The following is a 230686-nucleotide window of genomic DNA, read 5'->3' as shown; positions in this document are numbered from 1 at the left end:
TTTTTCAGCAGTTGCGCTACAAGCTTCGGAAAAATAATTTTATTTTGACGGAGAAGCACCCGGATATTGTGATTTCAATTGGTGGCGATGGGATGTTGCTATCGGCCTTTCACAAGTATGAACACCAGTTGGATCGGGTGCGATTTGTTGGCGTCCATACCGGACACTTAGGATTCTATACAGATTACTTAGACAGTGAAATCGATAAGCTGGTTGAGAATTTAAAATATGATACAGGTGCCAAGGTTTCTTACCCCATTTTAAACGTCAAGATCACTTTCGACAATGGGGAAACCCGTACCATGAGAGCGTTGAACGAAGCAACGATTAAGAGAAGCGACCGGACCATGGTTGCCGATCTCACGATTAATGGAGTGGATTTTGAGCGCTTCAGAGGAGACGGGATTACCGTTTCGACTCCGACAGGAAGCACAGCTTACAACAAATCCTTGGGAGGAGCAGTCCTTCACCCAACTATTGAGGCGCTACAGATCGCTGAGATCGCCAGTCTCAACAACCGCGTTTATCGTACCTTGGGTTCTTCTGTCATTGTCCCTAAAAAGGATAAGATCGAGATTACACCGACGAGACCTGGCTTCCACATTATCTCTGTCGACAATTCAACCTATTCTTATCGCAATATTGCAAAGGTAGAATACCAGATTGACAACCATAAGATTAATTTTGTAGCAAGCTCCAGTCACACCAGCTTCTGGAATCGGGTCAAGGATGCCTTTATCGGAGATGATAGAGAATGAGATTTGAATTCATTGTCGATGAGCATGTCAAGGTCAAGACCTTCCTGAAAAAGCATGAGGTTTCTAAGGGGCTCTTAGCAAAGATTAAGTTTCGTGGTGGCCAGATCCTTGTCAATGGACGTCCGGAGAATGCAATTTATTTGTTGGATATTGGTGATCGCTTGGTCATTGATATTCCAGCAGAAGAAGGTTTCGAAACCCTAAAGCCCATGGATCGGCCTTTGGATATTTTGTTTGAAGATGATCATTTTTTGGTCTTAAACAAACCCTTTGGGATTGCTTCTATTCCAAGTGCGATTCATTCTAATACCTTAGCCAATTTTGTAAAAGGCTATTATGTGAAACAGGGCTACGAGAACCAGCAGGTTCATATTGTCACTCGCTTGGATAAGGATACGAGTGGCGTTATGCTCTTTGCCAAACACGGTTATGCCCATGCTCGCTTGGATAAGCAATTGCAGTCTAAAACGATTCAGAAACGCTATTATGCCTTGGTCAAGGGATCTGGGAAGCTTGATCCTGTCGGAGAGATTATTGCTCCGATTGCGCGTGATGAAGATTCAATTATCACCCGAAAGGTAGCTAAAGGTGGCAAGTATGCTCATACAAGCTACCAGGTTGTTCAATCTTTTGGTGATATTCACCTAGTGGATATTCAGTTACACACAGGTCGAACCCATCAGATCCGAGTTCATTTTTCCCATATTGGCTTTCCGCTTTTGGGAGATGATCTCTATGGCGGCAGTTTAGAAGACGGCATTGAGCGCCAAGCCCTTCATTGTCATCGTCTATCCTATTATCATCCATTTCTAGAGGAAGAATTGGTCATAGAAAGTCCACTGCCTCCAGATTTCCAAGCTGTATTAACACAGCTTCAAACAAGTTATTAATTATTAAAAGGAGTAAAACTCATGGAAGTTTTCGAAAATCTCAAAGCCAACCTCGTTGGTAAGAATGCACGTATTGTATTACCAGAAGGTGAAGAACCTCGTATCCTCCAAGCGACAAAACGCATTGTGAAGGAGACAGAAGTAACCCCTGTCTTGCTTGGTAATCCCGATAAAATTCGGATTTACCTTGAAATCGAAGGGGTTTTGGATGGATATGAAGTTATCGATCCTCATTCTTATCCAGGTTTTGAAGAAATGGTAGCTTCCTTAGTAGAACGTCGTAAGGGCAAAATGACAGAAGAAGAAGCGCGTCAAGTCTTGAAAGACGACGTTAACTATTTTGGTGTCATGTTGGTTCACATGGGAATTGTTGATGGGATGGTATCTGGTGCGATTCACTCAACAGCTGCCACTGTTCGTCCGGCTCTTCAAATTATCAAAACTCGTCCAAATGTAAAACGGACTTCAGGAGCTTTCCTTATGGTTCGTGGATCTGAACGTTACTTGTTCGGGGACTGTGCCATCAACATCAATCCAGATGCTGAAGGATTAGCCGAAATTGCCATCAACTCAGCTATCACAGCCAAGATGTTTGGTATTGATCCAAAAATTGCCATGTTGAGCTATTCAACAAAAGGATCTGGTTTTGGTGAAAGTGTTGATAAGGTTGTTGAAGCGACTAAGCTTGCCCATGAACTTCGTCCAGACCTTGAAATTGACGGGGAATTGCAATTTGACGCAGCCTTTGTCCCTGCAACTGCAGCCTTGAAGGCTCCAGGAAGCAAGGTAGCAGGTCAAGCCAATGTCTTTATCTTCCCTGGTATTGAAGCAGGTAATATTGGATACAAGATGGCAGAACGTCTTGGTGGCTTTGCAGCGGTAGGTCCTGTCTTGCAAGGGTTGAACAAACCAGTGAACGACCTCTCTCGTGGATGTAATTCAGATGACGTGTACAAATTGACCTTGATTACAGCGGCACAAGCAGTAGAACAGTAAGAATGATTGAAAGGCTCAGGATGATCTTGAGCCTTTTTCTTTATAAAATCAGAATTTCTAAACTCTAAGCCGTTCTATGGTATACTAGGAATATGTTAGATTTAAAAGATTACGGGATTATCATGTGGGAGGAGGAAAAAATTGCTTCCTTCCGAGAAAAGTTATTAGCCTGGTATGATGCCAATAAACGGGATCTCCCCTGGAGAAGGACCAACGATCCTTATAAAATTTGGATCTCAGAGATTATGCTCCAACAGACACGTGTCGATACGGTTATTCCCTATTATGAGAGCTTTCTTGACTGGTTTCCGACTATCGAGGATCTGGCCAATGCGCAAGAAGAAAAGCTCTTGAAAGCCTGGGAGGGATTGGGCTATTACTCACGGGTTCGTAACATGCAGAAAGCTGCCCAGCAGATGATGGAGAACCACAGAGGAGTGTTTCCATCAAGTTATGAGGAAATATCTAAACTGAAGGGGATTGGGCCTTATACTGCAGGGGCAATTGCTAGTATTGCTTTTGGCCTACCGGAGCCTGCTGTGGATGGTAATGTCATGAGAGTACTGGCTCGCTTGTTTGAGGTGGACTACGATATCGGAGTCCCGACCAATCGCAAGATTTTCCAAGCCATGATGGAGATCTTGATTGATCCAGATCGTCCTGGTGATTTCAATCAGGCTTTGATGGATTTGGGATCAGATATTGAATCCCCAGTCAACCCGCGGCCAGAAGAGAGTCCTGTCAAGGAGTTTAGTGCGGCCTACCAGCATGGGACCATGGATCGTTATCCCATCAAGGCTCCTAAGAAGAAACCAGTGCCAGTCTATCTAACAGCCTTTATTATAATGGATAACCAAGGACGTTACTTGCTGGAGAAAAATGAGCGAGAAGGACTATTGTCAGGCTTTTGGCATTTTCCTTTGATTGAAGTGGATAGCCTATCGGAGAACCTAGGGCAATTGTCTCTACTGGATGGGCAGGGGCAGGCAGTAGACAACCCAGAAATTCTTTCCTTTGAACAGGACTATGACTTGGCCATTGATTGGCAGGACCGATCTTATCCTATCGTCCAGCATGTCTTTTCACATCGCAAGTGGCATGTTCAACTTCGTTACGGTCTGGTAAAAGAAGGAGAGCAAGAATCAAGTGAATCGACTGTTTGGTTAAGACCTGAGGAATTTTCAGATTATCCTTTTGCCAAACCCCAGCAAAAGATCTGGGAAGCATTTAATAAATGAACGTTCATTTTAATTTAATATAGAGCATAAGTTTATGAAGATAGAATAGGATTATGTAAGTTATATGGATTATATACCAGATTATTCAGATAAAAATTTTATTGGATCTCGTAGTATATTTGCTAGTATTCTCTATTTTATATTAGCTTGTTTTAATTATATTATGGCTGGCGTATATTATTATATTATTTACAAATTATATTCTAATCATGTGAAAATCAGCTTTATCTTAATTTATTTATTTATTTTTTACAATTTATTTTGGTTAACACGTGAGTTAAATTTTAAAATACTTCACTGGCTTGGTTACCACGCCTCGCCAAAATATTATGGAAGTTTTAAATGCAGGTTTCCTTTATTCAATAAAATAACGAAAACATATAAAATGCATTACAGAAGAAGATCAAAGAAACACCAATTTCTATTCTTATGCAGTTATTTGCTTTATTTAAATTTTGTGCCTATATGTTTCTTTCTTTATTTTTATTTTATAAGGTACTATACAGTTATGAACTATACAACTGACTTTAAAAATGTAAATAAAATATATCTTACTATCTTCTTAATCTTGATATTTGCTACCATATTCATAAATGAATTACTATTTGAAAAGTACAGAAAATGGTTTACAAAACGCTTTAATCTTGATGATAGGCTAGAGGAGCATGAATTTCCAATATTTTTCTTAAAAGAAAAGAAGATTTATTAAAATAGTTCGATTAAAAGATTTTGACAATTTTTATTGAGAACGAAAAATAGCTAGAGAATCATCTCTAGCTATTTTTTCTTATAAATGAGCAAAGGCTTTGATTTCTTCTTCAGACATGGAAGAGTCGCAACGAACAGTGACTTCGCCGGATTCAACATGTAAAAATCCAGGGACAGTTGGAATACCGTAAGTTGAGCGGAAGGCTTGCAATGCGTCTAGCTGACTTGGTTCTTCACTATTAATAAAATAGATATGAGCTTTTGTTTCAGTTACGACGGTTGCTAACTTACTAGCAAACTTCCGGCAGTAAGGACAAGTCTTGCGTCCAATAAAGAAGGTTGCTGTTTCTTTTTTGTCAATCGCTTCTTGCGCACGCGCGGCAGTTGTGACTTCAAGATCTTTAATATCTTCTAAAAATTGTTCCATGAGATTACCTCGCTTTCTTCTAAATCTAGTATGCCATATTTTCTAAAAAATCGCTGGTATTTGCTACGAAAGAAAGAGAAAAGCTCCGATGAGGAGCTTTTCATGTTTTAGCTTACAAAAGCATTGATTTCTGCTTCGATATTAGCAATTTTTTCTTTAGCATCTGCTTCAGATTCACCAACTGTAGCAATGTAGAATTTGATTTTTGGTTCGGTACCTGAAGGACGAACAGCAAACCATGAATCGTCAGCCAAGATGTATTTCAATACGTTACTTGGAGGAGTTGTTAATTTTTCAACGCCGTCAGCAGTAGTAGCTGTTTGTTCCAAGAAGTCTTCTGTCTTAGCAATGTCTGTGTTATTGAATTGTTTAGGAGCATTGCCACGGAATTTATCCATGATTTTCTTGATTTCAGCAGCTCCATCCACACCTGAAAGGGTAACAGAGATAGTCTTTTCTGCGAAGTAACCGTATTGTTTGTAGATTTCTTCGATACCATCTGCCAAAGTCATACCACGTGAGCGGTAGTAAGCTGCGATTTCAGCAACGATAAGAACGGCTTGGATAGCGTCTTTGTCACGTACGAATGGTTTGATGAGGTAACCGAAGCTTTCTTCAAAACCAAGCATGTAAGTGTGGTTGTGTTGTGTTTCAAATTCATGAATTTTTTCACCGATAAATTTGAAACCAGTCAAGACGTTAAACATGGTTGCGCCGTAGCTTTCTGCAATCTTAGTCACCAACTCAGTGGATACAATTGATTTACAAAGAGCAGCATTTGCAGGAAGAGTACCAGCTGTTTTGTGAGCTTCAAGAATATATTTTGCAATGATCGCTCCGATTTGGTTACCAGAAAGGTTGAGGTAAGAACCATCTGGTTGGCGGATTTCAACACCAAGGCGGTCTGCATCTGGGTCAGTTGCAACCAATACATCAGCGTCTACTTTGCGGCCAAGTTCTTCAGCAAGAGCAAAAGCAGCTTGGTTTTCTGGGTTTGGAGATTTAACAGTTGAGAAGTCAGCATCTGGAACAGCTTGAGCTTCAACAACTTGAACTGCTTCAAATCCAGCTTGTGCAAGAGCACGACGAGCCAACATTTCACCTGTACCATGAAGTGGCGTGTAGACAATCTTCATGTCACGACCGTACTCATTGATCAAGTCTTGGTTGATGTTAACGCCTTTCACCTCTTTCAAGTATTCAGCATCGACGTTTTCACCGATAACTTCAATCAAGCCGTTAGCTTTGCTTTCTTCAAGGTCAGCCAATTGAACAGTAAATGGATTTTCGATCGCACGGATGTAATCTGTCAATGCATCCGCATCTGCAGGTGGCATTTGTCCACCGTCTTCACCGTATACCTTGTATCCATTAAATGGAGCAGGGTTGTGGCTAGCTGTTACCATGATCCCAGCAAATGTGTGGAGGTGACGAACAGCAAATGACAATTCAGGTGTTGGACGAAGGCTTTCAAATACATAAGATTTAATACCATGGGCAGCCAAAACTTGAGCAGATTCAAAAGCAAACTCAGGAGAGAAGTGGCGGCTGTCATAAGCAATGGCAACTCCACGTTTTTTAGCTTCTTCCCCTTTTGAGTCGATCAATTGGGCCAATCCTTCAGTAGCTTGGCGAACAACATAAATGTTAATACGGTTGGTACCAGCACCGATTAACCCACGCATACCAGCTGTACCGAATTCAAGATTGGTATAGAAGGCATCCTCTTTTGTTTTTTCATCCATTGCGACCAACTCATCACGAAGGTAAGCTGGTAATTCAGCAAAGTCGAGCCATTTTTGGTAGTTTTCTTGATAGGTCATGCAAGCGTCTCCTTTTTGCGTTATATTTAATCGCTTTCATTATAGCAGATTTTTTCAGAAAATTCTAGCTATAATTGTAAATCTTTTCAAAAATAATAAGCATTTAACCATTAAAAAAGCCAAGACGAATCTGTCTTGACTTGGAAGATTATTTTAATTTTTCAAGAGATGGAACAACTGCGCTGGTAATGAGGACTGTCGCAACGACTTCAATAAGAGAGTTAGTAGACACAATCAATCCAAGGAAATTTTGAATTCCCCCTTCAAAGCTGTTCCCAAAGAAGAAGTAAATCCCGCTTAAAACAAATACAGTATTGGTCATAGAACCGATCATCCCAGCTACCATAAGTCCTGTACGATTGTGGATCCAGCGATAGACAAAATAAGGTGTTACCCCGATGAGAATACGCGGTACTAAAGCGATGAGAAGGGAGTAGAGATTTCCGTGAGGGACAAAGGGACTAAAGAGATAGCTTGCTGGGGTTAAAACCAGTGTATTCATGGTGAGGCTAAAGAGTCCCATCAGCAGTCCTAGAATAGCACCTGTACGAGGTCCATAAATGATAGATGCGATCACGACAGGAATATGAACCAAGGTTGGTTGAATACCTGATGGAACAAATTGCAGAATGAAGGATGTCACAAAGTGAATAGTGATCATAACCGCAAAAAAGATGGCAATTCGTGAAATAGAAGATGATTTTCTCATAAACAATGCTCCTTAACAGTTTCTACAATAGTTTCTACAGACGCTAGAGCTCCAGACCCTTGATCGCCACAAGCGAGAGTAGCATGGCGAGGTTGAATAATCTGGTAACCATAGTCTTGTAAGAGTTTTAGATTTCGTTGGGTAGCTGGGTGTTCCAGCATTTTTGTATTCATAGAGGGGGCTAGTAATTTTTTTGTTCCTTGAGGCAAGGCTAGAGCTGTGCTTGTCACCATATTATCTGCTAACCCCATGGCAAGTTTAGCAATGGTATTGGCGCTGGCTGGTGCTAGAAGAAAGAGGTCTGTTTCTTTTCCAATGTCGATGTGCTCGATCCGCTGTGGATCGTCTTCGATCATTACATCAAGGCCTACTTGATTCTTTGAAAGAACTTGCAAGGTTAAAGGGGTGATAAATTTTTGGGCTGCAGGTGTCATGAGGACTTTCACTTCAAACCCCAATTTGGTTAATTGGTTGGTAATATCAGCCGCTTTATAGGCGGAAATACTACCGGTAACAGCTAAAGTAATTTGTGTCATATGTACCTTTTTATTGTAAATAATTTAGGATAGCTTCTGCGATTTCTGTTTTCGTGGAAGCTTCTAGGACGTGATTGTCTGTCACTAGATAGGCTTGATGCTGACCATCCTGAATCTTGGTCAGATCATTAGCAACGATTATGCTGGCATGATTTTTAACGAGGCTTTCACGCGCTACCTGGATCAACTCTTCAGAAGAAACGTCGACTAATAGTTTAAAGCCGATCAGTTGAATGGCAGGATTCCATTCTTTGACGAGGGAGATAATCTTCGGATTTTTCTTTAGAAAGAGTACTTGGTATTCTTCTCTCGAAGAGATTTTCGCTTCCTGATTTTCGCGATGTAGAAAGTTATGGAGGTCCTGAGCTTTCTCAACTTCCTCAAGGCCTGTCATGTAAACAGGTGTATAGTCTGAAACAGCCATAGCGTGAATCAAGGTCTGATGATGAAGGACTTCCTTCTGCATTTCTGTAAGTAGTTCCTCAACATTCTCGATCAATAGAAGTCGAAGGTGTGGATGAGGATCGGGTTTAAGCGCGGTAGGCGTTGTGATCAAGGTCACCTGATGTCCCTTTGCAAGAGCTGCTTCTGTAAGGATTTTCCCTAGGCTCCCAGTGGAATGGTTGGTGATTGAACGAACGCTATCAATGGCTTCACTCGTCCCGCCTGATGTAATTAAAATATGCATATGCTTATTTTACACAAAAAAGATACGTAAGTAAAGTTCTGAAGCTATTAGGATTAGCTATGTGTAGCCATAAAATTTAAATAAAAAACGAACGTTCGATTCAAAAGGTTGAAAAACCATGTTATTTTCGCGAATTTTAGGTATAATAGATCTATCAAATATAAAGGAGTCCCTTATGAAAACAGATATCGAAATTGCTCAAAGCATTGAACTCCAACCGATTGTGGACGTTGTGAAGAAGATTGGTTTGGTTGACGATGATCTTGAATTGTATGGAAAATACAAGGCAAAATTGAGCTTTGATAAGATTCGTGAAGTTGAGAAAAATCCAGTAGGAAAACTTATCTTAGTCACTGCGATCAACCCAACTCCAGCTGGAGAAGGGAAATCAACCATTACCATTGGTCTAGCAGATGCTTTGAATAAAATCGGTAAAAAAACCATGATTGCCATTCGCGAACCTTCTTTAGGTCCGGTTATGGGGATTAAAGGTGGTGCTGCTGGTGGTGGCTATGCCCAAGTTCTACCGATGGAAGACATCAACCTTCATTTCACAGGGGATATGCATGCGATCACAACGGCTAATAATGCCCTCTCAGCATTGATTGATAATCATTTGCACCAAGGAAATGAGCTAGGAATTGACCAACGTCGGATTATCTGGAAACGGGTAGTGGACTTGAATGACCGCGCTCTTCGTCATGTCTCTGTCGGTCTTGGCGGTTCTTTAAATGGGATTCCGCGTGAAGACGGATTTGATATTACCGTTGCTTCTGAGATTATGGCCATCCTTTGCTTGGCGACAGATATTGAAGATTTGAAACGCCGTTTGGCCAACATCGTGATTGGTTACCGTTATGATCGTAGTCCAGTTTATGTCCGTGATTTGGAAGTGGAAGGGGCTCTTGCCTTGATCCTTAAAGATGCGATTAAGCCAAACTTGGTTCAAACCATCCATGGAACTCCTGCCTTTGTTCACGGTGGTCCATTTGCCAATATTGCCCATGGATGTAACTCTGTATTAGCAACGACGACAGCTCTTCATTTAGCTGACTATACGATTACAGAAGCAGGATTTGGTGCTGACCTTGGTGCTGAAAAATTCCTCGATATTAAAACTCCAAACTTGCCTACTTCTCCAGATGCAGTAGTGCTCGTAGCGACACTTCGTGCTCTTAAGATGAATGGTGGAGTTACCAAGGATGCTCTAACTGAAGAAAATGTAGAGGCTGTTCGTGCTGGTTTTGCCAACTTGAAACGTCACGTTGAAAATATCCGTAAGTTTGGTATTCCAGCAGTAGTTGCCATCAATGAATTTATCACCGATACAGCAGCAGAAATTGCTGCTTTGAAAGAATTGTGTGCTGAAATTGAGGTACCAGTAGAGCTTGCAAGTGTATGGGCGAATGGTGCGGACGGTGGAGTTGACCTTGCTGAAACCTTGGTTCAAACCATCGAAACAAGTCCAGCTACCTACACACGCTTGTATGATAACAACCTTTCTGTAGAAGAAAAAATCGAAAAGATTGTTACAGAGATTTACCGCGGTACGAAGGTGAACTTTGAGAAGAAAGCCAAAACACAAATTGCCCAAATTGTGAAAAATGGTTGGGATAAGTTGCCAATCTGTATGGCCAAAACACAATATAGCTTCTCCGATAATCCAAACGCCTTGGGAGCTCCTGAAAACTTTGAAATTACTATTCGTGAAGTGGTTCCAAAATTGGGAGCAGGCTTTATTGTCGCTTTGACTGGGGATGTGATGACCATGCCTGGTCTACCAAAACGTCCAGCTGCTTTAAATATGGATGTGGCTGCTGATGGAACAGCGATCGGCTTGTTCTAATTAGACGCCTGATGACAAAAAATAACTTCTGTTCAAATGAGCAGAAGTTGTTTTATTATGTACTCGTCAAATGTTATGATGCAAGAAGCTGATGACTGGCTTTGTGGTAGGTAAACCAAAGTTGAAGGGTCATTGGAACCCAAATGAGAGGCTCGCAAAGAATGACTCCTATATAGCCTGTATAGGGAATAATCAGGAGAACAAAGAGAATTTTTCCTGTTAACTCTATAAAGCTAGAAATCAAAGGGGTCAATTTTCGGCCGATACCTTGGAGGGAATTCCCTAAAATCAAGAGGCATCCTAAAACTGGATAGAAGAAAGAGCTGATCTGCAGATAAAGACTGGCATTTGCGATCAAGTTAGGATCGCTAGATCCAGATATGAGGCTTGTAAAGAAGGGGCTTGTAAAGAAGAGGAAAACTGCAACAAAAATGGACCAAATAAGAGAGAGGAGACAAGCTTGTTTAACGCCTTTTTGAATGCGTCGGAATTGTTTAGCACCAAAGTTTTGCGAGGTAAAGGTCGTCATACTTGTAGAAATAGCGGCCATTGGCAGAAGGGCAAAGGACATGATCCGGCGGGCTGAGATTTGAGCACTAATGATGGTCATTCCAAGCTTGTTGATAGCTGATTGTAAGATGACGGTTCCAATAGAGACAATCGAAGACATGAGACCCATTGTCAGTCCTTGGCTAATCAAATCCTGATACAGCCTTTGATCCCAGACAAAATCTTTTCGACTTGGTAAAAGAAAAGGGACCTTTTTGCGGATATAAAAGAAACAAAGAAGTGCGGAGAAGCTTTGAGCAATAATAGTCGCAATTCCAGCAGATTGGACTCCGAGATGTAGTTGGGTAATAAAATATAGATCGAGAAGAATATTGAGAATGGCAGCGATAATCAGGAAGTAGAGTGCCGCTAAGCTATCGCCAACCGCTCTCAGAAGTCCGGCGCAAAGATTATAGGCAAAGGTCACTGCCACACCATTAACAATGGTGGAAATATATAGATAGGACTGAGCTACAATAGCTGATGGGGTCCCTAAAAACTGGAGCAGTGGATAAAGTCCGACAGCACCAATGAAGATCACGAGGAGACTGAGGATGCCACCAATAACAGTAGTTGCTGCAACTGATTTTCGTAATTGGTCTTCGTTTTTGGCTCCATAATTTCTCGCAATAATAATGCCCATTCCATTTCCAACACCGACAGCAAAACCAACGATCAAATCAAAAATAGCAGAGGTTGCTCCAACGGCAGCCAATGATTTTTGACCTAGAAAACGCCCCACAATCATAACATCCGAGGTATTGTAGAGTTGTTGAAATATATTGGACAAAAGAATAGGAAAGGCAAAACTTAAAAGAGCGGGTAAAATAGGACCATCTATGAGGTCCACACGTTGAATTCTTTTCATAGTGCCATTATACCAACTTCAGTAACCGGCGACAAGCATCGATGGTTGAATCCCCTTACATTTTTTGATATAATCGTGTCAGAAAAGGAGGCCTTATGAGCTTAACGAGCCAATTAATCACTGAAACGTTTCCAGATCTGGATAAGGTCGAAAGGCTGAATATCGAAGCATTTCCAGAAGAAGAGCGTGTTCCTTTGTCAGAATTTTTACGCTATACGGACAATGACGATGCCAATTTCTTTGCTTTTTATAACGAGGAAGAATTTGTCGGATTCGCTTTTTCAATCTATAATCAGAAAGCTTTTTATGTCAGTTTCTTTGCCATTATGCCACATTTAAGAAGCCACGGATATGGTCAAGAAATCATTGAAAAATTGGTGGAATTTTACCAAAGGACCATGATTCTTGAAGTGGAACGTTTAGATGAAGAATGCGACAATATAGAGCAACGTCAGTCTCGGATGGATTTCTATAAGCGAAATGGATTTAAAACTGCTAATGCTTTTTTAGAATACGATGATCTGAGTTTTGAGATTCTTTATCGAGGCGATCAATTTGATGAAGAGGCTTATCGGGACATCTTCCATAAACTGCAAGCAGAGAATTACTTTGATTTCCGTATTGAATACCGACGCTTCAGTGATCATTAGACATGATATAAAAAAGTTCTCAGCTAATTTGCAGAGAACTTTTTTGGTTAGTAAATAAAGAAATAGTTCACGATACTCATGATTTGTGAAAAGAACCAAGGCAGAAACAGAAAAGCTAAGAAAGCAGCATGCCATTTCCAATAGAGAGAAACTAGCCCAACCGTTTCTCGGATCCAAGCCGATGGGAGATAATAAAAAGCTGTTTTTGAACCGACACTGCGTCCAGGGATTTTTAATCGTCTCATAAAGACACCAGCCCGAAGAGTGTGAAAGGAATTGGTCACCACAAGGGCACTCTTTCTTAGTCCCTGATCTTCAAGAATAGCTTTGCTAAAGGTCAGATTCTCAAAAGTCGTTCGAGAACGATTCTCAATCAAAATGTCTTCCTGTGGTATACCCTGTTCTATCAGGTAGTTTGCCATAGCTTCCGCCTCTGAGGTTAACTCATCAGCACCTTGTCCACCAGAAACAATTAGTTTTGGTCGTCCCTCAAACTGCTCATAGATAGTCTTTGCTTTAGTTAGACGCTGGGCCAAAAGTGGTGGTACTTTATCCCCAATTAGACCGGAGCCAAGGACAATGATAGCATCCGGCTCTTTACGAACGGGGAAGTAATTGCAAAAAGTCCCATATAAAACATAAGAAAGATAAAGAAAAGTCGAGTAAAAGAGAGCAAAGTCTGTTGGATAAATCAAGAGATCTTTTCCTGGGAAATCAGGAAGAAAATGAAGCGCCAAGGTGCCGATAATAAAGATCCCATATAGGAGTGAGAGGAGGTTAGCCAACCTTTTACCTTCAAAAGACATCATTTGACGGCCGTTAAAAAGAAGAAAAACAGTTGAGAAAATAATGCTGAGTAAAACAAGGATAGCAAGTACTGAAAAGATAATGATGGCAACCTTTTGGTTAAACCAGAGCTCCGTACGAACAACTAGTAGAAGGGCAGAAATTAGGAGGAAAAGGCCGAAACTTATTGAAAAGAAGTAAGCATTGATCAGTCGTCTGCGGTCGTTCATAAAGAAAAATAAAAAAATAGTAGCTGGAACCAACCAGAATAGATAGAGAAACATGATGACTCCTAAATATAGTAGTAGTTCAATTGTAACACACTTGGCTAAAATGTGCTTATGAACTCCACAATCGTTCAATGTTGTTAAAAGCCTTAACTGCCAATTGAGAAAATCAGTAGATCCAGATAAAAAGAATTGCCGTGGTGGATAAAAGCTGTTATACTGGATAAGATTGAAAAATGTAAAGGAGAACACATGTTACGAAAAGGTTCCTTAACAGGTTTGCTGTTATTTGGTATTTTCTTCGGCGCAGGGAATTTGATCTTTCCACCTGCGCTAGGTGCCCAGTCGGGCAGCCATTTTTGGCCAGCTATTGCTGGATTTGTCTTATCAGGAGTAGGGATTGCGATTATCACCTTGATTATTGGGACACTCAATCCTAAAGGGTATATCCATGAGATTTCACGAAAAATTGCTCCTTGGTTTGCCATCGTTTATCTGGTAGCCTTGTATCTGTCTATTGGTCCCTTCTTTGCTATTCCAAGAACGGCTACTGTTTCATACGAAGTTGGGATTGCCCCCTTGTTAGGAAATGCCAATGGAGGACTTGGTCTCTTCATTTTTACCTTGATCTATTTCTGTTTGGCCTATTTGATTGCCTTGTATCCTTCTAAAATCCTAGATAGTATTGGTCGGATTTTAACACCTGTCTTTGCTATCTTGATCGTTGTACTCGTTGTCCTTGGTGCGCTCAAGTACAGCGGACACGCACCTCAAGTGGCAACAGAAGCCTACCAAGCATCTGCCTTTGGGCAAGGTTTCCTCGAAGGGTACAATACCTTGGATGCCCTTGCTTCAGTGGCTTTTAGTGTGATTGCGGTGACCACCCTCAATCAACTTGGTTTCACCAGCAAAAAAGAATACATTAAAACGATCTGGATCGTTGGGATCGTTGTAGCTATTGGCTTCAGTATTTTGTATATTGGATTGGGTTATCTTGGAAATCACTTCCCAATTCCAGCAAAAGTGATGGCATCTGATGCCAATAAAGGGGTCTATGTCCTCTCAGAAGCAACCAAGGCTATCTTTGGCCCAGTTGCTCAGATTTTCCTAGCAGGAATGGTAACGGTGACTTGCTTCACAACAACAGCCGGTTTGATCGTGTCAACTGGGGAATTCTTCCATAAAACCTTCCCTAAAATTTCTTACAAGGTCTATGCAACTCTCTTTACCTTGATTGGATTCTCCATTGCCAATCTTGGTTTGAGTGCCATTATTGCCTATTCATTGCCTGTTTTGATGATCCTCTATCCAATCACCATTACTATTGTGTTGATTGTCATTGTGAATAAATTTGTGGCCCTTTCAAAACCAGGGATGCAATTGACGATTTTTTTGGCCAGCTTGGTCTCTGTTGCCAGTGTTCTGGCAAGTACCTTTAAAATTTCTCTATTAGAAAAGGGAATTGCGTTACTGCCTTTTGCAGCTCAATCTCTTCCATGGTTGGTGCCAGTATTCATAGGGATTCTTTTATCGTTTGTATTACCCAATAAACAAACTGCAGAAGAATAAGTCACGATAGGAACTCTAAAGTTTTGTGCTTTAGAGTTTTTTTTTGAAACTAATATCCAATTCCAAATTATATTAAAAAAACGTAGCAGAAATTTTTATTTTAGGTCAGTCAATGCTATACTAAATGTAGCATATCAATATACGGAGTTGCCTATGAATCAAATATTTTTTTCACTGACAGTTTTTCTCGCGGGTATTCTGTCTTTCTTTTCTCCCTGTGTCTTTCCTTTGCTACCGGTATATATTGGGATCTTGCTAGGAAGTGATCAGGAAAAATCCGTTCATATTTTTGGGAAAAAGATACGCTGGCATGGCATCGTTAAGACCTTGTGTTTTATCGCAGGTATTTCTGTTATTTTCCTTATCATAGGTTTCGGAGCTGGCTTATTGGGGCAGGTTATGTATACCAACTGGTTCCGCTACGTGATGGGAGCGCTGATCATTATCCTTGGTCTTCATCAAATGGAAGTCTTTCATTTTCATTTCCTTGAAAAGCAAAAATCAGTAGATTTTGGAGCCAACAAACAGAAGAATGAATTGTTTTCAGCTTTTCTCCTTGGTCTTGGCTTTAGTTTTGGTTGGACGCCTTGTATCGGCCCTGTATTGGGATCAGTTCTTGCTCTAGCAGCATCAGATGGGCAAGATGCTCTTATGGGAGCTATTTATCTCCTTGTTTATACCCTGGGAATGGCTCTTCCGTTTTTACTGTTGGCCTTAGCATCTAGTCTGGTCCTACCTTACTTTAATCGTCTCAAACCCCATTTGTTGTTGCTGAAGAAAATCGGCGGAGCCATCATTATTCTGATGGGAATTCTCTTACTTTTGGGACAATTGAACAGTTTGTCATCTATCTTTTCATAAAATAATCCGGAGGTTTAACGCATGATGAAAGGTTTTAAATACGCTTGTTTCTCAGTACTTTCTCTAGCTTTGCTGTCAGCTTGTTCCATGGATCAATCCAGCGAGAGTAGTATGGGCAATCAGCCAACAATGAATACAACAACGACTAAGAATCCTTTGGTAGGAAAAGACGCTAGTGACTTTGAACTAAAGGATATGAAGGGGAATACGGTTAAACTTTCAGACTACAGAGGGAAGAAGGTATATTTGAAATTCTGGGCAACCTGGTGTGGCCCTTGCCGGCAAAGTATGCCTGAACTGAATAAACTGGTCGAAGAAAAGGATAGGGACTTTGAGATTCTCACTGTTATGGCACCAGGGATGCAAGGTGAAAAAACAGAAGAAGAGTTCGTCAAATGGTTTGCCCAACAAGACTATCAATCGGTTCCTGTTTTGTACAATCCAGATGGATCTGCTTTTATGAATTATCAAGTTCGTTCCATTCCTACGGAAGTCTTTATCGATAGCCAAGGTAAAATTGGCCATGTGCAGCTAGGGGCGATTTCAAACGAAGAAGCTAAGAAGATTATCAAGGAGTTAAAATAAAAAAATGAAGCGTAAAGCTTCATTTTTTTATTAGTTGCTTGCACCAGAAGTGGCATCAGCATCTCCGTGGCCTCCGTCACCATGTCCTCCAGCATCAGAAGCACCAGAAGTTGCATCTGCATCACCATGACCACCAGCAGGAGCAAATGGTCCGCTACCACCTACAAGGCGTTGACCTGTTGTTTGCAGGTACCAGTCTAACCATGGTTTGAAGTTGAAGACAATCTCATTGATACCAGCGTAAGAACCATCTTCATAATACATAGCTTGGTAGTTGTGGGTGTTGATCACACCTTCAGGAGATCCTGGAACAATGGTTCGAACATATTCTTGGTTTCCGTTGCGAAGAGTGCCGATTACCCATTCAACGTTTTTCATACGTGCTGGTGGAAGGGATCCATGAACGGTTGACATTCGGCTACCAGATTGAGGTGGCACGCGTTTAGCAAACATGGTATCTGGATCTTGATGAGCATTGTTGTAGTAGAGGAATTGGTTGTTATCATCGGCATATGTCAACTCAAATGGCATGGCCTTCAAGAACATATTAATTTGGTCAACGGTTAGGATACCATGGTCAAGTTTGACATACGTATCTCCAGAAACAGCACCTGTAAGTTCAGCTACTTTTTCAACCCAATCTGGATCATCCGGATCGACCTCAGTAACAGTTGTAGCAATTGGATGATTACAATCTAAATCTTCTGGTTCAATTGGTTTTGGTTTTTTCAATTTGGATACAACCTCAACGTATTTCATAAAATTATCCAAGCAGGTTTCGAGGAATTTGACGGTTCCTTCGTTGATGATATTGCCGTTTTCGTCAAAAGCTTCTTTTGCTTTTCCAAGAAGGAATTCATTACCTGGAAGAGTATAAGCATTGACACCTGGAGCATCAAGGATCTTGCGGAGGTGAACCTGAGCACGTGATGTCCCTTGATCATAGTAGGAAGCACCAACGATCATTACTGGTTTGTTTTCAAATGGATGCACCTCAAAAGATAGCCATTCAAGAACAGATTTAAGAGCAGCAGAGATCGTATGGTTGTGCTCTGGAGTGGCAATGATGACCCCATCTGCTCGAGTAATTTTATTGTACAAAAGACGTAATTGGAAACTTTCGTCCCATTTTTCATCTTGGTTAAACATTGGAACTTCATCGATTTCTAGAACTTCCAATTCAAATTTGAGTTTAAATTTGCGTTGAATGAATTCCAAGAGTTTACGGTTATAAGATTGATCATAGTTTGATCCTACAAGTCCAACAAATTTCATTCTTTTCAGTCTCCTATCTTACAAGTTTTCCCAGTTAAATTTTTCAGCAGATTTGCGAATTAACTCATGAGCATTACGTAATTTGTCTGTAATCTTGACAAAAATACGGAAGTCATCGAAGATGGCATCCAATTGTTGAATAACATCCAAATCTACCAAGTCTCCATCTTGATCAAATGCTTGCAAAGAATGTGAAAGTAAGAATTCGTCAGGAAGGACGTTTGCTTTAATTTCTGGAGCATTTAAGATTTGACGAAGTTGTAGTTGGGCGCGTGATGATCCTAAAGTACCATATGATGCACCAGTGATCATAACCGGTTTGTTTAACAATGGAAAGACTCCGTAAGAAAGCCATGCTAGAGCACTCATCAAGACTGCTGGAATAGAGTGGTCATATTCTGGAGTACCGATAATCACTCCATCAGACTCCTCGATTTTGGCAACAATTTCCAAAACAGCTTCAGGAACTTGTTTGTCAGCTGGTTTATTAAAGACAGGAATATCTTTGATTTCAACTAATTCAATCTCAGTTTTATCAGCAAAATGTTTTTGCATATATTGAAGTAGTTTACGGTTTGTAGAACGTTTTGAGTTTGTTCCAACGATCGCAATAAGTTTAGTCATGGAAGATCCTTTCTGATAGCGAAATTATAAATAAGTTTGAAGCCCATTAGTATAGGCAATCTTGCCTGATTGCGATACCAAAAGAGCATCGATACCAGGCAGTGAGTTAACAATGTCTAAAATGGAAGCTGATGCTTCCCCAAACAGCCGTGTGGTCCAGATTTCTCCGTCTACAGATCGATCGGAAATGATAGTGATACTGGCCAAATCTGTCTCGACTGGATAGCCTGTCTGACTATCAAAAATATGGTGAAATGACTGACCATCGACTTCTAAATGGCGCTCATAGATCCCTGAGGTAACCACAGACTTGTTTTCAATCGATAGAACCAGTAGATGCTGACCTCTCGATTCAACAGGGTTTTGAATACCAATCCGCCAAGGCTGTTTTTTAATAGGGTGTTGACCTAGTGTAAGGATATTGCCACCTAAATCAATCAAAGCATCACAGATACCTTTCTCTCTTAGAAAAGTAGCAATCAAATCAGCACTATAGCCTTTTGCTAAAGCACCTAAATCGATCTTCATTCCAGGACGCTTTAGAAAAACTGTTTGGCTTTCTTGGTCTAGTTGGATCTGTTCGGGATCAATTTTTAAGAGAGCTTGCTCGATTTCTTCTGATTCAGGCCGTCTGGCGTCAGAAAATCCTATCCGCCAGGTCTGTACAAGAGGACCGATCGCGATGTTCATATGGCTATCTTTCGCTTGGCTATGTATCGTTCCTAATGTAATCAGTTCAAAAAGTTCTGGATGGACCTGAACAGGTCTAATACCAGCCTGATGATTGACCACCATCAGTTCGGAACTAGTATCATTTGCACTAAAGCGATGTTCATAGGTACGGAGAAGTTCAAAGCATTGTGCCAAAATTTCATCCGCTTGCGGGCGAAAGATCGAAACGGTGATGGTGGTTCCCATCAGACGTTCGGATCGACTGCTTAGGTTCACTAAAAATCTATCCTTTCCAATTTTCACTTACTTACAGTATATCAGAAAGAGACCGTTTTCACAATCCTTTTCAAGCAAATTATTTGACATTTATTGAAGAATGTGAAAATTTAATTTCAAAAAAATGAAAAAAAATCACAAATACTGAGCAAATCCATTGTAAACGATACCAAGTTTATGATATACTCAAGGGGTAAATTAAATTAAAGGTAGGATTTATTCTATGAGTAAAATCGTTGTTGTAGGGGCAAACCATGCCGGAACAGCTTGTATCAACACAATGCTAGATAATTTTGGAAATGAAAACCAAATTGTAGTTTTTGACCAAAACTCAAACATTTCTTTCCTTGGATGTGGTATGGCACTTTGGATCGGTGAGCAAATCGATGGTCCTGAAGGTCTTTTCTACTCAGATAAAGAAAAATTGGAGGCAAAAGGTTCTCGTGTTCATATGAATTCACCTGTACTTTCGATTGATTATGATAAAAAAGTCGTAACAGCAGAAGTAGATGGTAAAGAACACAAAGAAACATATGATAAATTGATCTTTGCGACTGGTTCAACGCCAATCATTCCTCCAATTAAAGGTGTGGAACTTGTTCCAGGAAACCGTGAATTTAAAGCGACTCTTGAAAATCTACAATTCGTTAAATTGTATCAAAATGCTGAAGAAGTGATCGAAAAATTGAAAGACAACAGCAAACACTTGAACCGTATAGCCGTAGTTGGTGGTGGTTACATCGGTGTAGAACTTGCTGAAGCCTTCGAACGTCTTGGTAAAGACGTTGTCTTGGTGGATATCGTGGACACTGTCTTGAATGGTTACTACGACAAAGATTTCACAGACATCATGGCGAAAAACTTAGAAGACCACAACATCCGTTTGGCCCTTGGACAAACTGTTCAAGCAGTTGAAGGAGATGGTAAGGTAGAACGCCTTGTAACTGATAAAGAAACCTTCGATGTAGATATGGTTATCTTGGCTGTTGGTTTCCGTCCAAATACAGCTCTTGCTGATGGTAAGATCGAACTCTTCCGCAACGGTGCCTTCCTTGTTGACAAGAAACAAGAAACATCAATTCCAGGCGTATTTGCTGTTGGTGACTGTGCAACAATTTATGACAATGCCCGTGATGAAATGAGCTATATCGCTCTTGCATCCAATGCAGTTCGTTCTGGTATTGTAGGTGCCTACAATGCGACTGGTCATGAATTGGAAGGAATCGGTGTTCAGGGTTCTAACGGTATTTCGATTTACGGTCTTCACATGGTTTCAACTGGTTTGACACTTGAAAAAGCAAAAGCTGCTGGCTTCAATGCTGGAGAAACTGGTTTTAACGACCTTCAAAAACCTGAATTTATTAAACATGATAACCATGAAGTTGCTATTAAGATTGTCTATGATAAAGACACTCGTAAAATTCTTGGAGCTCAAATGGTATCACGTGATAGCGCCATCTCAATGGCTATCCACATGTTCTCACTTGCAATTCAAGAACATGTGACGATTGATAAGTTAGCCTTGACTGACTTGTTCTTCTTGCCACATTTCAACAAACCATATAACTACATCACAATGGCAGCTTTAACTGCTGAATAATGACTAAATGAAAAACAAAGCTAGCGGTGCTAGTTTTGTTTTTTTCTGTCTTTGAATGTATGCAGAGGCAGTGAAATAAGGTATAATGAATAGGATAAGAGTTTGAAGGAGTTAGGGAATGTCTGAAAAAGAAGAAGCCTTAAAAAATGAATTTAGTTTTGCCTCTAGTTCGATTGTGGCACATATTGTCAGAGGTGTTCTGGTTGGGATCGTTGTAGGCTGTATCGTCTCGAGTTTTCGTTTTTTAATCGAACATATTTTCCATTTTGTTCAAGGCGTCTACAAGGAGATGTCTGGTCAACCACTTTATTTGCTTGCGATGCTGTTGGGATATGGAGTGATCGTACTGATTGCTGGTCGTCTCATTCGCACCAATCGGGATATCAAGGGATCAGGAATTCCGCAAGTCGAAGCAGAGCTCAAGGGTCTTTTGGCAGTGAGCTGGTGGGATACCATATGGAAGAAGTATATTCTAGGTGTCTTAGCCATTGGAAGTGGCTTAATGCTTGGTCGTGAAGGTCCTAGTATTCAATTAGGGGCTATGTGTGGAAAAGGAGTGGCCCATCATTTGAAGGTCAGCCCAGTTGAGGAGCGGTCTTTGATTGCAAGTGGAGCTGCTGCAGGTCTTGCAGCAGCCTTTAATGCACCTATAGCAGGACTTTTATTTGTCGTGGAAGAAGTCTACCATCATTTTTCTCGATTCTTTTGGATTTCGACCTTGGCCGCTAGTCTGACTGCTAATTTTATTTCACTCAATGTCTTTGGTCAAACACCCGTACTTCATATGCCGCAAAATATACCGCCACTCCATTTGTCTCAGTACTGGATTTACCTTTTTCTTGGAGTCTTTTTGGGGGCAGCAGGTTATGTCTATGAAGTAGTGGTGCTGAATATCGGTCGATTGTATCGTTTACTTGAGAAGATTTTTCATGTTCCCTCTCATTACTCTTCCTTATTTGCCTTTGTCTTGATTATTCCAATCGGCTATTTCCTTCCACAAATTCTTGGTGGCGGGAACCAATTGGTTTTGGATTTAGCTCGAGTACCGTATCCAGTGCTGACCATCCTTCTCTATTTTACGATCCGTTTTATCTGGAGTATGTTGAGCTATGGTAGTGGTCTACCTGGTGGAATTTTCTTGCCCATTCTAGCTTTAGGATCTCTTTTAGGCGCGATCGTTGGAACTTTCCTCCAAAACATTGGCTTTATCTCTCAAAATCAATTACCTCTCTTCATTATTTTAGGAATGAGTGGGTATTTTGGGGCTATTTCGAAAGCTCCTTTAACAGCTATGATTTTAGTAACAGAGATGGTCGGTGATATTCGTAGTTTAATGCCACTAGGGATGGTCACCTTGGTAGCTTATATGATTATGGATCTCTTCCATGGTGCGCCAGTCTATGAAGCCATGCTGGAGCAACTCTTACCTGATAAGGCGCAAGAAGAAGGAGAGTTGACCTTGATTGAGATTCCCGTATCCGAAAAGATTGCAGGAAAACAAGTTCATGAACTCGAACTCCCCCAAGATATTTTGATTACTACGCAAATGAGAAGTGGTAAGAGCTATACGGTCAATGGTGCGACCCGCTTGAATCTAGGTGATAGCATCTTTGTGGTGGTGAAAGAATCTGAAATTGGACGAGTCAAGGATATTCTTTTGTAAAAGACAGTTTCTTAGAAAAGTCTTTCTATTATTAAATTTTCAGACAATTGTTGAAAAATGAGAAAACTTCTGGTAAAATAAGTCCAAGAACAGTAAAATAAGTCCAAGAACAAAAGAGGAGAAGTCTTTAATGAAAAAATATAGTCTACTCTTATTGAGTGTTGCTCTTTTAGCAGGGTGTGCAAATTCTACTAGCAAACAGTCGAGTCAAAAGACGCAAACCAGCTCAACGGTTCAGTTGTCAAAGGCTGACCAGAAGACCTTGGACAATGCGACAGCTGAATACAAAGACTTTGTTGAAATGCAAATCGACCAATTGCTCAAGGATACAGAAGGTTTCCGAGATACCCTAAAAGCTGGGAATTTGGAAGAAGCTAAAAAACAATATCCCTTGATCCGCATGGCCTATGAACGCTCAGAACCGATTGCTGAAACCTTTGGGGAGTCTGATGTGAAGATTGACTACCGTTTGGTGGACTATGTGGATGAAAATAAATCAGAAGAAGGCTGGTCTGGCTTCCACCGGATTGAGCGCATCCTTTGGGAAAAGAATACCACAGATGGCACAGACAAATATGCAGACCAACTGGTGAACGATATCAAGGAGTTGAAAGCTAAGATCGCAACCGTTGATGTGACTCCTGATGTGATGCTAACTGGGGCTGTTGATCTGCTAAATGAAGTGGCAACGCAAAAGATCACGGGTGAAGAAGAAGTCTTCTCTCATACAGATCTGTACGACTTCCGTGCCAATATTGAAGGAGCTGAAAAGATTTTCTCTCTCTTTAAACCTTTGATTGAGAAAAAAGATGCCAAGTTGGTTAAAACCTTGGAAGCAGAATTCAAAAATGTCAATGATTTATTGGACAAACACATGACTGATGAAACAAATTACAAGTCTTACACAGATTTGACCAAGGAAGATACCAAAGAATTGGCCGAAGCGGTGACCAAACTTGGTGAACCTTTGTCTCAAATGGGTGTGATTTTAGATGGGAAATAAGAAAAATGGCTGACGAAAAATTTTTAGATAAAAAAATGGACCGTCGTGAATTTCTTAAAAAAGCAGGTATTGGAGGGGCTGGTCTAGCACTGGGCCTCTCTGGTGCATCTGCTTTTTTCGCTAATCAAGACAGTTCTAGTAAAAAAGCTTATGATGGGGATGAAGACATCTCCTTTTATGGCAAGCATCAAGCCGGGATTACGACGGCCATGCAGAAGGCTTGCTACTTGGTGGTGCTGGATCTTCACACGACGGACAAAAAAGAAGTCATCCAGCTCTTTAAAGACTGGACCGATTACAGTAGTAAATTAGTCGAAGGGCAGTTGGTTAAAAAAGATGGCGCTAATGCCCTCTTGCCGCCAACAGATACAGGTGAAACAGTAGGACTGAACCCCTATCGCTTGAGTCTGACGTTTGGTATCTCTGCTAGCTTTCTCAAGAAATTAGGTTTGGAGTCCAAACGTCCAAAGCTCTTTCGTGATTTGCCTCCATTTCCAAAGGAGCAGTTGCAGGACAAATACACTGGTGGCGATATCGTCATTCAGGCCTGTGCCGACGATGAGCAAGTAGCCTTTCATGCGGTCCGAAATCTCATCCGCAAGGGTCGCAATACCATCACCATGAAGTGGAGCAAGTCCGGTTTTGCAGCGATTGGTGACCGAAAAGAAACGCCGCGTAACCTCTTTGGCTTTAAAGATGGAACAGCAAATGTCACGACGGAGAAGGACTTTGATAAGGTCGTCTGGACTGACAGTAAGGACTGGATGAAGGGTGGTTCCTATATGGCTCTTCGACTTGTCCAAATGCATTTGGAAACTTGGGACCGGACCAACTTGCAGGAGCAGGAAAACACCTTTGGTCGCTACAAGGAGTCAGGCGCTCCATTTGGGAAAACCAACGAATTTGATGAAGTAGATTTATCTAAACTACCAGTAGATTCACATGTCCGTTTGGCCAAAGAAGTGGATCGTCCGATTTTACGACGTTCCTATTCCTATTCGGATGGCATCAATGAACAGACTGGGCAATTTGATGCAGGCTTGATTTTTATCGCCTTTCAAAAAGATCCAAACAGTTTTGTTAAAATCCAAACCAATCTAGGTGCAGAGGATAAAATGAACGAGTACATCACCCATATTGGAAGTGGACTCTTTGCTTGCTTTGCAGGTGTAGAGAAAGGAGGCTACCTTGGTCAAGCACTCTTTGAATAAACTCTTGATCTTGTTAGGCCTTCTTGCCTTGTTCTGGACTTATCCAGTGGCTGCGGAATCTTATAGCGATCTCTTTATCAAGATCACAGATGCAACAACCGCTGTAGAAAATAAGAACCAGGATAAGGCCAAGGAATTGATCGCTGAGATTCAGGATAATTTTGAATCCAAAGATCACCATGATTCCAAGGCAGGAAAAAAAGTTAGCCAAGCTCTAGCTATAAAAGGGGAGGTAACCAAAGAGGATCTCACCAAGATCTCATTAGCCTTGCTAGCTTTTGAAAAAGAGCAAAATCCGGTCGATTTAGAGGCGGAAAAAGACAAACTCGTGAGTCGACTCGCTCCTTATTTTAAGAACTTACAAGATGCCATTACAGCTAAGGATCTGGATAAAACCCGTCAAACCTATGCAGATCTCAATAATACCTGGACACGAAACGAAGCAGTGGTAAGGGATCACAGCACAGCCTACTATGGCAAAATCGAGACGGCCATTTCGCTCTTACGTAGTAGCATTGAAACAGAGCCTACCGACTTCACCAGCATCCAGTCCTCCTATGATGACCTCAAAAATGGGATTGATGCCTTTGTAAAAGGAGAAGCGATTAGCAGTGCCAGTACGGATTTGACACTGAAAGATGGGATCAAGCTTTTGGAGAAGGCGCAAAGCCAATTCCAATCCGGCGACGATAAATCTGCTGCAGCAACTATGAAGCGGTTCATCACCATCTGGCCAACCATTGAGGGGGATGTCAGCACGACCAATCCAAGTCTCTACACGCGCGTAGAGAGTGAATCCCCGGTCATTATGGTTAAGGGGAAAGAAAAGACCTATCAAGAGAAATTACAAGCCTTGATCAGGGACCTGTCTGCGATTGATACGACAGCTTCTTACAACGCTTTTGATGCCATGTTGATTCTTCTACGTGAAGGAGTAGAAGCGCTTCTGATCGTCATGGCCCTTGTGATGACCCTTAAGGCTGCTAAGATGAGGAAAGGCCTCAAATGGGTCTATGGTGGAGCTCTTGCTGGTGTTCTTGCCAGTGCAGCGATCGCTCTTGTTCTGCAAGTAGCTTTTCCAGCCGTTACTTCGGGCTCTAACCGGGAAATCATTGAAGGTGGCGTTGGGATTTTCGCTGTGGTCATGATGATCCTCATTGGAATTTGGCTCCACAGCAAGTCCTCTGTCAAACAGTGGAATGCCTTTATGGACCGTCAGATGAAGACCGTGACGGCTACAGGAAGCTTTGTCTCGATGTTTGCCCTCAGTTTCTTAGCAGTCTTTCGTGAAGGGGCTGAGACTATTCTCTTCTATGTCGGGATCATTCCGCGGATTACAACCGCGAATTTCTTACTGGGAATAGGGTTTGCCATAGCCGTTCTCATCATCATTGCAGTGGCTATGACTAAGGCTAGTCAAGCTATCCAACCTCATCGAATCTTTTTCATTTTGACGTGGTTGATTTACGCCTTGGCCTTCAAGATGCTCGGTGTCAGCATTCACGCCCTGCAGTTGACCAATATCCTCCCTAGCCATTTGGTCAATGGACTTCCAACCATCGATTGGGCGGGCATCTATCCAAGCTGGGAAGTTCTTCTTCCTCAAGGAATCTTTGTGGCCTTGATCGCACTCGTTACGGTGAGACAACATGACAAAGAGTAGAGCAGATGAAATGACCATTGTTGAACATTTGGTCGAATTTCGAAAACGATTGTTCGCAGTGGTCTTATGTTATATTATCGTCTTTCTGGTGGCTTTTGTATTTGGTGGAGAACTCTACCAAGCCTTGACTGCTAGCTTCCATCAAAAACTGCTGGTACTGGGACCGAATGATATCCTCTGGATCTATGTAGCGCTCGCTAATCTCACGGCTTTTAGCCTGACCCTGCCCTTTATTGTCTACCAGGTTTGGCAATTTGTAAGGCCGGCTTTGAAGGAGAAAGAGGCGCGTGCAGTCTTTGCCTACATCCCAGCTAGCTTTATTTGCTTTGTACTGGGGCTTGCATTTGGTTATTTCTTTGTCAGTCCAGCTATTTTAGAGGTCCTGATGCGCTTGGGAGAAGGGCTGTTTGATACCCAATTGACGGCACAAAATTATTTAACCTTCTTATGGCACACCACCTTGCCTTTAGGGGTCTTGTTTGAGTTACCAGTTTTGGTCGCTTTTCTGACCTCGATTGGGATCTTGACACCACAGTTTTTAATAACCTACCGACGTTACGCTTACTTTGTTCTGCTGGTCTTAGCCGTCGTGCTAACCCCTGCAGACTTTATCAGTGACTTGGCCATGACACTCCCTTTGATCCTCTTATTTGAAGTCAGTGTCGCCATCAGTAAAGTCATCTATTCAAGAAAAAGGAGAAACTAATGGGAATTTTACGTGATATTGGAGCACCAGGTTTGATCATCATCATCCTGGGCGCCCTCTTGATTTTTGGACCAAAACGCCTGCCTGAGTTGGGCCAGTCCATCGGCAAAATGTTTGCTGAGTTTAAGACTGCTGTCAATAAAGGCAGTGAAGAAGCCGATCAAGACACCAAAGAAGCTAAAGAAGAAAAAGAATAATCAGACAATTTTCAAAATTCTATTGAGTTCGATTGCATAAAAAGGTATAATAAGACAAGTACTTGCAATCGACGAAGGAGGAAACCATGATTATTACGATTTTGTCACTCATTTTCTATTTCAGCTATATCGGATTCTTATGCTGGTTGGTCGTAAAAATTGTCGAAAAATTGTTCAATTTCTTGTTGAACCGTTAATAAAGAAACAATCCATTTCACCCTGAGTGAGTGGATTTTTTTGTGTATCTAATTTCCCTAGCTAGTGACTAACTTGAACTTCAAACTGTATTTCGGTATGATAGTAGGGAATAGAATTACAGTTCATTTGCGAGGATCTGACTGAGCAATATGCAAAGGCTGTAGATAAGAAGGAGAAGGTATGAAGAGTTTTAAAAAGATTGCAATATTGTCCACGATTTTTGTTGCAATTTTGGGATTTTTTGTCTGGAAATACTACCAAGATAAACAAGAAAAAGAACATTATTACAATAATGTTTACACTTATAGCGGTGACTTCGAAATTGGTGATTATGAATTTCTAGGAGATAAGGGCGTCGTAGCAAAGTGGGTTAGTAAAGATCCGGAAGAAGATAAACAAATTCGTAAGCACCTTAAGAACGATCCACAAAGTAAGGTTGAATATCATAACAATGATGTTATCATGGCAGGTAAACGTTTTATCATTAGAGAGAATTTTAAAACGTTGTCGCGCAAAAAAGGTGGAAGTACCTATCGTTTATTAATCTATGATACAAAAGATCAAACTTTAAAAAAGAAAGAGGTTGATGTATTAAAATGGCTTCGAGAAAAAGGTGAAGGCTGGGGATTAAGTACAGTTGGTCCATCTTTAAATACACTGCCTAGCGGAAAAGAAGTGTTATCGGTCAATATTCAAAAGACTATAGAAAAAAAGGTGAATGGCATTCCGGTCTCTAAGACAGAAATTAAACCATATTATTTAGATTTGGAAACGGGAAAATTCATTGACTATCAGAAGGACAGCAAAAAAATAGAAGGATTATATTATTCAATTAATGAAAATTATCAAGGTGATTCTTCACCAGGAGATAAATTGTTACATTATGGTCTTGATTTGAACTATAATACTGTAAACATCAAAAATGAATTATTTGACCAAAATAAAGATCTACCTATTCAGAAGGAATATCCAAAGGCTTACAAAATTTTAAAAGAAAAGGATAGTGCATATTATCCAACTTTTAATGGTGATAGAAGTCCAAAAGAAATTCTTGATCATTTATCCCCACTTTTACCAGAAGGTAACCCATAAGTTTAAAAACGTAGACTTAATCATTTAATATCTAGTTGAAGTAGATTTCAAAATAATGTATGTCATTTTCTTCGGTAATTTTAAAATTGGTAATTAGAGACCCTGTGGTCTCTTTTTGCTTATCCAATTTCCCTAGCTAGTGACTAACTTGAACTTCAAACTGTATTTCGGTATGATAGTAGGTAATAGATTTACGGTTTGTTTGTGAGGACCCGACTGAGTAATATACAAGGGGCTGCAGATAAGAAGGAGAAGGAATGAAGTATACCTATAAATCTCTGCTTAGTTTGGGAGATTATAAAGAAGATAAAGGTAGTTAATATGACAGTTTATGGAGGGTTAGTATGCGTAAAGAATTTCTCGTTTATCAAAACAAACTATACTCGAATTTTGTGAATTATATAAATGACTATATCCTTCTTTCAAAAGATCCAGCGATGTTGGAAGAAGGCTACGTTCCCTATAGTTTCTATGTAGATGATGCCGGAGAAGGCGTATACGGGAAGCTTGTGCCTTATAGTGAGGTTAGTCAGAGGTATTCGGTTTATGATCGTGTCCTATATAAAGGTCAGGAATTTGCAATTGCTGGTCACAAGCGTGGAGATGATGATTTTACGGCACCTGATTCTTATGTGCAAATATTGGTTTCTGATAAAGAATTTTTAAATGAAAACAATATAGCAGATGGTGCGTCATTGATGGATGATAAGTACGGTTTTATCACGTATGTATCAGGAAAAATCCCTGTCAGCGAAGTAACGATTCTACGTCGTAGAAAGGATTTGCCAGTAGACCGAAGGAGAAAAATATGAAATCAGTTAATTTTACAATAAAAAGCAAGCAATCACTAAGAATTGGTGAGGTGCTTCAAGCAGAACTCTTTGAATGTTACAGCGTTTCCGCTAAGGATGCAGGATTAAAGCCATCTGCAGACTCTCTTATTTCGGATTTCCATTCTGTTCAGTTTGGAGTCAAAGGGAAGTCTAGTTTACGTTTCCGTCTAGCTTTTTACGGTCAAGCCTATCAGGTATCTGTTCCAGATTTGGCGACAGCTTCTGACTGGACTGGGGCCTTGATGTTCTTGAAAACCTTGCTCCTTATCTTAGATGTAAGTGTGTGTGAACATGATGGCATGGAGTATGATAAAGATTCCATTCTTGATTTTCATTTCACGGATATTTTCTTATCAGCTCTTTCAGAATTGACTAAGGAAGTAAAAGATCATCCTATCGTGGAAATTATGGGAGTGAAACGTCCTATTTACATCAATGAACTCTATCTAGGGCAGATTATCCATGTACCGGATGATCAACTCTTAAATAGTTATGACCAGCGCTTGCGCTTCACCCAACAGTTGAATGCTTATTACTCTGAGCAGCAAGTTTTTAAAGTAGAGCAGGATGGTGAGGATATCATTATCCCTATCAATTATCTAAATGGTGAATCGCGGACAGTCCTACCAGCATACCCTGAGTTGGAACCTCAATATTTGCAACAGTATCGAGGAAGTAAGGTTGCAGTAGCACGATTATTCATTATGACAGCCGATGGTGAAAAACTAGCCGAGGTTCCTTATCGACAATTCTTAGAGTCGTTAACCGAGGGAATCTATATGTTGGATGCAAAATACGTTCTCGTAGACCCTATTTCACCTGAGATGTTGCAGAAGTTATCACAAAACTGACATTCTAAAAAACTAATTTGTCTGTTCATGTTTGAAAAGTTTACCATCTGATAGTTTTTTAGGTGGTTTTCTTTTTCCTTAAGTTCTCCATTTTATTTTTCTGTATTCATTTTATGCTATAATAAGACAATGTTTTAATACCAAGATTCAACAATAGACCGAGTAATACCTAGAATAGGTAGAATTAACCTATGGAGTAAATAAATGCAGACATATAAATTGAAAAATAAAGAAAACTATCAAAATTTTGTAAAAGACTATCGTGAAATAATGAAGGAAGGGAAAGAAGCAGAAGCATTTCTTGGAGAGGATATTAGGTATCGTTTTCAACAACGCAACTCAATGATAACAGAATACACTGATATTCAGGTGTTGATGGAATATTGTTTATTCCCTCTATATGTAGTAGGTGATAAAGATATAGAGAAAATGACATTTGAGATATTTAAAGAGTTCTCTTTAAGTATTGATGAAAAGAAAATATGGCAAGTTACATAATATTTATTGCTTCAAGATTTCATTCTGGCGGAATATGAGCCTCTTCCTTTTGAAATTGATACAAGAAAATTAGTTCCTCTTATACTTGATACAATAGAAAAACTTCCTAACGAGTTAAAAACTAGTGGATATTATGCTCGATTAATTGGAAATATTAAATCAATTCCTTCTTTCAAGTATTATGAGGTGGAAAAGGTAGAGAAGATTCTTAAGGAATTCAAGGAAAAATACTACAATCCACCTAAGGTAGTAGAACTATAGCAAACACCATATTGAATGTGAGAGTTGTGGAGAATTTTAAATGACAAAACAAGAATTAGTAAATTTCATTAATAAACAAAGGGATAAGATAGGGATATTTCATATTGCGCTTAATGAACGATTTGAAGGACAATTTACCTTGGGCTACTATTACGATGAGAAGTCTAAACAATATATGGTGTATGAGATTAATGAGCGCCAAGATATTTGGATTAGAGATAAATTTATAAATGAAAATGATGCAATAGAGCGACTTTTTCTTTTGATAAAATCAACATTTTGGATAAAATAACCTCATATATAGTTAGATGTTTCAGAAATAGAATGATTAGAAATGATAAAACAATGTAAAAGGTGTTGTATGACAATAGAAATTCAGCAATACAAAAATTGTACGATATTAAATAACAACAATGATTATCAGATCCTATGGAGTAGGGGGAAAGAAGTACTTAACTTTCCCATTAGCCAGGAATTAGCAGAATGTGTTTCAAAATCAGACAAAGAATCTTTAGAGGTAATGTTTTATTGTGAACATCACCGTTGGCCTAAGGCAGATGAGTTAGAAGATTATAATCAATCGGATACGATTGTACATAGAGGCAATGGATTTATTGTATATGAGACAGACGGATATTACGAAATTGGTTTCTTTAAAGAAAATGGAGGAGCCATGGGGCCAGAGGTTTTCTATCCTATTACAAAAGCATTGATGGATAAGGCATTTGAATCTTCTAGAGGAGCATATGAGGTCATGATTTATGCTGAAACAGGGCACTGGCCTATTTAAAATATTGATAAATAAAAAATTCAAAAACTTCATATAAAGTTTCATTAGTTAGCTTCTCTTTTTAGTTAATAGATGATTGTCAAATAATAAAGGTGTAGAATGGAAACTATTTATTTAAGTCAAAAAGACATGTTGGAAATTTGTCAAGATGGTGATAAGTATTTCTTGCGTTATCCAACTTTTAATATTACCATGCCAGAAGTAGTTCAAGAAATCCCCAAAGAAGTTGCAGATAGTTATATGTCTGGAGAACATACTGGTAAAGAGTTGATGAATTATGCAGATTATGGTTTTTGGAAATCTAAAAAGCAATATACACAAGATGAATCCGATAAGCTCTTCATCGAAGATCATCCTTCCTTTATTTTGAAAAATCCTGAAAATAGTCGTTGTCTTTTCACAGCAGAGGAATTTAGACAAATTGTCACCAAAGCCATTGTTTCAGAACTGGAACCTAGCGAACTTGATGCAATTGGTATAGTTGATAGTCATTTAGAGCTTCTTCTGGTGGATCCAGTTGGCTGGGAGAAAGAGATAGAAGCAGTCCATCTGGAAATTCTGCAAGAAAAAATTAATAATTACATTCACTTCCTCGAAAGTAAGCAGTATGTAGAACGATACGGTGATAAGTTTGACAAAAAAGTCATCCATATCACATTCCAGTATTCTCCATCTGATAACGGTTTGGCCTTTCTCGCAGCGGTTCAGAAAGTGTTACAACCGACGGATATGAGCTTGAAGGTAGAATTGCCAGAGTAAAAAGGGGAGCGGAAACGCTCTCTTGATGATTTTCTATCTGCGATTGAACGTCAAGGCTATTATGAAATCAAAAATCCACGTGTCTATAAGCCTGGCACTAATGAAATTGAGCAAGTTGAAGGAATTTTTAGAATTAACCAATGGAGTAATTAAATGAAAATATATGAATCACCAAAGCCTAAAGAATATGAATCTTTTATTAATTTTTATCGTAGTGTGATGGAAGAAGGAAAAGAGGAAGAAGCTTTTTTAGGCACAAATCCAAAATATCGTATATGGCAAAGGGATTCTTATGAACTTGACAGTACAGATATTGGAGTACTAATAGAATATTGCTTATATCCTTTGTATGCGGAAGGTGATAGGGATATAGCGAGCAGAATCTTTGATATCTTGAAAGATTTTAGCTTATCTAATGATTTAATGAAATTAAAGAAGGTCACTCAATATATTTCTAATCAAAAATGGTTTGTAACGAATTATTATAATGTTCCATTTGTTATTGAAACAGATGAGTTAGTAAGAAATATTATAGAAAGCACTTCCCACCTATCAGATGAGCAGAAACGTACGTATACCTATGAAGGTTTGTGTAATGTATTAGAACGTAATCCAGAATACAGGCAGTGTGATGAAGAAAAAGTAGAGAAGATCCTTAAGGAATTCAAGGAAAAATACTATAATCCACCAAAGGTAGTAAAAACCATTAAAACCGTTGAGAAAATTGTACTAGACGTTACAAGCATCGATGCGATGGGGGTCTCTGATGACCATCTAGAGTTGTTGTTGATTGATGAAAACAAATGGATTGAGTCATTAGAAGAGGAACATCTCTTGAAACTTCAAGAAAAACTCAACAACTACATCTACTTCCTCGAAAGCAAGCAGTATGTGGAGCGATATGGTGACAACTTTGATAAAAAAATCATCCATATTACTTTCCAATATTCCCCATCTGATAACGGTTTGGCCTTTCTCGCAGCTGTTCAGAAAGTATTGCAACCAACAGATATGTGTTTGAAGATAGAATTGCCGGAGTAATACCAACCCCTCGTTTAATCGAAACAGTTTGTGGATAAACTAGAGAATTGATTAATAACTAACAATAGATAGGAGAATGTTAATCGAATGAAATACCTAAAGGCCCTCAGCTTTCGAACTAAGGCGATTGTGAGTTTGATTTTGTTAGCTCTCTTTGCCTACTCTGCTTATTCCTATGTCTGGCCTAAATATGTTCAGTGGAAGGAAGACCATGAAGTACAGATTGTTAAAACAAAGGTAGAAAGAATCGAAACTTTTGGATCTCAGAATCGCTATGTTTATTATGAGACGAGTGGAGCTAATGGATCTTTTGTTTTATCCAATTATTATGTTGCAACTACAGATAAGTTTATTGGTAGCGGATCTAATCAACCGGTTGGATTATCATTTGATGTCTATGATCTTAATCATTTGAAGAATCCACCGAAAACGATTAACGTGGTCGAGCTTTTACAAACCTATGATCAGAGATACAAACTGGACTTTCAGGCAAGAGGAGGATATTCGGATAATGGTAGAGATTATATGGTTCTTTCTTTGGTAAATAAGGAGAACGATAAAGATAAAAAAGAAGTTGCTTTAGATTTAGAAAGTGAGAAGATCACACGGGCACTTCCTGAAGATAAGACAGAATATAAATGGCGCCCTTTTTCATTTTCTTATACCAATCTAGCTGATATAGCTAATGAGTACGGTTTTATAAGCTATTATGATTTATCTTACAGAAAGAATTTTAAAGTAAGAAAAGACGTTCAGCTAAATTTTATTAAAGAATATCCTGAATATTTTAAGAGGAATGGAGGATTAGCCTTTATTGTAGTTAGACAAGGAGACTACAATGATCCGGAAGCTATTTTCCAAGATATGCGCCATTGGTTTGCGCCAGTTGGTCAGGATAAATTAGATGTTATTGCAACAGATCCAAAGACAAATGAGCAAACTCCGATCAACACGTATAAAGAATACAGGGAGTGGTACGAAAAACATCGAGATCACTTATAGTTTTTAGAATTTTAACAGTTAGGACAAAACACATGCAGTATTATTTTATTGGTGGCCTCGGTAGCAATAGCTACCATCTGGCTCCACTTATTGATGAGCTAGGCTTTCCTGTGACCTTTCTAGATCCCTATAGGGAAATGATTCAGACAGAAAACGATCTTCGTGATTGGTTTCAAGGTCAGATTGGCCAGGCGGAAGAGATCTGTTTATTGGGGCATTCCTTGGGTGGAGATTTGGCTCGTTATCTGGCTGCCGAGTTTCCTCAGATTCGAGCTCTGATTCTCCTGGATGGGGGTTATCTGGATATGGAAAAGATCCTGCCTCTTGAAGAAGAACTAGAAGGAACGGCGTCTTTCATGAAGCAGCAAGTTTTTGCGACTTTAGAAGAAGCTGTGTTATCCGAACTTGGTGATGGAGCAGATCCTACTCCTATAGCGCGAAAAGCGGTAGAGGCTAGCTATCGCTGGAATCCAGCGAGTGAACAATATGAATTAAATCTGGATCTAGAAAAGGTCTTGGCCTTATTGCGTCTACGGCGTCAGATCAAAGCTAACCAGATTTCAGTTGCAGACAAGCCTGTCCTATTTATCGGGCCTCGATACCAAGAAGAGCCTGAATGGAGAAAAGAAGCTCTGAAGCAACTAGATCCCCAGATCGAGCAAGTCTTGCTAGATGGTTTGGGGCACGAACTGTATACAGAGGCACCAGAAATTGTAGCTAGAGAAATCAACAATTGGCTCCAAAATGTTCATAAATAAAACCTGTTTCTCTTTTTGAAACAGGTTTTATTTTGTAATTTCCGAACGTTGTTTCCTATAAAATCATTCCCGTTGCATTAAGTCCGTATCTTTGGTATAATCTATCAAGGAAACGTCAAGAGACGTAGCGATGCGCTTGCGCATAGGTAGGTCAGTTTTTAGAAAAGAGATTTTTCAATCTATGTTAAATGAATTTCCTATTTTTGACTATGAAGATATTCAGTTGATCCCCAACAAATGTATCATCAATAGTCGATCTGAAGCAGATACAACTGTTCAATTTGGAAAACATACCTTCAAACTACCAGTTGTTCCAGCTAATATGCAGACGATCTTGGATGAGAATGTAGCAGAGCAGTTGGCGCGTGGTGGATACTTCTACATCATGCACCGCTTTGATGAAGCGGGACGGATTCCTTTTGTCAAACGCATGCATGAGCAAGGTTTAATCGCTTCCATTTCGGTCGGTGTTAAGGAATACGAATACGACTTTGTGAGTCAATTAAAGGCAGATGCGCCTGAGTACATCACTATTGATATCGCACACGGTCATGCGGATAGTGTCATTCGGATGATCCAACACATCAAGAAAGAATTACCGGATACCTTTGTCATTGCTGGAAATGTTGGAACACCTGAAGCTGTTCGTGAATTGGAAAATGCGGGAGCTGATGCGACTAAGGTCGGAATCGGCCCTGGTAAGGTATGTATCACCAAAGTGAAGACTGGATTTGGTACAGGTGGTTGGCAATTGGCTGCTCTTCGCTGGTGCTCAAAAGCAGCGCGTAAGCCAATCATTGCGGACGGTGGTATTCGGACCCATGGTGATATTGCCAAATCGATTCGTTTCGGGGCATCTATGGTCATGATTGGTTCTCTCTTTGCAGGCCATATCGAAAGTCCTGGTAAAACAGTAGAGATTGATGGAGAGTCTTTCAAAGAATACTATGGATCTGCTTCCGAGTACCAAAAAGGCGCTTATAAGAACGTCGAAGGTAAGAAGATTTTATTGCCTGCCAAGGGTCATTTGCAAGATACCTTGACAGAAATGGAACAAGATTTGCAAAGTTCGATCTCTTATGCAGGAGGCCGAAAATTAGCAGATTTGAAACATGTTGACTATGTGATCGTTAAGAATTCTATCTGGAATGGCGATGCACACTAATTGAATTACTTATTTATTTCACGAATGGGCGTGATGTTTCTACAAGGTGCCGGAACACCTAACAATAAGTAAGTCGGGATTATTTCTCTTTCTAGAGAGATTTCAAGGCTTGCTTAGCAGGCCTTTTTGTGTTTTGTGAATGGGTAGAGGATTTTTTAAAAAAGTAGGAGGAAGTATGAAATTACTTGAAGAGCGCATCTTAAAAGATGGCAATGTTTTAGGTGAGAATATCCTCAAGGTGGACTCCTTTTTGACCCACCAAGTGGATTTTAAATTGATGAAAGAAATTGGTCAGACTTTTGCGGAACGGTTCAAAGATGCTGGCGTGACGAAAGTTGTGACCATTGAAGCATCTGGGATTGCACCAGCCCTTTATGTAGCTGAAGCCTTGGATGTTCCCATGATCTTTGCTAAGAAGGCGAAAAACATCACGATGAATGAGGGCATCTTGACGGCTGAGGTTTATTCCTTTACCAAGCAAGTGACCAGCACCGTTTCGATTGCAGGTAAATTTTTGGATCCATCAGATAAGGTTTTGATCATTGACGATTTCCTTGCAAATGGGCAAGCAGCCAAAGGATTGATTCAAATCATTGAACAAGCCGGGGCTCAAGTCGAAGCGATTGGGATCGTGATTGAAAAATCCTTCCAAGATGGACGGGGATTGTTAGAAGAGTTGGGATATCCAGTTGTATCCCTCGCACGTTTGGACCGTTTTGAAAATGGTCAGGTTGTATTTAAGGAGGCAGACATCTAATGCAAAAACAAGAAAGCCATTCACAGGCGGCTATTTTAGGCTTGCAACACCTTTTGGCCATGTATTCGGGATCTATTTTGGTGCCGATCATGATCGCAGGAGCTTTGGGCTATAATGCTCATCAACTAACCTATCTCATCTCTACAGATATCTTCATGTGTGGGGTCGCAACTTTCCTTCAAGTGCAGCTCAATAAATACTTTGGGATCGGTCTTCCGGTAGTCCTTGGGGTTGCCTTCCAGTCTGTGGCACCTCTCAGCATGATCGGGGCTAGCCATGGTAGTGGTGCCATGTTTGGTGCCTTGATTGTCTCAGGGATTTATGTCATCCTTGTCTCAGGTTTCTTCTCTAAGATTGCCAATCTCTTCCCATCAATTGTAACGGGATCGGTTATTACCACCATTGGTTTAACTTTGATTCCAGTAGCGATTGGAAATATGGGAAATAATGCGCCAAAACCAACCGTTCAAAGCTTGATCTTGGCTGTGGTGACCATTCTCATCATTTTAGTTGTTAATATCTATACGACTGGTTTTATTAAATCCATTTCAATTTTGATTGGTTTGATCGCAGGGACTGCCATTGCGGCTTCTATGGGCTTGGTGGATTTCACACCTGTATCGCAAGCACCAGTGATTCACGTTCCAACGCCATTCTTCTTTGGAGCTCCTAAGTTTGAAATCACCTCCATCTTAATGATGTGTATCATCGCAACAGTTTCTATGGTGGAATCAACAGGTGTCTATCTTGCTCTTTCTGATATTACCAAAGATCCAATTAATAGCACGCGCCTTCGCAATGGTTACCGTGCTGAAGGGTTGGCCGTTCTCCTCGGTGGTATCTTCAACACCTTCCCTTACACTGGATTCTCACAAAACGTTGGCTTGGTGAAATTGTCTGGTATCAAGACTCGCTTGCCAATCTACTATGCCGCTGGTTTCCTTGTTCTTCTTGGTCTCCTTCCTAAGTTTGGAGCTTTAGCACAAATCATCCCAAGCCCAGTCCTTGGTGGCGCTATGCTTGTTATGTTCGGTTTTGTATCGATTCAAGGGATGCAGATTCTTGCGCGTGTTGATTTTGAACACAATGAGCACAATTTCCTCATTGCAGCGGTATCGATTGCTGCAGGGGTTGGTTTGAACAACAGCACCCTTTTCAATGGCCTTCCAACAGGATTCCAAATGTTCTTTGCGAACGGAATTGTCGTTGCCAGTGTCTTGGCGATCGTTCTCAATGCTGTTTTAAACCGCAATAAACACTAATTACAGATGAACCGGAGGTCCTTGGATCTTCGGTTTTTTGACTTTTAAGGAAACATATAGTAGAGTGGAAGAGGAGAAAATCTTATTTGATGAGAAGAGAGTTAGAATCATGTATGTAACCTATCACTTTAAAGAGCGCTTGCGCTTGTTTTTGAGTCTATTTTTACCGATTTTAATCTACCAATTGGCCAATTATTCAGCCAGCTTTATCGATACAGCCATGACTGGTCAGTACCGGACCCTTGATTTGGCCGGTGTTTCTACAGCTACCAGTCTGTGGAATCCATTTTTTACTTTCCTGACCGGGATTGTCTCTGCGCTGACGCCGATTGTTGGGCATCATTTAGGCAAGGGAAATAAAGGACGGATTGCTGGCGACTTTTACCAATTCCTCTATATGTCATTTGGTATGGCCATTCTCTTAATAGGCTTTGTTTGGGGGATTGCGCCCATGATTCTCAAGCAGATCGGTTTAGAAAATGTTGTTGCCCAAATAGCCATTCACTATTTATATTTTCTTTCTCTGGGAATCTTACCTTTGTTGCTCTTTAGTATCGTGCGTACCTTCCTCGATACCTTGGGAATGACGCGTCTATCGATGTACTTGATGCTCTTGCTTTTGCCTCTCAATGCTTGTTTTAACTATATCCTGATCTATGGGGCATTTGGTTTTCCCGAGATGGGGGGAGCAGGAGCAGGTCTTGGAACCTCTCTGGCCTACTGGGTCTTGTTGGTTATTGCGGTTTTGATCTTGTGCAAACACCCTAAGGTAGCACCTTTCCAATTGTGGAAGCCCCAACCTTATGATTTTAAAGGGATGAAAGAAGTATTGCGACTTGGGCTTCCAATCGGTGGAATTGTTTTTGCAGAAGTCATTATCTTCTCGCTGGTTGGTTTGTTAATGGCAAAATTCCCATCACTGACCATTGCTAGCCACCAATCGGCTATGAATTTTTCGACCCTGATGTATGCTTTCCCTGTTAGTATCTCCAGTACCATGGCGATTATCGTATCTTACGAACTGGGAGCAGGAAGACCAGAAGTGGTCAAACAATATTGCCGTTTGGGACGACTGACAGCCTTTGGCTTTGCCATTGTCACCCTGGTCTTTCTCTATACATTCCGCTTCCAACTAGCAGGGCTATATGGCAAGGATCCAGTCTTTGTGCAACAAACAGCGATTTTTATGACCTATAGCCTCTTTTTCCAAGTAGCTGATACTTTTGCAGCACCCCTGCAAGGGATTTTGCGGGGTTATAAGGATACAACTGTTCCATTCTTATTAGGTGTCTTTAGTTATTGGTGTATCTCAATCCCGCTAGGGATTTTCCTTGATCATGTGACCAACTTGGGTCCCTATGCTTATTGGATAGGTCTTATTTCTAGCCTTGTCGTAAGTGGAATTTGTTACCAGCTTCGGCTCTGGCAAATCGAAAAAAAGCAAACAAACTAGAATGAAGTCTGGGAAACCAGGCTTTTTATGTACCGTGAATATTATAAATTTTCTGAAAGTTCTTGACAATCGATGTCAAAGTGGTAAGATTAGGAGGTAGAAATGAAGAACTAGAAGGAGAACAAGATGAGAAGTGATATGATCAAAATGGGGATCGACCGAGCACCAGCGCGTGGTCTCCTTTATGCAACAGGGCAAGTAAAATCAGCAAAGGATATGCAAAAGCCCTTTATTGCCATTTGTAACTCCTATATTGATATCGTTCCAGGACATGTTCACCTGCGTGAATTAGCAGATGTTGCCAAGGAAGCTATTCGCGAGGCTGGTGGGATTCCTTTTGAATTTAATACCATCGGTGTCGATGACGGAATCGCTATGGGGCATATCGGGATGCGTTATAGTTTGCCATCTCGTGAGTTGATCGCAGATGCTGCTGAAACAGTCATTAATGCCCACTGGTTTGATGGTGTTTTCTATATTCCCAACTGTGATAAGATTACACCAGGTATGATTTTGGCAGCCATGCGGACCAATGTGCCTGCCGTATTTTGTTCTGGTGGACCTATGAAGGGTGGCGTTGACATGACGGGGCATCAGGCGACTCTCTCAAGTTTGTTTGAAGCTGTAGGTACTTATCAAGCTGGTGATATGGGCATGGATGAGCTGGATTTCTTGGAAAAAAATGCCTGCCCAACTTGTGGCTCTTGCTCTGGTATGTTTACTGCCAATTCCATGAACTGTTTGATGGAAGTATTAGGTCTTGCTCTTCCTGGAAATGGTACCATCCTAGCTGTTTCAGATGAAAGGCGGGAATTGGTTCGCCAAGCGGCCAAACAATTGGTAGAGAATATTAAAAAGGATATCCGTCCACGGGATATTGTGACCAAAGAAGCCATCGACGATGCTTTTGCGCTCGATATGGCCATGGGTGGTTCTACCAATACTGTGCTTCATACACTGGCTATTGCGCGTGAGGCGGGGATTGACTATGATCTCAAAGATATCAACGAAATTGCCAAGAAGACACCTTATCTCTCTAAAATTGCACCTTCAAGTGTCTACACTATGCATGATGTGCATGAAGCTGGTGGTGTTCCAGCCATTATCAATCAGTTGATCAAAAAAGGTGCCATTAAGGGTGATCGTATTACGGTTACTGGTAAAACCTTGAAAGAAAACGTAGCTGGTGCTGAAATCAAAAATGAAGAAATTATCCATCCAATCGAACATCCTATTTCACCGGTAGGTGGTTTGTCGATCCTTTACGGAAATATTGCTCAGGATGGAGCTGTTATCAAGGTCGGTGGAGTCGATCCGTCTGTGACCACTTTCCGTGGTAAAGCTATTTGTTGCGACTCACAAGATCAAGCCCTTGAGTTGATTGACAATGGAACAGTCAAGAAGGGACATGTTGTTGTCATTCGTTACGAGGGTCCTCAAGGTGGACCTGGTATGCCAGAGATGCTAGCGCCAACCTCTAAGATTGTCGGACGCGGTCTTGGTAAGGATGTGGCACTGATTACGGATGGTCGTTTCTCAGGAGCTACTCGTGGGATTGCTATTGGTCACGTTTCTCCAGAAGCAGCAGAAGGTGGAAATATCGCCCTAATCGAAGATGGGGACGAAATCGTGATTGATCTTCCAAATCGTACCCTTGATCTACTTGTCGATGATGCAACTCTTGCAGAACGTCGCAAACACTTGAAACCTTTCAAATCAAAAATCTCCAGCGGTTGGTTGCGTCGCTATACAGCCTTTGCCAAATCAGCCAATGTCGGCGGAACCTTGATGAGTGACGAAGAATTCGAAGAACGGAAAGCAGAACGTCAAGTCCAAGAAAAATAAGAAAAAACCTTTCCTGCTATGTGATATCACAAGCAAGAAAGGCTTTTTTAGTGGAACCATTATTTGGTGCGCATTTCACCTTGAGGGAAGTAGGTTCCTTCAGGCATATCGTTAATGATGACGTGAACAGCTGACTGAGGAGCACCAGTATTGCGGACAACAGCTTCGGTTACTTCCTTGGCCAAGGCTTTCTTTTGTTCCAAGGTGCGTCCTTCAAATAGGTCAATTCGTACAAATGGCATATGGCCACCTCCTAAATTTTTTATAGGACTATTTTATCACATTTTGGGATACAAAGCTTAGCAAAATTATGGTAAAATGATAATGAAACACATTTTAGAGAGAACAAAAGGAAAATGGCACAATTATATTATAAATATGGGACCATGAACTCGGGGAAAACCATTGAGATCTTGAAGGTGGCCCATAATTATGAAGAGCAAGGCAAGAGCGTCGTCATCATGACCTCGGCAATCGATACACGAGATGGAGTAGGAGTGGTTTCTAGTCGAATCGGTATGAAACGCGAAGCCGTTGCGATTGAAGACGATACGGATATTTTTGGCTTTATTAAAAACCAAGTAATCAAACCTTACTGTGTCTTAATCGATGAAGCTCAGTTTTTGAAACGACACCATGTCTACGACTTGGCAAGAGTCGTGGATGAACTGGATGTGCCGGTCATGGCTTTTGGCCTCAAAAATGATTTCCGAAATGAACTCTTTGAAGGTTCCAAACACCTCCTCTTGTTAGCCGACAAGATCGAGGAGATCAAAACCATCTGCCAATACTGTTCCCGCAAGGCGACCATGGTCTTGCGTACCCAAGCGGGTAAACCTGTCTATGATGGAGAGCAGATCCAGATCGGTGGACACGAGACCTATATCTCCGTTTGCCGTAAGCATTATTTTAATCCAGACATACCAACTGAAAGCGTCTAGAACGTTTTAGAGAGGATAATAATGTCTATTTGTTTAAAAGAAATTACAATATCGAATTATTTTGACGTTTTAAATCTAGAAGTTCATCTAAACCAAAGGAATTTTATTGCATCCAATTCCATTAGCTTAGCTGAAGCCTATGTATATGATAAAAATGGTGATTTTATAGCTCCCTTAGCAGTTTATGATAAGGAAGTATTAGTTGGTTTTGTTATGATTGCCTATGATCAGAAAATTGGGATCAGCAAGGGGAACTACTTGTTATTTCGTTTTATGATCGATAAACGATTTCAAGGTTTAGGCTATTTTAAACCGACTATGGATGCAGTCATTGACTTTGTTCGAACAGAGCCAGCTGGAAAAGCAACAAGTCTTTGGTTATCTTATGAACCGGAAAATAATCAAGCGAGATCTTGCTATCTCCATTATGGATTTAAAGAAACTGGCGAAGCCATAGAAAACGAAATTGTAGCAATCTATGATCTAACAACCAAGAATTAAGGAGCAAACATGAATATCTATGATCAACTACAAGCTGTAGAAGACCGATACGAAGAGTTAGGAGAATTACTGAGTGACCCAGATGTGGTCTCTGATACCAAACGCTTTATGGAGCTTTCAAAAGAAGAAGCTTCCACGCGTGATACGGTGACAGCCTACCGTGAGTACAAGCAAGTCCTTCAAAACATTGTTGACGCTGAGGAAATGATTAAGGAAGCAGGCGGCGATGCGGACTTGGAAGAAATGGCCAAGCAAGAGCTAAAAGATGCTAAGGCTGAAAAAGAAGAGTACGAAGAAAAATTGAAGATCTTACTTCTTCCAAAAGATCCAAACGATGACAAGAACATTATCTTGGAAATCCGTGGAGCAGCAGGAGGAGACGAAGCCCAGTTATTTGCTGGTGACCTCTTGCAGATGTACCAAAAATACGCGGAAAGCCAAGGCTGGCGCTTTGAAGTCATGGAAGCTTCCTATAATGGCGTTGGCGGGATCAAAGAAGTCGTAGCCATGGTCTCTGGGCAATCAGTCTACTCGAAACTCAAGTATGAATCTGGAGCCCACCGGGTACAACGGGTTCCTGTGACAGAAAGCCAAGGTCGTGTCCATACTTCGACTGCTACAGTTCTAGTTATGCCAGAAATCGAAGAAGTCGAGTACGACATTGATCCAAAAGACCTACGGATTGATATCTACCACGCATCTGGTGCGGGTGGACAGAACGTCAACAAGGTCGCAACAGCCGTTCGTATCGTCCACTTGCCAACCAATATCAAGGTCGAGATGCAAGAAGAACGGACCCAACAGAAGAACCGCGAAAAAGCCATGAAGATCATCCGTGCGCGTGTGGCTGACCACTTTGCTCAGATTGCCCAAGACGAGCAAGACGCTGAGCGGAAGTCTACTATTGGGACTGGTGACCGTTCAGAGCGGATCCGGACTTACAACTTCCCTCAAAACCGTGTGACCGATCACCGGATTGGCTTGACCCTTCAAAAATTGGACACCATCTTATCTGGTAAATTAGATGAAGTGGTCGATGCTTTGGTCTTGTATGATCAAACTCAAAAATTAGAAGAGTTGAATAAATAATGTTGTTGGGACCATTATTAGCCCAGTATGAAGAAGAATTAATAGCCGTTGGAGAGGAAGCAGAAAGCCTCTCCTTCGCGTATCGAGCTTTAAAAAACTGGACCTTTACAGACTTTGTCCTGGCCTTGCAAAAAGAAGTGGAAGTAGAGGATCAGGCCTTGCTTGATTCCATTTTTGAACAGTTGAAACATCACGTCCCTGCCCAGTATATTATTGGTAGTGCAGAATTCTGTGGCCATGTTTTTACAGTGGATGAACGCGTGCTGATTCCACGACCTGAAACGGAAGAATTGGTCACTCTTATTCTTGAAGAAAACGATGAGAAAGCCTTACGAGTTCTGGATATTGGTACAGGAAGTGGTGCTATCGCTATTAGCTTAGCCCTTGCTAGACCTACCTGGCAGGTTCAAGCTAGCGATGTCTTAGAAGAGGCTTTAGCCCTGGCTCAAAAAAATGCCAAGCAGTTAGAAGCTTTCCTTGAATTTAAGTCGTCAGATGTTTTGGAGCAGCTAGCAGGTCCCTATGACCTGATTGTGTCCAACCCTCCCTATATCTCCCGGGATGATGTAGAAGAGGTTGGAGCCAATGTTTTAGCCTCTGAACCCCACTTAGCTCTCTTTGCAGACCATGATGGATATGCCATCTACGAAAAGATTGCCCAGCAAGCACCAAGTGTTTTAACACCAGATGGAAAGATTTACCTAGAAATTGGCTATAAGCAAGGAAGCAAGGTAAAAGAGCTTTTTCAAGAGGCATTTCCCAACAAACAAGTTCGAGTTTTGAAAGACCAATTTGGACAAGATAGAATGGTAGTAGTAGACAATGGATCACATTGAGAAAGAATTAGAAGCAGGCCGTGCGGTTATTCTGCCAACTGAAACAGTCTATGGTATTTTCGCTAAAGCTTTGGATCAAGAGGCAGTTGATTATATTTACGAATTAAAACGTAGGCCTAGAGAGAAAGCCCTGAACTTGAATGTAGCAGACGAAGAAGATATTCGAATTTATTCGAAAAACCAACCTAGCTATCTAACAAAACTGATTGATTCATTTTTACCCGGTCCTTTAACTATTATTCTTCAAGCAAATGAAAAGGTGCCTGACTGGATTCATTCTGGGATGGATACAGTTGGTTTTCGAATGCCAGCCCATCCAAATACTTTGGAATTAATTCGTAAATATGGTCCTTTAGTTGGTCCTTCTGCAAATCTATCTGGACATGCTAGCGGAACAAAGTATGAAGCTATTGTAAAAGAATTTGATCAGGTAATTCCTGGCTTTGAGGACGATGCTTTCCTTACTGGCCAAGATTCAACTATCCTAGATATCTCTGGGGCCAAAGCAAGGATTTTACGACAAGGTTCGATTACGAAAGCTGACTTGCTTGCACAAGTGCCCGAGCTTTCTTTTGAGGAAGATGACCTTCCTCTGTCATAATGTATATAAAAAATTATTTAATAAGGAGTAGACCTATGATTTTTGATAAAGAAGATTACAAAGCCTATGATGCAGACCTATGGAATGCGATCGCTAAAGAAGAGGAACGCCAACAAAACAATATCGAGTTGATTGCTTCTGAAAATGTCGTCTCTAAGGCGGTTATGGCAGCACAAGGGTCTATCCTGACCAATAAATACGCAGAAGGCTATCCGGGTCATCGTTACTATGGTGGGACTGATGTCGTAGATGTCGTCGAAAGCCTGGCCATCGAACGTGCTAAGGAAATTTTTGGGGCTAAGTTTTCCAATGTTCAACCCCACTCAGGTAGTCAGGCCAACTGTGCTGCCTATATGGCTTTGATTGAGCCTGGAGACACTGTTATGGGGATGGATCTGGCTGCCGGTGGGCATTTGACGCACGGAGCTTCTGTGAGTTTCTCTGGTCAAACTTATAACTTTGTGTCCTATAGTGTAGATCCGGAAACAGAACTCTTAGATTTTGACGCCATCTTAAAACAAGCCCAAGAAGTCAAACCAAAACTCATCGTTGCTGGTGCTTCAGCCTACTCTCACATTATTGATTTCTCAAAATTCCGTGAAATTGCAGATGCAGTAGGAGCCAAGCTCATGGTTGATATGGCCCATATTGCTGGTCTAGTTGCAGCAGGTCTTCACCCAAGTCCAGTGCCTTATGCCCATATCACGACAACAACCACTCACAAGACCCTTCGTGGTCCTCGTGGTGGCTTGATCTTGACTAATGACGAGGAGTTAGCTAAGAAAATTAACTCTGCCATCTTCCCTGGTATTCAAGGAGGACCACTAGAGCATGTCGTTGCAGCTAAAGCCGTTGCTTTTAAAGAAGCGCTTGATCCTGCCTTTAAAGAGTATGCCACTAACGTGATTAAGAACAGTCAGGCTATGGCTGATGTCTTCTTGCAAGATCCTGATTTCCGTGTTATTTCAGGCGGAACTGAGAACCACCTTTTCCTTGTCGATGTGACGAAAGTCGTTGAAAATGGGAAAGTGGCGCAAAATTTGTTAGATGAAGTCAACATTACTCTCAACAAGAACTCCATTCCTTACGAAACTTTATCACCATTCAAGACAAGTGGAATCCGGATTGGGGCAGCAGCCATCACCGCTCGTGGTTTTGGAGTAGAGGAAAGCCGTACAGTGGCTGAACTGATGATCAAAACCTTGAAAAACGCAGAGAACCCAGCTGTATTAGAAGAAGTGCGGAACCAAGTTAAAGCCTTGACAGATGCCTTCCCACTTTACAAGGACTAAACCATCTTATGGACATTTACGTAAAGAAAGCTATCATTCATCAATTCAGCCCAGATGATACCGATCTCTATCTGGCAGATAAATACCTCAATATCACTCCTAAAATTGAGGAATACTTGCGCAGAAAGATTGAGCGTGTCTATTCCGATGAGGCCAAGACCGGCATTTTTGAGGAAGACAATCCATTCCTTGAGATGATCACGGATGATTTCCTAGAAACTTCAGTAGCCGTAGCCAATCGCTGGAAAGAAGAATTTGTCGTCTCTGAGAATCAAAAGACCAACGATTTGGTGTTTATCCAATTCTCGAAAGAAGGGGTGGACCATTTTGCCTTTCTTCGAATCGCTTTACGAGAAACCTTGACCCATCTTGGCGGTGAAGTGGATAATCCGATTAAGTTGACGCAAAACAATCTACCTGGCTTTGGGACTGGTGCTGATGAGGCCTTGGTCATTAATCTTCAAAACCGCAAATACCATTTGATCGAAAAACGAATCAAGTACAATGGAGCGTTTTTGAACTATTTCTCTGAGAATCTTCTCCAGGAGCAACCTAAGATTTCACCTAAAAAATCGATCAAGGCACTAGAAAAAACAGCCCAGAAAATTGCGGAAAGCTTTAATACAGATGATTTTCAATTTCAATCAAAGGTTAAATCAGCTATTTTCAATCATATCGAGGAAGAAAATAAACTCTCTCCAGAGAAATTAGCAGATGATCTCTTCGATAACAATCTGACAGCCCGCCTCAGTTTTATTGACCAAGTCAAAGAAGCTGTACCTGAACCTGTCACTTTTGAAGAAATTGATGCATCTCGCCAGTTGAAGAAGTTTGAAAATCAGAAATTGTCATTGTCAAATGGAATTGAACTGATCGTTCCGAATAATGTCTATGAAGATGCAGAATCTGTTGAATTTATTCTAAACGAGAACGGGACCTATTCTATTCTGATCAAAAACATTGAGGATATACAGAGTAAATAATGATTAAACGCATAGTGAAGATCTTCTTATTCATCTTACTTATATTTGGAATCTACAAGGGGATCCAGATCCACCATGATGTCAAACAAGTCATGCAGTATCGCTCTCTGGTTAGAGAAGTCCTTGCTGAGGAGGATACCACAGCCAATGAAAACCTCATTCTGGCTATGATCTATACAGAGACCAAAGGTCGAGAGGACGATGTCATGCAGGCTAGTGAGAGTGCAAGTGGTGAGACCAATACCATTAGTGATAATAAGGCCAGTATTCGCCAAGGCATTCAGACCCTCTCCGACGAATTAAAAGAAGCTAAGAAAAAAGGGGTCGATAGCTGGACTGCGGTTCAAGCCTATAATTTCGGAAAAGACTACATTGATTATGTGGCTAAACACGGTGGGACAAATTCCCTAGAGTTGGCACGCGCTTATTCGCGAGATGTAGTAGCTCCGAGTCTTGGCAATGTAACCGGTGAGACTTATCTTTACCTCCACCCTATCTCTCTTTTAAATGGGATGGAACTCTACATTAATGGTGGCAATATTTATTATTCCCGTTTAGTAGAAACCAATATGACGATTATGAAGTTATTTTCATGGTTTTAATCAATCAATTCAGAGAGAGTAGGACAGAAATCGGTCATTCGTTAGAATTCGATTTCGTCGTCCCACCTCCGCACAGTTTAGTAGGGCTGTAACAGCTGATGAAATCAGCGTAGTAGAGCCCACTCAACCACTGCGTCTTGCTCGACAATCCAAAGACAATTGAGAGGCTAGGACTTTTATCCTAGCCTCTCTTATAATCTATAAATCTTTTTGTGTATTCTGACTTTTTAATCCTAGTATTTTGAAATCATTGAATAGCTATGATAAAATACTAGTTAGTTTTAAAATATCTTGAGGAGTTCCTATTGAATAGAAAATCATTCTACGGGCTGCTTTTGGGGTTGATTCTCCTATGTATCGCATTTTTTGGGAAGTATCAACAAAAAACGCAGCTGGACCACACGAATTACCTACAAAGTAGTCGTCCTACCTTATTTTTTCATGGTTATGGATCGAGTGCCAATGCAGAAAAACACATGACAGATGCAGCAAAAAAAGCAGGGGTGACACAAACCGTCATCACTGCAAACGTGTCTACCGATGGACAAGTAAAGCTGACAGGGAACATTCCCAAAGGTGCGGTCAATCCAATTATCAAAGTGGAATACCAAAACAATCGCACGCCCGATCCAAAAGTCATCAGCAATTATGCCTATCAGGTAGTTAAAAAACTTCAAGATACCTACCATTTTAAAGAGATGAACGTCGTCGCTCATTCTATGGGAAATATGTCCGTCTTATATTATCTTCTGGAACATGGAAGTGATGAGAATTTGCCAAAAATTGTCAAGCAGGTCTCTATTGCCAACCATGTCGCTGGACTCGAAGGGATGAATTTACCACAAGGTTTGGTTCTAGATACGCAAACTGGTAAACCCTCCGCAATGAATGAGCAGTACCAACAGCTTTTAGCTCTTCGGGAAGTCTATCCAGAAAATCAGATCGATGTACTGAATATCTATGGTGATATCGGTGGAGAGACGGATGGATCGGTTCTCAACGTTTCTTCGAAAGCCCTTCGCTACCTAGTAGTAGAGCGCGCAAAAAGCTACCGTGAAGAAAAGATTGATGGCAAAGGTGCCCAGCATAGCCAACTTCATGAAAATCCAATAGTAGATAAGCTGTTGATTCAGTTTCTTTGGGGAAAATAAAAATGTCATGCATTCTTAAAAAAACTGTAAGCTAGTTTTAAGAAAGAAACGATATAATAAACATTGAAGTGAATAACTCTTTTATTGGCTTCTTTTTTTCATCTCTAGTCAGGTGAAATAGTCGATAAAATCTACTCAGCGTGGATATGAGATAGAAAGAAGAGAAAAATGAAATTAAGAAAAATTGCTTTATTTGTAGCGTCGACAGTTGCCCTCTTTAGTGGAATTCCACATGTTTCTGCAGATACTAATGTCCAGAAAGTCATTGATGAAACTTATGTCAAACCAGACTATGTTTTGGGTTATTCTCTAGACCAAAGTCAAATTGAGCAAACCTTGAGTTTGCTGAACTACGATAGTTCAAAAGACAAAGAAGAGTGGAAGACCATGACACCAGAGGTTTACTCTTCGATTATGAACGTTGCGAACGATGATAGTCTAGAACTCTATTCCTCCGTTAAAATTCAAAAATTAGGTAAGAATAAGGCTCTAGAAGTGAATATCGTAACGCCTCAAAACATCACCAAGGTTACCGCAGATATGTATCGTAATGCAGCCGTTACACTTGGATTGGAGCATGCTCAAATTACAGTAGCATCTCCTGTCCAAGTAACAGGTGAAAGTGCCTTAGCTGGTATCTATTACTCGCTTGAGAAAAATGGCGCCAAAGTTTCTCAAGAAAGCAAAGATCTGGCTCAAGAAGAGTTAAAGACTCTATCCGGAATCAACGAAGAAAACGCTGGCAAGAAAAACTTCGATGCAGATAAGTTAAACGTCGCTTTGACCGACATTAAAACAGCAGTAGCCAATGCCAAACAGAACAATCAGGATTTGAGCAAGGATGATATTCGAAAGATTGTCGAAGAAACGCTCAAAAATTATAAGCTAGATACAACTGTGACAGGTAACCAGATCAATTTGATCGTGAATTTCGCAGTGAATCTCTCAAAGAGTAGTGTTATCAGTAGTAAAAACTTTACCAAAACATTGACGGATTTGAAAAATAGTATCGTAGACAAGGCAGGTGATACCTTTAACAATATCAATCTCAATTTTGATACAAATGCCATTTTAAAAGATAGTGGAAACTTCTTCACAAACGCATGGAATGCCATTGCCGGCTTCTTCGGAGCCATCTGGGATGCCATTGTCAAATTCTTTAGTGGTTTGGTTGGATAAACATAGCACAAACGCACTGCTGACAAGAAGTCAGAGTGCTTTTTTTGTGTTTAGTTGCTTGAAGTTTTTTTGAAAATAGTTGCTTCGTAGCAAAGAAGAGTTGCAAAGAATTTAAAAACATAGTATACTTTGAAAAACAAATTAAAGGAGGAGTTATGTTAAAAGCTTATAAAAAATTTTGGGAAGGCTATGCAGAGTTTACCGGTTACTCAACCGTATCAGAATACTGGTGGCCACACTTCATACATTTGCTTATTACAATGCCATTGTTTTACGCTTTAATTCAACTTCAAATCGATCCTAATGATGTGTCTGCTTATCAAATGATTTTTTCGTTACGCCCACTTTATTCTGTATTTGGACTTATAATTTTCCTACCTTCATTAACCCTTTCAGTTCGGCGCCTAAGAGATGCAGGATTGCACTGGTTATATCTTCTTGTAGGACTTATTCCATACGTAGGTTGGTTTTTCATGCTTCTTTTTATGATCCTACCAACAAATCGAGATAAGGAAGTAGAACCTGATTAAGTTAATAAAAGATCTTGAAATCATAATCATTTCAAGATCTTTTATATATATGTTATGGCTCTATTATTTTAAAGCTCCTGAATCAAGGTCCGCCGGACCTTTAACTCGCTCTATTATTTTAAAGCTCGTGAAGAAAAGGTCCCCCGGACCTTTTTTTTTATTCCCACTCTACAGTTGCAGGTGGTTTACTTGTGATATCATAGACGATACGGTTAACGTGGTAAACTTCGTTTACGATGCGCACAGAGATTTTTTGTAGGACTTCCCAAGGGATCTTAGCGAAGTCAGCTGTCATTCCATCGATAGAAGTGATAGCGCGGATAGCGATAGTGTAGTCGTAAGTACGACCGTCACCCATAACACCTACTGAACGAACGCCAGTGTTAACAGTGAAGTATTGCCAAATATCGCGGTCAAGACCAGCTTTAGCGATTTCTTCACGAAGGATAGCGTCTGATTCACGAACAGTTTCGAGTTTTTCTTCAGTGATTTCCCCCATAACACGGATGGCAAGACCTGGTCCTGGGAATGGCTGACGCCATACGATGTGGTCTGGCATACCAAGCTCGGTACCGAGGGCACGAACCTCATCCTTGTAAAGAGTGTTGAGTGGTTCGATCAATTCAAACTGCATATCTTCTGGAAGTCCACCCACGTTGTGATGAGACTTATTTTACAACAAACCCAGTTGAACTTGAAAAAGCTTTAGAAAAAAATTAAGATTGCACATGGGGGAGATTCTCCTGAAACAGCAACTCCTGCTCTCACAAAGATTGTTTCTACTTATGACTGGTCTAAGTCACCAAAAAATAAAAAGTTTGTGGTGTTGTTAACAGATGCTAGGATGAAAGAAGATCCGTCAATTCCATCTATCGCTGAGACATTAACAACTCTGAAAAAAGCTGGTATTGATAGAATCGTAGCGACAACCTTGTATAATCAACGAAACTATAAAGATTTTGTGTCTGAGAGACGTTTAATGGATATTGATCGTAACTTGGCTGACTCTTTAACTAAGGATGCAGCTTCATGGATTGTGGAAACAGTCAGTGAGGGACGTCAGTACAAGGTAACAAAAGACAGCTACCAATTCTACTTGGAACGTCGTACAACTGTGCCAGTTTTGGAGCAGAAAGAAACTCCTAAACCAGCACCTACTGCTTACAAACCAGAACCGGCTAAACTTCCTGAAACAGGAAGCAATGATTCTAGTAACCAAACTCTTTTGGGTCTAGGTATTATGCTCGCAGGTTTTGGATTGGCTACAAGCGCTAGAAAATCAAAAGAACAGTAAGATAAATTAATAAAAACAAAACACCTGAAGTAGAGCTATATTGGCTTTTATCAGGTGTTTTTTTCTTATAATATGAGAGCTGTTAGAATTAGACTAAAGTAGGTGTGGTTCAAATATTCTGATGGGATTTTTATGTTTCTTTACGATGATTTCCAGAAAAATTTTCTATAAATTTTAGCAATCGTTAAAACGATAACGTAAACGATACCCAAGATGGTTAAAACAAACTTTCCAGGACTCACTTCTGATCCGATAATAAAGATATGAAAGAGAGGAGCGAGGCCAATGCACACGTATATCAGATAAGTAACAAGGTTTAATTCACCAAATCCTGCAAAAAAATCTTTCATTTAAATTCTCCTACAATATACTTTTAATGTCAGTATACTATAAATAAAAGAAAAGAACAAAAGATAAATCAATAAAAATAAAAGACCTGAATTAGAGTTATATAGGCTTTTATCAGGTGTTTTTTGATTATGAGTTTTGGTACTAACATGAAAATAAAAACGCTGAAATCATTGATTTCAAGCGTTTTTTTGAATAACTTACTCTATTCCCACTCAACGGTTGCAGGTGGTTTACTTGTGATATCATAGACGATACGGTTAACGTGGTCAACTTCGTTTACGATACGGACTGAGATTTTTTGGAGAACTTCCCAAGGAATCTTAGCGAAGTCAGCTGTCATTCCATCGATCGAAGTGATAGCACGGATAGCGATGGTATAGTCGTAAGTACGACCATCCCCCATAACACCTACTGAACGAACGCCAGTGTTAACAGTGAAATATTGCCAGATATCGCGATCAAGACCTGCTTTAGCAATTTCTTCACGAAGGATAGCATCTGACTCACGAACAGTTTCAAGTTTCTCTTCAGTGATTTCACCCATGACACGGATCGCAAGACCTGGACCTGGGAATGGTTGGCGCCATACGATGTGGTCTGGCATACCAAGTTCAGTTCCAAGAGCACGAACTTCATCCTTGTAAAGAGTGTTGAGCGGCTCGATCAGTTCAAACTGCATATCTTCTGGAAGACCACCCACGTTGTGGTGAGACTTGATAGTTTGAGCAGTATCCGTACCTGACTCAATGACGTCTGTATAGAGTGTTCCTTGTGCAAGGAATTTCACGTCTGTCAGTTTGCTTGCTTCGTCATCAAAGACATAAACAAACTCGTTACCGATAATCTTCCGTTTTTGTTCAGGGTCAGATACACCTGCCAATTTATCCAAGAAGCGTTTAGCAGCGTCAGCTTTGACAATGTTCAACCCAAACTTACCACCAAGCATATCCATAACTTGATCAGCTTCCCCTTTACGGAGAAGACCATGGTCTACAAAGATACAGATCAATTGATCTCCGATAGCTTTTTGAAGGAGAACGCCAACAACAGAAGAGTCTACCCCACCTGAAAGTCCAAGAAGGACACGTTTGTCTCCAACTTTTTCGCGGATTTGTTTGATTTGCATCTCGATGAAGTTATCCATAGTCCAGTCACCTTTGGCACCACAGATATTCAAGGCAAAGTTACGCAAGATGTCATAACCGTGAACAGAGTGACGAACTTCAGGGTGGAATTGGATTCCGTAGATTTTTTTATCAGGATTTTCAATCGATGCAAATGGACAGTCAGCAGAAGTACCAGTGCGGATAAAGTCAGCCGGAATTTCTGTAACAGCATCTCCATGGCTCATCAAGACCAATTGTTTGTCTGGTGTGCCTGCGAAGAGAGCAGAAGACTCCGTCAAGCCAAGCTCAGATTGACCATACTCACGGTTACCAGCGTCCCCTGCGGGTACAACCTTTCCTCCAAGCTTGTGAGTCAATAGCTGCATTCCGTAACAGATTCCAAGGATTGGAATACCGAGTTCGAAAATTTCAGGATCGATATCAAAAGACCCTTCCTCGTATACTGAGTTTGGTCCGCCTGAAAGAACGATCCCAACTGGATTGATTTCACGAACTTCAGCTGCAGTAATTTTGTGGCTCTTCAATTCCGAAAAGACACCAATTTCACGAATTCGACGTGAAATAAGCTGATTGTACTGGCTACCGTAGTCAAGCACGATGATCTTTTCAACATCATGCAAATCAGTTGATAGGTTTGTCATCTTATCCCCTTCTTATAGAAATTTACTTTCCTCTATTCTAACACAAATGCCTTGTCTTTACCAATCTCTGATTGAAGAATTAGGAATTTTACGCTACAATAGAAGTAACACAGAGAAAGAGCAAGGTTATGATTCCAGCTTACATTCAAATTCATGATCAGATTAAATCTGAGATTGATCAAAAAATATGGAAAATTGGAGAGCGGCTTCCCAGTGAACGCGATCTAGCTGAAAAATTTCAGGTGAGTCGGATGACTCTTAGGCAGGCCATTACCCTTCTGGTCGAAGAAGGAGTACTTGAAAGACGGGTAGGAAGTGGTACCTTTATCACTAGCACGCGCGTCCAAGAAAAAATGCGCGGAACGACCAGTTTTACTGAGATTATGAAATCGCAAGGTAAGGAACCTTCTAGTCAAGTGATTTCTTACCGTAAAACCATTCCTAGTCTCCAAGAAGTGGATAAATTAGGTATCGATAAGACAGACACCATCATTCGGATGGAGCGGGTCCGATATGCGGATGGGATCCCTGTCGTTTATGAAGTGGCTTCCATTCCAGAGAAATTTATAAAAAATTTCAATCGCGAAGAGGTTACTAGCCATTTCTTCCAAACTTTGGAGCGTCATGGTTATAAGATTGGAAAGTCGCACCAGACCATCTATGCGCGATTGGCCAAAGATAAGATTGCGAACTACTTACAGATTTCAAAAGGGCAGGCTATTTTAGGTCTGACACAGGTTTCCTATTTTGAAGATGGGACGGCTTTTGAGTATGTAAAAAGTCAGTATGTCGGCGAACGGTTCGAATTTTATTTGGAAAACAACTAAACTCACAATTCACAGTAATAAAAAAACTCTTCAAATGTTTGAGAGACTCTCTCTTTGGCATTTGGGAGCTTTTTTAGGTTGAAGTCATTCTTTCTAAATAGTGATAGTATGGTCAAAAAAAGATTTGAAAAAAATTTTAAAAAATTTTTATTTTTTCTTCAATTTTTGATTTTTTTTACGAATTAATAGATAGAAGCTAGTTTTAGATCTAAAAAAGATATAAGGCAGGAAAAAAATGAAAAAAATTAAAATTGATGTGGTAGCTGTTCCCTTGAGTGGGCATCTGTACCCAACTTTAAATCTCGTCAAACCCTTATTGGATGATCCAACTATGGAAATCCGGGTTTTCACAGGACCTCAGAAAAAGGCCGTTGCAGAAAGTCTGGGCTTCACTGTCGTTCCGATTCTAGAGGACAAAGTAGAAGAATTTGAACGTGCGGCTAATAACGATAAAAAACACAATCTATTTTCAGCCTATCGGCAATTGTCCAAGAGTCTCGATTTGATTAATCATGTATCGGATCAATTGTTAGAGGAGTGGCGCGTCAATCGCCCAGATATTGTGATTGCTGATTTTATCACTCTATCAGCAGGCTTTGTGGCAGAACAGTTAGAAATTCCTTGGATTACCACCATGGCAACACAATTTGCAATCGAAACTCCTTATGGTCCACCTTGCTTCTTTGGAGGGATGGGAATTGCACGAACCAAGAAGGAAGAAAAGATCCAAGCGCTGTGTAGAAAACTCACGCGCATTGGAAAATACTGTGGGGCTTTCCTCTTACGCAAACGCTTAAAACGTTACAATTTTAAGTTGTACAATCAAAATGGAGTGGAGACTATTTACTCTCCTTATGCCATCTTTGGAATTGGTATGATGGAGCTGGAGTTGAAAACACATTTCCCTCATCAATATGCTTGGCTTGGCCCTTTGGGGACTTCTCTTGAAAAAGCAGAAGATTATCCTTTGGATCTAAGCTCTTATGAAGACAAAAAGAAGGTTCTCGTGACTTGTGGGACTCAGTTGCCGTGGGCAAAAGAAAATTTGCTCCATCAAACCAAGCAGTTAGCCAAAGAGCATCCAGAATGCCACTTTTTTGTCACACTAGGAGACGGGGCAAAAGAATTTTCTGAAGAAGAAGTAGCTTCAAATGTGACTCTCGTAACTTATCTCCCTTACAAAGAATACATACCGCAAATGGACTATGTCATTCACCATGGAGGGGCTGGAATCTTTTATCAGTGCATCGAATTTAAGAAACCAGCCTTAATCTTGCCGCATGATTATGACCAATTTGATTATGCCATTCGAGGAGTAGAAGCAGGGATTGCTTTTCAAGCTCATCGAAATCGCACTGAAGAAATTCAAGCAGGTTTTAAGGCCCTATTAGAAAAAGAATCTTGGGAAAAGTTAGCGAGACTAAACAAACTATCAAAAACCTACAAACCGTTGGATACCTTAGAGTTTGAAATTCAACGATTATTAAGACGTGGAACGGATGGAAAACTATGAAAATTCTTGTAACAGGCGCGACTGGCTTCCTTGGAAAATATGTGATTGAGGAGTTATTGGATCACGACTATTCCATTGTAGCCTTTGGCCGAAACGAAAAAGTTGGGAAGGCTCTGGAAAATGAGCGCGTCCAATTTGTTAAAGGAGATTTGAGCTCTATTGAGGAGCTAAGACAAGCTTTTCAGTCTGTTGATGCTGTTGTTCATGCAGGAGCCTTATCCACTGCTTGGGGCCCTTGGAAAGATTTCTATCAGACAAATGTCATCGGCACCCAAAATGTCCTTGACTTGAGTCGTGAATATGCAGTAAAACGCTTGGTTTATGTGTCTTCTCCCAGTATTTACGCAGCTGGAAAAGACCAATTGGATATTAAGGAAAGCGATGCTCCCAAAGAAAACCACCTCAACAATTACATCCGAAGTAAATTGGCGTCTGAACACCTTTTTTCTGACTATCCAGATGTGCCAAGTATGATCTTGCGTCCGAGAGGATTATTTGGTGTGGGAGATACCAGTATCTTGCCTCGGGTTTTACGCCTCAGTCGAAAAATTGGGATTCCGTTGATTCGAAGGGGAGAGCAGCTCATGGATATGACCTGTGTGGAAAATGTTGCCCTAGCCATTCGTTTGGCTTTGGAAGCAAAAGAAGCACACGGACAGGTTTATAATATTACAAATGGAGAACCAAAGACCTTTAAGTATTTGATTGAAACAACACTAAAAGGATTAGGAGTACCCATCCGCTATCGGAACATTCCAGCAGCTCTAGTAGCAGGTGTGGCGTACAGCCTTGAAGGGGTGTATCGATTGTTTCATATAAAAGCTGAACCCCCCTTGACTCGCTACACCTATTATCTCCTTCGCTATAGCCAAACCCTCGATGTTCAAAAGGCCCAAACCGAACTTGGCTACTATCCAAAAATGACCATTGAAGAAGGGATTGACAACTATGTCCAACATGATCGAGCACATTGATTATTTTCCAGCAGGTTTTTGTAGCAGTCATTCTGGACTCTTATTCAAAGGGATTCCGAATGAAAAAATGCAATTTCCAGCAGGTGTCTTTTTGATTCATCATTGTGAAAAAGGCTATATTTTGTACGATACTGGCTATCATTATGAGATCAAGAAAAAAGCACGGTATTTCTGGTACCGTCTAGCAACGCCTATGCAGATGAAAAAGGAAGACCAGATTGACTACTTATTGCAAGAACGTGGAATTGATCCAGCAGCCATTTCCTATGTGTTTCTTTCGCATTTGCACCCTGATCATCTCGGCGGAGCAGCACTTTTTCCAAATGCTCATTTCTTTGTAACTCAGGAAGTCTATGAAGTGTACCAGAATCCGAAATTCAAAGATCTGATTTTTAAAGAGTTTCTTCCAGCTGATTTCAAAGATCGTGTGACTTGTCTCAAAGCAGATCAAATGCATTCTGCTTTCCCTTACCGCCCGACTGCAGACCTATTTGGTGATGGGAGTATTCTTGTATCATCTATCGATGGGCATGCAAGAGGGCAGGGGTGTCTCTATATGGATGAGCTGAAACTCTATATAGGTGCAGATCTATGCTGGGGAGTGGATCTCTTGCCTTACACACGAAAAATGCGTCTCATTCCTTCCTTTGTACAGGACAATAAGAAGGCCTATCTCCAGGGGGCAGATTTGCTAGAGAAATTATTACAAGAAGGCATTCAAGTTGTGGTCAGCCACGACCCGCAAGAACGGATTGAAAGGATTTTAAATGAAAAAAACAGTCTTTCTGAAAACCTTTATTGAAACGAGATGGTGCCATCGATTCCGTTCAAAGGAAACCTTAGAAAAGTACCAAAAAAAGCAATTGGCTCGCTACCATGCTTTTATCACTTCTCACTCACCCTATTTTCAAAGCCATTCTCCTGAATCCTTTGGAACTATGGATAAGAATTTCATGATGACGCATTTCAATGAACTTAATACCCCGGGCGTGGATCGAGATCAGGCATTAGAGATGGCCATACGTGGAGAACAAACACGAGATTTTACCGAAATGAATGGAGAAGTAGCAGTAGGCTTGTCCTCTGGAACCTCCGGTCACCGAGGGGTCTTTGTCACCACAGAAAAAGAAAGAAGTATGTGGGCTGCAGCAATCTTAGCTAAGATGTTGCCAAAAGGAAACCTATTTGGTCATCGCATTGCTTTTTTCTTACGTGCTGATAACAAACTCTATCAAACCATTAATTCGTCCCTTATTCGATTAGAGTATTTTGATATTTTCAAGGATAGTAAGGAGCATTTAGAGCGTCTCAAAAACTATCAACCAACCATTGTAGTGGCACCAGCTTCCACCTTGATTGAGTTAGCTAACTATGTCATTAATCAGCAACTTGCTCTTCACCCTGTCAAGGTTGTCTCTGTCGCAGAGATCCTAGAGGATAGAGATGCTCAGACCATCGCCAAAGCCTTTCAACTAGAAAAGGTTGATCAGGTCTACCAAGCAACAGAAGGGTTTTTAGCTTGTACTTGTTCAGAAGGTAATCTTCACCTCAACGAAGATATTCTGTATGTCGAAAAAGAGTATCTGGATGATCGCCGCTTTTATCCGATGATTACTGATTTTAAACGAACGAGTCAACCCATCTATCGCTACCGACTCAATGATATTTTAGTAGAAGAAAAGTCTCCCTGTCCTTGTGGATCCGTTTTTACTCAAATCTCGAAAATCGAAGGACGATCGGACGATATCTTCTATTTCAAAAAAGTTGATGGAAACAGCCAAACCATCTATCCAGATTTTATTCGTCGGTGCATTTTATTCGTTGAAAATATTCAGGACTATCAAGTGACTCAGCTGGCGGATGGATCTATTACCATCGCCTTGAGTCATCGTTCCGACTTTATTGAGAAAGCGATCTTTACTCAATTTGAACTCTTGGCTCAACAAAAACAATTCATCCTCCCAAGTATTCAATTTATCGATTACCAATGGGACCCAACACGTAAATTAAAACGTGTTCAACGACTTCAATAAAAGGAGAATCCTATGACTACTGTAAAAAGACATCTGCAAATTAAAGGCTATGGAACAGCACTTCCAGCTCATACAGTGAGCTTCAAAGACCAGACTCGTTACCGGGTGAAAGAAGGAGAAGAAACACAGATTGATCTTGCATCGCGTGCGATTGAAGCTGCTTTAAAACATGCGGGACTTGAAATGACAGATATCGACTGCCTGGTTTCGGCTAGTGCGGTTGGCGTTCAGCCTATTCCTTGTACGGCTGCTTTGATCCATGAGCGCGTGGCCAAAGGACTGACAATTCCAGCCATGGATATCAATACCACCTGTACTAGTTTTGTATCAGCCTTAAGCACCATTTCCTATCTGATTGAAGGTGGTGAATACCAACGGGTTCTCATTGTATCCAGTGAAGTAGGAAGTCTTGGCCTTAATCCTAAACAAAAAGAGAGTTTTGAATTATTTAGCGATGGAGCAGCTGCCTTTATTTTTGAAGCAACAAGCCAAGACAAAGGAATCATTGCCAGTATGCAACGTACCTGGTCTGAGGGATCCCATGATACCGAAATTCGGGGTGGTTTGACAGCTTATCATCCGAAATTGTACTCTGAATCAACCAAGACTGATTTCATGTTTGACATGAAAGGGAAGAAAATTCTCTTACTTTCTGCTCGTGTTATTCCAGAAATGTTCCAAGAATTCCAAGAGAAATCAGGCATTTCTAAAGATACTGTAGACTATATTATTCCCCATCAAGCTAGCCGGGCCTTGCCACTCGTCATGGACAAATTGGGAGTTAGCAAAGATAAATATCTCAATATTGTCAGCGATTATGGCAATATGGTTTCGGTAGCCGTGCCTTTCGGTTTAGCCTATGCGCTTGATCATGGCTATGTGAAGGAGGGAGATACCATCTTCTTGATGGGAACTGCAGCAGGAATGACAGTCAATATGTTAGCACTAAAACTCTAATGATAGATCCTCTTATTTCAAGCTCAAAAAGCATCAAGTCCCGCTAGTCTTTAGCGGGCTTTTTTGATATAATGAAAGGTATGGAAATTGAGAAAACCAACCGAATGAATGCGCTCTTTGAGTTTTACGCAGCGCTCTTGACAGACAAGCAAATGAATTATATCGAGCTCTATTATGCAGATGACTACAGCTTGGCTGAGATTGCGGAAGAGTTCGGTGTCAGTCGTCAGGCTGTTTATGATAATATCAAGCGGACGGAGAAGATTCTAGAAGATTACGAGATGAAGTTGCACATGTACTCGGACTACATTGTACGCAACCAGATTTTTGATCAGATTTTAGAACGCTATCCGGAAGATACTTTTCTACAAGAGCAGGTTGAAATTTTATCAAGCATTGACAATCGGGAGTGATTATGAGCAGTCTCGTCATTTATCAAGGAATACCTTGCAAACTATTAGTCGCAGAGGAAGTATTTCCTGCTCGACTACAGATTATCTCGCCCAATGATATCTCTAAAGCTATGCAAATAGGTTTTAGCTGTTGGGGATATCCAAATGAAATCATGAAAGAAGTCACACCCGAAGAACTAGAATGTTTGCAACATTTCGGACGATTTCCACTGAATTGAAAAATTAGGAGAAAATAATGGCATTTGAAAGTTTAACCGAACGTTTACAGAACGTCTTTAAAAATCTTCGTAAGAAAGGGAAAATATCTGAAGCGGATGTCCAAGAGGCAACCAAAGAAATTCGTCTAGCCCTCTTAGAGGCCGACGTTGCCCTTCCTGTTGTAAAAGACTTTATCAAACGTGTCCGCGAACGGGCCGTAGGGCATGAAGTCATTGAAACCCTGAACCCTGCCCAACAAATCGTGAAGATTGTCGATGAAGAATTGACAGCGATTTTGGGTTCTGAGACAGCAGACATTATCAAGTCGCCTAAGATCCCAACCATTATCATGATGGTCGGTCTTCAAGGGGCTGGTAAAACAACCTTTGCTGGGAAATTGGCTAACAAATTAGTCAAGGAAGAAAATGCACGTCCTTTGATGATTGCGGCCGATATCTATCGTCCAGCTGCCATCGACCAGTTGAAGACTCTTGGTCAACAGATCAATGTCCCTGTCTTCTCACTCGGTACAGAAGTCCCTGCAGTTGAGATCGTACGTCAAGGTTTGGAGCAGGCAAGAGCTAACCACAATGACTATGTCTTGATCGATACGGCCGGTCGTCTGCAAATCGATGAAAAACTCATGGGTGAGTTGCGCGACGTCAAAGCCCTTGCTGAGCCAAATGAAATCCTCTTGGTCGTCGATGCTATGATCGGTCAAGAAGCGGCCAATGTGGCACGTGAGTTTAACGAACAACTCGAAGTGACTGGGGTCATCTTGACCAAGATTGATGGGGATACCCGTGGTGGTGCAGCCCTTTCAGTCCGCCAGATTACTGGGAAACCAATCAAATTCACTGGTACTGGTGAAAAAATCACTGATATCGAAACCTTCCACCCAGACCGCATGTCTGGTCGGATCCTCGGTATGGGGGATATGCTGACGCTGATCGAGAAGGCTTCTCAAGAATACGATGAGAAACGTTCGCTTGAACTCGCTGAGAAGATGCGGGAAAACACCTTTGACTTCAATGACTTTATTGATCAATTAGACCAAGTTCAAAATATGGGACCAATGGAAGACCTACTCAAGATGCTTCCAGGGATGGCCAACAATCCAGCCATGAAGAACCTTAAGGTCGATGAAAGAGAAATTGCTCGGAAACGCGCGATTGTGTCTTCTATGACCCCAGCTGAACGCGAAAATCCAGATTTGTTGAATCCTAGCCGTCGTCGTCGGATTGCTGCTGGATCAGGGAACACCTTTGTCGAAGTGAACAAATTCATCAAGGACTTTAACCAAGCCAAACAGATGATGCAAGGGGTCCTCTCTGGCGATATGAACAAGATGATGAAACAAATGGGGCTTAATCAAAATAATATGCCGAAGAATATGCCAGGTGGCATGCCTGATATGTCTGCCCTCGAAGGCATGATGGGACAAGGCGGGATGCCTGACTTGTCAGCTCTTGGCGGAGGCGCTGGGATGCCTGACATGAGCCAAATGTTCGGTGGTGGTCTCAAAGGAAAAGCCGGCGAATTCATGATGAAACGGGCGATGAACAAGATGGCCAAACAAATGCGCAAGAATAAGAAAAAACGGAAATAATTACTTCTAGCAAGGGCCTGGAACACACTGTTCTGGGTTCTTTTAGAAACTACTACTAGAGGAAACATGTTAAAAAAACTATTTCAACAACTCATTCGTTTCTTTGGAAGACTCTTTTCTTCGCACAGCAAGCCCTTTGAATTCCCAAAAGGGTCGAAGAAACCACCGATCAGACCGATCATCTTTGTACCTGGTAGTTCAGCCAGTATTCAGCGTTTCAATGGAACCATCCGCATGCTCCATCGCTATTCTAGAAAAAAGCAGAGTCTCTTAAAAATAAAAGTCAATAAAGATGAGTCTATAGAGATGGAGGGAAGACTGAATACAAAAGAGCCGAATCCGATGATTGTGATTGGCTTCGAGAACAATCGAGATGGTTACAGCAATATCAAGCAGCAAATCGAATCCCTTGAGATCGCTCTTACCTATCTTCTTGATCACTATCATTTTACAGAGCTTAAGGCAGTCGGGCATTCTAATGGTGGACTGGTTTTAACCGGTTTACTGGAAAGTGGCTTTTTAGAAAAGAAAAAGCTGACCGTAAGCAAGCTGGTTATTATTGGTAGTCCTTACCAATTCAACCAAGAGATGTATGATGATTTTCAAACATGGAAGCATCGCCTAGGAAAAGAAGTAGAGGTCCTTAACTTTGTTGGTAGCTTTGCTGGGAAATCAGACGGCATCGTCCCTCTTTCTAGTGCACAAGCAGCACAATCTATTTTTGATAACCAAACCTATACAGAAGTGAATTTAAACGGTCGTAAAGCTCATCATTCAGCCTTGCCCACTAATCCAGATCTAGTGAAGCAATTAAGTCTATTTTTGAATCTATAAGTAAATTACATAATTTCGGTTATGTAATTTTTATTTGTATCTTGCAATCCTTAAGTAAATATGGTACATTTTTGGTAGCGATTATATATACCTGAGGAGGATTTTATGAAAGATCCTAAATTACTAGAATTAATGAAAGATTACAGGGGACGGGATGAAGTGCCCGCAGACTTTGATACCTTTTGGAATCAAGCCCTAGCAAACATTGCTGAACTTCCTGAATACAAGCTCGAAGAGCAAAATTTCAGCATTCCAAATGTTGTTTGTTATGAATTAAGCTTTAAAGGGACACGAAATGGTCTTGTTTATGCGCGAGTTGTTTTCCCAAAAACAGATCAAAAGGTTCCAGTTATCTTCCATTTTCATGGCTATATGGGCCGTTGTTGGGATTGGACAGACATGCTGGCTTATACACTAGCTGGCTATGGAGTTGTGTCTATGGACGTAAGAGGTCAATCAGGCTATTCAACAGACGGAGATCGCTCACCACTTGGAAATACGGTTAAAGGACAGATTATCCGCGGAGCTGTGGAAGGTCCAGATGAGCTATTTTATAAGGATGTCTACTTAGATCTTTACCAGTTAATTGAAATTGTAGCTAGCTTTCCTCAAGTTGACAACAGCAAACTCGCTAGCTATGGAGCCTCTCAAGGCGGTGCCCTGGCCCTGGTAGCTGCTGGATTGAATCCAAGAATTCAACGAACGGTAGCCATTTATCCATTCTTATCGGATTTCAGACGTGTATTAGAGATTGGGAACACCAGCGAGGCCTATGACGAGCTTTTCCGTTATTTCAAATTCCATGATCCATTCCATGAAACGGAAGACCGAATCATGAAGACCTTAGCCTATATTGATGTGAAAAATTTTGCCCATCGCATTAAAGGACAGGTTCACATGATTACAGGATTAGATGATGATGTCTGTTATCCTGTGACACAGTTTGCCATTTATAATCGATTAGAAGGTCCTAAAGAGCATTTAATCATGCCAGAATATGCCCATGAAGCTATGAATGTCCAAGTCAATGATCGTGTATACAATTGGCTCTGTGGTAGCAAGATTTCCTTTCGATATGTAGAAAAATAAGATACAGAAGAAAAACAATCAGTAGATCCGTGAGATTTACTGATTTTATTGTGTTTAAAGGGGTCTAGTATGGAAAGGAAAACGAAACACTCCTATATAAACCCTATAACATCTTTCCGAAAAACTATAATTTTCTTGAAAAATATATCTGGCTATGCTATACTACTAGTATAGAAAGATTTGGAGAAAAACATGAAACGCGAGATCTTATTAGAACGGATTGATAAACTCAAACAAGTCATGCCCTGGTATGTATTGGAATATTATCAATCGAAACTGGCCGTTCCATACAGTTTTACAACTTTGTACGAATACTTAAAGGAATACGATCGATTTTTTACCTGGGTTTTGGAATCTGGTATATCGGATGCTGACACCATGGCTGAGATCCCTTTAGACGTTCTGGAGCACATGACCAAGAAAGACATGGAATCCTTTATTCTTTACTTACGTGAACGTCCTCTGCTCAATGCCAATACAACGAAAAACGGGGTTTCCCAAACAACGATTAACCGTACCCTTTCTGCACTGTCCAGTCTCTATAAGTATTTGACTGAGGAAGTTGAAAATGAGCAAGGGGAACCGTATTTCTACCGCAACGTCATGAAGAAGGTTGCTACCAAGAAAAAGAAAGAAACCCTGGCGGCCCGGGCTGAAAATATCAAACAAAAGCTCTTTTTAGGGGATGAAACAGAAGGTTTCCTTAACTATATCGACCAGGAGTATCCACAAACACTCTCAAATCGCGCTTTATCTTCCTTTAATAAGAATAAAGAGCGAGATTTAGCCATTATCGCACTCCTTCTTGCCTCTGGTGTCCGTCTCTCTGAAGCCGTTAACCTAGACCTTCGTGACCTCAATCTTAAGATGATGGTCATTGACGTCACTCGAAAAGGTGGAAAACGAGACTCAGTCAATGTTGCTGCCTTTGCTAAGCCTTATCTAGAACAATATCTCGCTATTCGAGACAAACGTTACAAGACAGAAAAAACTGATACTGCCCTCTTTCTGACCTTGTATCGAGGTGTTCCAAACCGGATTGATGCTTCTAGTGTTGAAAAGATGGTCGCCAAGTATTCAGAAGACTTCAAAGTCCGCGTGACACCCCATAAGCTTCGCCATACATTAGCAACTCGTCTCTATGATGCTACCAAATCACAGGTTTTGGTCAGCCACCAGCTAGGACATGCTAGCACCCAAGTTACAGACTTATATACGCATATCGTTAATGATGAGCAGAAAAATGCCTTGGATAGTTTATAAAATTACATAACGTAAATTATGTAATATATTAGTTTTAAAAAGAGCGATAGATTTTTTGAATGTCTACCGCTCTTTTATACTTTCTATAAAAATTCGATCCAATAATTACGGTGTGGCTCAATAATGACTGGTTTTCCCCAGAATGATTTTAGATAGGCCAAGTTTGCAGGGGTGACAGGTCTTTTTTCACCATTGAACTTCTCTGCACTCTCTTTCGTTAGAAAGCATTTAACAGCTTCATATGGTGTACCATCGCTCGCTATTCGATCAATTCCTAAATAAGCAATTTCATCACCGGCTTTTGGAAAATCTGTAAATAGTTTACCAATAAAATAAACCGTCTTATCTTTCATTAATTCATAAGCCTTACTATTTTCCAGTCTGTTATTCGCTGCAGCGTACATGATACAAAAACTGTCCACAATATCTTTCAAAGGCATTAATTCTTCTTTGCTGACTATAATTTCGTCGGGAGCAAGTCCGCCAAGGATTAAATTTTTATAATGAGGTTGCTGGATGATATTATCTAAAGCCATTCCTAATGGTAGTTGGACAGCTTGATAGCCTAATGGTTCGAGCTCTTGCTTTTTCTGGTCAAGGTGTCCTTGTGTAATACTGACATTCAAATCATAAGGACTGGAAGGTTGTTGCTTGCTAAAAAAAGCCACTACTATACGATCTAACTGTTCAAATAGACCAAGATTTTCAACTGGAATTTTCATCATTGAATATGATCCCCTTTTTTGTTCAGATTTCCTCTATATTCTACTCTCATTATTTTTGAATATCAAGAAAAGAGGCCGTGTCATGAACTAACTTTTGATGAAAAATCTTAAAAATTTTTGTTTGACATGTTTCTCTTCATCAGCCCATACCTCATCAATAGCTAGCTATAAAAGATAATATAGAAGATCCCACCATTCTTCAGTTACAGACTAGTTGAGTTTTACCACTTCATCAGCTTTTTCCCAAATCACTGGATTATGGGTTGCGATAATGATTATACGCTCTTGATTCTTTAACATTAAGAGTAAGTCCATCACCTCTTGTGAGGTTTCTGGATCCAGTGCTGCAGTTAGTTCATCTGCCAAAATTAAAGGTGGATCTTTTAAAATAACTTTAGCTAATGCGACACGTTGCGCCTCTCCCCCAGATAATTCATAAATCTTTTGATCCAAAGCAAGGTAAGCCAATCCTACTTTTTTGAGGACTTCTTCCTCTTGCTGCTTCTTCTCTTTTTTCGTTAATTTTTGCCCAATCAATCCCAAATCTAAATTTGTAGCGATAGTCTCGTTTTCAAGCAGGCCAAAGTTTTGAAAGAGATAACCTAATTCACGCTTAAAGAAGTGATGCTGTTTGATTTGTTTCAGTTCTTGCCCTTGATAGCTGATACTCCCTTTTTCATAAGGCTCTATCTTCGCCAAGATATTAAGCAAGGTTGTTTTACCACACCCACTATTTCCGATCAGAGCATAGACCTTACCTTCTGTAAATTGCAAGCTCAAATCTTGAAAGACCGTTCGTTGGCCAAATGATTTGGTTAAATGTTCTACGTTAATCATATTAGGCTCCTTTCAGTACAGTGGCTAACAAGTGGTCTTCTTTATGAGACCGGTACAGGAGAATGAACCAAGCATTAGTAAGAAATAGAAAGAGAGTGACAAGAGCAATCCACCATTCCGAAGTGAGAATGAATACCAAGAGGCTTCCTAATAGCAAGAGGCTACTTTCTGAGAGCAAAATCATTTGGTGAATGTTTACAAATCCCAGACCTGCAATCTTCTTCAAGAAGATTTGTTTTCTAAACTCTTCAAAATATAGGAAATTCATAGTGTTAAAAAGAAGAACAGAGGTTGCTATACCAAAGACTCCTCCTGCAATCGCCATGAGATTTTCTATTTGTATTTTTTGGGCCATTTGCTGGTAAACGTCCACTGCATAGTCATACTGACTAACACTTTTTTCAAGATTATACTCAGCGATTAGCTTCTTACTATTCTGAAGTCCATTAAAATAAAGGTAGGGATTTAGATCGGTGAAATATGGATTCACATAGCCTCCAAAACTTTCAGGTTGAATAACCACTAAAACAGGATCTGTAAAGAATTGTTTATAGCTGATTGGTGTGTTGTTGTAGATAAAGCGTTTTTGATGATTCGGAATATACGTTACCTTCGCCTTCATTGATAAAGTGATATTTCCTTGATCATCTCGAGGAGATAGATAATCTTCATATCGCTTGATCATCTCCTCTTCTCGACCTTTTAATTTTTCCGGAAGTAAGAGACCAAATTCTCCTGCTTGTAAGTGATTTAAGTGATCTTTTTCTTCAGGAGAAACTGGAACACCTTGGATTTCGAGGTAATTTGGAGTTACATAGAGAGTTCGTGCAAGAGGATCGTAATCTGTGATGGAAAACTCTTTACCTGTACTAGGATCCGTCATAACTCCTTTTGAACTAAAAGATACGAGATTATGATAAGCTAAAAGACCACCATTTTCAATACCAGACTCGATGAGCTTGGACCATTTTGCTCTGTTCTGAATTTGCGTCTCTTTGTTTGTTTTCTGTGAAAAATCCTCCCGACTTACACCAATTTGGACCCAATTCGACTGTTTTGACCAAGCCTCACTTCCCTCTTGGTAAGTTTGCCAGATTGATCCATAAATACTGATTCGATGAATCGCAAGGCCAATTAGTGCAACAGCGAGAAATTGACAAATAAAGAGGAAAACCAAAATGCGCTTTAATGGAACCTTTCCTTTTAAAAGGGTGACTAAATGAATCGTTTGAATACTATATGCAAAAATGAAGGATAAGATAGCAGATAAAATAAGTAACATCCCATTGTAAATGATACTACTTGAAATGATGACGGAATAAGTAAAAGGTGTTAATTGGAAAGAATAAATCAAAACCGCACCCATTATACTTGCGACAATACATCCAAAAAGCAACTCTATACTATCATCTTTTAGAGAATGTCCGAAAAGTTGCAGGCGTCTCATTCCTGAAATATATCGAATCCCAGCACTTCTCATTTCTTGTGTTTTTTGAATAATCGTAAAAGAGCTAAAACTAATGATAAAAATGACTAAGGCAAGTGATTGTGAACCTGAGCCAAAAAAGGCAATAAAGGTCAGCAGAAGATTCGGTTTCTCAATAAAAGTTTGTGAGAAACCAAGAGTATGAAGAGTTTGATCCAGCTTTTCAGTTTCCAATTCACCTGTTAATACATAATAATTCGTTAGCAGGCTTTCTTTGGCAGCCAGTTCTTTCTTCTCTCTTTTAATCCCAAGAGGAAGTTTTCCCTCTCCGTAGATTTCATAGGTGAAAACAACCTGCCCCTTAGAGTCTGTTCTTTGTATCTGACGGGCAATTATACTATGATTTTCCCTTGCCAAGCGGTCTAAACTGGAAGATAACTCTTCATATGTGACGCTCTTATCTTGTCTTACCACACCTACTACCGGAAGACTGCGGTGGATAAGCGTATTTGGAGAAATAAAGGCAATCCAAATCAAAAAGCTAGAGATGAAAAGGTTTGATAAAATAATAAAGACACGTTTCATATCATCACACTTTCTAAAGCAGAAAAGGAAAGTAATACCTAGCTAGTCAATAAATTTCGTTGTTTAGTGGTTACTGAGTATTAAAAAATCATATTTATATTTTTGTAAACGAATACACTTTTCCACCTTTACTATACTACAAAATCCTTCGTAAAACAATAATTTCTATGTGAAACTAGTTTCAAAAAAGAGATCCGCTACTGCGAATCTCTTTTGACTTTATTCCACCACTGCTTCAGCAATTTCCTCTGCAGTGATACCTGCAAAATAACGGCCTAGATTAATGGTTTGAAGGGCATTGAGGACGTCTTCACGTTCGTATTTAACGCCACGAAGAACATCTTCTACTGCTGCAACATCTTCGATACCAAAGAAGTCACCGTAAATCTTGATATCTTGAATTTTTGATTCAATGACATTTGCGAAGATTTCCACCTTACCGCTTGGGAATTTTGTGCCACGACGTACATTGTATTCAGGAGACTTTCCATAGTTCCAATCCCAGGTACCGAACTTGGTTTCCTTGATCCGGTTGATTTCAGCCAATTCTTCATCCGAGAAGACATATTCTGTCATCTCAGGGTATTCTTTCTTCATGTAGTCCAAAAGTAGGTCCCGGAACTCTTCAACCGTGATTTTTTCTGGCAACTCATCGATGATATTGGTCACACGTGCACGAACCGATTTAACCCCTTTAGACTCAAACTTGTCTTTAGAGACCTTGAGAGCATTAGCAAGGACAGACAAATCAACGTCAAAGAGAAGGCAACCATGGTGCATGATCCGACCATTGATATAAGCTTGGGCATTTCCACAGAATTTCTTGCCATCAATCTCTAAGTCGTTACGACCCGTGAATTCAGCCTTAACCCCAAGTTGAGCCAAGGTGTTGATTACAGGAGTAGAAAAACTCTTGAAGTCAAAGGCTTTGTTCTCATCTTCTTTTGAAATGATGGTGTAGTTGAGGTTGTTCAAATCATGGTAAACAGCCCCACCACCACTGATCCGGCGAACAACTTCAATCCCATGCTCTCGAACATAGTCACGGTTGATTTCTTCGATGGTATTTTGGTGACGACCAACGATAATCGAAGGTTTGTTAATCCAAAGAAGAAAGATTTGATCCTCATCTAACAGATGCTTAAAAGCATACTCTTCTAAAGCAATATTAAAAGCAGTATCATTTGAATAATTAATAATGTATTTCATAAGATTCCTTTATATACGATAGAGACTGGTCCAGCATTTGCTGTCCAGCCATTCTATCATTTCAAATATTATTTCTTCTTAGGTGAGTGAACTGCCAAGCCGAGTACATCCGCAAAGGCTTCGTACATCACTTCTGAGAAGGTTGGGTGACCATGTATGGTCTTGAGCATTTCTTCTACAGTGATTTCCATCTCAATAATAGTTGAAGCTTCGTTGATCAATTCAGCAGCAGCTGGACCAATGATATGAACTCCAAGAACTTCACCGTATTTCTTGTCTGCAATGACTTTAACAAAGCCTTGAGCAGCATCTGATGCAATGGCACGTCCGTTCGCCGCAAAGTTAAATTTACCGATTTGAACATCGTATTTTTCACGAGCTTGTTCTTCTGTCAAACCAACAGCGGCAACTTCTGGAAGTGTGTAGATAGCTGCAGGCGTCAAGTTCAATTTGGCAACAGCATGATTTCCCTTAAGGGCATTTTCAGCTGCCACTTCACCCATACGGAAGGCAGCGTGAGCCAACATCTTCGTACCATTGATATCACCTGGTGCATAGATACCTGGAACAGACGTTTCCATGTATTCATTAACCTTGATCCGTCCACGATCCAATTCAAACTCAACTTCACCGATTCCTTCAAGATCTGGAACACGGCCGATTGAAAGAAGGGCTTTGTTGGCGATGATATCATCTTTTCCTTCAACCTTGATACGGAGTTTGCCATCTTCTTCAATGATTTCTTGCAATTTCGTATCCGTCAAGATTGTCATACCCTTGCGTTCAAGGATCAAGCGAAGGTTCTTAGATACTTCTGCATCCATAGCTGGAACAATACGGTCCATCATTTCGATGACTGTTACTTTTGAACCAAAAGTCATGAAGGCTTGACCAAGTTCGATACCGACAACCCCACCACCGATGATGACAAGGCTTTCTGGAACTTCATTCATTTCAAGGATATCATCACTAGTCATCACAAGGGATGATTCCATTCCTGGAACGTTAATCTTGCTGACTTTTGAACCACCAGCAAGGATAATTTTCTTGGTTTCAAGCAATTCAGAACCATTGACCAAGACATTCTTATCTTTCGTAATGGTACCGATTCCTTTATGAACATCCACTCCGTAGCTACGAAGAAGCCCTGCAACACCACCGACGAGGGTATTTACGACCTTGTTCTTGGTTTCAAGAACCTTATCCATATCTACTGAGAAACTTGGATTTTCAATGATAATACCACGGTTTGCCGCATGACCAATATTTTCAATGATTTCAGCGTTGTGGAGGTAAGTCTTAGTTGGGATACATCCGCGGTTCAAGCACGTTCCACCAAGTTCAGATTTCTCAACAAGAGCAACCTTACCACCTAATTGAGCTGCTTTAATAGCAGATACGTAACCAGCAGGACCCCCACCGATCACTACGATATCATAAGCGTCATCGCTCTTATTGTCATCGTTTGAAGCACTTACTGCAGCTGGTGCTGGACTCGCTTCTGGTGCTGCTCCAGCTGTAGGGATGTTTTCCCCTTCTTCACCAAGGTAACCGATCACTTCTGTTACAGGAACAGTTTCGCCGTCCCCTTTCAAGATAGCAATCAAGTAACCGTCTTCTTCCGCTTCCAACTCCATGCTGACTTTGTCTGTCATGATTTCAAGGAGAACTTCTCCTTCTTTTACAAATTCGCCGACTTTTTTATTCCACTGAACGATTTGTCCTTCGATCATATCTACGCCGGCTTTTGGCATAATAACTTCTAAGGCCATTTTATTTCCCTCTTTTTCTTGTTTCTATTCTCTCTCGTTGATTAGACCAACATTGAAATCGGGTCTTCAATCAAGGCTTTCAAGTCTTTCATGAATTTGGCACCAGCCATCCCATCGACTACTCGGTGGTCAATGGTCAAGCCCAAGCTCATGATTGGACGAATAACAATTTCACCATTCACAACCACTGGTTTTTCAACCGTTGCACTAACGCCAAGGATGGCAGAGTTTGGTTGGTTGATGATTGGTCCAAATGATTGAACGCCAAACATTCCCAAGTTACTGATGGTAAAGGTTGAGTTTTGCAATTCACTTGGAGCAAGCTTACCATCCAAGGTACGTCCGATAACATCCTTGAAGGCTACGACCAACTCTGACAAAGTCATTTTTTCTGCATTATAGACAACCGGTGTCATCAGTCCATTGTCCATCCCAACTGCCATCGCTAAGTTGACATAGTTATGAGTAATGATGGTTTTGCCATCTTCTGTCAATGACGCATTGATGTATGGGTGTTTCATCAAGGTCTTAACCACTGCTAGAGAAAGCAAATCTGTTACAGTGACTTTCTTGCCAGTGGCTTCCATGATTGGATCCAATACCTTCTTACGAAGGGCCAACATTTGAGACATATCAACGTCATAGTTCAAAGTAAAGGTTGGTGCTGTCAAGTAAGATTCCACCATCCGTTGAGCGATCACCTTCCGCATTGGTGTCATCGGAATCCGCTCGATCTCACCATAAGGTGTCACATTATCTGGAGCTTCCTCCACCTTCTCGATTTGAGCCGGTGACTTAATGGTCTCATTCTCGATATTTTCAGGAAGGAAAGCAAGGACGTCCTTCTTCATGATCTTGCCACGATGACCAGTTCCTTGGATTTCTTGCCAAGCAATATTGTGTTCTAAAGCAATTCGTTTTGCAAGTGGTGAAATGCGAACCACATTTGTGTCTTTATAGGTTTCCACGTCTTCTTTGTGGACACGACCGTTTGCGCCTGAACCAGAAACATCATAGAGGTTGATCCCAAGATCATCCGCTAACTTTCTAGCCGCAGGAGTCGCTCTTAGCTTATCATCAGCCATGACCTCTCCTATTCTATTATAAGATATCAAGGACGTAGAGGAGAAAGAAAAAATAGGAGATTGACGCTGTGTTCGATGAACACAAGGAAATCTATCTTTTTTTCACAGTCCTCCGTCCGGATTCAGTTATAAGATACTAAGGGCGTTTAAAAGCGACCGAAAAATAGGAAATCGACGCAGACTTCGATGAAGTCAAGGAGATTTATCTTTTTTCCGAGCTTTTAGCCCGTGCTCTAATTTAAATGACATTACATAATTTATGTTATGTATTATTCTTTATTGTACGTTTTACGAATGGCTTCTTTGATGCTTTCAACTGTTGGAATCATTGCATTCTCAAGATTTTGTGCGTAAGGCATTGGCACATCTTCCCCCGCACAACGTCGGATTGGTGCATCCAAGTAATCAAATGCTTCTGATTCAGAAATGATAGCTGAAATTTCACCGATATAGCCACTTGTTTTGTGGGCATCATTGACAAGGACTACTTTTCCTGTCTTCTTGACAGAATTAATGATGATCTCTTTATCGAGTGGGACCAAAGTCCGTGGGTCTACTACTTCTACTGAGATACCTTCTTCTGCCAATTCTTCAGCGGCTTGCATCACGCGACGAAGCATTTTTCCGTAGGTTACGACAGTGACGTCAGTTCCTTCGCGTTTGATTTCTCCGACACCAAGAGGAATCGTGTAGTCTGGATCAACTGGCACTTCCCCTTTTTGGTTGAATTCTGATTTATATTCAAGAATGATAACTGGGTTGTTATCACGGATAGATGACTTGAGAAGTCCCTTCATATCCGCTGGAGTTCCAGGAGCAACAACTTTCAAACCAGGAATATGAGTAAACCAAGATTCCAAAGATTGGGAGTGTTGGGCTGCAGAACCAACTCCGTTACCAGCAGCACAGCGGATTGTCATTGGGACTTGACCTTTCCCACCAAACATGTAGCGAGTCTTAGCAGCTTGGTTAACGATAGCATCCATGGCAATCACTGAGAAATCCATGAAGGTCATATCAACGATTGGGCGAAGTCCGGTCATGGCTGCACCAGCTGCTGCTCCTGAAATCGCAGCCTCAGAAATCGGACAGTCACGAACACGTTCTGGACCGAATTCCTCCAGCATCCCTACAGAAGTACCGAAGTCTCCACCGAACACTCCGACATCTTCTCCCATCAACAATACATTTTCGTCGCGACGCATTTCCTCAGACATAGCAAGGATAATGGTATCGCGGAAAGACATTAATTTAGTTTCCATAATTCTCTACTCCCCCTTAGTCTGCGTAAATATCTTCGAAAGCTGATTCGAGTGGAGGGAATGGGCTTTCTTCCGCAAATTTTACCGAAGCTTCAACTGCTTCTTTTACTTCTTCTTGGATCTGATCCAATTCTTCTGCGCTCGCAATCTCATTTTCAAGGAGATACTTGCGAAGGTTTTCGATTGGATCTTTCTTCTTCCACTCTTCGACTTCTTCACGGGTCCGGTATTTACCAGGGTCTGAAGATGAGTGACCAAGCCAACGATAGGTGACACTCTCGATCAAGACAGGGCCTTTACCAGAGCGGACGTGATCGACTGCCTTCTTAAATCCTTCATAGACATCAATAACGTTGTTCCCATCAGGAATAAACATTCCAGGAATGCCGTAAGCAGCACTACGCTCGTAGATATGCTTGACATTGGTCATTTTCTTAATGTCAGCAGAGATTCCATAACCGTTATTGATACAGTAGAAAATAACTGGGAGGTTCCAGATGGAAGCCATATTGACCGCTTCGTGGAAGACACCTTCGTTGGTTGCGCCGTCCCCAAAGAAGCAGACAACAATCTTACCAGTCTTTTTCATTTGTTGAGTAAGAGCTGCACCTACTGCAATTCCCATACCACCACCAACGATCCCGTTGGCACCAAGGTTACCAGCATCCAGATCAGCGATATGCATGGAGCCGCCTTTCCCCTTACAAGTACCGGTATATTTCCCCAGGATTTCAGCCATCATACCGTTAAGGTCAATACCTTTAGCAATAGCTTGTCCGTGACCACGGTGATTTGAGGTGATGAGGTCATCTTCATTTAGAGCTAACATAGCCCCAACGTTTGCAGCTTCTTCCCCAACAGAAAAGTGCGTCATACCGGGCACTTTTCCTTTTTTTACTAACTGTGCAATTTTTAAGTCCATGCGACGGATTTCTTCCATTTTACGGAACATTTCCAATAAGAGAATTTTATCTAATGTTGCCATCATTTCGCCTTTCTTAGCATTTATTCATTCATTTTTATTCTAGCCAAATATGAAAGCACTGTCAAAAATAATGCTCATATGATTTCACAAACTTTATTCCTTGGAAGAAGGTTTTATAAGCTTTTTAAAATCCAAATACAATATTTCACAATCTTTTCTCTTCTTCCTTTGCTATACATATAAAAAAACCGATAGGATCCTATCCTACCGGTCGTTATCTTATGATTGGCGTTGGCCAAAGTCATGAATCATTTGTTCCAATTCTTCACGACTAGGTGTTGTAAGCATATAGAGGTAATCTCCCTGAAGTTCCGCAAAGGCTGCAGGCATGTCTTTCTTGACACGGAATTGATCATGGTATTTAGCCAAAACTTCTTCTTCTGACAGAACATAGGCTGCATTGGCACGGCGTGAAGTCGCCAAGCAATATAGGGGCTCAAATTCAGAAGCTGGGAAAGGTTCTCCAGCTACGATAGCAGCATAGCCACGGTACAAATCAATCGAGTGGGCATAGTTGTAGACGTCAATGGTAAAGCCACCTGCAGGGCGATTATTGTACTCGATCGCAATATAGTCATCCCCATCGCGGAAGAATTCGATGTGGAAGAAACGTTCTTTCATGCCAAAGGCTTTGACAATCGCTTCCCCGTATTGACGCAATTTTGGATCCATCTTTTTGAGAACATAATAAGAGTTGTCCATCTTGTAGAGCATCAAATCGAGTGGCGTATAAGCATAGTCAAATGTAGTGGAGAAGACAATGTTGCCATCACGATCAACCAGACCATCAAAGGTACAAATCTCACTAGAAGTGACAAATTTCTCAAAGAAGTACTCTGTATGGCCATCCCATTCTGCCTTGAAATGGTCCACATCTTCTGGCGTTTCGATCTTGAAGGTCGCTGCTGCTCCTACCCCATTGTCAGGCTTAGCAATCAAAGGCAACCCAATCTTCTTCACAGCTTTATCAATGTCTTTTTCTGTTTTAACCACAGCACCAGGTACGACTGGGACTCCAGCTTTCTTGAAGAGTTTCTTCATTTCGGATTTGAACTTGGTTTTCTTCAAATCTTTTGGCTTAGCCCCGAAGACATTGAATTGCTCCCGAAGCGCTGCATCCAATTCCAACCAGTATTCATTGTGGGATTCGATGCGATCGATTGGCCCGTGTTTGTAGAAAAGAAAGGCTACTGCTCGCTTCACTTCGTCTAGATTTTCCAAATTTTCAACTCGGAAATATTCTGTTAAGCTGTTGCGCAAAGGCTCATCTAACTGTTCATATGGCTCTTGACCAATTCCCAAAACAGTGATCCCTTTATTAGCCAATTCAATTGTAAATTGTTGGAAGTTTTGTGGGTAATATGGTGAAATAACGATATAATTCATTGAGGTCTCCTCCCTTTTTACTTATAGATGCATTTGGCCTAGGAAATAAGGCATTTGTTTGCGCCACCATTCCCAATCGTGGGCGACATCATGTCCCCATTCAGCGAACCATGCAGGAATATTTTTGTGATCAAAAGCTTCTTTCAGTTTGTAGAAAGATGGAAGTCCATCTTGTTCCCAAGCTCCTAAACCAGTACAAACAACGATTTCCGCCTGACGGTAACGATCGATAAACCAGCCATCATTTTGGTTCCAAATATAATCAGATGGCGAGTTTTGGTAAATGGCTTCATCGCCTCCAAAGTCACCAACAAAAAAACGAGCGTCATAGACACCACTCAAGGCAATCACTTTGTTAAAGACATCTGGATGTTGCAAGAAGAAATTGAGTGCGTGGTAGGCTCCCATAGAGCAACCAGTTGTCATCATCGGATCAAACCAGCCTGTTTTGTGTTTGATAAAAGGAATGGCTTCTTCAATCACATAGCGTTCATACGCTCGGTGCATTTCGGCACGATCGTGAGGATTCTTCCAGTTACAAAGCCAGCTATCACTATCAACACTAGAAAGGGTAAAGAATTGAACCCGTCCTTCTTCGATAAACTGAGCACAAGCATCAATCATACCAAAATCATAGTACTCGTTATGGCTTCCACCTGATGAAGCAAAGACCACAACAGGAATCCCTGCGTGTCCATAGCGGTTCAAATACATTTCACGGTTGAGTTGGCCACTCCAGTGGCTTAAATGTTCAATATTCATAAGTTTCCTCTTTCTCTCTATTGATTTGTTCTGAGTCCATTAATCCCAATTTTCTGCCAAAAAACGAAGGCATTCTGGTAAATGTTCAGCCCAAGCTTCTTCGTGGTGAATAGCTCCAGATTGAATCCGAATGGCAATATTTTCTAAAGCAACTCCTTGTTGGATAACGTCGTGATAATAACGAAGGGATGAATCAATGTAGGCTTGCTTGATATTTCCCGCCATCAGCGTTTTATCTGTATCATCCGCCTCTTCAGTACCTACATAGATGTATATCCGTTGATCTGCATATAATTTTTTGCGTTCGATATAATGATTGAAGGCATCTTGGTGTAGCCAGTTAGCAGATGAAAAGACACCTAAACAACCAATTTGATCTTGGTACTCTAAGCCCAAAAATTGGGTAATATTCCCACCCAAGGAAGATCCAATCATGGCCGTATGTTCTCTGTCAGCAAGAGTCCGGTATTCTTGGTCAATGAAAGGTTTGACCACTTCCATAACGAACTCTCCGTACTCAACGCCCTTGCCACCAAATTGCATTCCGGGAATATTGGACTCCTTGTACTTCCATGCAGAATATTCGTTCATACGTTGGAAACCGTCGTTATCAATCGCAACGACAATCATGCGGCTAATATCAGGATTCCGCTTAATGGCTGGAATCACCTTCCAGGAATGACCTGCAAAAGCTTCCTTGCTATAGAGAACATTCTGGCCATCATGAAAATAGACAACAGGATAGCGTCGATCGGTATCTGTTTCATAATTCTTAGGTAATAAGACCCGCACACGACGGAGTTTTCCGGTATAAGGCACTTTCAACTCGTGTGTCTTCATATCTAAATAAAAATAGGATTTGTTCATTGTCAGAAAACTCTCTATATTCTAAATTTTATTCATTATACCATTTTTAGAAGAAAAAGTCTGGATTTTCTCCAAACTTTTTCCTTTCTTGGGTTATTTTTCCATAAATTGGGCCAAATCTTCTAAAGAACGTTCGGCAATTTTCTCATAGCGCTCCTTTTTATCCCGAATGCGTGGGCCTTCTAGCTCCTTGATTATCCCGAAGTTGACATTCATCGGTTGGAAATGTTTGCTGTCGGCATGGGTGATATAGTGAGCCAGACTTCCGATAGCTGTTGTTTCAGGGAAGATGGCTGCTTCTTCTCCTTTGAAAAGGCGAGCTGCGTTGATTCCAGCAACTAAGCCAGAAGCTGCAGATTCAACATAGCCTTCTACCCCTGTCATTTGACCTGCAAAGAAGAGATTAGATTGTTTCTTTGAACGATAGGTTTGTTCAAGCAGGTTAGGAGAGTCCATGTAAGAATTGCGGTGCATGACGCCGTAACGAACGAACTCCGCATTTTCTAAACCAGGGATCATTTGGAAAACCCGCTTTTGCTCACCCCATTTTAGGTGAGTTTGGAAGCCAACGATATTGTAGAGACTAGCTGCTGCATTGTCTTGGCGTAACTGAACTACCGCGTAAGGTGTCTTAAACTCCCCATCACGTGGACCTTTGTAATCATCTGGATACTCAAGCCCAACTGGCTTCATAGGTCCATAGAGCATGGTTTTAATGCCTCGTTTAGCCATGACTTCAATTGGCATACAACCTTCGAAATACTTTTCTTTTTCAAAAGAGTTAAGTGGGGCTTCTTCCGCGTTAACCAAGGCCTCATGGAAATCCATAAACTCTTGTTTGGTCATTGGGCAGTTGAGATAGGCTGCCTCGCCTTTGTCATAGCGAGACTTGAGATAAACCTTGTTCATATCGACGGTATTGACATCGATGATCGGAGCTGCGGCATCATAGAAATAGAAACCGTCGCCACCATTGAGGGTATGGATCTTTTCTGCCAAGGCATCGCTAGTTAGAGGCCCCGTTGCGACCACTGTGATGGCATCTGTCGGCAATTCCGTAATTTCATCACGAATGACTTCAATAAGAGGGTGTTGGGACACCTTCTCCGTCACCCGGCTAGCAAAACCTTCTCGGTCCACAGCAAGTGCTCCACCGGCTGGTACACGAGTCGCTTCAGCTGCTTCAAGGATGACAGAACCCAGACGGCGCATTTCTTCTTTGAGGAGACCGACAGCATTGGTGAGAGAATCCCCACGAAGAGAGTTGGAACACACTAACTCAGCAAAGTTATCTGTTTTGTGTTGCGGAGTTGATTTGACCCCCCGCATTTCGTAAAGCTTGACCGGAATACCCTGTTGGGCAATCTGGAAAGCCGCTTCCGAGCCCGCAAGGCCCGCACCGATAACATTGATATAAGATTGAGACATGACACTAATACCTCTTTGGGTGAAAACTAAGGCCAAATTAAAACAAGCCACTGGACTGTTAGACACCCACAAATCTTTCTAAATTGATACTCGGTCTATTATACCAAAAAGGCAAGTAAAAAGACAGACAGGAGGATTCCTGAATGTCTTCGAAAATCATTGTTTCTTGAAGTTGAATGATCTATAAGCATTCAGCTGATTTTTGTCTTCGTAACTAATGCTAAAGCCCACTTCTGTATTCCTAGGTAGTTTATCAACTTGAAGTATTTGAGTAAGTAAGTATTGAAAATCAGAATCCGTCCAATTTTCAATATCTTCATTAGTTACTTGTAGGTTTTGTTTTCGTACCTCTTTTATATCAATGTCTATATCAATTCTAAAGGTCGAACGATTATCAGCAACTCTTTTTAAGAGTAGATCTCGATCGCGAACAAGCGTTTCTTCATCAAGATTGTTGACTCTACTTGGGTCTAGGTCCTCAATTAACGGAGTGAGTTCTTTGACATCTGTTTTTAAAATAGACTCTCTTTTTTCTTGCTCCTCAAGATAAGTTTCTGGATTTCCACTATATTCTTCTTTTGGTACCAAAGAATACCTCGAGTTAAAGAACTTCAATTCAATTGAGTTTTTAATATAAAGTTTCCTAATCGCATCATCGCTTAAAAATATTGAAATCAAGCTACCGCTCTGAAGTAGCTTATTGTATGCTTCGTCTAGCCTATCATAGTTGTCATCACCAGAAACATACTCCATTTCTAGGCGATAAACTTTTTTCTTCGAAAAACCTAGGAAAATTTTCTTCTCGACTTCTTTAAGTTTCGGATTATATCTGAGGACTGGAGTTTTCTCAACATAATCTTTTTCAAAATCTACATAGACATCAACAAATTTTTCAGTTCCTTCAATGTAAATTGGAGATCCCTGATAGCCGAACGTATCAGCTGTCGAGTATCCTTCCGCTTTTAGCCCTGCAGCTTCTACTACGGAACGAATATTTGATATAGCCGCATTCGCTAAATCATTATCTACTCCGTTGTTACATGATGACAATATTAATAATGTCAGCATAGGTAAGAGTACACTAATTACTTTCTTAATCGCTTTTCTTTTCATTTCTCCTCCTAGCATGCAATTTAACCAAAATCCTTATTTTCGTTACAGTTAGAATCTTAAAGGGATCAATTTCCAGTTGATTGGTGATCTTATAAAATTATCTATTTTTTTGACATAGCATCCTTCCAGATTCATAGACACAACCAGGCTGCTAGGAGGGCAGATAGGATGCTGAATAGGGAACCAATCAAATAATACTCCGCAAAGGCTGGATCCTCCGAAATTTTATTGTAGCGAGCGATGGACTTGGCTGTAAAGACTAGCCCGATCGAAGCAAATTGCCCATAGACGAGACAAGCGCCAATCACCAAACGTTCTAAAAAGCCAATCATGGAACCAGCCCCAGTGATCGTATCCATTTTCTTCTTGCTGGTTGGTTGATACTTAGCAAACATAATTTTAAAGGAAATATTGCTTGGTTTCCCAACTAGAAGAACATAAAAAATCAGATTTAAAGTGTCTATTGGCAGATAGGTCGTGCCATTCTTCGCTCCTAAAAGGACTAGACAGCTAATGATGGCGATATGCAAGACTTGATCCAATGCAAAAGTCCATGCTTTTGGTAATTTCAATTGCTTCTGCACGATCGGTTTTAAGAAATCTATTGTAGCATGGGTCAGTAAAATAACCAAGCAAATCCACCACAAATCTAGATGACAGAAGGAAACGACGATCAGAGGCAGAGCTACATATAAAATGTGAAGCCCTAGCACCTTCTTATCCTGATCCTTACGATCCGCCATGTTTTGGCTTTGAAAATAATAATCTGATAGTAAATGACAAATCAACAAGAGAATCAAGTATGGATTCACTACGATACTAGACAATCCGCTCATCTTCCTCTCCTTTCACTGTGCTTTGTATACTAGCCAGGGCAGCTGCTCGTCCCCGTAAATAAACGCGAATACTGCTACTCTTTAAGCGCTTGGACAAGGCACTTGGGTTAAGCCCTAGCGATTGAGCCAAATCCTGCTGGCTAAAGGTTTCACTATAGACAGATCTCTTTAGCAGATTGAGCAGGATCTCTTCCTGACTCTCTCTCCAGCCCGAACGTATGGCCTCTCCAGAAGCAATGAGGGCGTTTACAAAAAAGTCTTGGTTTTCCTTCCCGCTTGAAAAATAAATCTGTGTATTGCCATAGTCATTTTTCTGATGAACAAAATTGATGGCTGCGCGTGCATTCCAATAAGCTGGACCATCTGCTCCAACACTTTGCAAGGGATCAATAGCTGTTACAATCTCCCCGAAGCCAATTCCAAAACGAAGCTGTGTCGGGTTTAGTTCTGAACGCAAGGTATCGATGATTTGAAAAACTGGAGCATCCACTTTTAAAAGTGCCTGAAACTCATCCCCCAAGGTCAAAGTAAAACGGGATGCCAGGTAATCTCCAAATAATTCGTTCATCTTTTGAAGCGTTTTTTCTACCTGTTTTTGCAGGTCAAGACGTTCTTGTACCATTTTGGAATCAATGACATCTGCAATCAAAGCAAGATACATAAGCCCACCTCCTTATGTCTATTATAACGAAAAAAAACAAAAATGTCTATTATAACAGACATTTATAAAAATTGCCGTTATAATAGACATTAAATCATTTAAAAGCTTATTTCACTTTTTCTTCTTCATAGTCACCGTTGCTACAAACGACTTGTTTGCCACCGCCACGGACTTTCTTCTCAACTAAGTAATGACCACATTTTGGACAATCCCGGCCGATTGGCTTGTCCCAAGAAGTAAATTCACAGTCTGGGTAGCGATTACAGCCATAGAAGATACGGTTGCGCTTGGTTTTACGCTCGATGATTTGTCCCTGGTGACAGTTTGGACACTCCACCCCGATTTCTTTGACAATGGCTTGAGTATGACGACAATCTGGGAAATTACTACAAGCATAGAACTTACCAAAACGTCCTAATTTAATCACCATCGGGCTGCCACAGACTTCACAATCAAAACCAGCTGGTTCGTCTTTGATTTGGATTTTTTCCATCTCTTCTTCAGCCTTGGCGACTTCTTTAGAGAATGGTTTGTAGAAGGCATCAATGACTTTTTGCCACTCTTCTTTACCGAGTTCGACATCATCGAGTTTCCCTTCCATCTCCGCTGTGAAGGTCACATTAACGATATCTGGGAAAAATTCAACAATCAGTTTATTAACGATCTCCCCTAATTCCGTTGGTTCAAAGCGTTTAGCTACCAGCTTCACATAATAGCGTTTTTGAATAGTCTCAATCGTCGGAGCATAGGTTGAAGGGCGACCTACTCCATTTTCCTCCAACGTCTTAATCAAGGTCGCTTCAGAATAACGGGCCGGTGGTTGGGTAAAGTGTTGCTCAGGCTTGCTATTGACCTGCTTGACGATATCGCCTTCTACCATGTCCGGCAACATCTTGTTTTTGTCTGAATCATTATAAATCGCCAAATAACCGTCAAACTTTACCTGACTCCCATTCGCTGTATATTGAACCCCATTTTGACCTAAACGGACATTCATAGTATCAAAGACAGCTGCCGTCATCTGGCTAGCGACAAAACGGTTCCAAATCAGGGTGTAGAGTTTTAATTGGTCTTTGTCCAAGTATTTAGCAATGCTCTCAGGAGTATTGAAGACGCTAGACGGACGAATCGCTTCGTGGGCATCTTGGGCACCAGAAGCATTCTTCACACGGCTTCCATGCTTAGAATATTTCTCACCGAAGCGATCCACGATAAAGTTAGCTGCCTCATTTTGCGCAACCGGACTGATCCGAGTGGAGTCGGTACGCATATAGGTAATCAAACCTTGAACACCAGAGCCAATATTGATTCCTTCGTACAATTGCTGAGCGACCATCATGGTCTTGCGTGTACGGAAGTTGATCTTATTGGCTGCATCCATCTGCATAGAAGAGGTGGTGTAAGGAAGTGGTGCATTCCGACGACGTTCTTTCTTTTCAACTTTTTCAACGGTAAAATCTTTGCCATCTAAGCGTTCAAGAACTGCTTTCACCTCTTCATTGGTGTTGAGCTTCATCTTCTTGCCATCAATCCCATAGAAGCTAGCTTGGAATTGCTTAGTCCCTTTTTTAAAGACACCATCAATGGTCCAGTATTCTTCCGGCTTGAAATCATTTATCTCATTTTCACGATCAATGATTAATTTGAGGGCAACTGATTGCACGCGCCCTGCAGAAAGTCCTTTTTTAACCTTTTTCCAAAGAATAGGCGAAATGGAATACCCTACAATCCGGTCCAAGACACGACGGGCTTGTTGGGCATCGACCAAGTCCATATCGATTTGGCGCGGTTCTTTAAAGGCATTTTTGACTGCATCCTTGGTGATTTCGTTAAAGACCACGCGGTTCTTTTCCTTGGCATCCAAGTTCAAAATATGCGCTAAATGCCAAGAAATAGCTTCTCCTTCTCGGTCCGGGTCACTTGCGAGAAAGACTTGTTTGGCTTTTTTAGCTTCTTTTTTCAAATCATTGATCAAGGGACCTTTTCCGCGAATATTGATATACTCCGGTTCATAGTTATTGTCGAAGTCAATAGACATCGTAGATTTTTTCAGATCCCGAATATGGCCAACACTAGCCATGACTTTGTAGTTACGACCAAGGTATTTTTCGATTGTTTTCGCCTTAGCAGGAGACTCCACAATCACCAAATTTTTCTTGGTTGTGCTGCTTTTCTTTTTTGTTACCACGTTTTATCCCTCTGTATTGTATAAATCTCATTGAGTTTAATACATTTTAAGAAAGATGTCAACTAGGAACTTCTCCTATAGGAAAATCACAATTCGTATTTCAATTCATCAAGAATGTCCTGACCTGATGTGACAAGCTTTGCGCCTTCTTGAATCAAGTGATGGCAGCCTGCAGATTTACCATCTAAAATATTTCCTGGAATAGCAAAAACGTCTCGGCCTTCTTCCATAGCACGCTCACAAGTAATCAAACTACCTGAACGGAGTCGAGCCTCTGCCACAATCACAGCCTGACAGAGGCCTGCAATGATGCGATTTCTCTCAGGAAAATGAAACTTCAGTGGTGCCTGCCCTGGACCATACTCGCTCAAGATCAGATGGTGTTCTCCCATATGCGCTTGCAGCCTTTGATTGCTCTTTGGATAAAAGACATCTAGCCCTGTTCCAATCACTCCGATGGTCTTACCACCATTTCGTATACTGGCATAATGAGCTGTCGCATCAATTCCCTTAGCAAGTCCACTAACAATGACCAGTTCATTTCCAAGTTCCTTAATTATCTTCTCTACAGAACGAACCCCTTCTCGCGTGGTCTCTCGAGCTCCAACAACTGCAATCTTCGGTTTGCTTAACAGTTGCAAATCCCCTTGGTAAAAAAGGAGTACAGGAGGATTGTAGATCTGTAGCAATTCCTCAGGGTATTCAGGATCAAAAATGGATAGAGATGGGAACCGTTCAAACTCCTTGTGTAAATGGTCTTCATCCAGTTGCCGGTATTTGTCTACAAAATGAATAATACTGCGACAGCGAGCGATCCTTGCTATCTCTTCTAAGCTTGGTAAGACTTGCTCTTTCCTACAGTAGTCCAAGACTCTCAAGACTTGCTCATTTGATAAATCGGCTTCTTTTAATTTAAAGATTTCAAATTTCTCCATGGTCACCTTCTACTTCCTCTCACTTATTTATTCGAAAAAGAAAAGAAAAAAGCTCTATTTCTAGAACTTTTTTTGATATGTCGAAGAATAAAAGTAAGATGCGGCACCAATCAAGTTGCTTTCATTATGGAAGCGAGCCGCTTGGATGGGCAAGGCCTCAAATTGTTTATGCCCTTTTTGAGAGAGCAGGTCATGGTATTGTCGACTGATCTCATCGATCAGTAGTGGTTGACTACTAATGCCCCCTCCAATCGTCACCCTCTCAAGCAAGAGCAAAGATTGAAGATTAAAAATCAGAATAGCAATATCATGGCAATACTCCTGAAACAAGGATGTCAGCTCCTCATGGCCTCCTTGATCAAGAGCTTTGAAAACAGCTAGACCATCTGCCTTTTCTAAGTTCAAGATGTGACTAGCCTTCTCAACGAATTGAACAGCTGAACCGGTGTTTTCCAAAAGATTGGAAATGCCTTGCAAAAAGAGTTCGCGATGAAAGCGGCGATTTTCTGGTGTTCTTTCTGCCTTATCAATAGACCGAATGTATTCTGTCAGTTGCCAACCTTTCAATAGGTCACCGTTAGAAAGAAGAGCAAGGCCAACTCCTGTCCCTAACACCAAGGTCGCACCGCAAGGACAATCTTTTAGGTTACCAAGCCTTGCTTCCGCTAGACCAGCGGCTTCTCCATCATTGAGAACAGTGACTGGCACTTGAAATGTTTGTTGCAATCTACTAGCTAGAGGAATTCCGCGTAAATATGGGATGAGACCACCTCGAAAGACAAAGCCAAGGCTCTTTTGGATCTCACCTGGGCAAGAAATGGCGATCCCCTCGATTTCTTCCCGTACAGAAGCAACGATTTCTTCTAATCCTTGCCAAAACTCTTCAATCGTGGGTGGTGTTGGGATCTTGTCTGTATGAACCAATTGATAGTCCGCATCCATCAGACCATACTTTATAAAGGTTCCTCCGATATCGATGGTAAATAGCATAGCCTAATCCTCACACATTGATTTGATAGGTTCAAATGAACGCCGATGAATAGGTGTCACTCCCAGCTTGTCGAGGCCAGCCAGATGCTTAGCCGTCCCATAGCCAGCGTTCTGAGCAAAATCATAACCTGGATATTCTCGATCAAACTCTTCCATCATCTGATCCCGAGTAACCTTAGCTACGATGGATGCTGCAGCAATGGATAAGGAGTTGGCATCCCCTTTGATGATACTAGTTTGGGGAATCGGAAGATCTAACTTCATGGCATCAATCAAAAGATGCTGGGGTTGAGGCTCTAGCTGACCAATAGCTTCCATCATGGCTAGCTTCGTAGCTTCATAGATATTAACCTGATCAATCACTTGATTGTCCTTGACGCCGATTCCGATCGAAATGGCATTTTGGAGCACAGCCTCATAGATTTCCTTGTGTTTGGATTTTGGAATCTTTTTACTATCGTTGAGTCCTGGAATCTTACAAGCTTTCGGCAAGATCACGGCAGCTGCAACAACTGGACCCGCTAATGGGCCGCGTCCCACTTCATCCACACCTGCAATAAGATCAATCCCTTGAGCATAAAGTTCTTTCTCATAGGCTAGCATTTTTTCCAAACGCAAGTCTTCATCCACTTGTTTTTGGAGTTCGCGTTTTCGTTTGCTGATAGCCGCTTGAACGCCTGCTCGACCATCAAGAATCAACTCTTCAAATAAGGGATGATCTAGCTCGTCAATCATTGCTAAACGCTCTTTAACTTCTTTAATCGTTGGCATCTATTTCACCTACACGATCAAGGGTATACCGTCCCAATTTTCCATCGCGGACGTCTTTAACAAAGAGTTGGTAAAAACGGTCGTAATCTTCACGAAATCCTAATTTCTGGGTCATTTCCATAATGATTTCAGGAGCTTCTTGTTCCAGATCCATTTGTTTAAAACGCTCTTGCAAAACTGCTGGGTAGTGCTCTTTAAAATAGTTAAGGCCAAAGATGGTCACTTCATCCATTGGAAGCAACTGATCCTTTATCGCTCCTGTTAAGGCGAGCTTTAAAGCCACTTCTTTATCTTCAAACTTGGGCCAGAGAATCCCTGGAGTATCCAAGATTTCAAGGTCTTTATTGGTTTTCAACCATTGTTGCCCCTTGGTTACCCCTGGTTTATTTCCAACGACTGCAATCTTTTTCCCCGCCAAGCGGTTCATCAGAGTTGATTTCCCGGCATTAGGAATCCCGATGATCATGGTCCGAAGGGTTTCAATCTGAATCCCCCGTTCCTTTTGACGGGCAATTTTATCGGCCATCAAACTCTTAGCAGCATCTGTGACCTTCTTTACCGTAGATTGCTCTTTGGAGTTGATAGCCAAGGTTTTGATCCCTTGAGACTCAAAATAGTCCTGCCATTCTTTTGTTGCCACAGGATCTGCCAAGTCTACCTTGTTTAAAATCATTAATTTGGGCTTATAACCAACTATTTTTGTTAACATAGGATTTTGGCTTGATAGGGGCAAACGAGCATCTACCAAAACCGTCACAAAATCCACGAATTTTAAATTTTCTTGTACTTGTCTTCTAGCTTTGGACATGTGTCCAGGAAACCATTGAATAGTTGCCATGTTCTCCATTCCTTTCCAGTTCAATCTCTTCTATTATACCATGTTTTCTTGAATTCTCAGCCTTAAACGAGAATACAAAAAATGAAGCTACCTAGGTAACTTCATTTTTCTTCTATTCTGTCCAATTTATCAACGATTTCAATTGATCGTCCATTGTATAGGTATAGGTGTCGATATTTCTAGTAAAGTAGTTCTTCAAGTCATTTTCATCAGACATGCTTTGGAAATCGTACTTCTTAGCATTTTTCTCAAAGGTTTGAATGGTTTTTCCAGGTTTTTTATGAACGTTGGCTTTTCCATGGTTTTCGACCTGTTCAATAACCGCTATCTTGGAAATGACAAAATAACTTGTTTTTGATTTACCATAAGATGTATCGGTAATAGAGTATACATAGACCAATTGCGGGATTTTGGAATCAAATGTACCTCCCCAATCAACTCCATCTTTGATTGCCGCAAAAGCCATCCCTTCAAATTTTGGAAGGTCTTTATAATTACGGTCAGCTGCATAGGCCTTTGCTGCATCCTCTACATTCTTAGAGATGGCTTCTTGTGTATCCTCATCCACTTTTGACAAGGAAGTCACATAAGCCCCTTCCTCAAAATCAGCTAAAGTGACCTTGTATTTTTTGCTATCTTTTCCTTTCTCAACAGTTTTACCATCTGCTTTTAATGCATTTTTACCACTTTCATTGAGACGAATTTCGATTTCGTCACCAACTGCAATAGGATCATTACTTGATACTTCTTTACCGTTCAGATAATAATCAAATGGGAAGCCATAGTTAGCGGTTGCTTTTGCAACAATTTCTAGGTCTTTTCCTTCAAATTGAGACGGTTTTGATAAACTTCCATTTGGAGAAATGCCCTTGATCTTTGGATAAAAACCCTTAAAGGGGTCAAAACCTACAAGCGGGATAAGATCCGCCTCCTGAGTTACAGATGTCCCGGTAAAGTGAAGGCCAGGTATCATGTCTTCAAGATCGCTTTTATCGTAAAGTAATTTGACCGTAATTTTATCGTGATTGTTTAGGTTTTTCCGTTCTTTTACATCGATCAGTTCATCGCCTTTATAAACACTAAATTTTACTTTTGAAACTAGCTGATCGATATTGTAGTTTGAACTCTCGGTATTCAAGCCTTCTGCTTCTATCTTTTTCTTGATATCCCGATCTAAATTTTCCTTGTTCAAACTAGGCGACTTCTCGGCAAAATAGCCTTCACCATCAGTCCCTTCAATATCCAGCTTCACATAGTCCTCTAAATTAATGGTGTCACTGCTACTACGGTTTAATAAGAAATAACCTGCAACAGTAATGACAGCAAGAAGGACAAAAATCCCTGCTAAAATTCCTTTCATATTTCTTTTTGGTTTTTTAGGTGCTGGGGCTTGAGTTGGACTTGGACTTGGCCCTAATTGCACTGTCTTTGGTTGAAAAGCAACAGCTTTTGGTTCAGCTTGGGCAGCTACTTGAACTTTAGCTCCACATTTAGAACAAAAGGCATCACCAGCATTGATAGGTGCCTGGCAATTGGTACAGTTTTTCATAAATCATCTCCTTATTTTTATCGAGCGTCCTTACGGACAGAAGTCAATACGAGGGAAGTTGCGACTATAAATAGAACTGCAAAAGCAAGCAAGACTCCCCAATTTCCAAGAATCGCAAGTAGATCATAAGCATAGGTTCCTACCCCATCTTTTTGATAAACTTGCCAGTCAGTATGACCTTGGGAGGGGACCATATTGTTCATGTTTGCAATCCGAAAGAAGGCCGTCGTTCCCCATCTCGTAATGGTCGCGTGTGAGATCCACACTAAAAATGGAATTTTTTCATCCAAGGATTGGAGAAAATTTGAAAACAGCAATTGAACCATCAATACAAGTGGCATGGCTGTCATCGCTTGGGATGATTTTTTTACAAAAGCTGAAATCAATAAGGCCAACATATCTGAAGTAAAGATCACCAAAAACAAAGTGATCCCAAAAAGGAATATCTGGCTACTGTTTCCTTGGATACGCGGATAGCGCACAACAATGGTTCCAATCATTAAGATCGCTTCCGCGAAACAAAGCACCAACTCTGTTAGCACGCGCGCCGTCACATAAGAAGGCAAGGACAAGCCTTTAATTTGGTACTCAAACTTGATGACTTTACGCTCGTTACAAATACTGGTCACTGAATTAAAGAGACCAATCCAGAGTGCTGCAGAAATAAACATAATGGAAGAAGTTCTCGTAATATGGTATTTATCAAAAACTTCATTGGCATTAAAAGCGATCGAAATGATGAAAGGAAGAAGAATCGCTTCTAAGACAAAAAACAGAGATTTTTTGTTAAGAAGGAGTCGAAGGAATTTTCTAAAATAGATCGAGACTTGCTTCTTATCCAGCATGGCCACCTCTCCTTTCATTTTCAAACCATTGAACATATTGGTCAACAAGAGTTGCATTTTCAGCACCTGAAATTTTATGGACGATTTCTTCTAAACTCTGAGCAGCAAAAACTTTCAGGGCATTGTCTACGGAGCCAAAGTAACATAGTCTACCACAGCCTTCCGAACTCTTTCCGACCACCATGACCTTGTTAAAGAGATGACAAATACGATCAGGCGTATGCGTGATGACACATAAGATTTTTCCTTCATCTGTAATCTCTCTCAAAGTGGTCATGACCTCCATAACCATGCTTCCATCGACACCGGAATCCGGCTCATCCATAAAGAGGATTTCGGGGCGCGTGATGTATTCCATAGCTATCGTGAGTTTTTTCTTTTGTCCGCCAGATAGAGAAGAACACTTGGATCCTTTGACAGATTCCAAATCCAGCTTTTTCAGAACAGATAGCACTTCTTCTTTGCGAAGTTCAGAATTGTCTGCTAATTCGGATGGCCCGTAGAGCTTTGCTGCATCTTCGAGATTCTTATAGACCGTGTCTTCCATGCGGTAATGCTCATCAGGAGATTGAGGTGCCAGGGTGATGACCCCTTGTTTCTTCCCATCATTTAACAGATCTACGCCATTAAAATAAGCACTGGTATTTGAATGAACAAGTCCTGTCACTGCTTCCATAAAGGTTGATTTTCCAGCACCAGAACCACCCAGAATTAAGATCATTTCCTTGGGTTTAAATTCCACCTGAATATCCTTGAGGATGGTCTTACGATTTAAGAGATTTCCGACTGTTACATCTTGAATAGCAATCGTTAGTGATGAATGAGAAAAGTCCTGGCGCTCCCTCGGTGAAACAGATGGATCAGCAGTTGCTGCCTGAAGATCTTGGTAAATAATCTGTTCTCCCAGTTGGACAACCAACTGATTCGATAAGACTGCACAATCAATCCTAGCAAGCGAGGACAGATCCATCAGAAAAGCATCTTTTGTAATGGTCTTCCATTCTAGAGATTGCATTTCAACAATAATGAATTTTGAGCGAAAAACATGACCGTCGGCGTCACAAAGATGGATAATGGAACGGTGATTTAATAAAACTTGTTGATTTTTCGGATAGGTGACACCATCCACCTCGATCATTCCAGACAAACATTCCAGAAACCATTGACCGTTTAGAAAATGGAAAACAGCTTTAGAGGGGGACTGAAAATCATCAGCCAGATGCAAATCTGCCTGGCTTTCTTGAGAGATACCATCAACGCTCAATCCATCAAAAAGTGGAATAGCTGTAAAATCCTGATTGAGATAGGTATAGATGGTTGGGTTTTGCATACATGTAAACCTTTCGAAATAAACTAATTGGCTAGACAGTCAAAACCACCCTATAAGGGTGGTTCAAACACGATGGCTCTACCTAGCGAGCACTACTCTAGCTTAGCGAATTTGCTCAAAATGCAAATGCACAGCGATGTGGTCTCCATAGCCACTCCGTTCCAAATCACGTTGCAAGCGATAAGAAATATAGTGTTCAGCAATGGTAATATAACCAGCACCAAGTAAGCGGTGCTCAACCATTGACTGGATCATGCTGATCGTCGCACGTTCCACTTTAGCTTCTTCCAAATCCATGGCAACTTTCTTGGTCACTTGCGCCAAGTTTTGGCGAAGATCATCCGTCAAGACATAAACTGTTTGTGCTGCCTTCAAAACAGCTTGATAGATTTTATCTGGGTCAAATTCTACAACTTCACCACTACGTTTAATGACTTCCATCTTATTCTCCTTGATTATCAATATACTTCTATTATCTTAATAAATAGGGGATTTGTCAAGAATCTAAGACATTAATAATCCGGACGAAGAACTCCCGTAATGATCTCTTTGGTTGCATGATAATCCCCATCTACTACAACCTTGATGATCCGCTTCGCTTCTTCTGCAGGTGCTGGCACCAATGGCAAACGGGTTGGCCCTGCTTCAAAGCCCATATAGTTTAAGACGGCTTTGACAGGAGCTGGACTCGGATATGAGAAGAGAGCGTTGACTTTAGGGATAAATTGACGTTGGATAGCCGCAGCCTTTTTAATATCGTTGTGTTCAATGGCTTGAAACATCTCATGCATTTCATCTCCATTTGTATGAGAAGCTACTGAGATCACTCCATCAGCCCCAAGATTCATCGCATGGAAAGCATCTCCATCTTCCCCTGTATAGACGAGAAATTCTTCTGGCTTGTGTTCAATCAAATAGGCCATATTAGCAAGGGTTGTACACTCTTTTACCCCAATGATATTTGGGTGTTCCGCCAAACGAAGCATGGTTTCAGGCGTCATTTCCACAACCACGCGCCCAGGAATATTGTAGATAATAATCGGAAGATTAGATGCATCCGCAATCGCTTTAAAGTGTTGATACATGCCTTCTTGAGATGGTTTGTTGTAGTAAGGAACGATAGCCAATCCTGCCGCAAAGCCACCAAAAGCATCCACTTCTTTAACAAACTCAATCGAGTCGCGGGTTTCATTGGTTCCGACACCAGCGATCAAAGGCACTCGACCATTGACAATCTTTTGAACGGCCGCAAAGAGTTGCAATTCCTCATCGTGGGTCAGAGTTGGACTTTCTGCAGTCGTTCCAGCTAAGAGAATCCCGTCTGTATGATGTGCCAAAAGGTGCTCAATCAAGTCAGGAAGAGCGTCAAAATTAATGCTTCCATCTTCATGGAAGGGGGTGATAAATGCAGTAATGATTTTACAATCTTTTAAATCTTGATAAGACATAGAAAAACCTTTCTCTATATAAGAAAGAGGCTGGGGCTTGCTTGCCTTTGCCTCATGATCTGTTCATAAAACAAGTTGATTTGTTAGTTAGCTACGGAAGAAATCAAACTCTTCGAATTACTGATTTCTGTTTTTCTCCCTATTTCAACTCAAACTTCAATTCAGCTGTTGGACGTACGAGTCCACGTTCGTGAAGAGTTTCTGCGATTTGGACTGAGTTCCAAGCAGCTCCTTTAAGGAGGTTATCTGAAACCACCCACATGTGGATCCCTTTTTCAGCATCCAAGTCTTTACGAATCCGTCCAACGAAGGTATCGCGTGAACCGACCGCATTAACCGCTTGAGGGTAGACTTGATGAGCAACATCGTCTTCAAGGACTGCACCTGGGAATTCTGCAATAGCAGCTTTCACTTCGTCAATTGGTGCCACTTCTTTTGTTTCAATGTAGACTGACTCTGAGTGAGCTGACAAGACTGGAATCCGCACACAAGTTGCTGAAACGGCAATGCTATCATCTTCCATGATTTTCTTGGTTTCATTTGTCATCTTCATTTCTTCGTATGTATAGTCATTTTCTGTGAAGACGTCGATTTGTGGAAGAGCGTTAAAAGCAATTGGATAGTGTTTCTTATCTCCACCTGAAGGCAAGATTTCAGCTTTGACATCACGTGGATTAACGCCATCGTTTAAGACTTCCTTCAACTCACGTTGAGTTTCAAGAATAGCTCCCATACCAGCACCTGAAACAGCTTGGTAAGTAGACACGATAATACGTTCCAAGCCCCATTTTTGACGGACTGGCTCAAGAGCGACCATCATTTGGATCGTTGAACAGTTTGGACAAGAGATAATGCCGTTATGAGCATCAAGCGCATGTGCATTCACTTCAGGAACAACCAATGGGACATCCGGATTTTGACGGAAATAAGAAGTGTTATCCACCACTACTGCGCCTGCTTTCACAGCGTATGGTGCATATTTAGCAGATGTTGAACCGCCAGCCGAGAAAAGGGCAATATCAACGCCTTCGAAGGCATCTTCTGTCGTTTCTTCAATAGTCACATCTTGACCCTTGAATTGCAAGACCTTCCCTGCAGAACGTGCAGAGGCAAGGTAGCGAATTTTATCGATTGGAAGTGTTGATTCTTCCAACATTTTGATCATTTGAGCACCAACGGCACCTGTAGCACCGACAACAGCAACTGTGTATCCCATAGTAAATCCTCTTTCAAAATTTTCTAAAAATTGAGTATTTGTACTATTATACAATTTTTTGGCATAAATGAAAAGTACCAACAGTAGGAAAAAATCCTGATAACAAGACCAGGACTTTTGATGGTTATTAATCATAAATAGCTTTTTAGTTAAGATCATAGTTCAAATCACTTAAATCTTTCTTACCTTGTGTTTCTTCAGTAAGAAATGGAACTTGATGGATCCCCTTTACACCTGCTACGATAGACGCCGGAAATGAAACAATTTCTTGATTGATGTGGCTAATATTACTGTTGACAATTCGCTTCGCTGCAGCAAGATCTTCATTTTCATCAGCAATTTCCTTTTGCAAGGCCAAGAATTGGTTAGAAGACAAGAGCTCTGGATAGTTTTCACCCACTGCACGAATTTGTGCCAAGACATCGTTTTGATTGGTTATGACTTGGTTGGATTCTTGAATGCTCGCTCCTTGGCGTAAAGCAACTAAATCGGTAAAAAGGTCTTGTTCATGTTTTGCATAAGCTTTCGCTACTTTTAGCATTTCCGAAATGGTATCATAGCGTTTTACGAGGACGATATCGACCGTTCTCTTTGATTCTTCAATGGTCACAAGATAACGATTGAGACGATTTCCTACACTAATAAACCAAATAGCCAATAGGCCAACAAATATGATTAAGCCGATAATGAGATTCATGATGTTTCTCCTTCAAAAATTGCTGTTATTTCTTTAATTAAATCCAGTTCTTTGCATAATTTATGATATTCAGATACCAAGGATAGCTGATCAATATCTTCCGGTTTTTGGGGAGTCGGAAAGATATAGCGATCGGTATACAAAGAAATAAATAGTTTCTTATCTTTCAAAAATACACACATGGCATTTTGAGAAATTTGTCGATCAAACCATTCCAACATCTTAGGGGTGAGAAATTTACGGGCAGACAGTTCATCTGTACAGTAGATATTGTAATTCTCGTTATTGCGAATATCCTCGGTTTCAATCTGAACTTCATCTCCTCTAGCTCCAGGATAAACCCCATTCACCTCCCTCTTAAATAGAAAGGATTTCTTGGTTGGCACAACCCGAAGATGACCGGAGAAATTGATCGGTAGACATAAAGAGAACACTTGTCCAAGGAAATCTGTAACTTCCACATGTTCCGTCCTCGTATGTCCATTGGACGTCCGGTAACGAGTCTCCGTATGATGGGCATAGAGATTTGAAACCGTTAGCTCTTTGTCATCATGAAACGATAGTTCTTTGAAACATAGAAAATCAGTCGACCGAGGACATAAATGCGAGAGAGCTTCAGAAGGGATGGAACCGTCCTCTTTGATCGAAGCATTAGGAAAAACTTCCTTTAATACAGGCGACAGGATATCATCAAGATAGATCTCATCGTTCGATCGAATTCGATCCCCAAACAAGGCTTTTCGTTTTTTATATTGTGGCCAATAATACAAACCAGCAACTAAAAGGATGAACGGAACAGCTGCAAAGCGCAATAAGATGAGAGACAGTATGGCGCAAATAATACCAAAAGATCGCAAAACATTCCACTGAAGATTGTTCTTCATCTGTTCTCGGATCAATCCGATGGCATCCTGAAATTGTTTGGAGGTTTCAAGCTCTTCAATTTTATGCGAATAGTCTGTAGATGCTGGATCATTAGAATGATAGAAATCTCCCAATCAACTCAACTCCTTTCTGACATTAGGCACTTTACTATATTATAACACCAACGTAACTTTGTAGCAATTGTATTATAATAGTTTTCAATTCTTTGAAGAAACAAAAAAATCCTGATCCGAAGATCAGGATTCGAGGCACCTTTCAGTGAGAGCAGCCGGTTCACACAACTACTCAAGGTCCGCTCCTGCGTTACAATTGAATGTAGACCTCCTCAGCGCAAAAGGCTCCTAAGAGCCAATCGACTCATCGCATGAAACTAGTTTATCATGAACATCCACAAACTGTCAAGAAGGTAGGTACTTGCTTCCTTCCCGAATGCTTAAAGGTGACAATTGATCTCGATAGCGGTCGATAAAGGCCCCTACCCAATCCGGATTAACCTTGGAATAACTGCGTAAACTCCAGCCGATTGCCTTATTTATAAAGAATTCGCTTTGACCTAGATTATTGAGGATCACTTTTTCTAACAAATCCGTATCTGTTTTTTCTTTCCTCATAAGCTGGTGATCAATGGCAATCCGCCTCAACCAAAAGTCCTGATCCCTACTCCAATCCAGCATAACCTGTTTGGTTTCTGGATATGTGAAAGTAATCTCTCCGATGATGCGGTCCAACTGATCAATACTATCCCACCAGGACTTGGTTTGAGCCAATTCCTTTAGCTTTGGAAAATCTTCAGGTATAAGCTCCTTCTTCTTTTTATCCAGATAATCCATAGCAATATATTGGAACTCACGGTAGGGTTGCTGCCAACACTCTTCCACAAAAGCCCAATCAATTGGATCCTTTATGAAAAGCTTAAAAAAATCTCTTTCAATCTTTTTGAGAATTGGTTTTTGAACCCCAAGAAAGCTGAATTTATTTTTCATATAAGCTTCCATTGCTGGGACTTTCGCTGGATCAACTTGGTCTTCTAACAATTTCAAAAGAATTTTTGTATCCATATGATGCCTCCTTTTTTACATCAAAGGTCCAATCAAAGAAAAGAGATAGCCACCCAGACGATGAGTTATAGGCATTTTAGACAAGCTATCCAGAGTAACTTCCTCTGAGAGAGCCTGGGTTTTCTCAAAATCTTGTTCAATCTTAATCACTTCCAGATTTTTGTAGAGATAAACCCCATCTTCAAAATTTTGATAGAGACTTCGGTAGTCTGTATTAATGGTTCCTACCACCGCTTGTTGGCTATCAGAAACATAAACCTTAGCATGGACAAAGCCTGGGGTATAACGGAAAATACGGACGCCAGCATCCAAGAGGGCTTTAAAATAGGTCGTCGCAATATCAAAGGCATACTGTTTATCTGGAATCCCTGGCATAATGATACGAACATCCACACCTCGTCTGGCCGCAAATGTCATGGCTCGAACCAATTCGTCATCCAAGATCAAATAAGGGGTCATGATGTGAACATAATCGGTCGATGTATTCAGTAAATGAAGATAAACATCCTCAGCCACTTTGTGATAGGTCAATGGTGAATTGCCATAAGGGAGTACAAAGCCCTGACTCTTTCTTTGTTGAGGTTTTTCTTGTAGATAGCGCTCCATATCCGCTTTGTCTTCTATTCCGGTCACTGTCCACATGGTCAAAAAGAGAGCTTTTAGCGTTTGAACTGCTGAACCATCTAATCGAAGGGCCGTATCCTTCCAATGACCAAAGCGTTCTCGTTTATTGACATACTCATCAGCGATATTAACGCCACCAGTATAAGCAACTTGACCATCAATCACTGTAATCTTTCGATGGTCTCGGTAATTGTAATAGGTTGATAGAATAGGCTTGACTGGTGAGAAGGCCTGAGCATTAATCCCAACCTTGTGCAGTCGCTCGATATAATCATAGGACAAGGTAGTCATCTCATTCATCCCATCAAACATGACACGAACATCCAGACCTGCCTTGGCCTTCTCCTCCAAAATGGCTAAAATCTCGCCCCACATGATCCCTTCGTCAATGATGAAATATTCTATGAAGATATAACGCTCGGCCTTTTTCAAATCCTCCAACAAGGCTGGAAGCATGTCATCTCCAAGTGGAAAATAGGTAACCTCTGTGTTGCTGTAGATAGGAAACTGGGCTGAACTATGCTCCAAAAAATAAGCTAATTTCTGTAATTGGCGATCACTTTGGGATAAATAATCAGCAACTTCTGGATCGGTGCTTAGATAATCGGATGCCTGCACTGTAGCATCCTCAAGCCGCTTCTTCAAGCGTCTCACACCCAAATCAGCTAACGAAAAGTAAAGCAGAGCCGTCCCAAAAATTGGAAAGAGGGCAATGATAATCACCCAGGACAGTTTGGAACGAGAATCCATGGAACGATTGAGCAAGTAAAAGAAGGTAAAGACACTCAACAAGTGTTCCCATAAGATAATGGATGGGAAATGCTCTTGTAGACTGAGATATGAAAAGACAAGAAAGGCCAATTCCAGTAAGAAGAACAGAAGAATGGGAACCTTTCGGTTAAGTAGAATTTTGGCCCATCTGGAGGGCTTTTGAGGTAACAGCCTAGCACTTTGTTCTTCAGTCATAAAGGCTCCTTTCATGTAGGGGAGACCATCACAACTTTCCGGTCTCTTTCAGTAATTTTATTAGTATCATTTTAGCCTATGAAAAAGTCAGGGATAATTAACTATTGCGATTTACAAATGTCGTGATTTCTACTGTATTTTTCTCACCGGCCCTTCGATCGTCTTTTGCATCCAGACGATATCATGCCATTTGTTAAACTTATAGCCAATCTTTGGGAAATGAGCCACTTGGACATACCCTCGCTTTTCATGCATGGAAATGCTCGCTTCGTTCGGAACTGCGATACAAGCCAGAAAGCGTAAGTAGCCTCGTGCTTGCAACTCCTCTTCTAAGGCAGTATAAAGGGCCGATCCGATCCCTTGTCCACGCACTTCTTTTGCTACATAAATAGACAATTCAGTGGTCCAATCATAGGCAGCGCGTGCATAATAGGTCGAAGCATAGGCATACCCCACAACTTTCCCATCCACTTCTGCGACCAAATAAGGAAATTGGGTCAGCGTTTTTATGATGCGACTTTCAAATTCCTGGACAGTCGGCACATCAACCTCAAAAGTAATGGCTGTCTCTGTCACATAAGGTTGGTAAATCGCTCGGATAGCTGCTGCATCGCTGAGCTGAACGGGTCGAATCATTATGGTGGCCTCCTCATTAGATTATACCTAGTATACCGATATGCCTTCTCACTGTCAATGAAGGACTAGCAGCAAGCAAAAAATCCTGGAATTGTATCCAGGATTTCCATCCTTCTTAAACCGTTTGACGTAACCCCATCATCCGGTAAAGGAATAAAGCACTCGGAGCTTTCAAAAAGCTCTTTTGCTTGGAATTTGTTGCTTTTAAGACATAGTTAGGTTTGACTGTTTTAGTGACTGTCTTTGCTTGTTTAAGATTCAGACCGGTTTGTTTTTTAGACGGTTGAACTTTCGATGGTTGAAGGGAAGCTTTCACTGCGCTTACTTGAAGGGGTTTTTCTTTCACTTTCAAGGCTTGTCCAGCTGATTTTGAAGTAGAGGCAGATAATCCTGCTTGAGCTGGATGAGAGAGTTGACTCATGGTTTGATTGTTACTGACTTCGACATGGTTTAGGATACCTCCATTTGGATTGAGGTGATCAGTCACACCTGTATCAAATGGCGCTACAAATACATTGTCCTCAATGGTGACATTTTTAATATCTCCATAGCGCGTTTCAACATCAATCGATCCACGATGCTTGTTGTAGATATCGCTCTTCGTCCCTGTACGCTCCAAGAGATTGTGGTGAACCCGAATTCCTTCTTCATTCAGATCAAAGTTATGACCCTTAAAGACAGTCGTCAAGCGAATTCCGGCATCCCCGATATTGTCTTTAATCCGATTGTAGGCAATCTCATGGCCTTTTCCACCAAAGATCCCAACACCACCAGCACGCCAACCAAGTTCAATCGTATTGTGCAAGAATTTATTGTTTTCTGCTACTGCTGATTCTGTTCCATCCGCAATACTTGACCAGCTGGCTAGTCCGTCATCTCCATTTCCACGAATACTAGAATTGCGGACAATCGAATTCTTAGTCCCTTGGGCAAAGTTGACTCCGTCAGCCAGGTTGTTTCGCAAACGGACATTTTCTACTACTAGACCATCTGTGTACTTCATATCATTTTTGCTAGCATAATCGCCAATCCACATGCCGACTTCAAAATGTTCAGCCCAAATATCGTGAATATGAGAATTCTTCCCTGGCGTTCCAGAAATGGCCTTGTACTGAGCGTTTTCACCATAGCGTGAATGAAGGTTGGAGGACAGATAGACATCGCTAAATTCAACATGGTTGTCTTGGTGAAGGAAGTCAAATCCACCGCCACCAGCTTGGTCACTAGTAAAATGCAGTTGGGTATGCCAGATACCAGCCCCTGAAATCTTCATATCGGAAGCATCGATACCGACTTTTCGATTGAGATTAAATCGCCCAGCTGGGATATAGACATTCTTTCCGGTTTGTTTAGCTTCATAAATCGCATCATAGAGGGCCTGGCTGTCATCAGTATCGTCGTTTGGCGTAGCTCCTTTAGAAACAATATTGATAGCGTTATCCCCTTGAGCAATCAGGTCTGGAGCTTGCTCAAATTCCACAAAGTCAAGACCATAATGGACGTCGTCTGACCTGTTTTTCACCAGTGAAACCACATCTCCTTTTTGAAGCTGAAGTCCTGGAAGGAGGCTGTGTACTTCATCAAATTGGAACCGAGCGCGTGTATCCGCCTGAGCACTATCATAAACACCTTTGTCATTCAAATACTGCCAGTTAGACGTAGATGAAAGATCCAATTGTTGAACACTGTGACCATTCACCTGAACATCGAGTTGTCCACTGGCTCCATCTGGTACCGTGTAGCGTACGGTTAAAGCATTGGCTGGTTCATTTACCTTAAAGGAGACACCATCTCCTTTTTCTTTTAAAGCGACATAAGTCTGATCAGAAGCTTCAATAGCTGTTGAGTGACTGTCTTGAGACTGCTCTACCTCTGCCTTTCCAAGGAGGTTCCCTTTGTCTGCCTCATAACGGGTGTAAGGCATAGATGCTCCATATTGGCTGGTATCTACTTGAGAGCTTGCGGGATCAGAAGTTGTCGCTTCTTGCCCTTGTGTTTGGACTTGTGCCTGCTCTCCAACTTGATCAGCTGCCACAGATTGTCCAGTTAAAAAACAAGCCCCCATGATCGCAATCACGACAGAAAAGACTCCAAGCTTAGACTTACGAATGCCAAAAATGATATCTTTGTTTAAATGATTCATGACACATTTCTCCTTATATTTTTTACAACGATTCTATCCTAATAAAAATTATCATGACAAACAAGGTGAATTGTGTGAATATTCTGTATCAATTTGTTGCAGAAATGTTAACCTTTTTATGTAGTAATAAAAGTGAGTAAGAAAAAAGAGGCTGAGAATGCTTTCTCAAACCTCTTTTGATGACACGAGCTTATTCCGCTTTTTTATTTGAAAATTGGCTATTGTAGAGCTCATAGTAGAATCCTTTATCTGCTAACAAGGATTGGTGATTTCCTTGCTCGATGATTTGGCCATCTTTGAGGACAAGGATTTTATCTGCTTCTTGAATGGTAGACAGGCGGTGAGCAATGACAAAGCTAGTCCGCCCTTTCATCAAATTCTTCATGGCTTTTTGAATCAAGAGTTCTAAACGCGTATCGACAGAAGACGTCGCTTCATCCAAAATCAAGATTTTAGGATCCGCTAGGAGCGCACGCGCAATGGTTAGGAGCTGCTTTTGCCCTAGAGAAATATTGCTAGACTCCTGGTTCATTTCCATATTGTAACCACCAGGGAGTGTCCGGATAAAGTGATCGACATTGGCTGCCTTGGCAGCTTCCACAATTTCTTCATCCGTTGCCTCGAGATTACCAAAGCGAAGGTTTTCTTTGATGGTTCCTTCATATAACCAAGCATCCTGAAGCACCATTCCGAATTGTTTGCGGTAATCTTGGCGAGATAGATGACGAATATCATGACCATCCACCGTAATCGATCCTGCAGTCACATCGTAAAAGCGCATCAGCAGATTAATCAGGGTTGTTTTCCCAGCTCCAGTCGGTCCGACAATGGCCACCATTTCACCTGGTTTGACTTCTAGGTTGAAATCACGAATCAAGGGTTTGTCCGCTACATATTGGAAATCCACGTTTTTAAAGCTAACTTGACCTGTCAAATCTCCAGAGAGGGTTTCTGTCACATCTGACACTTCATCTGGCTCATCCATAACTTGGAAAATCCGGTCTAGAGACGACTTAGCACTTTGTAGCTGTCCTGCCAATTGGGTCAAGTTTTGAATCGGTTGGTTGATTTGCCAAACATATTGAACGAAGGCCTGCATGTTCCCGACAGTCAAACGACCTGCTAACACTTGTAAGCCACCAAACAAAGCGATAATGAGATAGGTCAAATCTGAAATCCCATTTAATATCGGCATCATTAAGCCAGAAATGAAATTAGCCTTGAATCCTACTTTTTGAAGATGATGGGTAATATCATGAAACTCTTCCTGAGAAGATTTTTCCCGGACGTAGAGCTTAAGGACATTAAAGCCTGTTAAATTTTCTTGCACAAAGCCGTTCATTGCCCCCAAAACATCTGCCTGCTCTTTAAAGTAAGGCTGCGATTTTTTCATGATAAATCGAGCACTGAAATAAGTGATCGGAATGGACAAAATGACCACTAGCCCCAGCTGCATGTTTAAGTACAAGACCATGCTGATGACAAAGAGCAAGGTAAAGATAGCATTAACGATTTGTAAGAAGGACTGTTGCAAGGCATTCGAGACAGTTTCGACATCGCTAGTAAAACGTCCGAGCAAATCTCCGAACTGATGCCGGTCAAAAAAAGAAACGGGAATGTGATTGATTTTATGGGACAAATCATTTCGCATGTCCTGAACGGTCTTTTGAACAGCATTAGTCATGAAATAGTTGGAATAATAAGATCCCAACTCATAGAGGACCCCACGGAATAGATAGAGCGTCATAATGATCGCGATATAGGAGGTGTTAAGACCAGCTCCCGCAAGGCCTTTTGCCATATCCATGAGATTTTTTGTCAACTCAGTAATCGCAAGCCCCAAAACAAAGGGTTCGACAACACTCATGACGACACTCAGGATTTTTAAGAAAATGGACAAGCAAACTTCCAAGCGATAGGCTCTCAAATAAGTCCATAGTCTACTAAAACTGTTTTGTTCTTGTTTCATCTGCTTCTCCTTTCTATTCTTCTGTTAATGATGGACTGTCGAGCTGGGAATTAGCGATCTCACGATAGATCTCATTGCTTTCCATCAATTCATCGTGGGTTCCTCGACCAACGATTTCCCCTTGGTCCAATACAATAATTTGATCCGCATCCATAATGGTTCCCACACGTTGCGCTACGATCAAGACGGTCGCATCTCCGGTAACTTCTTTAAGACGCTTCCGCAAAGTGGCATCCGTCTTGTAGTCTAGGGCAGAGAAGGAATCATCAAAAATAAAGACATCTGGATCTTTGACAACGGCACGAGCGATGGACAAGCGTTGTTTTTGACCACCCGAAAGGTTGCTACCACCTTCTGCCAAATGCGTATCAAAGCGTTCCTCACGACTGTCGATAAATTCCTTGGCTTGGGAAATTTCAGCCGCTTGCTCTAGCTCTTGTACAGAGGCATCTTCTTTCCCATAACGAAGGTTCTCAGCAATGGTTCCTGTAAAGAGCAAGGCTTTTTGCGGAATAAAACCAATCTTTTGGCGAAGGGCTTTCAGATTGTAGTCACGGACATCCACACCATCCACCAAAATCTTCCCAAGTGTTACATCATAGAAGCGAGGAATCAACTGCACAAGTGAAGATTTCCCAGAACCGGTCGAGCCGATAAAGGCAATGGTTTCGCCAGGTTTGGCCTGAAAGGAAATGTTGTGAAGAACTGGACTCTCTGTCTCACCTGGATAAGCAAAGGTGACATTGTCAAATTCCAAATAGCCACGAGATGCTGTTTCTGTTACACCATTCTCATTTGGATCGATCGAAATGGGCATGTCCATGATTTCCTTGAGCCGACGACTAGAAACCGCAGTCCGAGGATACATAGTAAAGAGATTGGCTAAAAAAAGGAAAGATAAGAGCGCGTGGAAGCTATACTCAATAAAGGCAACCAGATCCCCAATTTTCAAACTACCGTCATGAAGAGGATCCAAAGCAAACCAGACAATCGCCACAATCATAGCAATGATGATCTGCACAAATAGGGGTTCTGTCAAACCAGTTAGTTTGAACAATTTATTTGAGTTTTCCGCATAGACTTCATTTTCAGCCGCAAATTTCTCTTCCTGGAATTCTTCGCGGGCAAAGGCACGAATCACACGAAGCCCTGTCAAATTTTCACGCGCAAATTGATTAAGATGGTCGAGGGTCTTTTGTTGCTTCTCGGAAAGAGGACGTGTCTTAACTGCTACATACCAGACGACGACAGCAAGAAATGGTACAGAAACCGCTACAATCCACGCTAAAGAAGGACTGGTCGTCAGAATCAAGAGAACACTGGAAACCATCATCAAGGGAGTGATGACCCCCATCTTCAACATAGAATCCGCGAACTGCATCAAAACAAAGGCATCAGAAGTTAATCGAGTGACCAATGACGATACCCCGATTTGCTCATACTCGTGATGCGAGTACTCCTGTAACTTAGCATAGAGGTCATTGCGCATATCGCGAACCATGGTAGTCGTTAGCTGGCCAACCGCGTAAGACAAGATAATCCGTCCCACAATCCCAAGCAAAATAATCACAAACATGACCCAGCCCCAGAAATACAGCCGATCCACATCACGCGGGTTAATCCCCTCATCAATCATGCGAGCTAGAATCGTTGGCAAGCCCAAATTGACAATAACAAACAGGACCGCTGAAAATAGATTCAGAGCTAGCCACTTGGGATACCTTTTCAAGTAAGACCAAATATATAGCATAGATGATTCTCCTTTTCCATAAATAATAACCTTGATCACACAGAAAAGAGGGAGTGAGACGAAATCATTTTCAAAGAAAATCATTCCTGCCCCAGTCCCATCTGTAGTCTCATTCATTATACCAAACTAGTCATAAAAGTAAAGCAAAAGAGCAGGTTTCCCCGCTCTTCACTTGCATTATTTCGTGCGTTTGAGTTTAGCATTTTTAAGAATCATAAGATCCCCTTGGTTGCTATTACTTAACTTAGAAAGATCAAATGTCAAATAGTCACCATCGACCTTATATGTAATCTTTTCTCCTCTACCATCATTTGACGAGATTGTTTTCTCTTTTTGATTGATTTTAACATCATAAGATCGCTCATTCTTTTGACCAGCGACTTCACCCGCGATGCTGAGGGTTCCTTTAGAATCTTTGATCTTAATAGAAACTTCAAAATTAATAACGTCTCCAATAGACTCTAATTGACTACCTGATAAGCCCTGCTCTTCAAGAATCTTCTTGAGTTCAGTTTTTGTTGGTTTGTAGACATAAGTCCCGTTATCACTTTTGGCACCACATGCCACCAAGAGGACTGCTGCAAAAACTGTAACGAAAGCTAAAAGAATACGTTTAAATATTTTCATAATCAATCTCCTAATGTACTTTATAATCAGATTTTACCATTATTCTAATTCTGATTCAAGATATTATAAAGAAGAAAAAGAGCAGATAACCTCTGCCCTTCTCTTGTATTATTTTGTACGCTTGAATTTAGCGTTTTTAAACATTTCCAAAGCGGCTGCGTGATCAGAACTTTTCTCTCCAGATAAATCAAAAGTGAATACATCGCCAGAAACTTTGTATTTAACCTTTTCACCTTCACCTGTTTTTGATTGAAGAGTTTTCTTTTGTTGGTCAACTTTCATATCAAATGATTGGTCAGTCTTTTGTCCCATCATTTCACCTTTAATTTTAAGGCTACCTGTTTTATCTTTAATGGTCACTGAAACTTCCAATTTAACATTGTCGATCAATGCATCTACACTTGAACTTGGAGCACCTTGTTCTTCAAGAATTTCCTTCACTTCAGTTTTTGATGGTTTGTAGACATAAGTCCCGTTATCACTTTTGGCACCACATGCCACCAAGAGGACTGCTGCAAAAACAGCTACTACAGCCAAAAGAATACGTTTAAAGTTTTTCATAACTTCTCCTTTTTAGTTAGATTCACCCTATTATATCAACAATTCATAAACACGGCAATGAAAGTTTATAAATGTCATATTCTTGTAATATTTCTTGTATCAACAAAGAAATAGAATAAGGCGGAATTTAAATCCCGCCCTGATTGCTTATTTAACTTTTTTGAACTTAGCAATTTTCATGTAGTTATTAAACATGTCTGTGTCACCCATCAAAGAATTCTTCACATCCTTAATCGTTAACACATTTCCTGAAACTTGATAAGTAATTTCCGCTTTTCCATACTCATTTTCTGAGACAAGTGTTTTAGCTTTTTGGTCTACTTCCAACTCAATCACTTGATTAACATTTTGACCACCTGCATTCGTGTCTACTTTCATCTCACCTTTCTTATCATTGATTGTAATCGAAATAGTGAATGAGTAATTATCACCTATCAAAGATTGAAATTCACTTGGCATAATATCTTTGATTTCATCCTTAGTAGGCTCAAACACATATGTCCCATTATCGCTTTTAGCACCACAAGCTACCAAAAGGACGGCTGCAAAGACAGCTACAACAGCTAACAAAAGACGTTTAAAATTTTTCATCATCTTCTCCTTCATGATATGATTTATAGCCATTATAGCAACAAATCAGAAACATCTCAAGGGAATAAAGTAAATGTAAAATGATTGTAACATCATTAAAACTGCACTATTTAGTAGGGTTGAGAGAAAATAAAGAGAGCTACACATGTTAGCTTTATAAAAGCAATCTATTCACATTCTATCATCATTATTTTCAACGACAAAAAAACCGAGGCCTAAACCTCGGTTTTCATTTTGATTGGAAACTCGATTATTTAAGAGTAATTTGAGCGTGATACTCAAAAGACTAAGTGTAAAGCTTGTTTTTTATTACTTTATTTTTGTAGGGGTGTATATGGGGGTGTCGCTCCAACTCCTTCCTGTTTAAGAAGTTGAGTAATTTCATTTCCAAGAGTTGTATTGTTTGCGTTATAGTAATGACTATATGTATTTAATGTTGTAGCTTTATCAATTCTTCCAGAACGCTGAGATACTTCTAAAACATCCTTTTTCAGAACATTGATCATAAATGAATCATGTGAATGACGCAATCCTTTACCAGTTATTTCTGGAACTCCAGCCAACTTTGCATGACGCTTTAACATTCTTGTCAAAGTGCTTTTTACCATTGGTTCACCAAACTTGGATAAAATATAATCTTGATTAGAATTAGAAATCTGAATTGAGCGCCAACGTTCAAGCACTTTTATTGTTTCATCATCTAAGTCTATATATCTTATACCTGCTTCGGTTTTTGTCTGCTCTTTACGCTTATAGATACCACCTTTTAAAGCTTCTAAAGTTGAGTGAACAAAGATACGTTTATTCTCTTTATCAAAATCTGACCAAAGTAAAGCAAAACCTTCACTAACACGTACACCAGTCATATAGTATAACCAAGTTGTTGTAAAACGGTGAAGATCTTCATAATCAGTTAAATCAAAAGTTGAAATAACTTTCTTAAACTCTTCAAAAGTCCAGAATTTTGTATCTGGTCTTTTACCTTTTGGATTATCCAGACTCTTGCACGGGAATGTTTTGAGATATTCCATTCTTTCTGCATAACCTAGACATTGTTTAAATCGTATCCAAACACATTTTGCATAATTCGCAGAATACTTATTAATAAGTTCTAAACGAAACTTTTCACAATCACGAGGTTTAATGTCTCGTAATTTCATTTTTCCAAATCTCTCAATGAATGTATCAAATTGAGTGATTGCGGTTCTATATGTGCTATCCTGTACCGTTTGTTTGTAGTAAGGTAAAAAAACCTCCAACATATACCGTTCAAAATTTAGATTATAATCACTATAATCAAATTTGTCGTAAAATTCAACTCTTGCTCGACATAACTCATCATATGCCTCTTTTTCAGTCGAAAAAGATTTCCCCCATATATTTCGATATCTTTTAAATCTTTGACGTTTACCTGTAGCTGATGCTTTGAATTCTGTCTGACAGTAAATTCTTCCTTTACTATCTCTAAATACTCCTTTATATTTCTTTGACATTGCTTTCAATTCCTTTCGTTAAGTAAATTGAAAGCCGAGTAATTCTTCCACAATAAAACTAGGTGCAAGATCAAGTCTTTTGTTATCGAAAGGCGATTTACTTAATTTTACCATATTATTTGAAGAATTCAAAGATTCATCAAATTGATTTATAGCAATCTTTTTAGCTTGCTTAATTATTTCTTTTGAAGCTGTTTTAGAAAAACCAAGTTTCATAATATCTTTATGATTAACTGTCTTCATTCTTATCTCCTATATTGTAGAATTCTGTAATATAACTAATCTCATCTCCTGTGCTAATAATATGATTTGTTTTTTTTGAATAATTGGCATCTAAATCGATATCTAGTCCATTGATAGTCATTACTTCTCCTTTAGTAGCTGTTATTTCAATTGGTTTTTTTATTCCTCTAGAACACCTATAAATCCTGACACCTTTTGGATATAAATATAGTCGTGCACCCTTGACGTATTTTTTTGTATTCTGATTATCATCTATTTCCAAATTTGTTAAATATGCAACAACATAATTACCTACTTTATCACTATTTTTAAGCCTTTTAGTTTTAGTGAAACCTTTTTTCCAGCACTCTTCAATAATTTTATTTGGAATATAAAGAGAACTTCTTTTAGGTGCTTTTATAAGTAGATGACAATGCCAACTCCCACTAGCTTGTGGTTCAATCACATTGATATACTCTAAATCTGAATATTGTTTTCTTAAATCTCTTATAAATAATTTAAAGTCTCTATAAACAATTTCAATTTCATTAGTGTACTTAGCATAGGTCAACGTTATCCAAAGTTCATTTTTATCACCATTGAAGTTATGAGAAATAAGACGCCTTAACTTCCTCATTGTAATACGAGTTGACTTTATATTATCACTTCTTGTTTCTCCACTTGTATCCATATCAAATATTTCCCCAGTCTCCAAAACAACATATTTTTTATTCGGAAGTACTTTTATGGTCTGCTTATGTATTCCATTAGAAGTTGTTAATTCTAGGGTATTACCATATCTATAAGATTTTACGATAGCTCCTGCATGTACTTTTGAATTATTTACTTTCACTCCTAACTTTCCTTATTGTTCTATTGTTTGACGTTTATCAAGTTAAAAGCAATAGAAGCAAGCTTCTATTGCTAGGCACATTTCTCAAAGTAAAGAAAGAGGGACGCTCCACTTGCTCTAGCTCTCTGAGCTGAGCACCCCTATTCTTTACTTTCGAAAGTGCTCTAATAATATTTTTCCAATTCTTTTAAAAAGTCAAAATTTTTATCAAAAAATGGAGTTTCAAAATAAGTTGGTAAAGTCATTTTCCCATCAATCTGTACATGACCTCCTCCTTTTATTTCAATTGATTTATAGTCCTTAAACTTTGAACCAAAAACCATTCTGTATCCATCTTCTGATAGATTGCCAAGTGCAACACGACAACTTAATTGATCCCTAATAGCTCCATCAAGAATACTTGTATCTGGGCGTTGTAAAGATATCTCAGTTAATACACCAACCTGTCGCCCCATCATCACTATGTTATAAATGTAAGACATAGCTTCTTCAGCGATTTTTTTATCAGATACTTTTACAAAAGCTGTAACTTCATCAATAAAAACTACGATTGGTTTTAGCCCAAAATCCGAAAAATCTTTACCAAATGATTCTTGACTAGAAAAATATTTATCGTACCTACTCATCATTTTAGAATTTACCACTCTAAGTATTTTACAGATTTGATTAGAGCTAACAGCGACATTCTTTTCTGAAAAACCATTAACATATCTCAATAAACTTAAATCTGCATTTTTCGGATCACAGATATAAATATCAGCCCCCATCGATGCATATTGTAAAATTTTATAGTTCAAAAACATACTTTTTCCTGAACCTGTTGTACCAACTGTTAAACCATGCGGAGCTTTGCTGATATCGTATGATATTTTTTTTGTGAGTTGAATTACTTTTGAATTTCTACCTTTTTCTAAGTTTAAATCCGATACTTTTAATCGTTCATCTTTTATTAATTCAAAAATATAATCGGTGTATGTTAACTGCTTTTCATTAGATATCAATCTTCTCCCTAAGTATGCTTCCAACTTGCTTCCAAGATCATTAACTTTATGACTAAGTAGTCCACCTATATTGAATACACGAATGGTAAAAGTACTTGTGTCATTTTTATCATCAATCCATTCCATTTCCAAGCTTTCAATGTATTTTATTTCTTTAGTTTCAGTTATTTGTGTAATGTATAGTTGATTTAATTTAATAAATTTATATAACTTTTTCTGTTTTAAATACTTACTCCTATTAAATTGACCAAAAACAAATAAAGAAACTAGTAGTAATTCTAAAGAATATACAATCAAAAATTGATTTATACTCAATCTCAAATTGATCGATGGCAGTAAATATAAATCGATAAAAAGAACTACTACTATAAAGAATAAAAATATAATCCGACTTCCCCAAAACGGATATACCCAATTTATACTAACTCTTTTCATGTTGCTTATTTCCTTGTGAATCTAAAATTACATCTGCAGTAATTGACAATTGATTTTGATATTCGCCATAAACCGTGGCTTTACTAATATTTACAACCTTACATACTGTTTGTAATGGTTTAAAAGAAGAATAATCATCAATCCCTTTATTCAAAACAGTAATGACCACTTGTTCACCAAGGTTTTTTTGATCGTTTTGATAGTTTGTATTATCTTCAACAATAAGTAACGTTACTTTTAAACGTTTATCTTGTGTGAGTCTACAATTTAAATAAACCAACTCTTTTTTTTCGAAGAATGATTCATCGAATTTTATAAAACTTCTTAAATTTTTTAGTGTCATAATTATTTACCTCTTTATATTTTGAAATAAAGAATCAGCAACTTCTTTATTCATTTGAAAATAGATTTGCAACTCTATTATCAGATGCCATCAAATCATTGCTGTGATCTGATAAAATAATTATATAACTAGAAAATACATAGTTAGTATAAAATTTGGTATACTTTTAAATTAAGAATTTTAGACGAAATGTTAGACTATTAAAATTAATAATTAGTTATATAAGTTATTAAATTAGAACATAAAAAAAGAAATATATATAAAAATATATCTCTTTTTTAAGTATATAAAGTGTTATAAAAAATCTTCTAATTCCTGATACATGATTAGCTCTAAAAGATAATTCTGATAGTTAGTGAGTGTTTTAATTTCATTTAAAAATAGATCATTTAATTCCAATTGTACAAATTTTGATGCTTTACTATTTATTTTTAAAATTCCAGGTACTTTTCCACCGAATTTAATTGAATTATTTTTTACATGATCCAAAAACTCATTTCTATTTAAAATTTTATATACAGGAACTAATTCTTTCATACCTACTTTATTATCTTTATTATCTTTATTATCTTTATTAGGATGAATGCGTTTCAATATAGTTCTATATTTTTCATCTATTTTAAGCTTTACAGTAATTGGGGAAACATGTGTTTTTAATCTTAAATAATTGAATGGTATTGAATCATCATTTAATGTTGGTAAATCATACTCTATAAATTCTTTTGCTAAAGTATTAACCATATAACCAATTTTGAAAATAGTATCTTTTTTTAATAATTCAATAATCTCTGGAAAGAAAAAATTACCAAGTTCAAATTCAAGCCATCTATGAAATTGTCTATTTATTTCAACAAATTTAAATGATTGTCCTTCATCATTAAAGATAACTTCAATCACATAATGTTTAAAGGAACTTACTAATCTCCTTTTAATAGTAATCCAAGGTGTAAAAAATAATAAACTACATTTTTTATTAAAATTAAAGTTATACCATGTTGAAAATTCGGCAAAAATACATAAATAATCTATAAAAGATCTATTAAATTCACATAAGTTACCACTAACTTTCCTATTAAGTAAGATTTCTTGAAAGTAATTATAAAAAGTAGATTCAAGAAGATCGGCTATTTCATTGTCTGTCCCAAATATTAATCGATCTTTTTTTATTTTAAATATTCGGGAGTAGTCTTCCAATAAGCTATCTGGAATAAAATTTCCACTTTTTATATTCTTCCCTGATTCTATTCTTTTAATTGTAGATTTTTGTCCGTACGAAATTGTTTCTATTTGTCTTGATCCTCTTAACTCACGAAATCTTACTGAAACCTTTTTTATTAATTCATCTTCAAAAAAACTCATTTCAACTCCAATATTTATAAAGTAAATTCAGAAACAATTTTTTTCTCCTCTTCAGTTAAACCAAATAAATCCATGACTAGATTATCAATATCAAGATTAAGCTTTCTAACCAACTCAGAATCTGGTGTTTCTTTCTTCATTTCATCCATCAATTGCTCTACCAGTATCGCTGTTGAATCTTGTTGTTCTTTTGTCGAATTTGGTATTGGGAATTTCTTAATTTGAGTTAATCGCATTTGAGGGAAAGTATTTCTTTGCAAAAAATCAAATTTATTAATAGCATAGTAAGAAAGTACCTTAGAATTTAAAACTCCAATTAAAAATTTTGGGTTTACGGTAATTTCATTTATTACTTCAATACTTTGTTCATGTACAAAATTCTCTTCTACTAATGTAGCTCTGAAAATATAGTTTGATTTTACTGGAATTCTTGCAATTAATATCCTAACTCCTTCAAAAATAGCTGAATTTCTGGGCGCTGCTAAATGTTTTCCATATGATAAAAACTGCCCTGACCAGTTTATTTTATATCTTTGTAAATCAGAACCTGTTAAAAATTTTCTATAGCTATTATCAATTTTTATGTTTGAAAAGAAAGGTCTAGAATTTTTAAATATTTGAAACTCTTCTTTATTATCAGGTTGCTTCGGTGTTCCTTTTCCTCTCTCAAAAATCTTCAAACCATCTTTTATATGACCATAATTATCCTCAAGTACTTTAGAATTACTTTCAATTTTTAATAATATATTTGTTGAATATTTATCAATTGTTGATATAGTAATAACATCTTGCTTTAAAAGTAATTCTGATTCTGTTTCTGTTATAATATTTACTTCACCCTTTGTGATTTCTCCAAGCACTACTTTTTTTGGTCTTTTATTGAACATGTCAACAATACAAACATCAATAGCTGCTTCATCAAAAATTTTATCTTTAGAATTAATAAAAGTTATCTCATCAAACGTTTTTAAAATATGATGACGTAATGGTTTATATTGATTAATAGTTAAAAATGAGTTAGGAATAATATAAGATACACCACCACCATTTTTTATTAATGAAAAAGCAAGTTCTAAAAACAGTCCAAATGTATTTGCTTGGTAATTATTTAAAGGATAGGTTTTTAAATAGTATAGTTTCATTTCTTCAGTAAATGACTGATCACTAGCAAAAATATAGGGAGGGTTCCCAATAACTAAGTCGAATCCAATAAATTCACCATTTTCTCCCAAAATTTCAGGGAATTCCATTCTCCACTCCATGCCACCTGCATAAAGGGGGTTTTTCAAACGTTCATCAAATTCTTTTTTAGCTTTTTCAAGTTGCTTGCTTAATAACAAATATTCCTCATTATTATTCTCTTCTTCAAAAAGACTAATTGCACCTGCTTTATTTTTTTCAGAGATCAGTTTATGTAGTTTTTTTAATTCTGGACTTGAAGCTAAGTCATCAAAAGAATATTTTAGTCTTTCAATTTTATCCCAAATATTTGCCTTTGTTGCCTTATTATTTGTATCTTTATACTCACGAACTAAATCCAGATATTCTTTGAAATCGTTTCTACGTAAATCAAACTCATAATTAAAATCAAATTTATGAAGTAGACTATCCCCAACCTTAATATTAATATCAATATTTGGTAAAGTTGTTAAAACTAGTTGATTAGTCTCATCATCCTTATAGTAGTACGAAGATTTTAATAGTTCAATCCATAAACGCAAACGACAAATATTTACTGAGCTAGGGTTTATATCCACACCAAATAGAGTATTTTCTAAAATTTGTCTTTTTTGACTAAATAAAGATTTTTGAATTCTTTCTGATAAATCATTTCCTACCTGATACACAAAATTATTACCAGACATATCTTGAATAATTAACTCGTCATTAATAACATAACATTGAATTATATTACCGATATACTTTCCTTCATAATCAAAAAGAACATTTAAATCAGTTTTTAAAGCAATAATTTCATTTAAAACGGATACTAAAAAATGCCCTGAACCTACCGCAGGATCACATATTTTAATCTGGTCAATTATATCACTAACCTTTTTAGCGATTTCCATGGACCGAATTTGAAATTTCACATCCTCTATACTTATACAGTCCCATGACATAGCATCATTTATTTTATCAACAACTGCCATTCGAACAGCTTTTCGAGACATATACATAGTTATGTTACCTGGTGTATAGAAAGACCCTTCTCGATATCCATTAATTTTTTCAAAAATTAAACCAAGTACAGAAGCATTAATTAAATCATTTTTTGATTTTTCATGGTGAGAAATACTTGTTGAGAAATCGTAGGAATCTAAAAATTCAAATAGATATTGAATGAAATTAATCTTCCCATTTTTTCTTTTTTTGTTAGACCCTTTAAGCGATGTTTTTGAATAAATCTCAATATCACCTTCTGGCAAACGATCGATTCCTATTCCTTCACGGGAAACTTCTAATTCATTTTCTTCAAATAGTGATGAATTTAAATATGGTACATAGCCGAATTTTTTCTGAACTCGCTCATTTCTATCTGTCACTTTTTTAGCAAGAACAGCAAAGAACAATGTATAAATTTCTTCGAAACTCGGTAATTTATCATACGTTAAGAAACGATATGATTCATCTTTATTAAATAGAACTAACTGAGATTCTAAAAGTTTTAAAAATAGAATTCTATTCATCCAAATGACAGTCAGTTGAATAGCAATATCTTCTTGTCTATCTTTTGGTACATCTTTCACTTCTAGCTTCTCAATAATATTCTCAACGAAAGAATATTGTTGGCGTTTGGATGGTTTTAAACGAGAAATAATTTTTGAAGTCCCTACTTTAGATTCTTCAAGACCCATCAAGTATAAAAGTTCATCATAGAAATTCTTATTTAACTTATTTGAATCTGTAAATATCTCCTTATTTAAAAGATTTTCTGCAGTAAAGAAACGGTATAGTTGAGTCAAATTATTTTTCTTTATTTCAATTGACTTACTATTTTTTACAAGTGCATCTCGTAAATCAAAATGGGCTATTTCAATCCCTTTATCAATCGCTAAATCTATTGCTGGAGATATAACTTCATTATAAAGAAAATCAGTCGTATTGCTAGATAGTTGATTATTTTTGAATTTAGTTACAAGATCGACTAACTTCTTATTTTTTGTAAAATGTTTTTCGATTTCTTTTGCTTCAATTACAAACCATGATAGACCGTTTGTAACAATACATTTTTTTATCTCTAGATTATGTTCAAATAATCGCTCTCTTAAGTAATAAGCTACAATTTCCTGAAAAGCCTTAGAATTAATTTTATCCTTAGCCATCATCTCTGTTTTATTTGTTAAACTTTTGTGTTCAAAAATAACGCCTAAAGTAGAATTTGAATCTTTCCCGTTATAAATAGCTAAATCTATTCTATTTGATGTATTAATAAAATTATGTGGTAAAAGCTCTTCAAGAAAAGATTTTAATAAATTTTTTTGATATTCCTCGGATTCTCTTTGATTATCATATAGATGAGTAAGATAAGTAACTAACTTCTTCCCAAAGGTTTCCTTATCTCCATCTAATGGCATAATAGCCTGAACAGATCGGTTCATAGAACCTTTTAAACTTAACTCATTGATCGCCATAATAACTCCTATAAAAAACGATCTATCTAATAACAAAGGTATGATTAATTAAATAGATTAGATTAGAATACAATATAATTATACATCAAATTTAAGCAAAAAAAATACCCCCACAAAAATTATGGGAGAATTTTATGAGATGAGTTCAAATGAGAAGTCCATTATCAAGTTTTAACTATCAAATTATAAGATTAATCAACATTGAGATATAAATTAGAAGACGATTATTCCATCTCTTCCGAGAGAAATAGAAGGATCCTCTTGTAACTGATCATCATAAGGAGAATTTATTTCAGTCGATAACCTAAAAATATTATCGAATAAGCTAGTTTCATTATCTTTCTCTAGCTCACTGATATTTATAAAATTCTTTCCAGACTGATCAATATTATAGTAGTTCTTTAACCTATTAAAAATTAAAGTATTCAATCCAATATTATAACCTTCAAATTCAACAACAATATAATCATTATTATCATTTAAAGTTATAGTTCTAGCAGAATTAGAATTAAATAATAAAAGAAACATAATGTTTCTATAGTACATCAAAGTCTCTGAATCAGCATCAAATTCATAAATTATGCTACCAGTCTCATTCGGATCAATATCACAAAAGTTTAATTCTCTACCTTTAAAATAAGCCCCAATTACATGTCTTTCAAAGTGTGTAATTGGTTGAGAAGAACCTCTGAAATTTATAGAGCTAATGGCATTTACTTGATCTTTGGCTTTAGTTACGGTTACGGGATCTAACCTTGACTTAGAAGTACCTTTAGCTTCAATTAAAATGGGAGACCCTAAATTAAAATTCTTCAAACCAAAAAAATCAGGAGTTTTTCTATTGTAAGCATTATAACGATTTATATTATTAATAATTGGATCTTTTAAATGGTATAAATGAGAAACTCTATGAACTTTTTCGGCTAGTGCATAAGCTGACAAACTACCAATAAAATATGAAATTGCGGTTTTTATTGACGACTCTGCATTATAGTAATCATCTGAGATTTTTAAAATATTATTGTCTTCTACTATAGCCATTTTGACTAAGCTAAAATAGAATTTCCAACCATTAAAACTAAGACTTTTATTGGAATAAGACCCTAAATTTATAAGATATCTGATAAAGTCTTTATCTGTAAAACTAATGGGCTGATTTCTAATGGGGTTATCTGCTTTAAAATCATTAACAGTGTTATAAAAAAATACATTGACCATACTTTAATTCCCTTAATAGAAAATACAAACACCCCCACAATTTTTTGTGGGGGTGTTTGTGGGGAAGTTTCAAAAGAAACGACACCTAATATATCGCCTATACGAATAACGAAAGGCTTTTAAACTCGGCTTTCCCCCTTAAACAATCAATGAACGATTATTTAAGAGTAACTGAAGCTCCAGCTTCTTCCAATTTAGCTTTGATTTCTTCAGCTTCAGCTGTAGCAACACCTTCTTTGATAACGCCAGGTGCACCATCAACAAGTTCTTTAGCTTCTTTAAGACCAAGACCAGTGATTTCACGTACAACTTTGATAACGCCGACTTTCTTGTCGCCTGCAGATGTCAATTCGATATCGAATGAATCTTTAGCAGCACCAGCGTCAGCAGCACCAGCTGCAGCAACAGCTACAGGAGCAGCCGCAGTTACACCAAATTCTTCTTCGATAGCTTTTACAAGGTCGTTCAATTCAAGGATTGAAGCTTCTTTAATTTCAGCAATAATGTTTTCAATGTTCAATGCCATTGTTATTTCCTCCAAATAAGTTTTTATATTTTATGTTTTTGTTTTTTGTAGCTAGGCTACGCTGCGTAGCTTAAGATTAAGCTGCGTCTTCTTTGTTGTCTGCAACCGCTTTGACTGCAAGAGCAACGTTGCGCACTGGCGCTTGAAGTACAGAAAGGAGCATAGAAAGAAGTCCTTCGCGGTTTGGAAGAGTTGCAAGAGCAAGGATCTCTTCTTTAGATGCGACAGCGCCTTCGATTGCACCACCTTTGATTTCAAGTGCGTCAGCAGTTTTAGAAAAATCGTTCAAGATTTTCGCTGGTGCAATAACATCTTCGTTAGAAAATGCTACAGCAGATGGTCCAACAAACACAGATGCAAGATCTTCAAGTCCAGCTTTTTCAGCTGCACGACGCAAGATTGAGTTTTTAATAACTTTAAACTCAACTTCGCTTTCGCGAAGGTTGCGACGGAGAACTGTATCTTGCTCAACTGTCAAACCGCGAGAATCTACAACGACGATTGATGCAGCAGCTTTCATCTTTTCGGCTACTACGTCAACTAGTTCCGCTTTTTTAGCAATAATTGCTTCACTCATTAGTGTGTTCACCTCCGTAATTATTTTGCTTGGGGAATTTTTCCAAAAGAAAAACGCGCCCAAACCTAGACACGAAAGTACAATACGCTTCTTTTAATTGATACGTTTTGTCCTCGGTAGGATTTTTATGAGTCGAGCTCCCCTACTGTCTTAGGCAGTTTTTTCAAACCGTAAATTAGTTTATCACATATAAAAAAAGAATGCAAGTACTTTTGCAAACTTTTTTTATATTTTTTAGTCGTTGTAAAGACTCTTAATATTATTCAACCAAGCATAGGCTAGTCCCATTAGGACTCCTCCTCCTACCCAGTTGGCAAAGAAGGTAACACCATAGTGACGTAAAATATTTAAAAACTCAAAATGTGGCAATTGGCTAGATACTGAATTAAAGCTTAATAATGAGAAAGAAGCAAAATTAGCCGCCAAGTGTTCATTGGTCATAAAGACAAACATATAAATAGCAGATAGGGCTAAGAGCACCTTCGCTGTTTCATCTTTAAAATATAGATAAGAAAGAATAGCAATATTTACAAAAACATTGGCAATGACACCTTCAAAGAAGACCACTTGATTGCTCCGTTGGAGTTTATTTTCTGCAACAGTAGCTAGGAATCCTTTTGGATCGATATGAGCAAAGGCTGTGGTTTGATTGAACAGAAAAGCTACGATTAAAGCACCAATTAAATTAAAGAAGGTACAATAAAGAAGAATCTCCAAAGCTTTCTTCCAATGAATTTTCTTTAGATAGGTTCCTGCCGTCAAATACATCATATTTGAGGTGGTTAATTCCGCATTTAAGAATAAGAGGTAAACCAACCCCCAGGCAAAGATGAATGGAAATAGGAAACGACCCGTTCCAGGTACAAAGCTATTTAATAAGTCAGCAGCAACTGCTCCGACCGCCGTACTTAAAGTAAGAAATCCTCCAGCAAAAATAGAGCGAACTGCATAGCGAGTTTTAGATTTCTGATAAAGATCCTCTTTCTTATTACACGCCGCTCCAACTTTTTGAATAAAATTAGATTCAGACATACTATTCTCCTTATATAATGTTTGTGAATAAAATCATTATATCATAGACAAAATAGTTTGAAAAGGTTTTCAGGAAAAATTCTTAAATTCAAAATATATACGTTTTAAATCATATTCCAGGAAATAATAAAAAACAGGCATCTGCCTGTTTTAGTTTTAATAATTCAAACGGTTCGCCCAAGCGATATCCAAATTCAAGATTTCTTGTGAAGTGAACTGTTGACGATATGGATTGTATACCGAACCTGTAATACCACCTTGAACATTTGGTGAATCATATTGAGTCAAATTATAGGTTTCAATGATATGATTGAGCTTTGCGTAGTAGCTAGTATCTGTCGCATAAACCCCTGTCAACGCTGCTGTTGCATCTTGATAACTAGAGGTGTTGCTCTTCCAAGCACCTGCAAAATGTCCTTGTTTCAAAACAGCTACATAGTCTTGCAATGATTCATAGTAAGATGGGTAAGAACGAAAAGCGTCATTAATCGTATAGGCATTTCCAGCACCGTCATCTTCCCAAGTTTGCATCACTGCGGATTGACCAGCATAACTTCCTTTAATACCGAAAAGGTTGTAATGTGGATAAGAAGCCAAACCAGACTGTCCTGATCCACTTTCCAAGATCGCTTGTGCAATCATAACGGAAGCATAAAGATCATTCTCTTGACCAAGCTGACGAGCTGACTCACCAATTTGTGAGATGAAAGCTTCAGTTGGGTCTGAGTATGCTTGGTAAGTTCCATCATTAGCACCAACTGATGTTACGTGCTCGCTCATAGCAGCAGCAAATGTCCCCACTGCTAATACAGAAACGAACAAACCAAACAATTTCGTTTTATTCCGTATTTTCTTCTTCATAATACAATTTATCTCCAATTGTTTTTTTATCATCTTTTATCTTTATAGAGATTATACCATATAAATAGAAGAAAACAAAGCCACTTATATTACACTTCTATTACAATTGCGAGATAAATCCAAAACAAAAATGACATTTTCATGTCATTTCAATTTATTTCGTAAAACGCATTTTCCAAAATAGCATCCCATGACTTCTCTAGTCCTTCCTTGGTTACCGAAGAAAAGACAATAAAAGTATCTGCTGGATCAAAATCCAGTTTTTTCTTAATAATAGATTCATGTTTGTTCCATTTTCCACGTGGAATCTTATCTGCCTTGGTCGCTACTAAGATCACAGGGATCTCATAATATTTTAAGAATTCATACATCTGAACATCATCTGCAGAAGGTTCATGACGAAAATCGACTAGACTAACGACTGCTTTTAAGTTCTCACGACTGGTGAGGTATTCTTCAATCATCCGTCCCCACTTCTCGCGCTCTTTTTTAGAGACACGTGCATAGCCATAACCAGGTACGTCTACCAAACGGAGTTTATCATCTATATTGAAGAAATTTAGCAATTGGGTTTTTCCTGGTTTACCAGATGTTCTGGCTAGGTTCTTTCGATTTAAGAGAGTATTAATAAAAGAAGACTTGCCGACATTTGATCGACCGGCAAGTGCAACTTCTGGAATCTCATCTTGAGGATAATGACTCTTATTTGCAGCGCTTAAGAGGATATCCGCATTATGTGTGTTAATTTCCATATTTTATCTTTCTAGGCTGTTTCAAGAATTGGTTTTTCAGTTCCATCTACAGCTTCTTTTGTGATTCGAATAAGTTTGACATCTTCTTTACTTGGAATTTCAAACATGACATCCATCATGGTTTCTTCGATAATCGAGCGAAGTCCACGAGCTCCAGTTTTTCTTTCGATAGCTTTATTCGCAATCTCTTGAAGGGCTTCATCGTCAAATTCCAATTCAACATTGTCATAAGAGAGCAAGGTTTGGTATTGTTTTACCAAGGCATTGCGTGGCTCTTTTAGAATACGGACAAGGTCGTCAACTGTCAATTGCTCAAGAGCCGCAAAGACTGGAAGGCGTCCAATCAATTCTGGGATAATTCCAAATTTTTGAATATCTTCTGCAATGATTTCTTGCATGTAAGAGCTGGATTCATCGATGGCTTTATTGTTCTTACCGAAACCGATGACTTTTTCACCGAGACGTTGCTTAACAATTTCTTCGATTCCATCAAAGGCTCCTCCTACGATGAAGAGAATATTCTTGGTATCTACTTGGATCATCTCTTGTTGAGGGTGTTTGCGTCCCCCTTGTGGTGGTACACTAGCGACAGTTCCTTCGATAATCTTCAAGAGGGCTTGTTGCACCCCTTCACCAGAAACGTCACGCGTGATAGAGACATTTTCACTCTTCTTAGCGATCTTATCGATTTCATCGACGTAGATGATGCCTCGTTCTGCACGCTCGATGTTGAAATCAGCTGCTTGAAGAAGTTTCAAGAGAATATTTTCAACGTCTTCTCCCACATAACCGGCTTCTGTCAAGGCTGTTGCATCTGCAATGGCAAATGGGACATTCAGACTACGTGCTAAGGTTTGGGCCAAGAAAGTCTTACCTGAACCAGTAGGGCCAATCATGAGGATGTTTGATTTTTGCAATTCAACATCTGTCTCGTCTTCGCGCGTATCGTGGAAGTTGATGCGTTTGTAGTGGTTATATACCGCTACAGCAAGGGCACGTTTGGCACGATCTTGACCAATCACATAGTGGTTCAAGATATTGAGCAATTCGATTGGTTTTGGAACTTCGCTAAGGTCTGCAAGGACTTCTTCTGCTAGCTCCTCACGGATAATTTCTTGTGCTAACTCTACACATTCATTACAGATAAACGCATTGTTCCCTGCAATGATTTTTTGGACTTCATCTTGACTCTTTCCGCAAAATGAACAATAAACCATCATATCATTATTTTGATTCGTTGGCATGTATTTCCTCTTTCTGTCATTTTCTGTTTCTGTTTAGTTTAAAATAAGGTTATGTAAAAGGCGTGAATGGAATTCACAAGATTGGTAAAAGCATTTAGTAAGAATAAAATAGCGAGGCCAAACCGTTTTTTACGAAAGGTTTGTAAGGCGCAAATCAAACAGATGACACATAGGACAGCTGTAAAAAAACCAAAGACACTTCGCTCCATTAGTCTAAATCCTTTCTCTTATAATAGTTAACCGTAAAATCATATGGGTTCTTCTCATCTTTTGGATGATGGACTTGATGGACTCTTTCATAGTGGCTCTCTTCAAATTTTGGTGCCAATGTATCTCCATCAATCGTTGCATGAATCATGGTCTGGATTAACTCTTCCAACTGGTCAGCGAAGAGCCTTAAAATCTTACTGCCTCCAATAATGTAAAGATTCTTCTCTTGGTTCTGATACCACTCTAAGACTTCTTCTTTGCTGTGCATGACGAGTACAGCATCATTTTCAGGATCGTAGGCTTGATCTTGCGTTAAGATAATGCTAGTCCGACCTGGTAGAACCCGTTTTTTCATACCATCAAAGGTCACTCTTCCCATGAGAATCGCTTGCCCCATGGTTGTTTCTTTGAAATGCTGAAGCTCAGCTGGCAGATACCAAGGCATCACTTGGTCCTTTCCAATAATGCCATTTTCAGTTTGAGCCCAGATACCAATTATCTTTTTCATTCTCTCATCCTTTACACTGATACTTCTATTTTATCAAATTTTCTTATAAAAGACTGATTTCAACTATCTAGTTTAGAGGATATTTTTTCAAATACAAACAGAAAAAACCGCGAGATTTTCGCGGTTTTTCTTAGCCACAAGTTAGCTTAGTCTTCTTTTTTGCGTTTTGCAAATCCGAATAATGAGAGACCTGCTAAAGCGCTAAAGATTGCAAGACCAGCAGTAGAAGATTCTTTTGTTCCTGTGTTTGGAAGTTGTGCAGTAGGATTTTGTGGATCGATATACTTCACTTCTTCTTTCGTTTCTGGAACGACAGGAATCATTGGTTCTTCTGGTTTTGGTTGTGGAGTAGGCTGTGGCTGTGGCTCTGGTGTCGGAGTTGGATCCGGCATTGGAGTTGGTGTCACAGTCTTCTTGTAGATATGTTGAGTGTTTCCATCTTTATCTACAACAGTCTTCACGAAGTCATAACCTGGGATATCCTTCTTCGGTTGTTCCCCATCTTCTGTTGGGTTACCTGGGATTGGGTCCCCATTTTCGTCTACATATGAAGTCGTAACTTTTTCATAGACGTGTTCTGTATCACCATTAGGCAATTTCTTCGTTTCAACAAAGCGGTAACCTGGAATTTCAACTTTTGGTTCTTCTCCATCAACTGTAGGGTATCCTGGGATTTCCTTACCTTCTTTATCAACAAATTTAGTGATTGGAAGGACAGTCGGTGTGTAAGTTGCAGAAGCTTTTGTTCCATTCACATCTTCACGAACCACTGTCACTGCTGGTGCAGTTCCTGTAAATTCAGGTTCTGGTTTGAAGGTTACTGTTCCGTCTGGTGCTACTGTGTAAGTACCAACTCCTGGAATAGTCTTAGTTGTTGAACCATCGTCAAATGTAGCTGGAACATCATCATTCATTGGAACACGGCTATCGCCTTCCTTGAATGTTGGTTTACCAGATTGTTCTTTACCTTTTGGTCCAATAGTTGTAGCTGGTTCTGCTGTTGGTGTTACCGGAGTTACAGTTGGTGTGTACTTAGCTGTAACTGGTGTACCGTTCTTGTCAACACGTTTAACAGTCACGCCTGTTCCTGTTCCTGTGAATGATTTTTCTGGTACGAAGGTAACTGTTCCATCTGGAGCTACTGTGTATGTTCCTTCACCTGGAATAGTCTTAGTTGTTGAACCATCTTCAAAGGTTGCTGGCACATCATCATCCATCGGTACATCTGGGTTACCTGGTGTGAATGTTGGTTTGCCTGTTTGTGTCTTACCTTGGATGTCTGTAGATGTTGCTGGCTCAGCAGTTGGTGTTACTGGTGTTACAGTTGGTGTGTACTTAGCTGTAACTGGTGTACCGTTCTTATCAACACGTTTCACGGTTACGCCTGTACCTGTTCCTGTGAATGATTTTTCTGGTACAAAGGTTACGGTTCCGTCTGGAGCAACTGTGTAAGTTCCTTCACCTGGAATGGTCTTCGTAGTTGAACCATCTTCAAAGGTTGCTGGCACATCATCATCCATTGGGATTGCAGGGTTACCAGGAGTGAAGGTCGGTGTACCTGTTTGTGTTTTACCTTGAATATCTGTAGATGTTGCAGGTTCAGCAGTTGGCACGACTGGAGTAATCTTAGGTGTGTAGGTTGTTTCTACAGCTGTTCCGTTAGCATCTTTAGCTTGAACCTTAACTGGAACGACTTCACCTGAGTAAGATTTATCTGTTGGTGTGAAGGTTACAACACCTGTTTCTTTATCAACGGTGAAGGTACCGATCACATCACCTGCTGGTGATTTCGCATCTACTGATGCTGCTGGTTGACCATTTTCATCAAGAAGAGTAATGGTATCCTTGTCGATTGGTGCAACTGGGTCACCTTCAGTGAAGGTCACAGTTCCAGTTTGAACCACACCTTGAGGGGCTTCTGATTCAGCTGGAGTCGCTGTTGGAGTTACTGGTGTCACAGTTGGTGTGTACTTAGCTGTAACTGGAGTACCGTTCTTATCGACACGTTTCACCGTTACGCCTGTACCTTCTCCTGTGAATGATTTCTCAGGAACAAATGTTACAGTTCCGTCTGGAGCTACTGTGTAAGTTCCTTCACCAGGAACGGTCTTCGTAGTTGAGCCATCTTCAAATGTTGCAGGTGTATCATCATCCATTGGAACATTTGGATTACCTGGTGTGAAGGTTGGTGTACCTGTTTGAGTTTGACCTTGTTTGTCAGTAGATGTTGTATCTTCTGCAGTTGGTGTTACTGGTGTTACGGTTGGTGTATAAGTTGCAGAAGCTTTTGTTCCGTTCTTATCTTCACGAACCACTGTTACAGCTGGTGCAGTTCCGACGAATGATTTTTCTGGTACAAATGTAACAGTACCGTCTGCTGCTACTGTGTAAGTACCAACACCGTCTACAGTCTTAGTCGTTGAGCCATCGTCAAATGTTGCTGGAACATCATCGTTCATTGGCACACGGCTGTCGCCTTCAGTGAATTCAGGTTTACCAGTTTGAGTCGCACCTTGGATATCTGTTGATTCAGCTGGTGTTGCAGTTGGTGTTACTGGTGTCACAGTTGGTGTGTACTTCGCTGTGATTTCAGTACCGTTCTTATCCACGCGTTTTACTGTTACGCCTGAAGCAGTTCCTGTGAATGATTTTTCTGGTACGAAGGTTACAGTTCCATCTGGAGAAACTGTGTAAGTTCCTTCGCCATCTACTGTTTTAGTGGTTGAACCATCTTCGAAGGTAGCTGGAGTATCTTCATCAATTGGAACATTTGGATTACCTTCTGTGAAGGTTGGTTTACCAGATTGTGTTTGACCTTGGATATCTGTCGATGTAGCATCTTCAGAAGTTGGAACAACCGGAGTAATCTTCGGTGTATAAGTTGTTTCAACTGTAGTTCCATTTGTATCAGCTGCTTGAACCTTAACTGGGACAACATCACCTGAGTATGATTTATCCGTTGGTGTGAAGGTCACAACACCTGTGTCTTTATCAACTGTGAAAGTACCAATTTCTTTACCTTCTGGTGACTTAGCAACTACAGAAGCTGCTGGTTGACCATTTTCATCAAGAAGAGTAATCGAATCCTTGTTAATTGGAGCTACTTCATCACCTTCAGTAAAGGTTACAGTTCCAGTTTGAACCAAACCTTGAGGTCCAGTAGATTCAGCTGGTGTTGCTGTTGGAGTTACTGGAGTTACGGTTGGTGTGTAAGTTGCAGAAGCTTTGGTTCCGTTCTTATCTTCACGAACAACCGTTACGGCTGGTGCTTTACCTGTGAATGATTTCTCAGGAACAAAGGTTACAGTACCGTCTGCTGCTACTGTGTAAGTACCAACGCCATCAACTGTCTTAGTCGTTGAGCCATCATCGAAGGTTGCTGGAACGTCATCGTTCATTGGCACACGGCTGTTGCCTTCAGTAAATTCAGGCTTACCTGTTTGAGTTTGACCTTGCTTACCAGTTGTTTCAGCTGGTTGAGCTGTCGGTGTTACTGGAGTTACAGTTGGTGTGTAAGTCGCGGAAGCTTTTGTTCCGTTCATGTCTTCACGAACAACTGTTACCGCTGGAGCAGTTCCAGTAAATGATTTCTCAGGTACAAAGGTTACCGTTCCGTCTGCTGCTACTGTGTATGTACCAACTCCGTCAACTTTCTTAGTTGTTGAACCATCATCAAATGTTGCTGGAACATCATCGTTCATTGGCACACGGCTGTCGCCTTCAGTAAATACAGGCTTACCAGTTTGTGTAGCACCTTGGATATCAGTTGTTTCAGCTGGTGTCGCTGTCGGTGTGACAGGAGTTACAGTTGGTGTGTAGGTTGCAGAAGCTTTGGTTCCGTTCTTATCTTCACGAACAACGGTTACGGCTGGTGCTTTACCTGTGAATGATTTCTCAGGGACAAAGGTTACAGTTCCGTCTGCTGCTACTGTGTAAGTACCAACGCCGTCGACAGTCTTGGTAGTTGAGCCATCATCAAATGTTGCTGGAACATCTTCATTGATTTCTACTGTTTTCTCAACGCCATCAACCGTTACAGTTCCACCCTTGAATTCAGGCTTACCTTTTTGAGTAGCACCTTGGATATCTGTAGTTTCAGCTGGTGTTGCTTCAGGTGTTACTGGCAATACTGTTGGTGTGTAAGTTGCAGAAGCTTTGGTCCCGTTCTTATCTTCACGAACAACCGTCACTGCTGGAGCAGTTCCGACGAATGATTTTTCTGGTACAAATGTAACAGTACCGTCTGCTGCTACTGTGTAAGTACCAACGCCACCTACTGTCTTGGTAGTTGAACCATCGTCGAAAGTAGCTGGAACAGCTTCATTAATCGCTACTGTTTTCTCAACGCCATCAACCGTTACAGTTCCACCCTTGAATTCAGGTTTACCTGTTTGAGTAGCACCTTGGATATCTGTTGTTTCAGCTGGTGTTGCTGTTGGGGTTACTGGAACGATTTCTGGTGTGTAAGTTGTATCCACCTTGATTCCGTTTGAGCTTTCAGCTTGAACCTTGGCTGGTGTGACTGCACCAGTGTATGATTTATCAGTCGGTGTGAAAGTTACTTGACCAGTGGCTGAATCAATTGAGTAAGTACCAATTTCAGTTGTACCATCAGCGGCATAAGCTGGTGTCGATGAAACTTCGTTACCATCTTTATCTAGCAATGTGTAGCTATTGTCTTTAATGGTAATAGCTTTATCTTCACCATTTACTTGAACAGTTGTTCCTGCAAAGGTTGGTGTACCGGTTTGAGTTGCACCTTGGATATCTTTTGAAGTTGCAGGGTTTGCAGTTGGAACTGCTGGCACAACAGTTGGTGTATAGGTCGCATCTGAAGTAATGGTTGCAGTCTTACCATTAGCATTTGTAATAGTAGCAGTTGCCTGAACAGTTACTCCTTTTGCAGTACCAACAAAGTCTTTTTCTGGCGTAAATGTTACTGCTCCAGTTGTTGGGTCGATAGTATAGCTACCTTCACCTGCTACTGTCACTGTTGTTTCATCAGTTGGTTGACCAGTTGCTGGATCCACCAATTTCTTGCTTGTGATTTCAGCAGTCTTGTCGCTACTCAAATCAAAGGTTGGTGTTTGGGTTTGAGGAACGTTTTGAACATCCGTAGAAACTTTGTCTGTTGGAGTGATGGTAATTGGAGTTACAGTTGGAGTGTACTTAGCTGTAGCTGTCTTAATGTACTCCTCTTGAACCTTACCATTTTTATTGCGTCCAACTGGCGCTGACAATGTAACATCCACACCTTTGGCTGTACCAGTAAAGCTTGGTTCTGGAGTGAAGGTTACTTCACCTGTTGTAGGATTAATTGTGTATGTTCCTTCGCCTTCAACTGTTACAGATGACGCATCCGTAGTAAGACCTGTAGCTGGGTCTACCAACTTAGCAGGATATTCTGCGCTTGGAGTGATTGCAATCTTGTCCCCATTTGAGTTAGTCGCAGTTGTGTTAAAGGTCGGAGTTTCTTTTTGAGTTGCACCTTGAACATCAGTTGAAGTTTTGTCAACACCTTCGATTTCAATCGGAGTAACTGTTGGGATGTAAAGACCATCCATGGTATTCAACTGACCATCAATGTTTGGTTCTTGGTCTGGGAATTTGGTTGACCAACCAGTATCGTAACCGTTGTTATCTGAACGACGGATAGAAATACCATCAGCTGTTCCTAGGAAGTTATCTTCTGGGATAAACTCAACGTCTACATCTTTACCGTTGGCAGTAATCTTGTACTTCCCTTGACCTGGGACAACATAGTAACCATCTGCATCAAGAGTTGCGCGGTTGCCATCTTTGTCAACGATGTATGGTTCTACTGTCTCGTCGATAACTGCCTTAGAGTTAGGTTCATACTTGTGCTCTCCACGTGCTGTAAAGGTTACAGTTGCTGTTTGTTTAGTAGCTTGAGGACCAGAAGTTTCCTTGAATTCCCCTTTTGGTGGGTGGGTGATTTGAGTTTTGAAGTCTTCTACTTCCCCTGAGAAGGCCATACCAGTTGGGTTTTCAATCTCAGTAGCTTTCTTAGCAATCCGGACACGAGCACCTAGTTCATTAACGCTAGGGTCGACGTAAGTCTTGCTGTTTGCAAAGGTCAACTCAACAGTGCCATCTTGTGTGATTGTAGCGAGATTTGAGCGTTCATCCTCGTCGAATTTACCATTTTGGTTAAAGTCTACCCAACCATAGATATGTGCTTCTGAAGCTCCATCCAAATGGGCTTGAACTGACATTTTGTAGTTACCTGGGCGTGTACGATCCATCTTGATCATCTCATTGGTTGTCCCTTTGAGTTCATCCGGAAGCAATTGGTTAATTCCTTCATCGGCCGTAGTTGCCTTATCATCACCGAACCAGTCGAGAGTCGTATTCTCATCCATATCTGGGCTCACGTTACCAAGATACGGTTGATTTACTTTAGCTCCAGTAACACCGTCAACAGTTGCAATGGTATGGACTGCTTTACCATATGACTCAGGAGCATCCCCTTCATCAAGTGGGAAGAACCCTAGCATAGCAGACTGTTTACCACCCGAAGCGATGTAAAGTCCCACTTCAGAGGCACCACGCGTCATAACAAGGGGAACAGAGGAAACGCCTGCAGAAATATTTGGCCCAAAGACACCAGTCCCAAGACCACCAGTTACTTGGTCAGGGTTTCCAAAATACTTCCAAGCAACTGGTTTCTTATCTGGGCCAACTAAAGTAGACCCGCGAAGTTGGTTAAGGTTAATTCCGTAGAATGATTTACCATTAATAGTAGTAGTAGGGTTAGGGCCAAAAAGATTATCCGTATCTTGTATCATGTACGGTACACTATCTCTTTTATAATCTTTTTTCCATTCTCCAAGATGTTGCCAACCTTGTCCGTTGGTAGTGAACATAACAAATTCACCAGGGTTGGCAGACTCTCCATCAGCCATTACAATAGCCGGTTTAACAACTTTACCACGGAAGGTGGCAGAAATTTCAAATTGCACACCAATATTTCCACCATTTATCGCTGAAGCAATGGTTGTCTTCTTGGCTTTGGTATCAATTCCTTCATGTTTAACTTCGGTATAACCATTTTGAGGCTCTGCGGTAATCATGGCCTCATCACCGTTATTGAAATGTAACTTAGAAGTAGGTGAACTTGAATTATTGACAAAACCGTTTCGAGCATTTGGATCATAGGTTGCTTTTTCTGCGTCAGTAGCTCCTTGGCTTTCTAGTCGCTTCTTATAGATTTCAGTTGCTTGGAAGGGTTTCAAAGACTTAACTTTGATGGTCACCACATATCCAGGCATGATTTCCTTAGTATAGGTAGCTCCAACTTGAAGAGCCATTTTCTCTTGTAAGTTTTCAGTTGGTTTAGTTTCGGCGGCAGGTACTAATGTCGTAGTGGTTCCTGTCCAGTTGGCTACATCTCCAAAGTCCAACCATGTAATCTGGCTAGTCAAAGATTTTGCGTCAAGGTCTGTTGTATATCCTGGTTTTTCAACCTTTGGAGTTGAAGTTGCATCGACAACGTCATCCCCGATTAAGCTTGGATCATTGGCATCGCCGAGAGCACGACGAGTACGACGGCGAGAAGTGTTGGCTGTCTCTTCCGTTACGACTGTATTGTTTGCTGTTACACCTTGTCCAGCTGAAAGAGTTGGTGTTTCTTTTTTATCTGCACTTGTTGCAGCTGCTTCTACTGCCTTGTTTGCTGGTGTAGTTGCTTCTAATTTTGGTGTTGCAGCAGTTGATGTTTTCGGTGCAGTTGAGGCTGCAGACGCTGCTGTGCTTGTGCTACTTGCTTCACTAGTTGAAGCAGGTGCTGTTGATGTTGCTGCAGCAGTTGAAGTCTCTGGTGCAGTGATTGCTGCGTTTGCATCATAAGTCGATGTCGTTGCAGCTGTTGATGTTGCTGAAGTTGCTGTAGCTGTTGACGCTTCAGGCGCTTCTGACGCTGTTGCAACTGCTGCTACACTTTCACTTGTCGTATCTGTCTTTTCTTCTGCGGCTGCACTTGCAGCTGTCCCAACCATGACAAGTGTTCCTAAAAGTACTGAGCAAACACCCACATTCAGTTTACGAATTGAGAATCTGCTAATACGATCATTAAATAAGTCTTTCCCCATCTAATGGACCTCCATATTTATCTATAAATTAACATTCTTTTTAAAATTGTTTAGTTTTTACAAACCTTATCTATTTTAACAAAACCCGAACGATATTCAAAATATTTTGACTCAAAAATGAGTAAAAATTTTTAGCTGAAATTGTTTTAATTCTGAAAGGATTTCACCCATAGATCAGGGCATCAAAAAACCTTGATTTATCACTAAATCGCAAGATCAAACTTCAACTGTGGCTTCACTGGATCATAATCGACCAACTCAAAATCTTCTGGTTTGATGTCAAAGAAATTGGTTCCATCTGGTACATTCAAAACCAAGTGCGGCTGACAATCTGAAGGCTCCCGACGGAGTAACTCTTCAGCCTGTTCAAATTGATTATCATAAATATGAAGGTTATTAATGAAGTAAAAGAACTTTCCGACCTTCCAGCCAAAATGCTTGGCAATCATCATCTGAAGAGCAACATATTGCATGGCATTGATATGGTGGGCCACCAACATATCATTCGAACGCTGGGTCAGGGTCGCATCTAGATAGATTTCCCCATCCACGCGCCGCACGTCAAACATGGTTTGAAATGCACATGGCAAGAGTCCGTCGGTCTCCTCAAAGGCATCATAATCCCAAAGCGAGATAATGTTGCGGCGATTCCAAGGATTGGCTTCTAATTGTTTGAGGATTTTATTGGTAATGTCATGCTTTTTGACCACAGCACCATAGCGTTGACCAATAGTACGACTATCCCCTACTTCCCAGTCATTCCAGTAGTGGACATTGTACTTGTCTTCTAACAGGTCTAAGCTATTCGACTGATCCTGGTAGATCCAGAGCATCTCTTTGATGGCTGATTTAATCGCGATGGGACGAAGGGTCGTGATAGGAAACTCGCCTTTTGAGAGATCAAACTCCATAAAGGCTCCCGTGATGTACTTGGAGTTGGCCGTTCTACCATCCTTGTATTTAGGTCGGGCCTGTTCAGACCAAACACCTTCTTCCATGATTTTCCGAATATACTCTTTAAAAATGGTATCTGCTTTTGTCATATCTCCTCCTTTAATCTACTATTGCTTTCATTATATCACAGGATAAAGAAAAAAGGAGAGGCAAATCTCCTTTTAATCTTATTGTAATACTAGAGATGCGGCACCGATGACACCCGCATCATTTCCCAAAGTAGCAAGCGCCAATTGAGTAGATTCACGTACTTGTGGGAATGAGTTTTCTTCAAAGACCTTGCGCACACCATCCAAGAGGAAGTCTCCAGCAGCAGATACCCCACCACCGATAACGATCTTAGACGGGTTCAAGGTTGAACCAATATTGGCTGCAGCAAGTCCAAGGTAACGTGAGAAGTTCTTGTAGACGATCAAAGCAAGAGCATCGCCTTCTTTTGCCAGGTCAAAGACCGTTTTAGCCGTTACTTCTTCTCCGTTGTCGATCAAGACTTTCAATTGAGAGTCCCCTTCGTACTCATCGGCATAACGACGAGTCAAGTTGACGATACCAGTTGCTGAGGCAACCGTTTCAAGACAGCCTTTTTTACCACAGGTACATTGGATTGGATCATCAAAGTCAACCGTGATGTGACCAAGCTCACCAGCAGCTCCACGTACACCATGCAAGAGACGACCTTCAGCGACGATACCACCGCCGACACCTGTACCAAGTGTCATGAATACGACATCTGGTTGGTTTTCACCAGCCCCTTTCCAACGTTCACCCAAAGCAGCAACGTTGGCATCGTTATCAATGAAGAATGGAATATGAAGGGCACTTTCAATCTTTTCTTTAACTGGTTGAAGGGTCTTCCAGTTCAAGTTGTAGGCCCCGATAACTGTACCTTTTTCACGGTCAACAACACCAGGCGATCCCATTCCGATTCCTTGGAATTCAGAAGCATCAAGTTCAAGCATCTTCAAACGATGCGCGATTGATTCGATCATATCGTCGACGATATGGCTACCTTCATCCAAAATATTTGTTTTAATAGACCATTTTTCTTGAACTTCCCCATCTAAAGTGAGGATAGCAAACTTGATGGAAGTTCCTCCAAGGTCAATCCCAATAATTTTTTTAGACATCTATTACTCCTTTCAACCTGTAAACACTTACAGATCTATTATATCAGACTTTTTATCAAACGCAAAGGTTTGCACGTAATTTTTCTTAACTTTTTAACAAGAGACTGAAGGATTGAAGTCCTAGAAGCAGGAAAATCAAACCAATAATATTCAGGAGAATGACACTGATTGATAACGGACTGACAATTAAGAACAAGCCGATAAAGAGTTGCACCAAGGCAAAGAAAATATAGCGCTTGGAAAGCTCTTCAATCTTCTTGGAATAGAAGTTAGCTTTTCGGAAATTTAAAACGGAGCGATAAATCAGCCAAATCCCTAAGGTAACTGGGAAGACAATCGGTAAGGTCTTGTAGCCATATAGTAGCAAGTAAACCGCGAACACTAAGGCAACCATACTGTGAAAGAGCTGTTGCTGCTGAATGATACCAGCCTGGCGCAATCGGTAATAGCGTGAAAAACGCGAAAGGGAAATTAAAAAGAAGCCACAAGAAATCAACCAGCTAAATGAGCCGATGTGCTCAATCGGATTGATAAACAAGACGATACCGATAATGGTAAAAATAGTGGCTGAAATCCCAAGGGATATCCGGTTCAATTGATTCATAGGGCCTCCTTATTCATCTAAGTCGCTCAGGTATTCATAGCGATCGTACTTTTCAAGCAATCGCTCATTTTCCTGATCCAATTCCTTTTGAAGGGCTGACAATTTGCCAAAGTCAGAGCCGTTTTCATTCATCTCCACTTCAATCTCTGCGATCCGATTTTCAATGGCTTCGATATCTGCTTCAATACTCGCCCACTCTTGCTTTTCCATATAGCTCATGCGCTTCTTCTCTTCTTTTGGCTTGACAGGTTTCTCTTTTTCAACCTTGTGACTGGCCGTTACTTGAGCTGCTTCAAAAGCTTCTTCATCCAGGTAATCCGTATAATTGCCAAAGAACTCCCGAATGCCCCCGTTTTCAAAAGCCAGGATCTTACTTGCAACCTTGTCTAGGAAATAGCGGTCGTGGCTAACGGTAATAACGGGACCTCCAAAGTTTTGAAGGAAGTTTTCCAAAACTGTCAGGGTAGCGATATCCAAGTCATTGGTCGGCTCATCGAGGAGAAGCACATTTGGTTTTTCAATCAAGAGTTTTAAGAGAAAGAGCCGCTTCTTCTCACCACCGGAGAGTTTTTCGATCAAGGTTCCGTGCATGGAACGTGGGAAGAGAAATTGCTCCAAGAGATCTGCAATTGATGTCGTCCCAACGGTCGTCTTCACTTCCTCAGCAACTTCCTGGAGGAAATTAATCACGCGCTTGCTTTCATCCAACCCATCAATCTGTTGAGAGAAATAAGCCACCCGCACAGTTTCCCCAATAATCACTTGCCCTGACTGAGGCTGGAGTCGCTCGGCGATCAGATTGAGTAGGGTCGATTTACCGACACCATTATCCCCGACGATCCCGATGCGATCCTTATTTTGCACTAAGAGGTTAAAGTCTTGTAAAATCGGCTTATTTTCAAAAGCAAAACTCACATTCTTAAACTCGATAACTTTCTTTCCGATCCGGCTGGTTTCAAAGTTCATCTCTAGATCCGTCTGGTTGCTTTGACCAGACAAGTCTTGTTTAAGATCATGGAAACGATTGATCCGCGCCTGTTGCTTGGTCGCACGCGCCTGGGGTTGCCTCCGCATCCAGGTCAACTCCTGCTTATAGAGTTGCTGCTTCTTGTGAAGAAGGGCTGCATCACGCTCATCTTGCTCAGCCTTTAAGCAGACATAATCCTGGTAATTGCCTTGATACTCAATCAAACTACCTCGATCCAACTCAAAGATCCGTGTTGAAATATTATCTAAGAAATAACGATCGTGGGTAATGAAGAGCACGGTTTTCTTAGAGTTCTTCAAGAAATTGGTCAGCCATTCGATGGTATCAATATCTAGGTGGTTGGTCGGCTCATCTAACAAGAGCAGGTCGTGGTGAGACAGCAAAACTTGGGCCAGCTGTACCCGTCGACGCAAGCCTCCAGATAGATCCCCAACTTTTGCATTCAAGTCTTCAATCCCAAGTTTTGAAAGGACTGTCTTGACCTGACTTTCTATTTCCCAAGCATTGAGTGAATCCATCTCCGCCATCACCTTTTCAAGCCGTGCTTGGTTCTCTTCTCTGTAATCCGCCATCAAGAATTCATAATCACGAATCAGCTGCATTTCACGCAAATCACTGGACAATACTGTATCAAGAACTGTCTTATGATCATCAAAGTCTGGCTCCTGCGTCAAGTAACCAATCGTATAATCACTCTTGGCAGAAAAAGGACTCACATCTCCATCAAAGCCAGAGCGACCAGACAACACATCTAACAGCGTGGTTTTTCCAGTCCCATTGACCCCGATCAGTCCGATCCGATCCAAGTCATGAATGATAAAGGAAATCTCACGAAAGACGGTCTTATCTCCGACAGATTTGGTTAATTTATCGACAATAAAATCGCTCATTTTTCCTCCTTTTTTGCTTGCTGGATATAGGCAATGATGGCTTCTTTTTCATTGGCCAGCTCCCCATCGACAATGGCGTATTCGATCTTTGTCAAAATTTCTCCCAAGGCTGGACCAGGTTGAAAGCCGTATTCTTTGATCAGCATGCCACCATTGACCACCACTTCGTGCTTATCATGAATAGTCAAGCTATCATAGACACGCTCAATCGCTAGGTAATCGACGCTTAATTCAGAAGCCTCACGTAATTCTTCCGCTAGTAGCAACAAGCGCTTTTCATACTTGTAACATGTACGCTTGTCTAGACTTCCTTTTTCTCTAAGCTTAAGAATCTCCACGATCTGCTCCACCGTCTTGGCAAAGTCTCTTGAGGTCTTCCATTTTTTAAAGAATTTTGGAATGTCTTGAATGTCTAGTGCTAAAACCAGAGCAGCCCAAGCTTGCTCAGAAGTTGAAAAGGTAAATTCAAGCTCTATGTCGAACAAACGCTCAAGTGCTTCTTTGCGATCCTTCATTTCTGGTAGATAGTGAAAGGCTTCGCTTGCAAGCATGGCCTCCAAGCCTTGTCTCCAGTATGGAGAAAGTAAGAGCTTATCAAACTCGATGAAAGTGCGCTCAACAGAGATCTTCTCTAACAAAGGAGCACACTCCTTCATAGCATCAAAGGTTGCGTCTTCTAATTCAAAGCCAAGACTGGCTTGAAAACGAAAGCCTCGCATGATGCGGAGCGCATCTTCATGAAAGCGTTCATGAGGAAGCCCAACCGCCCGAAGAACCTTGTTTTCTAAATCTGCTAACCCCTGAAAGAGATCGACAATTTCTCCCTTTTCATTTAAGGCAAAGGCATTGACGGTGAAATCGCGGCGCTTCAGGTCTTCTTCTAGTGAGCGGACAAAAGACACGGAGCTTGGACGGCGATAATCGACATAGACATCCTCCGTCCGGAAGGTCGTAATTTCATATTCTTGGCCATTTTCAAGAACCAAGACGGTCCCGTGTTCGATACCGATATCTACTGTTCGATCAAAAATCGCCTTGGTTTCCTCTGGATAAGAGGAGGAAGCGATATCGACATCGTGAATCGGACGATCCAAGAGAGCATCTCGGACAGATCCTCCCACAAAATAGGCCTCAAACCCAGCTGCTTTAATCTTCTCTAATATTGGTAAAGCCTCCTGAAACTCAGAAGGCATCTTTTTTAATCTCATAGTAAGTGTTCCAAACCATAGACAAGCTCATGACGCTTGACAACTTCTTTAATCCCTAGATTTACTCCTGTCATGAAGGAAACACGATCATAGGAATCATGACGGAGAGTCAAGCCTTCACCTTGGCTACCAAAAATCACCTCTTGGTGAGCCACTAGGCCAGGCAATCGAACCGAATGGATGCGCATCCCTTCAAAATCTGCCCCTCTTGCTCCAGGCATCAACTCTTCTTCATCTGCTGCACCTTGCTGGATTTTCTCGCGCTTCTCAGAGATCAGCTCAGCTGTCTTAATCGCTGTTCCACTCGGTGCATCTTTCTTCTTATCATGGTGCAATTCGATGATTTCCACATTTGGGAAATACTTGGCAGCTTGCGCTGCAAATTGCATCAAGAGCACAGCTCCAATAGCAAAGTTCGGAGCAATCAAGCCACCTAAATCCTTTTCACGCGAAAGCTCTGTCAAATCCTGAATCTGCTCAGGCGTAAAGCCAGTTGTCCCTACAACAGGAGCAAAGCCATTTTCAATTGCAAAGCGAGTATTCTCGTAAGCAACCTTTGGCATGGTAAAGTCCACCCAAACATCTGCTTCAAGACCCACGACATCTTCTTTGCGGTTAAAGACAGGGACTCCTGCGACGTCAGTCTCATCTGTGAATGGATCGATCAAGCCAGCTAATTCTAGCTCAGGATCTTCAGAAACCATCTGGTAGGCTGCTTGTCCCATTCTTCCCTTGAAACCTGCGATAATGACTTTAATTGACATAGAATTCTCCTTAAACGATAGGGATATACCCAACTGCTAAGCTATGGTCACCTAAGTGCGTCCCAATCACGCCTCCAAAGGTGGCAAAAGGAATTTCTCCCTCTACCCCTTCAGCCACCAACATCTGACGAAGCGCTTCGGCTTTTTCAGGTACATTAGCATGGATGATAAAGACTTGGTAATGCCCTCCGGTGAGTCCTTCATCAACGATTTCCACCAAACGTTTTATGGCTTTCTTTTCCGTACGGACTTTTTCAAAAACTTCGATGACACCTTGGTCATTAAAGTGAAGGATCGGCTTGATACTCAAGAGATTGCCAATGATGGCAGCGCCATTTGACAGGCGTCCCCCCTTGACCAAGTGATTCAAATCATCGACCATAATATAGGCAGTGGTCCCATCAATCTGGTGTTGGACATTGGCCACAATCTCATCAAACAAACGACCTTCACCAGCCCATTTCAAGCAATCTTCTACCATCATTCCTAATGGAGCGCTAGTGATTTTTGAGTCAGGAAATTCGACGGTCAAGCCTTCAAATTCGTCCTTCAAATATTGGATATTTTGGTAGAATCCAGAGATGCCTGATGACAAGAAGAGACCAAGAGCATGCGTATAACCTTTAGCTGTCAAACCAGATAAGAGTTCTTCTAACGCTGCCACACTCGGTTGGCTAGTCTTTGGTAATTCCTTAGACGCAGCCATCTTTTGATAGAACTCGTCGTGTGTCAGATTCTTCCCTTCCACATAGGATTCTCCATCGATATAGATCGGAATGTCTAAAATAAATAAGTCGTCGTGATGGAGAAGGTGCTGCGGTAAATAGGCAGACGAATCCGTAATCACTGCTAATTTCATTGATTAAAACTCCAAATTAATACCCGGTAAATCAAGGGCAATTTCTGTAACTTCATAAGTCAAACGGTTGAGCATATCCAAGCAAGGACGAGCCAATTCTTCCACTTCATCTTTGCTGAATTCGCTTGGTTCATTGACATAACGACCAAACAAGTGGTTAATTTGAGTGATGGTTCCACTGATCACAAAGCCGTCAAATACAATCATGTAGCTCAAAATCACAATCAAAGAAGTCGTGTTTTGTTCTTGATCACGATTGATTAATTGAAAGTTTACATCTACTTTTGTTTCGGGAATGCCATTTTCTTTTTCCCACTCAAAATTACGAGCGTCATAGTGGTATTGGCTGACAAATTCTTTTTCACGTTGAATATCCATTTTTATTCTCCTAAAAATATGCGTTAGGCTTATTATATCATAATTCAGCTCAAGATACCAATGTAGAATGAGGTGAATTTTTCGCTAGTACAAGAAGAAAAGGCCGGGGAAGACCGACCATTCTTTAGACAGAGGATAACTAATTCTGTTCTACCAAAACCTTACGTTGCTTGGTTAGCTCATTGTCCTTTTCTACATTATAATAAGCTTCAAATTCTTCTTTGGTATTAACTTGATGAACCTGTTCATCTTTACTCAATTCTGACGGAATTGTAATTCCTTCATAAAGATTGGTATTAGCGGGAACGAAGAGTTGGTACAGCTCAATAAACTGTTGGACATTTCCGTAAACAGTATCATAGTCTAGTTTGGAATCAATCAGAATATAAAACTGAGAGTCCTTTTTACTTAATAATTGATAGGCTTTTGGATCTGTTGTCCTTAGTACACTATTCTTTAATGTATTCATTCTAAAAGATAGCATATTTTGATTTGTAATATCAACACCAGTAGTTGTACTAATATTATCCGTAGATTCTGAAATTCTATCTTTTAATTTACCTAAATCAACAAAAATATCTTGACGATTATTCCTTTGAACTTTTGTTTCTTCCCAATCAATTTTCATTGTCTCTAGATTTAGCCAAAGATATTTACTAATAGTTTTTTCTTCAGTAGTTAGATAAGATTTGATAGGTAGATAATTTTTCCCATCTTTTTCTACAATCGCTTCAATTTCTGCTGGCTTATAAGTCTTATTATATTTTTTTACAAAACGATAAAGGTCTAGATCTTCTTTTTTTAAGGTGTGATTTTGTATTTTATAGATTGAAAGTTTGAAATAACCTTCAGAATCATCTTTTGGAAAAGACATTGTTGGTATATTCTTTAATCTTTTTATATTCTGACGAATAATATAGTGTTCATTAGATGCCCCATGTACACCTAAACGATTCTCACTTACATCAGGATTGTACTTACTAAAAAGTTTATCTTCTTCAGGAGTCAGTGACTTCCAATGAACTGCAACACCCTCACCATCCTCCAAAAATTTATAAGAATCGATTTCCCATTTACCAGTGTAGTAATCGTAATTCTCATACTTCTCGCGTTCCTGTTTGGCTTTTTCTTGTTTCTGGTGGTATTGATAGGTAAAAAGTCCAAAAACAGCGACTGCAATTGCTAAAACTAACGAAGCAGCAATAATTATTTTCTTTTTCATTTATCTTTTTTCCATCTCTATTATAAATCTAATAAATTGCTAAAAATTTTTAGAAGGCTACTCGTCAAAAAGTTTTCCTTCTACACGAAGTGGACTACCGCTACCAATTCCTTCGATTAAATCTTTCTCGCCGTTTTTACCGTCCTTTAAATAGACCAAAACACTCCAACTTGAATTTTGGATATGATTAAATCCTCCATAGACCATAACAATTTCGCCACCTCCTTGTGGCGTACCATTTCCTATCTCATCCCATTTCGTTTCATCCCAAGCAATCTGGACAGATTCAACTTTAGGATTTAACGATTTTACAAAATCTTCGATTTCCTTCCTGTGCTTCTTTACATCTTCTAACTGTTGTTCCTTACGACTGAATTTCTTTGTTGTATGGCTATTAGTAGAAAATAAGTTTGGATATTGAGAACTGATGATTGCTAGTCCTGATATGGCAATTACTGTTATTCCCAAAATGAGAACTTTCTTCTTTTTTCTCATTATTCCTCCAAGAAAAATTGCTTTCTACTATCATATCGAAATCTATAGAGATAAGCAACTTCATCACTAGTTGGTGTTTTTGCGCAACAAAAAAGGGAGTGTGAAAGAACTCTGACGAATTAAAAGAGTTCGTATTCCCACCCCCGCACAGTTGATTAGGTCATCTTTGGAGCTTGTATAGTGAACAAAGATGCCAATCAACCACTGCGTCATATATTTATTTCTATCAGACTTCAAAGGCTGGACGATTTTTGCCCAGCCTCTTTTAGATAGAATTAGTTTTTAGGTTTGCGAAGTAATCCGAACAAGATACCACTTACGACTGCACCGATCAATACGAACACGATGTATAGAAGCGGATTTGATGTAAGGGCGATAACGAAGATTCCTCCGTGAGGAGCCATCAGTTTCAAGCCTGCAAGACCAACAAGGGCACCTGTCAAAGCAGAACCTGCGATGAAGCTTGGGATGGCACGAGCTGGGTCAGCTGCACCGAATGGAATGGCACCTTCTGTGATGAAGGAAAGACCCATGATAATGTTTGTCAAACCTGAGTTGCGTTCTTCTTCAGTAAATTTGTCTTTGAACAAGACAGTTGCTACAAAGACTGCCAATGGAGGAACCATACCAGCTGCCATAACGGCCGCCATAACGGTTGAACCACCACTAGTAAGTGCGGAAGCTGTTAACGTACTTGTACCGAATACATAAGCTGCTTTGTTGACTGGCCCACCCATATCGACAGCCATCATACCACCAACAAGAAGACCAAGAAGAACTGCCGAGCTACCTGACAAGCTAGTCAAGAAGTTGTTCAAAGAGGTATTGATCGCTGACATTGGGATGTTGATGAGGAACATCAAGAATCCTGTCAAACCAACACCAAGTAAAGGCAAGAGAAGGATCGAGCGGATACCGTCGAGTGAGCGTGGAAGGCCTGCAAGGGCTTTGCGAAGCACGAGAACGACTCCACCTGCAAGGAAACCACCTACCAAAGCTCCAAGGAAACCAGATGATACAGCTGCTGGTAATTCACCTTTAGCAGCACCAAAAGCGATGTTCCCAAATGCTGTACCTGAGCTAGCAATAGCTCCAGCAACGAAACCTGCTACAAAACCAGGTTTTTCAGCGATGGAGAATCCGATGTAACCTGCAAGTACTGGAAGCATGAAGCCAAAGGCTGCACCACCGATTGTTTTAAATTGAGCTGCTAATTCATGGTATGAACCAAGTTGAGACAATTGATCTTGAGGCACCCCAAGGATTTGGTCGATCAAGAAGGCAAGGGCGATCAAGATACCACCACCGATAACGAATGGAAGCATTTGAGAAACCCCACTCATCAGGTGTTTGTAGAAAGCTCCACCTAAGCTCAATTTTTCTTGGCTAGTGCTAGCTTGTGCAGCATTTTCAGCGTGGAAGACATCTGCTTTGCCGTCCAAGATGGTTTGGATCAATTCTTCTGTTTGACGGATACCGGCTGCGACTGGTTTAGAGATCAATTTTTTGCCATCGAAACGAGCGGTTTCAACTGCTTTATCTGCTGCAATGATGACCCCTTCAGCTTTGGCGATTTCTTCAGCTGTCAAGCGGTTGCCGACACCAGATGCCCCGTTGGTTTCAACGCGGACCGTAACGCCCATTTCTTCCCCTTTTTTGATGAGGGCTTCTTCTGCCATGTAAGTGTGGGCGATACCTGTTGTACATGCTGTAACGGCAACGATGAGAGGTTTGTCAGATGAAGTTGCTTCTTTGACTGCTTCTGCTTTTTTCGCTTCTTCAGCGGCAGCTTCTTGCTCTTCTGCATCAAAGGCTGCGATCACTTGATCAGGAGTGCTTGCTTGGCGAAGTTTGTCTGCAAAGCCTGGTTTCATCAAGTACTTAGACAATTCAGCAAGGGCTGCCAAGTGAGTATCGTTTGCTCCTTCTGGAGCAGCGATCATGAAGAACAAGTCAGTCGGTTGCCCATCAAGTGAGGCGTAGTCAACACCTTTGTTTGATTTTGCAAACAAGACCGTTGCTTCTTTGACAGCTTCATTTTTGCTGTGCGGCATAGCAATTCCGTCACCCAAACCAGTTGAAGTTTGTGCTTCACGGTTCATAATCCCAGCTTTGAAAGTTTCAAAATCTGTCACCACACCATTGTCAACGAGCGATTGGATCATCTCATTGATCACGCCTTCTTTATCTGTTGCTTGAAGATCAAACAACATCACGTTTTTATTTAAAACGTCTTGAATTTTCATAGTTTTTCTACCTCTACTTTTTCATAAGTTTCTTTAATATAGTCAGCTGTCGCCAAATCATCTGAGAAGGTGGTCGCTGTGCCACAAGCCACGCCCCATTTGAAGGCTTCGATAACATCTCCCGTCGTTGCGAGCTTCCCTGTGAAGCCTGCTACCATGGAATCCCCAGCCCCAACAGAATTCTTCACTTGCCCTTTGATTGGTTTTGCGAAGTAAGTACCGCTTGGACTGACAAGGAGAGCACCATCACCTGCCATGGAAATAATGACGTTTTGTGCACCTTTGGCCAAAATTTCTTTGGCATAGCGTTCGATTTCTGGCAATTCCGTCAAGGTCACGCCAAAAATATCTCCCAACTCATGGTTGTTTGGTTTAACCAATTGCGGATTAAACTCCAAGGAATCAATCAAAGTTTGCCCTTCAAAGTCGCAAACGACTTGTGCACCTGTCGCACGAGTTGCTGCGATCAATTGTTTGTAAACAGCATTTCCAAGTGAAGATGGGGCAGATCCTGCAAAGACTACCACATCATCTGCTGTTAAGCTTGATAGGATGCTGAGTAATTCTTGCAACTGCGCTTCTGTCACTTCTGGACCGTTCCCGTTGATCTCTGTTTCTTGATCAGCTTTGATCTTGACATTGATCCGGGTATCCTGATCCACTGTCACAAAGTTGGTGGAAATGTCTTCGCTGGTCAGTACGTCTTCAATGAAACGTCCGGTGAAACCACCGATAAATCCAGTCGCTGTGTTCTCGATATCGAGACGCTTCAAAACACGACTGACATTGATCCCTTTACCACCGGCGAATTTATCTTCCGAAGCCATCCGATTGACCGCTCCGGTCTCTACATGATCGAGACGGACAATGTAGTCAATGGCTGGATTCAGTGTTACTGTATAAATCAAACCTCTATAACCTCCGTTTTTTCTTTTAAAACCTTTAATCGTTGCGGTTCACATTGATTGGTGATAATCATGGCTCGCTTGATCGGAGCCACTTTGACAAAGGATGTCACTCCAATTTTTGAATCATCCGCTAGGATATAGGTTTTTTTTGCATTTTCGATAATCGCACGCTTGACAGATCCTTCTTCCAGGTCTGGAGTGCTGTAAAATTCATCATCGATTCCATTCATTCCAAGAAAGGCCTTGTCAAAATTCAACTGACCGATTTGATTGAGCGCGATCCCTCCGATACTAGCATCTGTAGAAGATTTTACCTTCCCACCGATGATGACCGTCGGAACATTTCGCTCGACCAACTTGGTCGCATGGTGAATCGAATTGGTCACCACAGTTACCGTTGGATTGACAATTTCTTGTACCAAGAGTTCATTGGTCGTCCCAGCATCGATAAAGATCACATCATGATCTTTGATCAACTCCGCTGCTTTTACCGCAATTTTTGACTTAACTTGAATGTTTTTGATAGATTTTTCTTTATTACTTTCTTCCTCTTGAAGAAAATGCAGGCTTTCCGCACCGCCGTGAACCCGGCGGAGTTTGCTTTCAGCTTCTAGCTCATCCAAGTCTCGACGAACGGTTGATTCAGACGTTCCCAGCTCTTGCACAAGGGTTTCTAAGGAAACAAACTTTTCCTTTAATACCTTTTCGAGGATAAATTGTTTTCGTTCAGACTTGAGCATTACTCCTCCTTTTGCAATCGATTACAAAAACCATTATACTCTTTCTTCAAAAAATGTCAACAATTTTTTATCATTTTCTGTCACTTTCTTTCAAAAATTTCAAAAGTGTATAAAAAAAGCAGGAAAGAACTCATTTTGTTAAAAGAGTTCTTGTCCCACCCTCATAAATTTCCTTTAAAGATTTTAAGCAATAAAGTGTCTAAGTATCCACTCTATTCTCAGTATGTCTTAATCATTATTTGAAGATTGTTTCTTTTTCTTGAAACCAAACAATCCGGCAAGTAGTCCAACGACTACACCTGTTGTTGCTGCTGCATATTTGGAAGAATCTGCACTTGCCACAGCTTGGCTGTTTTCTTTTTTGGGTTTGATTTCTTCTACTTTGGCTTCTTGTTTTGGAGCTGGAGTAGCTTTTGGTGCTTGCACTTGCGGACTATTGGTACCTGTTGGAAGAACTGTTGGTCTATCCGAAAAAGTGGTTGGATTGCTTGAGCGGATATCCATTGGCATATCTGCTGCTTCTAAAATAGCTGGATCCATTCGTGACGCTAGATCTTCATATTGAGAATTCAACAGTTCCACGACACTGTGATAAGATTGAAGAGTAGTGAATTCGGCTTCTAATTTTTCTTTTTTATTTTCTAAATTAGCCACCGCAGCTGATAAAACTGATTGGGCTTTGACCAATAATTCTGGAGCATTTTTAAAGTCAGAAAGACGTTTTTCAGCAGCAACCAAGCGTTCTTGCGCTGCCTTCAAGCCCTCATGCGCTTCTTGAACGACTTGGGCTTTTTCTGCTTCTTCTGCTTTTAAAAGATCTAATTTCTCACGCGCAGCTGCTAACAAATCTTTCGCTTTTTGAAGCGCTGCTTCTTTTGGTTGGATCGCTGCTTCAATCCGACCTCGAGATACATCAAGAGTCGCTTTTGCTTTTTCAACTGCATGATCCTTGCTGACAAGAAGAATTTTGTAGTTTTGGATGGTCTTTTGGACATTGGCCATCTCTACTTCTACATTTGAATTAGTATGGCGGGCATCTTCTAATTTGCCTTGCAAGATAATGATTTGGGACTCTTGATTGGCCTTGTCCAGCTTGAGGTTAGCGACTTCATCAGATTTTGCTTTGACATCTGATCTTGTCGTTGTAGCACCAGCTCCCTGACGCAATTGGTAAGCAAGTGCATTGGTTGACACTGCTGAGGTAACTGGACTGTGTAAGAAAGCCGCTTCTGACATGGCATTACTTGGGTCATAAGCCACTGATAAAGCCGTTGCTTTGTTGTCCACCATTTGGAGGTAATGACCAACCTTGGCAAAGGCCTCAGCCCCAATCTTCATATAGATGTCATTAGCATCGATTTGTGTTTCGTCTGTCGGTAGACCATATTGAGTTGCTACTTCTTGGTAAGCCGCTTTTTCATTGTACCAAAAGTCTACTGCACCAGCAGGTGAGAAACCATAAGCAATGTTTTCGTTTGGCAAATACTTAAACATATGCCAGTTAGCCTTTTTGAAGTATTCTAACTGAACTTGACTGGCAGGAAGGGAATAAGGATCCAGCTCCAATTCAGGCAAACCTGCATTGCGACGATAGCTATTAATGGCATCCGCAATTTCAAGAGCTCGAAGATTAGCTTGCAAGGATCCAGACTCTCCAACCGTCAAGCCGTCTTCTTCACGACCACGCTTGTAAAGGGCTAAAGCACTTGCTGCAGCTTCATTGCCATTGTCAGACAAGTGTTGCAAGTAGCCTTCGTAGGTTGCTTGGCTCAGTTGAACTGGGCTATTAGCCGCTGCTTGTTCCAAGGCTGCCAACTCCGCTTCTTTTGTCGCAATGACCGCCTTCAAGTCTGTGAGTCGCGTTTGGGCGAGTTGAATATCACTCTCAATTTGAGCGACTGTGTCAGACCCATTCTGCTGACTCGCTTGCAAGGTTGCCAGATAATTCTGAGATTCTCGAATACTTTGCTCGACTTGACTTTGCTCCACCAAGGCTTGGTTTAGCACATTCTCATCATTAGAAATCGGTGCTTTGGCTTGGTTCAATTCATTTTGTGCTACATCGACCAAAGATTCCTGAGCTGTAACCTGATTTTCCTGTTGACGAACAGCCTCTACAACTTGATCATGTGCAGCTTCCGCCTCTCGAACCTTATTTTCTTCGATGGTCACATAGGCTTGCGCCACCTTGACATCATTTTCTGCATTCTGAACTTGTGCATTTGAAGTCGTTGCGATGAGGTTTTCCGCCTCTGTCACTTCAGCTTTCTTTTCTTCCAACTCTTGACCAGCCGCCCTAACATCCGTCTGAGCATCGATCACTTTTTGCTCTTGGTAGTGGACATCTTTCACCACTTGCCCTTTTTGAGCTGTAATTTGCTTCAACTCATCGACTGTAATTGGTTTTTCGACTACTTCCGTACTGTTGGTTTCTGCATTTTCATTTTGCTTCACTTCTTCCGCACTAGCCTTATGATGAAACATTCCAGACAATACCGTTGTCGCCGCAACTCCTGTCGTAAAAACCGATTTTCCTAATTTCTTTCCCATTAAACTCACCCCCAAAACTGAATCATTTTCTTGAAGTTTCTCTACCCCTTAGCATACCACATTTTGTTACCAATAACTAGTAGGTTTAAAAAGTTTTTTTCATAAAATTTTGGGGCAAAAGAAAAACAGCTGACGCTGTTAGTCTTCTTGTTTAATTTGTTCTAACATCTTCACTTCTTCTGCTGTCAATTCGTAATTTTCTAGCAGGTCAGGGCGACGCTCAAAGGTCTTTTTCAGACTCTGATAAAGGCGCCACTGACGGATATTTTCATGGTGGCCACTCATGAGGACATCGGGAACTGTCATCCCTCTGTAGTCATAAGGCCGTGTGTATTGAGGATATTCTAGAAGTCCAGACGAGAAACTATCATCCTGGTGGCTGGACTCTTTGCCGATCACTTCTGGAATCAAGCGGACTGTCGCATCAATCATGGTCATAGCAGCTAGCTCACCACCGGTCAAGACATAATCGCCGAGAGAAATCTCATCTGTCACCAAGGTCTTGATCCGTTCGTCGTAGCCCTCATAGTGCCCGCATATAAAGATCAATTCATCTTCTTGAGCTAATTCTTCTGCGTAACTTTGATCAAAAGTCCGACCTGCTGGATCCAGTAAGATCACTCGCGGGTTCTTTTTCTCAATGGCATCAAAGGTATCGAAAATCGGCTGAGCGCGTAAGAGCATGCCCTGCCCGCCACCATAAGGTTCATCATCCACATGACGGGCTTTCTCTGCGTTTTCACGGAAATTATGGTAGTTGATCTCGAGAAGTCCCTTTTCACGCGCCTTTCCGACAATAGAGTGCTCCAAAGGCGAAAACATCTCTGGAAAGAGGGTTAAAATATCAATCTTCATCGTCTAACCCTTCTAAGATGTCTACATCCACCCGATTTCCTGGAATATCGATATTGAGCACCACTGGTGGGATATAAGGCAAAAGAAGGTCTCGTTTGCCTTTGCGTTTGACCACCCAGACATCATTGGCTCCTGGTTGCAGGATCTCCTTGATCTGACCGATCAGTTGGTCATTTTCGTATACATCAAGGCCGATGATCTCATGGTAATAAAACTCACCCTCGTCCAAATCCGTCAAGTCTTCTTCCGCAACCTTGAGGCTAAAGCCTTTGAATTTCTCGATGGCATTGATATGGTACATATCCTTAAACTTGATGATGTCGAAGTTCTTGTGCTTGCGGTGACTAGCAATGGTTACCGTTTGGACAAAACGATCCTTTTCATCAAAGAGAGCCAACTCTGCTCCTTTTTTAAAGCGCTCTTCCGCAAAGTCTGTCACAGACAAGACCCGCATCTCACCTTGTAAGCCTTGGGTATTGACAATTTTCCCAACGTTAAAGTAATTCATTTTATTCTTTACATTCCTCTTTTAGTTAATTTATTTCTACAGTTCTCTAATAAGAGCTGCAATTTTTTCCGATTCTGACCAGTGTAGATAGTGGTGGTTTCCACCTAGAATGAGTTTCGTATTTGAATTCCAATATTCTGAATTTCTGTACTCTTTTTCTCTGTACGCCTGACAAAATACGAAAACAGGAATATTATCTGCTAAGGACAAACTATCAAAATCTTCAGCGGTAATATTTACTGATATCTGAAACCCAGGAACTTGCTTTTCCAATTCTAAGCCCTTTTCTTCCATCAATTCCCAAATCAGTCTATCAGTTTCAGGTTCAAATGTTGCTTGAGTTAGTCCCTTAAAATAATTTTCCGGACCACATTCTTCAATCATCCTCATTTGCTCTTCCATTTCTGGATAAGGATTTTTTGAAAAATCAGCAAACATTATATTTTTTGTTGTTGGTTCAATTGCTATCAAAGCTTGACACTTAATTGGTTTACTCATTAACTTTAAAGCCAAAACACCACTTAAACTATGAACACAAAGTATATAATTGGAAATTTCCAATCCTTTCAGGATTTCGTATACCGCTTCAACAAGATTATCCAAATGAATTCCTGACTGACTATGAATCGGACTCCTACCTGTATTCGGAAAATCAATCGTTAAGTAACCTATTGAGGAAGGAAGTTTTTCAAGTATTGGTAGAAAATTTTCATAACTTGGTATCAAACCAGCACCATTTAAGCAAACTAGGACTTTATTTCTCTTTTTATAAGTAACAGAGAGACAACCAATCTTTGTAGTTACTTCAAATCGGTTCATACCAAAACACCCCTTTCTAAACAACAATTCACTTAACATTCTTAGGTTTTATTTTATCACGTTCAAGGGATTTTCTCAAATGCTCTTTTTTGCTAAAAAGCCTTCCAAATCTTGTTCATGCTGATACTTGATGGCTGCCTTCTTGTCTTTTTCAAAAATAGTCTTCGTTAGGTCAATATGGTTAATAGCTGCAATTGCCACTGTGTAGTGAATGACATCTGCCAACTCCTTTGCCAATTCCTCGTTTGAATCTTGGACACCCTCTTTTCTACCTGAACGTCCATTTAAAACCTCAGCGACTTCTCCAACTTCTTCCACTAGTTTGATAAAAAGTCCTTCTTCTGTTCTAGATTGTTGGTAATGATCAAGTAAGTATTCCTCTAGTTGTCTAATTGTTAAATCTCTCATTCCTTCTCCTTGCAAAAAAAGCGAGACCTTGTCCCGCTTTTCTTATTTTTCGTCAATAACGATTCTTACTTTTTTATCTTCAGTTGGGACAGAGTAGACAATCGTTCTTATCGCAGAAATGGTGCGACCTTTTCGACCGATTACACGACCAACATCGCTAGGATCAAGGTCAAGGTGGTACTCCAAGAACTCAGGAGTATCTTCGATCTTGATGGTTAAGGCATCCGGTTGTGAAATCAAGGGTTTCACAATTGCAATAATGAGATTTTCAATTGTATCCATACATCAACCTACTTAAAAAATTATTTTGAGAATTTAGAATCGTGGAATTTCTTCATCACACCAGCTTTTGAAAGGATGTTGCGAACTGTATCTGAAGGTTGAGCTCCGTCAGCCAACCATGCAAGAACGCGGTCTTCTTTCAAAGTTACTTGGTTTTCTTCAACAAGTGGATTGTAAGTTCCAACTGTTTCGATGAAACGTCCATCACGTGGTGAACGTGAATCTGCAACGTTGATACGGTAGTAAGGTTTTTTCTTAGAACCCATACGAGTCAAACGAATTTTAACTGCCATTTTTATAAGTCTCTTTTCTATATTTTAATTTTAGGTGAAATAGACAAGCTATTTAGCACATGATCTATTATAACACATTTCATCAACCTGTCAAGAAAAAAACTTGACACTATTAAAAATTTTTTAATTAAGCAGTAAATCGGCGATTTCTTGATAGGTGCTAACTTCATAAGTTGGCACTACTTGGCTGGTATTATCCTTGTGATCTGGATTATACCAGAGGGTATCGATCCTCGCAGCATGTCCTCCTGCGATATCCGCTGTCAAAGAATCACCGATCATGAGGGTCTCTTCCTTGCTAAACCCTGGAATCAGCTGGCCTACTTTGTCAAAAAATGCAGGTTCTGGTTTCTGAGTATGAAGCTGTTCAGAGATAAAGACCTCTTTAAAATAAGGTGCGATGGTAGAATGAGCTAAGCGTCCTTCTTGAATGGCAGTCACTCCGTTCGTTGCACCATAGAGCTGGTAACCTGCTTTGTCAAGTCGGGCCAGTAAGTCCTCCGCCCCTGGAAAAGATTGCCCTTGAAGACTGATGTAATCTTGGTAGCGAAGAGCCATCTCGGCCCCATCAACCGTTATCCCAAAGTGGGCAAACCCAATCGCAAACCGACTATCCACGAGTTCTTGTTTGGTGAGCTTCTTTTGTTCCAAATCCTTCCAGAGCCCTTGGTTCATAGGTTTGTAGTAATCTTTAAAAGCCTCTACATCTGGAAAATTCATGTCTTCTAGCATCTGCGTCAAGGCTGTTTCTTCAGCAGATTCAAAATCCAACAAGGTATGGTCCAAATCAAAAAGTAAAAATTTATATGCCATTACAAACGATCTTTCAATTTTTCTACAAATAAATAAGCAGCTGGGCAAGTGAGGGTATTCTTGATGGTCAGATGGTTGATCTGGTAGATCTTCTTGCGATCGGTATGAGGAAACTCTCGACAAGCTTTCGGACGAACATCATAAATCGAACAGAGGTTATCTCCACCTAAGAAAGGGCAAGGCATGGATTTAAAAACCTTGTCCCCATCCTCGTCAACTTGAAGAAACTCCGCCTCAAAAGCAGGAAGTTTCATCTTGAAATACTTGGCGATCCGCGTGATATCTGCTTCCTTAAAATCAGGCCCTAAGGTCTTACAGCAATTGGCACAAGCCGTACAATCGATTTCCTGGAACACTTCATCGTGGATTTCTTGCGCTATTTTATCTAGATTTTTAGGTGGTTTCTTCTTAAGATTCGCCAATACCTTGCGATGCTCCTTTTGCTTTTGGAGAGCTAACTGATGGTATTTTTCAATATCAATTTCCTGTGTCATCCTCTATTTCCTCTTCTAAACAATAGAAAGATTATACCACAAAGGATGTAAAAAAGGGAGTGGGACAGAACTCCGACTAATTAAGGAGAGTTCGTTTTCCCACCCCCGCACAGTTGATTAGGCTATCTTTGGAGCTTAAAAAGCGAACAAAGATACCAATCAACCACTGCGTCATACTGTTATTCTTATCAAACATCGAAGCCTCTGGATAGTTTAAGCCAAACTTCCTCTTTATCAATCCGTTACGGCACCTGTTCCATCCAGGCTCCAGGTATCTTCGATATACGGGATAAAGGTTTTCAGGGTTTCTGCATCTCCTTCAAATGAAATGGTATAAACTTTTTCACCCTTCTGGAAGATCCAAGTAATCAGGTATTGACCAGATTTCATGACAATTTGAAGTTGGTAGGCATCCAGACCTGCGACTTTAGTCCGCGCTCCCGTCATCTTGCCAACGTCCTGATTATCTTGCCACATAACGGCTAGTTTCTTGGCTAAAAATTCTGCATTAAATTCAATATCCGCAGGAACTTTTGCCTTTTCTTTGGTAAAGCTGTCCATGGTGACAATATTATAGCCACTCCCATCCGTATACTGGACTGCTTCTGTCACATCGATATCCGTGAATTTAATCCATTTACTTGGAATATCGATATATCCATAATCTGCATTTCCAATCCGCTTGGTTTCCTGACTGGAAGCACTTTTCTTTGTAGAAGAAGCATTCTTTGACGAAGAGCTGCTTGTTTTCTTTTCGACTTTGCTGCTACTTTCTTTTGTAGAAGAAGCTGCTGTTTCTTTTTTAGTGGTGTGACTACAGGCCATTAGTGTGCAGGCAGAAAAAATCGTAAGGGATGCGACTAGTAATTTGTGTTTCATGATCAACCTCCTTGAGAACGTTTTCTACTTCTAGTCTACCATGAATGAGGGTATTTTAAAATAGGAACAGTGTCACATCTGATCCAAGCCCACTAATCCCGTTCATTTCTTTTTAATATCAAACAGAAAACAAAAGTGCCCTCTAGGGGGCACTTTATTTCTTATTCTTCATCCATTGACAATACGGATAAGAAGGCTTCCTGTGGCACTTCTACCGAACCAATGGCTTTCATCCGTTTCTTACCGGCTTTTTGTTTTTCAAGAAGCTTGCGTTTCCGTGAGACGTCCCCACCATAACACTTAGCCAAGACGTTCTTCCGAAGGGCCTTGATATCTGTACGGGCCACGATCTTATGACCGATGGCTGCTTGGATGGGCACCTCAAACTGTTGACGAGGGATAATCTTCTTAAGCTTCTCAACGATCAACTTACCACGTTCATAGGCAAAGTCCTTGTGAACGATAAAGCTGAGAGCATCGACGGTATCGCCATTAAGAAGGATATCCATTTTAACCAATTTAGATGGACGGTATTCAGACAACTCATAGTCAAAGCTTGCATAGCCACGAGTAGAGGATTTCAATTTATCAAAGAAATCAAAGACAATTTCCGCCAGTGGGATTTGATAGATGACATTGACCCGATTTTCGTCGATGTAGTCCATGGTCACAAAATCCCCACGTTTGCGTTGGGCCAATTCCATGACAGCTCCGACAAACTCTTGTGGCACCATGATCTGCGCCTTTACATAAGGTTCTTCAATCGAAGCGATCTTGGTTGGATCTGGGAACTCAGATGGGTTAGACACATCTAGTGCTTCGCCATCTGTCAAATTAACCTTGTAGATAACAGACGGTGCTGTCATGATCAAGTCAATATTAAACTCACGCTCTAAGCGCTCTTGGATAACGTCCATATGAAGGAGTCCCAAGAAACCACAACGGAAACCAAAACCAAGGGCTTGAGAAGTTTCCGGTTCAAATTGAAGACTAGCGTCATTCAATTGCAATTTTTCCAAGGCTTCACGAAGATCATTATATTTATTGGATTCGATTGGGTAAAGACCAGCAAAGACCATTGGGTTCATCTGCTTGTACCCATGTAGTGGCTCACTTGCTGGATTGGTCGCTAAGGTCACAGTGTCCCCGACACGGGTATCTGCAACGGTCTTGATAGAGGCCGCAATATAACCAACATCTCCTGTAGCAAGGAAATCACGTCCAACTGCTTTAGGAGTAAAGATCCCAACCTCAGTCACATCAAAGGTTTTTCCATTACTCATGAGCTGGATCTTATCGCCTGGTTTGACCATTCCATTGACAACCCGTACCTGAAGGATCACCCCACGATAGGCGTCATAGACGGAATCAAAGATCAAGGCTTGAAGTGGCGCTTCAACATCACCTGTCGGAGCAGGAACTTTCTCAACGATCTGCTCCAAAATCTCTTCAATCCCAATACCAGCCTTGGCAGAAGCTAGCACTGCCTCGCTAGCATCCAAGCCAATCACATCTTCTACTTCTGTGCGCACACGTTCTGGATCTGCAGCTGGTAGGTCAATTTTGTTAATAACTGGCAGAATCTCCAAATCGTTGTCCAGAGCAAGGTAAACATTGGCTAGGGTCTGGGCTTCAATCCCTTGAGCGGCATCCACTACAAGAATTGCACCCTCACAGGCAGCCAGCGAACGCGAAACCTCATAAGTAAAGTCCACGTGCCCCGGTGTATCAATCAAGTGGAAGATATAGGTCTCCCCATCTTTAGCCGTGTAGTTCAACTCGATGGCATTGAGCTTAATGGTAATCCCACGTTCCCGTTCCAGGTCCATGCTATCTAGGAGTTGGGCTTGCATCTCCCGACTAGACACGGTTTCGGTTTTTTCTAAAATTCGATCGGCCAAGGTTGACTTTCCATGGTCAATATGGGCGATGATCGAGAAGTTCCGAATCTTCTCTTGTCGTTTTTTTAATTCTTCAAAATTTGGCATAATCATCTTCCTAGTAAATTTAATCGTACTCTTCATTATAACAAAAAAGATAGGCCTTTGCCTATCTTAATTCATTATTTTCAAAAATCGCTTCTGCGTTTTATTTCCCTCATAGCCTATTCGTTCGTAAAAGAGATGGGCTTCTTTTCGATGAGAGGCAGAATTTAAACGGATAAAAGCAGAATGCCTGCTTTTGGCAAGTTCTTCAACTCGCTCCATCAATCGGCGACCGATCCCACATCCTTGAGCAGAAGGGAAAACAGCAAGTCCCAAAACATTTAGACCAGCGTCACTATAGAGGCTTTCGTAAACTTCCGCTTCCACATAACCAAGAATATTTCCTGTTTGGTCCTCTTCATAAACAAAGCAAAAATGATCTGAATCTGGCGAATTAAATTTATCAATCTGAGCTGCCACTTTTTCAAGGGTCGAATCATACCCCAATACTTGGTGACATAAATCTCTAATTTGACCTGCATCTTTGACTTGAACAGTACGAATCATAGCTCCACCTCCATGAACTCTTTGCTCTTATCTTAGACCTTTTTCCTCAAAAAGTAAAGGAATAGCAGATAAAATTTATAAAGAAAATCCGATTTAGATCAAATTCATCTTTTTTCGCATTTCTCAGGGATTTCTATTTACTTTTTCGATTTAATTCATTATAATAGTAAGGGTAAATACAAGGAGGTGAGTACGTTGGCCAGAGGTCGTGGAAAAGCAAGCCCTCAAGACAAAGAGGCATTACGGATTATATCGGAAAAGATTAGAGAATTACTGAAAGAACAAGGAAAAAAACAGATCGAATTATCTCGTATTACTAGAATCCCTGCAAGTACCCTGACTGGATATGTAAAAGGAACTTCTCTTCCCGTTCCCGAAAATTTAGAGAAGATTGCTGCCTTTTTTCAGGTAGCAGTTGCTGAAATTGACCCTCGATTACGAAATGATTTTGTGGTCATTGATTCAGAGATTGAACGATTGTATAAACAGCTCGATGAGGGAAATCAAGAAAATCTTCTTTCTTATGGAAAAAGTCTCTTGACCCATCAGAAAGAAAAACAGAAGATTGAAAAGAAATACCACTCTTATTCTGTCTATGATTCTTTTGCATCTTATCAAAATCAGAAACAAGCTGATATCGTCTGGTTTGATCAAAAGATCCCTTACGATTTGGCTTTTTGGATTCATACGGATTCCCTAGAGCCCAAATATGAAAAGGGAGCCGTTGTGTTAATCAAGCAAACCTACTACGATCAGGCAGGGGCTATTTATGCCATTGATTTTGATGGGCAAACATTGATCAAACGTGTCTTTCGTGAGGCCAACGGGGTACGACTCGTTTCCCTCAATAAGAAATATAGTGATCAGATTATTCCACTAGATGAGGAACCTGGGGTGATTGGAAAAGTGATTGATGGCTTTGTTCCTCTTGATTTGGAGGAGATCAAATGATTCAATTAATCGCGATTGACTTGGACGGAACTCTCTTGCATGAAGATAAGTCGCTGTCTAAAGGCAATATCGAGGCTCTTCATAAGGCCCATGAAGCGGGCTATGATATTGTGATCTGTACGGGACGTCCCTTAGCGGGTGTCCGTCCCATCTTTGAAGAGATTGGCCTTCCTGATGGCAGCTACTATATGATTATCAATAACGGGTGTACAACTTTGTCTACTCAGAATTGGGAAATCATTGGTAAGGAAGAATTAAGCCTTGAGGATATGCACCAGTTGCAAGTATTGACGGAAGATACTGATATCCAGCTGACCTTATTTGACATGGATCACTACCTAGTGGTCGCACCTGAAGCCAGTGAACTGGTTACGATGGATGCGGGCATTGTTAATAGTAAACCGAAACCTGTCTCAGAAGAGGATCTTCCCAACCTTGTTCCTATTTTTCAAGCCATGTACGTAGGAGATCCTTCTGCTATTGATGCCTTCCAATCTCAGCACGAGGCTGCGTTAGAAACCGATTTTAACACTGTTCGTTCACAGGATATCCTATTTGAAATCCTTCCTAAAGGTGCGAGCAAGGCATCTGCTCTTCAAGCATTAAGCCAAACATTAGGCTACAGTCGAGACCAGGTTATGGCTCTTGGAGATGCCAATAATGACCTTGAAATGCTTCGTTTTGCTGGCTATAGCGTCGCTATGGGAAATGGCAATGCTGCTGTCAAGGAAATAGCTGACTTCATCACCTTGACCAATGATGAGGATGGCGTGGCCCATGCTATTCACAAATTAATTGAAACTGAAAAAGGAGAATAATCATGAAATACCAAAATCTGTTGGACCGTTTTATTACCTATGTAAAGGTCAACACACGTTCAGACGAAAACTCTACAACCACTCCAAGTACCCAATCACAAGTTGATTTTGCAACCAACGTCTTGATCCCTGAGATGAAACGTGTAGGTCTTGAAAATGTCTACTACCTACCAAATGGCTATGCCATTGGAACGCTTCCAGCTAATGATCCAAGCTTTACGCGCAAGATTGGATTTATCTCTCACATGGACACCGCTGACTTCAATGCAGAAAATGTCAATCCACAAATCGTTGAGAATTATGATGGAGGTGTCATTGCCCTTGGTGACTCAGGTTTTACACTCGATCCAGCTGATTTTGCTCATTTGAACAACTACAAGGGACAAACCTTGATCACGACGGACGGTACTACTCTTCTGGGAGCAGATGATAAGTCAGGTATCGCTGAAATTATGACGGCTATCGAATATCTGACAGCGCATCCTGAAATCAAACACGGAGAAATCCGTGTCGGCTTTGGTCCAGATGAAGAAATCGGTGTTGGTGCAGATCAATTTGATGCAGAAGATTTTGATGTAGACTTTGCCTATACGGTTGATGGCGGTCCTCTTGGGGAGCTTCAATACGAAACCTTCTCAGCAGCTGGAGCTGAAATCACCTTCAAAGGACGCAATGTCCACCCAGGTACAGCCAAAGGTCAAATGATCAATGCCCTTCAATTGGCCATTGATTTCCATAACAAACTCCCTGAAGGAGCACGTCCTGAATTAACCGAAGGCTATGAAGGCTTCTACCACTTGATGAACATTGAAGGAACTGTTGAGGAAGCAAGTGCCAGTTACATCATTCGGGACTTTGAAACTGAAAGCTTTGAGAAACGCAAAGACCTCATGACATCTATTGCGGATCAGATGAATGCGGAGCTCGGTAGCGAACGCGTTCTCCTCACCCTCAAAGATCAGTACTACAACATGAAGCAAGTGATTGAAAAAGATATGACGCCGATTACCCTTGCTAAGGAAGTCATGGAAGATCTTGGCATCACTCCAATCATTGAACCGATCCGCGGTGGTACAGATGGGTCTAAAATTTCCTTTATGGGAATTCCTACACCAAACATCTTTGCCGGTGGCGAAAATATGCACGGTCGCTTTGAATACGTTAGCCTCCAAACCATGGAACGCGCTGTTGATACCATTATCGGTATTGTGACCAAAAAATAAGTAACAAAAAGGATTCGGATAGATTGTCCGGATCCTTTATTGTATGTTAGAAAGCTTGACAATATCTTTTACCTGATCAATGGACTGAATTAGGTTAAGGCTTGTCTCATTGATAGGAAGATAATAGACTTTATCTGCCAAAGATTCTGTAAAAGGACGATTGGTGAGTATGATCACCTGTTGTCCTTTTTCTTTTAACTCTTGCTCCTTCTTTCGTACTTTTTGGTAAAAACTTGGGTCTCGAATTTCTAGATCATCCACCAAGATACACGCAGCATCCAACCCGAATGATTCATTGGTCCCATTTTGGGTCAGATAATAGGCCGCCCCTTCTTTGACCTCATATAAGCCAGCTGATGGCTCAACCGGAAGAAATGCTGGACTTGTTGCAACTTCTGCTGCTTTTTCCATCGCTACAAGGTTGGCAAGGACCTGCAAATAAATCGGTGCTAATTTACTTAAATCCAAGAGTTCCTCAAACTCAAAACCACGTTTCAGAGCCTCTAAGATATAGAAGAGCCGATGGGGCATATGACGAGCTATTTTTTGGATTAATTCATCATCGCTCATTTCTTCAGGAAAGACAGTCAGTAGTTTTTTATCTTTAATGGTTTCTAAGGCCTGTTGGTAAGCTTCATCGATCCTCTTTCCAAATCCATAAACTGCCCCATAAGAGTGAATTTGGGTATTGAGACGAGCATTCTGTGCAGCATCTGAAAAGATCGGAATCTTAAAGAAAATATAGTCTAGACTGGGTTCATAAACAGCCTTTAGATCCTGTAATAATGGATGAGGCAAATGCTCGAGCGAGCGCCCCAATTGCAGCTGCACGCCTTGCTCAAACAAGGAATAGCCCAAGCCCATAGAGGCCATCGAGATACTATCTGAAGCAAATGGATTAACCTCTAAGATATAAAAAGCATAGCTCGTCGGATCCAAGGCAAACTTAATGGAAATGGCTCCTGTCAGCTTCAGATAGCGACTAATCTGGATCGCTGCTTCACGAAGATTTTGAAACTCCCGATCAGTCAGAGTGACCGCTGGCATGAATTGGTAAGAGTCACTGGAGTGGATCCCAACAGGATCAATGCTTTCAATAGAGGCTGCCAGGTAGTGATTGTCTTCACGATCCCGCATGACTACAAAATCCAGTTCCTTAAAGCCATAGGTCGAAAACTCCAGCAAACACTGCTGACTTGGAGAAACCGAAAGTCCCATTTCTACAGCTTCGCACAAGTCATCCAGGTTATGAGCAATCTTTCGCCCTTGCCCTTGCTTACTCGCTACTGGCCAGATCATAATAGGAAATTGAATGCCTTCAGAAAACTCGATAGCTTCTCGAACTGAGCTCACCAGTGCTGAAGCAGGTACCTGATAGCCCAGCTCTTGAAAGAGACGTCGTTGATCTGCCTGCTGATAAAAGGTCCGGTAGCGTTGGAGGCTTGGTCCGACAATCATGATCGATGCATCTTTGAAAAATCCAGTTTCTTCCAAACGAAACAAGAGATTCAAAATCTGTTTGTCCGCAAAAGGTAGGAGCAAGCGAGATCCAGTATAAGAAAGAAGAGTCGTCCTAAGAGCATCCAGCTTGAGCTTACTAACTACAACTATATCTGCAGCTTCTTGGGTGATAGCATTTTCTTCGCCCAAGTAAAGGACAAGAGCATTCCCATCCTTGGCATTGAGTTTTTGTGCTTCATTTACCGCAGCCAAAAGGCTAATATCCTGATAAGAATCTCCACACAGGAGAAGCAATTTCTGGTTTTGTTTCATCATTCCTTCTCCCTTCTACTTTCGTGAATTTTGGCATCAATCAACTCTAAAAATTCATCGTAAAAATAGAGATTTTCTCTTGGACCTGGACTAGCATCTACTTGGAATTGAACCCCTAAAATCGGTTGGTAACGATGGCGAAAAGCTTCGATACTATGGTCATTGACGTTTTCATGCGTGACCAATAAATCATGGGGTAGGCTATCGCGTGCGATACTATACAAGTGATTTTGACTAGTCATCTCAATTTTTCCTGTCGCAATTTCACGAACAGGAATATTTAATCCGAAGTGTCCAACTTCCATGGGAGCTAGCTCCGCTCCATAAGCTTGAGCTAGTACCTGTGCTCCCAAGCCCATGCCCCAGATCGGAATTTGACCATTGATTTTTTGGATCAAGCGACAGAGTTTTTTTACCTGATGGGGATCGCCAGGCCCACTGGATAAAATAACGCCATCGGGCTGTTGTTCCATCAGTTCATCATAAGAGATGTCATAGGGATAGACCGTGACATTACAGTCCCTTTGACTCAGCTGGCGCAAGACAGAGTGTTTGACACCTAAATCAATCAAGGCAATACTCTTTCCAAAACCTGGTACAGCATAGGCCGTTTTTGTCGAGACTTGACGCACTTGGTCTTTGGGAAGGACTGTCGCTCGCAACTGATCCAGGATATGCTCGATCGAATCCCCCTTGTTAATGACAGTCGCCTTCATCCGTCCATACTTGAGGACAATTTTTGCCACCTGTCTCGTATCAATCCCTACAATACCAGGAATTTTTTTTCGCTTCAAGAATTCATCCAAAGTCATCTGCTGCCGCCAATTGCTCGGCATCTCCACCAGATGCTGAACGACTACTGCTAAACAAGTGGGCGTAATCGATTCAGAATCATCCCGATTGATCCCTGTTGCGCCAATAACTGGAAAGGTAAAGGAGAGGATCTGGCCACTAAAAGCCTGATCCGTGATCAATTCTTGATAGCCTGTCATGGCTGTCGTAAAGACCAATTCACCAGTCACATATAAGTCTGCACCAAAGGCTTCTCCTTCAAATACAGTCCCATCCTCTAGGACCAATAAACGTTTCATCGAACCCCTCCCTTCTTTTACACTAGTCCAATTTTATCATAGTTCCTCAAAAAAAAGAAAGTCAGATTCCATGTAGCTCTCTACTCTGTCCTCTTCCTTTCCTTTCAATGAATTGTCAGTTATCTTATTTTGCACCGCGACCTTTAAGGACGGCTTCAATGATGGCCATACGGACAAAGACACCGTTGGTCATTTGTTCTACGATGCGTGATTTAGGAGCTTCTACCAAGTGGTCCGCAATTTCAACGTCACGGTTGACTGGTGCTGGGTGCATCAAGATCGCTGTATCTTTCATACGGTCATAACGTTCTTGAGTCAAACCATGAAGACGGTGGTAGTTTTCTTTAGAGAAGAGTGATTCGTAATCATGACGTTCGTGTTGCACACGCAAGAACATCATCACATCCACATCTTCAATGACTTCATCGATAGTGACGAAGGTTCCATAGTCTTCAAATTCCGCACTTCTCCATTCGTCTGGACCTGCAAAGTAGAGGGTTGCTCCCAAACGTTTCAAGATTTGCATATTTGATTTTGCCACACGTGAGTGATCCAAGTCCCCAGCGATACAAACTTTCAAGCCATCAAAGTGACCGAATTCTTGGTAGATGGTCATCAAATCAAGCAAGCTTTGGCTTGGGTGTTGACCTGAACCGTCCCCACCGTTGACGATAGAGGCTGTGATCGTTGGGCTTTCAACCAATTCTTTGTAGTAGTCCACTTCAGGGTGACGGATGACGCAGACATCTACACCAAGAGCTGACATGGTCAAGATGGTATCGTAAAGTGTTTCCCCTTTGTTCACAGAGCTTGTCTTCACATCAAAGTCAAGGAGATCACATCCCAATTTCAACTCTGCCACTTCAAAGGCTTTGTGGGTACGAGTTGAAGGTTCAAAGAAAAGGTTTGAGATGATGTGTTGGTCTTCGTAGGTTGCTTTAGCTCCGTTTTTGAACTCAATCCCACGTTTGATCAATGCCATTACTTCTTCATTGGTAAGAGTTTCCATTGAGACAAGGTTTTTAAGAGCGATTTGATTTTCAGACATGTTGATTCTCCTTTTATAATGTGAATACAAAAAATTTACAATTTGTTTAAGCTTCTTTGATGAGGACGCGGTCTTGACCGTCTAGCTCCACCATCTCGACAATGATTTCCTCTGACTTACTTGTCGGGATATTTTTCCCAACAAAGTCCGGACGAATCGGCAACTCCCGATGCCCACGGTCGACTAGAACCGCCAGACTCACTCGAGCGGGACGACCGTGACTGACCAGATTGTCAATGGCAGCGCGTATCGTGCGACCTGTATAGAGGACATCATCGATCAAAATGACTTCTCTATGAGCGATATCAACTGGTAAGACCGTTGTATCTTCTGTCGCCTTCATGTCATCTCGGAAAGGCTTGGTATCTAGTTCTGCTACAGGGACATCGATTTGTTCCAGCTGAGAGAGGCGTTCTTGGATCCGGCGAGCGATGTAAACACCACGCGTCTTGATCCCAACCAGCACAATCTGGCTCAAATCTTTGTTTCGTTCAATGATTTCGTAGGTGATCCGGGTAATGGCCCGTTTCATCGTCAAATCATCAACGACTTCTTTGGTTTTCATTCAGTCCTCCTTAGTTGTAAAAGAAAAACCTCCTTTTTCAAGGAGGTTCAGCAAATGAATGGTCTAAGAGGATAGAGTCTCGCTCTATGGTCCTAGCCATTGTTTTTCACAGTCTCCTTGCCTGCCTCACGGGACAGGATTAAAGGATTTATTTAATTGAGATAACTATATCACAGTTTCAAACGACATGCAAGAAAAAACTCAACATTTTTCAAAAAAATTTAAAAACATGACTTTTCATCCGAATAATGTTCGGTTTTTACTAAGAAACAGCCGATTTTCGCTTGATATTTTTGATCCCATAGAGCACATAGCCAGCTAAGAGGTAAGCGATAAAGATGATCACCACCCATTTGCCCACAAAGGTCCAGCCGTATTTATTAACATTGATAAAGAAATAGGCAAAGGGACTATCTTTTGCACCTGGAATTGGCCACTTCAAGACCAATCCATTGAGAAGGGCAAAGAGCATGTAAGCCAGGGGAATCGATGTCCAAAGGAAGGGATCGAGCTTACGGTATTGCTTTGCTTTATCAACCACTAGGGTATCAAAGAAGAACATCAAAGGAACGATGTAATGACAAAGGAAGTTTTCCAAACGATAAAACTTCTCAGGTGTCGCAAGAGGCGCCAACATAAAGTGGTAGATGACAAAGGTAATCATAATAGCCATGGTCACTGCCCCCTTCATGCGAAGGTAGCCCTGGCTCTGGGTCGAACGATCACGAAGCATGCGCCAAACCATATCTCCCATGAAGAACATGACCAACATGTTAGACAAAATGGTGTAATAAAGCATCATACCAAAGCCACCATGCTTGGTCAGTTGCAGATAAACGCCGAGCACACTTAAGATAAACAATAGAAAACGATAGCTAAACAATAGTTTGAATTTCATAGTATTCTCCTGAAAGAAAAGGGGCTAGGCCCTTCTTCTTATCTTTAGATCTTCTTCACAAATTCTGATTTGAGTTTCATTGCGCCAAAACCATCAATCTTACAATCGATGTTATGATCGCCTTCTACGATACGGATGTTTTTCACGCGCGTTCCTTGTTTCAAATCTTTTGGTGCCCCCTTGACTTTTAAGTCTTTGATCAAGGTCACGGTATCGCCATCAGCCAATTTATTCCCATTTGCGTCGATGGCTACAACACCTTCTTCTTCCACGACTTCAGCTGGATTCCATTCATAAGCACACTCTGGGCAAACCAAGAGGGCTCCATCTTCATAGACATATTCAGAGTTACATTTTGGACAGTTTGGTAAGTTATTCATTTCTATCTCCTTATTCAAATTAACTTTCATAGTATACCATGAAAGCGAGCATTTGACAAATCCTGCTCGACTGCATAAAAAGGAGGCGACTTGGCCTTCTTACATAGATAATATCTTTCAATCTTCTTGCAATTCTTGAATGTCTTGAATCACGCGCACGCCTGCTTGATTCTTCTCGCGCAGTTCAGCATCAGAGTATGGGAAGGTATTGATCAAGATACTCTCCATGCCGATACTTTGGGCAACAGCAACATCTGTTGTAAAGTCATTGCCCACCATGACTGTTTTCTCAGGGTTCAACTGGTGTTCTTTGATGACTTCCAAGAGGAACTCTGGCTGAGGTTTGCGAATACCTGCATCTGATGACAAGTAAATGGCATGGAAAAGTTCTCTCAAGCCTACTAAATCAATCTCAGGATTGGTAAAATCTGCTTGGGCATTGGATAAGAGATAGATCCGGCAACCTGCAGCTTTCATATCCTCTAATACTTCTTTCGTGTGAGGATAAAGCTCCAATCTTTTGCGAGAAAGGACACGGAAAGTCCGTGAAATCAAACGTCCCCACTCTTTGAGGTGGGCAACACTGTTTCCGCTTGGATGACTTTCTAAATACAATTGCACAAAAATGACCGTCAGATCAATCTCAGGATAGGCAACTTGTTTTTCCTTGGCCAAGTCTTCTTCAGCTTGTTGCACCAACTCTCTATAACGCAGGTGCAGACCTTCTCCAGTGTAACTTGCCCCGTAGGATTGGTAAATCTGAGCCATGGTATCCCATAAAACTGGACTTGACTCATCGGTTTCGATGTCGACCAAGGTTCCATAAAAATCAAAAATATAATTTTTAAATGCGTACTTGTGCGGATTCATCTCTCACTCCCGTAACAAACATGGTAAAGGTTGCCTTGCAGACATTGGCACCGTCTTGATTTGTAATATCAACATCCACAACTCGAGTCGTCCGTCCACTGTGGACACATTCGCCATGGATCGTGAGGACATCCCCCAGACGCCCTGCTTTCAAGTAATTGATGGAGGATTGCAAGGTCACACCATCGACCCCCTGAGAAATCACGACCAAACCACTGATCTGGTCACACAAGGTAAAGAGATAGCCTCCATGCGCATTTCCATAATAATTGAGCGATGATTCAACGACCTTGGTTGACACCACTACATGGCCATCTCTCATCTTTTCAATTTCGTAATTTTCAAATGCAGCAATTGCATCAAAGTGAAAATCTTTCATATACTTGCCACCTTTTCTAGCATCTTTTCAACTTCTCTATCATACTACAATTAAGGTATAGATACAAGCGAAGGAGCAATTCCTTAGAAACAGAAAAGGAGACTCCAACTAAGTAAGAAGACGATACTAGGAACAATGTATTTTCGTGGGTGCTTCCAACATTCCCTCTTTAAATTCCATTTTCTTAAAGGAAAATAGATTTCAATAAGTAAGTGCAAAAAAGCTTCCATTACTGCTAGAATCATGACTCCTAGTAAAAATAGAATCCCCAAGTCAGGCATGACCACCATTTTTAATAATAGAGCAACAAATAGATTCACAGCTAAGAAATAAGTCAGCAATACACGGTAATACATCAAGTAAAAGAAGCGACTCTTAGGAAGTGACTTAACATGATCAATCAAATCTTTATCCGCAGAAATGAGGGTGGTTAATGGCGTATTGACAGAAGCCATCGTTAAAAGAATGATAATTTTTAAAGATGCATCATAATCCTGTATCAGAATGAGAAGGAGGAATATGAGAGTAAAGACAAAATTGATGGAAAAATAGCGCTCTTGAAACAAGGAAAGCCAAAAATAATTGCCACTTCTTCTCTTTGCGACGAGCAACTGGTCATTTTTTGAAATCGCGACCAGGTCCTCATTTTTAAAAATTAAGACAGCAAGGAGGGCTGACAGTAAGATCATATAGGAAACTTGTTGGCCCCATAAAGAAGAGACTGTAAGAACAGTAGTTACAAAAATGAGCACCCCTCCTAGAAAACTGGGCCTTGTATTGAACTGGATAAAGACATAAAACACACTCAATACCACCAGTAAAGATAGGAGGACAAGCTTAAAGGATTGTGGCAGGTCTAACTTGACTCCCAAAAAGAGGATCAATAACAGCACGCGCTCTAACAAATTGAGGAGAAAGGTTACCGTCAGAAAAGAACATTTGAAACGATTGAGAGACAAAGGAAGCTGGTAATAGGCCTGGACCCTGTCCATCGAAAAGTAGGAATACAACAATTGAAAGGTTGATAGAGCAGTGACAATAAACGTACTGATCAATAAGACTTGAAAGCTCGTAGAAAATTTGGCCCCAACAAGATGGTAATAAAGTGCAAGGGCTAAGGAAGTCAAGAACAAGAAGAGCCGATTTTTGGATACCAAATCTCTAAAAATTGCTAGTAGCATGCTCTACCCCCTCTGACGATTGACGTCATGAAACCAATCTTCTAAATTCGATTCGATCGCGTCTAGGTGACCATCTTCAATAGTATAAGCTGTATCACAGACTCGAACGATACTCTCTGCGATATGCGAACTCATCAGAATAGAGCCTTCTTCTTTATACTGCAATAGTAAACCATATAGAAATTCTGTCGCATCAAAATCTAGGCCATCAAATGGTTCGTCCAAAATAAGGAGGGGAGGTTTGAGATAGAAAGCTGTGATCAGGAAGACTTTCTTCTTATTTCCCGTTGACAAACTACCGATATCGGTGTTGAGAAATTCTTCAAAATGAAAACCTGAGATCAGGTCCTGCAATACATTTTCATCTCTCTTTCGATGATACAAACGACAGACAAAATTAAAATAGTGAACAAAATCCCAGTTTAAAAAACTATTGTTTTCAGTAAAAACTGTATAGGTACGGCTCTTATAGAAATTCGTATGAAAAGAGGTCGCCTTATCTTCTAAGGTAACAGTCTCAACTGCATACTGCCGATGATCAAAAACACTACTTAAAGCTTTTAGCAAGGTTGTCTTCCCAGCTCCATTTCGACCAATCAACCCTACTACAGAATGATTGGGTACAAGCAAATTCGTGTCTTTTATAATGGGCTTGTCTTTTTTATACCAAACATTTAGCCCCTTGATGTTTAAACACTCACTCTTCATCGACGCACTCCTTTATAAAGGTAAGAAGCCCCAACTAAAAGCAACAGCAAAGCGTATAACCATTCCTTTTGAAAGGCAAAGACTAAGGCACCGATCAAGAAGCAAATTCCTATAAGGATTCTAAATTGTAATTTCATATCTTGCCTTCTTTCTATTCACAGTATGAAAGATTACAATTGTATTTTATGCTTATACTATAGTACTTTTTTAAAGCAGATTCAAGCACTAATGGAACATTCTCAACGCTTTAAGCAACATTTTATCTTTGAAGAGAAAAAAGAACTAGATACCTCTAGCCCCTTTACTTAAAATCTTAATTTTTCCCAGTCGTCGTCTGTCCGTTTGCGATAATAGTACTCGGACAAATCCGGGTCTTCCATCACTTCCAGCAGAGGAAGCATGTCGTAGGACAAGTCCAACTTTTCTAATTGGTCCTTCTTAACCCAAGAAACTTCTCCTTCTTCAGATGATCTGAGCTGGCCTGTAAATTCTGTTGCTTTGTAGCAAAAGACAATATAGCGACCTCCCTCTTCTGGCTCCCAGTCTTTGACTGCGACGAGTTTTGGATCTGCAATTGTCAGTCCTGTCTCTTCGTAGACTTCACGAATGACGGATTCTACAAGGCTTTCTCCTTCTTCGATATGGCCACCTGGAAAAGCATAGCCAGCCCAGTGAGTCTTTTCAGGTGAGCGGTATTGGAGGACTACTTTCCCATTTTCAAGATCTTCGACCATGCAAAGATTGCACAGTATAGTAGGCGTTGTACGTGACATATATTTCCTTTCTATGATATTGACAATTAATCAATATAAACTTTTTTCTTTATCTCTTTTTTCATGACAAAGGGATTTACTAGCTCATGGTATTCATCGAAGGCATCTAAAAGGGAACCTCTTTGAAAGACAATTGACTTCTCTTTTAAATAATACTCCGAGTGAATCGTTACCAAACCATGACCATCAAAACTAAAGAAAAACACAATGAATAATACTAGGATCAGGCTAACAAAGAAACTAAACAGTAGCCCCACTACATTCTTCCAATTGACTGCGTGAGTTCGATAGAAGCGATACCAGATGTGACAAAAAATCGTCACTGCTCCTAGATACAACCAAGGGTTCCACAGGAGCGGAGTAAAGGCGTAACCATTGTAGCCTAATACAACGTTAGCAAAAACAAAAAGTAAAAGAATCAGATACAAGATTCGAAACAGGTTCCGATACTTTCTCATGTTGATCTCCCTTTCTTAGTAATTGGTTTAAACTGGATCTCCTAAAGTAACATCAACAGAATATGATAACCTAACCGGAGCCAATGTTCTATAAGGGGCGTATCCGGATCATTTTTTTTGCTGTCTAAGAATAGACTTAGCGATAATAAAAGTAAGCTAAGTGCTATAACTATTTTAAGAACCAATCTCATACCACCAAGAGCTAAAGAAACTATTGAACCAATTAGTGGTAAAGGGGAAAATATAAATGCCACTATGCCGAAATAGATCTTAATCAATGATAAAACCAATAAACCATAAACAACAATCTTCGTAAATAGAGAGACTCTTTTATCTTCTTTTTTCAGTTTTGAAATGAAATAGATGACATAGATCATATACATAAACAGCAACATATTTATTTCCCCTATTTCCCATGGATTTTAATTCTATTTTATCCAACATCCGTTAAGAATACAACCGCTTGCCTAGAAATGTCCAACAAAGACAAGGACAGGATCAGAGTTTCTTCACTTCTGCTGCTACCTTTTGGAGATGCTGTTCCCGCATGCTAGCGGTGTTCACATCCCGGCCGACTTCTCCCAAGATACAGACGCGCTTGGTTTTAATCCCACAGTGGTTCAAGACGGCATTCTTCAAAACAGAGATGCCATAACTATCTGGAATGTTGAGAGGACCTGAAAAGATCTTGTACCACCAAGTAGGCGCCATGGAGGTCGCATAAATACTGGCTGTTTTCCCTTTGAACAACTTCTTAAATTGCTTGCCTCTCAGGTAATTCCAGATAAAGCTTCCCTGGTCATTGGCCGAGTATGCAATCCCCGGTGTAAAGACCCGGTCGATCCAGCCCTTCATAAGGCTCGGCATACTACTCCACCAGATGGGATAAACAAAGATCAAGTGATCCGCCCACTGGATTAATTCTTGGGAACGAAGAATAAAAGGATCTTCCTCCATCCGCTTTCGATAGCCATAGCGAAGAACCGGATCAAAGTCCTCATCATTGAGACTGATCACTTTAAGTTCATGGCGACCTGGGTCAATATTTTCTACAATGGTTTGAAAAATAGCCTGACAGTAACTTTCCTTATCCGGATGCCCATTGATGACTAGAATCTTCATTCGTCTTCTCCTTCATTTCTTTGGTTCATTCTTTTATTTTTTACTAGATTAATTGATAATGGTTCAAAGATTGATAGATAGGTCCTTTAGGAATTTTTATTTGAAGAACACATCATCCTCAATTCCTTAACAGGTTTTCCAAGTTTAAGTATTTTTTCTTGGCCATCAAAAGTAAAACCCATTTTTTGATAGAAAGCAATGGCTCGCTTATTCTCTTTCAATACCCATAAATAAATCTCAGAGAAATGATCGAGAGCAGCAAATGCAGCATGCATTAACTGTTTACTCACACCTTTTCCATAGTAATCTTTTAAAACATATAAGGCGATGATTTCACCAGCTTGAATGGCTTCATCACAAAAATTTCCATAGCTGATAAATCCAACGACCTTCTTTCCATCCATCGCAATCAAGGTATTTTCTGGATACTTTTGACTAAAGAAACGACATCTATCTAATGTCATCGTCTCCTGATATTCCGCGGGTAAAAGATCGTCATAAGCCTCTCTCCACGTTTGCCAATGAACGAGAGATTTTCCTTCTATCTCTTCAGGAGTTTCCATTGTTTTAATGATAATCTTCATTCGCTTTATCCTATCTAATCCAAAGCCTTGACTTCTAACATCATATCGCGGATCTGTGCTGCCAATTCGAAGTCAAGCACTTCGACGGCTTCTTGCATTTGGCCTTGCAGTTTCTTGACCAGTTCCTTGCGCTCTTGGCGGTTGAGACTGGTAATATCCACTTCCTTGTCCTCTTCCTTGGCCACCGCCTTGGTAACAGAGATCAGGTCACGGATTTCCTTCTTGATGGTTTGTGGAACAATGCCATGTTCTTCATTATAAGCCATCTGGATTTTCCGACGGCGAGCTGTTTCATCAATGGCTTTTTGCATAGACTGGGTCATGGTGTCCGCATACATGATGACGTGACCCTCACTATTACGGGCTGCACGACCGATGGTCTGAATCAATCCGCGTTCATTACGGAGGAAACCTTCCTTGTCAGCATCAAGTATAGCAACTAGACTCACTTCCGGTACGTCAATCCCTTCACGAAGAAGGTTAATACCGACCAAGACATCAAAAACGCCCAAACGCAAATCACGGATAATCTCTGTCCGCTCCAAGGTCTTAATGTCCGAGTGCATGTATTTGACCTTGACCCCCATTTCCTTGAAATAGTCGGTCAAGTCTTCTGCCATCTTCTTGGTCAGGGTAGTGACAAAGGTCCGCTCTCCACGTTCTACACGCGCATTGATTTCACCCAAGAGATCGTCCATTTGTCCCATGGTCGGACGCACTTCGACCTCTGGATCGAGTAGACCTGTCGGACGGATAATCTGCTCGATGATGGTATCGGTTTGTTCCATCTCATAGTCACCTGGTGTCGCTGACACATAGACAATCTGGTGGACATGGCTTTCAAACTCTTCACGACGCAGTGGCCGGTTGTCCAAGGCAGATGGCAAACGGAAACCATAGTTGACCAACATCTCCTTGCGCGAGCGGTCTCCATTGTACATACCCTTGATTTGGCCCATGGTCATGTGACTTTCATCGATCATGATGAGGAAATCTTCAGGAAAGAAATCCAAAAGGGTGTATGGTGGCTCTCCCTCACTCCGGCCATCCATATGACGAGAGTAGTTTTCGACACCATTGGTGTAGCCCATCTCCCGTAGCATTTCAATATCGTACTCTGTCCGTTGTTTCAGGCGTTGGGCTTCCAGCAGTTTTCCTTCCTTCTCAAAGATAGCTAACTGTTCTTCCAGCTCAGCCTGAATCTTGGCAATGGCCACTTCCATATGGTCGTCATTGGTCACGAAGTGAGTGGCTGGGAAAATGGCTAAGTGGTCCACATCTCCTAGAACTTGACCCGTCAAAGCTTCAATCTCACGAATCCGCTCGATCTCATCCCCGAAAAACTCCAACCGGAAGGCATGTTCATCACGCGAAGCTGGGAAAATCTCGACCACATCTCCACGGACACGGAATTTCCCCCGTTGAAAGTCGATATCATTGCGTTCAAACTGGATGTCCACCAAGTCATTGAGCAAACGATCACGAGAAATCTCCAGACCAGGACGCAAACTGACCACGCTGTCGGAATATTCCTTAGGCGAACCCAACCCATAGATACAAGAGACAGAAGCCACAACGATGACATCATTGCGCTCTAAGAGGGCTGATGTCGCGGAGTGACGAAGCTTGTCAATCTCATCATTGACCGAGCTATCTTTTTCAATATAGGTATCACTCGATGGCACATAGGCTTCAGGCTGGTAGTAATCGTAGTAAGATACGAAGTACTCGACCGCATTTTCAGGGAAAAATTCCTTGAACTCCCCATAGAGCTGGCCCGCTAGGGTTTTATTGTGGGCGATGACCAGGGTCGGCTTATTGACCTGGGCGATGACCTGGCTCATAGTATAGGTCTTCCCTGTACCAGTTGCCCCCATCAGGATTTGCGCCTTCTCACCACCCTCGATGTTATCCACCAACTGTTCAATGGCCTGCGGTTGATCCCCAGACGGTTGGTATTTCGATACTAGTTTAAATTTGTTATCTGTTACTCGATTAATCATACTTTCTTCCTTTGATTATACTTCCCTTATTTTACCACAATAGACGATATTTCTCTGACTTTTGAGGAGAGAATCCTCACATAGAAAAAGACCAGGCTCAAGTTCCGGTCTTCATATTCATCATCATTTCCTGTCAGTCATGACACACTTGTTCATTATCAACTCTTTCTTTCCTTTCCCCTAAGAGATAGACAATCACTAGGGATACAAGAAGAACCAGAGTGGTGATGATTGATCCTTCTGCTCCAAATGCCCCTCCGGTCAACCAGTCAGGTCCATCTCCCATGGTAAAGCTAAAGATAGACGCATCTGCGCCTGTGCCACTGACTTGAAAACCAAGGAGATTTCCTTGTACATAGTTCCAAGTGCCGTGTTGGGCGACCACTAGCCAGATACTATCGGTATAGATAAAAAGCAGAGCAGCTAGCACCCCATCAAGGATGATATTCAGAACGGATAAGAAGGTCACTCCTGCATTACCCATATGCAGAATGCCAAAGAGACTACTAGAAATCACGATCGCTAAAGGTAGATTAGTTCTTGCAGCAATCCGAGTCAGAAGCCAACCTCGCGTCGCCACTTCTTCAGTCCCTCCTTGAAGAAGCCAAAATGGGAATAAACCTAGAATAAAGAGGATGGGTTCTAAACTTAATTCATTAAGCTCAAAAGACCCGATTCCCCCTACCTGGTAGACAAGGGCAATGACACCCATTTGAAGTAGTGAAAGCAAGATCCCCCAGACTAGATACTTGAGCCAATTTCTTTTTACAAAGCCTAAGCTTGATAAAGCATTCTTCTCTATGACCTTCACCCAAAAAATAAAGAGAAATAGTATGATTACAAAACTGAAAAGCTCATAATAGAGAAGATAATGGTAGAAAAATTCTTGAATACTTGCTGTCCCATTTCCTGGTGAAAAGAACTCCGCCAGAAAACCTATCACTAAGGAAAATGGTCCCACCAATTCACTACCAAGCCATAGTCCCCCTTCTATAAAGAGGGAGGCTAAAAATACATAGAATAGTGTAGAAATAAGAACTGGCATAGATGTGTTTGTTTTTATATCCTGAATGATCTTTCCTTTCTTCATGATCAACCTCCATTTATCTAATAGGTCCATTGTAACAAAGAAAATCCAGAGCTGCAATATTGTTTCATGTCAGAAAACCTAACATCGCAAGCTGATTTTTCTTGCTAATCTGATACATTTCTGATATAATAGCTTTTATAGAAAAACATAAGATCATTCATACTCTAGTTGGTATGAATGTTTTGTTTTTTTCAGGCCATCCTTTGGTCAATGCACTCATGGGTCAAACACCCAAAGAGAAATGAAGAAAAAGGAGACAGAAATGAAGAAAAAATTACTAGCCTATTTGCTTTTCTTATTTCCACTGGTAGCATTCGCTGGTCATGCTCATGCTGAAACGATCAAGGTCGTTTTCGACACAGCTTATGCACCATTTGAATTTAAAGATTCAGATCAAACCTATAAAGGAATTGACGTAGAAATCTTGGACAAGGTCGCTGAAATCAATGGCTGGGATTTAGATAAATCCTTCCCTGGATTTGATGCTGCAGTCAATGCTGTCCAAGCTGGTCAAGCGGATGCCATCATGGCCGGAATGACCAAAACAACTGAACGTGAAAAAGTCTTCACCATGTCTGATACTTACTACGATACAAAAGTTGTCATTGCGACGAAGAAAGCTGACAAAATCACGAAGTACAGCCAATTAAAAGGGAAGACCGTCGGTGTTAAAAACGGTACTGCAGCTCAACGCTTCCTCGATAAAAACAAGGACAAGTACGGCTACAAGATCAAGACTTTTGATACGGGTGATCTCATGTACAACAGTTTAACAGCTGGTGCAGTGGATGCAGTCATGGATGATCAACCCGTCATTCAATATGCCATCCAAAAGGGTCAGGACCTAGCTATCAATATGGACGGGGAAGCAGTCGGTGGCTTTGCCTTTGGTGTTAAAAAAGGTGGCAATCATGAAAAGTTGATCACTGAATTTAACAAGGCCCTCGCTCAAATGAAAGCTGATGGAACACTTGATAAGATTATTAAGAAATGGACAGGGGAAAGCCAAGCAACTGCTAACAGTGCCGTTCCAACAACAACTACTCCTGCTGGTCAAAAAGCGACCCCTAAAAAATCAACATATAGTATCTCAAGTGATTCTTCCTTTGCACCATTCGTTTTCCAGAATGGGAAAAATAAGTATACAGGGATCGATATGGATTTGATCAAGGCCATTGCCAAAGACCAAGGATTTACCATTGAAATTGATAACCCTGGATTTGACGCTGCGGTAAGTGATGTCCAATCTGGTCATGCGCAAGGAATGATCGCAGGGATGACCGTGACCGATGCTCGGAAAGAAACATTTGATTTTTCTGAACCATATTATACTGCTAACTCTATTCTTGCAGTCCAAAAGGATAGCAAGATTGATTCTTACGATGACTTAAAAGGGAAGACGGTCGGTGTTAAAAACGGAACTGCATCGCAGACCTTCCTTGAAAAGAATAAAAATAAATATGGCTACAAGATCAAAACTTTCTCTGACGGTGCTTCTATGTATGACAGTTTGAATTCTGGTTCTGTCGCTGCGATTATGGATGACGAACCGGTTATCAAATACGCCATTAAACAAGGACGTAAATTCAAAACACCTATCGAAGGAACTCCAAGTGGTCAACTAGCATTTGCCGTTAAAAAAGGTGAAAATCCTGAATTGATCGAGATGTTCAACAACGGTCTTGCAAACTTGAAGAAAAATGGCCAATACCAAAAGATTCTCGATAAATACCTTAAGTCAGATAGCAAATCAAGTACTTCAAGTACAGCCGTAGATGAAACAACAATCTGGGGCTTGCTCCAAAACAACTACAAACAATTGCTAAGTGGTTTGGGTGTAACCCTTGCCCTTGCACTTCTCTCTTTCGCGATTGCTATGGTGATCGGTGTTATCTTTGGGATGTTTAGTGTTAGCCCTTATAAATGGCTCCGCTGGACAGCAGAATTCTTTGTCGATGTTATTCGTGGAATCCCACTCATGATCCTTGCTGCCTTCATCTTCTGGGGAATTCCAAACCTGATTGAGTCTGTCACAGGTCATCAATCGCCAATCAACGACTTTGTTGCAGGAACCATCGCCCTCTCCCTCAATGCTGCTGCTTATATCGCAGAAATTGTCCGTGGGGGGATCCAAGCTGTACCGATTGGACAGATGGAAGCCAGCCGAAGCCTTGGAATCTCTTATGGCAAGACCATGCGTAAGATCATCTTGCCACAAGCAACCAAACTCATGCTTCCAAACTTTGTGAACCAATTCGTCATTGCCCTGAAAGATACGACTATCGTTTCTGCGATCGGATTGGTAGAACTCTTCCAAACTGGTAAGATCATCATCGCTCGAAACTACCAAAGTTTCAAGATGTATGCTATCCTTGCCGTCTTCTACCTCGTGATTATCACCTTGCTAACACGATTTGCAAAAAAATTAGAAAAGAAGGTTAACTAATGGCTAAATTAAAAATTGATGTCCATGACCTCCACAAATACTACGGTGAAAATGAGGTCTTAAAAGGAATCTCAACAAAATTCTACGAAGGGGATGTGGTCTGTATTATCGGGCCGTCCGGTTCTGGTAAATCGACCTTCCTTCGTAGTCTTAATCTCCTCGAAGAAGTGACAAAAGGTCAAATTACCGTAAATGGATATGATCTAACCGATCCAAAAACCAATGTTGATTTGGTCCGTGAAAATATTGGGATGGTTTTCCAACACTTCAACCTCTTCCCGCACATGAGCGTCCTTGAAAACATTATGTTTGCGCCAGTAGAGCACAAACTGATGACTCGCGAAGAAGCTCAAAAAGTCGGAATGGAATTGTTGGAAAAAGTTGGACTCGCAGATAAATCCGATGCCAATCCAAATAGTCTTTCCGGTGGTCAAAAACAACGTGTGGCTATCGCACGTGGACTTGCCATGAATCCAGATATTATGCTCTTTGACGAACCGACTTCTGCCCTTGACCCTGAGATGGTTGGAGATGTATTGAACGTTATGAAGGACTTGGCCAAGCAAGGGATGACCATGATTATCGTCACCCACGAGATGGGATTTGCCCGCCAAGTAGCCAACCGCGTCATCTTCACCGCAGATGGTGAATTCCTCGAAGACGGCAAACCAGACCAAATCTTCGACAACCCCCAACACCCACGTTTGAAAGAATTCTTAGATAAGGTTCTAAATGTTTAAAAAGATAAACTAACGATTGGTTTTTGAAGCATCTAGCAAAATTGCTAGATGTTTTTTTAGACTAAAAAAGCATTTTCAAACCTGAAAATGCTTTTCATTTTAACAAATCTGTTGCTGAGCTGTCTGCATCTTGTAGTAAACACCTTGCGCTTCCATTAGCTCTTCATGAGTGCCATGCTCAACAATATCGCCATCCACCATGACAAGGATCATATCGGCATTTTGAATGGTCGATAAGCGGTGAGCAATGATAAAGCTGGTCCGTCCCTTCATGAGCTGATGAAAGGCATCTTGAATCAAAGCCTCAGTCCGAGTATCAATAGATGATGTCGCCTCATCCAAGATCAAAATCTTAGGAACCGAAAGAAAAACACGCGCAATCGTTAAGAGTTGGCGTTGACCTTGGGACAAAGACTCTCCAGCATCTGAAAGATAGGTATCATAGCCTTGTGGCAACTGCCGGATAAAGAAATCCGCATTGGCTGCTTTGGCTGCTTCTATCACTTCTTCTCTGGTCGCATCTGGCCGAGAAAAGGCGATATTTTCATGAATCGTCCCGACCTTAAGCCAGGTTTCTTGTAGAACCATGCCAAACTGTTGCCGGTAGGAAGCACGGGTGTAGTCCGTAATTGGCACCCCATCAATCGTAATCATCCCAGAGTTCACAGGGTAGAAACGCATGAGCAGATTGATCAAGGTCGACTTCCCTGCTCCTGTAGGCCCTACAATCGCTACCTTACTAGCGGCTGGAACCTGAATGGTTAAATCTTTGATCAAGGTCCGTCCTAAATCATAGCCAAATGCAACGTGCTCAAAACCAATCGCTCCTTTGACATTCTGCGTTTCCAAAAATTGATGTCCGGTTTCCTCAATCTCATCTTGATCCAATACGCTGTACAAGCGCTCTGCGCAAGCTAATGCACTCTGTAATTCAGACAAGACGGAGGAGATATCATTAAAGGGTTTGGTGTATTGGTTGACATAATTGAGAAAGGTTACCAATTGACCGACAGTAAAGTGAGAACCTGAAATGATTCGAACCGCACCAAATCCAGCCACCACTGCATAAATCAAGGCATTCACAAAGCGAGTCGCAGGATTGACCGTTGAAGAATAAAAGACAGCAGATTGGGAATACTTGGCATAGCTTTCATTCGTCCCTTTAAAAGCCTTACGGAATTGATCCTGAGCGTTAAAGGACTGGATTAAACTTTCCTGGGTCAAAGACTCTTCGATCAACTGAGTTTGCAGGCCACGCGCCTTGGTTTGTGCTTGGAAAAGCGTATAGGAGCGCTTAGCAATGAAACGAGCAATCAAGAGAGACAATGGGGTCAATACCAGAACTGCTACCATCATAAAGAAATCTAATCCTGCCATGGTCACGATGGTGACAAGAATGGTTAAGAGGCCCACAAAGAACTGGTTAAAGACCATGAGAAGACCGCTATTAAGTTGCTCTACATCGGTTGTTAAACGACTGACGAAATCCCCACTTCCTTGCTTGTCCAGATAAGACAAGGGCAAGCGATGCACTTTTTCCATCACTTTTTCTCTTAGGGTTTGGCTAAACCGATAGACCAATTGATTGTAGAGAAGAGGATTGATCCATTGAATCAAGGTATTTGCCAAAATAATCAGCACCATTTGGATCAAAATTGGCAATAAGACTTTCATTCCTTGAGGATTGATGACCAGGTCAACCGCATGTCCAATCAAGATCGGTAACCAAACCGTTAAGGCTACTTGAGCAATGGTCCCGATACTGGCTAGAATCAGGAGACCGGGATGGTGAGCAAAATCTCTAAACAGACGTTTTAAATGACTAGAACGTTTTTGACTCATGCTTCCTCCCTCCCGTGTTGTGAATAATGAATTTCTTGATAAATCTCATTCGTGGACAAGAGGAAATCATGATTTCCTAGTCCTACTTGACGACCTTTATTCAAGACCAAAATCTGATCAGCCGACTTGAGACTATTGGTGCGTTGAGATACTAAGATCAAACTTGTGTCATTCAATTCTTCTTTAATCGATTTTAAGAGACGAGCCTCCGTCAAATAATCCAAGGCAGAAGTCGAATCATCCAAAATCAAGAAAGGAGCCTTTTTCAAAAGAGCACGCGCAATGGTCAAACGCTGGCGTTGGCCACCTGAAAAATTTCGACCAAAGGCTTCAACCGGCTCATCCAGCTGTCCTTCTTTTTCACGGACAAAATCAGCCGCCTGAGCTGTTTCTAATGCCCACCACAAATCATCATCCGATAGATTTTCTTCCATTCCAAGTAAGAGATTAGAGCGAATGGTCCCTCTAAAGAGCTCTGCCTTCTGTGGGACTACAGCTACCCACTCCCGCCACTCCTTGAGACTTTTAGGAGAATGACCTTGATGATAGAGGGCTAATTTCCCCTGACTAACGTCATACAAATGACTCAATAACTGAATAAGGGTGGACTTCCCAGATCCTGTACCACCGATAATTCCCAGCATCTGTCCTTGGTCAAGATCAAAGGAAATACCCTCTAGGGCTGGGCTTGAAGCCGTTGGATAGGTGAAAGAAACTTCCTCTGCACTGATCGCTTCTTGTTCTCTTGCGGTTTCCTCTGTCAAAGCTTCTAGGAGGTCTTCTTCTTTCAAATCAAAGATCTCTTGTACCCGCTTGGCTGAAATATAGCTGACATTTAAAGACGTAACCAGCATAGCCAGCTTGATCAATTCTGTTAAAATTTGCAATAAATAATTGACCAGAGCGACCAACATCCCTTGAGTCAGAAGACCAGCAGAGATGGTCAATTGTCCCTGCCAAATAACACAGACTAAGGTCGTATTGACCACAAGGAAGGTCAAGGGACTGACCAAACTAGACCAGATACCTGCGCGAATTTGCCAGACTTTGTAGTCCTGATTGACCTCTCTAAAATCTTCTAATTCACTAGCCTGTTGTCCAAAGGCCCGAATCACTCGCATCCCTTGAAATTGCTGACGCGTCACCGTGACCATCCTGTCTGTGATTTTCCGAATCTTTGCAAAGAGAGGATTGACAATCCGGGACATGATGACAATAATCAGCGTCAAAATGGCCACCATCCCCAAGAACCAAAGGGTTAATTTCGGACTGATCATAAAGGCCATGATAATAGAGCCAAAGACAATAATCGGCGCCCTCAAAAAGAGGCGCAAGAAGAGATTGATCCCAACCTGGATTTGATAAGTATCAGAAGTGAGACGGGTTACCAAACTAGATGTACCGATTCTATCTCGCTTGTTCTTTGGAAGGGACAAGATCTTATCATACAAATCCTTGGTCATCTCACGGGTAAATCCGACAGCTGCTTTAGATGAAAAATACTGAGCCGTAATAGCAACGACGACACCAAAGCTAGCAAATAAAAACAAAGCACCGACCATCATCACCACTTCGCTCGTTTCCTTTTGCGGAATGACCTGATCGACTAAGTGGGCAATGATTAAAGGCACGCACAATTCAAAGATAGCTTCTAATAGTTTAAATACAGGACCTAAAATAGTTTCCGTTAGATAACCCTTAAAATACTTCAATAATGATGTCATCGTCTCCCCATTCTCTTTATCTGGATATATGATTGATCAGTCAACTTCTTATTTAGCTTGGTTCATCTCTTGACGCAATTGGGTCACTTGATTAGACAAAGAAACCAACAATTCTGTTTGCAACTTTTGAATCTCAAGTAGATCCGTCTGATCTTGTTGCACCATATGGTCAATCTTTGTATGGAGCAAACGAATTTCTCGTTCCGATTCCATATTGACGTTAAAGTCATTTCGTGCTTGCAGGCGATCATAATCTGCCGCACGATTTTGACTCATCATGATTAAAGGAGCTTGAATCGCCGCAATCGTAGACAGGGCAAGATTAAGCAAAATGAAAGGATAAGGATCAAAATTCCAACCAAAAGGATGCAAGACATTCATCAACATCCAAATTGCCATCATAAGAATGAAACTGATAATAAAGGTCCAAGACCCGCCAAAGCGTGCAACTGAATCCGCCACCCGCTGACCAAAGGTATAGCTAGCCGTCAAGCGGTCTTCAACGTTAAAGGGAGCCTCCGTCATCGGCAAGACTGCCGTCACCTGTTGCTTGATCGCCTCATTTTTCTCATTCGCCCGGTCAATAATCTGAGACAAATAATCCATACAATACTGACTTAAATTCTTGTAGGTAATAAAGTCATCCATCTGACTATCGGGATAAGAAATCTGCAACATGGTTTGGATGGTATGATCCAAGTCAGCAATCAAAGCACCATGAATACTATCATATTCTTTTCCATCAATGATATCTCTTTTCAGCATAGAAATTCCTTTCATAGTTTTTGGACCAGATAAAAGTTAAAAACGCCTAATGGCGTTTTTACGTCTATTAAGGTTTGATACGGTGCAACATACGTGGGAACGGAATGGCCTCACGGATGTGTTTCGTTCCAGCTGCAAAGGTTACCATACGCTCGATACCGATACCAAATCCACCGTGTGGTACTGTACCGTATTTACGAAGGTCAAGATAGAATTCATATTCTGTACGATCCATACCAAGTGATTCCATCTTCGCTACAAGGGCATCATAGTCTTCCTCACGCATAGAACCACCGATAATTTCCCCGTACCCTTCTGGCGCAAGCAAGTCTGCACAAAGCACGCGATCTGGGTTCCCAGGAACTGGTTTCATATAGAAAGCCTTGATGTCAGCTGGATAGTTGATCACAAATGTTGGCAAACCAAAGTGGTTTGAAATCCACGTTTCGTGTGGTGAACCGAAATCATCTCCATGTTCCAAATGTTCATAATCCGCATCTTCGTCGTTTTCATGCTCTTGCAAGAGATCAATGGCTTCATCGTAAGTAATGCGTTTGAATGGCTCTGCAATATAACGTTTCAAGAGCTCAGTATCACGTTCCAAGGTTTCCAAGGCTTGAGGAGCACGATCTAGAACACCTTGAAGCAACGCTTTAACATAAGCTTCTTGCAAGTCAAGTGACTCATCATGTGTCAAGTATGAGTACTCAGCGTCCATCATCCAGAACTCAGTCAAGTGACGGCGAGTTTTTGATTTCTCCGCACGGAATACTGGACCAAAGTCAAAGACGCGACCAAGAGCCATAGCACCAGCTTCAAGATAAAGCTGACCAGATTGACTCAAGTAGGCTGGTGTTCCAAAGTAGTCTGTTTCGAAAAGTTCAGTAGAATCTTCTGCTGCATTTCCAGAAAGAATTGGGCTATCAAATTTCATAAAGCCGTTCTTATCAAAGAACTCATAAGTTGCATAAATGATGGCGTTACGGATTTGCATCACTGCTACTTGTTTGCGTGAACGCAACCACAAGTGGCGGTTGTCCATCAAGAAGTCTGTTCCGTGTTCTTTTGGAGTAATTGGGTAGTCTTGTGATTCACCGATGACTTCAATGTCTGTAATATCCAACTCATAACCAAATTTTGAGCGCTCGTCTTCTTTGACAATCCCTGTTACAAAGACTGACGTTTCTTGGCTCAAGCGTTTGATGGTATCAAATTTTTCAATTCCCACTTCTTCCCCAAATTTTTCAATAAAGTTTGGTTTAAAAGCTACACCTTGAAAGAAGGCTGTTCCGTCACGCAATTGCAAGAAAGCAATTTTCCCTTTTCCTGATTTGTTGGCCACCCAAGCACCAATGGTCACTTCTTGACCAACATAGTCTTTTACTTCGATGATAGTAATCCGTTTTGTCATGTTTCATCTTCCTTTTCTCGTTAAACTTGTCCGAAGACATTATCTTCTTTATTGTATCATAAAGAGGCTTTCAGTGCTAGATTCTACCTGTGAAAAGCTGATTTTTTTAAAGAAAAAGATCCTCAGCTCAAAGCTAAGGATCCGATATGTTTATTTTTCCATAAAGTCCTTGAGTCGACGAACAGCTTCTTTGAGGGTATCCAAATCTGTCGCATAAGACAAGCGAACATTTTCAGGGGCACCAAAGCCAGCTCCCGTTACTAAAGCAACCTCTGCTTCTTCTAAAATTGCTGTGGTAAATTCCGTCACATCCGTGTAACCCTTCATCTCCATGGCCTTCTTTACATTTGGAAAGAGATAGAAGGCTCCTTGAGGTTTGATGGCTTCAAAACCAGGTACTTCATTTAACAAAGGATAAATGGTATTCAAGCGCTCTTCAAAAGCTTGGCGCATGATCTCAATAGAAGATTGGTCTCCGGTGAGGGCTTCGATGGCGGCATATTGGGAAACTGTCGTCAAATTAGAAGTTGTTTGACTGATCACCTTGGCCATAGCTCCGATAATCTCTGGATCCCCCACTGCAAACCCAATCCGCCAACCAGTCATAGCATAGGTTTTAGAAACTCCGTTAATAACAATAGTTTGCTTGCGAATCGCTTCTGACAAGCTAGAAATGGACGTAAAGGTATTGCCATTGTAGACCAATCGACCATAGATATCGTCTGCCAAAATCAAGATATCATGCTCGACAGCCCAATTTCCAATTGCTTCGAGTTCTTCTTTACTGTAGATCATCCCTGTTGGGTTAGATGGTGAATTCAGCAAGACAACCTTGGTCTTGTCTGTCCGTGCTGCTTCCAGTTGCTCAACCGTTGCTTTGAAGTGATTTTCTTCTGTTGTTTGGAAAGTAACGGGTGTTCCTTCAACCATCTTGACCTGGTCCACATAAGAAACCCAGCAAGGTGTTGGAATGATGACTTCATCACCTGGATTGATAACAGAAGTAAAGAAGGCATAAAGAATAAACTTGGCGCCAGTGCCGACCACTACTTCATTGCGGCTGACAGCATAGCCATAAAACTCTTTCATATAGTCACTAATGGCATCCTTCAATTCTGGAAGTCCAGACGCTACCGTATAAAAGCTAGCCCGACCATCCTCGATCGATGCGACTGCTGCTTCTTGAATGTTTTTTGGAGTCGCAAAGTCAGGTTGACCAAGCGTCAAACTCAAGATATCACGACCTTCAGCTGCCAAAGCTTTGGCACGCGCATTTGCAGCCAAAGTCACGCTTTCTTCCATTTCCAATACACGATTTGATAATTTCATATTTCCTCCTCAAATCCTAAAAAACACTGGTTACTTTCCCAGTCTTGAAATCCACCACATAATAAGATCTGCCAGACTTAACTTCCCAGATCGGTTTGCCTTTAAAGCGTCCAAAAGTTACCCGCTCAATCGCGTCTTTGCTCTTCTCTTTCACAATCGCCTTTGCTTTTTTCTGGCTGATCCCCTCTTTTAAAGGGTAAGCATAGACCTGATCATCTGCCTCCGCCACCAAGACCGCTAGTTCTTGCCCCTCCTGGTCTTTTCCAATAAAGGAAAGATACGCTTCTTTGCCATGAAAGAAACTCTCCGTATCAATTGTAGCCATCGAAGAGTGCGACAGCGCTATGTTTCTTGCTTGTTCCATTTGATCCTGCATGCGATCCGAAGTTTTTTCAGCAAGAAATAACCAAGAAAAAAGCACTGTCAACACTAAGATACAGACTCCTATTATATGTTGCCATATGATAAAAAGATAATTTTTCTGTTTCACTCCCTCATTATACACCAAAGCTACCTAGAATTCTATAGATTTTCAAGAAAGAATTGTTACTAATATTTCATACCTGTTACAATGTTTTAGTATAAAATTGTTTGAGAAACAAACTAAAATTAACACCTTGTATATTTTTTGTCTATCATTTAATTATTTTGTCACATTTCTGTAACTAATTTGAAAATAAAATTAAAAGGCAGAAATACTATTTATTGATAAAATATAGATATGGAAAATTTAAAGAGATTATTCAAAGAAGCAAACGTAGATTTAAAAACCATGATCGTCTTCCACAAGGCAGAACGATTGATCCGTGCATCTGAGGCCCATATCTTTAAAAAGCACCAGTTGACACCAACTCAATTCTCTGTCCTTGAGACCTTGTACAGCAAGGGCGATCTTCGCATTCAAGATCTGATCGATAGCATTCTTGCGACCTCTGGAAATATGACTGTGGTTATTCGCAATATGGTCCGCGATGGTTGGATTACACGCGAAACCGATCCAGAAGACCGCCGTGCATATGTTGTATCTATTACAGATGCCGGTCGTAAAAAGATCGAAGAGGCTCTTCCAGATCATATTAAAAATATCCAACGCTTGATGCAAGTCTTTAATAGCGGCGAGCAAGCTGAGTTGACAGAACTCTTGAAGAAATTCAAACATATCGCCTAAGCCTACAGCTCAAGACGATTCTGACTCCAAAATCCTCTATTTTGGAGTTTTCATCGTGCATTCTCTTTATCTAACAGATCAAAAAACTATTCCTGATGCTTCTCAGGAATAGTTTTATTTATTCTTTCACAAAGATCCATTCTTTCTCTTGTGATAAATCCTCACGATAAGAGAAACCTGCTACTTCTAATGATTTCAGATCTTCTAGATGGGTGATTTCTTCCTTCATCATAGCCGTCACCATGGCCCCACGTGCTTTCTTTGAAATCGTCGAGTGAATCTTTAATGTCCCACCACGATTCTCCATGAATTTAATCTGGATCATTCGTTCGCGAATGGCTTTTGAAAAAACCAGTTCAAACTCAGAGGACAAGAGAGATAAGATCTCCTCCTCTCCTTCTAGTGCCTGATCATAGTCCTCTTGCCAGAGTGCCTTTAGAGACTTTTCCGCTGGTTTTAACTTCATCATAAAGTCTAAGCGATGAGGAGCTATTCCCTCATAGGCTGGGATCACCCCATATAAGGCAGTCGTGATCAACAAATGCTCCTGAAGATAAGTCTGCTCTTTTTCAGATAAGCCTTGACGCTCGATACTCCGGTACATCAGACCATCAAACAGTTCCAAAGCAGGATAGGTCTTAGCACTCCCATCTAACAAAGCCTCAATTCTTTCTTTTTCTACTAGGGCTCTTTCTTCTGAGATCCCGTAAAAGGTCGCTAATTCTTCTAGTGAGAATTGTTTCAAAGCTTGTAGGATGGTTTTTGTCTTGTGTGACAAGGGTTGGGACTCGACGATACGAGCCTGTTCGTTCAGTTCTTTAGCGGATGGAATTAATAATTTCATAGGTCTATTGTACCATATTTTTCAAAATTTCTTGACAGGAGTTTTTATTAATGTTATTATCTAGTTATGAAAACTAGATTAAAGAAAGGTGAAGATTTCGTGTCCGCTTTTTCCTATCCAACTTGGGAGGACCTGCCCGATCTAGACCTCTATCTCGACCAGGTCCTGCTTTATGTCAATAAAACCTGTGCACCTGTCCTCTCTTCTTCAGACAAGGGCTTGACGGCTGCCATGATCAACAATTACGTAAAACATGGTTATGTCGAAAAACCAGAAAAGAAGAAATACCAGCGTAGACAGGTAGCTCGCTTGATCGCTATTACAACCTTAAAAACGGTCTTTTCTATTCAGGAGATCGCTTCTACCTTAAATTTCTTGCAGGACCAGGCAAGTTCGGATCTTCTCTATAATAGCTTTGTTGCTTATCTCAATGAGCAAAAAGAGCCAATTGCACCCATTATTCGCTCTGCCTGTCAGACAGTTCAACTTTATCTAGAAACCCTATCTTATATACAACCAGCAAACAAGGAGGAAGAAACTGATGAATTATACCATGAAACTAAGTAAAAAATTATCTTTTGGTGAGGAGATCGCAAATAGTGTAACCCACGCTGTTGGAGCCCTCCTTATGCTCATCCTGCTTCCGATCTCAGCAGTCTACAGCTTTGAGCAGCACGGTCTTCTTAGTGCTTTTGGGACTTCTATTTTTGTCATTAGCCTCTTTTTGATGTTTTTGTCTTCGACTATCTATCATGCAATGTCTTATGATTCTCCTCAAAAGTATGTGCTTCGCATTATCGACCATTCCATGATCTACATTGCGATCGCAGGCAGTTACACGCCAGTTGTCCTCACCTTGATGAACAACTGGATGGGCTACAGCATTATCTTAATCCAATGGGGTACCACTATCTTTGGCATTCTCTACAAAATCTTTGCTAAAAAAGTCAATGAAAAATTCAGCCTAGCTCTTTACTTGATCATGGGCTGGTTGGTTATCTTTATTATTCCCCAAATTGTTAGTCAAACTACCCCTATCTTCTGGGGGCTCATGCTCATGGGTGGTCTGTGCTACACGGTGGGAGCTGGCTTTTATGCCAAGAAAAAACCCTATTTCCATATGATTTGGCACCTCTTTATCCTTGCTGCTTCTGCCCTTCAGTATTTAGCTATCGTTTACTTTATGTAATACAGCCTCTAGTCTTTTAAACCACACCCGAAAAGTTAGATAGAAAAAATCTAATTTTTCGGGTATTTTTTTTTGAAAGCAACTGAAAGAGTCGTTGCTGTCCGACTTCTTCCTATGAAGGAGAGATTAAGTAAAATACAGACCAGCCTATTAAAAAACTACCAGGATGAGTTCTTATAGACGATTTTGATTCCTAACACAATCAGTGAAGTAGGAACAAACCAAAAGGACCTAGTCCTGTGCAATACAGAACTAAGTCCTTTTTTACATTATTTGTCTAACTTTTGGGGATCAATACTAGCATTGGAGATTCGAGAAATTACATGATTTCTCAAATCTTTTTGTTTACATCAGATGATTCCCCCATCATTTCATGCTATGTACTATTTTAACATAGGTGGACAAATGAACGTATGGAGCTTTTATTCCGTCTTTGTCCCCTTATTTAATAGCTTGCCCATTTTCCTCAATCCAATCAGTAAGAGAGGGAAAGATAGGAGGGTCACAAGGCCTAGTACAAGGAAAACAGCTACAAATCCACAAGTATCGATGAACCAACCAGTCAGAGGGAAAATCACAATCATAGACAAACTAAACATCATGGAGTTTATACTAAGCATGGTGGCTCGTACACTGGAAGGCAAATAAATTTGTAAATCATTGTAGTATATAGGTTGATAAACTGCATAAAGGGCATTGGTCAAGAGATAGACGCTCAGATAGGCGAATGGAGTCTTCAAACCTACCAACAGCAAGGCCAAACCTGTCAATGCAACTAGAATTGGGAAGACTTGGTTACTATTCCATTTTTTCCCGATCTGACTGGCCAGATAAACCGCTAGGAGATTGAATCCACTACCAATCAACATAATGAGTGAAACTTGCCAACTGGCTAAGTCACTGATTTTTTGTTGGTAGTAAAAATAAAACATACACATGATGGTTCCTACCAGCTGATAGGTCAGCATCCAATAAAACAAGACTGGTTTTTCCTGCCATTCTTGTTTCACTACCACCAATATCCGTTTTAAGGTCAGACTATTTCTTTCATCTCTCTTGCTCTCTGGCTCTTTCATCAGATAAATCAAGAGAATGGAAAGTAATGAAAGACCTATGGCAATATGATAGGTCCAAGCCAAGGCCCCATGAACAAAGAGACCGGCTACTACTGTTCCTAACGTTCGGGTGACTTCAGCCACTCCGGACAAAAAGCTAGAAATCTGAAGATAACGATCCTTTTGACCTGCTTCTACCGCCGAATCAAACAAGAAAGCAGTATTCGTACCTGAGTCAAAATTATAAGACCAAGCATTGACCATCATAGCAAGCGCATAAATCCAAAAATTCCCCTGACCAAGTAAGATCAAGATAGAGGACACAATACTGGCTATGCGAGCCAAATAGAGATTGGTCTTGTAACTAAATCGATCGGCCAACATGCCTGATGGAATTTCGCTCAATAGACTAGTACCATGAAAGATACTCTCTAATAGCCCGATCTGAAGCAAGGAAAGACCATTTTGAATGAAAAATAAAATCCAGAAACTAGTGATTCCAAAATAAGATGTGAATTCCAGACCTGCTAAGAGTGGAATATTGCGTTTGTAAGTTCTTTTAAACATTGTTCTTCCTCTTTCAATTGATATTTTAAGTGTTTCTAAAAGACTTACCTAGATTTGCCTACATTTTCTCCACCTCTTTCATTGATCGTAAAAAGTTATGTAGTTGTTTATGGTTATAAAGGTTTGATTCGATGCATCACATACAGATACGGAACTGCATACAGATAGGTCTTGTACCAGCCATACAGGTAAGCATCTGTTCAATCCCGCACCCCAATACACTGTGCGCTACTGTACCCTATTTACGGAAGACACTACGATCTTCATTTTATCATAAAAAGTCGTACGGCACTAGATTCTACCTATGAAAACAAGAGTTTTAAAAAAAACCATCTTCAACTCATTTTCAGAGTGGTATTTTTGTGATTATTTCTGTACAATAGAAAAAAAACTGTATGGGGACAGTCAAAATGAAGACGAGCAAATACCAAGAAATTATTCATGTTCTAAAAAAAGCCATTCAAGACGGAGAACTGGTGACCGGTCAGAAAATTTCCTCCGTTCGCCAGCTAGCTAGTCAATTTTCTTGTAGTAAGGATACGGTGCAACGGGCCCTGCTGGATTTAACCTACCAGCACTTACTCTACGCAAAACCTCAAAGTGGCTACTATGTTTTGGAGCAGGAACCTGACCAACATGAGGATCTTCCACTAAAATTAGAGAAAGACCGCAACCACGCTTTTGAAGATTTCCGAACCTGTATCAATGAAACCTTGATTGGTCGTGAGAATTATCTCTTTAATAATTTTTCAGACCAAGCAGGATTACCAGAAGTACGCCAATCGATTCAAGGCTTATTGAAGGAAGAAAGCATTTATACGACTGCGGATCAGATCGTTTTAACTTCTGGTACACAACAGGCACTCAATATCCTCAGCCAAATTGACTTTCCCAATAAAAAATCTCAGATCTTGATTGAGCAGCCGACTTATCATCGGATGAATCAACTCTTAGATTCGCAGCAACTTGCCTACCGGACCATTCAACGAAATTTAAAGGGAATTGACCTCGAGGAACTCGAAGAGATTTTTAAGAGTGGCCACATCAAATTTTTCTATACGATTCCCCGTTTTCACTACCCACTTGGTCATAGCTATTCTACCAAGGAGAAAGAAGCAATCTTGCAACTAGCTGATCAATATGATGTCTACCTTGTCGAGGATGACTATTTGGGAGATCTTGATGGCCGCAATGCTCCTTCTTTTCATTATCTAGATCGCAATAATCGAGTTATCTATATCAAGTCTTTTTCGACCAATCTCTTTTCTGCTCTTCGCATTACTTCCATGATCCTTCCCCAAGCCCTTCTTAAACCTGTCTTGACCTATAAGACAATTCTGGACTATGATAGCAACCTTATTATGCAAAAGGCTTTGAGCCTCTATATCGATAACGGTATGTATCTGACCAATAAAAAGCGACTCCTCGCCAGAAAAAAAGAGGAAGAAGAAAGTCTGAAGACTTTGATGGATCAGTCTTCTCTTCTACCTCATCTGACCCTGACCCACGATGGGGTCCTAGTAGATCTTCATCAGGTTAAATCGCTTGCTGCCTTAAAACACAGTGGACTCCCGCTTGATTTCTTTGAAGCAGCCTACATCACTTCTTGTCCTTATCAACTCGCCAAGATCCAATCGGCAGATGTAGCCAATGTTTTACCAAAGCTGACGCCTTTTTTTGAAAGAGAAACCCTCGTATAGACTATACGAGGGTCTTCTTATTTCTTTAAGTGCTCATAGACAAGTTTGGCATTTTGAAGGCCAATCCGATAGTCGATGCGAATTAAGCGAATCGCTTCCATCTCTGGTTCTTTGAGGTACTTCTCTTTTTGTTCCTTGGGGATGCTACCTGGTTTTAGAAGATAATAGGTGAATTGATTTCTAACTTTAGTAAGCTCTACTTGAAGGGTGAAATAAAGTCCAAATAAGACAATAACAACTCCCATTAGGATGAGATCGTTTGACATGATTGTTGCTTCCTTTTTCTGTTCTTTTCTTTATTTTACAGCTTTCAAGCAAGAAAAACAAGGTTAAATTTGCATTTACCCCTTGTTTGTCCTTATTTCATCATACCGGCCTGGAGGTCATACATTTTCTTATACGTTCCTCCTAGAGCAATGAGCTGATCGTGGTTGCCTGATTCGATGATTTTTCCCTTATCGAGAACATAGATGCAATCGGCATCTTGGATAGTAGAAAGACGATGGGCAATAGCAATGGTTGTCCGCCCTTGGCGCATCTTCTTCAGAGAGTTTTGGATCATTTCTTCCGTCTCCTGGTCAATATTAGCCGTAGCCTCATCCAAAATGAGGATCTTAGGCTGAGCAGCAATGGTCCGAGCAAAAGCCAGAAGCTGACGCTGACCGGTTGATAAGGTAGACCCCCGCTCTGTTACTGAATGATCATAGCCACCAGGTAGACCCTCAATAAAGTCTGCCACATCCACAAATGCAGCTGCTTGTCGGATTTCCTCATCTGTCAGATCTTCATGGTACATCCGGATATTAGAAGCAATGGTTCCATGATAGAGAAAAGCTTCCTGCAGCACTAGACCGATAGACTTGCGCAAGGCTTCCTGGCTGTAGTCCTTGATATCCTTTCCATCAATCAAGATCCGTCCGCGATCAAATTCATAAAATCGCATAAAGAGATTGACAATGGAAGATTTACCAGAACCAGTATGACCGACAAAGGCGATGGTTTGTCCGTTTTTGACCTCAAAGGAGATATCTTTTAGGACATCTCGTTTGCCATCGTAAGAAAATGATACATGGTCAAAGCGTATATCTCCCCGCTCAATTTCTTTCAGACTATCCGCTTGCTTGGGCTCATAGTCAGATCGATCCATCATCTCAAAGACACGCCCTGCAGAGATGGTAGAGGTCTGCAAGGTTGCGAAATTTTGGGTAACATCAATCAAGGGTTGGAAAAGCTGGCTAACGTATTGGATAAAGGCATAAATAAGACCTGCTGTAAAGCCAGAAGACTGCCAATTTAGACCGAAAAAAGTCAGAATGACTGCATAGGCTAGGACCTGTAAAAGGGTCATAGCTGGTCTCAAAAAGAGGGAATTGACATCGATAGAACGATTGGCATAGTCCAAATGTTCCCCATTAATCCGTTCAAACTCATCGGTCAAACGCTTTTCTTGGCGAAAGGCCTGCACGATTCGCATACCTTCGATGGATTCAGATAATTTCACATTGATATCTGATAATTTCTGACGCGTCATTTTGACCAGGCGGTTGGATAACTTGCGATAGAGTCGAATGGAAAACCAAATGACGGGAAGAAAAGGCAGAATCCAAATAGTTAAATGCCAATCCAGGCTAAACATGGTCACCAGGGTCACTACAAAAAGTAAAAAGGATGAAACCAGACTTGAAAAGACAGTGGAGAACATATCTGCGACGGCCTGTGTATCATTGGTCACACGGGAGACAATCGAACCTGCTGCTGTCTGGTCATAAAAGGACATGCCCAGCCTTTGCAGATTTTGGAAAATATCTAGTCGGATATCTCTTACGATGGAATTGGATACACGCGCAAAGGTTAATTGGCTCAGGTAGGTCGCCAGCACGCGCCCAATGAATAACCCATAGTAAAGAATGAGAAACTGAAAAGCTGTCATGACCGGTGAACCTACTTCTGTTGGATCCACTAGGTGGTCAATATACCAGCGTGCCGCTAGAGGGATCGCCGTCAATAAAAGACTAGTCAGGAAGGTAAAAGCTAAGGCTAGGGCTGTTAACCATTTGTAACGCCACATGTAAATCAAGAGCCGCTTCATCACACGAGCTTCAGATGTTTTCATTCAGCTTTCCCTCCATTTCTTCTGATAATTGTTGCGCTTGGTAGGTTTCATAGTACCAACCTTTTTGACCCATTAATTCCTCATGATTTCCGTGCTCCTTGATTTGACCATTCTCCATTACCAGAATCAAATCCGCATGAACGATAGCGGATAAGCGATGGGCTGTGATCATGGTTGTTTTCCCCTTGCGTTCCTGCTTCATATTTTCGATGATCTGGTGCTCCGTCTTCGCATCTACTGCAGATAAGGAATCATCCAGAAGCAAGATCTCAGGATTCATGACCAAAGCGCGACTCATGGCAATCCGTTGCTTTTGCCCGCCAGAAAGAGAGACCCCTCTCTCTCCAAGCACAGTCTCCATCTGGTCTGGCATAGCCAAGACATCCTCATAGACCCCACAGGTTCTTAGCGCTTTTATCAACTCTTCTTCCTTGATCTGCGGATCCGAAAAAGCAACATTCTCGCGAATAGTCATAGCAAAGAGAATCTGATCTTGAGGAACATAGCCGATCAAACTACGCAGATCTTCCAAACGATAATCTTTGATGGAGATTCCATTTAGAAAGATATCTCCCTGCTCCAAGTCATGCTCTCTGAGTAAGAGACGCAACAAGGTGGTCTTTCCAGATCCAGTTGGACCCACAATCCCAAGGGTTTGTCCTTTTTCTAAATGAAAAGTAACCTTTTCAAGAACAGGCTCTTTCTCGTAGGCGAATTCTTTAATGTCATATTCCAAATCTCCATTTTGAATGTCTCTGACTGGATGGTTTGGATCTTGGATTTCAGGTGTTTCTGCTAAAAGTGTCTCAATTCGGTCATACGAGACGCTAGCCCTCTGAGTAATATTAAATAAGAAGCCCATGGCTTGAAGGGGCCACACGAGCATATTGAGATAGGTAATAAAGGTTACAATTTGTCCAACCGTCAGGCTCCCTTCCTGAACAAATAGCCCCCCGAAGTAGAGCGTCAAAACATAGGAGAGACCTACAAAAAGAAGAGTGGTCGGATCAAACAAAGCATTGTAACCGGCGGAAGTCATATTTTTTGAAAAGACCATTTGATTGGTTTTTTCAAAAGCCTGAATCTCATCTGCCTGAAAGCCAAAGGATTTGGTCACCTTGACTCCTGATACTGATTCCTGAACAAAGTTGTTCAGCTCTGAGAAGCCTTCTTGGGCCTCTTTGAAGGCTTTGTGGTTTTTGCGGCCAATAGCTGAAGTCACTACCACCATAACCGGTAGGGGCAAAATAGCCAAGAGGGTTAAGCGCCAATCAATCATGAAAAACATGCTGACTAGAGTCACCAAGGCCGTCACGGAAGCATCCACTGCAGACATAACGCCGCCACCAGCAAACATGGTTACCGCATTGATATCATTAGTAGCATGGGCCATGAGATTCCCTGTCCGATAACGCTGATAAAAAGACGGAGACATGAGCGTAAATTGCTTAAACAAACGGTAACGCAAGATCCGAGCCAACTTATTAGCCGTCCCAAAAATATAGCGTCTCCAGACAAAACGAAGACCATACATGGCTAGAGCTGCGAGGACCAAAAGGGCGATATCCACAACTAACTGCCCCAGTGTCAGCCTTCTTTTATCGATCAAATCGATCACAAGTCCCATGATTCTTGGAGGAATGAGGTTTAAAAAACTAACCAAGATCAAGGACCCTATCCCGATCAAGTATCGCTTCTTCTCTAAATTAAAAAACCAAGATAATTTCCTCAACAGATTCATCTTATTTCCCCTTTTTGGTGAGTTGCCAGCTACTATCCACCAGAGCAAACAAGTCCTCATCAGCAATTGTTCCATCGAGCGGGATACTCAGCCAATATTTTTTATTCATATGAAAAGCTGGATAAATCCCCTTTTGTTGAACGAACTGAGCTACTTGATCAGACTTGACATTCAAAACTTCTATTTTCCCTGACTTGCCAGCATCCAGTTTGTACCAATCAATTGTCATAAAGACACCATACCACTTGAGGGTGTCTCGGTGGCGAATCGCACCAGATTCAGGAGATCTTTCCCACAAATATTCAATCGTTCCCTGATAGTGTTGGGAAATATAGGCCATGAGACGCTTGGTTTGAGGATAGAGAAAATCTTCTACCTCAAAACAGGCTTGGCGGATCCTTGCAAGACTTTCTTGACAGGCTTCTCTGACTTGGCCAACGAAATTTCCTTGTAGCTGTTCCAGATGGATCTGGATATACTCGTCCCCTGTATCCTGATCATAGACCCGAAAGGAAATCTTCTGGTCGCAGACTCGGAATTTTAAGAGAAATGTGTCCGAAAAGACGGGGCACTGATACTCATAGCCTGCCTCTATTTTCTCAAATCCATAAGCCATTCCCTTTTCTGGCTGAAAAGTGTAGCGGTCAAAATAATTCTCTAAAAACAATTTCTCTCCCTTATTCATTTTTGCACTAGAAGAGGCTGGGAACAACGTACCCAACCTTGATAACGGATCCTCAAAACGACCTAAAGCAGTGATCGTTTCTTTTTTAAAACACGATGCGCGTGCCATGCAGTTGACAAATGCCCAATTGCTCCAAAAAGAGTGAACGATTTTCTACCGTCACACCTCCACCAGGCAAGATCTGAATCTTTCCCTTAGCCGCAGCTAATAAACGATGGTAATGTTCAAAACGTTGCTCTAGTGTGGCACCTAGACCTCCAGCTCGAGTTAAAATTCGAGCCACACCATGGATAGAAAGCCACTCAATCGCTTCTAGCTGATCTGTATGAGCTAACTCATCAAAAGCCATATGAAAGACAACCTCTGCCTCTCCACAGGCTGCTAGTAAAAGCTGCATGACCCTCTGGTCCAACTTTCGATCGCTCGTCAGTGCACCCAGCACAAAACTAGAAACACCTATTTCCTTCGCAGCCCGAATATCCGCTAGCATAGCTTGGACTTCAAGATCTGTGTAGACAAAGTCTCCACCACGAGGCCGGATAATGACACATAGATCCACAGACTTCTCTTCTGTCAGTTTGATTGCTTCCTGGATAACCCCTAAGCTCGGTGTGGTCCCGCCTACTGCCAGGTTGTCACACAGTTCAATGCGACCTGCCCCAGCAGCAATCGCCTTATCAATAAACGTTAAATTCTCTGCACAAAATTCAAAGATAAGCATGACAACTCCATTTTCATAGTCTTAAAATAAGGAGATACTAACCGTCACCTTGGCATTGCCATTTTCTACTCGCGCTTTTGAGATAGTATAACCTGCTTGAGGGATCTCAAGCGTAATCTGATCACCGTTCACTGTGAAGCCGCCTCCATTTTGATTGGATTGATCCTTCAAATAGTTGAGAACTAAGGATTTTGGAATCGGCATTTTCCCTAATTTAGCAGCTGTCACAGTCAAATTCATGACATTGTTTTCAACTTGACCTGTCATGGTTAAATCTAGATAGCTATCGACTGGCCCTAAGGAAACAGGAACTTTGACATGAAGGTCATTGCCATCCATTCCAAGTGCCAACTTTTGAAAGTCAGAATTGTCAAGAGCAGATCCAGCACTTGTTTTTACAACTTGACTCAATTGCACAGAATTGAGACTCAACTCAGTTGAGAGCCCTTCAGTGCTTACAGAAGCATTTGAAACTGCATTTTGAGCCAGTTCAATCAAAGAGTTCCCTGCCTGCACATTTCTCAGCTGCTCCCCTTCAGGGATGGATCCAGGAACCAACAGGATCACTAATAAAATAAATAAAACGATCACCATGCCAATCAGGCGTATCATCCACTTAAACATCTGCTCCTCCAATACGTGAAAAGTTGTATTCTTATTGTACCTTAAATCCAAAGAAATTGCGACTAAGAGGGGCCTTTAGAAAGCAAAAGAGACCGAGGAAACCTCGCATCTCTCTGTGCATTATTTCGATTTAATGTAGTTAACACCATCTGCTTTTGGTGCAACTGCTTGTCCGAAGAAGGCTGCCAAGACAACCATGGTCAAGACGTAAGGCGCAATTTGCAAGTAGATGGATGGGATACCTTTAAGCAAAGGCAATTGATTCCCGATAACTGCCAAACTTTGTGAAGCTCCAAAGAAGAGACTAGCCAACATGGCACCGATTGGGTTCCATTTCCCGAAAATCATAGCCGCAAGGGCGATAAATCCAGGACCTACAATAGTAGTTACCGCAAAGTTAACAGAAACTGACTGAGCGTATATGGCTCCTCCCATACCTGCTAGGGCACCTGAGATCATGACTCCTAAGTAGCGCATTTTATAAACATTGATTCCCAATGTATCTGCTGCTTGTGGGTGTTCACCAACTGAACGAAGACGCAAACCAAATTTTGTCTTGAACATGACGAACCAAGCAAAGAATGAGAAAAGAATTGCAACCCAGCCGATGATGCTGGCATTGTTGAAGAAAATATCCCCAATCACCGGAATTTTAGATAAGACCGGAATGGATGTTTTCCCAAAGGCAACTTTGATATTATCAGTTTGCCCTTTGTTGTACATTGCTTTAACTAGAAAGACGGCTAATGGAGGGGCCATCAAGTTCAATACTGTACCTGAAACGATATGGTCAGCACGGAAATGAATCGTTGCCACTGCGTGGATCAAGGAGAAAAGTACTCCAATTCCTGCAGCAACAATCAAGGACAACCATGGTGTCATATTCCCTAAGGTAGGCTCAAAAGTCAAGTTAAAGATAATTCCTGAGAAGGCTCCCATAACCATGATTCCTTCAAGGCCAACGTTAACAACCCCAGCGTGTTCTGAGTATGCTCCTCCGATACTTGTGAAGATCAGCGGCGCCGCATACACAATCATAGAGGAAACAAGAATACTTAAAATCGTTACAATACTCATTAGTTTGCTCCTCCTTTTTTAGCTGATCGCATCGAGATCATCTTTTCGATAATGTAGTGGGCACATACGAAGAAGATAATAGATGCTGTCACAATTTGAACGACTTCTTCAGGGATAGCAGCTGGCTTCATACCAACTCCCCCAATTTGAAGCGCTCCAAACAAGAAGGCAGCAAATGGAATACCAATTGGTGAATTCATCGCAAGAAGGGCAACGGCCATTCCGTTAAATCCAACACTCATTGAGCTAGTTTGAACATAGACATTTGAGTAAATACCCAGACCTTCTGCTACTCCACCGATACCAGCAAGAGCACCAGAAATGATCATAGAAAGGATAATGGTCCGTTTTGCAGACATCCCTGCGTATTCTGCCGCATTCGCATTGAGACCAACGGCACGGATTTCAAAACCAAGTGTTGTTTTCTTCATCAAGAACCAGATGACTACCACTGCGATGATGGCAAAGAAAATCCCGATGTTCATTTGAGATTTATCCGTCAAATTACGCAACCACTCCGTCTGGTAGACAGCATTGGCTCCCACATCAATAGTTGAGTCCTTGTTTTTCATCAAGGAAGCTGGGAAGCTATGGATCAGGGCATTCCCACCATAGAGAACAATGTAGTTCATCATAATGGTGATGATCACCTCACTGGTTCCAAGATAAGCACGAAGGAAACCTGGAATCGCTCCAATAAATCCACCGGCAATAGCCGCAATCAAAACGGTCATCGGAATCATCAGTAAGCGAGGCATATTTGGGAAGGAAAGGGCAAACCAAGTCGCCATGATCCATCCTGCAAAAGCCTGACCAGGAAGTCCAACGTTAAAGAAGCCGGCCCGGCTAGCTACCGAAAATCCAAGAGCAACTAAAATCAGTGGCCCCATAGCACGGGAAATATTACCCCAACTCTTAATCGAACCAAAGGCTTTCTTAAACAGCAATTCATATCCCCAAAGGGCATCATAGCTGAAGGCCCACATAATAATGGCACCTAGGACCAATCCTAAAAGGACAGACACCAATGGAACAGCAATTTGTTTTAAATTCTTATTCATTTGATGCTCCCTCCTTTACTTGTCCACCTGCCATGAGGATTCCAAGTTCTTGCTTATTCGTCGTTTCTGGGGTTACGATCCCTTGGATCTTCCCATCATGAATAACCGCAATACGGTCAGAAACATTCAAAATTTCATCTAATTCAAAGCTGACAACCAGAACGGCTTTTCCATTATCCCGTTCTTGAATCAAACGTTTGTGGATATATTCAATCGCTCCGACGTCCAAACCACGAGTCGGCTGGCTGACGATCAAGAGATCTGGATCGCGATCGATTTCCCGAGCGATAATGGCTTTTTGCTGGTTTCCTCCAGAGAGAGCCTTAGCTGGTACCACTTCACTAGCTGCACGAACGTCAAACTCTTCCATCAACTTCTTGGCATAAGAGGTAATATTTGGATAATTCAAAATACCATTCTTGCTAAAAGGTTCTTTATAGTAAGTTTGAAGAGCAATGTTTTCAGAGATCATCATATCAAGGACCAAACCATCCCGGTGACGGTCTTCAGGGACGTGTCCTACCTTCATTTCTGTGATTTGACGTGGACGAAGTCCTACAACATCCTTGCCTTTAATCTTGATTGAACCGGATTTTACCTTCCGTAGACCTGTAATGGCTTGGATCAACTCAGACTGACCATTTCCATCAATCCCTGCGATCCCAACGATTTCACCAGCACGAAGTTCTACTGAAAGATTCTTAACAGCTGGGACTCCCCGGTTTTCATTCACGACCAAGTTTTCGATCGATAAGACCACTTCTTTTGGTTCAGAAGGGCCTTTTTCAGTCTTAAAGGAAACAGAACGACCGACCATCATTTCGGCCAAATCTTGGTTGGTTGCTCCACCAATCTCGACTGTTTCAATAGATTTCCCACGACGGATAACCGTTACGCGGTCTGAAACAGCACGGATTTCATCCAACTTGTGCGTAATCAAGATGATTGATTTTCCTTCATTCGCCAAGTTCTTCATGATTGTCATCAATTCTTCGATTTCAGCTGGTGTCAACACTGCAGTTGGTTCATCAAAGATTAGGATGTCGGCTCCACGATAAAGCGTCTTTAAGATTTCCACACGTTGCTGCGCACCAACGGAAATATCCTCAACTTTAGCATTTGGATCAACTGCCAAGCCATATTTTTTAGACAATTCAAGGATATCTTGACCGGCTTTTTTAAGGTCCAAAATACCATGCTTCGTGGTTTCAGAACCAAGGATGATATTTTCAGCAACAGTGAAGGCTTCAACCAACATAAAGTGTTGGTGCACCATTCCAATTCCTAAAGAAGCTGCTTTTGAAGGTGAGTCTAGGTTAACAGTATTTCCATTTACCACGATGTCTCCGCTTGTTGGTTCCAACAAACCAGCCAGCATATTCATCAGGGTAGATTTTCCCGCACCATTTTCTCCAAGAAGTGCATGGATTTCACCTTTGCGCAACTGAAGATTAATCTTGTCATTTGCTACAAAGTCACCAAATTTTTTGGTAATCTCACGCATTTCGATGACATATTCATGTGTCATGTAGGTGTTTCCTTTCAAAAATTTTTTATTTCAATAAAATCTGTTAGACAACTAACAGATTTTATTGAGACAAAAATGTCTCACTTTAAAAGAAACGGCCCTTATAGGGAGGGCCGCCCAATTAAATATTATTTTTCAGGAACTTTAAGAGACCCATCAAGGATTTTAGCTTTGGCATCTTCGACAGCTTTTTTAGCATCTGCAGAAAGGTTGTCAGTTGTCAAATCAACACCACCATCTTTCAAGCTATAAGTAATCACTTTACCACCAGGGAATTTACCATCAGCAGCTTTCTTAGCCAAGTCTTTTACTGATTCTCCGACTTTCTTCAAGCTTGAAGCCAAGACAAAGTTAGATTTTTTACCATCTTTAGAAGTGTATTCACCTTCAGCTTTTTGGTCGCGGTCAACACCAAGAACCCAAACTTTTTCGTCTTCATTTTTCTTTTCGTTCAAGTCTTTTGCTTCAGAGAAGACACCAGCACCAGTACCACCAGCTACTTGGTAGATAACGTCTGCACCTGCAGCATATTGTGCAGCAGCAATTGTTTTACCTTTCGCAGAGTCACCGAATGAACCAGCGTAGTCTACTTGAACTTTGATAGATGGGTCAACAGATTTAACACCAGCTTCAAATCCAGCGCGGAAACGAGTGATAACTTCACTTTCCATACCACCTACAAAACCAACTTGTTTAGTTTTTGTAGTTTTCGCAGCAGCGATACCAGCAAGGTAACCAGCTTCGTTATCGGCATAAACAGCAGATGCTACGTTCTTTTGTCCTTCAATACGGTCATCGATGATGACATAGTTCACATCTTGGTTGTCTTTTGCAGCTTTTTTAACAGAGTCGCTCAAGGCAAAACCAACACCAAAGATCAATTTGTAGTCGTTAGAAACAGCTTCATCAAGGTTTGTCGCATATTGAGATTCATCTGTTGATTGGAAGTAGTCAAATCCGTTCCCTTTAGAAAGACCGTTTTCTTTACCCCAAGCTTGCAAACCTTCCCAAGCAGATTGGTTGAATGATTTGTCATCCACACCACCAGTATCGGTAATGATAGCAGCTTTCAAATCTGTTTTAGATTCTGAGTTTGCGCTATCTTTTTTAGACGCACGATTTCCACATGCTGCAAGTCCGATAGCAGCGACAGTTACTAGACCAAGGCCTAGCCATTGTTTCTTGTTCATTACTGAACCTCCTAAATTATTGTGCAACATTGTTGCGAAGTATTGAAAGGGTCAAAAGACCGCCTCACAGACCTATTAAGTCAGGTCTGTAAAGGAATATGGAAGTAATTCCTTGACCGTCATCACGACCGTCGATTTATCTTTAGATACTAAGGTTACAGGAAGGTCTGGCTCAAAAAATTCAGCCATGACCTGGCGACAAGCACCACATGGAGAGATGGGCTTTTCTGTTTGCCCGTAGATAATGAGCTCTTGAAACTCACGAGCTCCTTCAGAAACAGCTTTAAAAATGGCTGTCCGTTCTCCACAGTTGGTCAAACCAAAACTGGCATTTTCGATATTGACACCTGTATAGATTTCTCCATCCTTCGTTAGCAGTACAGCTCCAATTGGGAAATGAGAGTAAGGCACATAGGCTTGTTGACTCACTTCAACTGCTAAGTCAATCAACTCAGTAGTCGCCATGAGCCACCTTTCCTTCCATGATGGCTACACCAGAAGAAGTCCCGATACGGGTCGCACCAGCTTCGATAAAAGCAAGAGCATCTTCATAAGAGCGAGCACCACCAGAAGCTTTAACACCCATGTCGGGTCCAACAGTTTGACGCATTAAGGCCACATCTTCTACCGTTGCTCCTCCAGTTGAGAAGCCAGTTGAAGTCTTCACAAAGTCAGCTCCAGCTGACTTTGCAATCTGACAAGCGACGATCTTTTCATCGTCTGTTAAGAGACACGTCTCAATGATGACTTTGACCAGCTTATCACCGCTTGCTTCGACAACAGCTTGGATATCTTCTTCAACTAGTGCTAAATTCTTAGACTTCAAAGCACCGATATTAATGACCATGTCAATTTCATCGGCACCATTTTGAATAGCATTTTTTGTTTCACACGCTTTGACAAAAGGGGTATTTGCTCCCAAAGGAAAACCAATGACGGTACAAACTTTTACATCTGAATCGCGCAAGCCCTCAGCCGCAAAATTCACCCATGTTGGGTTCACACAGACACTGGCAAAATCATATGCCTTAGCTTCTTCGATCAATTTTTCGATCTGTTCTTGTTGCGCATCTGGTTTTAAAAGAGTGTGATCAATATATTTATTTAACTTCATACAATCTCCTGAGCTACTTAAGATATTATTTCAATAATTTCTTTAACGCTTTCAGCCCCTTCTAGTATTTTAACATTTTTTTTGAATTCTGTAACGCTTTCTTGTGAATTTTTTTCATTCACGAAAATACGAGCAATGCGTTCCCCTTTTTTAACGTGCTCTCCCACTTTTTTGTCAAATACAATCCCTGTTTCATAATCAAGCGGATCCGATTTGACAGCACGGCCAGCACCAAGTCGCATGGCTAACAGGCCAAATTCCATGGCAGGTAAAGCTGCAATGACGCCATCTTGATCTGCTGTTACTTCAAGGACCTGATCTACCTTGACGGGACGATGCAAATCCTCTAAGTCTCCACCTTGTGCCACGACCATTTCTTCAAACTTGGCTAAGGCTTGTCCATTGCTCAAGTGTTCATGAATGGCTTCAATCGATTGATCTACATTGGCCAATTTCAACATGATTTGTGCTAATTCACAAATAAACTCTGTGACATCAGCACGCCCCTGTCCTTTTAGAATATCCAGGGCTTCCAAAATCTCTAAACGATTGCCAATACTGGTTCCCAAAGGTTGGCTCATATCTGTAATGACAGCGATTGTCTTGCGCCCTACGGCATTACCGAGATCCACCATGGTACGAGCTAGTTCACGCGCCTCTTCAATGGTCTTCATAAAGGCCCCTTCTCCAACGGTGACATCGAGAAGAATGGCATCAGCACCAGCTGCAATTTTCTTACTCATGACGGAGCTAGCAATCAAAGGAATGGTGTCCACTGTCGCTGTCACATCACGCAGAGCATACAAGAGTTTGTCTGCTTTTACGAGTTGGTCGGATTGACCAATGACCGATAAGCCGATCTCCTGCACCTGCTGGATAAATTCCTCTTGGTTCCGTTCAATCTGGAAACCTTTAATGGATTCCAACTTATCGATGGTCCCACCTGTGTGGCCTAAGCCACGACCACTCATTTTTGCAACCGGCACTCCGAAACTTGCAACCAAAGGCACCAAGACCAAGGTTACCTTGTCTCCTACACCACCAGTCGAGTGTTTGTCCACCTTGATTCCTGGAATAGCTGACAGATCAAACTGTTGCCCCGTTTGGACCATCTTCATGGTCATATGAGAGATTTCTTCCGTCGTCATCCCTTTAAAATAAACAGCCATAGCAAAAGCGGACATTTGGTAATCTGGAACCGTTCCAGCAACATAGCCCTCAATCAGCCATTCAATTTCTTCCTTGTTTAAGGCAAGACCATCTCTTTTTTTCTGAATGATATCTACTGCTCTCATGATTCTTTCTCACTTCTTAAAATATAATAGCCTTTGTCTTTTTTTACGATTTCACAATTGCCAAACGTCTCTTCCATCTTGGCCTTAGCGCTCGGAGCCCCTTGTTTTTTCTGAATGACAATGGTCAAGTCTCCACCTGGTTTCAAATGTTCAAAACTACCGGTGATCACTTGGTGGACCACTTTCTTACCAGCTCGGATCGGCGGATTACTGATTACATGGTCAAAGACCCCTTCGACTGCTTCATAGACATCCGAAGAAAAGATCTGAACTTCCACGCCGTTTCGGCTAGCATTTTTCTTAGCCAAGTCTAGTGCCCTCTCATTGACATCGACCATGGTCACTGCGACTCCCTGGGCTTTAGCTAGAGAGAGGCCAATTGGACCATAGCCACAGCCAACATCGAGGACACTTTCCCCTTCTTGAAAATCCAGGGTTGATAAGAGCACCTGGCTTCCATAGTCAATCATTTTTTTACTAAAGACGCCGGCGTCCGTATAAAAATTCATCTTTTGTCCCAATAAAACAACAGCCAGATCATGAATATCATGGGCTGCATCTGGGTTTACATCGAAATACATTTTACTCATAAGGTTATTTTATCATAATTCACTCCTTTTTTAAATCGTTTACATGACCTCTAAAAATTGGTATACTAAAGACTACAATAGGAGTGACATATGGACAAAGAATTTCTACATTTTGAAAAAATTAATCGGGAAACCTGGCAAAATTTGCACCGCAAAACCACCCCACCACTCTCTCAAACAGAGCTCAATTCTATTAAAAGTTTTAACGACCGCATCAACCTCCAAGATGTACGTGACGTCTACCTGCCTTTGACAAACCTGATTGGAATCTACAAGCGTTCCAAAGAAGATTTGGCCTTCTCAAAAGGTATTTTTCTTCAAAAAACGAGTGAACGCCAACCCTTTATCATTGGAGTTTCAGGGAGCGTTGCGGTTGGAAAATCTACCACTAGCCGTCTACTTCAAATCCTGCTGTCGCGAACCTTCGAAGGCTCTACAGTAGAATTGGTGACAACAGATGGCTTCCTCTATCCAAATGCTATCTTAAAAGAAGAAGAGATCCTCAATCGAAAAGGATTTCCGGAAAGCTATGATATGGAATTGCTCCTTGATTTTCTCAATCAAATTAAAAACAACAAGAGCGTAGAAATCCCTGTCTATTCCCACGAAATATACGATATTGTTCCAGATGAGAAGCAAACCATTTTACCAGCTGATTTTGTCATTGTAGAAGGGATCAATGTCTTTCAAAATCCGCAAAATGACAGTCTCTATATGACCGATTTCTTTGATTTTTCAATCTATGTGGATGCCGCAGTAGACGATATCGAATCTTGGTATCTCGATCGTTTCCAAAAACTCCTTGCATTAGCTCAAAATGATCCTAATAACTACTACTATCGATTTACAGAGCAACCCCTAGAAGAAGTTTTAAGCATGGCCCATCAGGTCTGGGAATCCATTAATTTAGTCAACTTGCAACATTACATACAACCAACCAGAAACCGAGCTGATCTGATTCTCCATAAGGCAACCAACCATGAAATCGATGAAATTTATCTCAAACGCTAGAGAAAATGGCCTTTTAACGGTACTTTTTTAAGGAAAAGCTATTTTAGGCTTGTCAAATCTTAACTTTTCATATATAATGAGATAGTTAGATTATCAATGGAGGTGAATAACTTGGCAAACATTAAATCAGCTATCAAACGCGCTGAATTGAACGTTAAACAAAACGAAAAAAACTCAGCTCAAAAATCAGCTATGCGTACTGCAATCAAAGCTTTTGAAGCAAACCCATCTGAAGAACTTTACCGCGCTGCTAGCTCAGCTATCGATAAAGCAGAAACTAAAGGTTTGATCCACAAGAACAAAGCTAGCCGTGATAAAGCACGTCTTGCAGCGAAACTTGGTTAATCAAGAACAGCATAAAAATCAAGCTCTCCGGAGCTTTTTTTGTGCCTAATTTTTTGAGAGGTGCTTATGAAAATTGTTATTATTGGCTATTCTGGATCTGGAAAATCTACTTTGGCTGAAAACTTAGCCCGCCACTACTCCATTCCCAAGCTCCATATGGACACCCTTCAATTTCAACCCGGTTGGATAGACAGTGACCGGGATTGGATGGAAGGTGAGATGAGACAGTTTCTCAGCGATCATAAAGACTGGGTCATTGATGGCAATTACTCTTGGTGCTGCTATGAGGAAAGAATGGAGCAAGCCGACCAGATTATCTTTCTCAACTTCTCTCGTTGGAACTGCCTCTTTAGAGGCTGGAAACGATACCGCCGTTATAAAGGCCGCGTCCGTGAGAGTATGGCGGCAGGTTGCCCCGAACGCTTTGACTGGGAATTCATCCGTTGGATCCTTTGGAACGGTCGCCAAGACAAACAGGTTACACGCTATCAAACCGTCAACCAAACCTATCCAGACAAATTTGTCTCTCTCAAGAACCAAAAAGAGCTGGATGCGTTTCTAAAAAACATACAATAAAAAAGGTTGGGATTGAAATCCCAGCCTTTTCTTATTTATCAACGTAGTCTCCGCCAGTAAAGCCATAGTATTCTTCCAGACTCAAGCCTGAGTCCGCAATATCTTGTGCTTCTTTTCCGATATAGCGGAGATGCCAGCTTTCTGGCATGTAGCCTGTTACTTTTTCTTTTCCTTCTTGGTAACGAACCACAAAGCCATATTTAGCAGCATTCTTGAGCAACCACTTACTTGGTCCAGGTTCGGTTACCAAATTACCACTGGTATCGATCAAATCAAAGGTCAAACCAGTTTGGTGTTCACTATAACCTGGTCTTGCGGAATAACGATCTGCGGCTTCCTGACCATCTTGATTGACATAGTTTTGATAGAGTTCAACTTGGGTATCGTAGCTACGAAAACCACTATATTGGTCACTGATCGGATAACCCTCTGCCTGCATGGCTGCAATCAATTCATGAAGGGCCGAAACAGCTTCAGGATCTTCACCTGGGTTAAAGTCCGGCGCCAAAGGATAATGTTTGTTGGCGATCATCACCTCACCATATTTCCCTTTAACACTATAGTAAGAACCATTGTAGCTGACACCAGAGTCCACTTTCACATCTGACTTACCAGCTTTTGACGACTCTTCTTTGCCAGTCTCTTTTGATGGATTCTTTGCTGAAGACATTTCTTTGGAAGACTTGGTTTGCGTTTGTTTGGTTTCTTCTTTTGCAGAAGATTTAGAACTAGTGGATTGAGATTGGGAGCAAGCTGTCAGGGTTAACAAGGCAACTGTCACCAAGGTTAATTTGGAAAATCTTGCTTTCATGGGAATCTCCTATGATTCTTTTGTTACGACAATATCCGTAATCACATAACTTGCACCTACTTTTTTCAAAGTATAAGTTTTGTACTTGCGGTTTTGTGAATCTGGATGACTATCTGTATAATGCACGGTAAAATCTTCATAAGTCTTAATCGTCACCACACCATTTTCTTCAGTGACACTTTGAATGTCCAAAGCTCCGGGAGTATAGTAGTCAATTTTAGCCTTTCGAACACCATCACCCGTTGTGAATTCTACCATGTCTTTGTAGGCTTGACTTTGTGTGTCATAGTATTTAGAGTAAGTGTTATTTCGATTTGAAACTGAGCTAAAGACAGCGTCGCGATACTCTTTCAAGAATTCTTCTGCCAGGGTCCGATTTTGTTCTTCTTTGGCTGCTTGCGCTTTCTTAGCATCTTGAGCACTCTTGATGCGTTTTAAAGTATCTTTGGCTAGTTTGAGTTCGATCGGATCGTTTTCACCCTCTTCAATCGTCACCTTAGCCTTTTCGGTTGTGTAGGTTTCCCCATTCATGTTGAAGACGGCATGTACTTCAATTTCTTGATAAGGGATGCTATCTACTTCAAAGGTTGTGCTGGTTCCGACTTCTTTGCCGTTAACCACAACCTTTACATCTGTTGGGTTTTCAACTTCATCTGGGAACTCAACTTCTAAATTGCGTTTTTCAGAATTCAACTGCAATTCTAAATTATTCTTGGTTGCTTTTTTAGGATTGAGATGGATCTTAGAAGTGACATTTCCGACCTCTGTTTTAGCAGTCAATTCCATTTCTTTTGTATTGTAATGGAAAGAACCAAGGTCTGTAACTGCATCTTTCTTCAAGGTCACGGTTTTATTGGCAGCCACTTTGAGTTTGGCTTGGTCCAAATTGGTCTTGACCTTCACTTGCACTGGATAGCTGGCCACACGGTATTCTTGGAAGATCCCAAATTTCTTGTCCGCTTTTTCCAAACCAAAGATCTTGTTTCCAGATTTATCCGTATAGCTGCCTTCTCCACCATTATCAATGATCTTGTTCAACTCTGTGCCGATATCGACCCCTTGATCTTCCATGCTGGTGATAAAGCTTTCGGCTTCATCCTTTGTCCATTTATCGTTATCGGTTGAAAGCAGATCTGCTGCTTCGCGATAATCCTTGGTGTCCACTGCCTTAATAAATTTATCTGCAGTCACTTCGACACGTGTTGTAGACTGGAAGTAAAAGAAGGATGCCACCAAAGCGATCACAAGGACTGCAATAGCAGAAATAATCCCAATTTTCTTCTTGGAAAGTTTCTTTCCACCCTTCGTTTTAGGGGCCTTTTGTTTTTTCTGAGCTGGACCTGCTTCTGTGACATTTGGACCAGCAAAGACCTGCGTTTGCTCAGCAGCAAGTGGAGTCGTAAACTCTTGAGTCGGCTGTTGAGGGACATATTCCTGTGTTTCTTCTGTTGAATCTGGGGTCGCAAATTCTGCTTCAGGCACAGGTCCTACAAAAAACTCGAAGTTTTGACTTTTAGCCGCGGTAAATTCTTCTGCACTTGGCTTGCGGCCATAGGTTTCTTCAAAATGTTGCAACCAAGCCTGACGAGCTGCTAGAAGTGGATCGACATTCTTCACTTCTTCAACTGGTTCAACCACTGGTTCCTCGACAGGAGCGACTTCCTCAGATTGTGCATTTCCTGCGATAGACTGAATTTGTTTCAAATCAAATCCACAAGCTTTCCCAGCCATAAACTCTTCTGGTGACGGTTTGCGACCGATCACTTTTTCAAATAATTCAACCCATTTCTTTTGCATGGATCTCTTCTCCCTCATTATAAAATAGGGAAAGTGGGTTCCCCCACCTTCCGTTTTGTGATATTGTTAGAATCCAAAGTTAGAGAAATTTGGAGCACTTGGAATAAATCCTACGGCTACTTGTTCTAAAATACGAGCATTCACATAAAGAACAAAGATGGCAATGAGAAGCAAGACAAAAGATGATGCTACAAGAAGCAAGAATTTGTCTGCTTTAAAGCTTGTCTTGTTCAATCCTTGATGAACCACATAGCATGTTCCAACAAAGAACAAGAAGAAAATTAGGAAGTTTACAAAGCCATAAAATTCATAAACTTTTACAAGACCTACTAAGAAAGCGAGAAGGGCAAGTGGCAAAGTGTAAACAGACAAACGTCCAAATTCTTCAAATGAACGACCGTAACTGTATTCCTTATCTTGAAGAAGCACACGGCGAACAAAGAATCCTGCTACTTGGAAAGCGTAAATGCTAAAGAAGAGGGAAATCAATGTCAACATAAAGGCACGGAAATCCATTCCATAACCACCTGTAAATCCACTAGCTGTGAAGAAGGTCCCCAAGGTCAAGACAAAGGCAGTCAAGACATACTGTAAAATTCCGTTAAGAGCTTTTGGATTTTCTACAGCCGTTGGACGTTTCAAAGCTGAAAGGAACCAATTCCAATAACCACCAACGGCAACACCAAATTGACTTGGTTGGGCAGGATAAGCTTGTCCTGGTTGGCCTTGGAAAGGAGCTTGTTGATAAGCTGCTTGAGTAGGTTGTTGGTAAGCTTGTTGTGGAGCTTGTTGGAAAGCAGGACCATTCCCTGGAGCAGGCTGAGGTGCAGGCTCTTGGACTGGAGCTGCGACAAATTCTGGGGCTTCTGGAGCTGCAACTGGTTCTTCTGTAGGTGCAGTTGGCGCTGCGACAAATTCTGGGGCTTGTGGCGCTGCAACTGGTTCTTCCACAGGTGCAGTTGGTGCTGCGACAAACTCTGGGGCTTGTGGCGCTGCAACTGGTTCTTCCACAGGTGCAGTTGGTGCTACGACAAACTCTGGGGCTTGTGGCGCTGCAACTGGTTCTTCCACAGGTGCAGTTGGTGCTGCGACAAACTCTGGAGCTTGTGATGCTTCTGGAACCACTACTTCTTCTTGAAATTCTCCAGCAGCAAGTGCTTGAGCAATTTCTTCTGCACTAGCAGAACGACCGTTTACGGCTTCAAAATAATCCAGCCAATCTTGTTTTAACATATTTAATCTCCTTAACTATTGTTCATACTAGGGTATTATACAAAATTTCTGAACCATTTTCAATGAAAGACTGGAAAATCCCTGTAATATCTTTTGAAAAACATACAAATTCTACTCATTTTTAGAAATTAGTAAAGAAAACGACCTCTTTTCAGAGGTCGTAGAATGTAGACAAACTATTTTAAAGTAAAATAAGTTAAGCTATTCTTCAAAGAAATAAAAATGAGTTCCAATTTTAAAATCGATTCAAAAAAATACCAAAACTTTCCGCTGTGAGTAAAGTGCCTGAAACAATAACGTTTCAGGCACTCGGAATTATTGAGACCTTAGGCTCAATAATTAGTCTTGGAACTTCGAAGAAGTTCGCAGACGTCCGTACTCACCTAAGGAAAGTTTTTAATTTGATTTTATCTTCAATCTGAGACCTCTTTTCAGAGGTCTTTTTTTAGGATTCAAATGCATCCATGCCACCTTGGACGTTGGTCACATCATAACCTTGCTCTTCCAAAAATTGGCAAGCGCGTGCTGAGCGTCGACCAGACTTGCAGATGACATAATAGGACTGATCTTTATCCAGCTCAGTATAGCGATCTAGTAATTCTGACAAGGGAAGCAAGGTCACCCCATCTAGATGAAGGGCATCGTATTCCTCCTGCTCGCGAACATCGACAACTTGGATTTCTCCTGCTTGGTACTTTGCTAAAAAGTCATTAAATGGAATTTCTTTCATATTTTCTCCTTTTTCATGCCACTATGGCAAGGTTAGTATTTCATATTTAAAATCAATAGCTTCTATAAAGCGGAATAGGTCTTGTGTCTTGATAAAGATGGTTTTTTCATTGGTATTTGGATGGAAGGTCATGATCTCCTCTGACACAATGTCTTTATCGAAATAGACTCGAATATCTTTTTCTTCATTGTTTAATAAACCAAAGGGAGATACTGTCCCAGCTGGTAATTGCATTTTTTCTGCTAGGGATTCTGCTGAAGCCATGCGGATCCGGTTGGCTTCCACTTGCTCTTTGAAATCATCCATATCCAATGTTTTCTTGTCGTCCATGATGAGAAGATAGAATTGGGTTTTCTTCTTGTTGGTCAAAAACATGGACTTGGTCCGGACACCTTCTAAGCCTTCAATGTAAGAATCGGCCTGCTCAGTCGTGAATGCAGGTGGGTGCTCCACTACTTCAAATTCGATCCCAAGTTCTTCTAATTTGTCTTTAACTTGTTGGTATGCCTCCATCCCCGATCTCCTTTATCTTCGAATGATCTCTTGTACCAATGATTGCAATTCTGGCACCACCTCTGCCTCAAACCAAGGATTCTTTGCCATCCAAATCTGATTGCGAGGGGAAGGGTGAACAAGTGGAAAATAGGTTGGTAAATAGTTCTTAAAATGCTGAACCCGTTCGGTTACCTTGCCACTCACCTTTTCATGAAGGTAGTAAGCTTGGGCATATTGTCCAATCAAGAGGGTCAACTCAATATCCGGACACTCCTTGAGAAGTTGAGGATGCCACTTTTCCGCAAAACCTTTGCGAGGGGGAAGGTCACCAGATTTTCCATGCCCTGGGAAATAAAAGTCCATGGGAATAACTGCGAACAAACCAGAATTGTAAAAGGTGTCTTCGTCAACTCCTAACCATTCGCGCAGGCGGTCACCACTCTTATCCTTCCAATAAATATCAGCTTCCTCCGTCTTCATCCCTGGAGCTTGTCCGATAATATTGATACGAGCAGTTTTTGGAGCTGCAAAGAGTGGCTCAATCCCTCTATCCGTATAAGCTTTATTTTGAGGGTCTGCCATAATGGCTTGTTTAATAGTTTCAATCCTTGACATACGAACTCCTTCTATGGAAAAACTCAGCCAGAAGACCTGGCCGAGTAGTGGATTATTTGATTAATTCGTAGATGGCTTCTGCGTAAATAGCTGCTGCACGATAGAGATCTTCAACATCTGCGAATTCATTAGCTTGGTGCATGGTATTGACATAATCTGGGAACATAGCTCCAAAGGCAACACCACGTTTCAAGAGGCGACCAAAGGTACCACCACCGATCACTTGTTCGTGTCCTTTGAGACCAGTTTGTTTTTCATAAACACGCAAGAGAGTGGATACCAACTCATCATCCATCGGAACATAGTGAGGGGTGTGACCATGGGCTGACAAACTCACTGTAGCCACTCCATCGATCTTTTCAAGGATGGCCTTGATGGTTTCAGGATCTGTACCTTGAGGGTAACGGATATTGAGGGCAATAGTGTTGTCTGCTTGGCTTTCATCAAAATGGAAGACACCTGCATTCATGCTCAATGGTCCCATTTTGGCATCTGTATGGGCAATTCCTAATTTTTCACCTGCAAAATCTTCGTGAAGAAGTGAAGCTGTCACATGAAGGTAAGCCTTAGCAGCACCACCAAAATCAAATTGGTTCAACAAGAGAGCCAAGTAGGTCGCACCATTAATTCCATCTTCAGGAGTTGATCCATGAGCAGATTTCCCGACAATCGTAACGGTATAGGTTTCTTCATCAACAGTTGAGATTTCATACTTGAGTTGGTGTTCCTTGGCAAAGGCATCTAAGAGGCCAGCAAGATCTGGTAGTTGTCCAGAAACGACTGCAGTCGCTGACTCTGGTACCATGTTTTCACGAAGGCCACCTGTAAAGCTATGAAGATGGGCACTTCCTGTGTTGTCATTTCCAAAATGAAGGTACTCAGTGATGTTTCCTTTTTCCCCATTGATGATTGGGAATTCCGCATCTGGTGAGAAGCCAAAATCTGGCTCAGGAAGTCCGACATGTTTGAAATAGTAATCCATGTCTCCCCATCCTGATTCTTCATCCGTACCGACAACAAAGCGCACGCGCTTAGAAACAGGGAGTCCTAGGTCTTTAATGATCTTCAAACCATAGTAGCAGGCCATTGTAGGCCCTTTATCATCAGACGAACCACGCGCATAGAGCTTGCCATCGATAATTTCTGGTTTGTAGGGATCCGTCTTCCAGCCACTACCTGCAGGCACGACGTCCATATGGGCAAAGATCCCAAGCTCTTCTTCTCCTTCACCAAAAGTAAAATGACCGGCATAATTGTCGACATTCTTGGTTTCATAGCCATCACGTTTGGCAATTTCCAAGAATTTTTCAAGAGCTTTTACAGGACCAGGTCCAAAAGGATGCCCTGCATCTGCCTTGCTGTCATCGCGTTCAGAATTGATTTCCAAGAGGCTGTATAAGTCAGCCATCATCTCATCGCGACGTTTTTCTACTTCTGCTTTAAAGTCAACTGTTGTCATGAATTCCTCCTCAATCTTCTATTTGCTAATTGGCTTAGCGTTTGTCAATGATTTCGTCCACTGGTAAGCGATAGCTTGGCTCTACTTTTTCAGCCGCATAGCCAACCGTAATCAAGACTTCCGGACGGAAACGCTCTTCGATGTCCAATACTTCATTGATTTTTGATTTATCAAATCCCAAGATAATATTGGTTCCAATGCCTTGGTCCGTCAAAGCAAGTACCAAGTTCATGGCCACAAGACCAGCATTCAAAGCCAAGTAATCACTTGTTTGTTGGGCATCATAGCGTGCAAATTCAGCAGGAAGATTTTGCATAAAGTATTGCAACTGCTCGTCTGTGAAGTTTTTCACCCCACCGACACGTGCAATCTTACGAGCACGTTTTTGCAAATCAGTATCTGTAAAGAGGGCGATGGTCACAGGTGCTTCCATGACTTGATCGTAGTTTGCACCATAGGCTAATTTTGCCAATTCCGCGTTTTTTTGACGAACGACCACAAATTTCCAAGGCTGGCTATTGTGGGCACTAGGGGCCAAGGTTGCGATTTCAATGGCAGTCCGTACATCCTTTGGATCGACCGGTTGGTCAGTGAAATGCTTGATCGCATGGCGTTTTTTATTGAGCTCTAGAAATTTCATAAGCTTCTTCCTTTTCTATTTCTGTTACCTCTATTTTAACACAAAATGAAAGAGCTTGCAGGGTTTTACAGCCTAAGATTGTGAAAAAAGAAGCAGACATTTTGAAGATCCGCTTCTTTGTTATAGGTTGAATACATAAGAGACCCATCTATGATTCATTAGAAAGATTGAAATAGGCAGCTACTTCCTTGGCATAGTTGTATTTCTCATTTAAGCTAGCTAGCAACTCACTATTATGGCCCCGATAGTTATCCTCGCGTCTCAATTCTTCGTACATCTCAATAAAGGGGAGGCCCTTGTCCTTGGCATCTTGGAGCTCTGCTTCATAGTCATAGGCCACCTTACGAAATTGCAGGTTGGTCACCCCATCTGCTTCGACATCGATTAGCGCATACTGAGCTCTGTGGTTTTGAATTGGTTCCCAGTCAAAATAAGGCATGCCAATAGTCCCCGGATTGAGGATCTGCTGACCCTGGCTGCCATAGCGAAGCAACTGCTTGTGGACATGACCGTAGATCGCCAGATCCGTCTGGTCATCCAGCAATTGGTCAAAGTTCTCCGTCGCATTAGCTGGACGCAAATCCCCACCATAATTCTTTTCTGGCAAATTGTGGGTCAGTGAAAAGCGAATGCCATTGACCTCCTTCTTCTCTACCAATGGAAGGGATCGAAGCCAATCAATTCGCTTAGGATCCAGTCCTTCCATAAGGTACTGAGTGAGGCGAAGGAGTTGGATCTCCTGCGGATCCTCAAGTCCGTACTCGCCATCCAAGGCTTCTAAGAGACAATCGTCCCAATTTCCCCGAACAGCCGCTGTGATCGGAATCGCATCCAGCAATTCAAAAAGGTCCTCTCTTCCAGGCCCCGGTAGCAAAATATCTCCCAAAAGCCAGTATTCCGTTGCGCCTAGAGCACGCGCATCCGCAATCACTGCCTCCAGGGCTGTCGTATCTCCGTGGATATCAGATAAAATAGCGATTCGATGGTTCATTTTAAACTCCTTATGATTGGTATGATTCAGAATCCTCCGCAACTTCCATCAAGAGACTTGCTTCTTCTTGCTTTCCTTGATGGAGCTTAGCTTGCACCGCTTCAGCCACTGCTCGTGGGATGCCAACTGTGACGATCTCATCTACAGTAGCTTCTTTGATTTTGGTCAGTGACTTGAAGTGTTTCATCAGCAACTGCTTGCGTTTTGGTCCCAAGCCTTCGATCCCATCCAGCTGGGAGGAGAAGGAATTCTTAGACCGAAGCTGGCGGTGGAAGGTGATGGCGAAACGGTGGACCTCATCCTGGATCCGTTGCAGGAGGAAAAATTCCTGCGAGGTTCGAGAAAGTTCGATGACTTGGAGAGGATCACCGAAGAGCAATTCATGGGTTTGGTGCTTGTCATTCTTTTGCAGGCCTGCGATGGGAATGTCCAGCCCCAACTCTTCTTGGATGACTTGCTTAGCGACATTAACCTGGCCCTGACCCCCATCGATGACGATTAGATCTGGTGGCGTCAAGCCATCCCGCATGACCCGACTGTAGCGTCTGCGAATGACCTCCCGCATGCTGGCATAGTCATCTGGTCCGACAACGGTCTTGATCTTGTACTTGCGGTAGTCCTTTTTACTTGGCTTCCCATTGACAAAGACCACCATGGCAGAAACGGGACTGGTCCCCATGATGTTGGAGTTGTCAAAGGACTCAATACGCACAGGAGTTGGGATTTGCAGGAGTTTTCCAAGGTTTTCAATAGCACCTTGGGTCTTCTCCATGGATTTTTCAAGGAGATTGAACTTCTGCTCCAGACTGACACGCGCATTTTTAATAGCCAGATTGACCAACTGCTTCTTCTCCCCACGCTGGGGCTTGAGGACCTTGGTATCCACTAGGGCCTTGACCGCTTCCTCATCGATATCCTGAGGGATCAGGATTTCATTGGGGATCAGGTGGGATTTCTCCTGGTAAAACTGCCCCACATAGGTCAAAAAATCCTCGTCCGGATCATTGTAGTAAGGAAAAAGGTTGACGTCGCGCTCGATCAGCTTACCCTGACGGACAAAGAAGACCTGCACACACATCCAGCCTTTGTCCACGTAGTAGCCAAAGACATCCCGGTTCTGCAAATCCTTAGCCATGACCCGCTGTTTGGTCCGCAGGGTCCCGATGGCCTGGATCAGATCGCGGTACTCGGCTGCCCGCTCAAATTCCATGTTTTGCGCAGCGGTATTCATCTTGAGCTTGAGCTCATCGATAATCTTGTCATCCTGCCCCTTGAGGAAGTCAGAAACCTCCTGGGCCATGCCCTTGAAATAGGCCTCGTCCTTGTGGCAGACTGTGTGAGCCATACATTGCCCTAAATGGTAGTAAAAGCAGACCTTGGAAGGCGGATTGGTACACTTTCGGAATGGGAAAATTCGATCCAAGAGTCGCTTGATCTCATTGGCCGCTCCTACATCTGGATAGGGGCCGAAATAGAGACCACCATCCTTTTTGACCTGGCGCGTGATGATGAGGCGCGGATAGCGCTCATTGGTAATCTTGATGAAGGGATAGGACTTGTCATCCTTGAGCATGATATTGTACTTAGGCTTGTTCTCCTTGATGAGGTTGATCTCAAGAAGCAAGGCCTCAATATTGGACTCAGTGACGATAAACTCAAAATCTACAATCTCAGATACCAGCGCTTCCGTCTTAGTATCGTGGCTCCCTCTGAAATAAGAGCGCACCCGATTGCGAAGATTCTTGGCCTTCCCCACATAGATGATGGTACCGTTCTTGTCTTTGTGAATGTAACAGCCCGGACTCGTCGGCAAGAGCTCGAGCTTGGATTTAATCAAGTTATTCATACTCTCTATTATAGCAAAAAAGGGAGGGGTTAGCCTCTCTCTAGTATGTTTGTATTATTGTTATCCACCTTCACCAAGTAAAAAATAATTATTAAATAGTATATCAGACCCTCATCCTCAATCCTTCATCTTCACTTGCCCTTTTTCATAGCAAAAAAGAGGGATCTAAAAGGATCCCCCTTTGAAAGTAATCGATAAACTTTATCCTTTGAGATTAGCCATCTGGAAGAGCGGAATCACATAAGGAACAATAGACATCAGGATAGTGAATAGCACGAAGAACCAGAACCAGAAGGAAGCGAGGGCACGCTGGAAAACTCCCGGTTGAGGTTTATTGGCTTGAATATAAGCTTTGATAGCTGGCCATTTAGTCGCAAGAACCACTATCATGACAATGGAACCAATAGCTAAAACACCAATTTGGAGCCAATTCGCTAGCCCCTCGTCCACATGATAGGCCACATAATGCAAGCCTTGGGAAATCACAAAGTTATTGAAAATGTGATAGAAAATAGCCCACCAGATATTGTATTCAAAGGCAATGTAGCCGAAACCTAGACCAATGATACTCGCGAAAAAGAGCTGATCAAAATTGGCATGGAAGAGACCAAACAAGATAGCCGTCATGACAATGGCAAAGACCTTGCCATACCGTTCCAAGCCACGCAAGCCTGCCCCACGGAAGAAGAATTCCTCTGTGATTGGACCAAAAAACCCAGCATACAAGAGCATAGTCCATGATCGCTCAATCGTATCACCTAGATCTGGTGTTGGAGAATGAAGGCCAATGGTCTCAAACATGCGCTCAATCATTTGTGTCATCACAGATGAAAAGACTTGAGAAAAGCCAAGAAAGGCGAGAAGAATAAAGAAGACTGAAAGAGTCATCTTACGTCCCTTGTGCTTAAGATCATATTTATAAAGGGCCTTCTTGCGATAGACATTAAAGAGAAAGAGTCCAATGGAAATAGAGATAAGGTAGGGAATACCTGCCCAAACATTCAGGGCATTGAGTTTCTCCGTTACTTGACTTGGATCTTTTCTGAGAGAGCCTGCAATGGTCAATCCAAGGAGGACTTCCCACAGGACGGTTACCAAGGTCATTACCAAGAGATAAATGGCAAGTGTACCGGAATACCTTCCTATATCTTTTTTAGGGTCTAATAATCGGTTGTATTGGTTCATTTCTTCCTCCTAGAAAATAGATAAAAACTCGCACACATTCCTTCGTATAAGACAAAGAAAATCAAAAAGGCATGCATAAAGTAGTCTTCTGGTAATGCAAGAATAATCGAATCCACGCGCGGATCAAAGAGCCAAGTATTGTCCCCAGCAAATAAGACTTGATGAAAGAGCGTAAAGAATTGATCAAAGCCAATCATAACAGCCATCACTGCAAGCACTACTGGTAAAACCATCATCCAAAAGAAGAGACTACGGTACAAGGTAAGGTAGCCTTTTTTGACGACTGTCCGCATAAACTGGATAAAACCAGGTAGTGTGACCACAAAAACAACCGTCACTAAGTGAAATAAGTACTTGACGGCCTCAAAATGGTGCAGTCCATTTTTTGAAGAGGGGAATTGAGGCATCTTCAACACCCATTGAAAAGGATTGGTCAAGTAGTTCATCAAGACATTAAAATTCTTCATGATAACAGAAGCCGAAAAACCAGTCCGGCTTTGAATCCCCAACCAATGAATCTCCATGGGATAGAGGGCCCAGGCTAGAGCAATGGTGAGAAGGATTGCAGCTGACAAGATAAAGAAAAATAGGTTGATTGATTTCAAACTTTTAAGCATCAAAATCCCACTCCGCTAAACTGGAAACAACATGTGTCGGTGCAATTGGTAAGGTCGGCACTTCTTCTGGTTTGGTAAAACCTGTCGTCACCAAAAGGGTTGGAATCCCATTGTCAATACCTGCACGAATATCTGTTAGATAATTATCCCCGACCATAACGACTTCTTCTCTTTCAAGACCCAAGTGTTCAATAGCCTTATCCATGATGATGGCCTTTGGTTTTCCAATGATCACTGGCTCCACCCGTGTCGCTGCTTCGACAAGGGCAATCAGGGATCCCGCACCCGGCATCAAGCCACGCTCTGTTGGAATGTTCAGGTCCGGATTGGTTCCAATAAAGTGAGCTCCTTTTTGAATCGCCAAGGTCGCAATAGCAAACTTCTCATAATCCACTTGCCAATCCAGGCCAATCACCACATAATCAGGCGCTTCTTCATCGATGATATAGCCAGCTTCTTCAATAGCATCTTTGAGCCCCGCTTCTCCGATCACATAGACCTTTTTGCCCAGATTTTGATCATTCATGTAGTCAATGGTCGCAAGGGTAGCTGTATAGATAGTCGAAACTGGGGTTTCAATATTGAAATGAGTGGCCAACATATCCCGAACAGTCTCTGGTGTGCGGGTTGTATTGTTGGTCACAAAGAGATAGGGAATCTCACGCGCCTGCAGTTCATGAACAAAAGCTTCTCCTGCAGGAATTCGTGATTTTCCTTTGTAAATAGTGCCATCCAAATCAATCAAATAGCCCTTATAGTGCATTTATTCTTCCCTTTCTGTGTCAGCTTCTTCATGCAACTTCTCTGCATCGACTCGTCCACCAGAACCATATAAGAGCAAGGCTCCAGCATAGAGGACAAATTGTAACACCAAACCTGTAAAATTAATCCCTTGACTTCCCGATTGGGTGAACAAGAAGGATGCTACCATGAGGATCACAATGGTCAATAACAAGCCTATCACGGTTGCCTGATCCACACTGATTTGATAAACCGTGCGTTTGGTGCTCCGATTTTTCCCGTCAGACTTAGTTTCTGGTTGCAAATTCTCCACAAAATCCGTCACTAAGGTCGCAGCGAGGCTGACTGTTGTGCTAAAGAGCACGCCTTGGGACAAGCGGTGATAGAAATTGGACCAGAAGGATCCTGATTGGCTAGTAATCCCAATCGAGAAGATCATGACCGGTAAAAGAAAGGCCAAGGTGAAATGGATCCAGACCCGATACCAGCGTACATCTTCTCTTAAAAAGCGATTAAAACTCTCTAAATTCAAGCGATAGCGGAAAAATTTATAAATTTCCTCTACTAGGATGATGCCCAAAGCACAAAGAGTCAAGAGCCAATCTCCCAACATGTACAAAGGGTTCTTTTGACGCTTGGCATAGGCCACAACCCGTTTTTGATAGCTTTCAAGTTCCTGTTTTTTATTTTTTAATCTTCTACTTTCCATAATTCCAACCCTTTTCTTCTACTTCTTCCCACTCAATTTCAGCTTGGGCATTGATCTGACCATCTGAAGTAATTTGGTGCTGAGTTTTCAAGCCCTCTTGTTCATATTGAGAGGTGATGAGACCTCCTGCCAGCACTTCTTTGACATATTTCAGATGAACTTTTTTAGGGACATGATGGGTCAAGAAGTCTGCTCCCATCACCTCAAAAACCCAATCCAAGTACTTGCTATTGTTGACATGTCCGTTCATATCCAAGTCGTAAAACCGAACCCGGTATTCTTGTTCGACGCTGCCTTCTAATTCTTTGAAACGGGGACCACGGAGCATGGTTTTTGAAAATTCAGAGTCAAAGGCATCCGTGATTTCACTCATAACAGGATGAACCTTGCGTGTAACACGATCCATCAAGACAAAGGTCGCGACCATCTCAATGATAGTATTTCCTGCTTCATCCTTGATATTAAAGGCCCGGTAGCAGAAAAGTCGATTGTGACTCTTGGCATAGGTTTCGATAGTGATTTTCTCATCAAAAACAGGGAGACGCTCGATCTTCATATTGTAATCCGTGATAATCCAGACTAGATTGTAGTTCTCTAAAATGTACATATCACTCATACCCAGCTCAATCGATTGCATGCCCGATACCTGTAAAGACAGCAAGATCAATTGGGGAATTTTTATAAATCCATTGACATCGCTCATATCAAAAGGAATTTTCATGCTGTATTCAAATGTTTTTGCCATCTTCTACTCCAAAATAAACTTCTCTGCTACAGTGTCTCCTAAAAAGAGACCTTTCTTGGTCATGCGAACAATATCCTTGTCAGGCACCAAGAGCCCCTGCTGGATCAATTCCTCAACCACTAATCCATATTGTTGGTCAAAATTCACACCAAACTTTTCTTCGAAACGCTTCTTGGAAACGCCTGTTTTCTTACGGAGTCCTAGAAACATCTCTTCTTCCATCATTTCTGTCTGACTCAGATGTTCTTCTTGGACACGCGCATTTCCCTTTTCGACCGCCTGCATATAGTGACGGATAGGCCCATGATTCTTATAGCGAACGCCATTGACATAGCCGGATGCACCAGCTCCTAAGCCATAATACTCCGCATTATTCCAATACATGAGGTTGTGCCGACTTTCAAAACCAGGCTTGGAGAAATTGGAAATTTCATAATGCTCAAAGCCCGCACGCTCCAACTCCTGAATGATGTATTCAAACATTTCCGCTTCTAACTCCTCCTTTGGTAGAGGAAGCTTGCCCCGTCTCATGCGATTCATAAAGACCGTGTGATTCTCCAGAATCAAACTATAGAGACTCATGTGGGGAATGTCAAGGGCAAGAGCCTTAGCGACATTTTCCTGGACCTGCTCCATAGTTTGCGTCGGAAGCGCATAGATGAGGTCGATCGAAATATTGTCAAAACCAGCCAGCTTCAGACGATCGATATTGTCATAGATATCCTGCTCTTGATGGCTCCGACCAATCTTTTTGAGCAAGCGATTATCAAAGGTCTGTACCCCCAATGAAACCCGATTAACCGGTGAATCCTTTAAAACAGCGATCTTATCCGGATCCAAATCACCAGGATTAGCCTCGATGGTCAACTCCTCCATCTGAGAAAGATCAAGCGACTTAGTTAGCTCCTTGAGCAGATAGGCTAGCTGATCTGCAGATAAGGCTGTCGGTGTCCCACCCCCAATATAGAGAGTCCGTAAGTGTGTGATTTCTTCCCGACGAAATTCTTGGATCAAATGATCCAAATAAGCATCGACTGGTTGGTTCTTAATAAAGACCTTCGAAAAATCACAATAAAAACAAATCTGGGTACAAAATGGGATGTGGACATAAGCGGACGTTGGTTTTGTATGCATATCTTTAATTATACCATAAAATCCCCCCGAGTCCGAAAAGAAAAGGGAATAAGAAGCAAGGAATTCCTTGACATTAACGAATAAAAGGAATAGAATAAATCTAATCATATTCGGAGGTAAGGAGATATGAACAACTAAGTTTCGTTAAATAAAATACTTTATTTAGTGGACTGCTTGTTCTATCTCTTTTTGTGTACCCTCTCGCCTATTCTCCAACCATTTGTTGGCTAAATAAGGTTTTTTTCTGCTTGGGTTTCACTTGAATACAGCTCTACTAAATAGGTAGAGCTGTTTTTTGTCCCAGTAGAAAGGAATCTTATGCTAAAACTATCCCACCTCACTATCCGACATACAAAAGATTTACGCGATCTGGTTCGTGATCTGTCCCTAACCATTCATGAAGGAGAAAAAGTTGCCATTATTGGCGAAGAAGGGAATGGAAAATCTTCCTTACTTCAGGTCCTCATGTCCCCAAAATCTCTACCAGATTATCTGACCATAGAAGGAGAAATCACCACTTCCTTTCACTCCTATGCCTATATTCCCCAAACTTTACCGGAAGCTTTGAAGGGAAAAACCTTGGAAGATTATTTTTTTGGAGAGGACGAGCTAGACTATGCCAGCCTCTACAGATTGGCTGATCAATTGCATTTTAATAGCGAGCGCTTTGCAAGCGATCAAGCTATCGGAAGTCTATCTGGAGGAGAAGCCCTCAAAGTCCAACTGCTTCACGAACTTTGTTGTCCTCATGAATTGCTATTTTTAGATGAACCTTCAAATGATCTGGATTTGGAGACCTTGGATTGGCTCCAGCAGATGATCCAAACGAGTCCCCAAACCATCCTATTTATTTCCCATCATGAAGATTTTTTGACTCAGACGGCGGATACCATCATTCACCTCAGACAGATCAAACACCGCAAGGAGGCTGAAACCATTGTAGAGCACCTAGGCTATCAAGACTACAGTAATCAGAGGGAGCAACAATTCAAGCAACAGTCTCAGCAAGCGGCCAACGATCAACGAGCCTACAAGAAAACAATGGAGAAGCACCGTCGCGTCCGTCAGCAAGTCGAAACATCCTTACGAAACACCAAGGATAGCACTGCCGGACGTCTCCTAGCAAAGAAAATGAAGTCCCTCCTCTCACAAGAAAAGCGCTACGAGCGAGAATTCCAATCCATGACTTCCCAACCCTATGATGAGGAAATCATCAATCTGCATTTCCCTCCCCTCACTCCCTTGTCTCCTCAAAAACGAGTCCTTCTCTTAGATCAGGAAGAGCTCGCAATTGGTGACCGTGTCCTGGTCAAGAACCTCTCTCTTACTCTTCTAGGACAGGATAAAATAGGGATTATCGGTTCCAACGGTGTAGGGAAATCCACTTTTCTAAAAATGATCTGGGAGATCTTACGGAAGAATGAAAGTATTCGCACTGCCTATATGCCTCAAGATTACACTGAACGCCTTCCTTTGACTCAGACACCGGTTCAATTTCTACAGCATTCAGGCGATCGCGAAGAAATCAACACCATTCAATTGCATTTAGCCTCCCTCAACTTTACTTATTCTGAAATGCACCATCCTATCTCTGAACTTTCTGGTGGCCAGCAAGGCAAACTCTTTCTCCTTCAATTAGTACTCACAAGTCCCCAGTTTCTGCTCTTGGACGAGCCTACTCGCAATTTTTCCCCCACTTCCCAACCAGAAATTCGTCGCCTATTCGCAGACTACCCAGGCGGACTGGTTACAGTCTCCCACGATCGGACCTTCCTCAAAGAAGTCTGCCAAAAAATCTATTGTCTGACAGAAAATGGCTTCGTAGAGATAGAGTCGCTCTAACGTAAAAAAGATTGGATAAAAAACCAATCTTGTAGAACGAAGAAAAAATGTTCTATTATACAAATCTAACAAATCCAGAGTTATCCAAGCCTCTATTGAAACTTTTCCGCCGTGAGAAAAGTGCCTGAAACGTAATAGTTTCAGGCACTCGGAATTATTGAGACCTTAGGCTCAATAATTAGTCATGGAACTTCGAAGAAGTTCGCTGACGTCCGTTCTCACCTAAGGAAAGTTTCTAAGAGGACTTTGTCTTCAATTTGAAAGATTGGCAAAAACCAATCTTTTTTCTAATTCTTCCCTGCCTCTTGTCCCATTTCTTGGGTGCGTTTGTAGGTAGCTTCCACTCCTGCAATGATGTTGCCTCGTAAGCCGACTTGTTCTAAGCGATTGACTCCTGCGATGGTTGAGCCACCTGGGCTACAAACTGCATCCTTCAAGCTTCCAGGATGTTGCCCCGTCTCTAAGACCATACTGGCGGCCCCTTTGAAAGTCTGAGCCGCCATCTGAAGAGACTGACTACGTGGTAATCCCAAGGCTACTCCTGCATCCGCCATTGCCTCGATCATCTGATAGACAAAGGCTGGACCACAGCCTGCAACAGCAGTTGCAGGATCCATCAATCTTTCTTCGATTTCATAGAGAGCTCCTGCTCCTGCTAAGAGCTGTTTGATTTGGGCTAGTTGCTGATCTGTCACTGCTTGGGAGCGGGTCAGACTGATGACACCTTGACCAATGGCTACGGGCGTATTAGGCATGATGCGGATGAGCCCCACCCGCTCATTTTTAACTACACTTGCCATTTGCTCCAGTTCCAGACCTGCTGCCATAGAAACCAAGAGGAGATTGGAACGTTGTCCCAAAATGTCCTGGTACTCTTCAAGTAAAGGGCAGATTTGATAGGGTTTAACCCCTAAGAAGATGACCTCCGCCTCTTGAAAGACTTGTTCAAGATTAGACGCAGTTCCCCCATACTGGCTGATAAACTCTTCCACCTTTTGTGGGGAACGGTTGACCAAGAGCAGGTCTGTACTAGCCACTTCTTTTGCGACCGCTTTGGCCAGACTAGCTCCCATGTTTCCAAGACCGATAAATGCTACTTTCATGACTTACCTCACTTGACCATTTCCACTGACGATATACTTGTAACTAGTCATCTCCCGCAGTCCCATCGGTCCACGCGCATGGAGTTTTTGGGTCGAGATCCCCATTTCACAACCTAGGCCAAATTGTCCCCCATCTGTAAAGCGTGTAGACGCATTGACATAAACAGCTGCTGAATCTACTTGCTTGGTAAAATAAGCGGCTGTATCAGGATTTTCAGTCACAATGGCATCCGAATGATGGGTGCTATGAGCTTCTATGTGGCCTACCGCTTCCTTGACTCCATCAACAACCTTGACTGCTAAAATATAATCTAAAAATTCGGTATCAAAATCCTGCTCCTGCGCTACTGTTCCCGAAATGATGGCCTGTGCGTCCTCATCTAGGCGCAACTCAACCGATCTTTCCCGCTCATCCACTAAGCGCTCTTTGACCAAGGGCAAGAAATCAGACGCGATCGCTTGATCGACCAACAAGACCTCCATAGCATTGCAGACAGAGGGGCGACTGGTCTTGGCATTTTCAATAATCGCTAGGGCTTTCTGGAAGTCAGCCTCCTTGTCCACATAGACATGAACAATTCCTGTTCCTGTCTCGATCACAGGGACAATAGCATTTTCAACCACTGCTTGGATCAAGCCAGCTCCTCCTCTTGGAATGAGCAAATCGAGATCGCCCTTAGCCTTCATCATAGCAAGGCTGGACGCTCGACTCGTATCTTGGATCAATTGGAGAAGGTCTGGATTGAGTCCAGCTTCTTCCAATCCACCCTTGAGTGCGGTCACGATCGCTTGGGCAGAATGAAAGGCATCCTTTCCAGTACGAAGAACCACTGCATTTCCACTCTTGATGGCAAGCGCTGCAGCGTCTGACGTTACATTTGGACGACTTTCATAAATGATCCCAATGACGCCCATAGCGACTCGAATCTTCTGGATTTTAAGGCCATTTTCCAAAACTTCAGTATCCAGCACTTCCCCAATCGGATCTGACAGATCGATTAAAGCACGGATCCCTTCTGCCATCCCTTCAATCCGCTCTTGATCAAGAAATAGACGATCTAGCATGACTTCAGAGATCTTCCCGCGTGCCGCTTCCATATCGATTTGATTGGTTGCTAAAATGGCTTCCGTCGCTTTCAGAAGCTGGCTGGCCATAGCTTCTAAGGCCTGATTTTTAAGAGCTGTACTGGCCGTATTGATGCTTTTCTTAGCCGATCCCGCTAAGGCAAATTGTTCTTGTGTTGTTTCCATACATTTTCCTTTAGAATTCTGTAAAGAGTAAGTCAATCTCAGGAGTTACCGAGATCCAATCATCCCGGTGGATGAGGATTCCCTTGGCTTTTTTAGATTGGAGCATATCGCGCACAGCCGACTGGCCGAGACGAACTTTCCCTTTCCCTAGTAATTGTCCTGACTCTTGATGATAGACGCTGACGATGTCTTGATAAGAAAAATCCCCTTCTGCCTTAGTCACACCCGAAATTAATAAGCTCTTTCCATATTGCAACAAGGCCTCAGCCGCTCCAGCATCCACCCAAAGAGCTCCTTTACTTTCTGCATAAAAGGCTAGCCATTGCTTCTGGGTTTTTAAACCCTTGTCCTCTGCAAGGAAGTAACTGCCATCTGCTTGCTCTTGCGCCGCTTCGATCAAGGCATCAGGCTTGAGAGATGAGCAAATATAGACAGGAACCCCAGACTCTGTCGCAAGGGTCGCTGCCTTGAGTTTGGTCAGCATACCGCCAGTTCCATTGCTACTACCCGCACCTCCAGCCATCTCGATCATCTCGCGAGAAATGTGCTCGATCCGCTCCAAACGCTTGGCTGTTGGATCCTGAGAAGGATTGGCTGTATAGAGGCCATCGACATCCGTCAACAGCACCAAAAGATCCGCTTGGGCCATGGCCGCAACCTGCGCACTCAAGGTATCATTGTCACCAACTTTTAGCTCAGCGATAGAGACCGTATCATTTTCATTGATAATCGGAATCGCCCCACGGTTGAGTAAGACAGAAAGGGCCTGGTGGGCATTCTTATAGCGACGTTGATCCGCAAAGTCATCCTGGGTTAATAAAATCTGTGCAGAAACAATATTGCGTAAAAGAAGATTAGAGGTATATTCTTCCATCAATAAACCTTGACCAACTGCCGCAGAGGCTTGCTTGTCTGCCACCTTAATCGGCCGTTTCTTAAAACCAAGGGCACCAAACCCAGCAGCAACCGCCCCTGATGAGACCAAGATCAACTCATGGCCCGATTCGTGTAAGAGAGCCAACTGCTGGGTGATGACCTTGACCTTCTGTCTAGAGAGGCTCCCGTCTGGATTGGTCAAAGACGAGGTCCCTACTTTAAAGACGATTCGTTTTGCTTTCATCGCTGTGATTCTTTCTAATACTATTTATTTCGTAAGTAATGAAAGTGACTGAATCTCCATTCAGCCATTCTCCATTATCCTTTTCGAAGGTCTTCCAGCGTTTTCTCAAAGATCGCTGGCACTTCTGCTGTAAATTCCAAAGTCTCTCCTGTGCGAGGGTGGGTGAAACCAAGTGTCCGCGCATGAAGAAACTGTCCTTGTCCTTTGAGTGTTTTCTTAGGTCCATAAGCAGGATCTCCAGCTACTGGATGGCCAATATAGGCCATATGCACCCGAATTTGGTGGGTCCGACCAGTCTCCAGTTGCAACTCTACCAGCGTGTAATCCCCAAAGCGTTCCAAGACTTGAAAACGGGTCACTGCAGGTTTTCCTTTAGCCGTCACTGCTTGTTTTTTCCGGTCCTTTTCACTGCGACCAATTGGTGCTTCGATCATGCCCCGATCGTTAGGAAGATTGCCATGGACAATGGCCCAATACTTCCGGAGAGGTTTTTTGTCTTTGAGTTCCTCTGCTAAGGCGACGTGGGCTTGGTCATTTTTTGCGACCATCAAGAGGCCTGACGTGTCTTTGTCGATCCGATGAACGATCCCTGGACGCAATTCTCCATTGATCCCTGAAAGGTCCTTGACATGGTATAACAGTGCATTGACCAAGGTCCCGCTGGTGTGGCCGGCACTCGGGTGAACAACCATGCCTTGGGGTTTATTGACGACGACGACATCCTGGTCCTCATAGACGATGTCTAAGGGCAGATCTTCTGCTTCATAGCTGACCTCTTCCACTTCTGGGACTTCATACTGGATGATGTCTCCTTCTTTGACCGTATACTTAGCTTTTTTCACAGTTCCATTGACCAGAACTTTTCCTTCTTTGATCTGCTCATTGGCTACAGCTCGTGACAAGGGAGTCAAATCCGCCAAAGCCTTATCCAGTCGCGCACCGGCTACTTCGATTTTAATTTCCATGCGTTTCCTCTTTCAACATCAGGATCAGGAGCAAGAAAACTCCAACTGTCAAATAACTATCTGCTACATTAAAAATGGCAAAATTCATAAAATCCAGGTGGAACATATCGACCACAAAGCCCTGACGCAGGCGATCGATAAAATTCCCCAAGCCACCTGCAATCACCAAGGTCAAGCCCATCACCATCCAAAGCGACCCCTTAAGGTGCTTATAAAGATAGTAAAAGGCCCCTACCATCACGACTAGAGTGATGAGGGTAAAGAACCATTGCTGATTTTCAAGAAGCGAAAAAGCTGCACCTGTGTTTTGAAGATAAGTCAGGCTGACCACATGGGGAATAAAAGACTTGACGACACCCAGTGGAATGTTCTTCACCACATACCATTTGACCAGCTGATCCAGTAGGACCAAAAGGACAATCGCTACTGGGACCATTGTTTTTCTCTTCATTTCTTACCTCTTTTGATCAAAATATTCTACCATGACCTCGACAAACTTCTCTGCTACAGGAGAGAGATCCATCTCTTCGCGTTTGACATAGACCATTTTATTGTCCAGGTTGTCTTCCAAAGGAATCACGGTAATGCCATTCACTGACTGGCTATCCAAAAAGCCTGATCCCGTCGCATAAGCATCTGTCCGTTCCAAGATTCCATTCAAGGTAGCCCGGTCGGTCACATTGAACATTTGTGAGCTCGAGCTGGTATCGACAAAGTTCTCTGAATAATAGAGGTACTCATCTTTTTCTTGGGTAAAGCGAACAGTTGGCAACTGAGCTAGATCTTCCATGACCAGTTTTTTCTTCTTAGCCAGAGGGTGTCCCTTGCGAAGGTAAATATGAGTCTGAAAAGGAATCAAATCCACCACTTCAAGCCCTAATTTATCGACCCGTTGCATAATTCCCTTGGTATTTTGACGGTTGAGATAAATAATCCCCAACTCACTATGCCCTTGAGCCACTTCGTCCAAAATTTGGACCGTTGTTGATTCAAAGATGCGGAAGTTTTTATTTTCCGGATAGCGGATCGAGAATTCCGTCATCAAAGGTGGCAAGAAGTCATAGTGTTGACTAGAAATAGAGAATTCTTTCTTCTCTTCTTCGGGACTGGCATATTGATTTTGAAAAATATCAAACCCTTTGACCACATCCTGCGCTTTTTCATAAAATTCCATTCCCCGACGGGTCAAAAAAGTCCCCGAACTAGTCCGACGAAAAATCTTAAACCCCAGTTCTTTTTCCAGATCTCTGACGGAGATGGACAAGCTCGGCTGACTCACATACATTTTTTCAGCAGCCTCACGAAAAGTACCACTATTGGCAATCGCCACTACATATCGTAATTGTTGTATATTCATTCTATTTTCCTTATTACAGTATCGATCTATTATACCATAAATTAGGGGCTGAAAGAAGAGATGGGTTTAAGAGACCTTCTTCTCGTGAAAATAAAAAACTGGAACTAAAACAGTTCCAGTTGATCCTTATTCAATCACTTGAGTTTCAGCTACTTTCTTGTACCAATGAGCCGATTTCTTCGGATAGCGCTTTTGGGTTTCAAAGTCTACATAGAAGAGACCATA

Annotated in this window: 218 protein-coding genes, 3 pseudogenes, 1 riboswitch and 1 other annotated feature (1 of these 223 cut by a window edge); of the genes and pseudogenes, 68 read left to right on the top strand and 153 right to left on the bottom strand. The window is 41.1% G+C overall.

Annotated features, from left to right (window positions below):
• From O3626_RS02420 to mutY, 4 genes are all read left to right on the top strand, one after another.
• Window positions 1–758 carry the 3' portion of an NAD kinase gene (locus O3626_RS02420; protein WP_282184817.1) on the top strand. It extends 61 nt beyond the left edge of the window, so 758 of the gene's 819 nt are visible here — the last part of the coding sequence; its start codon lies off the left edge, out of view; its stop codon occupies window positions 756–758.
• On the top strand, window positions 755–1648 hold the full coding sequence (locus tag O3626_RS02415; protein ID WP_003007192.1) for an RluA family pseudouridine synthase: 894 nt from the start codon (window positions 755–757) through the stop codon (window positions 1646–1648). The genes O3626_RS02420 and O3626_RS02415 overlap by 4 nt, the downstream gene beginning before the upstream one ends.
• 21 nt (window positions 1649–1669) lie before the next feature.
• Complete coding sequence (gene pta / locus O3626_RS02410) at window positions 1670–2644, top strand: phosphate acetyltransferase (RefSeq protein ID WP_195189840.1); 975 nt, start codon at window positions 1670–1672, stop codon at window positions 2642–2644.
• A gap of 92 nt (window positions 2645–2736) precedes the next feature.
• On the top strand, window positions 2737–3882 hold the full coding sequence (gene mutY / locus O3626_RS02405) for an A/G-specific adenine glycosylase (RefSeq protein ID WP_371495062.1): 1146 nt from the start codon (window positions 2737–2739) through the stop codon (window positions 3880–3882).
• 787 nt (window positions 3883–4669) lie between these two features.
• On the opposite strand, the gene O3626_RS02400 is transcribed toward mutY, so the two are convergent.
• The 5 genes from O3626_RS02400 to O3626_RS02380 form a co-directional block, all read right to left on the bottom strand.
• On the bottom strand, window positions 4670–5017 hold the full coding sequence (locus tag O3626_RS02400; RefSeq protein ID WP_371495060.1) for a thioredoxin: 348 nt from the start codon (window positions 5015–5017) through the stop codon (window positions 4670–4672).
• A gap of 107 nt (window positions 5018–5124) precedes the next feature.
• A complete protein-coding gene (locus O3626_RS02395; RefSeq protein WP_371495058.1) occupies window positions 5125–6840 on the bottom strand; it encodes a phospho-sugar mutase in 1716 nt (571 codons plus the stop codon).
• A 148-nt stretch (window positions 6841–6988) separates the two neighbouring features.
• On the bottom strand, window positions 6989–7549 hold the full coding sequence (locus O3626_RS02390) for an ECF transporter S component (RefSeq protein WP_371495056.1): 561 nt from the start codon (window positions 7547–7549) through the stop codon (window positions 6989–6991).
• Window positions 7546–8085 (bottom strand): phosphopantothenoylcysteine decarboxylase, encoded by a 540-nt coding sequence (gene coaC, locus O3626_RS02385; protein ID WP_371495054.1) that lies wholly within the window; start codon window positions 8083–8085, stop codon window positions 7546–7548. Before coaC ends, O3626_RS02390 begins: the two co-directional genes overlap by 4 nt.
• A 10-nt stretch (window positions 8086–8095) precedes the next feature.
• Window positions 8096–8773: a phosphopantothenate--cysteine ligase gene (locus tag O3626_RS02380; RefSeq protein ID WP_371495052.1), complete on the bottom strand. Its 678-nt coding sequence runs from the start codon at window positions 8771–8773 to the stop codon at window positions 8096–8098.
• A 175-nt stretch (window positions 8774–8948) separates the two neighbouring features.
• On the opposite strand from O3626_RS02380, the gene O3626_RS02375 reads away from it, so the two are divergent.
• Window positions 8949–10619 carry a formate--tetrahydrofolate ligase gene (locus tag O3626_RS02375; RefSeq protein WP_371495050.1) on the top strand — a complete coding sequence of 557 codons (1671 nt, stop codon included), beginning with the start codon at window positions 8949–8951 and terminating at the stop codon, window positions 10617–10619.
• Between the two features lie 73 nt (window positions 10620–10692).
• Here the strand turns inward: O3626_RS02375 and O3626_RS02370 are convergent, their stop codons facing one another.
• Window positions 10693–12036, bottom strand: a complete 1344-nt coding sequence (locus O3626_RS02370) for an MATE family efflux transporter (RefSeq protein WP_371495048.1) — start codon at window positions 12034–12036, stop codon at window positions 10693–10695.
• A gap of 95 nt (window positions 12037–12131) precedes the next feature.
• Here O3626_RS02370 and O3626_RS02365 point away from each other — a divergent pair, with 95 nt between their 5' ends.
• On the top strand, window positions 12132–12686 hold the full coding sequence (locus tag O3626_RS02365; protein WP_061455550.1) for a GNAT family N-acetyltransferase: 555 nt from the start codon (window positions 12132–12134) through the stop codon (window positions 12684–12686).
• Window positions 12687–12733: 47 nt separating this feature from the next.
• Here O3626_RS02365 and O3626_RS02360 read toward each other — a convergent pair whose 3' ends face one another.
• Window positions 12734–13756, bottom strand: coding sequence for a YdcF family protein (locus O3626_RS02360; RefSeq protein ID WP_371495046.1), 1023 nt, complete (start codon window positions 13754–13756; stop codon window positions 12734–12736).
• A 195-nt stretch (window positions 13757–13951) separates the two neighbouring features.
• On the opposite strand from O3626_RS02360, the gene brnQ reads away from it, so the two are divergent.
• From brnQ to O3626_RS02345, 3 genes are all read left to right on the top strand, one after another.
• A complete protein-coding gene (gene brnQ / locus O3626_RS02355) occupies window positions 13952–15268 on the top strand; it encodes a branched-chain amino acid transport system II carrier protein (RefSeq protein WP_371495044.1) in 1317 nt (438 codons plus the stop codon).
• Window positions 15269–15421: 153 nt separating this feature from the next.
• Window positions 15422–16129, top strand: coding sequence for a thiol-disulfide oxidoreductase-associated membrane protein CcdA2 (gene ccdA2, locus O3626_RS02350; RefSeq protein WP_371495042.1), 708 nt, complete (start codon window positions 15422–15424; stop codon window positions 16127–16129).
• 21 nt (window positions 16130–16150) lie between these two features.
• Window positions 16151–16714 (top strand): TlpA family protein disulfide reductase, encoded by a 564-nt coding sequence (locus tag O3626_RS02345; RefSeq protein ID WP_371495040.1) that lies wholly within the window; start codon window positions 16151–16153, stop codon window positions 16712–16714.
• A 30-nt stretch (window positions 16715–16744) separates the two neighbouring features.
• On the opposite strand, the gene O3626_RS02340 is transcribed toward O3626_RS02345, so the two are convergent.
• Genes O3626_RS02340 through O3626_RS02330 form a run of 3 tightly spaced genes read right to left on the bottom strand, consistent with a single transcriptional unit; the run spans window position 16745 to window position 19561 of the window.
• Window positions 16745–17989, bottom strand: a complete 1245-nt coding sequence (locus tag O3626_RS02340; protein WP_371495038.1) for an NAD(P)H-dependent oxidoreductase — start codon at window positions 17987–17989, stop codon at window positions 16745–16747.
• Between the two features lie 18 nt (window positions 17990–18007).
• Window positions 18008–18613 (bottom strand): NADPH-dependent FMN reductase, encoded by a 606-nt coding sequence (locus O3626_RS02335; protein ID WP_371495036.1) that lies wholly within the window; start codon window positions 18611–18613, stop codon window positions 18008–18010.
• 24 nt (window positions 18614–18637) lie between these two features.
• Window positions 18638–19561 (bottom strand): FAD:protein FMN transferase, encoded by a 924-nt coding sequence (locus tag O3626_RS02330; RefSeq protein ID WP_371495034.1) that lies wholly within the window; start codon window positions 19559–19561, stop codon window positions 18638–18640.
• Window positions 19562–19784: 223 nt separating this feature from the next.
• Here O3626_RS02330 and nox point away from each other — a divergent pair, with 223 nt between their 5' ends.
• The 22 genes and pseudogenes from nox to ilvD all read left to right on the top strand — a co-directional run bounded on the left by nox (window position 19785) and on the right by ilvD (window position 42169).
• Complete coding sequence (nox, locus tag O3626_RS02325; RefSeq protein ID WP_371495032.1) at window positions 19785–21161, top strand: H2O-forming NADH oxidase; 1377 nt, start codon at window positions 19785–19787, stop codon at window positions 21159–21161.
• A gap of 118 nt (window positions 21162–21279) precedes the next feature.
• Window positions 21280–22824 carry a chloride channel protein gene (locus O3626_RS02320; RefSeq protein ID WP_371495030.1) on the top strand — a complete coding sequence of 515 codons (1545 nt, stop codon included), beginning with the start codon at window positions 21280–21282 and terminating at the stop codon, window positions 22822–22824.
• A 130-nt stretch (window positions 22825–22954) separates the two neighbouring features.
• On the top strand, window positions 22955–23827 hold the full coding sequence (efeO, locus tag O3626_RS02315; protein ID WP_371495028.1) for an iron uptake system protein EfeO: 873 nt from the start codon (window positions 22955–22957) through the stop codon (window positions 23825–23827).
• Between the two features lie 5 nt (window positions 23828–23832).
• Complete coding sequence (gene efeB / locus O3626_RS02310; RefSeq protein WP_371495026.1) at window positions 23833–25038, top strand: iron uptake transporter deferrochelatase/peroxidase subunit; 1206 nt, start codon at window positions 23833–23835, stop codon at window positions 25036–25038.
• Window positions 25016–26701: an FTR1 family protein gene (locus O3626_RS02305; protein WP_371495024.1), complete on the top strand. Its 1686-nt coding sequence runs from the start codon at window positions 25016–25018 to the stop codon at window positions 26699–26701. Before efeB ends, O3626_RS02305 begins: the two co-directional genes overlap by 23 nt.
• A complete protein-coding gene (gene tatC / locus O3626_RS02300) occupies window positions 26688–27407 on the top strand; it encodes a twin-arginine translocase subunit TatC (RefSeq protein ID WP_070586191.1) in 720 nt (239 codons plus the stop codon). The genes O3626_RS02305 and tatC overlap by 14 nt, the downstream gene beginning before the upstream one ends.
• The gene (locus tag O3626_RS02295) at window positions 27407–27604 is read left to right on the top strand and encodes a twin-arginine translocase TatA/TatE family subunit (RefSeq protein ID WP_003007243.1); all 198 of its coding nucleotides are present in this window, start codon (window positions 27407–27409) and stop codon (window positions 27602–27604) included. Before tatC ends, O3626_RS02295 begins: the two co-directional genes overlap by 1 nt.
• A 378-nt stretch (window positions 27605–27982) precedes the next feature.
• On the top strand, window positions 27983–28894 hold the full coding sequence (locus O3626_RS02290) for a hypothetical protein (RefSeq protein ID WP_371495021.1): 912 nt from the start codon (window positions 27983–27985) through the stop codon (window positions 28892–28894).
• A gap of 344 nt (window positions 28895–29238) precedes the next feature.
• On the top strand, window positions 29239–29706 hold the full coding sequence (locus tag O3626_RS02285; protein WP_371495019.1) for a hypothetical protein: 468 nt from the start codon (window positions 29239–29241) through the stop codon (window positions 29704–29706).
• Window positions 29703–30578: a DUF4299 family protein gene (locus tag O3626_RS02280; RefSeq protein ID WP_371495017.1), complete on the top strand. Its 876-nt coding sequence runs from the start codon at window positions 29703–29705 to the stop codon at window positions 30576–30578. The genes O3626_RS02285 and O3626_RS02280 overlap by 4 nt, the downstream gene beginning before the upstream one ends.
• A gap of 204 nt (window positions 30579–30782) precedes the next feature.
• Window positions 30783–31337: pseudogene (gene ifs / locus O3626_RS02275) on the top strand (NAD glycohydrolase toxin immunity factor).
• A 40-nt stretch (window positions 31338–31377) separates the two neighbouring features.
• Complete coding sequence (locus O3626_RS02270; protein WP_371495015.1) at window positions 31378–31629, top strand: hypothetical protein; 252 nt, start codon at window positions 31378–31380, stop codon at window positions 31627–31629.
• Between the two features lie 69 nt (window positions 31630–31698).
• Window positions 31699–32127, top strand: coding sequence for a hypothetical protein (locus O3626_RS02265; RefSeq protein ID WP_371495013.1), 429 nt, complete (start codon window positions 31699–31701; stop codon window positions 32125–32127).
• A gap of 99 nt (window positions 32128–32226) precedes the next feature.
• The gene (locus O3626_RS02260) at window positions 32227–32886 is read left to right on the top strand and encodes a DUF6572 domain-containing protein (RefSeq protein WP_371495011.1); all 660 of its coding nucleotides are present in this window, start codon (window positions 32227–32229) and stop codon (window positions 32884–32886) included.
• A gap of 153 nt (window positions 32887–33039) precedes the next feature.
• The gene (gene ifs, locus O3626_RS02255; RefSeq protein ID WP_371495009.1) at window positions 33040–33927 is read left to right on the top strand and encodes an NAD glycohydrolase toxin immunity factor; all 888 of its coding nucleotides are present in this window, start codon (window positions 33040–33042) and stop codon (window positions 33925–33927) included.
• 87 nt (window positions 33928–34014) lie between these two features.
• Window positions 34015–34929: a hypothetical protein gene (locus O3626_RS02250; RefSeq protein WP_371495007.1), complete on the top strand. Its 915-nt coding sequence runs from the start codon at window positions 34015–34017 to the stop codon at window positions 34927–34929.
• 32 nt (window positions 34930–34961) lie between these two features.
• Entirely contained in the window at window positions 34962–35687 is a 726-nt protein-coding gene (locus O3626_RS02245) for an alpha/beta fold hydrolase (protein ID WP_371495005.1), read from the top strand.
• 181 nt (window positions 35688–35868) lie between these two features.
• Window positions 35869–36852: a GMP reductase gene (gene guaC / locus O3626_RS02240; RefSeq protein WP_049490864.1), complete on the top strand. Its 984-nt coding sequence runs from the start codon at window positions 35869–35871 to the stop codon at window positions 36850–36852.
• Window positions 36842–36937, top strand: a riboswitch (purine riboswitch). (Overlaps the previous gene by 11 nt.)
• A 90-nt stretch (window positions 36938–37027) precedes the next feature.
• Window positions 37028–37609, top strand: a complete 582-nt coding sequence (locus O3626_RS02235) for a xanthine phosphoribosyltransferase (protein WP_155171812.1) — start codon at window positions 37028–37030, stop codon at window positions 37607–37609.
• The gene (locus O3626_RS02230) at window positions 37609–38871 is read left to right on the top strand and encodes a nucleobase:cation symporter-2 family protein (RefSeq protein WP_371495002.1); all 1263 of its coding nucleotides are present in this window, start codon (window positions 37609–37611) and stop codon (window positions 38869–38871) included. The genes O3626_RS02235 and O3626_RS02230 overlap by 1 nt, the downstream gene beginning before the upstream one ends.
• Window positions 38872–38980: 109 nt before the next feature.
• The gene (locus tag O3626_RS02225; protein WP_371495000.1) at window positions 38981–40324 is read left to right on the top strand and encodes an MATE family efflux transporter; all 1344 of its coding nucleotides are present in this window, start codon (window positions 38981–38983) and stop codon (window positions 40322–40324) included.
• A gap of 126 nt (window positions 40325–40450) precedes the next feature.
• Window positions 40451–42169 carry a dihydroxy-acid dehydratase gene (ilvD, locus tag O3626_RS02220; protein WP_371494998.1) on the top strand — a complete coding sequence of 573 codons (1719 nt, stop codon included), beginning with the start codon at window positions 40451–40453 and terminating at the stop codon, window positions 42167–42169.
• A 59-nt stretch (window positions 42170–42228) separates the two neighbouring features.
• Here the strand turns inward: ilvD and O3626_RS02215 are convergent, their stop codons facing one another.
• The gene (locus O3626_RS02215) at window positions 42229–42411 is read right to left on the bottom strand and encodes a 4-oxalocrotonate tautomerase (RefSeq protein ID WP_001117401.1); all 183 of its coding nucleotides are present in this window, start codon (window positions 42409–42411) and stop codon (window positions 42229–42231) included.
• A gap of 114 nt (window positions 42412–42525) precedes the next feature.
• On the opposite strand from O3626_RS02215, the gene O3626_RS02210 reads away from it, so the two are divergent.
• The 11 genes from O3626_RS02210 (at window position 42526) to O3626_RS02160 (ending at window position 51874) form a co-directional block, all read left to right on the top strand.
• The gene (locus O3626_RS02210) at window positions 42526–43110 is read left to right on the top strand and encodes a thymidine kinase (RefSeq protein WP_049497936.1); all 585 of its coding nucleotides are present in this window, start codon (window positions 42526–42528) and stop codon (window positions 43108–43110) included.
• 21 nt (window positions 43111–43131) lie between these two features.
• The gene (locus O3626_RS02205; RefSeq protein ID WP_371494996.1) at window positions 43132–43611 is read left to right on the top strand and encodes a GNAT family N-acetyltransferase; all 480 of its coding nucleotides are present in this window, start codon (window positions 43132–43134) and stop codon (window positions 43609–43611) included.
• 9 nt (window positions 43612–43620) lie between these two features.
• On the top strand, window positions 43621–44700 hold the full coding sequence (gene prfA, locus O3626_RS02200; RefSeq protein WP_003007273.1) for a peptide chain release factor 1: 1080 nt from the start codon (window positions 43621–43623) through the stop codon (window positions 44698–44700).
• The gene (prmC, locus tag O3626_RS02195; protein ID WP_371494994.1) at window positions 44700–45536 is read left to right on the top strand and encodes a peptide chain release factor N(5)-glutamine methyltransferase; all 837 of its coding nucleotides are present in this window, start codon (window positions 44700–44702) and stop codon (window positions 45534–45536) included. The genes prfA and prmC overlap by 1 nt, the downstream gene beginning before the upstream one ends.
• Window positions 45523–46137 (top strand): L-threonylcarbamoyladenylate synthase, encoded by a 615-nt coding sequence (locus O3626_RS02190; RefSeq protein ID WP_371494992.1) that lies wholly within the window; start codon window positions 45523–45525, stop codon window positions 46135–46137. Before prmC ends, O3626_RS02190 begins: the two co-directional genes overlap by 14 nt.
• Window positions 46138–46172: 35 nt before the next feature.
• Window positions 46173–47429, top strand: a complete 1257-nt coding sequence (gene glyA, locus O3626_RS02185) for a serine hydroxymethyltransferase (RefSeq protein ID WP_371494990.1) — start codon at window positions 46173–46175, stop codon at window positions 47427–47429.
• Between the two features lie 8 nt (window positions 47430–47437).
• A complete protein-coding gene (locus tag O3626_RS02180; protein WP_371494988.1) occupies window positions 47438–48412 on the top strand; it encodes a nucleoid-associated protein in 975 nt (324 codons plus the stop codon).
• Window positions 48412–49014, top strand: coding sequence for a lysozyme family protein (locus O3626_RS02175; RefSeq protein WP_003007284.1), 603 nt, complete (start codon window positions 48412–48414; stop codon window positions 49012–49014). Before O3626_RS02180 ends, O3626_RS02175 begins: the two co-directional genes overlap by 1 nt.
• 356 nt (window positions 49015–49370) lie before the next feature.
• Window positions 49371–50165, top strand: a complete 795-nt coding sequence (locus O3626_RS02170; RefSeq protein WP_371495112.1) for an alpha/beta hydrolase — start codon at window positions 49371–49373, stop codon at window positions 50163–50165.
• Window positions 50166–50333: 168 nt separating this feature from the next.
• Complete coding sequence (locus O3626_RS02165) at window positions 50334–51344, top strand: DUF1002 domain-containing protein (RefSeq protein WP_371494986.1); 1011 nt, start codon at window positions 50334–50336, stop codon at window positions 51342–51344.
• A 155-nt stretch (window positions 51345–51499) separates the two neighbouring features.
• Complete coding sequence (locus tag O3626_RS02160; RefSeq protein ID WP_371494984.1) at window positions 51500–51874, top strand: DUF805 domain-containing protein; 375 nt, start codon at window positions 51500–51502, stop codon at window positions 51872–51874.
• Between the two features lie 157 nt (window positions 51875–52031).
• On the opposite strand, the pseudogene O3626_RS02155 reads toward O3626_RS02160, so the two are convergent.
• Window positions 52032–52544, bottom strand: a pseudogene (locus O3626_RS02155) (GMP synthase (glutamine-hydrolyzing)); the annotation flags it as partial.
• On the opposite strand from O3626_RS02155, the pseudogene O3626_RS02150 reads away from it, so the two are divergent.
• A pseudogene (locus tag O3626_RS02150) lies at window positions 52529–53168 on the top strand (LPXTG cell wall anchor domain-containing protein); the annotation flags it as partial. The pseudogenes O3626_RS02155 and O3626_RS02150 overlap by 16 nt on opposite strands.
• 140 nt (window positions 53169–53308) lie before the next feature.
• On the opposite strand, the gene O3626_RS02145 reads toward O3626_RS02150, so the two are convergent.
• The gene (locus tag O3626_RS02145; RefSeq protein WP_006148878.1) at window positions 53309–53518 is read right to left on the bottom strand and encodes a hypothetical protein; all 210 of its coding nucleotides are present in this window, start codon (window positions 53516–53518) and stop codon (window positions 53309–53311) included.
• 203 nt (window positions 53519–53721) lie between these two features.
• A complete protein-coding gene (gene guaA / locus O3626_RS02140; RefSeq protein ID WP_371494982.1) occupies window positions 53722–55287 on the bottom strand; it encodes a glutamine-hydrolyzing GMP synthase in 1566 nt (521 codons plus the stop codon).
• A gap of 128 nt (window positions 55288–55415) precedes the next feature.
• Here guaA and O3626_RS02135 point away from each other — a divergent pair, with 128 nt between their 5' ends.
• From O3626_RS02135 to xerS, 12 genes are all read left to right on the top strand, one after another.
• Entirely contained in the window at window positions 55416–56114 is a 699-nt protein-coding gene (locus tag O3626_RS02135) for a GntR family transcriptional regulator (RefSeq protein WP_371494980.1), read from the top strand.
• Window positions 56115–56349: 235 nt separating this feature from the next.
• Window positions 56350–57627, top strand: a complete 1278-nt coding sequence (locus tag O3626_RS02130; RefSeq protein WP_371494978.1) for a glycosyltransferase — start codon at window positions 56350–56352, stop codon at window positions 57625–57627.
• Window positions 57624–58601, top strand: coding sequence for an NAD-dependent epimerase/dehydratase family protein (locus O3626_RS02125; protein ID WP_371494976.1), 978 nt, complete (start codon window positions 57624–57626; stop codon window positions 58599–58601). Before O3626_RS02130 ends, O3626_RS02125 begins: the two co-directional genes overlap by 4 nt.
• Window positions 58576–59403 (top strand): MBL fold metallo-hydrolase, encoded by an 828-nt coding sequence (locus O3626_RS02120; protein ID WP_371494974.1) that lies wholly within the window; start codon window positions 58576–58578, stop codon window positions 59401–59403. Before O3626_RS02125 ends, O3626_RS02120 begins: the two co-directional genes overlap by 26 nt.
• Window positions 59369–60634, top strand: a complete 1266-nt coding sequence (locus tag O3626_RS02115; protein ID WP_371494972.1) for a F390 synthetase-related protein — start codon at window positions 59369–59371, stop codon at window positions 60632–60634. Before O3626_RS02120 ends, O3626_RS02115 begins: the two co-directional genes overlap by 35 nt.
• Before the next feature lie 12 nt (window positions 60635–60646).
• Entirely contained in the window at window positions 60647–61591 is a 945-nt protein-coding gene (locus tag O3626_RS02110) for a 3-oxoacyl-[acyl-carrier-protein] synthase III C-terminal domain-containing protein (RefSeq protein WP_371494970.1), read from the top strand.
• Window positions 61592–61671: 80 nt separating this feature from the next.
• Entirely contained in the window at window positions 61672–62004 is a 333-nt protein-coding gene (locus O3626_RS02105; protein WP_223363873.1) for a putative DNA-binding protein, read from the top strand.
• Window positions 62005–62006: 2 nt separating this feature from the next.
• Window positions 62007–62222 (top strand): 2-oxoglutarate:acceptor oxidoreductase, encoded by a 216-nt coding sequence (locus O3626_RS02100; protein ID WP_371494968.1) that lies wholly within the window; start codon window positions 62007–62009, stop codon window positions 62220–62222.
• Window positions 62223–62239: 17 nt separating this feature from the next.
• A complete protein-coding gene (ffh, locus tag O3626_RS02095; protein WP_272106714.1) occupies window positions 62240–63811 on the top strand; it encodes a signal recognition particle protein in 1572 nt (523 codons plus the stop codon).
• 66 nt (window positions 63812–63877) lie between these two features.
• Entirely contained in the window at window positions 63878–64645 is a 768-nt protein-coding gene (locus O3626_RS02090) for an alpha/beta hydrolase (RefSeq protein WP_371494966.1), read from the top strand.
• A 105-nt stretch (window positions 64646–64750) separates the two neighbouring features.
• Window positions 64751–65734, top strand: coding sequence for an acetylxylan esterase (locus O3626_RS02085; RefSeq protein WP_371494964.1), 984 nt, complete (start codon window positions 64751–64753; stop codon window positions 65732–65734).
• 192 nt (window positions 65735–65926) lie between these two features.
• Window positions 65927–66997 (top strand): tyrosine recombinase XerS, encoded by a 1071-nt coding sequence (gene xerS, locus O3626_RS02080; RefSeq protein WP_003001539.1) that lies wholly within the window; start codon window positions 65927–65929, stop codon window positions 66995–66997.
• 83 nt (window positions 66998–67080) lie between these two features.
• On the opposite strand, the gene O3626_RS02075 is transcribed toward xerS, so the two are convergent.
• The 78 genes from O3626_RS02075 to O3626_RS01690 form a co-directional block, all read right to left on the bottom strand.
• Window positions 67081–67722, bottom strand: coding sequence for a hypothetical protein (locus tag O3626_RS02075; protein WP_061563968.1), 642 nt, complete (start codon window positions 67720–67722; stop codon window positions 67081–67083).
• A 210-nt stretch (window positions 67723–67932) separates the two neighbouring features.
• Window positions 67933–68559, bottom strand: coding sequence for a putative bacteriocin export ABC transporter (locus tag O3626_RS02070; RefSeq protein ID WP_371494961.1), 627 nt, complete (start codon window positions 68557–68559; stop codon window positions 67933–67935).
• A 1-nt stretch (window position 68560) separates the two neighbouring features.
• Window positions 68561–70570, bottom strand: a complete 2010-nt coding sequence (locus O3626_RS02065; RefSeq protein WP_371494959.1) for a DUF1430 domain-containing protein — start codon at window positions 70568–70570, stop codon at window positions 68561–68563.
• Window positions 70571–70789: 219 nt separating this feature from the next.
• Complete coding sequence (locus O3626_RS02060; protein WP_118095165.1) at window positions 70790–71779, bottom strand: lipoate--protein ligase; 990 nt, start codon at window positions 71777–71779, stop codon at window positions 70790–70792.
• Between the two features lie 68 nt (window positions 71780–71847).
• Complete coding sequence (gene lpdA, locus O3626_RS02055) at window positions 71848–73551, bottom strand: dihydrolipoyl dehydrogenase (RefSeq protein WP_371494957.1); 1704 nt, start codon at window positions 73549–73551, stop codon at window positions 71848–71850.
• Between the two features lie 41 nt (window positions 73552–73592).
• Entirely contained in the window at window positions 73593–74636 is a 1044-nt protein-coding gene (locus O3626_RS02050) for a dihydrolipoamide acetyltransferase (protein ID WP_201036803.1), read from the bottom strand.
• Window positions 74637–74905: 269 nt separating this feature from the next.
• Entirely contained in the window at window positions 74906–75898 is a 993-nt protein-coding gene (locus O3626_RS02045) for an alpha-ketoacid dehydrogenase subunit beta (protein ID WP_049507789.1), read from the bottom strand.
• Between the two features lie 16 nt (window positions 75899–75914).
• Window positions 75915–76883 (bottom strand): thiamine pyrophosphate-dependent dehydrogenase E1 component subunit alpha, encoded by a 969-nt coding sequence (locus tag O3626_RS02040; RefSeq protein ID WP_049473204.1) that lies wholly within the window; start codon window positions 76881–76883, stop codon window positions 75915–75917.
• A 219-nt stretch (window positions 76884–77102) separates the two neighbouring features.
• The gene (locus tag O3626_RS02035) at window positions 77103–78269 is read right to left on the bottom strand and encodes an acetyl-CoA carboxylase biotin carboxylase subunit family protein (RefSeq protein ID WP_247920097.1); all 1167 of its coding nucleotides are present in this window, start codon (window positions 78267–78269) and stop codon (window positions 77103–77105) included.
• A gap of 21 nt (window positions 78270–78290) precedes the next feature.
• Window positions 78291–79031: an esterase family protein gene (locus tag O3626_RS02030; protein ID WP_070659233.1), complete on the bottom strand. Its 741-nt coding sequence runs from the start codon at window positions 79029–79031 to the stop codon at window positions 78291–78293.
• A 39-nt stretch (window positions 79032–79070) separates the two neighbouring features.
• A complete protein-coding gene (locus tag O3626_RS02025; RefSeq protein ID WP_021153226.1) occupies window positions 79071–79898 on the bottom strand; it encodes an alpha/beta hydrolase in 828 nt (275 codons plus the stop codon).
• Window positions 79899–79991: 93 nt separating this feature from the next.
• Window positions 79992–81326 carry a methylenetetrahydrofolate--tRNA-(uracil(54)-C(5))-methyltransferase (FADH(2)-oxidizing) TrmFO gene (gene trmFO / locus O3626_RS02020; protein WP_371494954.1) on the bottom strand — a complete coding sequence of 445 codons (1335 nt, stop codon included), beginning with the start codon at window positions 81324–81326 and terminating at the stop codon, window positions 79992–79994.
• 156 nt (window positions 81327–81482) lie between these two features.
• Window positions 81483–82439 carry a hypothetical protein gene (locus O3626_RS02015; protein WP_371494952.1) on the bottom strand — a complete coding sequence of 319 codons (957 nt, stop codon included), beginning with the start codon at window positions 82437–82439 and terminating at the stop codon, window positions 81483–81485.
• Between the two features lie 131 nt (window positions 82440–82570).
• Window positions 82571–83275, bottom strand: coding sequence for a DUF3307 domain-containing protein (locus O3626_RS02010; protein ID WP_371494950.1), 705 nt, complete (start codon window positions 83273–83275; stop codon window positions 82571–82573).
• A complete protein-coding gene (locus O3626_RS02005) occupies window positions 83259–83936 on the bottom strand; it encodes a SatD family protein (RefSeq protein WP_371494948.1) in 678 nt (225 codons plus the stop codon). Before O3626_RS02005 ends, O3626_RS02010 begins: the two co-directional genes overlap by 17 nt.
• A gap of 106 nt (window positions 83937–84042) precedes the next feature.
• Window positions 84043–86124 (bottom strand): type I DNA topoisomerase, encoded by a 2082-nt coding sequence (topA, locus tag O3626_RS02000; RefSeq protein ID WP_031573190.1) that lies wholly within the window; start codon window positions 86122–86124, stop codon window positions 84043–84045.
• Between the two features lie 86 nt (window positions 86125–86210).
• Window positions 86211–87059, bottom strand: coding sequence for a DNA-processing protein DprA (dprA, locus tag O3626_RS01995; protein WP_371494946.1), 849 nt, complete (start codon window positions 87057–87059; stop codon window positions 86211–86213).
• Window positions 87060–87119: 60 nt separating this feature from the next.
• A complete protein-coding gene (locus O3626_RS01990; protein WP_371494944.1) occupies window positions 87120–88049 on the bottom strand; it encodes an ROK family protein in 930 nt (309 codons plus the stop codon).
• Between the two features lie 3 nt (window positions 88050–88052).
• Window positions 88053–88820: a ribonuclease HII gene (locus O3626_RS01985; RefSeq protein ID WP_371494942.1), complete on the bottom strand. Its 768-nt coding sequence runs from the start codon at window positions 88818–88820 to the stop codon at window positions 88053–88055.
• Complete coding sequence (gene ylqF / locus O3626_RS01980; RefSeq protein ID WP_371494940.1) at window positions 88807–89658, bottom strand: ribosome biogenesis GTPase YlqF; 852 nt, start codon at window positions 89656–89658, stop codon at window positions 88807–88809. The genes O3626_RS01985 and ylqF overlap by 14 nt, the downstream gene beginning before the upstream one ends.
• A gap of 112 nt (window positions 89659–89770) precedes the next feature.
• Window positions 89771–91207: a zinc-ribbon domain-containing protein gene (locus tag O3626_RS01975; RefSeq protein ID WP_371494938.1), complete on the bottom strand. Its 1437-nt coding sequence runs from the start codon at window positions 91205–91207 to the stop codon at window positions 89771–89773.
• A 17-nt stretch (window positions 91208–91224) separates the two neighbouring features.
• Complete coding sequence (locus O3626_RS01970) at window positions 91225–92052, bottom strand: ABC transporter permease (protein ID WP_371494936.1); 828 nt, start codon at window positions 92050–92052, stop codon at window positions 91225–91227.
• Entirely contained in the window at window positions 92042–93382 is a 1341-nt protein-coding gene (locus O3626_RS01965) for an ATP-binding cassette domain-containing protein (RefSeq protein WP_371494934.1), read from the bottom strand. The genes O3626_RS01970 and O3626_RS01965 overlap by 11 nt, the downstream gene beginning before the upstream one ends.
• A gap of 102 nt (window positions 93383–93484) precedes the next feature.
• A complete protein-coding gene (locus O3626_RS01960; protein WP_070594830.1) occupies window positions 93485–93823 on the bottom strand; it encodes an ATP cone domain-containing protein in 339 nt (112 codons plus the stop codon).
• A gap of 71 nt (window positions 93824–93894) precedes the next feature.
• Entirely contained in the window at window positions 93895–94830 is a 936-nt protein-coding gene (dapA, locus tag O3626_RS01955; protein ID WP_021153238.1) for a 4-hydroxy-tetrahydrodipicolinate synthase, read from the bottom strand.
• Between the two features lie 139 nt (window positions 94831–94969).
• The gene (locus O3626_RS01950) at window positions 94970–96046 is read right to left on the bottom strand and encodes an aspartate-semialdehyde dehydrogenase (protein WP_371494932.1); all 1077 of its coding nucleotides are present in this window, start codon (window positions 96044–96046) and stop codon (window positions 94970–94972) included.
• Window positions 96047–96191: 145 nt separating this feature from the next.
• Window positions 96192–96743 (bottom strand): LemA family protein, encoded by a 552-nt coding sequence (locus O3626_RS01945; RefSeq protein WP_134974377.1) that lies wholly within the window; start codon window positions 96741–96743, stop codon window positions 96192–96194.
• Window positions 96740–97741 (bottom strand): DUF3137 domain-containing protein, encoded by a 1002-nt coding sequence (locus O3626_RS01940; protein ID WP_371494929.1) that lies wholly within the window; start codon window positions 97739–97741, stop codon window positions 96740–96742. Before O3626_RS01940 ends, O3626_RS01945 begins: the two co-directional genes overlap by 4 nt.
• Before the next feature lie 285 nt (window positions 97742–98026).
• A complete protein-coding gene (locus O3626_RS01935; protein ID WP_371494927.1) occupies window positions 98027–98686 on the bottom strand; it encodes a DNA alkylation repair protein in 660 nt (219 codons plus the stop codon).
• Between the two features lie 15 nt (window positions 98687–98701).
• A complete protein-coding gene (gene cls / locus O3626_RS01930) occupies window positions 98702–100276 on the bottom strand; it encodes a cardiolipin synthase (RefSeq protein ID WP_371494925.1) in 1575 nt (524 codons plus the stop codon).
• Window positions 100277–100405: 129 nt separating this feature from the next.
• Window positions 100406–100912, bottom strand: a complete 507-nt coding sequence (locus tag O3626_RS01925; RefSeq protein ID WP_371494923.1) for an N-acetyltransferase family protein — start codon at window positions 100910–100912, stop codon at window positions 100406–100408.
• 115 nt (window positions 100913–101027) lie between these two features.
• Window positions 101028–103055 (bottom strand): glycosyl hydrolase family 28-related protein, encoded by a 2028-nt coding sequence (locus O3626_RS01920; protein ID WP_371494921.1) that lies wholly within the window; start codon window positions 103053–103055, stop codon window positions 101028–101030.
• 190 nt (window positions 103056–103245) lie between these two features.
• On the bottom strand, window positions 103246–105024 hold the full coding sequence (locus O3626_RS01915) for an ABC transporter ATP-binding protein (RefSeq protein WP_155124870.1): 1779 nt from the start codon (window positions 105022–105024) through the stop codon (window positions 103246–103248).
• Window positions 105025–105037: 13 nt separating this feature from the next.
• Window positions 105038–106774: an ABC transporter ATP-binding protein gene (locus O3626_RS01910; RefSeq protein ID WP_118397805.1), complete on the bottom strand. Its 1737-nt coding sequence runs from the start codon at window positions 106772–106774 to the stop codon at window positions 105038–105040.
• A gap of 177 nt (window positions 106775–106951) precedes the next feature.
• Window positions 106952–107401 (bottom strand): hypothetical protein, encoded by a 450-nt coding sequence (locus O3626_RS01905; RefSeq protein WP_070449982.1) that lies wholly within the window; start codon window positions 107399–107401, stop codon window positions 106952–106954.
• Window positions 107402–107509: 108 nt separating this feature from the next.
• Window positions 107510–107962: a hypothetical protein gene (locus O3626_RS01900; protein ID WP_070588963.1), complete on the bottom strand. Its 453-nt coding sequence runs from the start codon at window positions 107960–107962 to the stop codon at window positions 107510–107512.
• A 147-nt stretch (window positions 107963–108109) separates the two neighbouring features.
• Entirely contained in the window at window positions 108110–108553 is a 444-nt protein-coding gene (locus O3626_RS01895) for a hypothetical protein (protein ID WP_009731083.1), read from the bottom strand.
• Between the two features lie 314 nt (window positions 108554–108867).
• The gene (locus O3626_RS01890) at window positions 108868–110046 is read right to left on the bottom strand and encodes a tyrosine-type recombinase/integrase (RefSeq protein WP_371494918.1); all 1179 of its coding nucleotides are present in this window, start codon (window positions 110044–110046) and stop codon (window positions 108868–108870) included.
• A gap of 18 nt (window positions 110047–110064) precedes the next feature.
• Window positions 110065–110289: a DUF3173 family protein gene (locus O3626_RS01885; RefSeq protein ID WP_371494916.1), complete on the bottom strand. Its 225-nt coding sequence runs from the start codon at window positions 110287–110289 to the stop codon at window positions 110065–110067.
• The gene (locus O3626_RS01880; RefSeq protein WP_371495110.1) at window positions 110276–110959 is read right to left on the bottom strand and encodes a replicative protein; all 684 of its coding nucleotides are present in this window, start codon (window positions 110957–110959) and stop codon (window positions 110276–110278) included. Before O3626_RS01880 ends, O3626_RS01885 begins: the two co-directional genes overlap by 14 nt.
• Before the next feature lie 326 nt (window positions 110960–111285).
• Window positions 111286–112557 (bottom strand): FtsK/SpoIIIE domain-containing protein, encoded by a 1272-nt coding sequence (locus O3626_RS01875; protein WP_371494914.1) that lies wholly within the window; start codon window positions 112555–112557, stop codon window positions 111286–111288.
• Complete coding sequence (locus O3626_RS01870) at window positions 112544–112900, bottom strand: hypothetical protein (protein ID WP_371494912.1); 357 nt, start codon at window positions 112898–112900, stop codon at window positions 112544–112546. Before O3626_RS01870 ends, O3626_RS01875 begins: the two co-directional genes overlap by 14 nt.
• A gap of 294 nt (window positions 112901–113194) precedes the next feature.
• Window positions 113195–114259 (bottom strand): hypothetical protein, encoded by a 1065-nt coding sequence (locus O3626_RS01865; RefSeq protein WP_371494910.1) that lies wholly within the window; start codon window positions 114257–114259, stop codon window positions 113195–113197.
• Window positions 114260–114273: 14 nt separating this feature from the next.
• Window positions 114274–117894, bottom strand: a complete 3621-nt coding sequence (locus tag O3626_RS01860) for an Eco57I restriction-modification methylase domain-containing protein (protein ID WP_371494908.1) — start codon at window positions 117892–117894, stop codon at window positions 114274–114276.
• Between the two features lie 213 nt (window positions 117895–118107).
• The gene (locus O3626_RS01855) at window positions 118108–119112 is read right to left on the bottom strand and encodes a hypothetical protein (RefSeq protein ID WP_371494906.1); all 1005 of its coding nucleotides are present in this window, start codon (window positions 119110–119112) and stop codon (window positions 118108–118110) included.
• A 157-nt stretch (window positions 119113–119269) separates the two neighbouring features.
• Window positions 119270–119638: a 50S ribosomal protein L7/L12 gene (rplL, locus tag O3626_RS01850; protein ID WP_003016256.1), complete on the bottom strand. Its 369-nt coding sequence runs from the start codon at window positions 119636–119638 to the stop codon at window positions 119270–119272.
• A gap of 76 nt (window positions 119639–119714) precedes the next feature.
• Complete coding sequence (rplJ, locus tag O3626_RS01845; protein ID WP_009731084.1) at window positions 119715–120215, bottom strand: 50S ribosomal protein L10; 501 nt, start codon at window positions 120213–120215, stop codon at window positions 119715–119717.
• 38 nt (window positions 120216–120253) lie between these two features.
• Window positions 120254–120388: a sequence feature (ribosomal protein L10 leader region), on the bottom strand.
• Between the two features lie 61 nt (window positions 120389–120449).
• A complete protein-coding gene (locus O3626_RS01840) occupies window positions 120450–121247 on the bottom strand; it encodes a formate/nitrite transporter family protein (protein ID WP_129299234.1) in 798 nt (265 codons plus the stop codon).
• A gap of 156 nt (window positions 121248–121403) precedes the next feature.
• Window positions 121404–122108, bottom strand: a complete 705-nt coding sequence (locus O3626_RS01835) for a glucosaminidase domain-containing protein (protein WP_371494904.1) — start codon at window positions 122106–122108, stop codon at window positions 121404–121406.
• 149 nt (window positions 122109–122257) lie between these two features.
• On the bottom strand, window positions 122258–122860 hold the full coding sequence (gene yihA / locus O3626_RS01830; protein ID WP_070662235.1) for a ribosome biogenesis GTP-binding protein YihA/YsxC: 603 nt from the start codon (window positions 122858–122860) through the stop codon (window positions 122258–122260).
• A gap of 11 nt (window positions 122861–122871) precedes the next feature.
• Window positions 122872–124104: an ATP-dependent Clp protease ATP-binding subunit ClpX gene (gene clpX / locus O3626_RS01825; RefSeq protein WP_347112240.1), complete on the bottom strand. Its 1233-nt coding sequence runs from the start codon at window positions 124102–124104 to the stop codon at window positions 122872–122874.
• A 208-nt stretch (window positions 124105–124312) separates the two neighbouring features.
• Window positions 124313–124822 carry a dihydrofolate reductase gene (locus tag O3626_RS01820; protein WP_371494901.1) on the bottom strand — a complete coding sequence of 170 codons (510 nt, stop codon included), beginning with the start codon at window positions 124820–124822 and terminating at the stop codon, window positions 124313–124315.
• 146 nt (window positions 124823–124968) lie between these two features.
• Complete coding sequence (locus tag O3626_RS01815) at window positions 124969–132933, bottom strand: CshA/CshB family fibrillar adhesin-related protein (protein ID WP_371494900.1); 7965 nt, start codon at window positions 132931–132933, stop codon at window positions 124969–124971.
• A 203-nt stretch (window positions 132934–133136) separates the two neighbouring features.
• Window positions 133137–133976, bottom strand: coding sequence for a thymidylate synthase (locus O3626_RS01810; protein ID WP_045759489.1), 840 nt, complete (start codon window positions 133974–133976; stop codon window positions 133137–133139).
• A gap of 78 nt (window positions 133977–134054) precedes the next feature.
• Window positions 134055–135014, bottom strand: coding sequence for an ROK family glucokinase (locus O3626_RS01805; protein ID WP_021153285.1), 960 nt, complete (start codon window positions 135012–135014; stop codon window positions 134055–134057).
• 85 nt (window positions 135015–135099) lie between these two features.
• Window positions 135100–135618 (bottom strand): hypothetical protein, encoded by a 519-nt coding sequence (locus tag O3626_RS01800; RefSeq protein ID WP_371494897.1) that lies wholly within the window; start codon window positions 135616–135618, stop codon window positions 135100–135102.
• A 9-nt stretch (window positions 135619–135627) separates the two neighbouring features.
• Window positions 135628–137496, bottom strand: coding sequence for an ABC-F family ATP-binding cassette domain-containing protein (locus O3626_RS01795; protein ID WP_371494895.1), 1869 nt, complete (start codon window positions 137494–137496; stop codon window positions 135628–135630).
• Complete coding sequence (locus tag O3626_RS01790; RefSeq protein ID WP_371494893.1) at window positions 137493–138704, bottom strand: CCA tRNA nucleotidyltransferase; 1212 nt, start codon at window positions 138702–138704, stop codon at window positions 137493–137495. Before O3626_RS01790 ends, O3626_RS01795 begins: the two co-directional genes overlap by 4 nt.
• Window positions 138701–139468 carry a 4-hydroxy-tetrahydrodipicolinate reductase gene (gene dapB / locus O3626_RS01785; RefSeq protein WP_150906162.1) on the bottom strand — a complete coding sequence of 256 codons (768 nt, stop codon included), beginning with the start codon at window positions 139466–139468 and terminating at the stop codon, window positions 138701–138703. Before dapB ends, O3626_RS01790 begins: the two co-directional genes overlap by 4 nt.
• Window positions 139469–139478: 10 nt before the next feature.
• On the bottom strand, window positions 139479–140327 hold the full coding sequence (locus tag O3626_RS01780) for a DegV family protein (protein WP_049496229.1): 849 nt from the start codon (window positions 140325–140327) through the stop codon (window positions 139479–139481).
• Between the two features lie 3 nt (window positions 140328–140330).
• Window positions 140331–140705 carry a DUF1149 family protein gene (locus tag O3626_RS01775; RefSeq protein ID WP_155171936.1) on the bottom strand — a complete coding sequence of 125 codons (375 nt, stop codon included), beginning with the start codon at window positions 140703–140705 and terminating at the stop codon, window positions 140331–140333.
• A 139-nt stretch (window positions 140706–140844) separates the two neighbouring features.
• Complete coding sequence (locus tag O3626_RS01770; protein WP_371494890.1) at window positions 140845–141927, bottom strand: hypothetical protein; 1083 nt, start codon at window positions 141925–141927, stop codon at window positions 140845–140847.
• A gap of 57 nt (window positions 141928–141984) precedes the next feature.
• Complete coding sequence (locus O3626_RS01765; RefSeq protein WP_371494888.1) at window positions 141985–142422, bottom strand: hypothetical protein; 438 nt, start codon at window positions 142420–142422, stop codon at window positions 141985–141987.
• Between the two features lie 275 nt (window positions 142423–142697).
• Entirely contained in the window at window positions 142698–144668 is a 1971-nt protein-coding gene (locus tag O3626_RS01760; RefSeq protein WP_371494886.1) for a fructose-specific PTS transporter subunit EIIC, read from the bottom strand.
• Complete coding sequence (gene pfkB, locus O3626_RS01755; protein WP_371494884.1) at window positions 144665–145576, bottom strand: 1-phosphofructokinase; 912 nt, start codon at window positions 145574–145576, stop codon at window positions 144665–144667. The genes O3626_RS01760 and pfkB overlap by 4 nt, the downstream gene beginning before the upstream one ends.
• Window positions 145573–146316 (bottom strand): DeoR/GlpR family DNA-binding transcription regulator, encoded by a 744-nt coding sequence (locus O3626_RS01750; protein WP_003001800.1) that lies wholly within the window; start codon window positions 146314–146316, stop codon window positions 145573–145575. The genes pfkB and O3626_RS01750 overlap by 4 nt, the downstream gene beginning before the upstream one ends.
• 228 nt (window positions 146317–146544) lie before the next feature.
• Window positions 146545–148866 carry a CAP domain-containing protein gene (locus O3626_RS01745; RefSeq protein WP_371494882.1) on the bottom strand — a complete coding sequence of 774 codons (2322 nt, stop codon included), beginning with the start codon at window positions 148864–148866 and terminating at the stop codon, window positions 146545–146547.
• 138 nt (window positions 148867–149004) lie between these two features.
• The gene (trmD, locus tag O3626_RS01740) at window positions 149005–149721 is read right to left on the bottom strand and encodes a tRNA (guanosine(37)-N1)-methyltransferase TrmD (protein ID WP_371494880.1); all 717 of its coding nucleotides are present in this window, start codon (window positions 149719–149721) and stop codon (window positions 149005–149007) included.
• A complete protein-coding gene (gene rimM, locus O3626_RS01735; protein WP_003016315.1) occupies window positions 149711–150229 on the bottom strand; it encodes a ribosome maturation factor RimM in 519 nt (172 codons plus the stop codon). Before rimM ends, trmD begins: the two co-directional genes overlap by 11 nt.
• A 36-nt stretch (window positions 150230–150265) precedes the next feature.
• Window positions 150266–151048, bottom strand: a complete 783-nt coding sequence (locus tag O3626_RS01730; RefSeq protein WP_342977680.1) for an alpha/beta hydrolase — start codon at window positions 151046–151048, stop codon at window positions 150266–150268.
• 75 nt (window positions 151049–151123) lie between these two features.
• Entirely contained in the window at window positions 151124–151456 is a 333-nt protein-coding gene (locus O3626_RS01725; RefSeq protein WP_049496252.1) for a MazG nucleotide pyrophosphohydrolase domain-containing protein, read from the bottom strand.
• Window positions 151457–151498: 42 nt separating this feature from the next.
• The gene (kphA, locus tag O3626_RS01720; RefSeq protein ID WP_003001620.1) at window positions 151499–151738 is read right to left on the bottom strand and encodes an RNA-binding protein KphA; all 240 of its coding nucleotides are present in this window, start codon (window positions 151736–151738) and stop codon (window positions 151499–151501) included.
• A 20-nt stretch (window positions 151739–151758) separates the two neighbouring features.
• Window positions 151759–152031, bottom strand: coding sequence for a 30S ribosomal protein S16 (gene rpsP / locus O3626_RS01715; protein ID WP_003007475.1), 273 nt, complete (start codon window positions 152029–152031; stop codon window positions 151759–151761).
• Window positions 152032–152154: 123 nt separating this feature from the next.
• The gene (locus O3626_RS01710) at window positions 152155–152844 is read right to left on the bottom strand and encodes a YjjG family noncanonical pyrimidine nucleotidase (protein WP_371494878.1); all 690 of its coding nucleotides are present in this window, start codon (window positions 152842–152844) and stop codon (window positions 152155–152157) included.
• Complete coding sequence (locus O3626_RS01705; RefSeq protein WP_003001664.1) at window positions 152844–153338, bottom strand: YkgJ family cysteine cluster protein; 495 nt, start codon at window positions 153336–153338, stop codon at window positions 152844–152846. Before O3626_RS01705 ends, O3626_RS01710 begins: the two co-directional genes overlap by 1 nt.
• Window positions 153339–153572: 234 nt before the next feature.
• Window positions 153573–154217, bottom strand: a complete 645-nt coding sequence (locus O3626_RS01700) for a hypothetical protein (RefSeq protein ID WP_371494875.1) — start codon at window positions 154215–154217, stop codon at window positions 153573–153575.
• Window positions 154218–154378: 161 nt separating this feature from the next.
• On the bottom strand, window positions 154379–156205 hold the full coding sequence (gene lepA / locus O3626_RS01695) for a translation elongation factor 4 (protein ID WP_009731117.1): 1827 nt from the start codon (window positions 156203–156205) through the stop codon (window positions 154379–154381).
• Between the two features lie 66 nt (window positions 156206–156271).
• Window positions 156272–156709, bottom strand: a complete 438-nt coding sequence (locus O3626_RS01690; protein ID WP_371494873.1) for a GNAT family N-acetyltransferase — start codon at window positions 156707–156709, stop codon at window positions 156272–156274.
• A 195-nt stretch (window positions 156710–156904) separates the two neighbouring features.
• On the opposite strand from O3626_RS01690, the gene O3626_RS01685 reads away from it, so the two are divergent.
• From O3626_RS01685 to pepT, 3 genes are read left to right on the top strand one after another with little or no spacing between them, the layout of a single operon-like run.
• Window positions 156905–157660 carry a helix-turn-helix transcriptional regulator gene (locus O3626_RS01685; protein WP_371494871.1) on the top strand — a complete coding sequence of 252 codons (756 nt, stop codon included), beginning with the start codon at window positions 156905–156907 and terminating at the stop codon, window positions 157658–157660.
• Window positions 157657–158478, top strand: coding sequence for a Cof-type HAD-IIB family hydrolase (locus O3626_RS01680; protein ID WP_371494869.1), 822 nt, complete (start codon window positions 157657–157659; stop codon window positions 158476–158478). The genes O3626_RS01685 and O3626_RS01680 overlap by 4 nt, the downstream gene beginning before the upstream one ends.
• Window positions 158479–158480: 2 nt before the next feature.
• Window positions 158481–159701, top strand: a complete 1221-nt coding sequence (pepT, locus tag O3626_RS01675; RefSeq protein ID WP_371494867.1) for a peptidase T — start codon at window positions 158481–158483, stop codon at window positions 159699–159701.
• Between the two features lie 36 nt (window positions 159702–159737).
• Here pepT and O3626_RS01670 read toward each other — a convergent pair whose 3' ends face one another.
• From O3626_RS01670 to O3626_RS01595, 16 genes are all read right to left on the bottom strand, one after another.
• Window positions 159738–161477: a carbamoyl-phosphate synthase large subunit gene (locus O3626_RS01670; protein WP_371494865.1), complete on the bottom strand. Its 1740-nt coding sequence runs from the start codon at window positions 161475–161477 to the stop codon at window positions 159738–159740.
• Window positions 161474–162565, bottom strand: coding sequence for a carbamoyl phosphate synthase small subunit (locus O3626_RS01665; RefSeq protein ID WP_371494862.1), 1092 nt, complete (start codon window positions 162563–162565; stop codon window positions 161474–161476). The genes O3626_RS01670 and O3626_RS01665 overlap by 4 nt, the downstream gene beginning before the upstream one ends.
• A 124-nt stretch (window positions 162566–162689) precedes the next feature.
• Complete coding sequence (locus O3626_RS01660) at window positions 162690–163613, bottom strand: aspartate carbamoyltransferase catalytic subunit (RefSeq protein ID WP_049496281.1); 924 nt, start codon at window positions 163611–163613, stop codon at window positions 162690–162692.
• A gap of 46 nt (window positions 163614–163659) precedes the next feature.
• Window positions 163660–164178 (bottom strand): bifunctional pyr operon transcriptional regulator/uracil phosphoribosyltransferase PyrR, encoded by a 519-nt coding sequence (pyrR, locus tag O3626_RS01655; protein WP_003001719.1) that lies wholly within the window; start codon window positions 164176–164178, stop codon window positions 163660–163662.
• A gap of 262 nt (window positions 164179–164440) precedes the next feature.
• Window positions 164441–165076, bottom strand: coding sequence for a Pr6Pr family membrane protein (locus O3626_RS01650; RefSeq protein WP_371494860.1), 636 nt, complete (start codon window positions 165074–165076; stop codon window positions 164441–164443).
• 44 nt (window positions 165077–165120) lie between these two features.
• Window positions 165121–165456 (bottom strand): zinc ribbon domain-containing protein YjdM, encoded by a 336-nt coding sequence (locus O3626_RS01645; RefSeq protein WP_009731127.1) that lies wholly within the window; start codon window positions 165454–165456, stop codon window positions 165121–165123.
• Between the two features lie 117 nt (window positions 165457–165573).
• A complete protein-coding gene (locus O3626_RS01640; RefSeq protein ID WP_371494858.1) occupies window positions 165574–166326 on the bottom strand; it encodes an HAD family hydrolase in 753 nt (250 codons plus the stop codon).
• The gene (locus O3626_RS01635; RefSeq protein ID WP_254728246.1) at window positions 166301–166705 is read right to left on the bottom strand and encodes a PaaI family thioesterase; all 405 of its coding nucleotides are present in this window, start codon (window positions 166703–166705) and stop codon (window positions 166301–166303) included. The genes O3626_RS01640 and O3626_RS01635 overlap by 26 nt, the downstream gene beginning before the upstream one ends.
• Window positions 166706–166788: 83 nt before the next feature.
• Entirely contained in the window at window positions 166789–167886 is a 1098-nt protein-coding gene (locus tag O3626_RS01630; RefSeq protein ID WP_371494855.1) for a hypothetical protein, read from the bottom strand.
• Between the two features lie 3 nt (window positions 167887–167889).
• Entirely contained in the window at window positions 167890–168594 is a 705-nt protein-coding gene (locus O3626_RS01625) for an ABC transporter ATP-binding protein (RefSeq protein ID WP_134974761.1), read from the bottom strand.
• A 305-nt stretch (window positions 168595–168899) separates the two neighbouring features.
• Entirely contained in the window at window positions 168900–169367 is a 468-nt protein-coding gene (locus tag O3626_RS01620) for an 8-oxo-dGTP diphosphatase (protein WP_173018781.1), read from the bottom strand.
• Window positions 169368–169393: 26 nt separating this feature from the next.
• A complete protein-coding gene (locus tag O3626_RS01615) occupies window positions 169394–169825 on the bottom strand; it encodes a hypothetical protein (protein ID WP_371494853.1) in 432 nt (143 codons plus the stop codon).
• A 498-nt stretch (window positions 169826–170323) separates the two neighbouring features.
• Complete coding sequence (locus O3626_RS01610) at window positions 170324–170947, bottom strand: NAD(P)H-dependent oxidoreductase (protein WP_371494851.1); 624 nt, start codon at window positions 170945–170947, stop codon at window positions 170324–170326.
• An 86-nt stretch (window positions 170948–171033) separates the two neighbouring features.
• On the bottom strand, window positions 171034–171531 hold the full coding sequence (locus O3626_RS01605) for an N-acetyltransferase family protein (protein WP_371494849.1): 498 nt from the start codon (window positions 171529–171531) through the stop codon (window positions 171034–171036).
• Between the two features lie 14 nt (window positions 171532–171545).
• Window positions 171546–173534: an excinuclease ABC subunit UvrB gene (gene uvrB, locus O3626_RS01600; protein ID WP_371494847.1), complete on the bottom strand. Its 1989-nt coding sequence runs from the start codon at window positions 173532–173534 to the stop codon at window positions 171546–171548.
• Window positions 173535–173667: 133 nt separating this feature from the next.
• A complete protein-coding gene (locus tag O3626_RS01595; RefSeq protein ID WP_176745945.1) occupies window positions 173668–174624 on the bottom strand; it encodes a CPBP family intramembrane glutamic endopeptidase in 957 nt (318 codons plus the stop codon).
• A 262-nt stretch (window positions 174625–174886) separates the two neighbouring features.
• Here O3626_RS01595 and O3626_RS01590 point away from each other — a divergent pair, with 262 nt between their 5' ends.
• Window positions 174887–177070, top strand: a complete 2184-nt coding sequence (locus tag O3626_RS01590) for an amino acid ABC transporter substrate-binding protein/permease (RefSeq protein WP_371494845.1) — start codon at window positions 174887–174889, stop codon at window positions 177068–177070.
• Window positions 177070–177810 (top strand): amino acid ABC transporter ATP-binding protein, encoded by a 741-nt coding sequence (locus O3626_RS01585; RefSeq protein ID WP_371494843.1) that lies wholly within the window; start codon window positions 177070–177072, stop codon window positions 177808–177810. Before O3626_RS01590 ends, O3626_RS01585 begins: the two co-directional genes overlap by 1 nt.
• 99 nt (window positions 177811–177909) lie before the next feature.
• Here the strand turns inward: O3626_RS01585 and O3626_RS01580 are convergent, their stop codons facing one another.
• From O3626_RS01580 to O3626_RS01555, 6 genes are all read right to left on the bottom strand, one after another.
• Entirely contained in the window at window positions 177910–179652 is a 1743-nt protein-coding gene (locus tag O3626_RS01580; protein WP_371494841.1) for an ABC transporter ATP-binding protein, read from the bottom strand.
• Window positions 179649–181376, bottom strand: coding sequence for an ABC transporter ATP-binding protein (locus O3626_RS01575; RefSeq protein WP_371494839.1), 1728 nt, complete (start codon window positions 181374–181376; stop codon window positions 179649–179651). Before O3626_RS01575 ends, O3626_RS01580 begins: the two co-directional genes overlap by 4 nt.
• Window positions 181377–181424: 48 nt before the next feature.
• Window positions 181425–182141, bottom strand: coding sequence for a DUF1003 domain-containing protein (locus O3626_RS01570; protein WP_315377390.1), 717 nt, complete (start codon window positions 182139–182141; stop codon window positions 181425–181427).
• A 67-nt stretch (window positions 182142–182208) separates the two neighbouring features.
• On the bottom strand, window positions 182209–183552 hold the full coding sequence (gene asnS, locus O3626_RS01565) for an asparagine--tRNA ligase (RefSeq protein ID WP_371494837.1): 1344 nt from the start codon (window positions 183550–183552) through the stop codon (window positions 182209–182211).
• Window positions 183553–183702: 150 nt separating this feature from the next.
• Window positions 183703–184881 (bottom strand): pyridoxal phosphate-dependent aminotransferase, encoded by a 1179-nt coding sequence (locus O3626_RS01560; protein ID WP_371494835.1) that lies wholly within the window; start codon window positions 184879–184881, stop codon window positions 183703–183705.
• 16 nt (window positions 184882–184897) lie between these two features.
• Window positions 184898–185311, bottom strand: coding sequence for a DUF5590 domain-containing protein (locus O3626_RS01555; RefSeq protein ID WP_371494833.1), 414 nt, complete (start codon window positions 185309–185311; stop codon window positions 184898–184900).
• A 291-nt stretch (window positions 185312–185602) separates the two neighbouring features.
• Here O3626_RS01555 and O3626_RS01550 point away from each other — a divergent pair, with 291 nt between their 5' ends.
• Window positions 185603–186049 (top strand): MarR family winged helix-turn-helix transcriptional regulator, encoded by a 447-nt coding sequence (locus O3626_RS01550; protein ID WP_049514775.1) that lies wholly within the window; start codon window positions 185603–185605, stop codon window positions 186047–186049.
• A 118-nt stretch (window positions 186050–186167) separates the two neighbouring features.
• On the opposite strand, the gene yaaA is transcribed toward O3626_RS01550, so the two are convergent.
• The gene (gene yaaA, locus O3626_RS01545; protein WP_371494831.1) at window positions 186168–186893 is read right to left on the bottom strand and encodes a peroxide stress protein YaaA; all 726 of its coding nucleotides are present in this window, start codon (window positions 186891–186893) and stop codon (window positions 186168–186170) included.
• A gap of 66 nt (window positions 186894–186959) precedes the next feature.
• On the opposite strand from yaaA, the gene O3626_RS01540 reads away from it, so the two are divergent.
• Both O3626_RS01540 and O3626_RS01535 read left to right on the top strand, forming a co-directional pair.
• Complete coding sequence (locus O3626_RS01540) at window positions 186960–187460, top strand: DUF1836 domain-containing protein (RefSeq protein ID WP_371494829.1); 501 nt, start codon at window positions 186960–186962, stop codon at window positions 187458–187460.
• The gene (locus O3626_RS01535) at window positions 187435–188082 is read left to right on the top strand and encodes a hemolysin III family protein (RefSeq protein WP_049491795.1); all 648 of its coding nucleotides are present in this window, start codon (window positions 187435–187437) and stop codon (window positions 188080–188082) included. The genes O3626_RS01540 and O3626_RS01535 overlap by 26 nt, the downstream gene beginning before the upstream one ends.
• Window positions 188083–188504: 422 nt before the next feature.
• Here the strand turns inward: O3626_RS01535 and O3626_RS01530 are convergent, their stop codons facing one another.
• Window positions 188505–189704, bottom strand: coding sequence for an MFS transporter (locus O3626_RS01530; protein WP_315377385.1), 1200 nt, complete (start codon window positions 189702–189704; stop codon window positions 188505–188507).
• 395 nt (window positions 189705–190099) lie between these two features.
• Between O3626_RS01530 and O3626_RS01525 the strand changes: the two genes are divergently transcribed.
• A complete protein-coding gene (locus O3626_RS01525; RefSeq protein ID WP_371494826.1) occupies window positions 190100–191404 on the top strand; it encodes a PLP-dependent aminotransferase family protein in 1305 nt (434 codons plus the stop codon).
• 17 nt (window positions 191405–191421) lie between these two features.
• Here O3626_RS01525 and O3626_RS01520 read toward each other — a convergent pair whose 3' ends face one another.
• The 14 genes from O3626_RS01520 to O3626_RS01455 all read right to left on the bottom strand — a co-directional run bounded on the left by O3626_RS01520 (window position 191422) and on the right by O3626_RS01455 (window position 205143).
• On the bottom strand, window positions 191422–191670 hold the full coding sequence (locus O3626_RS01520) for a hypothetical protein (RefSeq protein WP_195487549.1): 249 nt from the start codon (window positions 191668–191670) through the stop codon (window positions 191422–191424).
• Between the two features lie 92 nt (window positions 191671–191762).
• Window positions 191763–193517, bottom strand: coding sequence for an ABC transporter ATP-binding protein (locus O3626_RS01515; protein ID WP_371494823.1), 1755 nt, complete (start codon window positions 193515–193517; stop codon window positions 191763–191765).
• Window positions 193504–195258 carry an ABC transporter ATP-binding protein gene (locus tag O3626_RS01510; RefSeq protein WP_371494821.1) on the bottom strand — a complete coding sequence of 585 codons (1755 nt, stop codon included), beginning with the start codon at window positions 195256–195258 and terminating at the stop codon, window positions 193504–193506. The genes O3626_RS01515 and O3626_RS01510 overlap by 14 nt, the downstream gene beginning before the upstream one ends.
• Before the next feature lies 1 nt (window position 195259).
• Window positions 195260–195943, bottom strand: a complete 684-nt coding sequence (locus O3626_RS01505) for an MmcQ/YjbR family DNA-binding protein (protein WP_347112307.1) — start codon at window positions 195941–195943, stop codon at window positions 195260–195262.
• 85 nt (window positions 195944–196028) lie between these two features.
• Window positions 196029–196664 carry a copper homeostasis protein CutC gene (locus tag O3626_RS01500; RefSeq protein ID WP_302693046.1) on the bottom strand — a complete coding sequence of 212 codons (636 nt, stop codon included), beginning with the start codon at window positions 196662–196664 and terminating at the stop codon, window positions 196029–196031.
• A gap of 21 nt (window positions 196665–196685) precedes the next feature.
• The gene (locus tag O3626_RS01495) at window positions 196686–197288 is read right to left on the bottom strand and encodes a hypothetical protein (protein WP_371494818.1); all 603 of its coding nucleotides are present in this window, start codon (window positions 197286–197288) and stop codon (window positions 196686–196688) included.
• 120 nt (window positions 197289–197408) lie between these two features.
• Window positions 197409–198365, bottom strand: a complete 957-nt coding sequence (locus O3626_RS01490; protein WP_371494816.1) for an ABC transporter permease — start codon at window positions 198363–198365, stop codon at window positions 197409–197411.
• The gene (locus O3626_RS01485) at window positions 198365–199426 is read right to left on the bottom strand and encodes an ABC transporter permease (RefSeq protein WP_003007621.1); all 1062 of its coding nucleotides are present in this window, start codon (window positions 199424–199426) and stop codon (window positions 198365–198367) included. Before O3626_RS01485 ends, O3626_RS01490 begins: the two co-directional genes overlap by 1 nt.
• Window positions 199419–200954 carry an ABC transporter ATP-binding protein gene (locus O3626_RS01480; RefSeq protein WP_371494814.1) on the bottom strand — a complete coding sequence of 512 codons (1536 nt, stop codon included), beginning with the start codon at window positions 200952–200954 and terminating at the stop codon, window positions 199419–199421. Before O3626_RS01480 ends, O3626_RS01485 begins: the two co-directional genes overlap by 8 nt.
• A 128-nt stretch (window positions 200955–201082) precedes the next feature.
• Window positions 201083–202144, bottom strand: coding sequence for a BMP family protein (locus tag O3626_RS01475; RefSeq protein ID WP_371494811.1), 1062 nt, complete (start codon window positions 202142–202144; stop codon window positions 201083–201085).
• 75 nt (window positions 202145–202219) lie between these two features.
• Window positions 202220–202609 (bottom strand): cytidine deaminase, encoded by a 390-nt coding sequence (locus O3626_RS01470; RefSeq protein ID WP_003007631.1) that lies wholly within the window; start codon window positions 202607–202609, stop codon window positions 202220–202222.
• On the bottom strand, window positions 202596–203258 hold the full coding sequence (gene deoC / locus O3626_RS01465; RefSeq protein WP_021153359.1) for a deoxyribose-phosphate aldolase: 663 nt from the start codon (window positions 203256–203258) through the stop codon (window positions 202596–202598). The genes O3626_RS01470 and deoC overlap by 14 nt, the downstream gene beginning before the upstream one ends.
• Window positions 203259–203275: 17 nt before the next feature.
• Window positions 203276–204553 carry a pyrimidine-nucleoside phosphorylase gene (locus O3626_RS01460; protein WP_371494808.1) on the bottom strand — a complete coding sequence of 426 codons (1278 nt, stop codon included), beginning with the start codon at window positions 204551–204553 and terminating at the stop codon, window positions 203276–203278.
• Window positions 204550–205143, bottom strand: coding sequence for a class I SAM-dependent methyltransferase (locus tag O3626_RS01455; protein WP_070594890.1), 594 nt, complete (start codon window positions 205141–205143; stop codon window positions 204550–204552). Before O3626_RS01455 ends, O3626_RS01460 begins: the two co-directional genes overlap by 4 nt.
• Window positions 205144–205233: 90 nt before the next feature.
• Between O3626_RS01455 and coaA the strand changes: the two genes are divergently transcribed.
• The 3 genes from coaA (at window position 205234) to O3626_RS01440 (ending at window position 207075) form a co-directional block, all read left to right on the top strand.
• Complete coding sequence (gene coaA, locus O3626_RS01450; RefSeq protein ID WP_371494805.1) at window positions 205234–206154, top strand: type I pantothenate kinase; 921 nt, start codon at window positions 205234–205236, stop codon at window positions 206152–206154.
• Between the two features lie 96 nt (window positions 206155–206250).
• The gene (rpsT, locus tag O3626_RS01445) at window positions 206251–206499 is read left to right on the top strand and encodes a 30S ribosomal protein S20 (protein WP_003007640.1); all 249 of its coding nucleotides are present in this window, start codon (window positions 206251–206253) and stop codon (window positions 206497–206499) included.
• 66 nt (window positions 206500–206565) lie between these two features.
• Window positions 206566–207075 (top strand): DNA topology modulation protein, encoded by a 510-nt coding sequence (locus O3626_RS01440; RefSeq protein WP_371494802.1) that lies wholly within the window; start codon window positions 206566–206568, stop codon window positions 207073–207075.
• A gap of 31 nt (window positions 207076–207106) precedes the next feature.
• Here the strand turns inward: O3626_RS01440 and ldcB are convergent, their stop codons facing one another.
• From ldcB to hemW, 16 genes are all read right to left on the bottom strand, one after another.
• Window positions 207107–207886 (bottom strand): LD-carboxypeptidase LdcB/DacB, encoded by a 780-nt coding sequence (ldcB, locus tag O3626_RS01435; protein WP_371494800.1) that lies wholly within the window; start codon window positions 207884–207886, stop codon window positions 207107–207109.
• Between the two features lie 9 nt (window positions 207887–207895).
• The gene (locus O3626_RS01430; RefSeq protein WP_371494798.1) at window positions 207896–209683 is read right to left on the bottom strand and encodes a hypothetical protein; all 1788 of its coding nucleotides are present in this window, start codon (window positions 209681–209683) and stop codon (window positions 207896–207898) included.
• Between the two features lie 66 nt (window positions 209684–209749).
• Window positions 209750–210916, bottom strand: coding sequence for a DUF6574 domain-containing protein (locus O3626_RS01425; protein WP_371494796.1), 1167 nt, complete (start codon window positions 210914–210916; stop codon window positions 209750–209752).
• A 445-nt stretch (window positions 210917–211361) separates the two neighbouring features.
• Window positions 211362–211646, bottom strand: coding sequence for a rhodanese-like domain-containing protein (locus tag O3626_RS01420; RefSeq protein ID WP_371494794.1), 285 nt, complete (start codon window positions 211644–211646; stop codon window positions 211362–211364).
• A gap of 21 nt (window positions 211647–211667) precedes the next feature.
• The gene (locus O3626_RS01415; protein WP_371494792.1) at window positions 211668–212159 is read right to left on the bottom strand and encodes a prolyl-tRNA synthetase associated domain-containing protein; all 492 of its coding nucleotides are present in this window, start codon (window positions 212157–212159) and stop codon (window positions 211668–211670) included.
• A gap of 12 nt (window positions 212160–212171) precedes the next feature.
• Window positions 212172–212756, bottom strand: coding sequence for a uracil-DNA glycosylase family protein (locus O3626_RS01410; protein WP_371494790.1), 585 nt, complete (start codon window positions 212754–212756; stop codon window positions 212172–212174).
• A 52-nt stretch (window positions 212757–212808) separates the two neighbouring features.
• Complete coding sequence (pepV, locus tag O3626_RS01405) at window positions 212809–214215, bottom strand: dipeptidase PepV (RefSeq protein ID WP_371494788.1); 1407 nt, start codon at window positions 214213–214215, stop codon at window positions 212809–212811.
• Between the two features lie 34 nt (window positions 214216–214249).
• Window positions 214250–214855: a nitroreductase family protein gene (locus tag O3626_RS01400; RefSeq protein ID WP_003001591.1), complete on the bottom strand. Its 606-nt coding sequence runs from the start codon at window positions 214853–214855 to the stop codon at window positions 214250–214252.
• A 148-nt stretch (window positions 214856–215003) separates the two neighbouring features.
• Window positions 215004–215846, bottom strand: coding sequence for a metallophosphoesterase (locus O3626_RS01395; protein ID WP_070449072.1), 843 nt, complete (start codon window positions 215844–215846; stop codon window positions 215004–215006).
• A 10-nt stretch (window positions 215847–215856) separates the two neighbouring features.
• Complete coding sequence (uvrC, locus tag O3626_RS01390; RefSeq protein WP_023918337.1) at window positions 215857–217692, bottom strand: excinuclease ABC subunit UvrC; 1836 nt, start codon at window positions 217690–217692, stop codon at window positions 215857–215859.
• 201 nt (window positions 217693–217893) lie between these two features.
• Window positions 217894–218877: a lysostaphin resistance A-like protein gene (locus O3626_RS01385; RefSeq protein ID WP_371494785.1), complete on the bottom strand. Its 984-nt coding sequence runs from the start codon at window positions 218875–218877 to the stop codon at window positions 217894–217896.
• On the bottom strand, window positions 218874–219494 hold the full coding sequence (locus O3626_RS01380; protein ID WP_371495108.1) for a TIGR01906 family membrane protein: 621 nt from the start codon (window positions 219492–219494) through the stop codon (window positions 218874–218876). Before O3626_RS01380 ends, O3626_RS01385 begins: the two co-directional genes overlap by 4 nt.
• The gene (locus O3626_RS01375) at window positions 219487–220257 is read right to left on the bottom strand and encodes a TIGR01457 family HAD-type hydrolase (protein ID WP_045759548.1); all 771 of its coding nucleotides are present in this window, start codon (window positions 220255–220257) and stop codon (window positions 219487–219489) included. Before O3626_RS01375 ends, O3626_RS01380 begins: the two co-directional genes overlap by 8 nt.
• Entirely contained in the window at window positions 220258–220944 is a 687-nt protein-coding gene (locus O3626_RS01370) for a hypothetical protein (protein WP_049471933.1), read from the bottom strand. It lies immediately after the preceding gene.
• Window positions 220934–221689, bottom strand: coding sequence for an acyl-ACP thioesterase domain-containing protein (locus tag O3626_RS01365; RefSeq protein ID WP_023918352.1), 756 nt, complete (start codon window positions 221687–221689; stop codon window positions 220934–220936). The genes O3626_RS01370 and O3626_RS01365 overlap by 11 nt, the downstream gene beginning before the upstream one ends.
• A gap of 3 nt (window positions 221690–221692) precedes the next feature.
• Window positions 221693–222823, bottom strand: a complete 1131-nt coding sequence (gene hemW, locus O3626_RS01360) for a radical SAM family heme chaperone HemW (RefSeq protein WP_371494782.1) — start codon at window positions 222821–222823, stop codon at window positions 221693–221695.
• Between the two features lie 318 nt (window positions 222824–223141).
• Between hemW and O3626_RS01355 the strand changes: the two genes are divergently transcribed.
• Entirely contained in the window at window positions 223142–224665 is a 1524-nt protein-coding gene (locus O3626_RS01355; protein WP_371494780.1) for an ATP-binding cassette domain-containing protein, read from the top strand.
• A gap of 287 nt (window positions 224666–224952) precedes the next feature.
• Here O3626_RS01355 and proC read toward each other — a convergent pair whose 3' ends face one another.
• The 7 genes from proC to O3626_RS01320 form a co-directional block, all read right to left on the bottom strand.
• Window positions 224953–225768, bottom strand: coding sequence for a pyrroline-5-carboxylate reductase (gene proC, locus O3626_RS01350; RefSeq protein WP_371494778.1), 816 nt, complete (start codon window positions 225766–225768; stop codon window positions 224953–224955).
• A 3-nt stretch (window positions 225769–225771) separates the two neighbouring features.
• Window positions 225772–227019 carry a glutamate-5-semialdehyde dehydrogenase gene (locus tag O3626_RS01345; protein ID WP_371494776.1) on the bottom strand — a complete coding sequence of 416 codons (1248 nt, stop codon included), beginning with the start codon at window positions 227017–227019 and terminating at the stop codon, window positions 225772–225774.
• A gap of 10 nt (window positions 227020–227029) precedes the next feature.
• Window positions 227030–228139, bottom strand: coding sequence for a glutamate 5-kinase (proB, locus tag O3626_RS01340; protein WP_195529669.1), 1110 nt, complete (start codon window positions 228137–228139; stop codon window positions 227030–227032).
• A gap of 74 nt (window positions 228140–228213) precedes the next feature.
• Window positions 228214–229104: an RluA family pseudouridine synthase gene (locus O3626_RS01335; RefSeq protein WP_201037455.1), complete on the bottom strand. Its 891-nt coding sequence runs from the start codon at window positions 229102–229104 to the stop codon at window positions 228214–228216.
• Window positions 229094–229555, bottom strand: a complete 462-nt coding sequence (gene lspA / locus O3626_RS01330; RefSeq protein ID WP_049474594.1) for a signal peptidase II — start codon at window positions 229553–229555, stop codon at window positions 229094–229096. Before lspA ends, O3626_RS01335 begins: the two co-directional genes overlap by 11 nt.
• Window positions 229556–229558: 3 nt before the next feature.
• Entirely contained in the window at window positions 229559–230461 is a 903-nt protein-coding gene (locus O3626_RS01325) for a LysR family transcriptional regulator (protein ID WP_003001728.1), read from the bottom strand.
• A gap of 126 nt (window positions 230462–230587) precedes the next feature.
• The coding region (locus O3626_RS01320) for a family 1 glycosylhydrolase (RefSeq protein ID WP_371495106.1) at window positions 230588–230686 on the bottom strand (99 nt) is incomplete at its 5' end.

The sequence above is a fragment of the Streptococcus sp. 20925_1_77 genome (assembly GCF_041432125.1).
Classification (GTDB): domain Bacteria; phylum Bacillota; class Bacilli; order Lactobacillales; family Streptococcaceae; genus Streptococcus.
Note: the sequence above shows the minus strand (reverse complement) of the source record. Positions and strands in the feature narration are given on the sequence as shown.

Bases quoted from the DNA above. Each gene is read 5' to 3' on its own strand.
- O3626_RS02415 (WP_003007192.1), top strand. From the start codon at position 755: ATGAGATTTGAATTCATTGTCGATGAGCATGTCAAGGTCAAGACCTTC.
- pta (WP_195189840.1), top strand. From the start codon at position 1,670: ATGGAAGTTTTCGAAAATCTCAAAGCCAACCTCGTTGGTAAGAATGCA.
- mutY (WP_371495062.1), top strand. From the start codon at position 2,737: ATGTTAGATTTAAAAGATTACGGGATTATCATGTGGGAGGAGGAAAAA.
- O3626_RS02400 (WP_371495060.1), bottom strand. From the start codon at position 5,017: ATGGAACAATTTTTAGAAGATATTAAAGATCTTGAAGTCACAACTGCC.
- O3626_RS02395 (WP_371495058.1), bottom strand. From the start codon at position 6,840: ATGACCTATCAAGAAAACTACCAAAAATGGCTCGACTTTGCTGAATTA.
- O3626_RS02390 (WP_371495056.1), bottom strand. From the start codon at position 7,549: ATGAGAAAATCATCTTCTATTTCACGAATTGCCATCTTTTTTGCGGTT.
- coaC (WP_371495054.1), bottom strand. From the start codon at position 8,085: ATGACACAAATTACTTTAGCTGTTACCGGTAGTATTTCCGCCTATAAA.
- O3626_RS02380 (WP_371495052.1), bottom strand. From the start codon at position 8,773: ATGCATATTTTAATTACATCAGGCGGGACGAGTGAAGCCATTGATAGC.
- O3626_RS02375 (WP_371495050.1), top strand. From the start codon at position 8,949: ATGAAAACAGATATCGAAATTGCTCAAAGCATTGAACTCCAACCGATT.
- O3626_RS02370 (WP_371495048.1), bottom strand. From the start codon at position 12,036: ATGAAAAGAATTCAACGTGTGGACCTCATAGATGGTCCTATTTTACCC.
- O3626_RS02365 (WP_061455550.1), top strand. From the start codon at position 12,132: ATGAGCTTAACGAGCCAATTAATCACTGAAACGTTTCCAGATCTGGAT.
- O3626_RS02360 (WP_371495046.1), bottom strand. From the start codon at position 13,756: ATGTTTCTCTATCTATTCTGGTTGGTTCCAGCTACTATTTTTTTATTT.
- brnQ (WP_371495044.1), top strand. From the start codon at position 13,952: ATGTTACGAAAAGGTTCCTTAACAGGTTTGCTGTTATTTGGTATTTTC.
- ccdA2 (WP_371495042.1), top strand. From the start codon at position 15,422: ATGAATCAAATATTTTTTTCACTGACAGTTTTTCTCGCGGGTATTCTG.
- O3626_RS02345 (WP_371495040.1), top strand. From the start codon at position 16,151: ATGATGAAAGGTTTTAAATACGCTTGTTTCTCAGTACTTTCTCTAGCT.
- O3626_RS02340 (WP_371495038.1), bottom strand. From the start codon at position 17,989: ATGAAATTTGTTGGACTTGTAGGATCAAACTATGATCAATCTTATAAC.
- O3626_RS02335 (WP_371495036.1), bottom strand. From the start codon at position 18,613: ATGACTAAACTTATTGCGATCGTTGGAACAAACTCAAAACGTTCTACA.
- nox (WP_371495032.1), top strand. From the start codon at position 19,785: ATGAGTAAAATCGTTGTTGTAGGGGCAAACCATGCCGGAACAGCTTGT.
- O3626_RS02320 (WP_371495030.1), top strand. From the start codon at position 21,280: ATGTCTGAAAAAGAAGAAGCCTTAAAAAATGAATTTAGTTTTGCCTCT.
- efeO (WP_371495028.1), top strand. From the start codon at position 22,955: ATGAAAAAATATAGTCTACTCTTATTGAGTGTTGCTCTTTTAGCAGGG.
- efeB (WP_371495026.1), top strand. From the start codon at position 23,833: ATGGCTGACGAAAAATTTTTAGATAAAAAAATGGACCGTCGTGAATTT.
- tatC (WP_070586191.1), top strand. From the start codon at position 26,688: ATGACAAAGAGTAGAGCAGATGAAATGACCATTGTTGAACATTTGGTC.
- O3626_RS02295 (WP_003007243.1), top strand. From the start codon at position 27,407: ATGGGAATTTTACGTGATATTGGAGCACCAGGTTTGATCATCATCATC.
- O3626_RS02290 (WP_371495021.1), top strand. From the start codon at position 27,983: ATGAAGAGTTTTAAAAAGATTGCAATATTGTCCACGATTTTTGTTGCA.
- O3626_RS02285 (WP_371495019.1), top strand. From the start codon at position 29,239: ATGCGTAAAGAATTTCTCGTTTATCAAAACAAACTATACTCGAATTTT.
- O3626_RS02280 (WP_371495017.1), top strand. From the start codon at position 29,703: ATGAAATCAGTTAATTTTACAATAAAAAGCAAGCAATCACTAAGAATT.
- O3626_RS02270 (WP_371495015.1), top strand. From the start codon at position 31,378: ATGACAAAACAAGAATTAGTAAATTTCATTAATAAACAAAGGGATAAG.
- O3626_RS02265 (WP_371495013.1), top strand. From the start codon at position 31,699: ATGACAATAGAAATTCAGCAATACAAAAATTGTACGATATTAAATAAC.
- O3626_RS02260 (WP_371495011.1), top strand. From the start codon at position 32,227: ATGGAAACTATTTATTTAAGTCAAAAAGACATGTTGGAAATTTGTCAA.
- ifs (WP_371495009.1), top strand. From the start codon at position 33,040: ATGAAAATATATGAATCACCAAAGCCTAAAGAATATGAATCTTTTATT.
- O3626_RS02250 (WP_371495007.1), top strand. From the start codon at position 34,015: ATGAAATACCTAAAGGCCCTCAGCTTTCGAACTAAGGCGATTGTGAGT.
- O3626_RS02245 (WP_371495005.1), top strand. From the start codon at position 34,962: ATGCAGTATTATTTTATTGGTGGCCTCGGTAGCAATAGCTACCATCTG.
- guaC (WP_049490864.1), top strand. From the start codon at position 35,869: ATGTTAAATGAATTTCCTATTTTTGACTATGAAGATATTCAGTTGATC.
- O3626_RS02235 (WP_155171812.1), top strand. From the start codon at position 37,028: ATGAAATTACTTGAAGAGCGCATCTTAAAAGATGGCAATGTTTTAGGT.
- O3626_RS02230 (WP_371495002.1), top strand. From the start codon at position 37,609: ATGCAAAAACAAGAAAGCCATTCACAGGCGGCTATTTTAGGCTTGCAA.
- O3626_RS02225 (WP_371495000.1), top strand. From the start codon at position 38,981: ATGTATGTAACCTATCACTTTAAAGAGCGCTTGCGCTTGTTTTTGAGT.
- ilvD (WP_371494998.1), top strand. From the start codon at position 40,451: ATGAGAAGTGATATGATCAAAATGGGGATCGACCGAGCACCAGCGCGT.
- O3626_RS02215 (WP_001117401.1), bottom strand. From the start codon at position 42,411: ATGCCATTTGTACGAATTGACCTATTTGAAGGACGCACCTTGGAACAA.
- O3626_RS02210 (WP_049497936.1), top strand. From the start codon at position 42,526: ATGGCACAATTATATTATAAATATGGGACCATGAACTCGGGGAAAACC.
- O3626_RS02205 (WP_371494996.1), top strand. From the start codon at position 43,132: ATGTCTATTTGTTTAAAAGAAATTACAATATCGAATTATTTTGACGTT.
- prfA (WP_003007273.1), top strand. From the start codon at position 43,621: ATGAATATCTATGATCAACTACAAGCTGTAGAAGACCGATACGAAGAG.
- prmC (WP_371494994.1), top strand. From the start codon at position 44,700: ATGTTGTTGGGACCATTATTAGCCCAGTATGAAGAAGAATTAATAGCC.
- O3626_RS02190 (WP_371494992.1), top strand. From the start codon at position 45,523: ATGGATCACATTGAGAAAGAATTAGAAGCAGGCCGTGCGGTTATTCTG.
- glyA (WP_371494990.1), top strand. From the start codon at position 46,173: ATGATTTTTGATAAAGAAGATTACAAAGCCTATGATGCAGACCTATGG.
- O3626_RS02180 (WP_371494988.1), top strand. From the start codon at position 47,438: ATGGACATTTACGTAAAGAAAGCTATCATTCATCAATTCAGCCCAGAT.
- O3626_RS02175 (WP_003007284.1), top strand. From the start codon at position 48,412: ATGATTAAACGCATAGTGAAGATCTTCTTATTCATCTTACTTATATTT.
- O3626_RS02165 (WP_371494986.1), top strand. From the start codon at position 50,334: ATGAAATTAAGAAAAATTGCTTTATTTGTAGCGTCGACAGTTGCCCTC.
- O3626_RS02160 (WP_371494984.1), top strand. From the start codon at position 51,500: ATGTTAAAAGCTTATAAAAAATTTTGGGAAGGCTATGCAGAGTTTACC.
- O3626_RS02145 (WP_006148878.1), bottom strand. From the start codon at position 53,518: ATGAAAGATTTTTTTGCAGGATTTGGTGAATTAAACCTTGTTACTTAT.
- guaA (WP_371494982.1), bottom strand. From the start codon at position 55,287: ATGACAAACCTATCAACTGATTTGCATGATGTTGAAAAGATCATCGTG.
- O3626_RS02135 (WP_371494980.1), top strand. From the start codon at position 55,416: ATGATTCCAGCTTACATTCAAATTCATGATCAGATTAAATCTGAGATT.
- O3626_RS02130 (WP_371494978.1), top strand. From the start codon at position 56,350: ATGAAAAAAATTAAAATTGATGTGGTAGCTGTTCCCTTGAGTGGGCAT.
- O3626_RS02125 (WP_371494976.1), top strand. From the start codon at position 57,624: ATGAAAATTCTTGTAACAGGCGCGACTGGCTTCCTTGGAAAATATGTG.
- O3626_RS02120 (WP_371494974.1), top strand. From the start codon at position 58,576: ATGTCCAACATGATCGAGCACATTGATTATTTTCCAGCAGGTTTTTGT.
- O3626_RS02115 (WP_371494972.1), top strand. From the start codon at position 59,369: ATGAAAAAAACAGTCTTTCTGAAAACCTTTATTGAAACGAGATGGTGC.
- O3626_RS02110 (WP_371494970.1), top strand. From the start codon at position 60,647: ATGACTACTGTAAAAAGACATCTGCAAATTAAAGGCTATGGAACAGCA.
- O3626_RS02105 (WP_223363873.1), top strand. From the start codon at position 61,672: ATGGAAATTGAGAAAACCAACCGAATGAATGCGCTCTTTGAGTTTTAC.
- O3626_RS02100 (WP_371494968.1), top strand. From the start codon at position 62,007: ATGAGCAGTCTCGTCATTTATCAAGGAATACCTTGCAAACTATTAGTC.
- ffh (WP_272106714.1), top strand. From the start codon at position 62,240: ATGGCATTTGAAAGTTTAACCGAACGTTTACAGAACGTCTTTAAAAAT.
- O3626_RS02090 (WP_371494966.1), top strand. From the start codon at position 63,878: ATGTTAAAAAAACTATTTCAACAACTCATTCGTTTCTTTGGAAGACTC.
- O3626_RS02085 (WP_371494964.1), top strand. From the start codon at position 64,751: ATGAAAGATCCTAAATTACTAGAATTAATGAAAGATTACAGGGGACGG.
- xerS (WP_003001539.1), top strand. From the start codon at position 65,927: ATGAAACGCGAGATCTTATTAGAACGGATTGATAAACTCAAACAAGTC.
- O3626_RS02075 (WP_061563968.1), bottom strand. From the start codon at position 67,722: ATGATGAAAATTCCAGTTGAAAATCTTGGTCTATTTGAACAGTTAGAT.
- O3626_RS02070 (WP_371494961.1), bottom strand. From the start codon at position 68,559: ATGATTAACGTAGAACATTTAACCAAATCATTTGGCCAACGAACGGTC.
- O3626_RS02065 (WP_371494959.1), bottom strand. From the start codon at position 70,570: ATGAAACGTGTCTTTATTATTTTATCAAACCTTTTCATCTCTAGCTTT.
- O3626_RS02060 (WP_118095165.1), bottom strand. From the start codon at position 71,779: ATGAAATACATTATTAATTATTCAAATGATACTGCTTTTAATATTGCT.
- lpdA (WP_371494957.1), bottom strand. From the start codon at position 73,551: ATGGCCTTAGAAGTTATTATGCCAAAAGCCGGCGTAGATATGATCGAA.
- O3626_RS02050 (WP_201036803.1), bottom strand. From the start codon at position 74,636: ATGGCTGATGATAAGCTAAGAGCGACTCCTGCGGCTAGAAAGTTAGCG.
- O3626_RS02045 (WP_049507789.1), bottom strand. From the start codon at position 75,898: ATGGAAACTAAATTAATGTCTTTCCGCGATACCATTATCCTTGCTATG.
- O3626_RS02040 (WP_049473204.1), bottom strand. From the start codon at position 76,883: ATGGCAACATTAGATAAAATTCTCTTATTGGAAATGTTCCGTAAAATG.
- O3626_RS02035 (WP_247920097.1), bottom strand. From the start codon at position 78,269: ATGAATTATATCGTTATTTCACCATATTACCCACAAAACTTCCAACAA.
- O3626_RS02030 (WP_070659233.1), bottom strand. From the start codon at position 79,031: ATGAATATTGAACATTTAAGCCACTGGAGTGGCCAACTCAACCGTGAA.
- O3626_RS02025 (WP_021153226.1), bottom strand. From the start codon at position 79,898: ATGAACAAATCCTATTTTTATTTAGATATGAAGACACACGAGTTGAAA.
- trmFO (WP_371494954.1), bottom strand. From the start codon at position 81,326: ATGTCTCAATCTTATATCAATGTTATCGGTGCGGGCCTTGCGGGCTCG.
- O3626_RS02015 (WP_371494952.1), bottom strand. From the start codon at position 82,439: ATGAAAAGAAAAGCGATTAAGAAAGTAATTAGTGTACTCTTACCTATG.
- O3626_RS02010 (WP_371494950.1), bottom strand. From the start codon at position 83,275: ATGAGCGGATTGTCTAGTATCGTAGTGAATCCATACTTGATTCTCTTG.
- O3626_RS02005 (WP_371494948.1), bottom strand. From the start codon at position 83,936: ATGTATCTTGCTTTGATTGCAGATGTCATTGATTCCAAAATGGTACAA.
- dprA (WP_371494946.1), bottom strand. From the start codon at position 87,059: ATGGAGAAATTTGAAATCTTTAAATTAAAAGAAGCCGATTTATCAAAT.
- O3626_RS01990 (WP_371494944.1), bottom strand. From the start codon at position 88,049: ATGCTATTTACCATCGATATCGGAGGAACCTTTATAAAGTATGGTCTG.
- O3626_RS01985 (WP_371494942.1), bottom strand. From the start codon at position 88,820: ATGCCAACGATTAAAGAAGTTAAAGAGCGTTTAGCAATGATTGACGAG.
- ylqF (WP_371494940.1), bottom strand. From the start codon at position 89,658: ATGGCAACTATTCAATGGTTTCCTGGACACATGTCCAAAGCTAGAAGA.
- O3626_RS01975 (WP_371494938.1), bottom strand. From the start codon at position 91,207: ATGAAAAACTGTACCAATTGCCAGGCACCTATCAATGCTGGTGATGCC.
- O3626_RS01970 (WP_371494936.1), bottom strand. From the start codon at position 92,052: ATGCTGGATAAGAAGCAAGTCTCGATCTATTTTAGAAAATTCCTTCGA.
- O3626_RS01965 (WP_371494934.1), bottom strand. From the start codon at position 93,382: ATGCAAAACCCAACCATCTATACCTATCTCAATCAGGATTTTACAGCT.
- O3626_RS01960 (WP_070594830.1), bottom strand. From the start codon at position 93,823: ATGGAAGTCATTAAACGTAGTGGTGAAGTTGTAGAATTTGACCCAGAT.
- dapA (WP_021153238.1), bottom strand. From the start codon at position 94,830: ATGTCTTATCAAGATTTAAAAGATTGTAAAATCATTACTGCATTTATC.
- O3626_RS01950 (WP_371494932.1), bottom strand. From the start codon at position 96,046: ATGGGATACACAGTTGCTGTTGTCGGTGCTACAGGTGCCGTTGGTGCT.
- O3626_RS01945 (WP_134974377.1), bottom strand. From the start codon at position 96,743: ATGAATCTCATTATCGGCTTAATCATATTTGTTGGCCTATTGGCTATT.
- O3626_RS01935 (WP_371494927.1), bottom strand. From the start codon at position 98,686: ATGGATACAAAAATTCTTTTGAAATTGTTAGAAGACCAAGTTGATCCA.
- cls (WP_371494925.1), bottom strand. From the start codon at position 100,276: ATGACTGAAGAACAAAGTGCTAGGCTGTTACCTCAAAAGCCCTCCAGA.
- O3626_RS01925 (WP_371494923.1), bottom strand. From the start codon at position 100,912: ATGATTCGACCCGTTCAGCTCAGCGATGCAGCAGCTATCCGAGCGATT.
- O3626_RS01920 (WP_371494921.1), bottom strand. From the start codon at position 103,055: ATGAATCATTTAAACAAAGATATCATTTTTGGCATTCGTAAGTCTAAG.
- O3626_RS01915 (WP_155124870.1), bottom strand. From the start codon at position 105,024: ATGAAACAAGAACAAAACAGTTTTAGTAGACTATGGACTTATTTGAGA.
- O3626_RS01910 (WP_118397805.1), bottom strand. From the start codon at position 106,774: ATGCTATATATTTGGTCTTACTTGAAAAGGTATCCCAAGTGGCTAGCT.
- O3626_RS01905 (WP_070449982.1), bottom strand. From the start codon at position 107,401: ATGAAAATATTTAAACGTATTCTTTTAGCTTTCGTTACAGTTTTTGCA.
- O3626_RS01900 (WP_070588963.1), bottom strand. From the start codon at position 107,962: ATGAAAAACTTTAAACGTATTCTTTTGGCTGTAGTAGCTGTTTTTGCA.
- O3626_RS01895 (WP_009731083.1), bottom strand. From the start codon at position 108,553: ATGAAAAATTTTAAACGTCTTTTGTTAGCTGTTGTAGCTGTCTTTGCA.
- O3626_RS01890 (WP_371494918.1), bottom strand. From the start codon at position 110,046: ATGTCAAAGAAATATAAAGGAGTATTTAGAGATAGTAAAGGAAGAATT.
- O3626_RS01885 (WP_371494916.1), bottom strand. From the start codon at position 110,289: ATGAAGACAGTTAATCATAAAGATATTATGAAACTTGGTTTTTCTAAA.
- O3626_RS01880 (WP_371495110.1), bottom strand. From the start codon at position 110,959: ATGGATACAAGTGGAGAAACAAGAAGTGATAATATAAAGTCAACTCGT.
- O3626_RS01875 (WP_371494914.1), bottom strand. From the start codon at position 112,557: ATGAAAAGAGTTAGTATAAATTGGGTATATCCGTTTTGGGGAAGTCGG.
- O3626_RS01870 (WP_371494912.1), bottom strand. From the start codon at position 112,900: ATGACACTAAAAAATTTAAGAAGTTTTATAAAATTCGATGAATCATTC.
- O3626_RS01865 (WP_371494910.1), bottom strand. From the start codon at position 114,259: ATGAGTTTTTTTGAAGATGAATTAATAAAAAAGGTTTCAGTAAGATTT.
- O3626_RS01860 (WP_371494908.1), bottom strand. From the start codon at position 117,894: ATGGCGATCAATGAGTTAAGTTTAAAAGGTTCTATGAACCGATCTGTT.
- O3626_RS01855 (WP_371494906.1), bottom strand. From the start codon at position 119,112: ATGGTCAATGTATTTTTTTATAACACTGTTAATGATTTTAAAGCAGAT.
- rplL (WP_003016256.1), bottom strand. From the start codon at position 119,638: ATGGCATTGAACATTGAAAACATTATTGCTGAAATTAAAGAAGCTTCA.
- rplJ (WP_009731084.1), bottom strand. From the start codon at position 120,215: ATGAGTGAAGCAATTATTGCTAAAAAAGCGGAACTAGTTGACGTAGTA.
- O3626_RS01840 (WP_129299234.1), bottom strand. From the start codon at position 121,247: ATGTCTGAATCTAATTTTATTCAAAAAGTTGGAGCGGCGTGTAATAAG.
- O3626_RS01835 (WP_371494904.1), bottom strand. From the start codon at position 122,108: ATGAAGAAGAAAATACGGAATAAAACGAAATTGTTTGGTTTGTTCGTT.
- yihA (WP_070662235.1), bottom strand. From the start codon at position 122,860: ATGGAAATTAACACACATAATGCGGATATCCTCTTAAGCGCTGCAAAT.
- clpX (WP_347112240.1), bottom strand. From the start codon at position 124,104: ATGCCAACGAATCAAAATAATGATATGATGGTTTATTGTTCATTTTGC.
- O3626_RS01820 (WP_371494901.1), bottom strand. From the start codon at position 124,822: ATGAAAAAGATAATTGGTATCTGGGCTCAAACTGAAAATGGCATTATT.
- O3626_RS01815 (WP_371494900.1), bottom strand. From the start codon at position 132,933: ATGGGGAAAGACTTATTTAATGATCGTATTAGCAGATTCTCAATTCGT.
- O3626_RS01810 (WP_045759489.1), bottom strand. From the start codon at position 133,976: ATGACAAAAGCAGATACCATTTTTAAAGAGTATATTCGGAAAATCATG.
- O3626_RS01805 (WP_021153285.1), bottom strand. From the start codon at position 135,014: ATGTCTAAAAAAATTATTGGGATTGACCTTGGAGGAACTTCCATCAAG.
- O3626_RS01800 (WP_371494897.1), bottom strand. From the start codon at position 135,618: ATGAATCAATTGAACCGGATATCCCTTGGGATTTCAGCCACTATTTTT.
- O3626_RS01795 (WP_371494895.1), bottom strand. From the start codon at position 137,496: ATGAGCGATTTTATTGTCGATAAATTAACCAAATCTGTCGGAGATAAG.
- O3626_RS01790 (WP_371494893.1), bottom strand. From the start codon at position 138,704: ATGAGATTAAAAAAGATGCCTTCTGAGTTTCAGGAGGCTTTACCAATA.
- dapB (WP_150906162.1), bottom strand. From the start codon at position 139,468: ATGTCAATTAAAGTCATTATCGCAGGTTTCAAGGGAAGAATGGGACAA.
- O3626_RS01780 (WP_049496229.1), bottom strand. From the start codon at position 140,327: ATGAAATTAGCAGTGATTACGGATTCGTCTGCCTATTTACCGCAGCAC.
- O3626_RS01775 (WP_155171936.1), bottom strand. From the start codon at position 140,705: ATGGATATTCAACGTGAAAAAGAATTTGTCAGCCAATACCACTATGAC.
- O3626_RS01770 (WP_371494890.1), bottom strand. From the start codon at position 141,927: ATGAAAAAGAAAATAATTATTGCTGCTTCGTTAGTTTTAGCAATTGCA.
- O3626_RS01765 (WP_371494888.1), bottom strand. From the start codon at position 142,422: ATGAGAAAAAAGAAGAAAGTTCTCATTTTGGGAATAACAGTAATTGCC.
- O3626_RS01760 (WP_371494886.1), bottom strand. From the start codon at position 144,668: ATGAAAATTCAAGACGTTTTAAATAAAAACGTGATGTTGTTTGATCTT.
- O3626_RS01750 (WP_003001800.1), bottom strand. From the start codon at position 146,316: ATGCTCAAGTCTGAACGAAAACAATTTATCCTCGAAAAGGTATTAAAG.
- O3626_RS01745 (WP_371494882.1), bottom strand. From the start codon at position 148,866: ATGGGAAAGAAATTAGGAAAATCGGTTTTTACGACAGGAGTTGCGGCG.
- trmD (WP_371494880.1), bottom strand. From the start codon at position 149,721: ATGAAGATTGATATTTTAACCCTCTTTCCAGAGATGTTTTCGCCTTTG.
- rimM (WP_003016315.1), bottom strand. From the start codon at position 150,229: ATGAATTACTTTAACGTTGGGAAAATTGTCAATACCCAAGGCTTACAA.
- O3626_RS01730 (WP_342977680.1), bottom strand. From the start codon at position 151,048: ATGAACCGATTTGAAGTAACTACAAAGATTGGTTGTCTCTCTGTTACT.
- O3626_RS01725 (WP_049496252.1), bottom strand. From the start codon at position 151,456: ATGAGAGATTTAACAATTAGACAACTAGAGGAATACTTACTTGATCAT.
- kphA (WP_003001620.1), bottom strand. From the start codon at position 151,738: ATGGATACAATTGAAAATCTCATTATTGCAATTGTGAAACCCTTGATT.
- rpsP (WP_003007475.1), bottom strand. From the start codon at position 152,031: ATGGCAGTTAAAATTCGTTTGACTCGTATGGGTTCTAAGAAAAAACCT.
- O3626_RS01710 (WP_371494878.1), bottom strand. From the start codon at position 152,844: ATGGCATATAAATTTTTACTTTTTGATTTGGACCATACCTTGTTGGAT.
- O3626_RS01705 (WP_003001664.1), bottom strand. From the start codon at position 153,338: ATGACACAGGAAATTGATATTGAAAAATACCATCAGTTAGCTCTCCAA.
- O3626_RS01700 (WP_371494875.1), bottom strand. From the start codon at position 154,217: ATGAAACACAAATTACTAGTCGCATCCCTTACGATTTTTTCTGCCTGC.
- lepA (WP_009731117.1), bottom strand. From the start codon at position 156,205: ATGCCAAATTTTGAAGAATTAAAAAAACGACAAGAGAAGATTCGGAAC.
- O3626_RS01690 (WP_371494873.1), bottom strand. From the start codon at position 156,709: ATGATTCGTACTGTTCAAGTCAAAGATGCAGGTCAAATTAGAGATTTA.
- O3626_RS01680 (WP_371494869.1), top strand. From the start codon at position 157,657: ATGATTCAATTAATCGCGATTGACTTGGACGGAACTCTCTTGCATGAA.
- pepT (WP_371494867.1), top strand. From the start codon at position 158,481: ATGAAATACCAAAATCTGTTGGACCGTTTTATTACCTATGTAAAGGTC.
- O3626_RS01670 (WP_371494865.1), bottom strand. From the start codon at position 161,477: ATGATGAAACAAAACCAGAAATTGCTTCTCCTGTGTGGAGATTCTTAT.
- O3626_RS01665 (WP_371494862.1), bottom strand. From the start codon at position 162,565: ATGAAACGTTTATTGGTCCTAGAGGATGGGACTGTATTTGAAGGAGAA.
- O3626_RS01660 (WP_049496281.1), bottom strand. From the start codon at position 163,613: ATGTCTGAAAATCAAATCGCTCTTAAAAACCTTGTCTCAATGGAAACT.
- pyrR (WP_003001719.1), bottom strand. From the start codon at position 164,178: ATGAAAACCAAAGAAGTCGTTGATGATTTGACGATGAAACGGGCCATT.
- O3626_RS01650 (WP_371494860.1), bottom strand. From the start codon at position 165,076: ATGAAATTCAAACTATTGTTTAGCTATCGTTTTCTATTGTTTATCTTA.
- O3626_RS01645 (WP_009731127.1), bottom strand. From the start codon at position 165,456: ATGAATAACTTACCAAACTGTCCAAAATGTAACTCTGAATATGTCTAT.
- O3626_RS01640 (WP_371494858.1), bottom strand. From the start codon at position 166,326: ATGAATCCGCACAAGTACGCATTTAAAAATTATATTTTTGATTTTTAT.
- O3626_RS01635 (WP_254728246.1), bottom strand. From the start codon at position 166,705: ATGAAAGATTTTCACTTTGATGCAATTGCTGCATTTGAAAATTACGAA.
- O3626_RS01630 (WP_371494855.1), bottom strand. From the start codon at position 167,886: ATGCTACTAGCAATTTTTAGAGATTTGGTATCCAAAAATCGGCTCTTC.
- O3626_RS01625 (WP_134974761.1), bottom strand. From the start codon at position 168,594: ATGAAGAGTGAGTGTTTAAACATCAAGGGGCTAAATGTTTGGTATAAA.
- O3626_RS01620 (WP_173018781.1), bottom strand. From the start codon at position 169,367: ATGTCACGTACAACGCCTACTATACTGTGCAATCTTTGCATGGTCGAA.
- O3626_RS01615 (WP_371494853.1), bottom strand. From the start codon at position 169,825: ATGAGAAAGTATCGGAACCTGTTTCGAATCTTGTATCTGATTCTTTTA.
- O3626_RS01610 (WP_371494851.1), bottom strand. From the start codon at position 170,947: ATGAAGATTCTAGTCATCAATGGGCATCCGGATAAGGAAAGTTACTGT.
- O3626_RS01605 (WP_371494849.1), bottom strand. From the start codon at position 171,531: ATGAAGATTATCATTAAAACAATGGAAACTCCTGAAGAGATAGAAGGA.
- uvrB (WP_371494847.1), bottom strand. From the start codon at position 173,534: ATGATTAATCGAGTAACAGATAACAAATTTAAACTAGTATCGAAATAC.
- O3626_RS01595 (WP_176745945.1), bottom strand. From the start codon at position 174,624: ATGAAGAAAGGAAAGATCATTCAGGATATAAAAACAAACACATCTATG.
- O3626_RS01590 (WP_371494845.1), top strand. From the start codon at position 174,887: ATGAAGAAAAAATTACTAGCCTATTTGCTTTTCTTATTTCCACTGGTA.
- O3626_RS01585 (WP_371494843.1), top strand. From the start codon at position 177,070: ATGGCTAAATTAAAAATTGATGTCCATGACCTCCACAAATACTACGGT.
- O3626_RS01580 (WP_371494841.1), bottom strand. From the start codon at position 179,652: ATGAGTCAAAAACGTTCTAGTCATTTAAAACGTCTGTTTAGAGATTTT.
- O3626_RS01575 (WP_371494839.1), bottom strand. From the start codon at position 181,376: ATGACATCATTATTGAAGTATTTTAAGGGTTATCTAACGGAAACTATT.
- O3626_RS01570 (WP_315377390.1), bottom strand. From the start codon at position 182,141: ATGCTGAAAAGAGATATCATTGATGGAAAAGAATATGATAGTATTCAT.
- asnS (WP_371494837.1), bottom strand. From the start codon at position 183,552: ATGACAAAACGGATTACTATCATCGAAGTAAAAGACTATGTTGGTCAA.
- O3626_RS01560 (WP_371494835.1), bottom strand. From the start codon at position 184,881: ATGAAATTATCAAATCGTGTATTGGAAATGGAAGAAAGCGTGACTTTG.
- O3626_RS01550 (WP_049514775.1), top strand. From the start codon at position 185,603: ATGGAAAATTTAAAGAGATTATTCAAAGAAGCAAACGTAGATTTAAAA.
- yaaA (WP_371494831.1), bottom strand. From the start codon at position 186,893: ATGAAATTATTAATTCCATCCGCTAAAGAACTGAACGAACAGGCTCGT.
- O3626_RS01540 (WP_371494829.1), top strand. From the start codon at position 186,960: ATGAAAACTAGATTAAAGAAAGGTGAAGATTTCGTGTCCGCTTTTTCC.
- O3626_RS01535 (WP_049491795.1), top strand. From the start codon at position 187,435: ATGAATTATACCATGAAACTAAGTAAAAAATTATCTTTTGGTGAGGAG.
- O3626_RS01530 (WP_315377385.1), bottom strand. From the start codon at position 189,704: ATGTTTAAAAGAACTTACAAACGCAATATTCCACTCTTAGCAGGTCTG.
- O3626_RS01525 (WP_371494826.1), top strand. From the start codon at position 190,100: ATGGGGACAGTCAAAATGAAGACGAGCAAATACCAAGAAATTATTCAT.
- O3626_RS01520 (WP_195487549.1), bottom strand. From the start codon at position 191,670: ATGTCAAACGATCTCATCCTAATGGGAGTTGTTATTGTCTTATTTGGA.
- O3626_RS01515 (WP_371494823.1), bottom strand. From the start codon at position 193,517: ATGAAAACATCTGAAGCTCGTGTGATGAAGCGGCTCTTGATTTACATG.
- O3626_RS01510 (WP_371494821.1), bottom strand. From the start codon at position 195,258: ATGAATCTGTTGAGGAAATTATCTTGGTTTTTTAATTTAGAGAAGAAG.
- O3626_RS01505 (WP_347112307.1), bottom strand. From the start codon at position 195,943: ATGAATAAGGGAGAGAAATTGTTTTTAGAGAATTATTTTGACCGCTAC.
- O3626_RS01500 (WP_302693046.1), bottom strand. From the start codon at position 196,664: ATGCTTATCTTTGAATTTTGTGCAGAGAATTTAACGTTTATTGATAAG.
- O3626_RS01495 (WP_371494818.1), bottom strand. From the start codon at position 197,288: ATGTTTAAGTGGATGATACGCCTGATTGGCATGGTGATCGTTTTATTT.
- O3626_RS01490 (WP_371494816.1), bottom strand. From the start codon at position 198,365: ATGAGTATTGTAACGATTTTAAGTATTCTTGTTTCCTCTATGATTGTG.
- O3626_RS01485 (WP_003007621.1), bottom strand. From the start codon at position 199,426: ATGAATAAGAATTTAAAACAAATTGCTGTTCCATTGGTGTCTGTCCTT.
- O3626_RS01480 (WP_371494814.1), bottom strand. From the start codon at position 200,954: ATGACACATGAATATGTCATCGAAATGCGTGAGATTACCAAAAAATTT.
- O3626_RS01475 (WP_371494811.1), bottom strand. From the start codon at position 202,144: ATGAACAAGAAACAATGGCTAGGCCTTGGTCTAGTAACTGTCGCTGCT.
- O3626_RS01470 (WP_003007631.1), bottom strand. From the start codon at position 202,609: ATGGCGACTACTGAGTTGATTGACTTAGCAGTTGAAGTGAGTCAACAA.
- deoC (WP_021153359.1), bottom strand. From the start codon at position 203,258: ATGAAGTTAAATAAATATATTGATCACACTCTTTTAAAACCAGATGCG.
- O3626_RS01460 (WP_371494808.1), bottom strand. From the start codon at position 204,553: ATGAGAGCAGTAGATATCATTCAGAAAAAAAGAGATGGTCTTGCCTTA.
- O3626_RS01455 (WP_070594890.1), bottom strand. From the start codon at position 205,143: ATGAGTAAAATGTATTTCGATGTAAACCCAGATGCAGCCCATGATATT.
- coaA (WP_371494805.1), top strand. From the start codon at position 205,234: ATGGACAAAGAATTTCTACATTTTGAAAAAATTAATCGGGAAACCTGG.
- rpsT (WP_003007640.1), top strand. From the start codon at position 206,251: ATGGAGGTGAATAACTTGGCAAACATTAAATCAGCTATCAAACGCGCT.
- O3626_RS01440 (WP_371494802.1), top strand. From the start codon at position 206,566: ATGAAAATTGTTATTATTGGCTATTCTGGATCTGGAAAATCTACTTTG.
- ldcB (WP_371494800.1), bottom strand. From the start codon at position 207,886: ATGAAAGCAAGATTTTCCAAATTAACCTTGGTGACAGTTGCCTTGTTA.
- O3626_RS01430 (WP_371494798.1), bottom strand. From the start codon at position 209,683: ATGCAAAAGAAATGGGTTGAATTATTTGAAAAAGTGATCGGTCGCAAA.
- O3626_RS01425 (WP_371494796.1), bottom strand. From the start codon at position 210,916: ATGTTAAAACAAGATTGGCTGGATTATTTTGAAGCCGTAAACGGTCGT.
- O3626_RS01420 (WP_371494794.1), bottom strand. From the start codon at position 211,646: ATGAAAGAAATTCCATTTAATGACTTTTTAGCAAAGTACCAAGCAGGA.
- O3626_RS01415 (WP_371494792.1), bottom strand. From the start codon at position 212,159: ATGGAGGCATACCAACAAGTTAAAGACAAATTAGAAGAACTTGGGATC.
- O3626_RS01410 (WP_371494790.1), bottom strand. From the start codon at position 212,756: ATGTCAAGGATTGAAACTATTAAACAAGCCATTATGGCAGACCCTCAA.
- pepV (WP_371494788.1), bottom strand. From the start codon at position 214,215: ATGACAACAGTTGACTTTAAAGCAGAAGTAGAAAAACGTCGCGATGAG.
- O3626_RS01400 (WP_003001591.1), bottom strand. From the start codon at position 214,855: ATGAAATTTCTAGAGCTCAATAAAAAACGCCATGCGATCAAGCATTTC.
- O3626_RS01395 (WP_070449072.1), bottom strand. From the start codon at position 215,846: ATGAACCATCGAATCGCTATTTTATCTGATATCCACGGAGATACGACA.
- uvrC (WP_023918337.1), bottom strand. From the start codon at position 217,692: ATGAATAACTTGATTAAATCCAAGCTCGAGCTCTTGCCGACGAGTCCG.
- O3626_RS01385 (WP_371494785.1), bottom strand. From the start codon at position 218,877: ATGAACCAATACAACCGATTATTAGACCCTAAAAAAGATATAGGAAGG.
- O3626_RS01380 (WP_371495108.1), bottom strand. From the start codon at position 219,494: ATGCTTAAAAGTTTGAAATCAATCAACCTATTTTTCTTTATCTTGTCA.
- O3626_RS01375 (WP_045759548.1), bottom strand. From the start codon at position 220,257: ATGCACTATAAGGGCTATTTGATTGATTTGGATGGCACTATTTACAAA.
- O3626_RS01370 (WP_049471933.1), bottom strand. From the start codon at position 220,944: ATGGAAAGTAGAAGATTAAAAAATAAAAAACAGGAACTTGAAAGCTAT.
- O3626_RS01365 (WP_023918352.1), bottom strand. From the start codon at position 221,689: ATGGCAAAAACATTTGAATACAGCATGAAAATTCCTTTTGATATGAGC.
- hemW (WP_371494782.1), bottom strand. From the start codon at position 222,823: ATGCATACAAAACCAACGTCCGCTTATGTCCACATCCCATTTTGTACC.
- O3626_RS01355 (WP_371494780.1), top strand. From the start codon at position 223,142: ATGCTAAAACTATCCCACCTCACTATCCGACATACAAAAGATTTACGC.
- proC (WP_371494778.1), bottom strand. From the start codon at position 225,768: ATGAAAGTAGCATTTATCGGTCTTGGAAACATGGGAGCTAGTCTGGCC.
- O3626_RS01345 (WP_371494776.1), bottom strand. From the start codon at position 227,019: ATGGAAACAACACAAGAACAATTTGCCTTAGCGGGATCGGCTAAGAAA.
- proB (WP_195529669.1), bottom strand. From the start codon at position 228,139: ATGAAAGCAAAACGAATCGTCTTTAAAGTAGGGACCTCGTCTTTGACC.
- O3626_RS01335 (WP_201037455.1), bottom strand. From the start codon at position 229,104: ATGGAAATTAAAATCGAAGTAGCCGGTGCGCGACTGGATAAGGCTTTG.
- lspA (WP_049474594.1), bottom strand. From the start codon at position 229,555: ATGAAGAGAAAAACAATGGTCCCAGTAGCGATTGTCCTTTTGGTCCTA.
- O3626_RS01325 (WP_003001728.1), bottom strand. From the start codon at position 230,461: ATGAATATACAACAATTACGATATGTAGTGGCGATTGCCAATAGTGGT.